This window comes from Herbaspirillum sp. VT-16-41 (assembly GCF_001994935.1).
Classification (GTDB): Bacteria; Pseudomonadota; Gammaproteobacteria; order Burkholderiales; family Burkholderiaceae_D; genus Herbaspirillum; species Herbaspirillum frisingense.
Window position 1 is genome coordinate 1 of the sequence record NZ_MUXB01000120.1, and the last position, 230,686, is coordinate 230,686.

201 protein-coding genes, 2 tRNA genes and 2 pseudogenes (1 of these 205 cut by a window edge) are annotated in these 230,686 nt (G+C 62.8%); 107 read left to right on the plus strand and 98 right to left on the minus strand.

The annotated features are described in order from the left end of the window. Positions 1–945: 945 nt before the first annotated feature. From BTM36_RS27875 to adhP, 5 genes are all read left to right on the plus strand, one after another. Positions 946–1,362, plus strand: coding sequence for a hypothetical protein (locus tag BTM36_RS27875; protein WP_139347181.1), 417 nt, complete (start codon positions 946–948; stop codon positions 1,360–1,362). Positions 1,363–1,412: 50 nt separating this feature from the next. Beyond that, positions 1,413–1,979 (plus strand): DUF4304 domain-containing protein, encoded by a 567-nt coding sequence (locus BTM36_RS17590; protein ID WP_077237307.1) that lies wholly within the window; start codon positions 1,413–1,415, stop codon positions 1,977–1,979. 90 nt (positions 1,980–2,069) lie between these two features. Next, complete coding sequence (locus BTM36_RS27880) at positions 2,070–2,429, plus strand: hypothetical protein (protein WP_139347182.1); 360 nt, start codon at positions 2,070–2,072, stop codon at positions 2,427–2,429. Between the two features lie 564 nt (positions 2,430–2,993). Further along, positions 2,994–3,515 (plus strand): hypothetical protein, encoded by a 522-nt coding sequence (locus BTM36_RS27885; protein WP_139347183.1) that lies wholly within the window; start codon positions 2,994–2,996, stop codon positions 3,513–3,515. 584 nt (positions 3,516–4,099) lie between these two features. Next, positions 4,100–5,125, plus strand: coding sequence for an alcohol dehydrogenase AdhP (gene adhP / locus BTM36_RS17595; RefSeq protein ID WP_006464951.1), 1,026 nt, complete (start codon positions 4,100–4,102; stop codon positions 5,123–5,125). 128 nt (positions 5,126–5,253) lie between these two features. Here the strand turns inward: adhP and BTM36_RS17600 are convergent, their stop codons facing one another. From BTM36_RS17600 to BTM36_RS27890, 8 genes are all read right to left on the minus strand, one after another. Continuing rightward, the gene (locus tag BTM36_RS17600) at positions 5,254–6,759 is read right to left on the minus strand and encodes a DASS family sodium-coupled anion symporter (protein WP_077237308.1); all 1,506 of its coding nucleotides are present in this window, start codon (positions 6,757–6,759) and stop codon (positions 5,254–5,256) included. A 128-nt stretch (positions 6,760–6,887) separates the two neighbouring features. Continuing rightward, positions 6,888–8,108, minus strand: coding sequence for a PLP-dependent aminotransferase family protein (locus tag BTM36_RS17605; protein WP_077237309.1), 1,221 nt, complete (start codon positions 8,106–8,108; stop codon positions 6,888–6,890). 199 nt (positions 8,109–8,307) lie between these two features. After that, positions 8,308–9,354 carry an ABC transporter substrate-binding protein gene (locus BTM36_RS17610; protein WP_006464956.1) on the minus strand — a complete coding sequence of 349 codons (1,047 nt, stop codon included), beginning with the start codon at positions 9,352–9,354 and terminating at the stop codon, positions 8,308–8,310. Positions 9,355–9,556: 202 nt separating this feature from the next. Next, positions 9,557–11,071, minus strand: coding sequence for an aldehyde dehydrogenase family protein (locus BTM36_RS17615; protein ID WP_077237310.1), 1,515 nt, complete (start codon positions 11,069–11,071; stop codon positions 9,557–9,559). Positions 11,072–11,452: 381 nt separating this feature from the next. Further along, positions 11,453–12,337: a transcriptional regulator GcvA gene (gene gcvA, locus BTM36_RS17620; protein ID WP_039876716.1), complete on the minus strand. Its 885-nt coding sequence runs from the start codon at positions 12,335–12,337 to the stop codon at positions 11,453–11,455. A 127-nt stretch (positions 12,338–12,464) separates the two neighbouring features. Beyond that, positions 12,465–13,871: an FAD-binding oxidoreductase gene (locus tag BTM36_RS17625; protein ID WP_077237311.1), complete on the minus strand. Its 1,407-nt coding sequence runs from the start codon at positions 13,869–13,871 to the stop codon at positions 12,465–12,467. After that, positions 13,861–14,925, minus strand: coding sequence for a DUF1338 domain-containing protein (locus BTM36_RS17630; protein WP_168189796.1), 1,065 nt, complete (start codon positions 14,923–14,925; stop codon positions 13,861–13,863). The genes BTM36_RS17625 and BTM36_RS17630 overlap by 11 nt, the downstream gene beginning before the upstream one ends. A gap of 35 nt (positions 14,926–14,960) precedes the next feature. Next, entirely contained in the window at positions 14,961–15,164 is a 204-nt protein-coding gene (locus tag BTM36_RS27890; RefSeq protein WP_139347184.1) for a hypothetical protein, read from the minus strand. Positions 15,165–15,607: 443 nt separating this feature from the next. Here BTM36_RS27890 and BTM36_RS17635 point away from each other — a divergent pair, with 443 nt between their 5' ends. Further along, complete coding sequence (locus BTM36_RS17635; protein WP_077237313.1) at positions 15,608–16,909, plus strand: HD-GYP domain-containing protein; 1,302 nt, start codon at positions 15,608–15,610, stop codon at positions 16,907–16,909. On the opposite strand, the gene BTM36_RS17640 is transcribed toward BTM36_RS17635, so the two are convergent. From BTM36_RS17640 to BTM36_RS17695, 12 genes are all read right to left on the minus strand, one after another. Beyond that, positions 16,858–17,790 carry a LysR family transcriptional regulator gene (locus tag BTM36_RS17640; RefSeq protein ID WP_174616874.1) on the minus strand — a complete coding sequence of 311 codons (933 nt, stop codon included), beginning with the start codon at positions 17,788–17,790 and terminating at the stop codon, positions 16,858–16,860. The genes BTM36_RS17635 and BTM36_RS17640 overlap by 52 nt on opposite strands. 207 nt (positions 17,791–17,997) lie before the next feature. Continuing rightward, complete coding sequence (locus tag BTM36_RS17645; protein WP_077237315.1) at positions 17,998–18,321, minus strand: co-chaperone YbbN; 324 nt, start codon at positions 18,319–18,321, stop codon at positions 17,998–18,000. Positions 18,322–18,439: 118 nt separating this feature from the next. After that, positions 18,440–20,299 carry a methyl-accepting chemotaxis protein gene (locus BTM36_RS17650; RefSeq protein WP_077237316.1) on the minus strand — a complete coding sequence of 620 codons (1,860 nt, stop codon included), beginning with the start codon at positions 20,297–20,299 and terminating at the stop codon, positions 18,440–18,442. An 87-nt stretch (positions 20,300–20,386) separates the two neighbouring features. Next, positions 20,387–20,809 carry a DUF302 domain-containing protein gene (locus tag BTM36_RS17655; RefSeq protein WP_077237317.1) on the minus strand — a complete coding sequence of 141 codons (423 nt, stop codon included), beginning with the start codon at positions 20,807–20,809 and terminating at the stop codon, positions 20,387–20,389. Positions 20,810–20,819: 10 nt separating this feature from the next. Continuing rightward, the gene (locus BTM36_RS17660; protein WP_077237460.1) at positions 20,820–21,680 is read right to left on the minus strand and encodes an MBL fold metallo-hydrolase; all 861 of its coding nucleotides are present in this window, start codon (positions 21,678–21,680) and stop codon (positions 20,820–20,822) included. 89 nt (positions 21,681–21,769) lie between these two features. Further along, complete coding sequence (gene cynS / locus BTM36_RS17665) at positions 21,770–22,219, minus strand: cyanase (protein WP_006464967.1); 450 nt, start codon at positions 22,217–22,219, stop codon at positions 21,770–21,772. A 45-nt stretch (positions 22,220–22,264) separates the two neighbouring features. Further along, the gene (locus tag BTM36_RS17670; RefSeq protein ID WP_006464968.1) at positions 22,265–23,194 is read right to left on the minus strand and encodes an ABC transporter ATP-binding protein; all 930 of its coding nucleotides are present in this window, start codon (positions 23,192–23,194) and stop codon (positions 22,265–22,267) included. Next, positions 23,184–24,053, minus strand: coding sequence for a nitrate ABC transporter permease (gene ntrB / locus BTM36_RS17675; RefSeq protein ID WP_077237318.1), 870 nt, complete (start codon positions 24,051–24,053; stop codon positions 23,184–23,186). Before ntrB ends, BTM36_RS17670 begins: the two co-directional genes overlap by 11 nt. Before the next feature lie 18 nt (positions 24,054–24,071). Beyond that, entirely contained in the window at positions 24,072–25,475 is a 1,404-nt protein-coding gene (locus tag BTM36_RS17680) for a CmpA/NrtA family ABC transporter substrate-binding protein (protein ID WP_077237319.1), read from the minus strand. A gap of 55 nt (positions 25,476–25,530) precedes the next feature. Next, positions 25,531–26,886 (minus strand): FAD-dependent oxidoreductase, encoded by a 1,356-nt coding sequence (locus BTM36_RS17685; RefSeq protein WP_077237320.1) that lies wholly within the window; start codon positions 26,884–26,886, stop codon positions 25,531–25,533. Next, positions 26,883–28,025, minus strand: coding sequence for an acyl-CoA dehydrogenase family protein (locus tag BTM36_RS17690; RefSeq protein ID WP_077237321.1), 1,143 nt, complete (start codon positions 28,023–28,025; stop codon positions 26,883–26,885). Before BTM36_RS17690 ends, BTM36_RS17685 begins: the two co-directional genes overlap by 4 nt. 45 nt (positions 28,026–28,070) lie before the next feature. Beyond that, on the minus strand, positions 28,071–28,556 hold the full coding sequence (locus BTM36_RS17695) for an OsmC family protein (protein WP_077237461.1): 486 nt from the start codon (positions 28,554–28,556) through the stop codon (positions 28,071–28,073). 406 nt (positions 28,557–28,962) lie between these two features. Between BTM36_RS17695 and BTM36_RS17700 the strand changes: the two genes are divergently transcribed. The 12 genes from BTM36_RS17700 to BTM36_RS17755 all read left to right on the plus strand — a co-directional run bounded on the left by BTM36_RS17700 (position 28,963) and on the right by BTM36_RS17755 (position 41,951). Further along, positions 28,963–30,516 (plus strand): sigma 54-interacting transcriptional regulator, encoded by a 1,554-nt coding sequence (locus BTM36_RS17700; protein WP_217349594.1) that lies wholly within the window; start codon positions 28,963–28,965, stop codon positions 30,514–30,516. Positions 30,517–30,749: 233 nt separating this feature from the next. Beyond that, positions 30,750–32,099: an MFS transporter gene (locus BTM36_RS17705; protein WP_077237323.1), complete on the plus strand. Its 1,350-nt coding sequence runs from the start codon at positions 30,750–30,752 to the stop codon at positions 32,097–32,099. A gap of 28 nt (positions 32,100–32,127) precedes the next feature. Then, positions 32,128–33,663, plus strand: coding sequence for a 3-hydroxyacyl-CoA dehydrogenase (locus BTM36_RS17710; RefSeq protein WP_077237324.1), 1,536 nt, complete (start codon positions 32,128–32,130; stop codon positions 33,661–33,663). Next, on the plus strand, positions 33,660–34,448 hold the full coding sequence (locus tag BTM36_RS17715; RefSeq protein WP_077237325.1) for an enoyl-CoA hydratase-related protein: 789 nt from the start codon (positions 33,660–33,662) through the stop codon (positions 34,446–34,448). Before BTM36_RS17710 ends, BTM36_RS17715 begins: the two co-directional genes overlap by 4 nt. A 151-nt stretch (positions 34,449–34,599) precedes the next feature. Continuing rightward, positions 34,600–35,379, plus strand: a complete 780-nt coding sequence (locus BTM36_RS17720; protein ID WP_077237326.1) for a GntR family transcriptional regulator — start codon at positions 34,600–34,602, stop codon at positions 35,377–35,379. A 47-nt stretch (positions 35,380–35,426) separates the two neighbouring features. Next, positions 35,427–36,047: a glutathione S-transferase family protein gene (locus BTM36_RS17725; protein ID WP_077237327.1), complete on the plus strand. Its 621-nt coding sequence runs from the start codon at positions 35,427–35,429 to the stop codon at positions 36,045–36,047. 49 nt (positions 36,048–36,096) lie between these two features. Continuing rightward, positions 36,097–37,317 carry a CaiB/BaiF CoA-transferase family protein gene (locus BTM36_RS17730; RefSeq protein ID WP_077237328.1) on the plus strand — a complete coding sequence of 407 codons (1,221 nt, stop codon included), beginning with the start codon at positions 36,097–36,099 and terminating at the stop codon, positions 37,315–37,317. 34 nt (positions 37,318–37,351) lie between these two features. Then, a complete protein-coding gene (locus tag BTM36_RS17735; RefSeq protein ID WP_077237329.1) occupies positions 37,352–37,981 on the plus strand; it encodes a carboxymuconolactone decarboxylase family protein in 630 nt (209 codons plus the stop codon). Then, positions 37,978–38,886 (plus strand): amidohydrolase, encoded by a 909-nt coding sequence (locus tag BTM36_RS17740; RefSeq protein ID WP_077237330.1) that lies wholly within the window; start codon positions 37,978–37,980, stop codon positions 38,884–38,886. Before BTM36_RS17735 ends, BTM36_RS17740 begins: the two co-directional genes overlap by 4 nt. A gap of 19 nt (positions 38,887–38,905) precedes the next feature. Next, positions 38,906–39,682 carry an enoyl-CoA hydratase/isomerase family protein gene (locus tag BTM36_RS17745; protein WP_077237331.1) on the plus strand — a complete coding sequence of 259 codons (777 nt, stop codon included), beginning with the start codon at positions 38,906–38,908 and terminating at the stop codon, positions 39,680–39,682. A 170-nt stretch (positions 39,683–39,852) separates the two neighbouring features. After that, the gene (locus BTM36_RS17750) at positions 39,853–40,971 is read left to right on the plus strand and encodes a porin (protein WP_254427029.1); all 1,119 of its coding nucleotides are present in this window, start codon (positions 39,853–39,855) and stop codon (positions 40,969–40,971) included. 104 nt (positions 40,972–41,075) lie between these two features. Further along, complete coding sequence (locus BTM36_RS17755) at positions 41,076–41,951, plus strand: alpha/beta fold hydrolase (protein WP_077237332.1); 876 nt, start codon at positions 41,076–41,078, stop codon at positions 41,949–41,951. 23 nt (positions 41,952–41,974) lie between these two features. Here the strand turns inward: BTM36_RS17755 and BTM36_RS17760 are convergent, their stop codons facing one another. Next, positions 41,975–42,787, minus strand: a complete 813-nt coding sequence (locus tag BTM36_RS17760) for a methyltransferase domain-containing protein (RefSeq protein WP_077237333.1) — start codon at positions 42,785–42,787, stop codon at positions 41,975–41,977. A 407-nt stretch (positions 42,788–43,194) separates the two neighbouring features. Here BTM36_RS17760 and BTM36_RS17765 point away from each other — a divergent pair, with 407 nt between their 5' ends. Then, positions 43,195–44,256 (plus strand): hypothetical protein, encoded by a 1,062-nt coding sequence (locus BTM36_RS17765; RefSeq protein WP_077237334.1) that lies wholly within the window; start codon positions 43,195–43,197, stop codon positions 44,254–44,256. 221 nt (positions 44,257–44,477) lie between these two features. On the opposite strand, the gene BTM36_RS17770 is transcribed toward BTM36_RS17765, so the two are convergent. Both BTM36_RS17770 and rpoD read right to left on the minus strand, forming a co-directional pair. Further along, positions 44,478–44,556 (minus strand) — tRNA-Ile (locus BTM36_RS17770). A gap of 55 nt (positions 44,557–44,611) precedes the next feature. Beyond that, on the minus strand, positions 44,612–46,837 hold the full coding sequence (rpoD, locus tag BTM36_RS17775; protein WP_233207517.1) for an RNA polymerase sigma factor RpoD: 2,226 nt from the start codon (positions 46,835–46,837) through the stop codon (positions 44,612–44,614). Positions 46,838–46,952: 115 nt separating this feature from the next. On the opposite strand from rpoD, the gene BTM36_RS29070 reads away from it, so the two are divergent. Next, positions 46,953–47,183 carry a hypothetical protein gene (locus tag BTM36_RS29070; RefSeq protein WP_233207516.1) on the plus strand — a complete coding sequence of 77 codons (231 nt, stop codon included), beginning with the start codon at positions 46,953–46,955 and terminating at the stop codon, positions 47,181–47,183. A 497-nt stretch (positions 47,184–47,680) separates the two neighbouring features. On the opposite strand, the gene dnaG is transcribed toward BTM36_RS29070, so the two are convergent. The 8 genes from dnaG to BTM36_RS17815 all read right to left on the minus strand — a co-directional run bounded on the left by dnaG (position 47,681) and on the right by BTM36_RS17815 (position 61,205). Then, positions 47,681–49,477, minus strand: coding sequence for a DNA primase (gene dnaG, locus BTM36_RS17780; protein ID WP_077237336.1), 1,797 nt, complete (start codon positions 49,475–49,477; stop codon positions 47,681–47,683). Between the two features lie 52 nt (positions 49,478–49,529). Continuing rightward, positions 49,530–49,976: a GatB/YqeY domain-containing protein gene (locus BTM36_RS17785; RefSeq protein ID WP_006462950.1), complete on the minus strand. Its 447-nt coding sequence runs from the start codon at positions 49,974–49,976 to the stop codon at positions 49,530–49,532. 295 nt (positions 49,977–50,271) lie between these two features. Further along, positions 50,272–50,484 (minus strand): 30S ribosomal protein S21, encoded by a 213-nt coding sequence (rpsU, locus tag BTM36_RS17790; RefSeq protein ID WP_006462949.1) that lies wholly within the window; start codon positions 50,482–50,484, stop codon positions 50,272–50,274. A 232-nt stretch (positions 50,485–50,716) separates the two neighbouring features. Next, positions 50,717–51,925, minus strand: coding sequence for an NAD(P)/FAD-dependent oxidoreductase (locus BTM36_RS17795; protein ID WP_077237337.1), 1,209 nt, complete (start codon positions 51,923–51,925; stop codon positions 50,717–50,719). A gap of 246 nt (positions 51,926–52,171) precedes the next feature. Next, entirely contained in the window at positions 52,172–53,401 is a 1,230-nt protein-coding gene (locus BTM36_RS17800; protein WP_006462947.1) for a YbdK family carboxylate-amine ligase, read from the minus strand. Then, positions 53,398–54,606: a cation:proton antiporter gene (locus tag BTM36_RS17805; protein WP_006462946.1), complete on the minus strand. Its 1,209-nt coding sequence runs from the start codon at positions 54,604–54,606 to the stop codon at positions 53,398–53,400. The genes BTM36_RS17800 and BTM36_RS17805 overlap by 4 nt, the downstream gene beginning before the upstream one ends. A gap of 345 nt (positions 54,607–54,951) precedes the next feature. Continuing rightward, positions 54,952–58,404, minus strand: a complete 3,453-nt coding sequence (locus tag BTM36_RS17810) for an exodeoxyribonuclease V subunit beta (protein WP_174616879.1) — start codon at positions 58,402–58,404, stop codon at positions 54,952–54,954. 11 nt (positions 58,405–58,415) lie between these two features. Beyond that, the gene (locus BTM36_RS17815) at positions 58,416–61,205 is read right to left on the minus strand and encodes a PD-(D/E)XK nuclease family protein (protein ID WP_077237338.1); all 2,790 of its coding nucleotides are present in this window, start codon (positions 61,203–61,205) and stop codon (positions 58,416–58,418) included. 497 nt (positions 61,206–61,702) lie between these two features. Here BTM36_RS17815 and trxA point away from each other — a divergent pair, with 497 nt between their 5' ends. From trxA to BTM36_RS17840, 5 genes are all read left to right on the plus strand, one after another. Further along, positions 61,703–62,029 (plus strand): thioredoxin TrxA, encoded by a 327-nt coding sequence (trxA, locus tag BTM36_RS17820; protein WP_006462943.1) that lies wholly within the window; start codon positions 61,703–61,705, stop codon positions 62,027–62,029. A gap of 125 nt (positions 62,030–62,154) precedes the next feature. Continuing rightward, entirely contained in the window at positions 62,155–63,417 is a 1,263-nt protein-coding gene (rho, locus tag BTM36_RS17825) for a transcription termination factor Rho (protein ID WP_006462942.1), read from the plus strand. A 286-nt stretch (positions 63,418–63,703) separates the two neighbouring features. Next, on the plus strand, positions 63,704–63,973 hold the full coding sequence (locus BTM36_RS17830; RefSeq protein ID WP_006462941.1) for a type B 50S ribosomal protein L31: 270 nt from the start codon (positions 63,704–63,706) through the stop codon (positions 63,971–63,973). Between the two features lie 281 nt (positions 63,974–64,254). Continuing rightward, a complete protein-coding gene (locus tag BTM36_RS17835; RefSeq protein WP_077237464.1) occupies positions 64,255–65,979 on the plus strand; it encodes a glycosyltransferase family 39 protein in 1,725 nt (574 codons plus the stop codon). Between the two features lie 82 nt (positions 65,980–66,061). Further along, on the plus strand, positions 66,062–67,453 hold the full coding sequence (locus BTM36_RS17840; RefSeq protein WP_077237339.1) for an MATE family efflux transporter: 1,392 nt from the start codon (positions 66,062–66,064) through the stop codon (positions 67,451–67,453). On the opposite strand, the gene BTM36_RS17845 is transcribed toward BTM36_RS17840, so the two are convergent. Then, positions 67,443–69,542, minus strand: coding sequence for a bifunctional diguanylate cyclase/phosphodiesterase (locus BTM36_RS17845; protein WP_077237340.1), 2,100 nt, complete (start codon positions 69,540–69,542; stop codon positions 67,443–67,445). The two genes, BTM36_RS17840 and BTM36_RS17845, sit on opposite strands and share 11 nt — an antisense overlap. 988 nt (positions 69,543–70,530) lie before the next feature. Between BTM36_RS17845 and BTM36_RS17855 the strand changes: the two genes are divergently transcribed. After that, the gene (locus tag BTM36_RS17855) at positions 70,531–70,983 is read left to right on the plus strand and encodes a hypothetical protein (protein ID WP_006462937.1); all 453 of its coding nucleotides are present in this window, start codon (positions 70,531–70,533) and stop codon (positions 70,981–70,983) included. Positions 70,984–71,212: 229 nt separating this feature from the next. Here the strand turns inward: BTM36_RS17855 and ybiB are convergent, their stop codons facing one another. After that, on the minus strand, positions 71,213–72,265 hold the full coding sequence (ybiB, locus tag BTM36_RS17860; protein WP_077237465.1) for a DNA-binding protein YbiB: 1,053 nt from the start codon (positions 72,263–72,265) through the stop codon (positions 71,213–71,215). Between the two features lie 130 nt (positions 72,266–72,395). Here ybiB and tsaD point away from each other — a divergent pair, with 130 nt between their 5' ends. Beyond that, positions 72,396–73,457, plus strand: coding sequence for a tRNA (adenosine(37)-N6)-threonylcarbamoyltransferase complex transferase subunit TsaD (tsaD, locus tag BTM36_RS17865; RefSeq protein WP_077237342.1), 1,062 nt, complete (start codon positions 72,396–72,398; stop codon positions 73,455–73,457). A gap of 99 nt (positions 73,458–73,556) precedes the next feature. Here the strand turns inward: tsaD and plsY are convergent, their stop codons facing one another. From plsY to BTM36_RS17885, 4 genes are all read right to left on the minus strand, one after another. After that, positions 73,557–74,174 carry a glycerol-3-phosphate 1-O-acyltransferase PlsY gene (gene plsY, locus BTM36_RS17870; RefSeq protein ID WP_077237343.1) on the minus strand — a complete coding sequence of 206 codons (618 nt, stop codon included), beginning with the start codon at positions 74,172–74,174 and terminating at the stop codon, positions 73,557–73,559. 33 nt (positions 74,175–74,207) lie between these two features. Further along, positions 74,208–74,708: a Cys-tRNA(Pro) deacylase gene (gene ybaK, locus BTM36_RS17875; RefSeq protein ID WP_077237344.1), complete on the minus strand. Its 501-nt coding sequence runs from the start codon at positions 74,706–74,708 to the stop codon at positions 74,208–74,210. A gap of 77 nt (positions 74,709–74,785) precedes the next feature. Next, positions 74,786–75,709, minus strand: coding sequence for a site-specific tyrosine recombinase XerD (xerD, locus tag BTM36_RS17880; protein WP_077237345.1), 924 nt, complete (start codon positions 75,707–75,709; stop codon positions 74,786–74,788). A 9-nt stretch (positions 75,710–75,718) separates the two neighbouring features. Beyond that, positions 75,719–76,228, minus strand: a complete 510-nt coding sequence (locus BTM36_RS17885; protein ID WP_077237466.1) for a methylated-DNA--[protein]-cysteine S-methyltransferase — start codon at positions 76,226–76,228, stop codon at positions 75,719–75,721. A 98-nt stretch (positions 76,229–76,326) separates the two neighbouring features. Between BTM36_RS17885 and BTM36_RS17890 the strand changes: the two genes are divergently transcribed. After that, entirely contained in the window at positions 76,327–76,980 is a 654-nt protein-coding gene (locus BTM36_RS17890; protein WP_077237346.1) for a VOC family protein, read from the plus strand. Between the two features lie 496 nt (positions 76,981–77,476). Here the strand turns inward: BTM36_RS17890 and BTM36_RS17895 are convergent, their stop codons facing one another. The 3 genes from BTM36_RS17895 to BTM36_RS17905 form a co-directional block, all read right to left on the minus strand. Continuing rightward, positions 77,477–78,757 carry a TRAP transporter large permease gene (locus BTM36_RS17895; protein WP_006462927.1) on the minus strand — a complete coding sequence of 427 codons (1,281 nt, stop codon included), beginning with the start codon at positions 78,755–78,757 and terminating at the stop codon, positions 77,477–77,479. Further along, positions 78,754–79,314, minus strand: coding sequence for a TRAP transporter small permease (locus BTM36_RS17900; protein WP_006462926.1), 561 nt, complete (start codon positions 79,312–79,314; stop codon positions 78,754–78,756). Before BTM36_RS17900 ends, BTM36_RS17895 begins: the two co-directional genes overlap by 4 nt. 128 nt (positions 79,315–79,442) lie before the next feature. Beyond that, the gene (locus tag BTM36_RS17905; RefSeq protein WP_077237347.1) at positions 79,443–80,459 is read right to left on the minus strand and encodes a TRAP transporter substrate-binding protein; all 1,017 of its coding nucleotides are present in this window, start codon (positions 80,457–80,459) and stop codon (positions 79,443–79,445) included. Positions 80,460–80,679: 220 nt separating this feature from the next. On the opposite strand from BTM36_RS17905, the gene BTM36_RS17910 reads away from it, so the two are divergent. From BTM36_RS17910 to BTM36_RS17920, 3 genes are read left to right on the plus strand one after another with little or no spacing between them, the layout of a single operon-like run. Continuing rightward, positions 80,680–82,707, plus strand: a complete 2,028-nt coding sequence (locus BTM36_RS17910) for a nitrogen regulation protein NR(II) (protein ID WP_077237467.1) — start codon at positions 80,680–80,682, stop codon at positions 82,705–82,707. Between the two features lie 50 nt (positions 82,708–82,757). Further along, positions 82,758–83,348 (plus strand): response regulator transcription factor, encoded by a 591-nt coding sequence (locus BTM36_RS17915; protein ID WP_077237348.1) that lies wholly within the window; start codon positions 82,758–82,760, stop codon positions 83,346–83,348. A gap of 1 nt (position 83,349) precedes the next feature. Then, positions 83,350–84,240: an AEC family transporter gene (locus tag BTM36_RS17920; protein ID WP_006462922.1), complete on the plus strand. Its 891-nt coding sequence runs from the start codon at positions 83,350–83,352 to the stop codon at positions 84,238–84,240. Between the two features lie 31 nt (positions 84,241–84,271). Here the strand turns inward: BTM36_RS17920 and queG are convergent, their stop codons facing one another. Then, the gene (gene queG / locus BTM36_RS17925) at positions 84,272–85,405 is read right to left on the minus strand and encodes a tRNA epoxyqueuosine(34) reductase QueG (RefSeq protein ID WP_077237349.1); all 1,134 of its coding nucleotides are present in this window, start codon (positions 85,403–85,405) and stop codon (positions 84,272–84,274) included. Positions 85,406–85,462: 57 nt separating this feature from the next. Between queG and tsaE the strand changes: the two genes are divergently transcribed. The 3 genes from tsaE (at position 85,463) to BTM36_RS17940 (ending at position 89,713) form a co-directional block, all read left to right on the plus strand. Next, positions 85,463–85,948 (plus strand): tRNA (adenosine(37)-N6)-threonylcarbamoyltransferase complex ATPase subunit type 1 TsaE, encoded by a 486-nt coding sequence (tsaE, locus tag BTM36_RS17930; protein WP_006462917.1) that lies wholly within the window; start codon positions 85,463–85,465, stop codon positions 85,946–85,948. Continuing rightward, positions 85,912–87,267, plus strand: a complete 1,356-nt coding sequence (locus tag BTM36_RS17935) for an N-acetylmuramoyl-L-alanine amidase (protein WP_077237350.1) — start codon at positions 85,912–85,914, stop codon at positions 87,265–87,267. The genes tsaE and BTM36_RS17935 overlap by 37 nt, the downstream gene beginning before the upstream one ends. A 235-nt stretch (positions 87,268–87,502) precedes the next feature. Continuing rightward, positions 87,503–89,713, plus strand: coding sequence for an OsmC domain/YcaO domain-containing protein (locus BTM36_RS17940; RefSeq protein ID WP_077237351.1), 2,211 nt, complete (start codon positions 87,503–87,505; stop codon positions 89,711–89,713). A gap of 100 nt (positions 89,714–89,813) precedes the next feature. Here BTM36_RS17940 and BTM36_RS17945 read toward each other — a convergent pair whose 3' ends face one another. Beyond that, complete coding sequence (locus tag BTM36_RS17945; RefSeq protein WP_006462914.1) at positions 89,814–90,476, minus strand: VTT domain-containing protein; 663 nt, start codon at positions 90,474–90,476, stop codon at positions 89,814–89,816. 441 nt (positions 90,477–90,917) lie between these two features. Between BTM36_RS17945 and BTM36_RS17950 the strand changes: the two genes are divergently transcribed. From BTM36_RS17950 to BTM36_RS17970, 5 genes are all read left to right on the plus strand, one after another. Then, entirely contained in the window at positions 90,918–93,938 is a 3,021-nt protein-coding gene (locus BTM36_RS17950; protein ID WP_077237352.1) for a bifunctional diguanylate cyclase/phosphodiesterase, read from the plus strand. Positions 93,939–94,394: 456 nt separating this feature from the next. Next, positions 94,395–96,368 (plus strand): methyl-accepting chemotaxis protein, encoded by a 1,974-nt coding sequence (locus BTM36_RS17955; protein WP_077237353.1) that lies wholly within the window; start codon positions 94,395–94,397, stop codon positions 96,366–96,368. A gap of 164 nt (positions 96,369–96,532) precedes the next feature. Continuing rightward, the gene (gene mutL, locus BTM36_RS17960) at positions 96,533–98,464 is read left to right on the plus strand and encodes a DNA mismatch repair endonuclease MutL (RefSeq protein ID WP_174616875.1); all 1,932 of its coding nucleotides are present in this window, start codon (positions 96,533–96,535) and stop codon (positions 98,462–98,464) included. After that, on the plus strand, positions 98,461–99,411 hold the full coding sequence (miaA, locus tag BTM36_RS17965) for a tRNA (adenosine(37)-N6)-dimethylallyltransferase MiaA (RefSeq protein WP_168189797.1): 951 nt from the start codon (positions 98,461–98,463) through the stop codon (positions 99,409–99,411). Before mutL ends, miaA begins: the two co-directional genes overlap by 4 nt. A gap of 69 nt (positions 99,412–99,480) precedes the next feature. Further along, a tRNA-Met gene (locus BTM36_RS17970) sits at positions 99,481–99,557 on the plus strand. A gap of 124 nt (positions 99,558–99,681) precedes the next feature. Here BTM36_RS17970 and BTM36_RS17975 read toward each other — a convergent pair. Beyond that, the gene (locus tag BTM36_RS17975) at positions 99,682–100,722 is read right to left on the minus strand and encodes an AraC family transcriptional regulator (protein ID WP_077237468.1); all 1,041 of its coding nucleotides are present in this window, start codon (positions 100,720–100,722) and stop codon (positions 99,682–99,684) included. Positions 100,723–101,158: 436 nt separating this feature from the next. On the opposite strand from BTM36_RS17975, the gene BTM36_RS17980 reads away from it, so the two are divergent. The 3 genes from BTM36_RS17980 to BTM36_RS17990 all read left to right on the plus strand — a co-directional run bounded on the left by BTM36_RS17980 (position 101,159) and on the right by BTM36_RS17990 (position 104,559). Continuing rightward, on the plus strand, positions 101,159–102,223 hold the full coding sequence (locus BTM36_RS17980; RefSeq protein ID WP_077237356.1) for a ketopantoate reductase family protein: 1,065 nt from the start codon (positions 101,159–101,161) through the stop codon (positions 102,221–102,223). Between the two features lie 56 nt (positions 102,224–102,279). Beyond that, positions 102,280–103,218: a 3-keto-5-aminohexanoate cleavage protein gene (locus BTM36_RS17985; RefSeq protein ID WP_077237357.1), complete on the plus strand. Its 939-nt coding sequence runs from the start codon at positions 102,280–102,282 to the stop codon at positions 103,216–103,218. A 78-nt stretch (positions 103,219–103,296) separates the two neighbouring features. Further along, positions 103,297–104,559, plus strand: coding sequence for an ABC transporter substrate-binding protein (locus BTM36_RS17990; protein WP_254427030.1), 1,263 nt, complete (start codon positions 103,297–103,299; stop codon positions 104,557–104,559). Between the two features lie 64 nt (positions 104,560–104,623). Here the strand turns inward: BTM36_RS17990 and BTM36_RS17995 are convergent, their stop codons facing one another. Beyond that, entirely contained in the window at positions 104,624–105,553 is a 930-nt protein-coding gene (locus BTM36_RS17995; protein WP_077237358.1) for a LysR family transcriptional regulator, read from the minus strand. A gap of 136 nt (positions 105,554–105,689) precedes the next feature. On the opposite strand from BTM36_RS17995, the gene BTM36_RS18000 reads away from it, so the two are divergent. From BTM36_RS18000 to BTM36_RS18020, 5 genes are all read left to right on the plus strand, one after another. Next, positions 105,690–106,811: an alkene reductase gene (locus BTM36_RS18000; RefSeq protein WP_077237359.1), complete on the plus strand. Its 1,122-nt coding sequence runs from the start codon at positions 105,690–105,692 to the stop codon at positions 106,809–106,811. Positions 106,812–106,848: 37 nt separating this feature from the next. Then, the gene (locus BTM36_RS18005) at positions 106,849–107,544 is read left to right on the plus strand and encodes an SDR family oxidoreductase (protein WP_077237360.1); all 696 of its coding nucleotides are present in this window, start codon (positions 106,849–106,851) and stop codon (positions 107,542–107,544) included. A 14-nt stretch (positions 107,545–107,558) separates the two neighbouring features. Further along, positions 107,559–107,963, plus strand: a complete 405-nt coding sequence (locus BTM36_RS18010) for a hypothetical protein (protein ID WP_077237361.1) — start codon at positions 107,559–107,561, stop codon at positions 107,961–107,963. Between the two features lie 338 nt (positions 107,964–108,301). Then, positions 108,302–109,735, plus strand: coding sequence for a GGDEF domain-containing protein (locus BTM36_RS18015; RefSeq protein WP_077237362.1), 1,434 nt, complete (start codon positions 108,302–108,304; stop codon positions 109,733–109,735). A 78-nt stretch (positions 109,736–109,813) separates the two neighbouring features. Then, positions 109,814–110,623 carry a TIGR02285 family protein gene (locus BTM36_RS18020; protein ID WP_168189798.1) on the plus strand — a complete coding sequence of 270 codons (810 nt, stop codon included), beginning with the start codon at positions 109,814–109,816 and terminating at the stop codon, positions 110,621–110,623. Positions 110,624–110,654: 31 nt separating this feature from the next. On the opposite strand, the gene BTM36_RS18025 is transcribed toward BTM36_RS18020, so the two are convergent. From BTM36_RS18025 to BTM36_RS18045, 5 genes are all read right to left on the minus strand, one after another. Then, positions 110,655–111,845: an AGE family epimerase/isomerase gene (locus BTM36_RS18025; RefSeq protein WP_077237471.1), complete on the minus strand. Its 1,191-nt coding sequence runs from the start codon at positions 111,843–111,845 to the stop codon at positions 110,655–110,657. 29 nt (positions 111,846–111,874) lie between these two features. Then, the gene (locus tag BTM36_RS18030) at positions 111,875–112,876 is read right to left on the minus strand and encodes a ribose ABC transporter permease (protein ID WP_077237470.1); all 1,002 of its coding nucleotides are present in this window, start codon (positions 112,874–112,876) and stop codon (positions 111,875–111,877) included. 10 nt (positions 112,877–112,886) lie between these two features. Further along, complete coding sequence (locus BTM36_RS18035; protein WP_077237364.1) at positions 112,887–114,449, minus strand: sugar ABC transporter ATP-binding protein; 1,563 nt, start codon at positions 114,447–114,449, stop codon at positions 112,887–112,889. A 136-nt stretch (positions 114,450–114,585) separates the two neighbouring features. Continuing rightward, entirely contained in the window at positions 114,586–115,536 is a 951-nt protein-coding gene (locus tag BTM36_RS18040; RefSeq protein WP_077237365.1) for an ABC transporter substrate-binding protein, read from the minus strand. 132 nt (positions 115,537–115,668) lie between these two features. Continuing rightward, on the minus strand, positions 115,669–116,286 hold the full coding sequence (locus BTM36_RS18045) for a nucleoside/nucleotide kinase family protein (protein ID WP_077237366.1): 618 nt from the start codon (positions 116,284–116,286) through the stop codon (positions 115,669–115,671). A gap of 816 nt (positions 116,287–117,102) precedes the next feature. Here BTM36_RS18045 and BTM36_RS18050 point away from each other — a divergent pair. From BTM36_RS18050 to BTM36_RS18055, 3 genes are read left to right on the plus strand one after another with little or no spacing between them, the layout of a single operon-like run. Next, positions 117,103–118,272, plus strand: a complete 1,170-nt coding sequence (locus BTM36_RS18050; RefSeq protein WP_077237367.1) for a hypothetical protein — start codon at positions 117,103–117,105, stop codon at positions 118,270–118,272. Further along, on the plus strand, positions 118,269–118,568 hold the full coding sequence (locus BTM36_RS27895; RefSeq protein WP_139347185.1) for a hypothetical protein: 300 nt from the start codon (positions 118,269–118,271) through the stop codon (positions 118,566–118,568). Before BTM36_RS18050 ends, BTM36_RS27895 begins: the two co-directional genes overlap by 4 nt. After that, positions 118,525–119,424 carry a calcium-binding protein gene (locus tag BTM36_RS18055; protein WP_254427031.1) on the plus strand — a complete coding sequence of 300 codons (900 nt, stop codon included), beginning with the start codon at positions 118,525–118,527 and terminating at the stop codon, positions 119,422–119,424. Before BTM36_RS27895 ends, BTM36_RS18055 begins: the two co-directional genes overlap by 44 nt. Positions 119,425–119,540: 116 nt before the next feature. Here BTM36_RS18055 and BTM36_RS18060 read toward each other — a convergent pair whose 3' ends face one another. Beyond that, positions 119,541–120,149: a cysteine hydrolase family protein gene (locus tag BTM36_RS18060; RefSeq protein WP_077237369.1), complete on the minus strand. Its 609-nt coding sequence runs from the start codon at positions 120,147–120,149 to the stop codon at positions 119,541–119,543. A gap of 121 nt (positions 120,150–120,270) precedes the next feature. Between BTM36_RS18060 and BTM36_RS18065 the strand changes: the two genes are divergently transcribed. From BTM36_RS18065 to BTM36_RS18120, 12 genes are all read left to right on the plus strand, one after another. Further along, on the plus strand, positions 120,271–121,173 hold the full coding sequence (locus BTM36_RS18065; RefSeq protein ID WP_254427032.1) for a LysR family transcriptional regulator: 903 nt from the start codon (positions 120,271–120,273) through the stop codon (positions 121,171–121,173). Positions 121,174–121,368: 195 nt separating this feature from the next. Continuing rightward, positions 121,369–122,709 carry a tRNA (N6-isopentenyl adenosine(37)-C2)-methylthiotransferase MiaB gene (gene miaB, locus BTM36_RS18070; protein WP_077237371.1) on the plus strand — a complete coding sequence of 447 codons (1,341 nt, stop codon included), beginning with the start codon at positions 121,369–121,371 and terminating at the stop codon, positions 122,707–122,709. 31 nt (positions 122,710–122,740) lie between these two features. Next, complete coding sequence (locus tag BTM36_RS18075) at positions 122,741–123,877, plus strand: PhoH family protein (protein ID WP_077237372.1); 1,137 nt, start codon at positions 122,741–122,743, stop codon at positions 123,875–123,877. Then, on the plus strand, positions 123,864–124,322 hold the full coding sequence (ybeY, locus tag BTM36_RS18080; protein WP_077237373.1) for an rRNA maturation RNase YbeY: 459 nt from the start codon (positions 123,864–123,866) through the stop codon (positions 124,320–124,322). The genes BTM36_RS18075 and ybeY overlap by 14 nt, the downstream gene beginning before the upstream one ends. Before the next feature lie 287 nt (positions 124,323–124,609). Further along, positions 124,610–126,271: a methyl-accepting chemotaxis protein gene (locus tag BTM36_RS18085; protein WP_254427033.1), complete on the plus strand. Its 1,662-nt coding sequence runs from the start codon at positions 124,610–124,612 to the stop codon at positions 126,269–126,271. Positions 126,272–126,548: 277 nt separating this feature from the next. After that, positions 126,549–127,427, plus strand: coding sequence for an HlyC/CorC family transporter (locus BTM36_RS18090; RefSeq protein WP_039875006.1), 879 nt, complete (start codon positions 126,549–126,551; stop codon positions 127,425–127,427). Positions 127,428–127,453: 26 nt separating this feature from the next. Next, a complete protein-coding gene (gene lnt, locus BTM36_RS18095) occupies positions 127,454–129,079 on the plus strand; it encodes an apolipoprotein N-acyltransferase (RefSeq protein WP_077237375.1) in 1,626 nt (541 codons plus the stop codon). 145 nt (positions 129,080–129,224) lie between these two features. After that, a complete protein-coding gene (gene glyQ / locus BTM36_RS18100) occupies positions 129,225–130,136 on the plus strand; it encodes a glycine--tRNA ligase subunit alpha (protein ID WP_077237376.1) in 912 nt (303 codons plus the stop codon). An 82-nt stretch (positions 130,137–130,218) separates the two neighbouring features. Further along, a complete protein-coding gene (glyS, locus tag BTM36_RS18105) occupies positions 130,219–132,339 on the plus strand; it encodes a glycine--tRNA ligase subunit beta (protein ID WP_077237377.1) in 2,121 nt (706 codons plus the stop codon). A gap of 87 nt (positions 132,340–132,426) precedes the next feature. Further along, positions 132,427–132,984, plus strand: coding sequence for a D-glycero-beta-D-manno-heptose 1,7-bisphosphate 7-phosphatase (gene gmhB / locus BTM36_RS18110; RefSeq protein ID WP_006462865.1), 558 nt, complete (start codon positions 132,427–132,429; stop codon positions 132,982–132,984). A 58-nt stretch (positions 132,985–133,042) separates the two neighbouring features. After that, a complete protein-coding gene (locus BTM36_RS18115; RefSeq protein ID WP_039875003.1) occupies positions 133,043–133,828 on the plus strand; it encodes a 1-acyl-sn-glycerol-3-phosphate acyltransferase in 786 nt (261 codons plus the stop codon). A 51-nt stretch (positions 133,829–133,879) separates the two neighbouring features. Then, the gene (locus BTM36_RS18120) at positions 133,880–134,857 is read left to right on the plus strand and encodes a M48 family metallopeptidase (RefSeq protein WP_077237472.1); all 978 of its coding nucleotides are present in this window, start codon (positions 133,880–133,882) and stop codon (positions 134,855–134,857) included. Positions 134,858–134,876: 19 nt separating this feature from the next. On the opposite strand, the gene BTM36_RS18125 is transcribed toward BTM36_RS18120, so the two are convergent. From BTM36_RS18125 to BTM36_RS18160, 8 genes are all read right to left on the minus strand, one after another. Next, the gene (locus BTM36_RS18125; protein ID WP_077237378.1) at positions 134,877–137,009 is read right to left on the minus strand and encodes a TonB-dependent receptor; all 2,133 of its coding nucleotides are present in this window, start codon (positions 137,007–137,009) and stop codon (positions 134,877–134,879) included. Positions 137,010–137,191: 182 nt separating this feature from the next. After that, on the minus strand, positions 137,192–138,445 hold the full coding sequence (locus tag BTM36_RS18130; RefSeq protein WP_254427035.1) for a chloride channel protein: 1,254 nt from the start codon (positions 138,443–138,445) through the stop codon (positions 137,192–137,194). Between the two features lie 158 nt (positions 138,446–138,603). Continuing rightward, positions 138,604–139,008: a lactoylglutathione lyase gene (gloA, locus tag BTM36_RS18135; RefSeq protein ID WP_006462860.1), complete on the minus strand. Its 405-nt coding sequence runs from the start codon at positions 139,006–139,008 to the stop codon at positions 138,604–138,606. A 226-nt stretch (positions 139,009–139,234) separates the two neighbouring features. Beyond that, a complete protein-coding gene (locus BTM36_RS18140; RefSeq protein WP_006462859.1) occupies positions 139,235–139,624 on the minus strand; it encodes a hypothetical protein in 390 nt (129 codons plus the stop codon). 170 nt (positions 139,625–139,794) lie between these two features. After that, positions 139,795–140,577, minus strand: coding sequence for a 16S rRNA (adenine(1518)-N(6)/adenine(1519)-N(6))-dimethyltransferase RsmA (gene rsmA, locus BTM36_RS18145; protein ID WP_077237380.1), 783 nt, complete (start codon positions 140,575–140,577; stop codon positions 139,795–139,797). 31 nt (positions 140,578–140,608) lie between these two features. Then, a complete protein-coding gene (gene pdxA / locus BTM36_RS18150) occupies positions 140,609–141,637 on the minus strand; it encodes a 4-hydroxythreonine-4-phosphate dehydrogenase PdxA (RefSeq protein WP_174616876.1) in 1,029 nt (342 codons plus the stop codon). A gap of 116 nt (positions 141,638–141,753) precedes the next feature. After that, positions 141,754–143,262, minus strand: a complete 1,509-nt coding sequence (locus BTM36_RS18155; RefSeq protein WP_077237382.1) for a peptidylprolyl isomerase — start codon at positions 143,260–143,262, stop codon at positions 141,754–141,756. 25 nt (positions 143,263–143,287) lie between these two features. Next, complete coding sequence (locus BTM36_RS18160; RefSeq protein WP_077237383.1) at positions 143,288–145,573, minus strand: LPS-assembly protein LptD; 2,286 nt, start codon at positions 145,571–145,573, stop codon at positions 143,288–143,290. 97 nt (positions 145,574–145,670) lie between these two features. Here BTM36_RS18160 and BTM36_RS18165 point away from each other — a divergent pair, with 97 nt between their 5' ends. The 5 genes from BTM36_RS18165 (at position 145,671) to upp (ending at position 150,810) form a co-directional block, all read left to right on the plus strand. After that, positions 145,671–146,702 (plus strand): aminoglycoside phosphotransferase family protein, encoded by a 1,032-nt coding sequence (locus tag BTM36_RS18165; RefSeq protein ID WP_077237384.1) that lies wholly within the window; start codon positions 145,671–145,673, stop codon positions 146,700–146,702. Between the two features lie 10 nt (positions 146,703–146,712). Next, the gene (gene murU / locus BTM36_RS18170; protein ID WP_077237385.1) at positions 146,713–147,429 is read left to right on the plus strand and encodes an N-acetylmuramate alpha-1-phosphate uridylyltransferase MurU; all 717 of its coding nucleotides are present in this window, start codon (positions 146,713–146,715) and stop codon (positions 147,427–147,429) included. Continuing rightward, complete coding sequence (locus BTM36_RS18175; protein ID WP_077237386.1) at positions 147,426–148,772, plus strand: aminopeptidase P N-terminal domain-containing protein; 1,347 nt, start codon at positions 147,426–147,428, stop codon at positions 148,770–148,772. The genes murU and BTM36_RS18175 overlap by 4 nt, the downstream gene beginning before the upstream one ends. 130 nt (positions 148,773–148,902) lie before the next feature. Next, positions 148,903–150,051, plus strand: a complete 1,149-nt coding sequence (locus tag BTM36_RS18180) for an FAD-dependent monooxygenase (protein WP_077237387.1) — start codon at positions 148,903–148,905, stop codon at positions 150,049–150,051. A 111-nt stretch (positions 150,052–150,162) separates the two neighbouring features. Beyond that, positions 150,163–150,810 carry a uracil phosphoribosyltransferase gene (gene upp, locus BTM36_RS18185; RefSeq protein ID WP_006461705.1) on the plus strand — a complete coding sequence of 216 codons (648 nt, stop codon included), beginning with the start codon at positions 150,163–150,165 and terminating at the stop codon, positions 150,808–150,810. Positions 150,811–150,899: 89 nt separating this feature from the next. Here upp and BTM36_RS18190 read toward each other — a convergent pair whose 3' ends face one another. From BTM36_RS18190 to BTM36_RS18210, 5 genes are all read right to left on the minus strand, one after another. Next, positions 150,900–151,415 (minus strand): hypothetical protein, encoded by a 516-nt coding sequence (locus BTM36_RS18190; protein WP_174616877.1) that lies wholly within the window; start codon positions 151,413–151,415, stop codon positions 150,900–150,902. A 180-nt stretch (positions 151,416–151,595) separates the two neighbouring features. Next, entirely contained in the window at positions 151,596–153,035 is a 1,440-nt protein-coding gene (locus tag BTM36_RS18195; protein ID WP_077237388.1) for an NAD(P)(+) transhydrogenase (Re/Si-specific) subunit beta, read from the minus strand. Next, the gene (locus tag BTM36_RS18200) at positions 153,032–153,346 is read right to left on the minus strand and encodes an NAD(P) transhydrogenase subunit alpha (protein ID WP_006461707.1); all 315 of its coding nucleotides are present in this window, start codon (positions 153,344–153,346) and stop codon (positions 153,032–153,034) included. The genes BTM36_RS18195 and BTM36_RS18200 overlap by 4 nt, the downstream gene beginning before the upstream one ends. A gap of 62 nt (positions 153,347–153,408) precedes the next feature. Further along, complete coding sequence (gene panD / locus BTM36_RS18205; RefSeq protein WP_006461708.1) at positions 153,409–153,771, minus strand: aspartate 1-decarboxylase; 363 nt, start codon at positions 153,769–153,771, stop codon at positions 153,409–153,411. Between the two features lie 90 nt (positions 153,772–153,861). Continuing rightward, positions 153,862–154,977, minus strand: a complete 1,116-nt coding sequence (locus BTM36_RS18210; protein ID WP_077237389.1) for a Re/Si-specific NAD(P)(+) transhydrogenase subunit alpha — start codon at positions 154,975–154,977, stop codon at positions 153,862–153,864. A 166-nt stretch (positions 154,978–155,143) separates the two neighbouring features. Between BTM36_RS18210 and BTM36_RS18215 the strand changes: the two genes are divergently transcribed. The 9 genes from BTM36_RS18215 (at position 155,144) to bfr (ending at position 160,591) form a co-directional block, all read left to right on the plus strand. Continuing rightward, positions 155,144–155,635 (plus strand): NUDIX hydrolase, encoded by a 492-nt coding sequence (locus BTM36_RS18215; protein ID WP_077237390.1) that lies wholly within the window; start codon positions 155,144–155,146, stop codon positions 155,633–155,635. 39 nt (positions 155,636–155,674) lie between these two features. Next, the gene (gene mnmA, locus BTM36_RS18220; protein WP_077237391.1) at positions 155,675–156,781 is read left to right on the plus strand and encodes a tRNA 2-thiouridine(34) synthase MnmA; all 1,107 of its coding nucleotides are present in this window, start codon (positions 155,675–155,677) and stop codon (positions 156,779–156,781) included. Between the two features lie 219 nt (positions 156,782–157,000). Then, the gene (gene hemP / locus BTM36_RS18225) at positions 157,001–157,189 is read left to right on the plus strand and encodes a hemin uptake protein HemP (protein WP_006461712.1); all 189 of its coding nucleotides are present in this window, start codon (positions 157,001–157,003) and stop codon (positions 157,187–157,189) included. Between the two features lie 95 nt (positions 157,190–157,284). Next, a complete protein-coding gene (locus tag BTM36_RS18230; protein ID WP_006461713.1) occupies positions 157,285–157,608 on the plus strand; it encodes a hypothetical protein in 324 nt (107 codons plus the stop codon). A 30-nt stretch (positions 157,609–157,638) separates the two neighbouring features. Further along, positions 157,639–157,866 carry a bacterioferritin-associated ferredoxin gene (locus tag BTM36_RS18235; protein WP_006461714.1) on the plus strand — a complete coding sequence of 76 codons (228 nt, stop codon included), beginning with the start codon at positions 157,639–157,641 and terminating at the stop codon, positions 157,864–157,866. A 9-nt stretch (positions 157,867–157,875) separates the two neighbouring features. Continuing rightward, positions 157,876–158,574: an energy transducer TonB gene (locus tag BTM36_RS18240; protein WP_077237392.1), complete on the plus strand. Its 699-nt coding sequence runs from the start codon at positions 157,876–157,878 to the stop codon at positions 158,572–158,574. A gap of 121 nt (positions 158,575–158,695) precedes the next feature. Continuing rightward, the gene (locus BTM36_RS18245; RefSeq protein ID WP_039874140.1) at positions 158,696–159,427 is read left to right on the plus strand and encodes a MotA/TolQ/ExbB proton channel family protein; all 732 of its coding nucleotides are present in this window, start codon (positions 158,696–158,698) and stop codon (positions 159,425–159,427) included. Then, complete coding sequence (locus BTM36_RS18250; protein WP_077237473.1) at positions 159,427–159,843, plus strand: biopolymer transporter ExbD; 417 nt, start codon at positions 159,427–159,429, stop codon at positions 159,841–159,843. The genes BTM36_RS18245 and BTM36_RS18250 overlap by 1 nt, the downstream gene beginning before the upstream one ends. A 268-nt stretch (positions 159,844–160,111) precedes the next feature. After that, on the plus strand, positions 160,112–160,591 hold the full coding sequence (bfr, locus tag BTM36_RS18255) for a bacterioferritin (RefSeq protein ID WP_006461718.1): 480 nt from the start codon (positions 160,112–160,114) through the stop codon (positions 160,589–160,591). Between the two features lie 101 nt (positions 160,592–160,692). Here bfr and BTM36_RS18260 read toward each other — a convergent pair whose 3' ends face one another. Further along, positions 160,693–161,307, minus strand: a complete 615-nt coding sequence (locus tag BTM36_RS18260; protein ID WP_006461719.1) for a glutathione S-transferase family protein — start codon at positions 161,305–161,307, stop codon at positions 160,693–160,695. A gap of 233 nt (positions 161,308–161,540) precedes the next feature. On the opposite strand from BTM36_RS18260, the gene purB reads away from it, so the two are divergent. From purB to BTM36_RS18295, 6 genes are all read left to right on the plus strand, one after another. Beyond that, the gene (purB, locus tag BTM36_RS18265) at positions 161,541–162,908 is read left to right on the plus strand and encodes an adenylosuccinate lyase (RefSeq protein ID WP_077237393.1); all 1,368 of its coding nucleotides are present in this window, start codon (positions 161,541–161,543) and stop codon (positions 162,906–162,908) included. A gap of 353 nt (positions 162,909–163,261) precedes the next feature. Next, complete coding sequence (locus tag BTM36_RS18275; protein ID WP_077237395.1) at positions 163,262–163,786, plus strand: cytochrome b; 525 nt, start codon at positions 163,262–163,264, stop codon at positions 163,784–163,786. Between the two features lie 52 nt (positions 163,787–163,838). Further along, positions 163,839–164,402 (plus strand): YceI family protein, encoded by a 564-nt coding sequence (locus BTM36_RS18280; protein WP_006461724.1) that lies wholly within the window; start codon positions 163,839–163,841, stop codon positions 164,400–164,402. A gap of 93 nt (positions 164,403–164,495) precedes the next feature. After that, positions 164,496–165,068, plus strand: coding sequence for a YceI family protein (locus tag BTM36_RS18285; RefSeq protein ID WP_077237396.1), 573 nt, complete (start codon positions 164,496–164,498; stop codon positions 165,066–165,068). 213 nt (positions 165,069–165,281) lie between these two features. After that, positions 165,282–165,917 carry a pyridoxamine 5'-phosphate oxidase gene (gene pdxH / locus BTM36_RS18290; RefSeq protein WP_077237397.1) on the plus strand — a complete coding sequence of 212 codons (636 nt, stop codon included), beginning with the start codon at positions 165,282–165,284 and terminating at the stop codon, positions 165,915–165,917. Positions 165,918–165,974: 57 nt separating this feature from the next. Then, the gene (locus BTM36_RS18295; RefSeq protein ID WP_077237398.1) at positions 165,975–167,180 is read left to right on the plus strand and encodes a cyclopropane-fatty-acyl-phospholipid synthase family protein; all 1,206 of its coding nucleotides are present in this window, start codon (positions 165,975–165,977) and stop codon (positions 167,178–167,180) included. A 95-nt stretch (positions 167,181–167,275) separates the two neighbouring features. On the opposite strand, the gene msrA is transcribed toward BTM36_RS18295, so the two are convergent. Next, positions 167,276–167,809, minus strand: a complete 534-nt coding sequence (gene msrA, locus BTM36_RS18300; RefSeq protein ID WP_006461728.1) for a peptide-methionine (S)-S-oxide reductase MsrA — start codon at positions 167,807–167,809, stop codon at positions 167,276–167,278. A 203-nt stretch (positions 167,810–168,012) separates the two neighbouring features. On the opposite strand from msrA, the gene BTM36_RS18305 reads away from it, so the two are divergent. Next, a complete protein-coding gene (locus BTM36_RS18305) occupies positions 168,013–168,522 on the plus strand; it encodes a flavin reductase family protein (protein ID WP_006461729.1) in 510 nt (169 codons plus the stop codon). A 62-nt stretch (positions 168,523–168,584) separates the two neighbouring features. On the opposite strand, the gene BTM36_RS18310 is transcribed toward BTM36_RS18305, so the two are convergent. The 10 genes from BTM36_RS18310 to BTM36_RS18355 all read right to left on the minus strand — a co-directional run bounded on the left by BTM36_RS18310 (position 168,585) and on the right by BTM36_RS18355 (position 178,610). After that, complete coding sequence (locus tag BTM36_RS18310) at positions 168,585–169,322, minus strand: OmpW family protein (protein ID WP_077237399.1); 738 nt, start codon at positions 169,320–169,322, stop codon at positions 168,585–168,587. Between the two features lie 370 nt (positions 169,323–169,692). After that, entirely contained in the window at positions 169,693–170,745 is a 1,053-nt protein-coding gene (locus tag BTM36_RS18315; RefSeq protein WP_077237400.1) for an L-threonylcarbamoyladenylate synthase, read from the minus strand. Positions 170,746–170,761: 16 nt separating this feature from the next. Then, on the minus strand, positions 170,762–171,967 hold the full coding sequence (locus tag BTM36_RS18320) for a 5-(carboxyamino)imidazole ribonucleotide synthase (protein ID WP_077237401.1): 1,206 nt from the start codon (positions 171,965–171,967) through the stop codon (positions 170,762–170,764). After that, positions 171,964–172,461: a 5-(carboxyamino)imidazole ribonucleotide mutase gene (gene purE / locus BTM36_RS18325; protein WP_077237402.1), complete on the minus strand. Its 498-nt coding sequence runs from the start codon at positions 172,459–172,461 to the stop codon at positions 171,964–171,966. Before purE ends, BTM36_RS18320 begins: the two co-directional genes overlap by 4 nt. Before the next feature lie 4 nt (positions 172,462–172,465). Beyond that, on the minus strand, positions 172,466–173,362 hold the full coding sequence (locus BTM36_RS18330; protein WP_006461734.1) for a phosphoribosylaminoimidazolesuccinocarboxamide synthase: 897 nt from the start codon (positions 173,360–173,362) through the stop codon (positions 172,466–172,468). A gap of 97 nt (positions 173,363–173,459) precedes the next feature. Continuing rightward, the gene (fba, locus tag BTM36_RS18335) at positions 173,460–174,524 is read right to left on the minus strand and encodes a class II fructose-bisphosphate aldolase (protein ID WP_006461735.1); all 1,065 of its coding nucleotides are present in this window, start codon (positions 174,522–174,524) and stop codon (positions 173,460–173,462) included. 26 nt (positions 174,525–174,550) lie between these two features. Then, positions 174,551–175,984: a pyruvate kinase gene (gene pyk, locus BTM36_RS18340; protein WP_077237403.1), complete on the minus strand. Its 1,434-nt coding sequence runs from the start codon at positions 175,982–175,984 to the stop codon at positions 174,551–174,553. Positions 175,985–176,182: 198 nt separating this feature from the next. Further along, complete coding sequence (locus BTM36_RS18345; protein ID WP_077237404.1) at positions 176,183–177,373, minus strand: phosphoglycerate kinase; 1,191 nt, start codon at positions 177,371–177,373, stop codon at positions 176,183–176,185. A gap of 122 nt (positions 177,374–177,495) precedes the next feature. Further along, positions 177,496–177,819 carry an AzlD domain-containing protein gene (locus BTM36_RS18350; RefSeq protein ID WP_077237405.1) on the minus strand — a complete coding sequence of 108 codons (324 nt, stop codon included), beginning with the start codon at positions 177,817–177,819 and terminating at the stop codon, positions 177,496–177,498. Then, a complete protein-coding gene (locus BTM36_RS18355; RefSeq protein WP_077237406.1) occupies positions 177,816–178,610 on the minus strand; it encodes an AzlC family ABC transporter permease in 795 nt (264 codons plus the stop codon). Before BTM36_RS18355 ends, BTM36_RS18350 begins: the two co-directional genes overlap by 4 nt. Positions 178,611–178,838: 228 nt before the next feature. On the opposite strand from BTM36_RS18355, the gene BTM36_RS18365 reads away from it, so the two are divergent. From BTM36_RS18365 to BTM36_RS18385, 5 genes are all read left to right on the plus strand, one after another. After that, positions 178,839–179,759 (plus strand): branched-chain amino acid transaminase, encoded by a 921-nt coding sequence (locus BTM36_RS18365; protein WP_006461740.1) that lies wholly within the window; start codon positions 178,839–178,841, stop codon positions 179,757–179,759. 84 nt (positions 179,760–179,843) lie between these two features. Next, complete coding sequence (locus tag BTM36_RS18370; protein WP_006461741.1) at positions 179,844–180,044, plus strand: zinc-finger domain-containing protein; 201 nt, start codon at positions 179,844–179,846, stop codon at positions 180,042–180,044. A gap of 68 nt (positions 180,045–180,112) precedes the next feature. Further along, positions 180,113–180,547, plus strand: a complete 435-nt coding sequence (locus BTM36_RS18375; protein WP_077237408.1) for a nuclear transport factor 2 family protein — start codon at positions 180,113–180,115, stop codon at positions 180,545–180,547. A 62-nt stretch (positions 180,548–180,609) separates the two neighbouring features. Then, positions 180,610–181,602, plus strand: a complete 993-nt coding sequence (locus tag BTM36_RS18380) for a YheT family hydrolase (RefSeq protein WP_077237409.1) — start codon at positions 180,610–180,612, stop codon at positions 181,600–181,602. Continuing rightward, the gene (locus tag BTM36_RS18385) at positions 181,595–182,194 is read left to right on the plus strand and encodes a DUF2946 family protein (protein WP_077237410.1); all 600 of its coding nucleotides are present in this window, start codon (positions 181,595–181,597) and stop codon (positions 182,192–182,194) included. The genes BTM36_RS18380 and BTM36_RS18385 overlap by 8 nt, the downstream gene beginning before the upstream one ends. A gap of 15 nt (positions 182,195–182,209) precedes the next feature. On the opposite strand, the gene BTM36_RS18390 is transcribed toward BTM36_RS18385, so the two are convergent. Beyond that, positions 182,210–183,766: a M48 family metalloprotease gene (locus BTM36_RS18390; protein WP_077237474.1), complete on the minus strand. Its 1,557-nt coding sequence runs from the start codon at positions 183,764–183,766 to the stop codon at positions 182,210–182,212. A gap of 112 nt (positions 183,767–183,878) precedes the next feature. Here BTM36_RS18390 and BTM36_RS18395 point away from each other — a divergent pair. Next, a pseudogene (locus BTM36_RS18395) lies at positions 183,879–184,296 on the plus strand (cyclic pyranopterin monophosphate synthase MoaC). Positions 184,297–184,637: 341 nt separating this feature from the next. On the opposite strand, the gene BTM36_RS18400 reads toward BTM36_RS18395, so the two are convergent. The 6 genes from BTM36_RS18400 to recA form a co-directional block, all read right to left on the minus strand. Continuing rightward, positions 184,638–185,144 (minus strand): pilin, encoded by a 507-nt coding sequence (locus BTM36_RS18400; RefSeq protein WP_006461747.1) that lies wholly within the window; start codon positions 185,142–185,144, stop codon positions 184,638–184,640. Positions 185,145–185,294: 150 nt separating this feature from the next. Then, a complete protein-coding gene (locus tag BTM36_RS18405) occupies positions 185,295–186,011 on the minus strand; it encodes a TerC family protein (RefSeq protein ID WP_006461748.1) in 717 nt (238 codons plus the stop codon). 258 nt (positions 186,012–186,269) lie between these two features. Beyond that, positions 186,270–187,151: a succinate--CoA ligase subunit alpha gene (gene sucD / locus BTM36_RS18410; protein ID WP_006461749.1), complete on the minus strand. Its 882-nt coding sequence runs from the start codon at positions 187,149–187,151 to the stop codon at positions 186,270–186,272. Between the two features lie 101 nt (positions 187,152–187,252). Then, the gene (gene sucC, locus BTM36_RS18415; RefSeq protein ID WP_077237411.1) at positions 187,253–188,413 is read right to left on the minus strand and encodes an ADP-forming succinate--CoA ligase subunit beta; all 1,161 of its coding nucleotides are present in this window, start codon (positions 188,411–188,413) and stop codon (positions 187,253–187,255) included. Between the two features lie 606 nt (positions 188,414–189,019). Further along, positions 189,020–189,484 carry a recombination regulator RecX gene (recX, locus tag BTM36_RS18420; protein ID WP_077237412.1) on the minus strand — a complete coding sequence of 155 codons (465 nt, stop codon included), beginning with the start codon at positions 189,482–189,484 and terminating at the stop codon, positions 189,020–189,022. Positions 189,485–189,701: 217 nt separating this feature from the next. Beyond that, positions 189,702–190,751: a recombinase RecA gene (gene recA, locus BTM36_RS18425; protein ID WP_006461752.1), complete on the minus strand. Its 1,050-nt coding sequence runs from the start codon at positions 190,749–190,751 to the stop codon at positions 189,702–189,704. 429 nt (positions 190,752–191,180) lie between these two features. On the opposite strand from recA, the gene BTM36_RS18430 reads away from it, so the two are divergent. The 4 genes from BTM36_RS18430 (at position 191,181) to BTM36_RS29280 (ending at position 194,720) form a co-directional block, all read left to right on the plus strand. Next, positions 191,181–192,809, plus strand: coding sequence for a tetratricopeptide repeat-containing response regulator (locus tag BTM36_RS18430; RefSeq protein ID WP_077237413.1), 1,629 nt, complete (start codon positions 191,181–191,183; stop codon positions 192,807–192,809). A gap of 2 nt (positions 192,810–192,811) precedes the next feature. Beyond that, positions 192,812–193,417: a sensor histidine kinase KdpD gene (locus BTM36_RS18435; RefSeq protein WP_006461754.1), complete on the plus strand. Its 606-nt coding sequence runs from the start codon at positions 192,812–192,814 to the stop codon at positions 193,415–193,417. A 206-nt stretch (positions 193,418–193,623) separates the two neighbouring features. Beyond that, positions 193,624–194,589: an aliphatic sulfonate ABC transporter substrate-binding protein gene (locus BTM36_RS18440; protein WP_077237414.1), complete on the plus strand. Its 966-nt coding sequence runs from the start codon at positions 193,624–193,626 to the stop codon at positions 194,587–194,589. Positions 194,590–194,591: 2 nt separating this feature from the next. After that, a complete protein-coding gene (locus BTM36_RS29280) occupies positions 194,592–194,720 on the plus strand; it encodes a hypothetical protein (protein WP_256385248.1) in 129 nt (42 codons plus the stop codon). 263 nt (positions 194,721–194,983) lie between these two features. On the opposite strand, the gene BTM36_RS18445 is transcribed toward BTM36_RS29280, so the two are convergent. Both BTM36_RS18445 and BTM36_RS18450 read right to left on the minus strand, forming a co-directional pair. Further along, complete coding sequence (locus tag BTM36_RS18445) at positions 194,984–195,937, minus strand: Tim44 domain-containing protein (RefSeq protein WP_006461756.1); 954 nt, start codon at positions 195,935–195,937, stop codon at positions 194,984–194,986. A 210-nt stretch (positions 195,938–196,147) separates the two neighbouring features. Beyond that, positions 196,148–196,564, minus strand: a complete 417-nt coding sequence (locus BTM36_RS18450) for a hypothetical protein (RefSeq protein ID WP_077237415.1) — start codon at positions 196,562–196,564, stop codon at positions 196,148–196,150. A gap of 281 nt (positions 196,565–196,845) precedes the next feature. Here BTM36_RS18450 and BTM36_RS18455 point away from each other — a divergent pair, with 281 nt between their 5' ends. Genes BTM36_RS18455 through BTM36_RS18470 form a run of 4 tightly spaced genes read left to right on the plus strand, consistent with a single transcriptional unit; the run spans position 196,846 to position 201,526 of the window. Then, the gene (locus tag BTM36_RS18455; protein ID WP_006461758.1) at positions 196,846–197,556 is read left to right on the plus strand and encodes a response regulator transcription factor; all 711 of its coding nucleotides are present in this window, start codon (positions 196,846–196,848) and stop codon (positions 197,554–197,556) included. 50 nt (positions 197,557–197,606) lie between these two features. Beyond that, positions 197,607–199,199 (plus strand): sensor histidine kinase, encoded by a 1,593-nt coding sequence (locus BTM36_RS18460; RefSeq protein ID WP_077237416.1) that lies wholly within the window; start codon positions 197,607–197,609, stop codon positions 199,197–199,199. Position 199,200: 1 nt separating this feature from the next. Continuing rightward, positions 199,201–199,485, plus strand: coding sequence for a DUF4212 domain-containing protein (locus BTM36_RS18465; protein WP_039874156.1), 285 nt, complete (start codon positions 199,201–199,203; stop codon positions 199,483–199,485). After that, positions 199,475–201,526, plus strand: a complete 2,052-nt coding sequence (locus BTM36_RS18470) for a sodium:solute symporter family protein (protein WP_006461762.1) — start codon at positions 199,475–199,477, stop codon at positions 201,524–201,526. The genes BTM36_RS18465 and BTM36_RS18470 overlap by 11 nt, the downstream gene beginning before the upstream one ends. A 15-nt stretch (positions 201,527–201,541) precedes the next feature. Here BTM36_RS18470 and BTM36_RS18475 read toward each other — a convergent pair whose 3' ends face one another. The 4 genes and pseudogenes from BTM36_RS18475 to BTM36_RS18490 all read right to left on the minus strand — a co-directional run bounded on the left by BTM36_RS18475 (position 201,542) and on the right by BTM36_RS18490 (position 209,932). Then, entirely contained in the window at positions 201,542–202,486 is a 945-nt protein-coding gene (locus BTM36_RS18475) for a transglutaminase family protein (protein ID WP_006461764.1), read from the minus strand. A gap of 1 nt (position 202,487) precedes the next feature. Next, a complete protein-coding gene (locus tag BTM36_RS18480) occupies positions 202,488–204,989 on the minus strand; it encodes a circularly permuted type 2 ATP-grasp protein (protein WP_077237417.1) in 2,502 nt (833 codons plus the stop codon). 84 nt (positions 204,990–205,073) lie between these two features. Further along, a complete protein-coding gene (locus tag BTM36_RS18485) occupies positions 205,074–208,460 on the minus strand; it encodes a DUF2126 domain-containing protein (protein WP_077237418.1) in 3,387 nt (1,128 codons plus the stop codon). Between the two features lie 244 nt (positions 208,461–208,704). Further along, positions 208,705–209,932 (minus strand): annotated as a pseudogene (locus tag BTM36_RS18490) (polyhydroxyalkanoate depolymerase). 358 nt (positions 209,933–210,290) lie between these two features. Here BTM36_RS18490 and BTM36_RS18495 point away from each other — a divergent pair. From BTM36_RS18495 to BTM36_RS18515, 5 genes are all read left to right on the plus strand, one after another. Beyond that, positions 210,291–210,947: a glutathione S-transferase family protein gene (locus tag BTM36_RS18495; protein ID WP_006461769.1), complete on the plus strand. Its 657-nt coding sequence runs from the start codon at positions 210,291–210,293 to the stop codon at positions 210,945–210,947. Between the two features lie 76 nt (positions 210,948–211,023). Continuing rightward, a complete protein-coding gene (locus BTM36_RS18500; protein ID WP_006461770.1) occupies positions 211,024–211,467 on the plus strand; it encodes a cupin domain-containing protein in 444 nt (147 codons plus the stop codon). A 258-nt stretch (positions 211,468–211,725) separates the two neighbouring features. Continuing rightward, positions 211,726–213,153, plus strand: a complete 1,428-nt coding sequence (locus BTM36_RS18505) for a circularly permuted type 2 ATP-grasp protein (protein WP_006461771.1) — start codon at positions 211,726–211,728, stop codon at positions 213,151–213,153. A gap of 2 nt (positions 213,154–213,155) precedes the next feature. Then, on the plus strand, positions 213,156–214,166 hold the full coding sequence (locus tag BTM36_RS18510) for an alpha-E domain-containing protein (protein ID WP_077237419.1): 1,011 nt from the start codon (positions 213,156–213,158) through the stop codon (positions 214,164–214,166). A 172-nt stretch (positions 214,167–214,338) separates the two neighbouring features. Then, a complete protein-coding gene (locus tag BTM36_RS18515) occupies positions 214,339–215,217 on the plus strand; it encodes a hypothetical protein (protein WP_006461773.1) in 879 nt (292 codons plus the stop codon). 388 nt (positions 215,218–215,605) lie between these two features. Here BTM36_RS18515 and purM read toward each other — a convergent pair whose 3' ends face one another. Next, complete coding sequence (purM, locus tag BTM36_RS18520; RefSeq protein WP_077237420.1) at positions 215,606–216,649, minus strand: phosphoribosylformylglycinamidine cyclo-ligase; 1,044 nt, start codon at positions 216,647–216,649, stop codon at positions 215,606–215,608. Positions 216,650–216,753: 104 nt separating this feature from the next. On the opposite strand from purM, the gene BTM36_RS18525 reads away from it, so the two are divergent. The 5 genes from BTM36_RS18525 to folK all read left to right on the plus strand — a co-directional run bounded on the left by BTM36_RS18525 (position 216,754) and on the right by folK (position 221,477). Continuing rightward, complete coding sequence (locus BTM36_RS18525) at positions 216,754–217,836, plus strand: AI-2E family transporter (RefSeq protein WP_077237421.1); 1,083 nt, start codon at positions 216,754–216,756, stop codon at positions 217,834–217,836. A gap of 127 nt (positions 217,837–217,963) precedes the next feature. Next, complete coding sequence (gene hda, locus BTM36_RS18530; protein WP_077237422.1) at positions 217,964–218,680, plus strand: DnaA regulatory inactivator Hda; 717 nt, start codon at positions 217,964–217,966, stop codon at positions 218,678–218,680. Then, on the plus strand, positions 218,677–219,360 hold the full coding sequence (locus tag BTM36_RS18535) for an HAD family phosphatase (RefSeq protein WP_006461777.1): 684 nt from the start codon (positions 218,677–218,679) through the stop codon (positions 219,358–219,360). The genes hda and BTM36_RS18535 overlap by 4 nt, the downstream gene beginning before the upstream one ends. After that, positions 219,357–220,985: a polynucleotide adenylyltransferase PcnB gene (gene pcnB / locus BTM36_RS18540; protein ID WP_077237423.1), complete on the plus strand. Its 1,629-nt coding sequence runs from the start codon at positions 219,357–219,359 to the stop codon at positions 220,983–220,985. The genes BTM36_RS18535 and pcnB overlap by 4 nt, the downstream gene beginning before the upstream one ends. Positions 220,986–220,991: 6 nt before the next feature. Then, entirely contained in the window at positions 220,992–221,477 is a 486-nt protein-coding gene (folK, locus tag BTM36_RS18545) for a 2-amino-4-hydroxy-6-hydroxymethyldihydropteridine diphosphokinase (protein WP_077237424.1), read from the plus strand. Positions 221,478–221,504: 27 nt separating this feature from the next. Here the strand turns inward: folK and BTM36_RS18550 are convergent, their stop codons facing one another. The 9 genes from BTM36_RS18550 to BTM36_RS18590 all read right to left on the minus strand — a co-directional run. Continuing rightward, positions 221,505–222,767, minus strand: a complete 1,263-nt coding sequence (locus tag BTM36_RS18550) for an EAL domain-containing protein (RefSeq protein WP_077237425.1) — start codon at positions 222,765–222,767, stop codon at positions 221,505–221,507. Continuing rightward, positions 222,745–223,926 carry a chemotaxis response regulator protein-glutamate methylesterase gene (locus tag BTM36_RS18555; RefSeq protein WP_077237426.1) on the minus strand — a complete coding sequence of 394 codons (1,182 nt, stop codon included), beginning with the start codon at positions 223,924–223,926 and terminating at the stop codon, positions 222,745–222,747. The genes BTM36_RS18550 and BTM36_RS18555 overlap by 23 nt, the downstream gene beginning before the upstream one ends. Continuing rightward, the gene (locus BTM36_RS18560) at positions 223,923–224,804 is read right to left on the minus strand and encodes a protein-glutamate O-methyltransferase CheR (protein WP_077237427.1); all 882 of its coding nucleotides are present in this window, start codon (positions 224,802–224,804) and stop codon (positions 223,923–223,925) included. Before BTM36_RS18560 ends, BTM36_RS18555 begins: the two co-directional genes overlap by 4 nt. 5 nt (positions 224,805–224,809) lie before the next feature. Next, positions 224,810–225,385 carry a chemotaxis protein CheW gene (locus BTM36_RS18565; protein ID WP_077237428.1) on the minus strand — a complete coding sequence of 192 codons (576 nt, stop codon included), beginning with the start codon at positions 225,383–225,385 and terminating at the stop codon, positions 224,810–224,812. Positions 225,386–225,488: 103 nt separating this feature from the next. After that, positions 225,489–227,276 (minus strand): methyl-accepting chemotaxis protein, encoded by a 1,788-nt coding sequence (locus tag BTM36_RS18570; protein WP_077237429.1) that lies wholly within the window; start codon positions 227,274–227,276, stop codon positions 225,489–225,491. 26 nt (positions 227,277–227,302) lie between these two features. Beyond that, complete coding sequence (locus tag BTM36_RS18575) at positions 227,303–229,504, minus strand: chemotaxis protein CheA (RefSeq protein ID WP_077237430.1); 2,202 nt, start codon at positions 229,502–229,504, stop codon at positions 227,303–227,305. Continuing rightward, positions 229,501–229,836 carry a lipid asymmetry maintenance protein MlaB gene (locus tag BTM36_RS18580; RefSeq protein ID WP_077237431.1) on the minus strand — a complete coding sequence of 112 codons (336 nt, stop codon included), beginning with the start codon at positions 229,834–229,836 and terminating at the stop codon, positions 229,501–229,503. The genes BTM36_RS18575 and BTM36_RS18580 overlap by 4 nt, the downstream gene beginning before the upstream one ends. Before the next feature lie 83 nt (positions 229,837–229,919). Further along, positions 229,920–230,288: a response regulator gene (locus tag BTM36_RS18585; protein WP_077237432.1), complete on the minus strand. Its 369-nt coding sequence runs from the start codon at positions 230,286–230,288 to the stop codon at positions 229,920–229,922. A gap of 9 nt (positions 230,289–230,297) precedes the next feature. Continuing rightward, positions 230,298–230,686, minus strand: the 3' end of a protein-coding gene (locus tag BTM36_RS18590) for a chemotaxis protein (RefSeq protein WP_077237433.1). The gene runs 778 nt beyond the window's last position; only the last 389 of its 1,167 coding nucleotides appear in the window; its start codon lies off the right edge, out of view — the gene reads right to left on this strand; the stop codon is at positions 230,298–230,300.

The window sequence follows — 230,686 nt, forward strand, 5'->3', positions numbered from 1 at the left end:
TAAATCGTTTCTTCATGCTGCCTCCGTATGGGGCAGACTCTACATCATTGCCGTACTAATCTCGGGGAGCAGGTCACTGCCAAGACTGGAGCGCTCCATGACACCAGACGATCTCGCTTCGTGCCGGGATCAGGGCAACGCCTGGTCCCCAGCATCGATTGCCAAAGCCCAATGAACTGACATCAATTGGCAACGTACCGGTCGGACCTGCGCATAAGAAATACTCAAGGTTCTAACTGGAGACCGCAGCGGATCCGGGATATCTTGACCAATGCGGCTGGGAGCGGACTTACTCTACCCATGAGCCGGTGGAAAACCTTCAAAGAATAATAGGTGTCCCGTCAATGAAATATCTAAGAACTTTTCATTCTTGGCATCTCCCTTTGCCCTTGCCCATCCTAGGCTCTCCCACATGCTTGAATCTCTTGTAGAACTTGGTATTTTCCTGGGAATGCCAGCTATTTTGGTCGGTATTTCTGCTTCAGTTGCGTGGTCTCAGTTAACGAGGCCCTGGCTGTTTCTTGTTGTATGTTTGCTCGTACTTTATGCGCTCTATCTCGCAATTTTTTACTTCGCCGCTCCAGCCAGTGTCATCTCGATGGATTCGATTGTCCGGACCGATAATCTGCAGGCCAGCGGTCACAGTACCATCACTACAGCGCTAGAGAAAAAAGTTAGGTTTAGTCTCCTACGGGTATAAAGTCAACCAATTATCCTATTTTTGGTCGCAGCGCTTCCGACACTGTGGCTTGCTGCCAAGATATGTCGGAAATAATCAAGGAGCCATGGTCTGTCACTGGCCGGCTATCGTCACCCAGCATTACAGATATATGATTTCACGCCACGTTAAAATTTGAAGAGCTTTGCGCTGCATAATAGGCTAGGGCCGGCCATCCAATATCCTCTAAGCCAGCTATTTTTGGCATTATCGAACCGGGCTTCAAAATGAAATCAAAACGCTTCAAGGCAGCTTCCTTTTTGCCGATCAATGGCGTCGCGCTGAATTCCGATATTTCATCAGTTACTCTTAATGATCAAGGCTACCTCGTGGTCATTCTTGCTTGCTTCAAAAGCGAAAATACCGTCAGTGGCCTTAGAATTTCCTTTCCCCCGCCCATAGAAGGATTCCGCCTTTTGGACGAATTGGCTTTACATCGCTACGTACGTTCCAAAGAATTTCCTCACGGCAGCCACCTCATCGAGGTGCTCGAAGGCGGCTGGTTATCGGAAGAATGTGAGCTCCAAGAATTGGAGCTTGAAATGCGTGAATGGATGGTGGTTTCAGGCAATGGATGTTTGAGTGTCTTTTGCTCTGGGGTTCCTCAATGCTCTAAAATCAATTGGGAGTTTAGGAAAGACTGACTGCAATCGGCCAAAAACGGACATCTGATTCTTCAAATCGAGATTTGAAAATGCCATCCTTACCGACCCGTTCGAGTCAGCTCATTGGCGAAGTCATTGCACTGGGCCCCGCTCCTTTATTAAAATCCTTGGGCTTTCGTAGGAAAGCTCATCACTTCTTTCGTGTAGCAGCAGATGCTACTTGCCATGTCAGCTTTCAATCAAGCCAGTGGAATTCACCAGACGGCAGTAGCTTTACCCTGAATCTTTGGACATATTTGCCCGCGCTTGCAATTGCAAGCGGCGAAGTCCCTATTGTCGAACCTGCAAAGCAGAGAATTGGACATTGTGGGACTCGGATCGGTCACCTGCTTCCACGGCAAGAGGACTATTGGTGGAAAATCAGTGATCCGTCTGAAGTGCCACAAATAGCTGACGAGGTTCGCTCTGCTGTTGAAAAATATGCTATTCCGTATCTTGAAAAGGCCATCACTCTTCAAGGTGTTTCGGAGCTTAGCGGATGCCATCCTGGAGTTCGTTCTTTCCCTACCCATTCCAAAGCCAATGCTTTGCGTTTGCTTGGTCGAGAACAAGAAGCTATTGCAGTCGAGCATGCGCTGGACTTGCAAAAAACTTGAGGATCTGACGAGAAAAATGAACCTCACAAGGTCAGCTTCCGACTTGGAGGGAACCTGGTAGACAACCCGTACCATCATTCAAATGGTTCCATGAAGAATCCATCCTTGGCGTCCATATCTGCTCTAACGATATTCGCCATCGACCTTGGAATATTGATGCTGCTGGACCAAATGGATTTGGAAACCATTTTGATAATGGTCCATCCTTTGTTCTGTGCAGCAGTAGCAGCAGCGCTTATTTGGCGCAAGCTTTCATGTCCTTGGATCTATTTTGTTTCTACCGTTGTGGCAAGTTACGCTTGCCACTTCATCTTGGACTCATATCTCGGAATTTTCTCCAAGCCTGAACCGCGGGATGGAGAGCATTATCAGATAGTTGGAGAGCCTGGTGTGCTTGTCCTTGGCTTGTCCTTAGCACGTTCAATATCTGGCCGTTCTGCCTATTTTTAATTGTGGTCATTTTTCTGGCCTATCTGATTTTCCGTGCCTTATCCAGAAGGGCGGTTCAAAGATGATTGCCTTGTCACAAAACGGTAGGTTTGCGATTGACCAGATGTTGATCAACCAATTTGATAGCGAGCATGTAGTTATGATTTCCTCCCCCCCCCTTAGCGAAGTGGGTTATCACCAATCTCATTGGTATTGGTATCTATTTGGCACTCGCTTCTCGGCTTTGGCCCGCTAGTGGCGAAGAAAATACTCCGGGAGGTCCAGGAGATGCTTTTTTCTGCTTCTTCGTCATTTGGCCACTCCTGCTGTTTTTTCTGTCCGCCAATCTCATGATGCTCTTTCGGGTTATTCGGCGGTCAAGCGGGCGAAGATCTGTCATCGTTTTATGGATCGTGATGGCACTTTTTTGGATCGCTACAGTTCTGATTGATCACAGTCAGGGCGTGCGTCTAATTTCACCCGAGTATACGTAAGTACTAACGCCTGAACTCAGCCAGAAGAAGACAAAATAACCGTCGTTGGCAATGGGGCCGTAATGGTCGTGGCTAACCAGGATTACTAAAAATGAAAAGTTATCGCCCGTCCATCACGACACTGATTCTCTCTGCGCTCATACTTTTTTCATCTGCCTACGCACAGAATTTTCCAATAAAACCAGCAGCCTTTAATGGCAGATTTGAAGGATATCCAAATGCCTGTATTTCCTTTGAGCGCCAGCGGATAGAGGCCGAAATACAAGTTCTTGCCACAAATCATGAACCGGCGCTTGCCTCTCGTCTGGCGCATGAAATGCTATGCGGAGACAATTATCAATCCTACAAGTACGTAATTTCGCATACTGCCGAAACAATCCGTAGTGTAGACACTGAAAGATATGATGAGCATGGGCACTTTGCAGCAGTTCAGGTGGCCGGAGCCGCTATTGTTCTTGCGAGGAGAAAAGCTTGGAATGTTCATGTCTCAGGTCTATACGCAGGAGGAATTGGGATTGAATTCTCCGATGGTGGACCGTGCATTTCCAACTTTGAGATAGGTAGACCGTCAACGCATTGGGTAATTGTCGCTGCTGGCGTTATATGCGATTAGGTCCATATTTACAGGCAGCCATGTCTGCTACCGGCCGAGGCTGTGTAAAAACGTAAACATTGGAAAATTCATGGGTAGGGAGACCCTTCCCGACATCGAGAAAATTGAATGCAGGCCGATCTGAGAGGTCAATTTTTCGATTGATTAAGAATTCCTACGTTTTTACACGGCCTCGGCCAGAAGCAGAATTCCTATATCCATGAGCCGGTAGAAAACCTGAAAAACAGTAGGGGACTCGTCGGGATCTTGTCGAAATCGGGACCCAGAATGGGTTGGCGTATGCGCAGTACACACGCCATCAAAAGCAGTAAAGGGCTCTGCTAAGGGTATTTAGCGAGATCTTCACTACTCGGCCGGAGAATTTCCCGGAACGCGTAAAGCTCGATCCCATGCAGCTTGCACCACCGACCCTCCAAATTTTTCAACGATGAGCGACTTGGATCAACCCATGTCCAATCATTGATTGTCGTCCCTGTGCGCCCGGAGGATAGTGGGCCATGCAGGCAGGCACAACAGTTGACCAACGCAGCAAAACGGTCATCACCCTGCCCTCGCATCCCGTTGATCCCCCCCGAGGAGTGCATATGACGCAAATGATGAAAGCGGCCGTCGTCCGCGAATTCGGCAAGCCCTTGTCCATCGAGGAAGTCCCCGTTCCCACACCCGGCCCAGGCCAGATCCTGGTCAAGTTCGAGGCCAGCGGCGTCTGCCACACCGACCTGCACGCCGCCCATGGCGACTGGCCCGTCAAGCCCACCCCACCCTTCATCCCCGGCCACGAAGGTACCGGCTATGTCGCCGCGCTGGGCGCGGGCGTCAAGCGCGTCAAGGAAGGTGACCGCGTCGGCGTGCCCTGGCTGCACACGGCCTGCGGCTGCTGCTCACCCTGCCGCACCGGCTGGGAAACCCTGTGCGCCGAACAGCAGAACACCGGCTACTCCGTCAATGGCAGCTTCGCGCAATATGGCCTGGCCGATCCCAACTTCGTCGGCCATCTGCCGGCCGGCCTGGAGTTCGGCCCGGCCGCTCCGGTGCTGTGCGCGGGCGTGACCGTCTACAAGGGCTTGAAGGAAACCGAGGTGCGCCCCGGTGAATGGGTGGTGATTTCCGGCATCGGCGGCCTGGGCCACATGGCGGTGCAATACGCCAAGGCCATGGGCATGCACGTGGTCGCCGCCGACATCCACGAAGACAAGCTGGCGCTGGCCAAGAAGCTGGGCGCGGACCTCACTGTCGATGGCCGCGACATCAATGCCGTGGCCGACGTCCAGCGCATCATCGGCGGCGCCCATGGTGCGCTGGTGACGGCGGTCTCGCCCAAGGCGATGGAACAGGCCTTCGGCTTCCTGCGCGCACGCGGCACCATGGCCCTGGTCGGTCTGCCGCCGGGCGACATCAGCCTGCCGGTGTTCAATACGGTATTGAAGCGCATCACCGTGCGGGGCTCCATCGTTGGCACCCGCCAGGACCTGGAAGAGTCACTGGTCTTCGCCGCCGAGGGCAAGGTCGCGGCGCACTTCACCTGGGACAAGCTGGATAACATCAATGCCATCTTCGCCCGCATGGAAGAAGGCAAGATCGATGGTCGCATCGTGCTGGACCTGAAGTAGCCACATACGTGGCAGACAGGAAAATGGCGACACACCTCAGTGCGTCGCCATTTTCATGGGCCCTCTCCAGATTCAGGCGGAGGGTTCTTCCCAGGGCTGCCACTGCCAAATGCCGGCATGCCGCTATCCTACCAATACCCCAACACCTTCCACCACGCCGTCCCGACGGTCGCGAACACCAGTAGTTCCACCACCGCCATCACCAGCCCCACGCCCCACCACTTGCCCATGGAGACGTAGCCGCTACCGAAGATGATGGGCGAGGTGCCGGTGGCGTAGTGCGTCAGCGTCATCATGATGGCCGAGCCGGCGGTCATCATCAGCATGAAGGGCAGCACGTACTGCTGCGGCAGCAGTTGCGCTCCCACCATCAGGAAGGCCAGCAGCATGGCGCTGATGTGGGCGGTGGTACTGGCAAAGAAATAGTGCGACAGCACGAACACCAGCAGCAACACCGCCGCGACCGCGAACCAGCCCATGCCGCTGGCGACGATGGCCGCTTTCATGCCCTCCGAGAACCAGGCCACCACGCCGGTCTTGTTCAACTGCTCGGCCAGCATCACCAGCGCACCGAACCAGACCAGGGTGTCCCAGGCGCTCTTTTCGGAAAGCACGTCATCCCAGTCGATGGTGCCGGTGATGATCAGCACGAACAGGCCGACAAAGGCCACCACCGTCGGGTCCAGCGTGAAGGCCGCACCCAGCAGCATGGCCGGCACATTGGCCCACAGCAGCAGCAACAGGGCGAAGGTCCCCAGCATGACCTTTTCACTGGCACCCAGGCGGCCCATCTTGTCCAGTTCGCCGCGGGCGTAGTCCACCGCATTGGGCGTGGACTTCAGCTCCGGCGGCGAGACCAGGTAGATCACCATGGGCATGATCAGCAGGCACACCAGACCGGGCAGCAGCATGCACAGTGCCCAGGTGGTCCAGGACAGTTGCAGCGCCTGGCCGGTCGCCTTGGCGACGTAGTTGACCACCAGCGGATTGGGCGCGGTGGCGGTAAGGAACATGGCCGAGGTGATCGGATTGGCGTGATAGTTGACCAGGGCCAGGTAGCTGCCGACCTTGTTCTGCGTGCCCTTGGCCGGGTCGGAGTCAAAGGCATTGGCGATCGACTTCATGATGGGGTGGACGATGCCGCCGCCACGCGCGGTATTGCTGGGGGTGAAGGGTGCCAGCACCAGTTCGCAGATGGCCAGCCCGTAGCCGATGCCGATGGTGCGCCGGCCCAGCAGGGCAATGAACATCAGGCCCACGCGCCGTCCCAGACCGGTCTTCTTCAGGCCGCGCGAGATCAGGATCGCCACCACGATGAGCCAGATCAGCGGATTGGAAAAGCTGGCCAACGCATCCGCAATGGCACCCTTGGAAGAGGTCGAGGTGACCTGCGAGAGCGAGACGATGACGATGGCCATCATCGCCATCACGCCGATGGGCATGACCTTGAGAATGATGGCCACGATGGTGGTGAGGAAGATCGCCACCAGCGCCCAGGCCTTGGGCGCAAGACCCTGCGGACAAGGCAGCAGCAACAGCAGGATCAGCACAGCCGTGGTGATCAGGGCGGGGACCAGCCGGAACGGCACGGCCTCGTTGAAGTAGTTGAAAGTAGCTTTGAGTCTGGCAAACATCGCGTCATCCCTGGAGTGGAAAAGCAGGATGGCCGCGCGGCATCACCGTGGCGACCATCGTGGCGCCAGTATAGTCACGCGACCGCCCGGGCTGGTCCGCTCATTGCCGACGAATTGATCTGTGCCAGCTAAGCAGCGGATTTCGCCGCCTTCCATTCCTGCTGCGCCTTCTTCAGTCGCGTCACGCCCGCCACGATCTCCTCGGGCTGGGCATTGGCGAAAGACAAGCGCCAGTGTCCGGCGTCCGCCGCGCTGGCGTAGAAGGCCGAGCCCGGTACATACATCACGTTGTGCCTGACCGCCTGCTGCAGCAGGGCCGTGGCATCGGTGCCATCCTTCCAGCTGGCCCAGATGAACATGCCGCCTTCCGGCGCGATCAGGTCCAGGCTGTCGCCGAACGCCTCTTTCAGCGAGGCCAGCATGATCCCGCAACGTTCGCGATAGGTGGCGATGATGGTGGGCAGATGCGCCTGCAGGCAACCGGCCTGCAGGTAACGGGCCGCGACCATCTGCATCCACGGCGCGGTGCACAGGTCGCCGGTCTGCTTGGCGATGACGGCGCGGCGCAGGATTTCCGCCGGGCCGCACATCCAGCCGATGCGCAGACCCGGTGCCACCGTCTTGGACAGGCTGGACAGATAGACCAGCCAGTCGCTGGCGCCCTCGATCTCCTGCGCCACCTGCAGCAGCGGCGGTTCTGCCTGGCCGGAGAAACGGAGTTCTCCGTAGGGATCGTCTTCCACCACGATGAACTGGTAGCGCACCGCCAGTGACAGCAGATGCCGCCGGCGCGCCAGCGGCAAGGTGGCACCGGTGGGATTGGCGAAGGTCGGCACCAGATACAGCATCTTCGGCCGGGCGCCGGCCTGCAGCGCGGCTTCCAGGGCATCGGTGTCCATCCCCTGGGCGTCGCCGGGAATTTCCAGCAGGTCGGCATGCGCCAGTCGCAAGGCCTGGATCGCGGCCGGATAGCAGGGACGTTCGATGGCCACGCAGTCACCTGCCTGCAGCAGGATGCGCAACAGCAGTTCGAAACCCTGCTGGGAGCCGGTGGTCACGATCAGCTCGCCCGGATCGGCGCCGCCGATGCGCTCGCGGGTGAGCTGCTTCAGCGTCTGCGTCAACACCGCCGTGCCTTCGGTAGCACCATATTGCAGGCAGGCCGCAGCGGCACTATCGAGCAAGGTGGCAGCACTGCGCGCAAGTCCGGCGGCATCGAACAGGGACGGTGCCGGATAGCCACCGGCAAAGGAAATCATGCCGGGCTGCTGGGTGTACTTGAACAACTCGCGGATAGGCGAACCCTGCGGCGTCTCGAAGGCGGGATTGAAGCGGTAGGCGGCTGTCATGATGTGCGCAGCAAAATGTGAAGAAAAAAGGACGAGCGCGGCCAGCGCGGGATGTGCGGGATGCGCGGCGCCGCGTGGTTCTTCAGGAATATGAATAAAGCTTCTACGGTGGCTGTAGCTGCAGCCCAAAGAGAAAAGAGCAGCAAAGAAGAGAAAAGGCCAGCGGGGGCTCCAGGCGGAGCCCCGTCGCGTCAGCCGATCACTGCTCGATCATGCGGTTCCAGCGGTTGTTCCATTCGGAACGCTTTTCGTTGACCACATCCCAATCGACGGTATTGAGGTTCTTGGTCAGCACCTCGCTCTTGCCCAGCTTGGCTTGAGCAGCTTCCGACAGCGGCACGTTGCGGTTGACCGGAATGGAATTGGCCAGCGCCATGCTCTTGGCCTGCACGGCCGGGGTCAGCAGGTATTCCAGCAGCTTCTGCGCCAGTTCCGGCTCGCTGTTGCCCTTGATGGGGCAGGCGCCGGTCATCAGCAGCACGCCACCTTCCTTGGGTGTGGCGAATTCGGCGGGGATGCCCTTGTCCTTCAGGTTGGCAATGCCGGTCACGGTCAGCGGGAAGATCGCTGCTTCGTTGGTCTGCACCATCTCGGAAATCTTGGCCGAGCTGGACAGGTATTCGACCACGTTCGGGCCGACCGTGCTGCCCCACTTCTTGAAGCCGGGGTCGACGTTCTTGTCGGTGCCGCCCACCAGACGGTTGAACATCATGAAGCCATACAGGCCGAAGGTGCTGGCAGAGATGGACTGGAACACCACCTTCTGCTTGTACTTGGGATCGGCGAAGTCCATCCACGAGGTCGGTGCCGGCCAGCCCTTTTCGGCGAACAGCTTCTTGTTGTAGCCGATGCCCAGTACGCCCATCTCGATGGCCACGGCCTGGTCATTGGCCAGGCGTGCGAAGGGGTAGACATCCTTGAGCACGGCGGCGTCCTTGACCTTTTCGCACAGGCTCATGTTGATGGCACGGTACATGATGCCGTCGTCCAGGAAGGCCACGTGCATCTGCGGCTTGTCGCGCTGTGCCTGCATCTTGGCGATGATGTCCGAGGAAGTGCCGGGCACCACCACCACCTTGACGTTGTTGGCCTTCTCGAAGTCCGGGAAGATCGAGGCGGTGTAGTTCTTTTCCATCGTGCCGCCGTTCATGCCGACGTAAATGGTCTTGCTTTGCGCCTGCGCGCCGGAGGCGGCCATCAGGGTCGCGCCGATTGCACAGGTCACTGCCAGGGTCTTCATCTTCATTACTGCACTCCTTGCCGGTTTGCCGATGTGGGTCCCGCTTGCGCGGGTGTGGGTACGTGGGATGCCGCGCCGGTCCCTTGCCGGGCCGGCGTGGTTGCTGCTGTCGCTGCTGTCGCTATTGCTGCTGTTGACGCTGTTGCTGTTATTGCTGTTATCGCTTCAGGCCCTGCGCGGGCCGCCGTGGAGGGCGGCCGCCGGTGACTCAGTCGATATCGAACTTCACGCCCTGCGCCAGCGGCAGGGTCTTGCTGTAGTTGATGGTATTGGTGGCACGACGCATGTAGTTCTTCCAGGCGTCCGAGCCGGATTCGCGGCCGCCGCCGGTTTCCTTCTCGCCACCGAAGGCGCCACCGATCTCGGCACCGCTGGTGCCGATGTTGACGTTGGCCAGGCCGCAGTCGCTACCGACTGCGGAGACGAACAGTTCGGCCTCGCGCATGTCGTTGGTGAAGATGGCCGAGGACAGGCCCTGCGGCACGGCGTTGTTGAGCGCGATGGCGTCGGCCAGCTCTTCGTACTTGACGATGTAGAGGATGGGCGCGAAGGTCTCGTGATGCATGATGGCGGTCTGGCCGGGCATGACCACCACAGCCGGACGCACGTACCAGGATTGCTCGCCCATCACCGTCACGCGTTCGCCGCCGGTGACTTCGCCACCCTGGGCGCGCGCCTGCTGCAGCGCAGCCTGCATGGCATCGAAGGCGCCCTTGTCGATCAGCGGGCCGACCAGGGTGTCACCCTGCAGCGGATCGCCGACCTTGACGCTGGCGTAGATACGCTTGATCTGCGCCACCACCTGGTCATGGATGCTGCTGTGGACAAACAGGCGGCGCAGGCTGGTGCAACGCTGTCCGGCCGTGCCCACGGCGGAGAAAGTGATGGCGCGCAGCGCCAGGTTGAGGTCGGCCGAGGGCGCGACGATCATGGCATTGTTGCCGCCCAGTTCCAGCAGGCTGCGACCCAGGCGCTCGGCCACCACGGTGGCGACCTTGCGGCCCATGCGCACGCTGCCGGTGGCGCTCACCAGCGGCACCAGCGTCGAACGCGACAGGCTCTCGCCCAGGTCGGCGCCGCCGATCAGCAAGGGGCACAGGCCGGCCGGAACCAGGTTGGGACGCTGCGCCGAAAAGCGCGCGACCGCCTTCTCGAAGATGGCCTGTACCGCCAGCGCGGTGACGGGCGTCTTTTCCGACGGCTTCCACACCACGGCATTGCCGGCGACCAGGGCCAGCGCGGCATTCCAGGCCCACACCGCGACCGGGAAGTTGAAGGCGGTGATCACGCCCACCACACCCAGCGGATGCCAGGTTTCCATCATGCGGTGACCGGGACGCTCGGAGGCGATGGTCAGGCCATGCAGCTGGCGCGACAGGCCCACGGCGAAGTCGCAGATATCGATCATTTCCTGCACCTCGCCCAGTCCTTCGGAGAGGATCTTGCCGGCTTCCTGGGTCACCAGCGCGCCCAGTTCCTCGCGATGCTCGCGCAGCACTTCACCCAGCACGCGCACCAGTTCGCCACGCACCGGGGCCGGTACTTCGCGCCAGGCCAGGAAGGCCTTGTGCGCGCCGGCGATGGCGGCCTCGGCGTCGGCCGGCGTCTGCGCCTTGAGTTGCGCGATGACCTCGCCATCACGCGGCGAACGGATCACCAGATCGTTGCCGGCATAGGCCGCGAGGTCAGCACCCAGAGTGGAGAAGATGCGTGGAGAAGACATGGAATTCCCTTGAAAAGTGGAGTGGGATGGGTCTGGAACGGTGGAGTATAAGGACAGCCAGGACAATTCTTAAAACCAAAAAATTTCACGACATCATGAGTTTTTGGAATGCACCGTCGTGGCGCGCGATAATCCGCGAGGATGCGCGAGGATGGTGCGGCGCATCACGGGCATTTACGCCGAGAGCCTTTCTGATAGTGGGATAGCGCCCTGCCGGCCAGAACCCGGCCAGCCCTGCCCGGACGCCCTGCGCAACCTGGGCGTCCTCTCTCCCGGCTCAGGCCTTGCGACCGTCGGCCATGAGTTTTAGTCAGCCTGGAGATCAAATGGCCCGCAGCCATGCGCACCGAAGCAATGCAGGGCCGGCGCCGACGCCGGGGCTCAACCGCCCTGGGCTTCGCCCAGCAGCCATTCGCGGAATTTCAGGATGGCGGCCTTGCCGGCGTTCTTCTCGGGATAGACGAGGTAATAGGATTGCGGACTCTTGACCGCGAAGGGGAAAGGCACATGCAACTGGCCCAGGCTGATCTCGGTCTCGACCATGAACTTGGGCATCAAGGCCACGCCCATGCCGGCGACAGCCGCCTGGATGACCATCGCCAGTTGCTCGAAACGCGGCCCCGACAAGGCATTGGGGCAGTCCACGCCGACATGGCGGAACCAGTCCTGCCAGGCCTGCGGGCGTGTCGTGTGCTGCAGCAGGGTGACGTTGGCCAGGTCTTCGACCGCGTGGATGCGCTCGCTCAAGGCCTTGCTGCACACCGGCACCACCTCTTCGCCCATCAGCCGCACCATCACCGTATCGGGCCAGTCGGGTTCACCGAAGTGGATGGCGGCATCCACCTGGCGGGTACTGAAATCGAAGGGCAAGACCTCGGTACTGAGGTTAAGCAGCACATCCGGATGGGCGGCGGAAAACTTGGCCAGGCGCGGGATTAGCCACTTCACGCCGAAGGTCGGCAGGATGGCCAGGTTCAGCACGCTGGCCAGGCTGTTGTAGGTCATCACCTGGAAGGTCGCCATCTCGATCTGCTTGAGGATGGTAGAGACCTGGGCCGCGTAGTCGCGCCCGGCCTCGGTGAGGATGAGTCGGCGGTTGATGCGCTCGAAGAGCTTGACGTTGAGGTAGTCCTCCAGGATCGCCACCTGCCGGCTCACCGCCCCCTGCGTCATGTGCAATTCGTTGGCCGCCTTGGTAAACGACATGTGCCGCGCCGAGGTATCAAAGGCGATCAGGCATGACGTTGACGGGATGAAACGGCGCATGGGACGGGTTCCGCTCGGTAAATGACCCCGCACTATAGCAAAAGCCGCCCCCTCCCCTCCAGCGTGACCGGCCCCGCTCATGCCAGTGGCAGCAGCGCTGGCTGCAGCGCCGCCGGGCGGGACGGACTCATGCAAAACGCGTATTGCCCAGCAGGCAGTCCGGATCGAACACCGGCTGCACCCGCGCCGCCAGCGCGCGTTGCGCGGGCTGGGTGTAGCGCTGGTAGTAGTGCTGGTTGAATGGCCCGATGCCATGCTCCGCACTGAAGCTGCCCTGGTAGCGCTGCACCACCAGGTCATACAGGGCGGTGCGCAGGGCCTCGATACGTTCAGCCGGGAATTGCGGCTGTGCGGCGGGGGCGATGGCCAGGTTGAAGTGCACGCCACCGTCACCCCAGTGACCGAAGTCATACACGTCGGCACCCGCGAAATCCCGCTCCACCAGCGCCAGTGCCTCGGCACGGAAGGCCGGCAGGCGCGAGCGCGAGACCGAGATATCGAAGGCCACGATCTTGCCCTCCTGCTTGACGCTGTCGCTGATGGCGTGGCGCAGGCGCCAGAGGGTATCGGGCTTGTCGACCACGGCATCGACGATGGCGTCGTCGAAATGGCGCTCCAGCCAGGCCATGAAGAGCTTGTCCAGATCGAAGTGCTCGCCTGCTTCAGCCGATGAACTGACTTCGACCAGCAAGGCATAGTCCGGCAACGGATCGAAAGGTGCGGCGACCTGTGGCAGATGGCGCAGCACCGAGGCCAGCGCATTGCGGGAAATGCCTTCGAAGGCAGTCAGGAAATCGGCGAACTGCGCCTGGGCATCCTGCAGCAGGCGCAGACCGGCCTCCAGCGACGCAGGCACCACCAGTGCCGTGGCACGCTGGCGCGGCAGCGGATGGGCGCGCAACACCGCCTGGGTGACGATGCCGTAGCTGCCGGCGGTACCGATGAAGAGTTGCTTCCAGTCGGGGCCGGTATTGTTCTTGTGCAGGCGATTGCCCATTTCCAGCAGTTCGCCGGGGGGCTGCATCAGCAGGGCCTGCAGGCCCAGTGTGTTGTGGCGCACATCGCCGTAGCGGATCAGGCGTGCGCCACCGGTATTGGCGGCCAGCATGCCGCCCACCGACGGGTCCGCGCCGAGATCGATGGGAAAGCACAGCCCATGCGGCGCCAGCGCCTGGTTCAGGTCCGACAGCCGGGTACCGGCCCAGGCCTGGATCACGCCATCGACGGGATCGATATCGATCACGCCGCGGATGCGTTCCATGCTGAGGATCACCTGCAGGCCGGAATCATCCGGGGAAGCCGCGCCGACCAGCCCGGTATTGGCACCCTGCGGCACCAGCCGCACACCCTCGGCGGCGCACAGGCGAATCAGCTCGGCGGCCTGGGCCACATCGGCGGGACGCGCCACGCACAGGGCCTGGCCGGCGCCATAGCGCGGGCCATGTTCATAGGGCGTACGTTCGGCGGCGGCAGTGATCAGGCCGCTGCCGCCCAGCAACGACTGCAGCTGCTTCAGCGCCCGTTCAGCAGACACTGCCTGCCTCGTCGCCGGCCGGTACCGCTGCGGTCATCTTGAAGATGCCCTGGGCGTTGCCGCTGTCGAAGGTCAAGTCCAGCTTGCGCTGGCCGGCCTCGTCCAGGTAGTGGTCGCGCGAGATGAATTCGTAGAAGGAACCGGGCACCGTCATGGCAACCGGCTGGCCATCGTCGCCTTGCATCTGGTAATCGACCTTGACGGCGCGGAAGGCGGTCTGGCGCACGCGGCCATTGCGCGAGACCTCGACCTGATCCTTGATCGGCCGTCCCAGCTGGCGCTGGCGCTCGGCCGTGGCGACCACGTCGCCCACGCGGTCGGTGGCGTGGTTGAAGGCATTGCCTTCGGTGGAGATCCAGGCCATCTCGGCGGACTCGGCCTTGAGGGTTTCGTATTGCGCCACGGTGGGCAGGTCATGGTGACGGGCGAAGCAGGCCAGCATGGCGGGAAGCAGGCGCTTGGCCTGGTCCAGGGCCAGCTTGCCCTGCGCTTCCAGCTGCGCCAGCAGCGCCAGCACCTCATCGGAGAGCGGGTTGCGCGAGCTGGCCAGCACTGCCTCTACGGTCTGCTGGAACTGCGGCGAGAACTGCTCGGGATGCAGTTCGCTGACGAAGAACTGGGCGATGTTCTCGGCGTCATCGGCGTGGGTATAGACACGGCCGGTCATCTTGATGCGGGCCAGCGGATAGGTACCGCTCTGCTGGTAACCCAGCGGCAGCAAGACCTTGGTGAACAGGGTTTCGCCATCGGGGAAGCCGCTGTCGCGACCACGCCGTACGGTGCGCACGGCACCGTGGTCGAAACAGATCTTCACACCGTCGCGCTCGGCGTCGTCCACATAGTCGCGGCCGCTGGCGACCTGCTGCAGCAATTGTTCGAAGAGCAGCATGTTCAGTGCCTGCGCCAGCTCCAGGCGCGACACCTCCTGCCCGGCTGGCTTCAGGGTGGATACCGGGACCTCCAGCCGCACGAACTGACGCTGGACAATGGCTTGATCACCGTAATGGGAAAGCAGGAGTTGGTAGAGGTTGCTGTCTTGCGCGGAAGTCGTCATTTGCTTGCCTTTGACCATGGGACAATGAGATAGCCTCATGGTAACGGCAGCGCAGGGAAGGAATAAAACGATAATTTCTGAGGTATGCCCGCTTTTTTCTCATGCAAACGGCGTATTGCAGCCGGGCAGCGATGAAAAAACATGCCAATGTCGATCACGATGCCGAGCAGATGCCTGACCTGTCCATTGACGACCGTCCCGCAAGTCAAAGTCACGGTGCATCCTGCGATTGTCGGCATCGTTCCTTTCCTTTGACCTGTTCTACGTGCAGCCGGAAAACCCCTCCATGACTGCACGGCGCCGGCGCGGGCTTGCGCCCGCCGTGCCCCCCGACACGGCACCGACGGGAAACGGCAGGCCTAATGTATTACAAGCGAGGCGATTTGATTAGCCGTCGTTTTGCGAAGGAACTCATTAACACAGCTTAACAATTGCGGCGCAGTGCGGCTCTGGCGGCGGACTGCAGGGATTGGGCCAAATCAGTGAGCACACTGTTTAGTCATGGACCTCTAATCAATTTTCCCGGGATGTAATACATTGGCGCCTCGCACGGCTCACTTGCCGGCCCGCAAGCAATCGTCCGGTCGCTGCCCGCAGAGGTTCCGGCAGCCCGGCTTACCCGGCTTACCCGGCCTTCCGGCCCCTCACCGCCCCACCGCTTTTCATCACCCGCAGCCAATCGATGACCCACCTGAAGAAAATCCATGTCAAGCAGCTCAGTCCCGGAATGTATTTCTCAGGTTTTGACGGTGCATGGATCACCTCCCCCTTCTGGCGCGCCAGTTTCCTGATCCGCTCTGCTGGCGAAGTGCATCTGGCGCAGCAGACCGGGCAGGAGTATTGCTGGATCGACACCGAGAAAGGCTGCCAGCCGCCGCCCGAACCTACCTCACAGGAGCCCTGCGCGCAGACACCCGCCAGCGCAGCCCCGCCCGAGGAAGCCGGTATCGATCCGGACCTGGCCGACGCCTTGCAGCTCTACGAAAAGGCAAGGCAGATCACGCAGGAAGTCTTCAATCAGGCGCGCCTGGGCAAGTCACTCGACGTGCAGAAATGCAAGGAACTGGTGGAACAGATCGCCGTCTCGGTGGCCCACCACGGCGATGCCTTGCTGGGCATCATTCGCCTCAAACGCGCTGACGAGTACACCTACCTGCATTCGATCGCGGTCTGCACCATGATGGTGGCCCTGGCACGCACGCTGGGCCTGGACGACACGGCCTGCCGCCAGGCCGGCCTGGCGGGCTACCTGCACGACATCGGCAAGGCCTTCATTCCGCTCGAACTGCTCAACAAACCCGATCGCCTGACCGACCAGGAATACAAGGCCATCCAGCGTCACCCGGCGCTGGGCCACGCCTACCTGAGCGGTCTGGTGGGCATACCGGATGACGTGCTCGATGTCTGCCTGCATCACCACGAGAAGATCGATGGCTCCGGCTATCCCGATCGTCGGCAGGGCCCGCAGATCAGCCTGTATGCGCGCATGGCCGCAGTCTGCGATGTGTATGACGCGGTGACCTCGCATCGTCCCTACAAGAGCGCCTGGGACCCGGCCGAATCGCTCTCGCGCATGGCCTCGTGGCAGGGACATTTCGACCGCACCATTTTCCTGGCCTTCGTCAAGACGCTGGGTATCTACCCGCTGGGCTCCATCGTCACCCTGCAATCGGGGCGCACGGGACTGGTGATCCGCCAGAATCGCCGAGACCTGACACGCCCGGTGGTCAAGGCCTTCAGCACCACCAGCACGATGGAAGTGCTGGAACACGAGATCATCGATCTGTCTGCCGCTGGCCAGACCGACACCATCGTCGAACGCAGCGGCCAGGACTGGCTCAGGAGCCACGGCCTGGCCATCGGTTCACTCCAGGCCATGCTGGCGGTATCGGACGCCGCGGCGTCTACACAGGCGACCAATGACGCGGCAGGTCAGCCAGGGCCGGACTTGCCCGCATCGACCGGATGGCGCCGCCTGAAATAGGCGCGGATCTGCTCGATGCAGGCGAGGATCTTCTGCGGGACAGGTGCCCGGTGCTTGGTGGTGAGGAAGGCACTGTAACTTTCCAGTGACCAATCCGGCAGCAGCACCACCAGCCGCCCGGCATCGAGATCCTCCTGCACCTTGCTGCGCAGCAGGCGCGCCACGCCATGGCCTTGCACGGCCAGACGTCGCAGCGAGCGCGCATGATTGGCCGTAATGTGCGGTGTCAGGCGCATCTGCATGCACTGCCCGCCGCGATCGCGCAGGGCAACTTCCACGCTGGCACCGTGCGGCGTGAAGAAGAGGAATTGCTGGTGCATCAGGTCTTCGGGCGTCCTGATCGGTGCGCGCGCCTGGAGATAGGAAGGTGCGGCGCACAGGACCGCCTCCAGCTGCGTGAGGTAGACATCCTCGGCGCCGGGCGCCTTGCCTACGCGCAACGCCAGATCCACGCTCTTGTCCATGAGATCGACGTTATGGTCATTGACGTCGATGTGGATGCGCAGCCGGGGATGCTCGTGGATGAAACTCTCCAGGGCCGGCACCAGGTACTCGGAAGCCATGAAGCTGGAAGCAGCGATACGCAACTCCCCGACCAGTTCATTGTGCAGGCTCTCGGTATTGAGCCTGGCCTCGTCCGCCAGGGCCACGATGCGCGCGCAATTGGCGTAGAAGGCTTGCCCCGCCTCGGTCAGGCTGAGCTTGCGAGTGGTCCGATGCAGCAGGGTGGTACCGAGGATGGCCTCCAGCGCACTGATGTGCTGGCTCACCGAAGACGAGGTCAGCCCCAGCTCGCGGGCCGCCTTGGAAAAGGCGCCCAGCTCCACCACCCGGGAAAAGATCACCATGCGCGGCAGGTAGTCCATCGCGTTGTTTTTCATCTTGCGCTGTCGTTGTCGTATGTCGGTTCCGGGTCCGGGCACTACTGGCCGATGACCTATTGTCGGGACCGACTATAGCCGCTCCCGGAAGTCATACAACTTGGAAGCTGGGCGCAAGAAATGGTTTAATTTCCAGTTTGGCAAGACAGGTATTTTCAGGTAATGGACGCCCGCCTGAAGTGGCAGCGTCAACCTGGGCGCAGCGTCCTACCAGAGCCAGGACGCCAGTTGTACCTCCAGCGAGCGTTTTGACATGGCGCCGCCGAAGGACTTGACCACGTTGCCCTCGACGAACACCTTCAACTCAGGAATCGCCGTGACGCCATAACGTTGTGCGAGAGCAGGGCATTGATCGACGTCGACCTTGTAGACCACCAGTTTTTCCTGATGCTCCCCCGCAATGGCGTCCAGATTCGGCGCAATGCTGCGACATGGCGCACACCACGGCGCCCAGAAGCCGACCAGGACCGGTCTGCCGCTATGCAGTACATCCCGCTCGAAGTGTTCTACCGTCGTATGCCTGGCGCTCATGGAATGACTCCTACGCTGTGATAGCACTAAGGGCCGATACAGATGAAAAAGAGGAAAGTAGATTGCCATGATGGCAATCCACCTTCCTGAAAGGGACTACCCACGTCCCCTTACCTGGCTATCCGATCAATGGCAAACTCCGCAGCTCGGCGTTGGCCTCCAGCACGAAACCCGCCACCGCGCCGGCCAGCTGCTGCGACTGTTGCTTGAGGGAGATGGATGTGGCTGAGGACTCTTCCACCAGGGCCACGTTCTGCTGGGTCGAGTGATCGATCTCCTGGACCGCCTGGCTGATATCGGCAATGGCCATGTCCTGCTCGCGCGAGGAACGCAGGATTTCTTCGGTGATCTCGCTCACGCGCCGTACCTCGGCCACGATCTCGGTCATGGTCGATCCGGCGTTCTGCGCCAGCCGGGCGCCGTTTTCGATCATGCCGACCGAATTGACGATGAGTACCTTGATCTCCTTGGCAGCATCGGCGGAACGACGTGCCAGCGAACGCACTTCCGACGCCACCACTGCAAACCCGCGCCCCTGCTCACCGGCCCGCGCTGCCTCCACTGCGGCGTTGAGTGCGAGGATATTGGTCTGGAAAGCAATACCGTCAATGAGTCCAATGATCTCTGCGATCTGCTTGGAACTCTGATTGATGGCATCCATGGTATGAACCACTTCCCCCACCACGGTACCGCCTTGCTGCGCCACGCCACTGGCAGCGGACACCAGCGAGTGCGCCCGCGATGCAGCCTGGGTACTTTGACTCACGGCGACGGTTACCTCCTCCATGGCTGCGGCAGTCTGTTGCAGCCGCTCGGCGGTGAGCTCAGTACGACGCGACAGTTCGTCATTGCCATTGGCAATCTCTTGCGAAACATGGTCAATGTCGTTAGCCATGCCACGCAACCGCTGCACGATGGTCGCCAGTTGGCTCCGCATGGCAAACAGCGAGAACAGAACGCTTCCGCTGGTAATCTTCCCGACCTGCCCTGCCTGGCTCAGGTCACCATTGGCGACGGCTTCTGCGATTGCCGCCAAGGCCTCGGGTTCGGCCCCCAGGAAGCGTTGCACCAACCGCCCCATGACGATACGGGTGACGGCAAATGCCAGTACGACGATGACCACGGTGCTGCAGATCAGCCATAGCAGCAACTCGTTCAAGGCCTGCGAAGGAGGCGGATGCGGCAGATCCGACACCAGCCACCATCCCTTGCCGGCGGGTCCTGTGTGATCAAAACGGCTGGCGGCCTGGAAGCGCCCCAGATCGGCGCCCACATGCAGATAGGAAGCGGCACCACCGGCAGGATGCTGCACGTTTGCGGTAGTGACGCCCATGCGCGCCACTGCGGCACCTGCGCCATCATAGAGCGCTGCGCTCACATCCGTGGTGGGGCGCAGGATCACCGCCGACTTCATACTCAGCACCAACGTACCCAGATGCTTGCCGTCTCTGATGACCGGTACTGCCGCATCGACCTGTCCGTCTTGTAGTCGACCATAGAAGCGCACGTCATCGGCACTGAGGAACTGTTGTCGTATCGCCGGTGCCGGGGGAGCAGCCACCATGGTCCCGGCATCACGGGCGGCGGCGAAAAGCACGCGTCCGTCGGAAGCCATGAAGATGGCGCTGTCGTAGGCCGGGCGCACCCGCATCAACCCACGCAGATTGGTCTCACCGCGCGCCGCCCACTGGGCCTGGGTGCTCTGATCGGCGGGATCGATGCCCTCGTTGGCCAATGCCCTGAGTGCCCCCTGGAAAGGCGGGGTCATCACCACAAAGCGGGCATCAGAGGCAATCTGCGCCATCGCGCTGCGCGCCGCTTCCACCAGCATTTCCTGTTGCTGGCCCGCCCCTTGCAATGCCTTGCCACTCTCGGCCGAGTCGACCTGGAAAGCTGCAACCGCTCCGATTACAAGGGTGGAGGCCAGCGCCACCGAAAGCACCACCAGCATCAATTGGGTCTGGAATCTTAATCTCATCTCTACCTTTGCGTGAAAGGGCGGGACCGTCGCATGCGGTCATCGATCGGCCAGCCGCCCGGTCTGTGTGATCGCCCCGGTTACCACTTACTGGATATCGGAAAATGCGCACAGCAGCTTGCGCACCGCCATCAGAGGCGCCAGCAGGGCATCGCTGATTTCGTAGTCGGCTCGCAATGCCTCACTGGGATCGGCATAATCAAGGTAGGTGCGGCCATCGGCGGTTTCCCAGATCACCACTTTCAATGGCAATTCCAGTGCAGCACGCGGGTTACTGAGCATGATGGGTGTTCCCAGCGCTGGATTGCCGAACAACAGTACGCGGGTGGGACGCAAGGACAGGCCCTTGTGCGCAGCAGCGGCTTGCTGGTCGATATCGGCAAAGAGCGTGAGGCCGCGATCACGCAGCAATGAGATCAGCAGGCCATGGGTTTTCTTGAAATCCAGCCGGCTGCGGATCGACAATACGTTGGCCGGGGCGTAGCACACCCCCTCGAGTCGGGCATTCATAAGTAGCAGTTCAGAAAGTGTTAAGCGGAATCTTCAGGTAACGGATGCCGTTGTCGCCTGCAGCCGGTAGCTCGCCGGCATGCATATTGACCTGCAGCGCGGGGATGATCAGTTGCGGGAGGGACAACGTGGCATCGCGCCGGGTTCGCATGCGCACAAAGTCGGCCAGTTCGACACCATCACGCAGGTGGATATTGCGTTCGCGCTGCTCCTGCACGGTGGTATGCCAGACCGGCGCACGTCCATCAGGCGGATAGTCATGGCACATGTAAAGCACAGTCTGCGGTGGCAGTGCCAGCAGCTTGCGCACCGAGCGATACAGTAGCTGCGCGTCTCCTCCAGGGAAATCACACCGCGCCGAACCGATGTCGGGCATGAACAGGGTATCGCCCACGAAAACGGCCTGCTCGCCAATGCGGTAGGCCAGGTCGGCTGGCGTATGACCTGGCACCGATATGACCTCGGCGTTCAGCCGTCCGATCAGAAAACGCTCCCCATCCTCGAAGAGGTGATCGAAGTCCGTCGCCTGCAAGGATGCCGGCGCCAGATCGAAGGCGTGCGAAAACGTCTGCCTGACATCGGCGATGCGAGCACTCATGGCAATCTTCCCGCCCAGGGACTGCCGCAGGTAGGCGGCAGCAGAGAGGTGATCAGCATGCACATGGGTCTCCAGATGCCATTGCACCTGCAAGCCGCCTTGCCTGACGTAGTCAGCGATCTGATCGGCGCCGGCAGCAGAGGTGCGGCCGGAGCGTTGATCGTAGCCGAGCACTGAATCGATGATGGCGCATGCTACGCCACCCTCTTCGTGGACGACATAGCTGAAGGTCCCGGTGGTGGCATCGAAGAAAGCTTCTATCCGTGGTGTCATCTCATTGGCCCTGAACGCCAGGTCCTCAAGCAAATACACGCCGCGTCGTCAGCGCGGTCATGTCCTTTACCGGCCCCGGCCCTTCAATTTCAATAGGTCTTGTACGGCAAGTACTTCCCGGAAAGCAGTACATTGACGCGATCGCCATTCGGATCGGCCTGGCGCTGGATATCCATCTTGAAATCGATGGCACTCATGATGCCGTCGCCAAACTCCTCGTGGATCAGCTCCTTGATGGTGGTGCCATAGACATTGACCATCTCGTACCAGCGATAGATGAGCGGATCGGTCGGCACGGCCGTAGGCAGGGAGCCCTTGTACGGAACGATCTGCAACCACGCGACGGCTTCGTCACTCAGGTCGAAGAGCCGGCCGACGGCTTCCGCCTGGCTCTTGTCGAGGGTCATCTGGCCCAGGCAGGCCGCCGTGCTCCATTCCTTGGAAAGGCCGGTAGCCGCGGTGACCTGACTCCACTTGATGCCCTTCATTACCTTGGCAGAAAGGATCATCTTGGTTACTTCTTCACGACTGGAAATCATTTGATAGCTCCGAATTGACGGGTTGAAAAAAAGCGGTGCGCGGACTCACGCCGAAGCGCGTATATCCAGCACAGAGGAGATGTCAGGCACGGCGTCGGACTCCAGGCCAGGCCGTACGATGCGCGTGACGGCCAGCTCGGCCACCTCGCCCGACATCTGGAATGTCCTGGATCGGTGCACCAGGAAATCGACGAGGTGGTTGCGTATCCGGTAGAACTGGGGATCACGATGAATGGTGGCCCGGGTGCGCTGCGGCGAGAGTGTGTTGATCACGATCTCGGCGATACGCGCCTTGGGGCCGTTACTCATCAGGAAGATGCGATCGGCCAGCAGGATGGCTTCGTCCACGTCGTGGGTGATCATGAAGACGGTCTGTTGCGTCGCCTCGCAGATGTTGAGCAACTCGTCCTGGATGACGCCGCGCGTGAGGGCGTCAAGCGCGCCGAAGGGCTCATCCATGAGCAGCATCTTGGGCTCGATGGCGAAGGCACGGGCAATGCCGACGCGCTGCTTCATGCCGCCGGAAAGCTCGGCAGGCTTCTTTTTGGCTGCGGCCGACAGGCCGACCATCTCGATGAAACGCGCAGCGTGGGCCGCCACCTTGTCGCGGCTCCAGTCGGCGTAGCGCGAACGCACTGCGAAGGCGATGTTCTCTTCCACGCTCAGCCAGGGCAACAGGGCGTGGCTCTGGAACACGACGCCCCTATCCAGGCCAGGTCCGGCCACCTCGCGGTTGTCCATGATGACGGTGCCGGTGGTGGCCGCCTCCAGCCCGGCCAACACATTCAGGATGGTGCTCTTGCCGCATCCGGAGTGGCCGATGATGCAGATGAACTCGCCACGCTCGATGCCGAACTGTACCTGATTGAATACCGGCGGCAGGTCGTGCCGGTACTGCTTGGACAGGCCGTCAACCTGGACGAAGGGTCGGCCGGCGGGGGACCGGGAAGTATCCCGGGTGCGATCATTCAGCATAGGTCACCTTCTTTTGCAGGGCGGCGAAGAGGATGTCGAGCAGCATGCCGACGACGCCAATGACGAGGACGGCAAAGATCACGTTCGACAGCGAGAGGTTGTTCCATTCGTTCCACAGGAAATAGCCGACCCCGTTGCCGCCGATGAGCATCTCGGCGGCAACGATGACCAGCCAGGCGATCCCCATGGAGATGCGCATGCCGGTGATGATGGTGGGAGCGGCAGCCGGCAGGATCACCAAAAAGGCCTTGCGTAGCGGTGAGACTTCCAGGGTACGTGCCACGTTGAGCCAGTCACGGCGTACACCGGCCACGCCGAAGGCGGTATTGATGAGCATCGGCCATACCGAGCAGATGAAGATGACGAAGATGCCCGAGACCGAAGAATCCTTGATGGTGTAGAGCGCAATGGGCATCCAGGCCAGCGGCGAGATGGGCTTTAGCACCTGGATGAAAGGGTCGATGGCTCGATACAGAAGTGGGGACATGCCGATAGCAAAGCCCAGCGGAATGGCGACCAGCATGGCCAGCAGATACCCGAGTGCCACGCGCAGCAGGGAATGCGCCAACTGGATGCCGATGCCCTTGTCGTTGGGGCCATGATCGTAGAAAGGATCGCTCAGGTGCCGTGCCGCGATATGCAGGAACTGCCCGGGCGTAGGAAAGCCGTCGACCTTCGCCGGCGTGTCTCCGGCGGCAGACGGGGCCTGCCCCATGAGGGCTGCGTATTCGGCATCCTTGGCGCTGACCGCGGTGGGGGCCGAGGCACGCGGCATCGTTGCCAGTTGCCAGATACCCAGCAGAAGCAACAGCAGCAACACCGACAACAAAGCCGCACGCAGTTTGAGTTGATGGTTCATGTTCTTTCCTCGCTGCGGTCAGGTTCGCTTGATGGCGAAGCTGTTCAGGTAGCCCTGCGGATTGGTCGGATCAAAGGTCTTGCCCATGATGCTGAACGAACGGTAGCCATTGCTGGCCGCCGCCGGCACCTGCATGCCCAGTGCTGTCATCTGGCGACGCGCGTCAGTGAGCAGGAACACCTTTTCCGCCAGCGCCTGGTAGTTCATATCCCCCTTGATGTAGCCCCATCGTTTCATCTGGGTCAGCATCCAGGTCGCCATCGAGTACCAGGGCATGGCGTCGAAATCCGCGCGATCCGGTTCGTTGCGCACATTACCCAGCCCGTCGGCATAACGACCGCTGAGGGCTTGCAGTACCACTGTCTCGGGCTGATTCAGATAGCCCGGGGTGCAAATGGCCCGCGCGATGGCCGCCCGGTTCTCGGCCTTGTGCGCCATGGCGCTGGCGTTGAGAATGGCCCGGTAGAGCGCCGCGAAGGTATTGGGGTTGCGGTCGATGAAGGCCTGCGTGGTGCCAAAGGCACAGCAGGGATGGCCGTTCCAGATATCCTTGGTCAGCAGATGGATGAAACCGATCTGGTCGTATACCGCACGTTGGTTGAAGGGATCGGGACCGAGAAAGCCGTCGATATTGCCGGCGCGCAGGTTGGCGATCATTTCCGCCGGTGGCGTCACCCGCAGTTGCACATCGCGGTCGGGATCGATGCCATGCTCGGCCAGGTAATAGCGCAACAGGAAGTTGTGCATCGAATACTCGAAGGGAATGGCGAACTTGAATCCCTTCCAACGACGCGGATCACGGTTGTCCTTGTGCCGCAGTGCCAGCGTGATGGCCTGACCATTGATGTTCTGGATCATGGCTACCCGCATCGGTTGCGCGGCCGCGCCAAGGCCGGCGGAGATTGCCAGCGGCATCGGCGCCAGGAAATGCGATGCATCCAGTTCGCCATTGATCATCTGGTCGCGTACCAGCGCCCAGCCTGCGGTCTTGCTGAGGGTCACATCCAGGCCCTGCTCCCGGTACATGCCCATCGGGTCGGCCATGATCAGTGGCGTCGCGCAATTGATGGGAATGAAGCCGATCCTGAGGCTCTTCTTTTCCAGACTGCCCTGTTTTTCCAGCGCTTGCGCCTGCAGGCTGCCCAACGGCAGCACTGACGCCACTGCAGCCATCAGTGCATGGGAACCGATCGCCTTGATCAGGTTGCGGCGCGTGGCATCGTGAGGAAACAGCGCGCGCACGGCGGCCGCTTCGACGAAGTCGCATGACAGCGCCTCGACGTCTCCAGCGCGGGCCAATCGGGTCGCGCTGGCCGCTGCGGCCTGGTTCGCATGCTCCTCCTCGGAGGCATGCTGGCCGCATGAACAGGCCGCCAACGAGGTGTCGAGGGAATACGGACGATAGAGATTTTTATCGGTCATGCAAGGCCCCTGGTTGGGAGTGGATGGGTGAAATATCAACAGAGATGCGGCGATATCAGGCGGCCAGGCGTTGTCGCGGGACACTCATGTCCAGCGCGGCAACGATCTTGTCCTGGTAGAGCTGATGCATTCGGAGGACCTCCGGGCTGTCCTCCAGAACCAGCCATTGGCCATTGGCGCAGGGCTGGCCATGCAGTACCACCGAAAGCGATTTGGTCTTGAGGCGGATGACCGGCGGCCGGTGCTCGTATTGCGGCCCGGCCAGGCCGAGCAACTGGGCGGCGATCACTGCTGCCTGACGCGCCAATGGTTCGATGAAGCGACAGGGTGTGCCGGCGATGCTGATGCAATCGCCCAGCGCATAGATGTGCTCGGCGCTGGTGCGCAAGGTAGCGGCATCGACCGCAATACCTCGCTCGAACGCCAGCCCCGCACCGCGGGCCAGGCGGCTCTCGGTATGCAGGCCGGTGGCGACCACGATCTGGTCGCAACTGAGGCTAAGGCCGTCGGCACCGCGGATTTCCTTGATGCCTTGCGCGCTGCCAGCGATGTGGCTGATCCGGGTCTGCCCGTAGAAGGCAATGCCCTGGGACTGGAAACTGGCACGCATGCGCTCAGCGGCTTGCGGCGGCAGCAGTTGCGCCAGTGGCAGCGCTGCTACGTCAAGCAAGCTGACCTGATGCCCTGCGCGCGCAAAATCCTCGGCCAGCTCGCACCCCACCATGCCGGCGCCGATGATGGCCACGCGCCTTGCAGCCCCTGCAAGACCTGCTTGCAGGCCACTCCAACCTGCCAGATCGTTGACGCGCCAGCACAACGCAGGCGGCACCTCGGCCGGCAGGTAGGGCTTGGCTCCCTGGGCCAGCACGAGGTCGGTATAACGCAGGGTGCCGCGCGTGGTACGCAGTTGTCGCAGGCCAGGAGCAATGCCGATGGCATAGGTCCCGCTGAGTAGACGCACCCGAAGACGTCGGGACGATTCGGCTGCCGATTCGCGTACCAGGGCAGCGGGGTCGAGCTTGCGGCTGAGTGCGATCGACAACTCCGGTTTGTGATACCGGTCCCCGGCGCAGGCAGTCACCAGGGTGATGGGAACATCGGCATCCAGCTTGCGAAGCGCCTCGACCACCGACCAGCCAGCGATGCCGGCACCGACGACGATGACCCCGCGGCGGTGCGTCGAAGCCTGCATCGTTGCGCCCGACGGCGGCGGCGGCGCCTCCGACTGCGGTGCATAGGGCTCGAAGTCCGCCTTGACCACACCGCACAGGGGGCAAACCCAATCGTCGGGTATGTCTTCAAAGCGTGTTCCCGGCGGCAGGCCGCTATCGGGATCGCCTTCCTGTTCGTCGTAGATCAGGCCGCAGGCGCGGCACAGGTATTGGCGCCACTTCACGACAGCGAGGCTCATGCCGGCACCTCTTCGCGGGACAGGCGCGCCATTTCCGAGCGCAGATGCTTGATGGCGGGTGTGACGATGGCTGCGAAATGCGCCTCGCGTACGCGCCGTTGCGGGGCCGAGTTGATCAGGTAGCCGCGCGCGCCCTGATGCAACAATGCCGACTGGGTCGCTCGCAGCGCCAGCTCGGCCCCCTGGGCGCGGGCGTCGAGCACGTCCAGCATATAATCCTTGCTGCCGTCGAAGGGCGAGCCGACAAGCCTGGCGACGCGGCCAGCCAGTTCGAGATATTCGGCTTCCAGTTCATCCGGGCGGTCGTCCAGGAACTGGTTCACATGCCCCAGCAGCGGTTCCACGTCGCGCATGGAATCAAGCGCTCCCTGGATCAGCCCGGTGGCCATTCCTATCTGCAGCAGGATGAAGGCAGCGCGGATCTTTTCAATAAAAGGCCGGGCCGGATCGGCGATCATATTGTCTTCGCCGACGAAGTAATCCTCCAGACGCACACCCCAGGTACTGGTGCCTTCCATCCCGGAAAACTCCGGACATTGACGCAGCACCACCTGTTGGTCACAGCGAACCAGAAAGATGATGTCATGCGAATGCGACTGGTCATCGCGATAGACCGAGGCAATCGCGCCGAAGTACTGACCCGGCCCGATATGGCTGACCCAGGGCAAGGCACCGCTGACCCGGTAACCGCCCGCTACCCGGCGCGCGCGCAGCAACATTCGTTCGATCCCGGCGAAGGCCTTCATGGGATTGGACAGGCCGGTGCCTCCGAAGCTGCGCCCTGCCACATGGTCGTCCAGCAACTGGCCGTCGAGGGCGGGGTTGCCGGATTGTTCAAGGTACAGCGCGCAGACGTCATGCGCCCAGGTCAGGAAACCGGTCGAGCCACACTGCCTGCTGATTTCATGCATGGCGCCCAGCGCCAGCCCATAACGCTCGCCGTTGCGCCGCAAATGGCCGGCAAAGGCCCCCGCGCGCGCCAGCGACGCCATGACCTCCAGCGGATAGTGGCCCTCATGGTCGATCCTGGTCGCCAGCGGCGCCAACTGGTCGACCGCAACACCGGCCACGGCGGCCACCACGGCGGCATCGCCAAGGGCCGGATCGAGTTGTGCACTACGGATATCTATGGTGGTCATGACGTTCTCCTCAACAAGCTGATGGCGGGGACTGGCGCGACGAAATCAGTCGGCCAGGCCGATGCTGAAGGGGATGGGGTTACGCATGGTGTTGGCCACTGGCGAGTAGAAGTTGGCCTGTTTGACGATCTCGTCAAGTTCTTCGCGACTGGCATCGCCTTCCACCAGCACCTTGACGCGGATTGCCTGGAAGCCCATCTCGGAAGGCTGCATCTGCGCGCCACCGGCACCCCAGGCAGCGGGGTTGCCGATATCGCCCTCCACGAACAATTCCAGACGCGACAGCTTGACCTGCTTCCAGGTCGCCACGGCGGTGATGCCCACCGCCAGGCAGCCGCCCAGCGCAGACAGCACGATCTCGCCCGGGGCTGGCGCGGTGTCTTCTCCGAACAGATGTAGCGGCTCATCCACCACCACGGCGGCGTGGTCACCGACATAGCTGAGAGTGCGGTACTGACCCTCGACAACGGTATGGACCTTGTTCGTGCCACGACGCGCGGGGTTGTCACGGCCCTGTTCGGCGAATTTCATCAGTCCGTCGCGATCAATCGGACGCAGATAGGTCTGGACGGTCTGGGGGGTGGCGGTAGTCACGGAACGCTCCTTGGGAAATAACGGCTTTTGGCGCCGTGCCAGCCAGAAGATCTTTCTCCGGCCCTTCCCTAATGGCAAAAGCTGTGCCAAGACGATTTGTCACGGTAAGTCATTGATTTAAATCACAAAACCCATTTTCAGCGACAATTTCGCCCACTCATCAAATGTCCGACAATGTTTACAATTTGTAGACATTGTTAATCTTCATGGCGATAATTGACCGATCCATTCTTTTGCCTCACCACCACCGGCCTCCATGACCCCTGACCCCGAAATCGACATCGATTCCGATAGCTCGCCCTCGTTTTGGCGCCAACAGGAAATGTTGTTGTTTGAACAGGTGATGTCCCTGGTCGGCAAGAGCCTTTCTCCCGAAGTGGTCCTGCGCGAGATGCTGCATCTGCTCTCCGAACTACTGGGATTGAACCGGGGCCGCGTGGTCCTGCGCGACGAGGGTAGCGAGACGGCGCGCATCCATTACGCATATGGCATGACGCGCCAGGAGATGGCACGCGGGGTGTACCAGCCTGGCGATGGCGTGACCGGGCGCGTGCTGGCGACCGGGCAGTTGACCATCGTTCAGGATATTGACCAGGAACCGCGCTTCCTGCTGCGTACGGTGCGGCGGGAGGACCTTCCCTCCGGCCCGGTTTCCTTCATCGCCATGCCGATCAAGATCGACCGCCAGACCGTGGGCGTGATGGCCTGTCACCGCATCCGCAGCCGGATGCGCACGCTCAGTGACGACCTCACGGTGCTGCGCATCCTCAGTACGCTGGCGGGCCAGTTGCTGCAACTGCAACAGAGTCTTCTGGCCAAGACCAAGGTGCTGGAACAGCGCAATGAAATCCTGACCAAGGCGTTGCAAGCCGAGGCCACCCGCTATGGGATCGTCGGTACCGCCCCTTCGCTGCTGAAGGCAATTTCTGAGCTTGAGCGGGTTTCCGACGCTACAGCCAGCGTCCTGCTGATGGGCGAATCCGGGACCGGCAAGGAACTCTTCGCACGCGCACTGCACCTGGCCAGCCCGCGGCGCGACAAGCCCTTCATCAAGATCAATTGCGCTGCCATCCCCGACACGCTGTTCGAATCGGAACTGTTCGGGCACGAGCGCGGCGCCTTTACCGGCGCAGCTACTGCACGTGCAGGATGGTTCGAGCAGGCCAATGCAGGCAGCATCTTTCTCGATGAGATCGGTGAGATGCCGCTGGCAATGCAAACCAAGCTGCTGCGTACCTTGCAGGAAGGCACCATTACGCGCCTGGGGGGCAAAAAGGAAATTGCCATCGATGTGCGGCTGGTCGCCGCCACCAACAGGGACCTGGCGCATGAGGTCGAGGTCGGCGCATTCCGGCAGGATCTGTACTATCGGCTCAATGTGATCCCCATCCATCTTCCCTCGCTGGCCGAACGGCGTGAGGACATTCCAGCGCTGGTCCTGCATTTCCTCAATCACATCAACCAGGCGCACCAGCGCAATGTCAATCTCTCCCAGGATGCGCTGGACCTGCTCCAGCAGCAGGAGTGGCCTGGCAATATCCGCGAGCTCTCCAATCTCATCGAGCGCGCGATCCTGCTGGCTGAGCACCCTATCCTCGATGCCCGCGACATTGCGCGTTTCCTGCCGGACAAGCGCAAAAGCTCTGGCATGGCGCAGCCATTGCCGCCACAGCATCAGGAGGCGGCGATGCGGCCGATGAACAGTGCCTCCTGGGGCCAGGACGTGGCATCGACTGCTGTTGCGGTCAGGCCGTATGCCCCAGTGGCCTCGCACTCCGCAGCGCAACTGACGGCGGCGCTGACGCAAAGCGCAGGCAACAAGTCGCGCGCCGCGCAACTACTGGGCCTCACGCCACGACAGTTTTCCTACCGCTGGGAGAAGCTGGGGCTGGAATAAGCTGCTCGACCGAGCGCATCGCGGTCCGGGCATGCAAGGCCGCCGCACCGGACCACCTCCCCATCCCGGATTTGACAGCAAGGCATCGGCACGGTATTCTCGCCAAAAGGTCATAAGTATGACCTAATGATTTTAATGATCCGCTCCCTCTTCCCTTCCCCTTACATGAGACACGAGGCAGGAGGCCGGCGCATCCAACAGCATCGATAAAGAACAATGAACGAGGAGACCCGATGAGCAACGCTGATTCCGCATCCCTGGGGCAGGCCGGCAAGCAGTCCATGGCACCGGACCGCGCCACGCTGGCTGATGCCACCTACCGCAAGATCCTGTGGCGCATCATGCCCTTCCTGATGCTGGTGTACGTGGTCTCCTTCATCGACCGCTCCAATGTCGGCTTTGCCAAGCTGCACTTCCTGGCCGATCTCAATTTCACCGATGCCATCTATGGCATCGGCGCCGGCATCTTCTATGTGGGCTACATCCTCTTCGAAGTCCCCAGCAACCTGTGGCTGCAAAAGATCGGTGCGCGCAAGACCCTGCTGCGCATCATGGTGCTGTGGGGCCTGTTCTGTGCCGCCCTGGCGTTCATGCAGACCGCCACGCATTTCTACCTCATGCGCCTGCTGCTGGGCGCGGCCGAGGCAGGGCTGTTTCCGGGCATGCTGCTCTATCTCACCTATTGGGTTCCGCTGTCTCGCCGTGCACGCTTCACGGCCCTGTTCACCGCCTCCATCCCGCTGGCCGGACTGATCGGCGGCCCGCTCTCGGGCTGGCTGATGCACGCCTTCGAGGGCGTGGCGGGCATGCGCGGCTGGCAATGGCTGTTCATCATCGAAGGCCTGCCAGCCTGCGTGCTGGGCGTGGTGGCCTATTTCTACCTGAATGACAAGCCGGATCATTGCCGTTGGCTCACTCCCGAAGAACGCGCCCTGGTGACGGCCGACATGCAGGCCGACCAGGCCGCCAAACCCAAGGGCGGCGGACATTCCTTCGGCGACGCGCTGCGTAATCCTCAGCTGTACTGGCTGGCCGGCATGGGCGTGGCCGTGCTGGTCGGCACCGGTGGGGTGTTCTTCTGGCTGCCCACCATCATCCGCAAGGCGGGCGTGCATGACATCGCCACGGTGGGCCTGCTCTCGGCCATTCCCTTTGCTGCGGCCATCGTCATCCAGTATCTCAATGCCCGTCACTCCGATCGCACCGGCGAGCGCCGCTGGCACGTGGCCATCCCGGCCATCATCGCCGGCATCGGCTGGATCGCTCTGCCTTCGGTGCAGAACAGCATTCCCCTGTCGCTGGCGATGCTGACCCTGGTGACCGCGGGCACCTTCAGCCTGACCGGACCGTTCTGGATCCTGCCGGCGCAATTCCTTTCCGGCACCGCACTGGCGGCCGGCATCGCCCTGCTCAGCACCCTGGCCGGTATCGGCAGCGTGTTCAGCCCGATGCTGGTGGGCTGGCTCTCCAGCACCACCGGCAGCCTCGCCACCGGCCAGTACTACTTCGGCGCTTGGATGCTGGTGGGTGCGTTCACCCTTCTGCTGGGCGTCAAACCGAAGCCCCGCACCGCCGCAGCCTGACCACGCCATGACCTCTTTGCATACCCACATGAACGCCTTGAAACCAGACACCCTCATCGGCATCATCGGCGCCGGCGCCATGGGCAGCGGCATCGCCCAGGTGGCTCTCGACGCCGGTCATCCGGTGGTCTTGCACGATGCCGCAGCGGGCGCACTGGAACGTGGCCTTGATGGCATCCGCAGCCGCTATGCCCGGCTACTGGCCAAGGGCAAGATAGACCAGGCCCATCACGATGCCTGCCTGGCCCGCCTGCGCGGCGGCAGCCTGCAGGAGCTGGCCGGCGCCGCACTGGTGATCGAAGCCATCGTCGAACGACTGGACGTGAAGATCGCCGTGCTGTCGCAACTGGAGCAACTGCTGCGCCCGGACGCCATCATCGCCAGCAATACGTCCTCCCTGTCGATCACCGCCATCGCCGCCGGACTGGCACGGCCACAGCAGGTGGTGGGCATGCACTTCTTCAACCCGGCACCGCTGCTGCCGCTGGTCGAGGTGGTCAGCGGCAAGGCCAGTGCCGAGGCAGTGGTGCAGACCATCTTCGAGACCGCCCTGGCCTGGAAAAAAGTCCCGGTGCATTGCCGCTCCACGCCGGGCTTCATCGTCAATCGCATCGCCCGCCCCTACTATGGCGAGGCACTGCGCCTGCTGGCCGAGGGCGCTGCCGATGCCGCCACCCTGGATCGTGTGCTGCGCGAGACGGGCGGCTTCCGCATGGGCGCCTTCGAGCTGATGGACATGATCGGCCACGACGTCAATTACGCCGTCACCCAATCGGTCTACGACGCGCTCTACCAGGACCCACGCTACAAACCATCGTTGCTGCAGAAGGAGCTGGTCGACGCCGGCTGGCTGGGGCGCAAGAGCGGGCGCGGCTTCTACCGTTATGACGTGGAGGCGCAGACAGGCGACGCGGTCAGGCCCGCCGCCGACACCCCTGCCGGCTACACCATAGGCAGTGTCATCGCCGAAGGCGAACTGGGCCCCGCCGCCGCACTCATCGACCTGGCGCACGAACATGGCCTGCCAGTACGTGTGACCGACGGCGCGGGTGTGCTGCACATCGATGGCGTGACCCTGGCCCTGAGCGACGGCCGCAGTGCCAGCGAGCGCTTTGCCAGGGATGGCGTGCAGGTGGTCTTCGACCTGGCCCTGGACTATCGTCAGGCGCGCAGCATTGCGCTGGCGCCGGCCGACCAGACGGATCGCCATGCACTCACCGTCGCCCAGGCCTTCTTCGCCGGTATCGGCAAGTCGGTCGTCGTACTGGATGACTGCCCGGGGCTGGTGGTCATGCGCACCGTGGCGATGCTGGCCAACGAAGGCGCCGACGCCGTGCAGCAGACGATTGCCACGGCCGCCGATGTGGATCTGGCGATGCTCAACGGCGTGAACTATCCGCGTGGGCCGCTGGCCTGGGCTGACCGCATCGGCATTGCCCATGTGGCGCGCGTGATCCGCCATCTGTCACTGAGCTATGGCGAGGACCGCTACCGTCTCTCGCCGCTGCTGGCGCGCATGGCATTGACGAATCGCGCCTTCTTTTCCGAGGGGGCCAGCGCATGAGCCAGGCTGCCGACAGGACAGCGCCCGTCCGCTGCGAAATCTCCGACGCGGTGGCCGTCATCACCATCGACCGGCCGGAACGCCGCAATGCCCTCAATCTGGAGGTCAAGCAGGCCCTGGCCGAGCTGATCGACGCGGCGGCGGCGGACCCGACGGTACGCGTGATCATCCTCACCGGCTCGGACCGCTATTTCGTCGCCGGGACCGATATCGGCGAGATGGCGACGATGACGCCGACCTCGCATACCCTGCAAGCCACCGACCGCGTCTTCAATGTGCTGCGTCGCGTAGACAAGGTGCTGATTGCGGCAGTGGAAGGCTATGCACTGGGCGGCGGCTGCGAGCTGGCGCTGTGCTGCGACCTCATCGTCGCCGGCGAGACTGCCAGGCTGGGCCAGCCGGAAATCCGCGTGGGCATCATGCCGGGTGCCGGCGGCACGCAACGGCTGGTGCGCACCATCGGCAAGTACCAGGCCATGAAGCTGGTATTGACCGGCGAAGCGGTCAGCGCACGCGAAGCCCTGGCCATGGGCATGGTCTCGGAAGTCTGCGAAGACGGCCAGGCGCTGGCGCGCTCGCGCGAACTGGCAAGCACCATTGCGGCCATGCCGCCGCTGGCGGTGCGGGCGATCCGGGAGGTCATGCAGCAGGGTCAGGATATGGCGCTGGACAGTGCGCTGGCGCTGGAACGGCGTGCCTTCCAGATGCTGTTCGACACGCAGGACCAGAAGGAGGGCATGCAGGCGTTCCTGGAAAAGAGAGCAGCGCGCTATCAGGGGCGCTGAGCCGCCAGGCAGCGGGCAAAGGCAGTATGGACGGGTATCAGTCAAAAGTTTGAGCTAACGGATAATTCGGGGATAATTCGTCAATGAACGGCCGAATTATCGCCCAGTGCACCGCCCCTCCCGGCGGCCGCCAAGCTCCCGAAAGCTTTTGATGAAAAACCCGCCCTCCCGCCCCTCCCTCCCTGACCTAGCCGACCCGCGCAAGCTGGCCATCGATTTCAGCCGTAGCGCCGTACCGCGCTACGTCCAACTGGCCAGTCTGTTCCGCAATCGGGTGGAATCGGGTGATTGGGCGGTCGGCACGCAGATTCCCACGGTCGATGAACTGGCCGAGGAATGCCAGGTGGCCCGCGCCACGGTACGCCAGGCGCTGGACATGCTGGAAGAGGAAAAGCTGATCGCGCGCTACCGTGCCAAGGGCACGTTCGTGATCGGCAAACCGCAGGAGCAGTTCTGGTGCGAGGTGGCCACCGACTGGTCAGGCCAGTTGCTGGCACCGGAAGGTGCCACCATCGAAGTGCTGACCGAGCGCGAGCGACTGGCGCCTGCACCGGTGGAGCCGTCGCTGGGCCAGATGGCCGAGGCCTACGAGCACTGGCGGCGCCGCCACTGGCGTAATGGCAAGCCGTATTACCTCGGCGATGTGTATATCGATGCGCGCGTCTGCGCCCGCATCCCGAAGAAGTCCTTCGAGACCAAGACCTCGATGCGCATCTTGCGCGATCTGCCGGGGCTGGAGATCAAGGAGGCGCACCAGACGCTGACGCTGGGCTCGGCCGATCCGCTCATTGCGGAACTGCTGCAGATCCCGCTCAATGCGCCGATCGCGTATGTGACGCGCTCGGCGGTAGACCAGGCCGGCCGCGTCGTGTTCGTGGGCCGGGGCATTTACCGGGGCGATGTGATTCGCCTCGACATACGACTGAAGTAACGGTGCACCGATTGCCGTTGCCAGTCATCGACAGATGAGGAAACGGCATGAAACTCCATTGGTCGCCACGCTCGCCCTTCGTGCGCAAGGTGGTCATCCTGCTCAAGGAAACGGGTCTCGAATCGCGCGTGCAGCTGGTGCGTTCGGTGGCCGCCATCGCCACGCCCAATCCGGCCATCATGGCCGACAATCCCCTCTCGCAGATTCCCGCGCTGGTTCTGCCCGGCGGTGAGCCGCTGTACGACTCGCCGGTGATCTGCGAATACCTCGACAGCCTGCACGACGGCCCACGGTTCTTCCCGGCGGCCGGCCCGGCACGCTGGACTGCGCTGCGCCGCCAGGCACTGGGCGACGGCATGCTGTCGGTATTGCTGATCTGGCGCCAGGAACGCATGAAGACGCCCGCCCAGCAACTGGATAGCTGGCTGCAGGCATTTGCGCTCAAGATCAGCACTGCCCTGGACCGTCTCGAAGACGAAGCCCCGGCCCTGGCCGACAGTGGCTTCGACATCGGTCACCTCACCCTCGGCTGCACGCTGTCCTATCTCGATTACCGCTTCGCCGATCTCGACTGGCGTGCCGGCCGCCCGCAACTGGCGAGCTGGCACGCGGGATTCTGCCTGCGTCCCTCGGCACAGGCGACGGTGCCGGATGACGCTGCGGCCTGAACACGGCAGCCCTTCTTTTTCCGCTTTTTGGTTTGATATCGGAGTTCTCATGGCAGGTCCGCTTTCCCACATCAAGGTGCTCGATCTTTCGCGCATCCTCGCTGGTCCCTGGTCGGGCCAGATCCTGGCCGATCTCGGCGCCGACGTCATCAAGGTGGAGCGCCCGCGCGTGGGCGACGACACCCGCAGCTGGGGCCCGCCCTTCCTGCGTGACGCAGAGGGCAACGAAACCCGCGAAGCCGGCTACTACCTGGCCTGCAACCGCGGCAAGCGGTCCATCACGGTGGATCTGAACACGGCCGAGGGCCAGCGCATCATCCGCGATCTGGCGGCGCGCTCGGATATCCTCCTGGAAAACTACAAGGTCGGCACCCTGGCCAAGTTCGGCCTGGATTACGCCAGCCTCAAGCAGATCAACCCCGGCCTGATCTACTGCTCGGTGACCGGCTTCGGCCAGACCGGCCCCAAGGCCGACAACGCCGCCTATGACTTCATGATCCAGGCCATGGGCGGCCTCATGAGCGTCACCGGTGAACGGGATGACCTGCCAGGCGGTGGCCCGCAGAAAGTGGGCGTGCCCATCGTCGACCTGATGACCGGCATGTACACCTCGGTCTCGGTACTGGCGGCGCTGGCGCGACGGGCAGAGACCGGGCTGGGCGACTACATCGATATCGGCATGCTCGACGTCATGGTGGGCTCGGTCGCCAACCAGGGGATGAACTACCTGATCTCCGGCAAGACCCCGCAACGCGCCGGCAACAAGCACCCCAACATCCAGCCCCAGGACGTGTTCGCCTGCGCCGATGGCTACATCGTCCTGGTGGTCGGCAACGATGGCCAGTTCGCCAAGTTCTGCCAGGTGATCGGCCAGGCCGGATGGCTGGCCGACGAGCGCTTCGCCACCAATGGCAATCGGGTGCGCAACAAGGATGTGCTGCTGCCCATGATCACTGAGGTATTGAAGACCCGTGGCATGCAGGAGTGGGCCACGCTACTGGATGCCGCCGGGGTCCCGTGCAGCCCGATCAACACCATCCCGCAAGTGTTCGAGGACGAACAGGTGAAGCACCGCGAAATGCTGATCCAGATCCCCCACCCCACTGCCGGGTCGGTGCCGCAGATCCGCAGCCCGATGCGCTTTGCCGACGCTGTCTTGCGCTTCGACAAGGCACCTCCCCTGCTGGGCCAGCATACCGATGAGGTGCTGACCGAACTCGGCTTTGATGCCGCCCAGATCGCCGCGTGGAATGACGCTGGCGTGATCTGAAATCGAACCACGACAAGAACCTGACCAAAACGCCATGCCAAGAATTTCCTTCCCCTCCCCGGAGACCATGAACGCCGAACAGCGTGCGGTCTACGACGACATCGTCAGCGGCCCCCGCGCGCGCCTGGTCGGCCCCTTGAAAGCCGCCCTGCACAACCCGGCACTGGCTGACCGCTGGCAGAAGATGGGTGCCCTGCTGCGCTTCGGCACCAGCATTCCGCCGCGTCATAGCGAACTGGTGATCCTGGTGGCAGCGCGGCGCTGGAACAGCCAGCTCGAATGGGGCATCCATGCGCAGGCAGCACAGGCCGCTGGCCTGCCGCAAACGGTGATCGATGCGCTGTGCGCATGCCAGCCCCCCTTGTTTGCCGACGCCGCCGATGCCCACGTCTACGAATATGCCCGGCAACTGCAGCAGCACGGCAACGTCGATGAGGAGGTGTATCAACGCGTGCTGGGTCTCTACGGCGAGGCCGGCATCGTCGAACTGGGTGCCATCCTGGGCTACTACACGATGGTGGCCATGACGCTCAACGTGCACCAGATTCCGGTGCCGGAGGAATATGCAGAACCGCGCCTGCAGGTCGCCACGCAACAGGGCCGGCCGCAGTTGGCCGACTTGCCGCCCGGCCAACTGAGCCCGGTCAAGGAGGCGCTATCGTGACGACCTCCAGCTTCATCCCCACCGAGACTGAGACACCGCGCATGCCCACGGCGCCGCGTGCCTCCCTGCCGACCCAGGCTTGCGACAGCCACGCCCATGTCTTCGGTCCGTATGCGGCATTTCCGTTATCCACGGCGTCGAACTATCCGCCGCCGCTGGCCCCTGCCGAACTCCATGCGCAGATGCTGGCCACGGTAGGTGCAAGTCGCGGCGTGCTGGTGCAACCCGCTCCTTACGGTAGCGATCCGGCCTGCATGCTGGCAGCCATCGCCGCCAGTGCCGGACAGGTACGCGGCATCGCCGTGGCCAGCGCCGACACGCCGCTGGCCACTCTGCAGGCCTGGCATGCCGGCGGCATCCGTGGTCTGCGTTTCGTGGAAATGCTCACCCCTGCCGGTGACAGGTTTGCCGGCAGCGTGGGCGTGGACGATCTGCTGCAGCTGGCACCGGCCATGAGCAAAGCGGGCCTGCACGCGCAACTGTGGGCGCCCTGCGATGCCTATGCGCAACTGCTGCCGCAGCTGCGTGCGACCGGGCTGACACTGGTACTGGATCACATGGCTTGCCTGAAGGTCGAGCGCGGCGTCGATGATCCCGCCTTCCAGACGGTGCTGGCCGCGCTTCGGGACGGTGACGTATGGGTCAAGCTGTCGGTCTGCCGGGTCTCCGGTGCGGCCCCCGCCTATGCCGATCTCAAACCCTTCCACGACGCCCTGGTGGCGGCCAATCCCGCGCGCCTGCTGTGGGGCTCGGACTGGCCCCATGTACGCATGGGGGAGAAGGCACCGGATGTGGGCGCACTCATCGACCTGTTCCACCAGTGGGTGCCGGATGCCGCGGTGCGGCAGCAGATCCTGGTAGACAACCCGCAGACACTGTATGGCTTTGACCAGGCCGGCCGTTAAATTCATGACGAGGGATTCCATGTTCGACTTCACCCAGCTCAATGTCAGACGCGATGGCCATGTCGCCACACTGACCCTGAATGCGCCGCCGGTCAATGCGCTGACCCGCACGCTCAACGATGAACTGACGATGGCACTGGACGCCATCTCCGAGACCGATGACATTCGCGCCGTCGTGCTGACGGGTGCCGGCAAGGTGTTCTGCGCCGGCGCCGACCTCAAGGGCCGTGCCGAGAACATCCGCCAGCCGGGCGACTTCATGGCGCACTCGCGACGTACCCGGGAATGCTTCCATGCCGTGCGTGAATGCGCCAAGCCTGTGGTGGCCGCCATCAACGGCGCCGCACTGGGCTCGGGGCTGGCATTGGTGGCCTCCTCGGACATCCTGGTGGCGTCCGAGCAGGCCAGCCTGGGCCTGCCGGAGGTCGATGTCGGCCTGCTCGGTGGCTGCCGTCATGCCATGCGCCTGTTCCCGCATTCGCGCCTGCGCCGCATGGCCCTCACCGGCTACCGGGTCGGCGGCCAGGAGCTGTATCGGCTGGGCATCGTCGAAGCCTGCGTGGCGCCCGAGGCCCTGCTGGAGACGGCACTGGAGATCGCCCATGTGATCGCTTCCAAAAGCCCGGTCTCCACGCGCATGGGCAAGCACACCATGAACGTCATCGAAGATCTGAGCCTGCGCGACGGCTATCGCTACGAACAGGACATGACCGCCGCCATCGGCAAGACCGAGGACGCGCGCGAAGCGCAGCTGGCGTTCAAGGAAAAGCGCGCACCGGTCTTCACCGGCCGCTGACCTCTACCGGTGCCGTCCCACCGCTACGCACGAACGTAGCGCCCGGCCCGGAACACCTTCACAAGATTCCACCGCTACGACCTCGCCGTCGCAGTGGAAGGGACACGTCTTGCCTGCGCCCGGCATCGGGCCGGGCAGCAGACACATATCAACCACAAGGAGGAGCATCCATGTCTTACCCATTGCCATCACAGTTTTCCCCGTCGACAAGGCAGCCTGACACCCGCACCTATGCCCGCCAGCTGGCCCTGGGCGCCGCCCTGCTGCTGTCGACCCACGCCGCGTTGGCGCAGTCCGGCGTGACCATCTATGGCATTGTCGATACCGGCTTCGTGCACGAATCCGGCGGCCGCAACGGCTCGGTCAACAAGATCACCGGCGGGATAGGATCGGGTTCCCGACTCGGCTTCAAGGGGACCGAAGATCTCGGTGGCGGCATGGCGGCGCTGTTTGTACTGGAGTCCGGATTCCAGAGCGACACCGGGGCGATGGGCCAGGGCGGCCTGCTCTTCGGGCGCCAGTCCTATGTGGGCCTGTCGGGTTCGCAAGGCACGCTCACGGTGGGCCGCCAGTACACGCCACACTACACCGGCTTCGTGCTGGCCGATCCGTTTGCGGCAGGCTTTGCCGGTAACGCTGCGAACCTGGCGGCGAATTCGGGCAGTCGCATGGACAACACGGTCAAGTACGTGTCACCTTCCTTCGGCGGCGTCTCCGCCGAAGCGGTCTACGGCTTCGGCGAAAACGCCGGCTCCAATGCCATGGGCCGCGCCTGGGGCGGCGCCCTGGCCTATGCCAATGGCGGCCTTTCGCTACGCCTGGCGCACCACAACCGCAACATGGATACGCCCACCGTCCAGCGCAGCGAGAACGCCAAGAACACGCTGCTCTCCGGCAGTTATGACCTGAAGGTGGTCAAGTTCAACTTCGGCTATGGCATCAACAAGGGCTATGGCAGCTCGGCACTCAACAATGCCAATGCCTACGGTCTGGCGGTGGCCCCAACCCCGACCACCGACAGCCGCGACATGATCCTCGGCGTGACCCTGCCCGTGGGACGGCACAAGCTGATCGCCTCCTACATCCGCAAGGATGACCGCACCCGCTTCAACCAGGATGCTTCGCAACTGGGATTGGGCTATCTGTATGCGCTCTCCCGACGTACCGAACTGTACACAACCGTGGCCAGGATCTGGAACCGGAACGGCGCCGGCTACACGGTGGGCAGCGCCATCGAGACTGGCTCGGGCGACATGGCCTGGAATGCCGGGATCAGGCATACGTTCTGAGCAGTACCTGCCTGAGCCCATGCATGGATACGGGTGGGCGGCACGGCAGGCTTCGACCTGCCGTGCCGCCCGCGCAAAGATCATGACAAGAAAAAGGATTCGCCATGAAGATTGCGATGTTGCTGGCCGCCGTAACGGCATGGCTGACGTGGAGCGCGCCACTGGCGGCAGCCAATGTACGCAACCATGCCATTGTTCAAGAGGGTGAAACGTCGATCGAGGTAATCGTCGATGAAGCCTCAGGCCCCGATGCCCGGGAGCGCAAGGGAGTGATCGTGCTGCTGCCTTCCTCACAACGTGGCAGCGAGGATTTCGACACCGTCGCCGAACTCCTGGCCCAGGCCGGTTACCGTGTGCTGCGGCCGCAACCGCGTGGCATCGGTGCCAGCCGGGGAGCACTGGAAGGGATGAGCCTGCACACCCTGGCCGGTGATGTGGCGCTGGCGATCCGGCTGCTGGGCCAAGGTCGCGCCGTCGTGGTGGGCCATGCCTACGGACATTACGTGGCCCGGGTCACGGCGCTGGATTATCCCGCACTGGTACGCGGCGTGGTCGTGGCAGCTGCGGCAGCCAAAGGACGGCTCCCGGCGCAATTGAGCGCGGCGCTGGATACCGCTGCTGACCAGCGCAACTCAACCGCGCAGCGGATTGCGGCGCTCAGAGATGCCTTCTTCTCCGGACCGTTCGTGCCGCAGTCCTGGCTGGAGGGATGGCATCCAGAACTCGCTTCGGCCTATCGGCAGGCCAGCCGGACGACACCACAGTCGACGTGGTGGCCGTATTCGACCGTACCCATCCTCGACCTGCAAGCGCAGCACGACCCCTGGCGCCCTGCGGCCACCCGCGACGAACTGCGCGACGCCCTGCCCGGCAGGGTGGAGGTGCGGGTGATTCCTGATGCCAGTCATGCGCTGTTTCCTGAACAACCGCAGGCGGTTGCCAGGGAGATTGTGGACTGGGTCGACAGGCTGGCCCGCTAAGGCCTGTTCACAACGCGCCAGGTTCAGCCCGGCAAGGTCGCCATGATGAACATGCGCCGGAACGGCAACAAGGTACTGCCGTCACTGCGTGGCGGATAGGCCAGATGCATCCTGTGCGCATAATCGGCGCGAAAGGCCTGCAGCTGTTCGCCCTTCATCTTTTCAAGGTAGGGCCGCAGGCTGCTGCCGCTGGCCCATTCCAGCACCGGGTTCTCGCCCTTGAGCACATGGAGATAGGTGGTCTGCCAGATATCCAGGCTCGCCACCCGTGGTCGCAGCAGGTCGTGATAGCCGCCCATGTCCAGCACATTGCGCCGTTCCGACACGTCACCCAGAACCTCTGCATAGGCCGGCGAGCGTGCCAGTTCCACCTGCGCCAGTCTCAACGGCGCATCGTGCATGACCGGCATCTGCACCGCCAGGCAACCACCGGGATTAAGGAAGGACAACAGCCGTGGGAACAGCTGTGCGTGATCGGGAAGCCATTGGAGGGTCGCGTTGGTGTAGATCAGGTCAAGCTTGTGCTCCGGCGTCCAGTGGTTCAGATCGGCTTGAATGAAGCGGCCATGCGGAACGGTCGCGCGCGCCTTGGCCAGCATGTCCTCCGAGCCATCCACACCCAGCACCTCAGCCTCTGGCCAGCGCTGCTGCAGCAAGGCCGTCAGGTTACCGGCACCGCAACCGAAATCGAGAATATGGGCGGGAGCCGGCAAGGGCAGGTGCAACATCAGGTCCAGCGCCGGACGCAGGCGTTCACCACCGAAGCGCAGATACTGGGCGGCGTCCCACGGAACCTGGGGTTGTTGGGGTTGTTGCGGGTCTTGAAGGTTTGGCATGCCTTGCTCCTGATAGGGTCCTTGGATGGGTCACCATCGTATACCTGTGTGCGTGATCTTGCCTGGTAGGGGGTGAGCGTTGGCTTGGGAGCGTGGTGTGGAAGAGGTTCTTCTGAATGGAGTTGTTCTACGGTTCCGCAAGGGTGTAGAGACGAATTGTTTAACGAAGGTCGCGGTGGAGCCTGAAGATGTAGCAGCCATTACTGCAGGAATGTCCAGATGTTCCAACTATACTGGCCACGACGGCGCACCGATAGCAAACGTTGCACCGCCATCTCCCGAGGAAATGGAGCAGGACATTAATGCTCTTGAAACTTGGCGAAAGTCAGTGGTAAGCCGACGCGAGGGTAAAAAGTAGATTTACTTTGAATGGAAGTTGCCTTTTTCTCCGTTGAAGATACAGGAATATGAAGCTCAAGAGAGAAGCCAGAACCCTAAAAGCCAAAGCCCTAGCCTCGCTAAAACGTGGGCTGGAAGCATTTAATAATCACGACGATGAAGGAAGACCCGAGGTCGTTCTGCTAATGCTTCAGCATGCTAGTGAAATGCTAATCAAGGCACTATTGGTCCAAAAAGGACACGATGTCTTCGATAAGGAGAAAGGCACCTCTATCGGTATAGAGAAGGCCTTGAACGTTGCTCAATCTCAAGGGTGGATGAAAGCGCCACAAGCTGGTCCTATCCGAGCAGTTGATGCGATGCGTGATCAAGCTCAGCATTGGATGATTGTAGTTCCGGAAGATACGCTTTATATAAATGCCAGGGCGTTGATTACGGTCTTGGATGAAGTCCTCAACGAACACTTCCAAGACTCGCTCGCTGACAATCTCCCGATACGTGTTCTACCCCTATCCACCCAACCCCTTCCAGAGTTCTTGGTGCTTGTGAATAGAGAATACGCACAGATCAGAGAGCTACTCGCGCCCGGACGAAGAGCGAGAGACGAGGCAAGAGGACGTATCACGGCACTCTTGGCTATGGAAGCTCACGTGAGTGAGGACGTGGCTGTTTCCAAGCGAGACGTGGACCGGATTGAAGTCGCTATCCGGGATAACACCCCCGTGGAAGAAGTATTTCCTAGATTGATGAACTTGGCAGCGAACATTGAAGGTGAAGGCCCCACGATCCGGGTTCGAATTACTAAAGATGAAAGGGCTCCTGCTATTCGTTATGTGTCCGGCGATGATCCAGATGGTGCAGCGGCCATTCGAGAGGTAGACCTCCAGAAGAAATACCACTGGAGTCCAAGTGCATTAGCTGCAAAGCTGAATTTACCGATCTTAAAAGCGAAAGCTGTGCGAGACTTCCTCCGTATTGACGACGATCCTGCTAACGTCATGGTTTTTACGTTTGGTTCTCAGAAGCACCCCCGGTATTCCGATAACGCATTACGTCTGCTTCGGGAAGCGATAACTCCAGAACTGATTGAGGTCGCATTGCGTGCGCGACAGCAAAGCCGGGGAGTGTAAGTTTATCCTCCAGTCCAACGAGCCCTTAGAGGGTTACGTACCGGGTTCTTTAGCAGGGTTCGATGAACGCTTGATTATGCCAGCAGAGACGAGCACTGAATTCTCACGGGAAAGAGTGGCGCAAGAGAATCGTCGATGCTGGTACTAAGATTTTTAGTCGAAAGTATGTCGGAATTTTGAAAAAAAAGGGACTCCGATCGCTCGGAATCCCTTATGTACTCTGGTGGCCCCCCCGTGAGTCGAACACGGCACCAACGGATTATGAGTCCGCTGCTCTAACCAAGCATGAGCTAGGGGGCCAAAAAATCAGCCGGCGATTTTAACATCTTCGCCGGCCAATTCTGACACCCTAATATCAATTCCCTTCCAGGAAGCTCTTCAGCTTGTCCGAACGGGAGGGGTGACGCAGCTTGCGCAGTGCCTTGGCTTCGATCTGGCGGATACGCTCGCGGGTCACGTCGAACTGCTTGCCCACTTCTTCCAGCGTATGGTCGGTCGACATCTCGATACCGAAGCGCATGCGCAGGACCTTGGCTTCGCGCGGGGTCAGCGAGTCCAGGATGTCCTTGACCACGTTGCGCATCGAGGCGTGCAGCGCCGCATCGGCCGGGGCCAGCGTGTTGTTGTCCTCGATGAAGTCGCCCAGATGCGAATCGTCGTCGTCACCGATCGGCGTTTCCATGGAGATCGGTTCCTTGGCGATCTTCATGATCTTGCGGATCTTGTCTTCCGGCATTTCCATCTTGATCGCCAGGGTCGCGGGATCCGGCTCGGCACCGGTTTCCTGCAGGATCTGACGCGAGATGCGGTTCATCTTGTTGATCGTCTCGATCATGTGCACCGGAATACGGATGGTGCGCGCCTGGTCGGCGATGGAGCGGGTGATGGCCTGACGGATCCACCAGGTCGCATAGGTCGAGAACTTGTAGCCGCGACGATATTCGAACTTGTCCACTGCCTTCATCAGACCGATGTTGCCTTCCTGGATCAGGTCCAGGAACTGCAGGCCACGGTTGGTGTACTTCTTGGCGATCGAGATCACCAGACGCAGGTTGGCCTCGGTCATTTCACGCTTGGCCATGCGTGCCTTCTTTTCACCAGCGCCCATCTTCTTGTTGATGGCGCGCAGGTCCGGCAGCGGCAGTACCACGCGGGCTTGCAGGTCGATCAGCTTCTGCTGCAGTTCCTTGATGGCCGGGACGTTACGGCTCAGCACGGTGCTGTAGTCGTGGTTGGCGGCGACTTCGCCGTCCACCCAGTCCAGGTTCACTTCATTGCCGGGGAAGACCTTGATGAAGTGGGCGCGCGGCATGTTGCACTTGTTGACGGCCACGTCCAGGATCTGGCGTTCGACGGTGCGGACTTCATCCACCTGCGCGCGCAGGGTGTCGCACAGCTTCTCGACGATCTTGGCGGTGAAGCGGATGCCCAACAGCTCGTTGGAAATGATTTCCTGCGCCTTGACGTAGGGCTTGGAGTTGTAGCCTTCCTTTTCGAAAGCCTTGCGCATGTTCTCGAACTGGGTGCCGATGACGGCGAACTTGCCCAGCGCGTCGCGCTTCAACTGTTCCAGCTGTTCGGCGGAGAAGCCGGCAGCGCCGGAACCGCTGTTCTCGCTTTCCTCTTCTTCGTCTTCTTCCTCGTCTTCTTCCGCTTCTTCGTCGTCCTCGTCGGAGTCGGAAGCGGCGGCGTCGACCTGCTGTTCGCTTTCGTTGGGATCGACCAGGCCATCGACGATTTCGTCGACCTTGATCTCATCCTTGGAGATGCGGTCAGCGGCGACCAGGATCTCGGCGATCGTGGTCGGGCAGGCGGAGATGGCCTGGATCATGTCCTTCAGGCCGTCTTCGATGCGCTTGGCGATCTCGATTTCGCCTTCGCGGGTCAGCAGCTCGACCGAACCCATTTCACGCATGTACATGCGCACCGGGTCGGTGGTACGGCCGAAGTCGGAATCGACGGTCGACAGGGCGGCTTCGGCGGCGGCTTCGGCGTCGTCATCGCTGGCGACGTTGGCCACGTTGTCCGACAGCAGCAGGGTTTCGGCGTCAGGGGCGTGCTCGTACACCGAGATGCCCATGTCGCTGAAGGTACCGATGATGCCTTCGATGGCTTCCGGATCGACGATGTTCTCAGGCAGGTGGTCGTTGATTTCCGAGAAGGTCAGGAAACCACGCTCCTTGCCGAGCTTGATCAGGGTCTTCAACTTCTGGCGACGGCGCTCCAGCTCTTCTTCGCTGGCTTCGGTGTCGGAAGAGAAGGCGTCCTTCAACAGGGCCTTTTCCTTGGCCTTGCGGTCCTTGGCCTTGGCCTTGTCGGCGGCCTTCAGTTCAGTACGCTCGATGGTGTTGAGCGCGGCGACTTCGTCGCTCTCGGGCTGGAATTCCTTGGGCTTGCGGCCACGACGGCCCGGCACCTTGACGCTCGGCAGCACATAGCCGGACGTGTCGATGGCTGCCAGGGCGGCAGCATCAGTGGTTTGACTTACGCTCGACGCGGCAGTCGCGCTGACGTCTTTGCCTTCGACCTGTGCGGCTTTGGTGGTCTTGGCGGTCTTGGTTTCGGGTTTCTTGGTGGTCACGGAAGTCTTCGTCGCTTTCACAGAAACCGCTTGTTCGGCGGCTTGAGGTAACTTGTTGGCTGGCGTTGCAGTACCCTTGGGCGCTGCGGCGCGGGCCGGCTTGGCGGCAGTTGTCTTGACTGTCGTCTTTTTCGGCGTCGCTGCTGCTGCAGTCTTTGCCGTGGGTTTTACGGTGCTGGCTGCCGTCGCAGTCCCCTTGACTGGCGATTTGGCGGCCACCGCCTTGGTGGGCTTGGCAGCGGCGGTGGATTTTACCGCCGTTGCCGGCTTGCTGCTCTTTGTCGACGCTGCTGGAGTTTTCGCGGGTTTCTTCATTGCATTTGCCATAGAATCAACTGCCAATTGAGAATTCACTCATTGCGCCAATCAAGTCATGCTAATGATGCAACTCCGGTACCGATTTCCCGGTAGACTCCGGCTGCACGCGCAACGTTCCTTTTTACCGGCGGGCCATCGATCCGGAAGGCAGGCAGTCGTGCCATTCCCGATCCGGCAGGCGATACCGCTGTCTGCCGGCCTTCATCCCGATGCGCCGGGGTGAAGACATGGTGCCGCAGGGTGGGGATGCAAGAGCCATCCGGCGGAACTAAAGCCCTATAGTATAGCACAGATGGGGCTCTTTTCTCCCGGATCAAGCCGCGATATTCGGCCATTCGCCGGCGATCCGGCGGGCAAATCACGGCAATTTGCATGGCTTTACCGTGTTTTCCGGAAACCTGCCCTGCCAGCTCCTGCGATCCTGCCATCGATGACCTGGGTCACCGATGTCCATCCTCCTGTTTCAAACGCGTCGCCCCACTCCCCAGCAGCTACTCATCAGCCCCTGGCGACGGCTGCCCATCCTCATCCCGCCGCAGCGGCACCGCCGGTCTGGCGCTTGAGCCATTCCTTGCGTTGCATCAGCTCGCGATAGCGGTTGCGCTCTTCCTCGGTGCGCAGGTTCGAGGTCACCAGCATCTGCATCTCCTCGTCGAGGGCGCGGATCCTGGCCTGGCGGATGGCGCCGGCCATTTCGGCCCGCACCACATCGAATTCGGATTCCGATTCGGCCGCGATTTCCGCGATCATCGAATCGAACTCGGGGCCGCCCTCGCGCAGATGCTCGACCAGGGCCGCGAAATTGGCCTGCTCGCCCATGCTCTGGGCGGCGCCGACCAGTTGTCCGAGCATCTCGGCCTGGTCCGGAGCGATGCGGGCAATGGCCTCCAGCGCGCCGGCATCCAGGTCGGCCGACAACTGCGGATGCGCCACCAGCAGGCGCATGATCTGGCGCGCCAGGCCGACCGGCGCGGTACGCTTGCTGCGCGGCGGTGCGGCGCGTACGCGGGCGACCGGTTTTTCCAGTTCAAACAATGCCTCAAGCTCGGCCGCGGTTGACTGCGTGGCCTGGGCGATGCTGCGCACGATCTGCAGGCGCAAGGCCGATGCCGGCAGGGCCTGCAGCATGGGCTTGGCCGCAAACTGTGCATGGGCGCGGCCTTCCGGGGAGCGCAGGTCGTTCTCGCCGATGATTTCCCGCAGCAGGAACTGCGACAACGGCAGCGCTTCGCGAATCTGTTCCTCGAAGGCCGGGGCACCCATCTCGCGCACGTAACTATCGGGGTCGTGCTCCTTGGGCAGGAACAGGAACTTGATGGTCTTGTTGTCCGAGGCATACGGCAGGCAGGCTTCCAGCGCGCGGCGCGCGGCACGGCGGCCGGCGTTGTCGCCGTCGAAGCTGAAGATCACCTGGTCGGTCTGGCGCAACAGCTTTTGCACGTGGATCGGGGTGCAGGCCGTTCCCAGCGTGGCCACCGCTTGCGGGAAGCCCAGTTGGGCCAGCGCCACCACATCCATATAACCTTCGGTCACCAGCGCATAGCCGGCCTCGCGAATCGCCTGGCGCGCCTCGAACAGACCGTACAACTCGCTGCCCTTCTGGAACAGCGGGGTTTCGGGCGAGTTCAGGTACTTGGGTTCGCCCCCATCCATCACGCGACCGCCAAAGCCGATCACCTGGCCCTTGGTATTGCGGATGGGGAACATGACGCGGCCGCGGAAGCGGTCGTAACGCTTGCGGTGGGCGCCGCCCTCTTCGCTCTTGTCGATCACCAGGCCCGATTCGACCAGGGCCTCGTTCTCGTAATCGGGGAAGACCTGACGCAGGCTGTCCCACTCGTCGGGCGAATAGCCCAGGCCGAAGCGGGCGGCAATCTCGCCGGTCAGGCCTCGCCCCTTGAGATAGTCGATGGCGATCTGGGCGCCGCGCAACTGGTGCCGGTAAAAGTCATTGGCGCGCGTCATCACATCCGACAAGGCCATGCTCTTGGCCTGCTTTTCCTGGCGCTGGGCCAGGGGGATGCTGTCTTCGCGCTCGGGCACCACCATGCCCACGTTCTGGGCCAGGTCCTTGACCGCTTCCACGAAGCCCATGCCGGAATACTCGATCAGGAAACTGATCGCGGTACCGTGCGCGCCACAGCCGAAGCAGTGATAGAACTGCTTGGTCGGGCTGACGGTGAAGCTGGGGGATTTCTCGTTGTGGAAGGGGCACAGGCCCATGAAGTTGGCGCCGCCCTTCTTCAGCTGCACGTAACGTCCCACCACGTCGACGATGTCGACGCGGTTGAGCAGGTCCTGAATGAACGACTGTGGAATCACCTGGGTTGCGGACGAATGGACGGAGCCAGTGGCAGGAAGAGCGGCAGACCGATCAGGACGCCAGCGCGGCCTTGACCAGCGCGGACACGGCCGTCATGTCGGCACGACCGGCCAGCTTGGGCTTCAACACGCCCATGACCTTGCCCATGTCCTGCGGACCGGCGGCACCCGTGGCGGCCACGGCAGCCTGCACCTCGGCCTTGATCTCGTCATCCGACAGGCTGGCCGGCATGTAGGCCGCCAGCACCGCCAGCTCGGCCTTTTCGATGTCGGCCAGATCCTGGCGACCACCGGCTTCGAACTGGGAGATGGAATCCTTGCGCTGCTTGACCATCTTGTCGATGATGGCCAGCACGTGGGCGTCGGTCAGTTCGACGCGTTCATCGACTTCCTTCTGCTTCATCGCGGCGGTCAAGAGGCGGATGGTGCCCAGCTTGCCCATTTCCTTGGCGCGCATGGCCGCCTTCATGTCTTCCGTGATCTGCTCTTTCAAACCCATGGGGTACTCCGAAGATGAGGTGGATGAGTATTCTGCAATCTGGCGCCATCCCGCATCCAGTGTTCCAGGCGGCAAGACGGCCACCTGTCATAGGATCGTAGAACATGGATGGGCTTATCGCCAGCCCGAATCGCTGCCTTTGCTTCATATCTGGGGTTTCAGAGAAGAAAATCCAGGACAGGCAGGCTCAAGGCGACGAACCAGCAAACAAATGAGGAAAAAAGCGAAAACCCGCTGCGGACCAACACCGGAGCGGGTTTACACATCGGCCGCACCTGGGCGCGGCAGAAAATTCTTAGTACAGCTTCTTCGGCAGCTGTTGGCTGCGGATGCGCTTGTAATGACGCTTCACGGCAGCAGCCAGCTTGCGCTTGCGCTCAGCGGTCGGCTTTTCGTAGAACTCGCGTGCGCGCAGTTCGGTCAGCAGACCGGTCTTCTCGATGGTGCGCTTGAAGCGACGCATTGCAACTTCGAACGGCTCGTTCTCTTTAACGCGAATAGTGGTCATGTAAATTCAAACCAAAAAGGTTAGGTTGGATAGCAAAGAAAGCGATTGTAGCAGTACTGACACCCGATTGGAAGGCCAAACGTGGCATTTTTTCCACCCCGTCAGTAAAAAACGGATAAGAATCAGTCACTTATCACAGTCAAGATGATGCTTCACCTGAAGTCAAGGGAAGCGGACGAAAAATTCCGCCCTTGCTATCTACAACGTCAGCAACCTCACCACCAACTTCGCCTCACACCGCCGAACCGGCCGCCACACCCGAGGCCCAGGCCCACTGGAAGTTGTAGCCACCCAGCCAGCCGGTGACGTCGGTGGCCTCGCCGATGAAATGCAGGCCCGGCACCTTGTTGGCCATCATGGTCTGTTGTGACAGCTCGCGGGTATCGACGCCGCCCAGGGTGACCTCGGCCTTGCGATAGCCTTCCGAGCCGCTGGGGACGATCACCCAGCGGTTCAGGGAGTCGCCCAGCTTCTTGAGTGCCTTGTCCGGCATGTCGGCAATGCGCGCGCCGGCATCGAAGCCATGGATCTGGAGCCAGCCCTCGGCCAGGCGGTTGGGCAGCCATTGCGCGAGCAGGTTGCCCAGGTTCTTCTTGAGCGTCCCCTTGCCCTCGATCAGGGTCTCGGCCACATCCAGTTGCGGCAGCAGGTTCAGGGTCAGCGGCGCGCCCGGCTTCCAGAAGCTGGAAATCTGCAGGATGGCCGGACCGGACAGGCCACGGTGGGTGAACAGCAGGTCTTCCAGGAAATAACCCCGCTCCTTCTTCACTCCGGTTTCCACTTCCACCTCCAGGGCGATGCCGGCCAGCTCCACCAGCGATTGCCAGCCCTTGCCATCGAAGGTCAGAGGCACCAGCCCCGGGCGCGGCTCGATCAGCTTGAGATCGAACTGGCGGGCGATGCGGTAGGCAAAATCGGTGGCGCCGATCTTGGGAATGGACAGTCCGCCGGTGGCGATCACCAGGCTCGCCGCCTGGATTTCGCCGGCACTGGTGGCGATGCGGAACAGTTCGCCGCTCTTGCCGACCTCATGCACCGTGCAGGGCATGCGCCAGCTGACGTTGCCGGTCTCGCATTCGGCCTTGAGCATGGCGATGATGTCCTCGGCTGAATCGTCGCAGAACAGCTGACCCTTGTGCTTTTCGTGAAAACCGATGCGGTGGCGCTTGACCAGTCCGATGAAGTCCTGCGGGGTATAGCGCGACAGGGCGCTGCGGCAGAAATGCGGATTCTGCGAAAGATAATGCTGCGGTCCTGCGCCCACATTGGTGAAATTGCAGCGGCCGCCCCCGGAGATGCGGATCTTCTCGGCCAGCTTGCCGGCATGGTCGATCAGGACCACGCGCCGGCCACGCTGGCCGGCCACGGCGGCGCACATCATGCCGGCCGCGCCGGCGCCGATGACGGCGACATCAAAATGCTTGGGGGAATGGTGGCTCATGCTGGCTCCGGCACGCATCTCGGTGCAGCCCGAGGTCGCTTCAAAAGCCGTGATTGTCGGCGATCCCGGCCCTTGCGCACAAGAGCCAGGAAACAACGATCACAAAGACAAGGGGCCGGCATCTTGCGACACCGGCCCCCGGCCTTCTCGCCGCCGTCCCGTGTGCTCTGCAATCACCCGGGCGGGCGGACACCTCAACGTCAGCTCACCGGCTCGCGGTGGAAATCAGGGATATCGTCATATCGGTTACTGGAAATACGGCGGCGGCTCCACGCCCATCCACAACTCCGAGGACAGCCGCATCATGTCATTGAGCGATCCGCGCTGGGCGAACATCTGGCGCAGCCAGTTGGCGTCCGAGAGCCGGTCATGCGCAATGCGACGCAGGCGCACGATGGTCTGGTGCTCGGCCTCGTTGGCCACGTAGGGTTCCAGCAACTGCAGCTGCTGCAGCAGATGTTCGAAGATGGGCAGCTTGCGCGACTGCGAAGGCGTGGCGCCATGCAATGCCAGCTGACCGTTCAGGCCAAAGCGGCTGGCCTCGAAACGGTTGAACTGGTACAGCAGATAAAAATCGTCACCCACCACGAACGGCCGTTCGGTCAGGATCCAGCGTGCCAGCAGCTGGGCATAGGCGCCCAGGTGTGCCGCATGCTCGATGGTCAGGGGCGTATCGCAGACGCGGATTTCCACGGTGCCGTATTCCGGCTTGGGACGGATGTCCCAGTAGAAATCCTTCATGCTGGCGATGATGCCCATCTGGTGCAACTCATCGTAGTAGGTCTCGAACTCGGCCCAGCGGGTGTGGACCGGGGCCGTGCCCGACAACGGGAAGGCGCGTACCACATTGCTGCGTGAGGAATCGAACTTGGTATCGGCACCCTGGTAGAACGGCGACGCCGCCGAGAGTGCGATGAAATGCGGCACGTAACGCGAGAAGCCGTGCGTGAGGTACAGCGCATCGTCGCCATTCTCCACCCCGATGTGGATGTGCTGGCCGAACACCGTGAAGGTCTTGGCCAGGTAGCCGTATTTCTCGTGCAGGTAATGGAAACGCTCGCTGGGCGTGATGCGCTGTTCATTCCAGTGCTGGAAGGGATGCGCACCACCGCCGGAGACGTCGATGTTGAGGTATTGCGCGCCCTTGTTCAAGGCGGCGCGCAAGCCCTTGAGCTCTTCGATCAGTTCATCGACGCGGGTATGGATGCCCGAATTGAGCTCGATCATGCCCTGCGTCATTTCCAGCTTGATCTGCTTTTGCAGGTCGCGCGGCTCGATCCAGTTCAGCAGATCGACCGCATCGCTGGCCAGGTTGTAGTTGCGGCGGTTGACCAGTTGCAGTTCCAGCTCGATGCCCATGGTAAAGGGCGTGGAGGAACCGAACGGCAGGATGCCGGCGCTGCCCTGCGGACCGGCCACATGGGCCTGGCTCGCAGCGGCGTCTTGTTCATTGCGGATCAGTGTCTCGGTATTCATTCGCGTCCACTCTCTCCAGATTTGATCAGGGCAAACTGTGTCGCCACCGGTCCCAGGAATTCCAGGACCACCATGCTGCCCGCCAGCAGCGGCAGCACATTGGCCGTGGTGTGCGGGTACAGCGAAGACACCGTCTGCATCAGGCCCACGCCGACCTCGGTCATGGGCAGGGTACCCAGCGTGAGCAGGCCGGCCTGGCGCCAGTTCATGCGTGCAAAGCGCGCGAACAGGAAGATGCCCAGCCCCATCGCCAGGAAGCGGGCAGCGATCAGGATCAGCACCGAGAAGCCCAGCAGGCCCAGGTCCGACAGCTTCATCGAGGCACCCACGGTGACGAACAGCATCACCACGAACAGCTCATTGGCGACACCGAATTCCAGCTCCATCAGATCGAACTGGCGATCCAGGTTCTTGGAGAGGATGGCGAAGATCAGCATGGTCAGCATCACCGGCAGGTGCAGCGCATGCGCCACACCGATGGCCAGCGCGATCACCGAGATCACCAGCACGAACTGCGAGCTGTTCTCGCGACCCAGCAGGCGTGCCAGCGGCATCATCAGCCAATAGGTCAGGTAGGCCAGGACCGCCGAGCCCACCAGCGAATACAAGGTGTGCTGGATCAGCGTAGCCACGGGCGTGCCGGCCTCGTGCGCGATCACCGGCAAGAGCGCATAGGCGGCCAGTACGGCGACGAAGTTGTTCAAGGCCGTCATGGCGGCGAGCCGCCGTGTGACCTGGCCTTCGGCCTTGAGGTCGCGCAATACCACCAGCACCACGGCCGGAGCCGTAGCGATGGCCATCACGCCACCCAGCAGCGCCATCACCGAATCGGTACCGAACCAGGTCAGCGCAATGCTGACGAAGCCGAAGCACAGCACCGCCGACACGGCCACGGTGATCATCAACCACTTCTCGCGACGCAGCCAGCCGATATCGACATAGCGACCCAGCTGATACACCACCAGTGCCACGGCGATGTCGGCAAAGATGTTGGTGACCTTGAGCACTTCGCCCGAAAGCAGGTTGAAGCCGCCCGCACCGAGCAGGAAACCGACCAGCAGATAACCCGTGATGCGTGGCACCCATGGGGACTTGGAAACTACGTAGCCCGCGATCAGCCCGAACAGCAGCAGACCGCCGAATACCAGCAAGGCATTCCATTGCAGCGTCTGTGCGAGGGTGAAAGACGGAAGAGCCCACTCCATATCTCCTCCTGTAGAACGATTAGGTTGTTGGAACCGCGCCCGGTGCGGGGACCGGACGGGGACCATGCGTAGATCGCATGAGCGTGCAAGCGTGCGAGCGTGGATAGCCGGATCGGCCTGGCGATGCATGACTACCCGATGCGATCGGCCCCGGATTGATCAACGCGGATTTACTAACAAAACCACGTTGCCAACAATCACGGAGCACCGAAGATATCACTCTTGCCCTCTGCGATGATCTTTTTTATCTTACAACGGAAAATTTAAACTTCCTGATTTGATGTTTATTGAATTTCTGGAACTTATCCGAAGCGCATGGAGTGGATGACGGTAGTTGGGGGAGCCTCAATGTTCCACCAGCGTGCCATCAGCGGTAATCAGCGCAGACCTGATTCGCATGTCAGAAAAGACCGACACGAGCGCGCTGCGATAGCGCGCCAGCTGTGCGGCGTAATCGGCGCGTTCGCTATCGAGCAGGCGCCGCTTGTAGTCGAGCACCCAGACTTCATCCTCGAACATCACGACCCGGTCCAGGCGCATCACGCCGCTGGTGGAAACGATCTCCATCTCGTTGCGCGCCCAGCGGTGCAGGGCCGGATTGAAGAAGCGTTCCAGTTGCGGCTGCGCCAGCATCTGGCGCGCCTGCGCATGCACCACCTGCGCCATCTCTGCCGACACACCCAGCCAGCGCACCAGCACCGGGGGCGCGGGCAGTGCCAGCGGCCAGGCCTGGGCATGGGTCAGGCGTTCCAGCAACGCGTGCAGGGCCACGCCTTCGTCGATGGCTTCGCTGGCGACCAGGGTGCCGTCTTCGGCCACGACGGTCGGCGTTTCAGCCTCGCCAGTGCCAGAGCCAGTGCCCGCACCGAACAGCGACAACGGGACCGGCCGCGGCTCGAACAGCGACAGCTCGAAGCGCTCTTCCAGCGCTGCCGCCTGCGCGCCCTGCACCGCCTCCTCGCTGATCTCGCGTACCGGGGCATCGCTGGCGAAGAGGCGCTCGTACCAGCTACCTGCCACCACACCGCCCTCCCCGGCGCCACGGGTGCCGGCCACGCCCGACACCAGCAGCAATTGCTTGGCGCGGGTGACGGCGACGTAGAGCAGGTTCCAGTCTTCCTGCTGACGCAGGGCATCCTCTTCGTCGAACAGGCGCTGACGCGCCGCACCTCGTTCGCTACGACGGCCGAAGGCGGAGAAATGCGTCGGCGCATCCTGATCCTGCGGCCATTCGCAGATGATGCCCAGGTTGTCTTCCACCGATTCGCTGTGATTGGCATCCAGGATCGCCACCACGGGCGCCTCCAGCCCCTTGGCGCTGTGTACGGTGAGGATGCGCACGGCATCGGCGCTGGCATCCACGCTGGCCTCGTCGGGCGCATCGCCACCGGCACTGCGCTGCAACACGCGCAGCGCGTCGATGAACTTGGGCAGGCTGGGATAACGTCCGGCATCCATGTTCAACGACAGCTCGACGAAGGCGGCGATATTGCCCAGGGTCTGGCTGCGCGTCAGCGGCGAGGCGTACTGGGCATAGCGCGCAACCAGGTCGCCCTGGTGCAGGATCATGTCCAGCAGATCATGCACCGGCAGGTGCGGCGCCGCCTGCAGCCAGCGTTGCAGCATACCCGTCGCGCGCACCAGCGCGGCCGAGGCCACACCTTCCTGCTGCATGGCCAGCATGTGCTGCCACCAGTGGCCGCCATCGGCCTGTGCGGCACGGCGGGCGATCTGTACCAGATCGTCGTCGGCCGCGCCGATGATGGGACTCTTGAGGACGTGCGCCAGCGCCCGCGTGTCGTTGGGGGTGATGAGGAAGGTCAGCAGCGCGATCAGGTCGGCGATCTCCAGCGACTCCAGCAGACCACCGCGCTTGTCCGAGATGAAGGGGATGCCGGCCGCGCGCAAGGCACTTTCATAGGCCGCCAGGTGGCTGCGCTTGCGCACCAGCAGCATGATGTCGCTCCAGCGCATGGGCCGGGTCGACTTGCCCTCCACCACCGGCACTTCGCGGCTGGCCTTGAGCAGCGCCTGCGCCAGCGCCTGCCCCTCCAGCAGGCGACGGGCATCGTCTTCCTCGCCGCGTGCCGTGGTCAGTGGATTGCGCCAGGCGATCACGGGCGCCGGGTCACTGGCGTCGGCGTCCTCGTCGTTGACGTTTTCTGCACCTTCCTCCTGCCGCACCAGCGGCAGCCGCCACACCTCGCCTCCCTCCAGGCCCAGCGTGGTCTGCTGGGCGAACAGCGGATTGCCGCCGCGCACGAATGAGCGATTGAGCACCTCGACCACAGCACTGGCATTGCGCCGCGTCTGGTTGGCGCGCAGCACGGCCGCGCCCTGCGCGCGCAACAGGTCACGCGCCGCCACGAACACCCGGGGCTCGGCGCGCCGGAAGCGATAGATCGATTGCTTGGGGTCCCCCACCACGAACACGCTCGGTTGCGCCGCATCGCCACCATAGGCACGCAGCCAGGAACGCACGATGCTCCATTGCAGCGGGTTGGTGTCCTGGAATTCGTCCAGCAGGATGTGCTTGTAGCGGGCATCCAGCCGGGTCTGCAGGTAGGCGGCGCTGGCCTCGTCGTTGAGCAGGCGATAGGCCTGCCATTCGAGGTCGGCGAAGTCCAGCACGCGCTGTTCCGATTTCACTTCCTGATAGCTGTCGAGATAGGCGCGGCCAGCGATGAAGAGGGCGCGGTTGAGCTGCAGCACCTGCTTTTCCTTGCTGCGGCCCTGCAACTTGCGCAACTCGGTGCCGACGGCATTGAATTCGCTGTCGAAGGCCTCCAGCGCGGCATCTTCGCTCACCTGGAAATGCTGCACCACTGCCGCCAGCAGGGATTTCACCTTGCCGTTCTTGCGCGGCTTGTCCTTGTCGTCGAAGAACTGGCTGTACAGCGCGTCGAAGTGCGCCAGCGCCGGCCCGGCGGTCAGCGCAGATTCGATGGCCACGGCCCGGGTCTTGTTGGCGGCACCGCCCTGCCCCAGCAGGATGGCGATACGACTGGCGCGGTCCACCAGGGCAGCGTCATCCCACAACGACAGTCGCGCGTCGCGCAGCGCATCCTCGCCGCACAGGGCTTGCAGCCACAGCAGCGGGGTCGGCGTATCAATCTCTTCACTGTCGTCGCCATCGTGCTGGGTCGCGGCCCACCATTCGGCACGCTTGTCGATGAAGGCGTCCAGCAACTGGCGGGCATTGAAGTCGCCAGCCAGTTCATACAGTTCCAGCAAGGCAGCCTTGATGCGCTCGCCCTCGGGATTGCGCAGCTTCTGCATGAAGCGGCGATAGGCCTCGTCCAGCAGCTCGCCATTCTTCTCGGTCAGGGTATAGCCATGCGGCACGCCCGAGGCCAGCGGCGCGATCTGCAGCAGGCGTGCAAACCAGCTATGGAAGGTGTCGATGGACAGGCTCTGTTCGGAAGACAGGATGCGCTCATACAGGCCGCGCGCCACCGGCAGCAACCGCGACAGATCGGCCTCGACCACGCCGCGCTCGCGCAGCAGTGCGGCGGCCCCGGCCTCATCGGCCAGCGCCAGTTCATGCAAGAGCTCCATCAGGCGTTCGCGCATTTCCTGCGCGGCCTTGCGGGTGAAGGTGATGGCCAGCAGTTCAGGCGCCTGGGCGCCCGAGAGCAACAGGCGCAGCATGCGTGCCACCAGCAGCCAGGTCTTGCCGCTGCCGGCGCAGGCTTCCACCACCACCGAGTGGCGCGGATCGCAGGCGGCGCGGGTGAACTGGGCGGCCTCGACGGCCCTGCCGTCGATCTCATAGGCCGCCGGAGCGGGTTTCTTCATCTCGCCGGTGCTCACAGCCAGGCTCCCTTGCGGCAGAGGCCGCGCATATCGCAGTACTGGCATACCGATTCGATGCCATTGGCCGGTAGCGGCGCGCCCTGCGCCACCTGATGCAGGGTGGTGGTGATCTGTTGCTTGAGCATGTCTTGCTTGCGGAGGAAATCGGGGGCAGCGGCGTCGCCGGTCTTCTTGTCGCTGCCCAGTTCAAGGGCCACGTAATGGGCGTGTTCTATTGCGCCGCCGGCCAGCAGGCCATAGAAGGCCAGTTGATGATCATCCTCTTCCTTGACCTTCTGCCTGAGGCTGGCGACGCTGCGGGTCTTGTAGTCCAGCAGAGCGCGCTCGCCCTGCGCATTCTCATCCACCCGATCCAGGCGACCATACAGTTCGATGCCGCCATCCTGCCAGGACAGCGCTTGCGACTGCGACTGCTCACCGAAGACGAACTGCCAGCCATCGGCCTCGCGTTCATTGGCCCAGAGCAGGTAGGCCGGCATCACCTTCTGCCAGCGGGCGTGGAAGGCCAGCGCCGCAGGATGACGCTGCATCTCGCGCTGGAACACCTCTTCCGAGATGCCGGCCAGCAGAGCGGGACGTGCCGCCAGCGGCGTGGCCTGCTCACGCAGGTGGGCGTGGTAGCGATGCAGGATTTCATGCAGCCAGCTGCCGTAGTCGCGTTTTTCGGGCAGGTCGGAGAGCTCGTCCATCACTGCCACGCGCAACATGCGCGCCGCGAAGAACTGGTAGGGGCAGGCCAGGAAACTGCCGAAGCCGCTGGCCGACAGGCTGGACGGCAACAGCTCCGGCGCGCTCGGTGCCGGCATGGATGAACGCTGCGCCTGCAGCTTGCGCAGCGGCGCCTGCCAATGCACATTGCGCAACGGCGCCATGCCTTGCTGCGCCAGCTTCAGTTCCAGGCGCTGTATCCAGGGGCTGACCGGGTTGGGTTCTCCGTCCTGATGGGTCTGCCAGCACAGCACCACCTCGGGATTCACGCACAGCAGTTCGGTCAGGTCGCGCAGTTGCTGGCGCTGGCGTTCGGCGCGCGTGACCAGGTTCAGTTCGCGCCGTACGGCATTGGAAAAGAACAGCGTTTCCTGCGGTGGCGATGGCAGGTGCGCGGCATCGGCACCGATCACGAGTACCGCATCGAAGCGACGCAGGCGGGCGCCATTGAGCGGCAGCATCACCACCCGCCGGTCCTTGATGGGCGGCATGTAGGAAGTGGCATCGAGGCGCAGGTTCAGCAGTGCACGCCATTCGGCAAAGGAGAAACTGTCTTCCAGGCCGCCTTGTCCGGCGGCGATGTCGTCCAGCATCAGGAGGCATTGTTCGCCCGCGCCATCGTCGCGCAATGCGTTCTCCATGCCCAGGGCCTGACACAGGGCGCGCTGGGTGTCACACCATTGCGCCAGGGTCTTGCGACCGCCGAAACGGGCGGCCTGGCGGGCCAGCAAGGTGATGCAGGCGAGGTCGGCACCATCCTCCGCCTGCGCGAAGGCCGATTGCAGGGCTTGCCAGTCACCGGCGATATTGGCGCGACGCAGGCGGGCTTCGATGCGCATGACGCGATCGGCGCGGTCCGGGTCATCGGGAAAGACGAAGGGCGACTTCAGCAGGTCCAGCAGGGCATTGGTCTCGCCACGGGCCGACACCAGGTCGTTCCAGGCCGCCAGCGCGGCAGCGGCGCGGGTGGTGGACAGCTTCCAGCCGGTCTCGTCGGCCACGGCCACTTCGGCGCGTTCCAGCAGGGCGCGCAGACGGCGTGCGGTGACCCGATCCTGGGCGACGATGGCGATCTCGCCCTTGCCCTGCTCCAGCCAGCGCAGCACGATCTGTGCGCTCTGCACGGCAGCACTCTCCAGGTCCGGCGCCGGACAGAGCAGCGGGAGCGGCAGCGGCAGCGCGGCAGCCTTGGCCGGGGCCGGGTCCGGCAGGGAGGCCGGTTCGAGGAAGGCCGGCGGTACGCCTTCATCCCCGGCCACCAGTTCTTCCCATGCCGCCAGATAGACCGGATGCAATGGCGCGATGGCCTGGCGGCTCCAGTCGAGGGTGACGATGCGTACCGGCTGATGCCTGGCATAGGTGGCCAGGAAGGCCGCGTCCAGCGGTTCCGGGGCAGTGGGGCTGACCCACACCAGCGGCAGGCTGGCGCGTTCGGCCAAGGCCAGCATGGCGTCAAAGCGCTGCACGATGCGGTCGTTGGCATCCAGTTGGGTCTTCCAGACCTGCCACACCAGCGCGGCCTCGTCGGACAACATGCCATGCGCCGACGGCGCCAGCGGTTCCAGCAGCTGGGCCAGGGCCTGCGCCCAGCGGCCGACAGCGGCCTGCTCACCCTCGGCGCTGGCACGGATCTCGGGCAAGAGCGCCAGCGTCAGCTCGTCCGACAACGCCAGCAGGGTGTGTGCCAAGGGCAGGAGATCGGCATTGCGACGCGCGGAAAACATCTTCTTCAACCAGCCGTGCTCGCGCAACTGGGCGTAGAGCTGCATCAGGCGTTCGCTCTCGGACGGCGGCGCGCTCTCGCCCGGGACCTGCATGGCCAGCAAACCCGAGAGGGTATTGATGCGCGGTGCGATGAAGGGCCGGCGCAGTTCGCGCGCCAGCGCCGCCTTGAAGTTCTGCGCGTGGGAGAAGGCCGGCACCATCAGCTGCACACCCGAGAAATCCAGCGCTGCGGCGGCCTGCGTCTCGCTGTGCAGGGCCTGGCCCAGTGGCTGGCCTTCGCGCAGCAACAGACGCACGGCCTGTTGCCAGAAGTCGGGAGTGGGAGCGATCGGGACGGTGGCTGACAGCATGCGTTCTCGGGATTGAATCAGGGCGATTGAGGAAACCAGGGCGCCAGCTCAGGCCACATCAGGCGAGCACGAGGCGCCTTCCAGGGCTGGCGGCGATTGTATTTTTCTCTCGAAGCAAGAGATATTTTCAATCGCAGTGCGCCCCGGACTGCTGCGCATTGTATGCCAGCAGGTCCTGGCGCTTGCGCATTTTTTGCCGGCAGATCGCCTGCAAAGCCGCGTCGGCACTCGTCGGCCAGCCTGCAGCCGGCGTGAGGACGAGACACAACAAGCCAGGGCCGCTGCGTCTACACATTCCCTCAAAATGGGTTATGATTGTTCCTGTACCCCGCCGCTTACCCCTGCCGCGCTTCAAATACAACTTGAATCGGCGCGCAACGACTCCACGTAGATCAAGCAACTCCGGAAGCGTTGATGGCTCACGCCAGGCATGATGGTATGTGTCCACCGGCGCTAATTGACTACTTACTAGACCTCCCTCATACCGAGGAAATGCCATGAGCGAACATATCAAACATATTACCGACGCCTCCTTCGAAGCTGACGTGCTGAAGTCCGACAAGCCCGTGCTGGTTGATTTCTGGGCCGAATGGTGCGGTCCCTGCAAGGCCATCGCCCCGATCCTGGAAGAAGTCGCCAAGGAATACGACGGCAAGCTGCAGATCGCCAAGCTGGATGTGGATTCCAACCAGGCCATTCCGGCCAAGTTCGGCATCCGCGGCATCCCGACCCTGATCCTGTTCAAGAACGGTGCAGCCGCAGCCCAGAAGGTCGGCGCACTGGCCAAGGGCCAGCTGGTTTCGTTCATCGACAGCAACATCTGATGTAATATCCGACGGCGGCGCGCTCGCGCTGCCGTCTGTCCGGCACAACAGGCCGGGCTTGACCCCAGACTCACACCACGCAATTCCCTCCCCCACCTTTACTTATCCCGTCCCGGGACACTCATATGCACTTATCAGAACTAAAAGCGATGCACGTCTCTGCCTTGCTGGAAATGGCAATCAGCCTGGACATCGAGAACGCTGCGCGCCTGCGCAAACAGGAGTTGATGTTTGCCATCCTGAAGAAGCGCGCAAAATCAGGAGAACAGATTTTTGGCGATGGCGCCCTGGAAGTGCTGCCTGACGGCTTCGGCTTCCTGCGCTCGCCCGACGCCAGCTACATGGCGTCCACCGACGACATCTATATCTCGCCTTCGCAGATCCGCCGTTTCAACCTGCACACCGGCGACTCCATCGAAGGTGAAGTGCGCACGCCCAAGGACGGCGAGCGCTATTTCGCCCTGGTCAAGGTCGACAAGGTCAACGGCGAACCGCCGGAAGCCTCCAAGCACCGCATCCTGTTCGAAAACCTCACCCCGCTGCACCCCAACAAGCTGCTGCAGCTTGAGCGCGAGATGCGCGGCGAGGAAAACATCACCGGCCGCATCATCGACCTGATCGCCCCGGTCGGTCGCGGCCAGCGCGGCCTGCTGGTGGCCTCGCCCAAATCGGGCAAGTCGGTGATGCTGCAACACATCGCCCACGCCATCACCACCAATCATCCGGACACCGTGATGATCGTGCTGCTGATCGACGAACGCCCGGAAGAAGTGACCGAAATGCAGCGCTCGGTGCGCGGCGAAGTGGTCGCCTCCACCTTCGACGAACCGGCCACGCGTCACGTGCAGGTCGCCGAAATGGTGCTGGAAAAGGCCAAGCGCCTGGTCGAAATGAAGAAGGACGTGGTCATCCTGCTGGACTCGATCACCCGCCTGGCACGCGCCTACAACACAGTCATCCCGGCCTCCGGCAAGGTGCTCACAGGCGGTGTGGACGCCAACGCCCTGCAGCGCCCGAAGCGTTTCTTCGGCGCGGCGCGCAATGTGGAAGAAGGCGGCTCGCTGACCATCATCGCCACCGCCCTGATCGAAACCGGCTCGCGCATGGATGACGTGATCTTTGAAGAATTCAAGGGTACCGGCAACATGGAAGTCCACCTGGAGCGTCGCCTGGCCGAGAAGCGCGTCTACCCCGCCATCAACCTCTCCAAGTCCGGCACCCGCCGTGAAGAGCTGCTGATCAAGCCCGACCAGCTGCAGAAGATCTGGGTGCTGCGCAAGCTGATGTACGACATGGACGAGATCGAGGCGATGGAATTCATCCTCGACAAGATGAAGTCCACCAAGAACAACGCCGAGTTCTTCGACATGATGCGTCGCGGCAACTAAACGCATCACTGCATCATCCGGTCATCCACCGGCGAAACGGCATGCCTGCTTGCAGACATGCCGTTTTTCATTGCATCAGGAGCAATGCAATCGCAATACGATCCGCGTCCATGAACCCGAAAAACCACGTCCGGACCGGCCAGGGCACTGCGCACCTTGACCCAAGCTCCTGATTTGATTGTATAATTTCGGACTTTTCCAAACCGGCAAGTGATCATCAATCGGGTCAAGAAGCAGGGCGACCGACGAAGTGGCGATTGGCTACCAAACTACTCTTGAGGCAATCATGAAAGAAGGCATCCACCCGGATTACCGCGAAGTCCTGTTCCACGACGTGTCGAACGACTTCAAGTTCATCACCCGCTCCACCATCGGCACCCGCGAAACCGCTGAGTTCGAAGGCAAGCAATATCCCCTGGTGAAGATCGAAGTTTCGGCTGAATCGCACCCGTTCTACACCGGCAAGCACAAGATCGTCGACACCGCTGGCCGCGTCGAGAAGTTCCGCCAGAAGTTCGGTTCCGTCGGTTCGAAGACTGCTGTCTCGAAGGCGTAATCAGTACTTCCCTCAGAAAAGGCAGCTCCGGCTGCCTTTTTTGTTTTGCATGGCCGTGGTGCCGGCACGATGCAGTGGGCGGGTTCCACGCCACAGCACCACAGCAACAGAGCAACACCGCATGCACCAGGATGTAGCAGTCAGAAACAACTATTTACTGTGATTTCCTGCACAATAGGGCCTGCAAAAAATATCCGCCGCCCCATGCAGCGGCGAGCGCACAGCCAAGGCCTGTGCCCCACCCCAATATCGCAGTACAGAACAAGAGCAACAACATCTTGATGAAGCCCGTCCGTCTTCCAGCAGCAGCCACCCATGCGCTTCCGCGCATGGCACTGCTTGCGCTCGCCCTCCTGTATATCCTGCCCGGCCTGATCGGCCGCGACCCCTGGAAGAACGAGGATGCCACCAGCTTCGGCATCATGTGGACCATGGCGCACGGTGTGCTGGCCGACTGGCTCACGCCCAATGTGGCCGGCCTGCCGCTACCGGCGGAAAGTCCACTGGCCTACTGGTTCGGGGCGATCTGCATCAAGCTGTTCGGCTGGCTGCTCGGTGACCCGCTGGCGGCGCGCATTTCCACCATCGGCTGCTTCCTGGTCGGTTCGCTCTCGATCTGGTACACCACCTACCTGCTGGGCCGTCGGCCCGAGGCACAACCGCTGAAACTGGCCTTCGGTGGCCAGCCCGAACCCAAGGACTTCGGCCGCACGCTGGCCGATGGCGCCTTCCTGATCTATCTGGGTTTCCTCGGCCTGCTGTTGCATAGCCACGAAACCAGCCCCAAGACCCTGCAGATCGCGCTGGTGGCCTACGCCATGTACGGCGCAGCCCGCGTGTTCGATGCCGGCAAGCTGCGCCACGCCTTCTGGCTGGGCCTGGCGCTGGGCATGCTGGTGCTGACCTATGGCTGGCTGCTGCCGGCCGGCGTGCTGATCGCGCTGCTGGTGCTGGCGCTGGTCCGCAAGGATGGCCGCGCACTGCGCCTGGCAGCACTGGTATCGCTGCCGCTGGCCCTGCTCATGAGCGCTGCCTGGGTATTGGCGCTGCGCCGGCTCATCGGCGACGACGCTGCCGGCCAGTTCGATCTCTGGATGAGCTGGAACATCTACCAGTTGAATCGCCCCACCCTGGCCACCCTCGCCTTCCTGGGCAAGTACGGTGTCTGGTTTGCCTGGCCGGCCTGGCCCTTCGCCGGCTGGGCGCTGTATGCCTGGCGCCGCCAGCCGGGTTCGCTGCACATCGCGCTGCCGCTGGCCTTCCTGATTCCGATCACGCTGCTGGTGCTGATGAACGTGCATCACGAAGAAGGCATGTTGCTGCCGCTGCTGCCAGCGCTGGCCATCCTGGCCGCCTTCGGCCTGCCGACCATGAAGCGTGGCGCCATCAATGCGGTGGACTGGTTCTCGGTGATGACGCTGACCACCTCGGCCGCCTTCATCTGGATCGGCTGGATCGCCAAGGAAACCGGCTGGCCGGCGCAGATCGCGCGCAATGCCTACAAGCTGGCACCTGGCTTCAAACCCGGCTTCGCCTGGATCTCCCTGGCCATCGCCATCGCCGCCACCATCGCCTGGATCGTGGTGGTGCACTGGCGCATCTCGCGCCGCCCCTCGGTACTGTGGCGTGCCGTCGTGCTGTCTTCGGGAGGGGTGATCCTGTGCTGGGTGCTGCTGATGACGCTGTGGCTGCCCTGGGTCAACTATGGCAAGAGCTATGCGGGCGTGGCCGAGCAGATCGAATCCAGGCTGGGCTCGGTCAAGCAATGCGTGCAGACCAATGTCGGCCCGGCGCAGCGCGCCTCCTTCGCCTACTTCGGCAACGTGCGCTTCGCCGACGAACGTGACCAGAGCTGTGATTACCTGCTGCTGCAGGATGACATCAGCAATCAGGATGCCTCACTCATGCTGCGCCAGTACCCCGGGTCCTGGCGCATGGTGTGGGAAGGTCGCCGGCCGTCGGACCGCGATGAACGCTTCCGTCTCTATCGTCGCGCCGGTCGCTGAAGACCGGCCTGGTACTGCTGATATCGCTGATATTGCTGAGACTGCCCCCCTTGCACATCTGCCCCTAGCCCCCCCCCCCCGCGTGACCACCGAACTGCCCGCCCTCTCCTCCCGCCACCACGTCGGCCGCATCGCGCGGCTGGCCTGGCCACTGCTGGTCGGCCAACTGGCACTGATCGCCAATGGCGTGATCGATACCGTGATGGTGTCGCGCTTCTCGGCGCTGGATCTGGGTGCACTGGCACTGGGGGTATCCATCTACGTGAGCGTGTTCGTGGGTCTGTCGGGCGTGCTGCAGGCCCTGCAACCGACCATCGGCCAACTGTTCGGCGCCGGCCGGCTGGACGACATCGGCAACGAGGTCAAGCAGGGCATGTGGCTGGCGGTACTGCTGTCCATCGTGGGGTCGCTGGTGCTGATGTTCTCGCCGGTATTCCTGGCCTTCGCCAAGGCCTCGCCGGAACTGGTGGAAAAGGCCACCCTGTATCTGCGCATCGAGGCGCTGGCGCTGCCGGCGACGCTGTTCTTCCGTGTCTATTCGGCGCTCAACACTGCACTGGCGCGACCCAAGATGGTCATGGCCATCCAGCTCTGCGGCCTGTTGCTGAAGCTGCCGCTGAACGCCCTGCTGATCTTCGGCGGCCTGGGCCTGCCCGCCTTCGGCGGCCCCGGCTGCGCCATCGCCACCACCCTGATCGCCTGGCTGATGATGATCGCCGCCTGGTTGCTGGTGGCGCGACTGCCCTACTATCGGCCACTCAATCTGTTCGGCAGCGGCTTCGTCGCCCCCTCCTGGAAAGCCCAGGGCAAGCTGCTGCGCCTGGGTGTTCCGATCGGCATGTCCTACTTCATCGAAGTCACCGCCTTCACGCTGATGGCGGTCTTCATCGCGCGCCTGGGCGCCGTGCCGGTGGCCGGCCACCAGATCGTAGGCAACGTCGGGACCGTGCTCTACATGCTGCCGCTGTCCATCGCCAGCGCCACCAGCACCCTGGTAGCCCAGGCCATCGGCGGCAACAACATGCAGGAGGCGAAGAAAATCGGACGCGCCGGCATCCGCCTGGCGGTCTCGCTGTCGGTGGTGATCGGGATGGTCGTCTGGTTCCTGCGTGAGCACATCATCCACGCCTACACGCCCGATCCGGTGATCATCGGCGCGGCGCTGCCGCTGTTCCTCTACATCGCTTTCTACCAGTTCTTCGATGCGATGCAGGTAACCACCGCCTTCGTACTGCGCGCCTACAAGGTCGCCGTGGTCCCCACCGTGATCTATGCGCTGACCTTGTGGGGCGTAGGCCTGGGCGGAGGCTACCTGCTGGGTCTCGACCCGCTGGGCTGGACCCCGGCCGCGCTGCGCGGACCGGCCGGCTTCTGGGCTGCCAACAGCCTCAGCCTGGGTCTCGTGGCGGTGGGCCTGCTGGCCTACCTGCGCGTGATCCAGCGACGCGCTGCCAGGGGCGAACTCAGGATCTGAACGCGCCGCCGGCAAACAGATCGTCGTTGCTGGCGTTGACCAGCCCTGGCACCGTGGGAGCCTCCGCCGGCCGTCCCAGCAGGAAGCCCTGTACCTGGTCGCAATGCAGCAACTGCAGCTCGCGCAATTGCCCTTCCGTCTCCACCCCTTCGGCCACCACCTCCATCTGCAGTGCATGTGCCAGCGCGATGATGGCAGCGACGATGGCGCGCCCGGAGTGATCTTCCAGGTCCAGGCGCGAGGTAAAGAAGCGATCGATCTTGACCTGGCGGCAGTGGAACTGCGCCAGGTAGGCCAGGCTGGAATAACCGGTGCCGAAATCATCGATGGCGATGTCAAAGCCCAGCGATTGCAGCTCGCGCACCACTTGTGTGGTGCGTTCCACATCCTTCATGGCGGCGGTCTCGGTGATCTCGAACATCAGCCGCTGCGGTGCGATGCCGGCCGCGCCGACCATGGCGATGATGCGCTCCACCAGATCGGCGCGCATCTGCAGCGGCGACAGGTTCAGTGCCACCTTGACCGGCTTCATGCCCGCCCCGTCCCAGCGCGCGATCTGGCAACACACCGCCTGCAGCACCCAGTCGCCGATGGCGATGATCTGGCCCGAGCGCTCGGCGATGGGGATGAATTCCGCGGGCGCCATCTCGCCCAGCTCCGGGTGGTTCCAGCGCAGCAGAGCCTCCAGCCCGGTCAACTCCTTGCTGGCACCGCGATACTTGGGCTGGAAGTGCAGGCGGAACTGCTGCTGTTCGATGGCCTGCTGCAAGGCCTGGCGCACCTGCAGGTGACGCATCGCGCTGGCATGCATGGCCGGTTCGAAGAAGCGATAGGTATTGCGCCCGCTCTGCTTGGCCTCGTACATGGCGGCATCGGCATTCTTCATCAGGGCATCGGCCGATTCGCCGCTATTGGGATAGACCGCGATGCCGATGCTGGAGGTCACGCGCAGGGTCGCATCCTCGATCTGGAAATCCAGGCGCAGCGCGGCCAGGATGTTTTCCGACAGCTGCTCCACCACCTCCGGCGAGGCCAGATTGCTCATCACCACCACAAACTCGTCACCACCGATGCGCGCCACCATGTCCTCGCCGCGGATGCAGGCGCGAATACGCTGGGCCACCGCCACCAACAGGCCATCGCCCACCGCATGGCCGAGTGAATCATTGATGGCCTTGAAACCATCCAGGTCCATGAACAGCACCGCAAAGGGCCGGCCATTGCGCCGCGCCACCTCCACCGCGTGCTGGATGCGATCGGCCAGCAGGGCGCGATTGGGCAGCCCGGTCAGCACGTCGTGGGTGGCGAAGTGCAGCAGCTTGTCATTGGTACGGCCGACGATCTTCTTCAGGACCTGGTTGCGCTGCACGCCGCTGACCACCAAGGCCATGGCCATGGCCAGGAAGGCCAGGAACACCAGGCCATTGACCAGGTGCTCGCGGGTGATACCCTCCAGCACCTGGCTCTGTGCCTGCGGGCCGATCATCACCGCGCGCAACCCGGCCGCAGCCGAGGACACCAGTCCGGCCCCGACCAGCAGTGCAGCCAGTACCCGCCGCGTCTGCTGCGAATTGAGCGAGCCGGTCATGGGCTTGCGACCATTGCTGGCCGAAAACAGGGTCACGATGAACACCGCCACCACCTCGGTCACGACCAGCGCCACGACCAGCAGGATCGTGTGATACAGCAGCGGCGGCTGCAGCGTCATGGCCTTGAGCGCGATATGGAAGGCCGCATTGAAGGCCGCACCCATGGCGAGACCGCCGATGACCAGGCGGGTCGGGTGCGGACGCCGCAGCCCCGTCAGGTGCATCAGATAGAAGGCGCTACCCATGCACAGCAGCAAGGACAGCGCCACCAGCCTGGCATCGAAGTTGATCGCGATGCTGATCTGCAGCGACGCCACCGTAAGCAGCATGGCGCCCCAGACGCCCACGCCGAACACGGCCGCCCCGACCGACAGCCACAGCCGCCGGTGCTGCGCCTCCTGCAGCACGATGCGCTCGGAAACCTCCAGCGCGGCATAGGCGGAAAGGCTGGCGACCAGTAAGGCAAAGGCCAGCAGCAGGAAATGAAAGGAACCTGACATCGTCGAACCTGGGCTAGGTTGCGCATCTTCCATGCGGGCGATCGCTGGGAGCCCGCAAGCATCTGCGCCTGCACGGTATCGCGGCCATCCCGCCCGCCACTGCAGCCACCGGTGCAAAGCGCACGGCGGGCGGCGGAGCGTCAGTCGATCCACCGTTGCATGCCAACGGGTCGCCGCGGTCCTTTCCGGAGCAGTGCCTGAGCTTGCCTGGAGGCGCCGCAAGGGCGCCGGCAAGGCGGCAGGAACCGACCCGGGAAACCTCAAAAAGTTACGTAACCAGAACGTACCACAGGGATGCTGCTGACTTCTTTGATTTATTCGTCTTGTTTCAACCAGCGTGCTGCTTGTCTGCCCGGCGCTACCGGGTCCATGCCACGCCCCATGGGAAGGAGCGTATTTTCAACCTGCTTCCCCATCCCCACCAGGTGGGAAGTTAATCGGTTATTCACCACCGCATTGAATTTGTTTTTCGGTGAGGCGCTATTCTAGCGCGCTTCTGCGCCGATGTGCCGCGCTGCGGCATGCATGGCGCGTCGGATGTGCTGTCTCGCGGCGGATACATCCCCTGAAAAAATCTGGCTGCGCGGCTCACATGCGATGCATCTGGACTGACAATAAGCGCCGTAGATCACCGGCGCGCAGCATGGTTGACCAGGGCGCCATTGCGGTGACATGCACCGCGAGAGCGTCCGGAAGACAGTCCCAGGCACGTACCTGAAGTGGCCTGATGACCTGACATCCACATGCCCGCAGCGCGCCGTGATCGACGAAACGGTTGTCCCACCATCGCATCGGAGACCTGCGCATGGCCCCCTTCCCGTTCGGCGCAAAGCCGCGACCGATCTGCCTTTCCGGCATCCCGCGAGGATCTCGCGCAGGGCGATGGCGAGGCTTTCCTGACCAGTGAGCATAAATCACGTTTGCTGCGTAACTCACCCCAAATGCAAACGTACCCCGGAAAGCGCTACGTCAAAGTACCTTCGAAACCATGGAAACCGCCAATCAAAAATTCGCAAAGCGCTTGCGCACCGCGATGGAAAAAGCTGGATACGAACCCAAGCCCGCCGTTCTGGAACGGGAATTCAATCTGCGGTACTGGGGCAAACCGATGACCCTGCACGGCGTACGACGCTGGTTGCTGGGCGAGTCGATGCCCAAGCAGGACAAGCTGGAGACGCTGGCCGAATGGCTCATCGTCACTCCCCAGCACCTTCGTTTCGGCGAAGAGATCGGCAAGCGCATCGACAAGCGCCGCGCCCGCTGGGAAGAAGCCATCGGCTACCGCGAGCGCGAAGCCTTCGAGGCCTTCATCAATCTGCCGGCGCCCCAGCGCAAGATCGTCAAGGAAGTGATCTTCGCCTTTGCCCAGATTGCCGCCCACGCACCGGAAAAGCTCGTGGCAGCCGCCAAGACCACCGCCCGCCGCCGTCCGCGCACCTGAGCCCAGCACTCCCAAGTCCCTCCGAATCACGATCCCGACTCCCCAGGGATCTTCATCCGGGCCTTTTTCCGCCTGCCCTATTGGCCGCATTGCCGGCATTTCTTCCCGATTTTTTCCTGACCATTGCTGACCGCCACGCCTTGCTTGCGTCCTGGCGACGGGCTGTCAATTCGACAGCTTCCCGCCCCGCAGGAGCCGCTGTGGCGAAACGCCCACGCCGCAGACGATGTCAGGAAATATTTTTGCGTACCCGCGCAGCCACGTCGACGCAGTGATCGACCTGCTCGGCGATGGCCTGCGGTACAGGACGGCGGCCATCAAGCACCTCGTTGATCCAGCGCGCCGTGGCCAGTGCGTCGCTACCTTCCGGCAACTCCGGCACATCCTCGGCCACGCTCTGCTTTTCCACCAGCACGGTGCGCGTGCCGTGGCTGAACCAGTCGATGCGTTGGGCGCGCCGGGCATTGGCCACGGTCTCGCCCTCGGTACCGCGCATCAGGAAAGCATCGCCGCGATCATGCGGTGCAGCGTTGCCAAAATAGTCGCTCAACATCTCCAGATACTCGGGATGGGTGTACGACGTCAGACGCAAGGCCGGCTGCGCAAACGGTTGCATGATCTTCACCAGGGTATGCGTGGAGTTGCGCACCCCCAGGATACGGCGCATCTCCAGCAGTCGCGCGATGGACGGAGCCAGTGCAGCAATCGGGATGAAGGCCGGTTGTCCTGCGGCCATCAGCGCTTCAGCCTGGGCACCGGAGGCTGCGTGGGCAATGCCCAGTGCACTGAATATCTCGGCGCTGGTCAGGCGCTGTGGGTCGCGGGTCACGCCGTGCATGAGCACTGGCACGCCCCGGCGCACCAGCAGCATGCACAGCAGCGGCGTAAGGTTGGCCATCTTGCGCGACCCGTTGTAGCTGGGCAGGACCACAGGTGCGTAATCGCCGGCGGGCGCGCGTAGCGGCGTGAAGGACGCTTCGGCGGCCGCCAGGAAACCGGCGATCTCCTGGACCGATTCGCCCTTGATGCGCATGGCCAGCAGGATCGCGCCCAGCTCCAGGTCGCTGACGCGGCCCTCGAGCATGGCCTGGTACATGGCCTGGGCATCGTCACGGGAGAGGCTGCGCGCGCCATCCTTGCCGCGGCCGATCTCCTTGATGAAGGGCGCAGCAACGAAGGGGGTGGCGACCAGCGGGGCGGCCACCGCGGCGGCAATACCCGGGGCAGCGCTGGCAGGCTCGACGGCCGCAGCCGGAGCAGGAATGTGGGCATCGTTTTGCATGGCCGAAGGGTACACCAAAAGCGGCGCCTGCCGCAGCCGGCAGGGCCAGCGGCCGGGCTTTCCATTACAATAGCGCCTTTGCCGCGCACCCCACCCGTCGGGGACCGGCCGCTTCATTGAGTCCATCCCCATGCTAGTCCTCGGCGTCGAATCCTCCTGTGATGAAACCGGCCTCGCTCTGTACGACACCGAGCGCGGCCTGCTGGCGCATGCCCTGCATTCGCAGATCGCCATGCACCAGGAGTACGGTGGTGTCGTCCCCGAGCTGGCCTCGCGCGACCACATCCGGCGCGCCATTCCACTGCTGCGGCAGACCCTGGCGGACGCCCATGTGCCAGCGCAGGAGATCGACGCCATCGCCTACACCCAGGGACCGGGACTGGCCGGCGCGCTGCTGGTCGGCGCGTCGGTGGCCTGCGGCCTGGGCCTGGCGCTGGACAAGCCGGTACTGGGCATCCATCACCTGGAGGGCCACCTGCTCTCGCCGCTGCTGGCCAGCAAGCCGCCGCGCTTTCCTTTCATCGCCCTGCTGGTCTCGGGCGGCCATACGCAATTGATGCGGGTCGATGGCGTGGGGCGCTATGAACTGCTGGGCGAAACCCTGGACGACGCTGCCGGCGAAGCCTTCGACAAGTCGGCCAAGCTGCTGGGCCTGGGCTATCCGGGTGGACCGGCCATCTCGCGCCTGGCCGAGTTCGGTGACCCGGCCGCGTACCAGCTGCCGCGCCCCATGCTGCATTCCAAGAATCTGGACTTCAGCTTCTCCGGCCTGAAGACTGCGGTGCTGACCGTGGTCAAACAGCACGGCAGCAACAGCGCCAATATCTGCGAGCAGGACAAGGCCAACATCGCACGCGGCTTCGTAGACGCCATCGTCGACGTACTGGTGGCCAAGTGCATGACCGCGTTGAAGCAGACCAACCTGAAGCGCCTGGTGATTGCCGGCGGTGTGGGTGCCAATGCCCAGTTGCGTGCCGCCCTCAATGCCGCTGCAGCCAAGCGCCGCTACGAAGTGTTCTATCCGGAACTGCAGTTCTGCACCGACAACGGCGCCATGATCGCCTTTGCCGGTGCCATGCGCCTGCGCGAGCAACCCGATGCGGCGCGCAAGGAATATGGTTTTGGCGTGCGGCCGCGCTGGCCGCTGGATGAACTGCGGCCGCCACAAGGTGCGATGACTCCAGCCACATAAATAATTTATACGATATAAACAAAAAGGGCCGCAATCTCCATTGCGGCCCTTCTGTTTTCGGGAAGTGGCAAGCAGCCTTGCCCAACTTACTTGTCCAGCTTACTTGCCGGCCTTCTTCTTGCTCCCGATCTTGCTTTCCTTGCCGGCCAGCAGGTTGCCGATGTTCTTGCGATGGCGATAGATCAGCAGTGCCGCCATCGCGACCACGGCCAGCAGGATGCCGTCGGTGGTGCCGAACAGCAGGCCGTAGTAGAACGGGGCGAACAGGGCCGCTACCAGCGCTGCCAGTGAGGAATAGCGGAAAGCGAAGGCCACCACCAGCCAGGTCCCCAGCGTGGCCAGGCCCAGCCAGGGGTCCAGCGCCAGCAGGATGCCCAGCGCGGTGGCCACGCCCTTGCCGCCCACGAAGCGGAAGAACACCGGCCACAGGTGCCCCAGGAAGACGGCCAGCGTGACCAGGGCGATGCCGGTGTCGTCCACGCCATACTGCGGCCCGAACTTCTGCGCCAGCCAGACCGCCAGCCAGCCCTTGAAGCCATCGCCCAGCAGGGTCAGTGCCGCCGCCTTCTTGTTGCCGCTGCGCAGCACATTGGTGGCACCGGGATTCTTGGACCCGTAGGTACGCGGATCGGCCAGTCCGAAGACCTTGGACACCACCACCGCAAAGGACAGCGAGCCGATCAGGTAGGCCGCGATGGCGAAAAGGATGTTGTACATGAATGCGTTCTTTCTCTTGTCTCTGGGTTCTTGTCAGGGTGCATCAGCCAGGGCGCACTGCACCGCCTTGGCAGGCAACACCTTCAGGAGGACGGCGGGGTCGATGCCCACCAGGAAGCCGCGCCGGCCGCCATTGATGTAGATCTTGTCGAGTTCCAGGATGCTGGCTTCCACGTAGACCGGCATGCTCTTGCGGGTGCCGAAGGGCGAGGTCCCACCGATCAGGAAGCCCGAGTGGCGATTGGCCACCTCCGGTTTGCAGGGCTCGACCGACTTGCAGCCGATCTGGCGTGCCAGGTTCTTGGTGGAGACCTTGCAGTCGCCATGCATGAGCACCAGCAGCGGCTTGGCCGCCTCATCCTGCATCACCAGGGTCTTGATGACGGCATGCTCGTCCACGCCCAGCTCGCGCGAGGACACCGAGGTGCCGCCATGCTCCTCGTAATCGTAGGGATGCTCGGTGAAGGTCACACCCTGCTTGCGCAGGAATTGCGTGGCGGGGGTTTCGGAGATGTGTTCTTTCTTGGCGCTCATCGGTGTTCTTCCTGACGGCTGCCTGACCGGCCCAGCAGGCCGGCCGGGCCGTCATGGGCGCACATTATGCCGCAAGATCAGCCGCGGGGGTGATGTGCGGCATGCAGTTGCTTGAGCCTCTCCCGTGCCACGTGGGTGTAGATCTGGGTGGTGGAGATGTCGGCATGGCCCAGCAGCAGCTGTACCACGCGCAGGTCGGCACCATGGTTGAGCAGGTGGGTGGCAAAGGCGTGGCGCAGCGTGTGCGGTGACAGGCGCACCGTGATGCCGGCCTGCAGTGCGTGCTTCTTGATCAGGGTCCAGAACATCTGGCGCGTCATCGGCCCGCCGCGTGCGGTGACGAACAGGGCATCGTCGACCTGGCCCTGCAGGATCTGCGGCCGTCCCTCGGCCAGGTAGCGGGCAATCCAGGACCCGGCCTCCTCGCCGAATGGCACCAGCCTGGTCTTGTCGCCCTTGCCAGTGACCCGCAGCACGGCCTCGTTCATACCGACTTCAATGCTCTTCAACAGCACCAGCTCCGACACCCGCAAGCCGCTGGCATACATCAGCTCGATCATGGCGCGGTCGCGTAGCCCGAGGGGCGTGGACACATCGGGTGCGGCCAGCAGGGCCTCGACCTGGCCTTCCGACAAGGTCTTGGGGAAACGTTGCGGCTGGCGCGCCGAGCGCATCTTCAGGCAGGGATCGGCGGCCACCCGGTGCTGGCGCAGCGCCAGCTGGAAAAACCGCTTCAACACCGCCAGCCGGCGATTGGAAGAACTGGGCTTGGTCTGGTCGTGACGGGCCGCGAAATAGGCATGCAGGTCATCGGCCTGGGTCTCGTAGAGCGACTTGGCGTGCTCATGATGCAGCCAGTGGGCGTACAGGGTCATGTCGCGCCGGTAGGCCTCCAGCGTATTCTTGGACAGGCCGTCTTCCAGCCACAGGCTGTCGCAGAATTCATCGATGGCCTCGCGGCTGGCGGCGGGCGCTTCTATCTTCGGTGTGGTGCGTCCCATGCGAGTCCGTCAGTATCCGTGCACGCCTTCGTGGCGCAGCAACCAGCGCTTGACCTCCAGGTGGAAGCCGTCGACGTCGTCATGATGCGAAAACCCGCCCAGGCCGCCGGCGGCGGTGACCCGATGACAAGGAATCACCAGCGGATACCAGTTGGCGCCGCAGGCCTGTCCGACCGCACGCGGGGCGGACTGGATGTGCTTGGCAACCTGGCCATAGGTCTGGACCTGGCCGCAGGGAATGGCGGCGATGGCCTGCCAGACGCGTTGCTGGAAGGCGCTGCCCACCGGAGCCAGCGGCAGCTTGAAGCGAAAGCCCGGATCGGCCAGGTAACGCCGGATCTGCTGTACAGCCTTGGCCGCCACCGGATCGGCGGCATCCTTCTCGGCGTAATGCGCCGGCAGGTAGACCATCTCGACCAGCGCCCCGGCCTGGGTACGGATGCCCATGCCGCCAAAGGGCGTATGCACCACGGCGGAAAACAGCACGGTCAGGGGCGATTCGGTCTGGAGCTGGGTCATGGACAATGGGCCAAATGCGATGGAGGCCTATTTTAAGCAATTCAGGCCCGGGCTTGATACCATCGGGCAAAACAGAGGACAACACTTCAGGAGACCGCATGACGCAGGCATCGCCCCACACCGAACCGGACCACCTGGTGGTCACCGCCCCCAGCCTTGAAGCCGGCATGGCCTGGCTACAGCAGCAACTGGGCGTCTCGATGGCGCCGCGCATCGGCGGACAGCATGAGCGACTGGGCACGCACAATGCCCTGCTGTCGTTGGGTGCGGGCTTCTACCTGGAGGTGATCGCCATCGATCCCGCCGGCAGCACTCCTGCTCGTGCACGCTGGTTCGGCATGGACGAGCTGGTCGCGGATGCGCCGCCGCGCCTGGCCCACTGGGTGGCCCGCACCGACGACATCGAAGCGGCGGTGGCCGCCAGTCCCATTGCCGTCGGCGAGATCACGCCCATGAGCCGCGGCACCCTGGCCTGGCTGATCACCATCGCCGCCGACGGCCGCCTGCCCTGCGCCGGCCTGATGCCCTCGCTGATCCAGTGGCACAGCCAGCCTCACCCGGCCAGCGCCCTGCCCGACCTCGGCTGCCGCCTGCAACGCCTGGTGCTGAGCCACCCGGCGCCGGCCGAACTGGGCGCTGCCCTGGCGGCCGTGGGGATCGAGGATGCGCGCATCGTGCTGCAGGAAGGAAGGCAGACCGCCATCGAGGCCGTGATATCCACACCGCAGGGGGAACGGGTGCTGTCGGGCTGAGCCGGCCCGGAGAAGGGGGTGCGGAAAAGATATAAACCGTATAAACCGTATGCACTATCCACGTACGGCTGGCACAAAGAAAAAAGGCGCATCCTCGGATGCGCCTTCAAAATACTCCTGATGCATTCCCGGCCGTTTGAACGGCTTCAATCGAATGCACGTCTCCTCAGTTTCCCGGTATCGATACCGTTTGTTATGCACCACCCGCTTTGTATTCGGTGCTGCCCGCCTGCGCCCGCGCCGATGTGTCGGCAGGGTCGCCGGTGAGGCGCGTACATCAACAACTCACTAGAAAAACATCACTGCAAAACTCGATTGCCAGGACGGCAAATGCACGGTGCCGATTCAGCAAAGCCCGCACTTTAGCAGCACTCTGCGCGGTTTCAAAGCACTTTTTCAGGGCAAAACCAACATACTTTCGAGCAACTTAACAGACATCCGACAAAATCGGCACCATCGTAGTGCGTGGTGCCGATTATGAGAGACATCTGTTGTGTCAGTTGTAGATCAGGTTAGGCAGCCACAGCGACAGTGCCGGCCAGTAGGTCACCAGCATCAGGAAACCGAGCATGGTCAGCAGCCACGGCATGACCGCGATGGTCAGCTCGGTGATGCCCATCTTAGTGATGCCTGAGGCCACGTACAGGTTCAGACCGACCGGCGGATGGCACATGCCCACTTCCATGTTGACCACGATGAGAATGCCGAAGTGCACCGGATCGATGCCCAGCTTCATGGCCACGGGGAACAGGATAGGCGCCAGGATCAGCACGATCGAAGACGGCTCCATCACGTTACCGGCCAGCAGCAGCAGGACATTGACCACCAGCAGGAAGGTGATCGGACCCAGGCCGGAGTCGGTGATCCATGCCGCCATCGCCTGGGGGATGTTTTCGCTGGTCACGAGGAACGAGAACAGCACCGCGTTGGTGATGATGTAGAGCAGCATGGCCGACATCGAGGCCGAGTCCAGCAAGACCTTGGGCACCTGGCTCAGGCGCAGATCCTTGTAGACGAACACCGAGATGAAGAAGGCATACACCGCGGCCATGGCAGCCGCTTCCGTGGGCGTGAACACGCCGCTGTAGATGCCGCCCATGACGATGACGATCAGGAACAGGCCCCAGCCACTCTTGCGGAAGGCCGCGAAACGCTCGGCCCAGGTGGCCTTCCTCAGGCGCGGGTAATTGTTCTTGCGCGCCAGGTACCAGGTGGTCACCCCCAGCAGGAAGGCCAGCAGCAGACCCGGCACCACACCGGCCATGAACAGCTTGCCCACCGACGTATTGGTCGAGACCGAATACATCACCATCACGATGGAAGGCGGGATCAGGATGCCCAGCGCACCTGAGGTGGTGATCACGCCCGCGCCGAAGCGGTTGGGGAAGCCCTGCTTGACCATCGCCGGCAGGATGATGGAGCCGATCGCCACCACGGTGGCCGGCGAGGAACCGGAGACCGCCGCGAACAGCGCGCAGGCCAGCACGCCGGCCAGCGCCAGGCCTCCATGCCAGTGCCCCACCATGGAGGTGGCGAAGTTGATCATGCGCCGCGCCACGCCGCCATGGGTGAGGAAGTTGCCGGCCAGGATGAAGAAGGGGATCGCCATGATCTCGAACTTCTCGATGCCGGTGAACAACTTCAGCGCCACCGACTGGATCGGCACGTCGGTCATGGTGAAGAGGAAGGTCAGTACCGTCAGGCCCAGCGAGATCGAGATCGGCATCCCGGTCAGCATCAGCCCGAACAGCAGGACGAAAATGATCAATGCATTCATGCTTTACCTCCGCTGGTTTCTTCGTCCAGACCTTCCACGTGGGAATGGTCATGCTTGGGCAATTCGCCGGTCCGGTGGAAATTCCACGCGACCTGGAGGAAACGGAAGCACATCAGATAGGAACCCAGCGGCACGGCCAGGTAGACGATCCACATCGGCACTTCCAGCACTTCGGAGGTGCTGTCGTGCTGGGCGATGTCATAGACGAATTCGGCGCCGAAGGTGCCGACGATGCCGGTGAAGAGGGCGCCAGCGAACAGGCCGAAGAGCACGAACTTGTTGCGCCACGGGGTGTTGAGGCGATTGATGAGCACATCGACGCCGACGTGGATGCCGGTACGCACGCCATAGGCGGCGCCGAACTTGGCCATCCACACGAACATGAAGATGCACAGCTCCTGCGCCCAGCTCATGTTGATCTGGATGAGCTGGTCCTGTAACCAGGGAATGTCGAGGCCGGAGGCGTAACGATGCACCACGGCCACGAAGATGATGAAGGTGGCCGCGGCCATGAGGAACGCGATCAGCCACTCTTCCAGATGGTCGAGTAACTTCATGGAATCTCCTTGCGCCGGCAGGCCGCTCCCATGCTGGTAGCGGCCGCTGGCTTAGCTTGTTCTGATTGTTTTAGAGGGTGGCGCGGCGCACGCCGGACGGGCGCGCCGCGCACAGGTACCGAGCCCGATTACTTCTGGCCCAGCGCTGCCGATTCCTTGTTGACGGCGTCGATCAGCTCCTTGCCGATACGGCTGGCCATCTGCTGCTGCACCGGCAGCAAGGCCTTGCGCCATTCGGCCTTCTCGGCATCGGTGAGACGGTAGACAGTGGTCTTGCCGGTCTTTTCCACGGCTGCCAGGGCGGCATCGTTTTCCTGCTGGGCGATGGCATTGGCGTACTTGGTGGCGTCCTTCATGGCGCCTTCAAGCTGGGTGCGAACGTCGGCCGGCAGGCCATCCCAGAACTTCTTGTTGACGATCACGGCATAGCCCAGATAGCCGTGGTTGGACACGGTCACGTGCTTCTGCACTTCGTGCATCTTCTGGGTATAGAGGTTCGAAGGCGGGTTCTCGGTGCCATCCACCACGCCGGTCTGCAGCGCCTGGTAGACCTCGGAGAAGGCCAGCACCTGCGGGTTGGCGCCCAGTGCGCGCATCTGCGCGTCCAGCACCTTGGAAGACTGGATGCGCATCTTCAGGCCGCGGAAGTCGGCCGGATGATGCAGCGGCTTGTTGGCCGACATCACCTTGAAACCGTTATCCCAGTAGGCCAGGCCGGTAATGCCCTTGGGCTCCAGCTTCTTGAAGAGATCCTTGCCGATGGGGCCTTCGGTCACGCGGTAGAGCACGTCCTTGCTGGGGAAGATGTAAGGCAGGTCGAACACCTCGAACTCCTTCACGCCCAGCGGGCCGAACTTGGCCAGCGACGGGGCCAGCATCTGCACGGCGCCCAGTTGAAGGGCTTCCAGTTCTTCCTTGTCCTTGTACAGGGTGCTGTTGGGATAGACCTCGACCTTGACGCGGCCCTTGGTGGCCTTCTCGGCCAGCTCCTTGAAGCGCTCGGCGGCCTTGCCCTTGGGTGTGTCGTTGGCCACCACGTGGCTGAACTTGATGATGATGGGCTGCTGTGCGAAGGCGCTCGCAGTCAGGCCGGCGTTGACGATGGTAGCGGCCGACATGGCCAGCAGGATGGACTTCAGTTTCATGCGTGTCTCCCCAGTGAGGTATGAATCGTTTTGGTGGTGTACTTGTTTTTGTAGTGGCTCTGCTTGGCGCGGGCCAGATTATGCCCGCGCATTTTGCTCGGTGTCACCAAAATGGGGCAAGTGTGGATAACCACAATGCTCCCCGAACCACACTTCCTGCATTTTCCCGCCGCCCGGGATGCTGGCGCTCGCCCCGGGCGGCAGCTACACTGGCGGCGACATGAAAACCATCCCGCCTCCGCCGATCTCGCCCCAGCCCAACGCCGCCTCGCAATTGCAGGCCTCGGGGCGCAAGACCACCATGCGCTGGCTGATTCCTTTCCTGCTGCTGTGCCTGTTCCTGGCCACCCTGATCTGGTTGCCGCGCCAGGCCCAGCAGATGGAGGCCAGCGAACGGCTGGAGCAGTTGATCGCCGATTCGCTGTGGGTGGAACAGGCGATCCGTTTCCAGCTGAGCCGCGACGACGAAAGCATGCGCATCATCGGACGCGAGATCATCACCGGCCGCCTGAACCAGGACCACTTCCGCAGCCGCCTCAATGCACTGCTGCGCAACAACCGCGAGTTCTATCGTGTCACCTGGTTCAATGCCGAAGGACGGCCGGTGGCCTCCACCGACGACTTCCCCATCAGTCGCAACGATCTCTCGCAGTCCTCGCTGATGACCGGTGACCGCGCGCGCCAGATGCACCGCCCGCTCTACAGCCCGCCTGCCGTGCCACCGGGGATCGCCGAACCGATGCTGATGGACTATCACGTGCCCCTGTTCCGCGACAATCATTACGTCGGCAGCCTGGTGGCCAGCTATGCGGTGGCGCGCATCCTCAATGAAATGGTGCCGTGGTGGTTCGCCCAGGACAACGAGATTTCGCTCACCGACACCGACGACAACGTGGTGGCACGCCGCACCTCGGGCGGCCCCGGCCTGAATGTCTACACCCACCGCCGCGAACTGGAACTGCCGGGCCTGACCCTGGTGCTGCACACCAACAGCACCAAGAGCGCGCCCAAGCTCTTGCCCAACCTGCTGGTGGGGTCCGTGATCGTGCTCTCGCTGGGCCTGCTGTGGAGCCTGTGGGCGCTGTGGCGGGACATCACCCGCCGCACCAAGGCCGAGAAGGCCCTGCTGAACGAGGCGGTGTTTCGCGCCGCGATGGAAAACTCGCTGGTCACCGGCATGCGCGCACGCGACCTGGAGGGACGCATCACCTATGTCAATCCGGCCTTCTGCAAGATGGTTGGCTTCGCCGCCGAAGAACTGGTGGGCAAGATCCCGCCCATGCCCTACTGGGCGCCGGAAGCCATGGACGAATACCAGGAGCGTTTCTCCAACGTCCTGGCCGGACGCGCCACACCGCAGTTCGAGACCATTTTCCAGCGCCGCGACGGAGAGCGCTTCCCGGTGCTGATCTTCGAGTCTCCGCTGGTGGACCAAAACGGCAAGCAGACCGGCTGGATGGGCTCCATCCTCGACATCTCCGAACGCAAGCGCGCCGAAGACCTGAACCGCACCCAGGAGGAGAAGCTGCAGGCCAGCGCCCGCCTGGCCAGCATGGGCGAGATCGCCTCCACCCTGGCGCATGAACTGAACCAGCCGCTGGCGGCCATTTCCAGCTTCACCACCGGGGCGCTGAACATGATGCAGCAGGGCCAGGCCGACCCCAAGGCGCTGCAGCCGGCGCTGGAAAAGATCCACGCCCAGGCGCAGCGCGCCGGCCACGTGATCCGCAGCGTGCACCAGTTCGTCAAGAAGCGCGAACCGGCGCGGCAGCGCCTGCAGGTGAGGCAGCTGATCGACAACGTGACACCGCTGATCGAACTGCAGGCCCAGCAGTTCTTCGTGGTGTTGCAGTTGCAGGTGCCCCGTTCCCTGCCGCCTATCCTGGGGGACCAGGTACTGCTGGAACAGGTGATCCTGAACCTGACCCGCAATGGCATCCAGTCCATGGCTGCCGTGCCCTCGGCACGCCGTATCCTGCGCGTGACGGCCGAGCTGACCCGCAACGACGATGGTGTGGAATCGGTCACCGTCTCGGTAATCGACCAGGGCCACGGCATTGCCGAGGACGTTGCTGCGCGCCTGTTCTCGCCCTTCTTCTCGACCAAGGCCGAGGGCATGGGCATGGGCCTCAACATCTGTCGCACGACCATCGAATTCCATGGCGGCACGCTGACTTACACCGATAACCCGGCAGGCGGTACAATCTTCCGGTTTTCGCTGCCCGCCCAGAGCGGCCAGCCACAATAAAGAGACCGCCGCCCCACGGCCCCACTGATCTGGCCCCACCCCGCACACCAATGCTGCACATAGTCGACGACGAAGAAATCATCCGCGATTCGCTGACCTGGCTGGCGCGTTCCCGCAACATCGCCGCCACCGCCTATGAAGGTGGTGCTGCGGTCCTGGCCGCCCTCGGCGCGGCCGGCGGTATCGATGCCGAGGGGGAATGCCTGCTGCTGGATGTGCGCATGCCCGGTACCAGCGGTGTGGCGCTGTTCAATGAACTCAAGACCAAGGGTCTGCTGCACCGGCGCCCGGTGATCTTCCTCACCGGCCATGGCGACGTCCCCATGGCAGTGGACATGCTCAAGAACGGTGCCTTCGATTTCTTCGAGAAGCCCTTCAACGACAACCAGTTGATGGACCGCGTACTGGAAGCCCTGGCCAGCTCGCGCGCCGGCGGCGCCGAGGATGCCGTCCAGGGCCGCCTGGCGGCACTCTCGGCACGCGAACGCGAGGTGCTGGACCTGATCCTGGCCGGCAAGATGAACAAGGTCATCGCCGATGAACTGGGCATCAGCATGCGCACCGTCGAGGTCCACCGCGCCCACATCTTCGACAAGATGAATGTCAAGACCGCCGTCGAACTGGCGCGGCTGCTCAAGTAAGGTGGAAATCCTCAATCTCCTGCTGCCGGACTTCAGCCTGATCGTGCTGGGGGTGCTGGTCTATCGCATCTCCAACTGGGGCGACGAGTTCTGGGCCGGCATGGAAAAGCTGGTGTACTTCCTGCTCTTTCCGGCGCTGCTGTTCTATTCCACCGCACGCCTGAAGGTCGACCTGGGGGTCACTGGTGGCCTGGTGCAGACCGGGGTGCTGTCGCTGCTGGCCGGCATCGTACTGACCTGGCTGGGCAAACCCCTGCTGCGGGCCACGCCGATGACCTACGAATCGGGCATGCAATGCGCCTACCGCTTCAATTCCTATATCGCACTGGCGCTGGCCACCCGCATGGCCGGCGAGGAAGGAGCCGGCCTGATGGCCATCCTGCTGGGCTTTGGCGTCCCGCTGTGCAATATCGCGGCGGTCCATGCGCTGGCCCCGAAGAACAGCAACCTCTTGCGCGAACTGGCCAAGAATCCACTGCTGGTGGCCACTGCCGGCGGACTGACGTTTTCGGCACTGGGGCTGCACCTGCCGGAGGCGGCATCGGTGGTGCTCTCGCGCCTGGGCGCGGCTTCCATCGCGCTGGGCCTGCTGATGGTGGGTGCCGGCCTGCGCCTGTCGGGGCTCAAGGAAAGCAAGCTGGTGGTGGGATGGTTCATCCTGATCAAGCTCTTCGCCGTACCGCTGGTGGCCTACCTGATCGGTCGCCATCTGCAACTGCCCCCGCTGCAGTTGCGCATCGTGGTGCTGTTCTGCAGCCTGCCCACCGCCTCCAGCGCCTACATCCTGGCCGCGCGCATGGGCGGCAATGGTCCGTTCACGGCTTTCCTGATTTCCTTCGGCACGCTGCTCTCGGCGCTGACCATTCCATTCTGGCTGGCGCTGGTGCATTGAACACTGCGCCCAGAGCACCGCGCACTGGGGCCTAGCCGCCCGCACCGTGGCGGGACAGTGCCCACTGCACATGCTCGACCACCAGCGCCGACGGATGCACAAGCCTTGCCCGCAGCGCCGCCACGATGGCGGCGTCCCCCTTGTGGGAGGGGCTATCGGCGGCATTGCCCAGGCCCACGGCCAGGTTGCGCAGCCAGCGTTCATGGCCGATGCGGCGGATCGCGCTGCCCTCGGTGTTCTTCAGGAACTGCTCTTCGCTCCAGCCGAACAGGTCGACCAGGCTGGCGCTGTCCAGGCCATGGCGCGGGTCGAAGTCGGGCAGGCTGGCGCGCTGGGCGAACTTGTTCCAGGGGCAGTAGAGCTGGCAGTCGTCGCAGCCGTAGATGCGGTTGCCGATCAGCGGCCGCAGGTCGGACGGGATGCTGCCCTTCAATTCGATGGTGAGGTAGGAGATGCAGCGCCGCGCATCCAGCTCATACGGGGCGACGATGGCCCCGGTCGGGCAAGCCGTGATGCAGGCGCTGCACTGGCCGCAGTGCGGGGTGACCGGGTCATCGACCGGCAGCGGCAGATCGGTCAGCATCTCGCCCAGGAAGAACATGGAACCGGCCTCCCGGTGCAGCAACAGGGTGTGCTTGCCGCGCCAGCCCAGCCCGGCCTTTTCGGCCAGGGCCACTTCCATGACCGGTGCCGAATCGGTGAAGACGCGGTAACCGAAGCTGCCAATGCGTTCCTCGATGCGGGTGGCCAGTTGCTGCAGACGGGCGCGCAAGACCTTGTGGTAGTCGCGCCCGCGTGCATAGATCGAGACCTGGGCCGCCGACGGGTCGCCGCTGCGGGCCTCTTCCCGGGCGCGCCAGTCGGCCTGGCCGGGGTCGGTAGCGGCCGGCAGATAGGGCATGCGCACGCTGACCACGCGCACCGTCCCCGGCACCAGTTCGGCCGGCCGCGCCCGTTTCAGGCCGTGGCTTGCCATATAATCCATCTCGCCGTGGTAACCCTTGTCCAGCCAGGCCTGGAAGCCCGCCTCCCGGTGCGAGAGGTCGACATCGGCGATGCGCACCTCGGCAAAGCCCAGTGCACGGCCCCAGTCCTTGATGGCAGCGGCCAGGGCAGCCAGGCTGGCGGAGTCGGCAAGATCGACAGGGGTGGCGTGAGCAGGCATGAAGCGATTGAACCAGTAAACAAGTCATCTCGGATGACGTAACAAACCAGGATGTATATGCAGCGACTCCACCTCCACCTGCCCGACGAAACCGCCACCGCGCGCCTGGGTGCCGACCTGGCGCAGGTGCTGGCACCGGGCCTGGCGATCTACCTGCACGGCGACCTGGGCGCCGGCAAGACCGCGCTGACGCGTGCCTTGCTGCATGCAGCGGGCTATTCGGGGCGGGTCAAGAGCCCGACCTACACCCTGGCCGAACCCTATGAAGTGACACTCGCAGGGCGCATGGTAACAGTCATCCACTTCGATCTGTACCGCATGGCCAGCCCGGAGGAGTTCCTCGATGCCGGTTTCCGTGAACATTTCAACGAAAACTCCGTCTGTATCGTCGAATGGCCCGAAAAAGGCGATCCGGTGTTGCCGCCGCCGGACATCCACGTCAACCTGTCTCTTGCAGGGAACGGTCGTGATGTAGAATTGCGTGCGTTGTCCGACAAGGGTCATCAATGCCTCGCTCGACTGAAATTCGCCCCCAACCTGTGAAGTCCAAAACCCGCCGCACTATCCTCAAAGCCGGCGGTGCGCTGTTCGTCTCCGTCGTCACTCCCCTGCCCGCCCTGGCCTCCCAGATCCTGGCCGTGCGTGTCTGGCCGTCCGACGACTACACCCGCGTCACGCTGGAAAACGACAGTGACCTGAAGGTCACCCACTTCGTGGTCAAGAACCCGGAGCGCCTGGTGGTGGACATCGAGGGCATCGACCTCAATTCCACCCTGAAGGACCTGGTCGCCAAGATCCAGCCCAACGATCCCTATATCAAGCAGGTACGCGTGGGCCAGAACCGGCCCAGCGTGGTGCGCCTGGTGTTCGACCTGAAGGATGAAATCAAGCCGCAGGTGTTCACCCTGGCCCCGGTGGGCGAATACAAGTATCGCTTCGTGATCGACCTGTATCCGTCCAACCCGCCGGACCCGATCGCCGCCCTGATCCAGAAGGGCGACTGGAACAAGGAAGCCCCGGCCACCCCGCCGCTGGCGCAGGCACCGGCGCCCAAGCCGGACCCGGTACCGCTGGCAGAAATCAAGCCACAACCGGACGACAAGAGCGATCGCAATCCGCGGGTGGTCCCGGAAGAGCCGCGCATGCAGCTCACCCGCATGATCACCATCGCGCTGGACCCCGGCCACGGTGGCGAAGACCCCGGCGCCACCGGCGCGCGGGGCAACCGCGAGAAGGACGTGGTGCTGTCCATCGCCAAGCGCCTGAAGCGCAAGATCGAGCAATACCCCAATATGCGCGTCATGCTGACCCGCGACGCCGACTTCTTCGTGCCGCTGGGCCAGCGCGTGGTCAAAGCGCGCAAGGTGCAGGCCGACCTGTTCGTGTCGATCCACGCCGACGCCTTCGTACAGCCCACCGCACGTGGTTCGTCGGTGTTCGCGCTGTCCGAGAAGGGTGCCAGCTCGACGGCGGCACGCTGGCTGGCCAACAAGGAAAACTCGGCCGACCTGATCGGTGGCGTCAACATCAAGACCCATGACCGCCAGCTGGCCAGCGTGCTGCTGGACCTGTCGACCACCGCCCAGATCAACGACAGCCTGCGCGTGGGCAATGCGGTGTTGAAGGAAATCGGCGGCATCAACAAGTTACACAAGGGCGCGGTGGAACAGGCCGGCTTTGCCGTGCTCAAGGCTCCGGACATCCCCAGCATCCTGATCGAGACCGCCTTCATCTCCAACCCGGAAGAAGAAGCCAAGCTCACCGACGAGCGCTATCAGGACCAGATGGCCGACGCCATCCTGACCGGCATCCGCAACTACTTCGCCAAGAACCCGCCGCTGGCCAAGAACAAGCTGACCTGACCCCGGCGCCCGCCGCTGATGCCGTTCAGTCAGGCACTGAACGGCATTTTTTATTTCATATTTGTCATTGGTAGCGGTCAACCGTACCTGCAGCCCCGCTGACCGCAACACACCTGCCTTTCGAGGCAGCGTCGGCGTCCGCCTTGGATCACCACCGGATAGGGGATAATAGCGCCCTCTCCCGTTTCTTGTTTCTCGTTTCAGCCGCTTTTCGGCTCTTTATCGGAATTCCGCCATGGAAATCAAAGTCAACTTCCTCGACAAGCTGCGTCTTGAAGCCAAGTTCGACGACTTTACCGTCATCGCCGACCAGCCCATCCGCTACAAGGGGGATGGCTCGGCGCCGGGTCCCTTCGATTACTTCCTGGCGTCCTCGGCCCTGTGCGCGGCGTACTTCGTGAAGCTGTACTGCAATACGCGCAATATTTCCACCGAGAATATCCGCCTGTCCCAGAACAACATCGTCGATCCGGAAAACCGTTACCAGCAGACCTTCAAGATCCAGGTCGAGCTGCCGGCCGACATCAGCGAGGCCGACCGCCGCGGCATCCTGCGCTCGATCGAGCGCTGTACCGTCAAGAAGGTGGTGCAGGAAGGGCCGGAATTCATCATCGAGGAAGTCGAGAACCTGGACGCCGATGCCCAGTCCCTGCTGACCCTCCAGCCCGAAGCCGGCGCCAGCACCCGCATCCTGGGCAAGGACCTGCCGCTGGAGCAGACCATCGCCAACATGTCGGGCCTGCTGGCCGAACTGGGCATCAAGATCGAGATCGCCTCCTGGCGCAACATCATTCCCAATGTGTGGTCGCTGCATATCCGCGACGCGCATTCGCCGATGTGTTTCACCAACGGCAAGGGCGCCACCAAGGAAAGCGCGCTGGCCTCGGCCCTGGGCGAATACCTCGAACGCATCAGCAACAACCACTTCTATGCAGGTTCCTACTGGGGCGAGGACATCGCCAATGCCGAGTTCGTGCACTATCCCGACGAACGCTGGTTCAAGCCCGGGCGCGGCAACAAACTGCCCAAGGAAATCCTCGACGACTACTGCCTGGACATCTACAACCCCGACGGCGAGCTGCGCGCTTCGCATCTGGTCGATACCAATTCCGGCAACGCCGAACGCGGCATCTGCTCGCTGCCGTTCGTGCGGCAGTCGGATGGCGAGGTGGTGTATTTCCCTTCCAACCTGGTCGAAAACCTCTTCGTCAGCAATGGCATGAGTGCCGGCAATACCTTGCCCGAAGCCCAGGTGCAGTGCCTGTCGGAGATCTTCGAGCGCGCGGTCAAGCGTGAAATCCTGGAAGGCGAAATCTGCTTGCCCGACGTGCCCCAGGAGGTGCTGGCGAAGTATCCCGGCATCCTGGCCGGCATCCAGGGGCTGGAAGAACAAGGTTTCCCGGTGCTGGTCAAGGATGCCTCGCTGGGCGGCGTCTATCCGGTGATGTGCGTGACCCTGATGAACCCGCGCACGGGCGGGGTCTTTGCCTCCTTCGGTGCTCACCCCAGCTTCGAGGTGGCGCTGGAGCGCAGCCTGACCGAATTGCTGCAGGGACGCAGCTTCGAAGGCCTCAACGACCTGCCCCAGCCGACCTTCGAGAGCAATGCCGTCACCGAGCCCAACAACTTCGTCGAGCACTTCATCGATTCGTCGGGCATCGTCTCGTGGCGCTTCTTCAGTGCCAGGTCGGACTACGAATTTGTGGAATGGGATTTCTCCGGCCAGGGCGAAAACTCCAACGCCGAGGAAGCCGCCGCCCTGTTCGGCATCCTGGAGGAGATGGGCAAGCAAGCCTACGTCGCCGTATATGACCAACTGGGCGCCACAGCCTGCCGCATCCTGGTGCCGGGCTATTCCGAGGTGTATCCGGTGGAAGACCTGATCTGGGACAACACCAACAAGGCGCTCCTGTTCCGCGCCGATATCCTGAACCTGCATCGCCTGGACGATGACGCCCTGGCCGCCCTGCTTGAGCGCCTGGAGAACAACGAGCTGGATGACTACTCGGACATCGCCACCCTGATCGGCATCGAGTTCGATGAAAACACCGAGTGGGGACAGTTGACCGTGCTCGAACTGAAGCTGCTGATCCATCTGGCCCTGCAGCAATTCGAAGAGGCCCATGACCTGGTCGGCGCCTTCCTGCAATACAACGACAACTCGGTCGAGCGCGGTCTGTTCTACCAGGCCCTGAACGTCGTGCTGGAAGTGGAACTGGACGATGAGCTGGCGCTGGAAGACTACGAAACCAACTTCCGTCGCATGTTCGGCAATGAGCGCATGGATGCGGCCATCGGATCGGTGAAGGGGGATGTGCGCTTCCACGGCCTGACGCCGACCAGCATGAAGCTCGAAGGCCTGGACCGCCATCAGCGCCTGCTCGACAGCTATCGCAAGCTGCACAAGGCACGCGCCAGGTTCGCGCAGGCTGCCGCTGCAGCCTGAGGCGATTGGCCGGCATCATGAAAAATGCCGTTCAGTCTTCACTGAACGGCATTCACGAGGCTGCCAACGCTTGTTCTTTTCTGCCCTGACGCCGGCGGTCTCAGGCGCTGCGCACCTTGCGCTTGCCACGTACCTTGCGCCACAGCTGCCACAAGGCGCCCAGCACGATGGGAATGATGGCCGCCACGATCCCGATCAGGACCAGGGTATTGAGGTTCTGCTGCACCACCGGGATATTGCCGAACAGGTAGCCCAGCACCACCAGCCCCACCACCCACAGCAAGGCACCCAGCACATTGAAGAGCTGGAAGCGGGCGAAACTCATGCCCGACACGCCGGCGATGAACGGTGCGAAGGTTCGCACGATGGGCGTGAAGCGGGCGATGACGATGGTCTTGCCGCCGTGTTTTTCGTAGAAGGAATGGGTCTTTTGCAGGGCTTCCGGATTGAGCCAGCGGTAATTGTGGGTATAGACGCGGTGACCGACCCAGCCGCCTATCCAGTAGTTGAGGGTATTGCCCGCCACCGCTGCGATCACCAGCAGGGTCATCAGCAGCCAGATATCCATGGCCCCCATGGCACAGAAGGTGCCGGCGATGAACAACAGGGAATCTCCCGGCAGGAACGGCAACACCACCAGCCCGGTCTCGCAGAACACGATCAGGAACAACACCGCGTAGATGAGCGTGCCGTACTGCTCGATGAGGACGCCCAGATATTTGTCCACGTGCACCAGCACGTCCAGCAACTGCAGATAATCCATAAAACCCAATCGTTGGTGATTCATCGATGCCGCGGCGCCCCATCGCCAGGCGGCGGGATATTTCCCCTGTGCAACTCCGGGAGATATCCGGAAGGCGGGGTGATCCCTCCCACCTGCGAAGGCATCATACAACACTCGCCCCGGGGCGGACTCAAGAACCCCGAACGGATGTCGATAAAAAGAGCCGGGCTTGTACTTGTGCAACAGGACAATCCTCGCAGAACCTCATGACGCTGTTGCGCTCCTCTGGCGCCAGCCGAGAGCGAGCGCACAAGGCTGGCGATTTGGCATATGATCAAGACAGATTGCTTCAGTTTTCGGCAGAGCGGGGTGTACGGCGAGGCATGGTCGGCACAGACAGGAAAACTGAAAAATCGTAACTCCGGACTGCATGGGGCAAGACGCGCGGCAGGCGTCATTACCGGGCCACAGGGGGGCTGTATGGAGAGCCAGGAGTCGTTCACCGGCGAGTTTGATCATCAACGTGATCCGCCAGGTGAGGTGCCGCAGGATGATCAGAATCTGTGTGGCCAGGAGCGCGATGCGCTGCTGGGTGCATTGTGGCGTTCGATGGCCATTCTCGAATTCGCTGCCGATGGCACGATACTGCAGGCCAATGACAATTTCCTGGGCATGCTGGGCTACCGTCGCGAAGAGCTGATCGGCCGGCACCACAGCATGCTGTGCGAACCGCTGTACGTCCAGTCTGCGGACTATCAACAATTCTGGCAGCACCTGCGCCAGGGCGAGATCATCACCGGCACCCTGCAGCGCTGCCGCATCGACGGCACCATCGTCTGGCTGGAGGCATTGTGCAGCCCGATCCTGGACGAGCGCGGCGAACTCAGCAAGGTCATCTCGGCGGCCGCCGACATCAGTTCCCACATCGACGACTCGCATCACAGCAACAGCGTGCTGAGCGCACTCAACCGCTCGCTGGGGGTGGTCGAGCTCTCGCCCGACGGCCTCATCCTTGCCGCCAACCGCAACTACCTCAAGACCATGGAATACCTGGCCGAGGACCTGGTGGGCAAGTCGCACTCCCTGCTATGCGACCCCGAGTATGCCAATGGTGAGGAATATGCCGCCTTCTGGCGCGATGTCTGCAATGGCCGCTTCTTCTCCGGCCGCTTCCCGCGGCGCACCCGCAGCGGCCGCACGATCTGGTGGGAAGCCACCTATTCGCCCCTGCTGGACCCGCACGGCAAGGCCGAGCGCGTGATCTGCATCGGCAACGACGTCACCTACCGCGTGACCCGCGAAAAGAGCGATCGTGAACACCTGCACCTGCTCTCGCTGGGAATCAACGAAACCGACAATGCGGTGCTCATCACCGACGCCCAGAACCGCATCGTCTTCCACAACACCGGCTTTACCCGCATGCTCGGTTTCCAGAGCCAGCAAGTCATCGGCAAGCAGCCACGCGAACTGTTCGCCCATCATCCAACCTTCGTGAAGTCGATCGAACGCTGTCACGGCGAGCTGCTGCAGGGCCACAGCTTCCATACCGAGGAGCTGATCCACGACTTCCACGAACAGCCGGTCTGGATTTCGGCGGTGGTCAACCCGATCCTGGACGCCGATGGCCGTCTCATCAATGCCGTCTGCGTGATGACCGACATCACCAATACCAAGGTGCATGAGGTGCTGCAGTACCGCGTCCTCAATGCCATGGCGCGCGACTCTTCGCTGTCCGAGCAGATGAACCTGCTGTGCGAGGAAGTCGAACGCGTCGCGCCGGAGGTAATCGCCTCCATCCTGCGGGTGGACGAACAGGGACGCCTGCACACCCTGGCCGGCCCCAGCCTGCCGGAGGCCTACAGCCGCGCCATCGATGGCCTGTCCATCGGCCCGCTGGTGGGCTCCTGCGGCAGTGCCGCCTTCACCGGCCAGGCGATCATCTCGGAAGACATCGCCAGCGATCCGCACTGGGCCGACTACAAGGAACTGGCGCTGACCCACGGCCTGCGTGCCTGCTGGTCGACGCCGATCAAATCGGCCGATGGCAAGGTGATCGGCACCTTCGGCTTCTACTTCCGCCAGCCCCGCCAGCCCAGCGGCTTTCATCACCTGCTGGTCGATGCCGGCCTGCACCTGTGCGCACTGGCCATCGAACGTGAAGCCTCGCGCGCGCGCATCCACCAGTTGGCCTTCTATGATTCGCTGACCGGCCTGCCCAACCGCAGCCTGCTGCTGGTCCAGGCCGGCCAGGCCATTGCCGCCGCCGAGCGCAACCGTAGCACGGTGGCGGTGATGTTCATCGACCTCGATCGCTTCAAGCAGGTCAACGACTCGCTGGGGCACCAGGCCGGCGACGAACTGCTGCGCACGGTCGCCACCCGGCTGCAATCGCAGGCACGGCGCTCCGATATCGTGGGACGACTCTCCGGGGACGAGTTCGTGGTGGTCCTGACCCAGTACGACACCCTACACCTGACCGAGGTGGTCAAGCGCATCCAGGAACGACTGGCCATGCCCTGCCACATCAACGGCACCCCGCTCAATCCCTCGGCCAGCATCGGCGTGGCGATCTTCCCGGACAATGGCAACGACATCGAAACCCTCCTGCACCGGGCCGATATCGCCATGTACCAGGCCAAGGCCGTCAATCGCGGCCGCTTCAGTTTCTTCAGCGAAGAAATGAACAGCATGGCCCAGGAGCGCCTGGCCCTGGAAGGCGCCCTGCGCGACGCCCTGCGGGGTGGCCTTTTCGAATTGCATTACCAGCCGCAGATCAGGCTGCGCGAGCATACCCTGCATGGCGTGGAAGCCCTGGCGCGCTGGCACGACGCACAGCTGGGACAGATCTCGCCGGGCCGCTTCATCCCCATTGCCGAGGAATGCGGCCTGATCGGCGAACTCGGCAAGTGGGCGCTGGAAGAAGCCTGTTTCCAGCTGGCCGACTGGCGTCGGCGCGGCATCCAGGTGCCTTGCATCTCGGTGAACCTGTCCGCGACCAACTTCCACGACCTGGACCTGCCGCAGTTCGTCACCGGGCTGCTGCGCCGCTACAGCCTGGTACCCACCGACCTGACGCTGGAAATCACCGAAACCGTGTTGATGGACACCAACCCCAGCACCAACCAGACCATCGCCGCCGTGCATGCGCTGGGCATCCCGCTGGCCATGGACGACTTCGGCACCGGCTATTCCAGCCTGGGCTACCTGCGCAAGCTCCCGGTTTCCGAACTGAAGCTGGACCAGAGTTTCGTGCGCGACATGGCCAAGGATGACGCCGTCAGCGCCTTGACCAATGCCGTCATCCGCATCGGCGAAAGCCTGAAACTGACGGTCGTGGCCGAAGGGGTGGAAGATGCCGACCAGTACCAGCTGCTGCTCAGCCAGGGCTGCGACGTGGCGCAGGGCTACTACTTCTCGCGCCCGATGGCGGCCGATGAACTGGAACGCTGGGTCAGGGATTTTCGTGCAAACCTGAACCAAGAAGCCGGCCAGGCGACTTAGCACTACAGTGGCCAAGATGGAGACAATCAGGAACAAGTGAGGCAAATTCGTCATGCCAAAAAAGCACTTTCCGGATAGAAAAACAACAGCACAGTTGCATGTGGGCGCAAACATCCGAAGTATTTTGATCGAGCTCAAACGCTGACGATATACTGACGGCCTCCCCCAGCGAGTACCGTAATGGCAGCGTCAGCAACAACACTGGCGCTGCACGATGTCAACGTGTTCGAAGCCGCGCACCATTGCCGATTCGGCAATGTCGCCGACGTGCTGCCTGACCGGCACGCAGGCCGTGCCGCGCGAACGCAGCGTTGCAGGCTTTCCGGATGACGGAGAACAAGGAGGGACCAGCGGTCACAGCGTAATGCGCGCCTGCCGGCGCGACCGACCTCCCGGGCAGTTTTCCGTTCGGTATTTGCATTTCCACACGACGTTTTTTCAAAAACAAGAACAGCCATGGCTAACGATATGTCTGGTGCGCGTCGCGCATCCCTTTTCCACCGCTCGGTAGGTGCAAAACTGACTGCCATGACGGTCGCCCTGGTGGGTGTCGTCTTCGTGATCGCATTGATGCTGATCACCTATTCCGCCTCGCGCATGATGGAGCATCGCTCCATCGAGCAGATGGGCAACGATGCCCGTGGCGTGGCCCACATGGTCGGCATCTTCGACCGCTCGGTGAACAGCCAGGTCGACCGTTTCTCAAAGATGTTCGACAATGAGTTCGGCAAGCTCACCCTGGATGAGAGCCGCACCGTGCAGATCGCCGACCGCGCCACCCCGGTGCTGCAGAACGACGGGCGTGACCTGAACCTGGACTTTTCCATCCCGGACCGCTTTACCGGCCGTACCGGCGTGACCGCGACCATCTTCGCCAAGACCGGCGAAGACTTCGTGCGCGTCTCGACCTCGGTGAAGAAGGAAAACGGCGAGCGTGCCGTGGGCACCCTGCTCGACCGCACCCACCCCGGCTATGCTGCCCTGAAATCCGACAAACCCTATAGCGGCCTGGCCACGCTGTTCGGCAAGCAGTACATCACCAAGTACGTCCCCATCAAGAACGATGCCGGCCAGATCATCGCCGCCCTGTATGTGGGTATCGACATCTCCGCCGACGTCAAGGCCTTGAAGGAGCAGATCAAGGCACTGAAGATCGGCCAGACCGGCAATTTCTATGCCCTCAACGGTCGTGAAGGCAAGGACCTGGGCGTGATGATCGCCGGCGCCCCGCGCGAGGGCAAGGAAGAAGGCGCCAGCCTGCTGGAACTCAAGGATGCCGCCGGCGAGAGCTACATCAGGACCGTGCTGCAGCAAAAGGAAGGCGCGCTGCACTACACCGCCATCGATGGTCGCAAGAAGATCGTGGTCTTCACCCACTACTCTCCCTGGAACTGGGTCATCGCCGGCGAGGCCGCGGTTGACGAGATCACCAGCGAAGTCACTTCCATGCGCAATCTCTACATCGGCCTGGGCCTGCTGTTCCTGGCGGTACTGGGGGCGATCCTGACGGTGATGATCAACCGCATGGTCACCCGCCCGCTGGATGCGGTGTGCAAGGCCGCCGACCAGATCGCTGGCGGCGACCTGACCACCCGCCTGCACGTACACAGCCGCGACGAGATCGGTCGCCTGATGGGCGCCTTCAATGGCATCAGCGCGGGCCTGTCGGAAGTGGTCTCCAGCGTGCGCGCCGGTACCGAGGAAATCAATACCGCCGCCAGCGAGATCGCTGCCGGCAACCTCCATCTGTCATCCCGCACCGAACAACAGGCCGGCGCCCTCGAAGAAACCGCTTCGGCCATGGAAGAACTGACCTCCACCGTCAAGCAGAACGCCGCCAATGCGGTACAGGCCGACGAACTGTCGAGCTCGGCCTCGGACGTGGCCAGCCATGGTGGTGAAGTGGTGGGCAAGGTGGTGCAGACCATGGACGCCATCAACAGCTCTTCGCAACGCATCGTGGACATCATCAGCGTGATCGACGGCATTGCCTTCCAGACCAACATCCTGGCCCTGAACGCCGCGGTGGAAGCGGCCCGCGCCGGCGAGCAGGGACGCGGCTTTGCAGTGGTGGCCACCGAGGTGCGCACCCTGGCCCAGCGCAGCGCCTCGGCTGCCAAGGAAATCAAGGAACTGATCGATGCCTCGGTGCAGACCGTCTCCAGCGGCGGCCAGCTGGTGGCCCAGGCCGGCAACACCATGAACGACGTGGTCTCCAGCGTGCAGCGCGTCTCCACCGTCATCAGCGAAATCACCACCGCCAGCCGCGAACAGAGCGAGGGCATCGACCAGATCAACCGCGCCATCGCGCAGATGGACGAGAGCACCCAGCAGAACGCCGCCCTGGTGGAACAGGCTGCCGCCGCAGCGCAATCGCTGCAGCAACAGGCCGAACGCCTGGCAGCGGCGGTCAGTACCTTCCGCGTGTAAGACGGGTCTCTGGAGCGGGTCGCCGGAGGTGAGCAGCCCGTTTTATCAGCCATGGGGCGCCGGGTTTTGCCGGATGGAAAACCTGTTTTTCTCCACCGCCACCGAAGCCGCCCACGGGCGGCTTCTTCACATTGCCGCCATTGCGTCGGCGGTATAATCGCCGGATGAACGCACCGCATGCCTCCCCTGTTTCCGATTCCGCCGCCACGCCCCATCGCCCCATCCAGGCCCTGCCCGATCAGTTGATCTCGCAGATCGCCGCAGGCGAGGTGATCGAACGCCCCTCGGCAGTCGTCAAGGAATTGCTGGAAAACGCACTCGACGCCGGCTCCACCCAGATCACCGTGCGGCTGGAGCAAGGCGGCGTCAAGCGCATCGCCATCACCGACAACGGGCGCGGCATCCCGCCCGAGCAATTGCCATTGGCCCTGGCACGGCACGCCACCTCCAAGATCGCCTCGCTGACCGACCTGGAGAATGTCTCCACACTGGGCTTTCGGGGCGAGGCCCTGGCCTCGATCGCCTCGGTAGCGCAACTGACGGTGACCAGCCGCACCGCCGACGCCCCCCACGCCTGGGAAATCACCGGCTCCCAGTTCGGCACGGTCGCCCCCGCCTCGGGCGCACAAGGCACCACCATCGACGTCCAGGACCTGTACTTCAACACTCCGGCGCGCCGCAAGTTCCTCAAGTCCGAACAGACCGAATATGGCCACTGCGCCGAGGTAGTACGCCGCATTGCGCTGGCGCGGCCTGACGTGAGCTTCTCGTTGTCGCACAACGGCAAGACCGTCGATCACTGGAACGTCGGCGAATTCGCCAAGCGCAGCGCCCATATCCTCGGCGATGAATTCGCCAACGCCCGCCTGCCGCTCGACGAGAGCGCCGGCCCGCTGCGCCTGCATGGCTTCGTCGGCCTGCCCACGGCCTCCAAGGCGCGCGCCGATGGCCAGTATTTCTACGTCAATGGCCGCTTCGTGCGTGACAAGCTGCTCACCCACGCGGTGCGCGCAGCCTATCAGGACGTGCTGCATGGCGACCGCTACCCGGCCTATGCCCTGTCGCTGATGCTGGACCCGGCACTGGTGGACGTGAACGTGCATCCGTCCAAGATCGAAGTGCGCTTCCGCGACAGCCGCGCCGTGCACCAGTTCGTATTCCACGCCGTCTCGCGCGCGCTGGCACAGACCTCGGCGGTCTCCTTCGGCAATCTGCCCCAACAGGCGGGCGAAGGCGATAGCCAGCCCCCCGCGCCGGCCGCGACCGGCAACACCGGCGGCCCCCTGCCCTGGATCCGCGAACAGCAGCAGACCTTCTCGGCGCAGTTCGCAGAACCGCCACGCCCCTACTCCTTCGGCGGCAACAGCGGCTTTGGCGTGCGCCAGAACACTGAAGCCTACGGCAGCATGTTCCGCAGCGATCCGCCCGCTGGCGAGGCCGTTCCCGGTCGCCCCGCAGCAGGGTATCCGGGCAGCACAGCCGCGCCCGCCCCGGCGCCGCTGCCGGAAGGCGACTTCCCGCTCGGCTTCGCGCTGGCGCAGTTGCACGGCATCTACGTGCTGGCACAGAACCAGGCCGGCCTGGTGGTGGTGGACATGCATGCCGCCCACGAACGCATCCTCTACGAACAACTGAAGACGGCGCTGGACGGCAATGAGATCTTCCTGCAGCCCCTGCTGATCCCGGTGACCTTCTACGCCGATCCGGTAGAGGTGGGCACGGTGGAAGAACACCAGGAAACCCTCTCGGCGCTGGGCTTCGACATTGCCGTGATGTCGCCCACCACGCTGGCCGTGCGGGCGGTTCCGGCCCTGCTCAAGAATGCCGATGCCCAGACCCTGGCCCGCGACGTCCTGCGTGACGTGCGCGAATACGGTGGCTCGCGCGTGCTGCTGGAGCGTCGCAACGAACTGCTGGGCACCCTGGCCTGCCACACCGCCGTGCGCGCCAACCGCAGCCTGACCCTGCCCGAGATGAATGCGCTGCTGCGCCAGATGGAAGCTACCGAGCGCTCCGACCAATGCAATCACGGCCGCCCGACCTGGACCCAGATGGGCCTGTCGGACCTGGACAAGCTCTTCCTGCGCGGGCAATGACGATGGAGAAGCACCCGCCCCTGGCGGTGGCCATCATGGGCCCCACCGCCTCCGGCAAGACCGCCGCCGCCCTGGAAATCACACGCCGTATCCCGAGTGAAATCATTTCGGTGGACTCGGCTTTGGTCTATCGCGAGATGGACATCGGCACCGCCAAGCCCACTGCGGCCGAGCTGGCCGAAGTCCCGCACCACCTGATCGACATCATCGATCCCACCGAAGCCTATTCGGCCATGCAGTTCCGCCAGGATGCACTGCGCCTGACCCAGGACATCGCCGCGCGCGGCAAGCTGCCGCTGCTGGTGGGCGGCACCATGCTGTACTTCAAGGTGCTGCGCGATGGCTTGGACGAACTGCCGCAAGCCGACCCGGTCCTGCGCGCCCAACTGGACGAAGAAGCGGCGCAGGTCGGCATGCCCGCCATGCACGCCAGACTGGCGACGCTGGACCCGGTCACCGCAGCCCGCCTCAAGCCCAATGACAGCCAGCGCATCCAGCGCGCTCTGGAGATCACTTTGTTGACCGGGCAGCCAATGTCGTCGCTGCTGTCGCAAAAACCTGCCGAGCCATTGCCCTTCACCCTGTTGCCGCTGGCGCTGGAGCCGAGCGAGCGCGCCGTGCTGCACGAGCGCATCGCCCTGCGCTTCGACCTGATGTTGCAGGGTGGCGCCCTGGAGCGTGAAGTGGCCGTCCTGCGCGCACGCGGCGACCTGCACCTGGGCCTGCCCTCGATGCGTTGCGTCGGTTACCGCCAGATGTGGGAATACCTGGACGGCAGCATCGATGCCACCGCCCTGCGCGAAAAAGGCATCGCCGCCACCCGTCAGCTGGCCAAGCGCCAGCTGACCTGGCTGCGCTCCATGCCGGAGCGTATCAGCATCGACTGCAACCGCCCGGACGCCACCGCCGAGGTGCTGGCGCGGGTGCAAGAGGCTGTGGATAAGTAAATTCGAGGAAAATCCGAAAAACTATTGACAGAAGCCGCGCCGATGCTTATAGTCTCGGGCTTGCCTCCTGGTGATATAGCTCAGCTGGTTAGAGCACAGCACTCATAATGCTGGGGTCGGTGGTTCAAGTCCACCTATCACCACCAGATACCCGTCGCTGCATGTGCAATCATGCGTATGCGGCGCCGTCCGAAAAACCCGCCTCTTCGAAAGAAGGGCGGGTTTTTTGTTTTCCGAGCGCATCCGCTGCGGTTTGAAGACCAATGATGCTCATCTACCGACAGCTGGAGCGCGCAACTCCTCCAGTCCTTTTCCGGTCCAGCGCTTGAGCGCCCGGCGGAAATTGGCCGTATCAGTAAAACCCAATAGCATCCCGATATCGTCGGTACTCATCTTCGAACTCTGCAGATACTCCAGCGCCAGCGTGCTGCGCACGTCATCCAGGATCTGCTGGAACGACGTGTCTTCGAGCGTCAATCGACGGCGCAGAGTCCGGGGGGTGGTATTGAGCCGCTCGGCCACCGCCTCCATCGAAGGGAAATTGCCGGGAATTGCCATCAACAGGCGATACACCTCACCGCTTGCCCCCTCGGAGATCTTTGCCTGTCCCAGCAAGCGGTCGCAAGTTTCCTGGACCAGGGACGCAGTGAGCTGATGCGCCATCTTCGGTTTCCTGTCCAGGATCGCGCTGTCGTAGAGCAGCTGTGTTTCCGGCTGCGCGAATTCACAACGACACCCGAGATATCGTCTGTAGAGCGCTGCATGCGGCGGCCGCGCATAGGGAACTCTTGCCGTCAGGGGCGGGCAATCGAAACCGGCCACCTCCTGCACATGCGTCACGGTGATGGCGAGCTGGAGTTCGAACAGGAACTGCCTCAGCTCAGCTGACGGCGGCGAAACGAATCTGTCCGGAAAGCGCCATGTGACCGTCGTCGTCCCCTCTTCCCAGATCGCCGGAAAAGGCGGCGTTGCCAGCCGTCGGTATTTGACCGCCAGGCGAAAATACTCGCGCAGGGAGAGGCAAGACATCAGGGCATAGCCGTACATCCCGTAGGCCGACAAATGCAGGCGACTACCGATCTCGAATGGCGTGGCCGGGTCCTGGCTGAGCGCAAGCGCATTCTCGCAAACGGTCAGGAACTGCCTGAGCGAAGTCAGTGCATTGGGATCATGCAACTGCCCGGCCGACAGGCCGCTTCCCGCCAGTACGGATTGCGCGGCAATACCCTGCTCGGCCAGCACTTCCACGACCGCATTGATCTTGTAGGGCGCATAAATCCGCTCACTTGCCTTCGGCAGAATCTCCGACATGTACGCCTCTTGAGGTTGTCCTTTGATGACCTGCATGATGACCGAAAATGACCTTCCCGCTCGAAGCGTATCTCACTACCATTCTCGAAACAAGCTCGGACAAGGCAAGGCAGGAAAAGGCGTCGCGGCATCACGCGATCGCCATTGAACACGAGCCATCGGAGACGCCCACATGAAACCACAGCCCACCATTCTCTTTTCCGGATAGGCCAGCCATCTGGCCATCGCCAGTGACTGATGCGCATGGCCGCCCGGTCAAGCAGACCCGGATTGCATGCATTCATACATCGGCTGCAGCCAGCGCGGCAGTCCGAAGCGTTCTGTTTTTTTTCCGAGCCCGAGTCCAGAGGGACCCGGGCGGAACGATTGCCCCCTTTGCCCACGGCACGTTGGCGCAATCGGATCAAATCATGACGACCTTTCAAAAGGAGTAGAAATGCGGGCAGCAATCGTCGGTGCCGGCTCACTGGGCACCATCATCGGCGCCTTCATCAGCAAGGCCGGTCAGGATATCCATCTCATCGATAGCAACGCCGAACACGTCAGGGCCTTGAACGAACGGGGCGCAACCGTCACCGGTTCGCTTGAGTTCAGTTCGCCGGTCTCGGCATTCACACCGGACACTCTATCAGGGAGCTACGACCTGATTTTTCTGCTGACCAAGCAAACCAGCACACAGCAGACCCTGTCCCTGCTGAAAGCGCATCTGCATGCCGACAGCATCGTCTGCACATTGCAGAACGGTATACCCGAACTGCTCGTGGAAAAGATCGTAGGACGACAGCGCACCATCGGTGGCGCCGTCGGCTTCGGCGCGACCTGGCTGCGCCCGGGCGTCTCCTCGCTGACATCGAGCAGGCAGGCACTGGAGCAATCGGCCTTCGAGATCGGGGAGATCGACGGCATCGAACGACCCAGGCTGGCCGTCGCCAAGCGCTACCTGGAATGCGTGGGCAGTACCAAGGTACTGAACAATCTGATGGGTATCCGCTACTCCAAGCTGTTGATGAATGCGACCTTCAGTGGCATGTCCGCCGCCTTGGGCTGCACCTTCGGCGAGGTGCTGGGCAATCCCCGGGCGATGACCTGCCTGGCCTTCATCGCCGACGAATGCATCAAGGTGGCCCACGCCCAGGGCATTGATCTGGTGCCGATGCAGGGCGAGGATTTCAACGCCTTCGAACTCCACGGCGCAGGCGACATCCCCGGCAAGATGCCGCTCTACAGAAAGATCTGGTCGCAACACGTGGCATTGAAGGCCAGCATGCTGCAAGACCTGGAAAAGGGACGGGCGACAGAAATCGACTACATCAATGGCGTGATCTGTCATCAAGGTCGGCAGCATGGCATCGCCACTCCCTTCAATGACAAGGTCGTCGACATCGTGACATCGGCGCAGCAGCGGCAGGTCCTGACCTCCCCGAACAATCTCCAGCAGTTCAACGGGCTACTGGAACGCCACGCTGCGGTGCTTGCCGGTGGCGCCGCCTGGACGGCGTGATCTGCCCTTCTTCTGTCCGCCTTCCCACTACCGCCACTACGATCGGAGCCGCGTCCATGTCTCGTCCCAAAAAGAAAGTCATCATCACCTGCGCCATCACTGGTGCAATCCATACCCCCACCATGTCGGATGCGCTGCCCTATAAGCCGGAGGACGTTGCAAGGCAGGCCATCGATGCCGCAGAAGCCGGTGCGGCCGTGCTTCATCTGCACGCGCGCCACCCGGAAAATGGCGCCGTGTCGATCAACCCGGATCACTTCATGCAGTTCCTGCCGCAGATCAAGGCCGCGACCCATGCCGTCATCAATCTCTCCACGGGCGGCAGCCTGACCAACACGATGGAAGAGCGCATCGCCCCGGCACAGCGGGTATCGCCGGAGATGACGTCACTCAACATGGGCAGCATGAATTTCTCCATGCACCCGCTGGCGGATCGTTACAAGGAATGGAAATTCGATTGGGAAGAAGCCTATCTGCGCAACTCCGATACCTACATCTTCCGCAACACGTTTCGGGATATCGCCTTCAGTGCCAGAGAACTGGGCGAACGACACCAGGTCAAGTTCGAACACGAATGCTATGACGTCGGCCACCTGTACAACCTGAAGTTCTGCATGGATGCCGGCATGTTCAAGGCGCCGGTATTCATCCAGTTCATCTTCGGCATCCTGGGCGGCATCGGGGCCGATATCGACAATCTGGTCTTCATGAAGCGTACCGCCGATCGCCTCTTCGGTGACCAGTATCAATGGTCGGTGCTGGGTGCCGGCGCCACCCAGATCAACTTCGCCACCATGGCTGCATCCATGGGAGGCCATGTCCGCGTGGGCCTGGAGGATTCGCTCTTCATCTCGCGCGGGAAGCTGGCCACCTCCAATGCAGAGCAGGTGACCAAGATCCGACGGATTCTCGAAGACCTCGGTCATGAAATTGCAAGCCCCGACGAAGCACGGGAGATCCTCGGCTTGAAGGGTGCAGACAAGGTGTCGTTCTAGGGCCTATTCACCTTCGCTCTACGAATGTCAGCGAGCCCTAGCATCCCAGATTGACCCACAAAAACCAAAGGAGACATGATGAAGCATTCGATTACACGGGACATCCAGCCCAAGCCACTCACCTCGGCCATGCGGCAACTCCTGAAAAATACGCTACTCGCGACAGGCCTGCTGCTGGCTGGCGCAGGTATTGTGCAGGCGCAGATTTCGGATGACAGGATCAAGATCGGTTTCGTCACCGACATGTCGGGGCCGCTGGCGGACAACGATGGTCCCGGCAGCCTGGAAGCCATTCGCATGGCGGTGGCCGACGCGGGTGGCAGCATCAATGGCAAGCCCATCGAGATTCTCTGGGCCGATCACCAGAACAAGGCCGACAACGCCTCTGCCAAGGTGCGTGAATGGGCTGACGTGCAACATGTGGACATGGTCATCGGCGGCGCCAATTCGGCCGCCATGCTGGCGGTGAACCGGCTGGTGGAGAGCAAGAAATTTGCCTTCCTGGTGGTCTCGGCGGGGGCGACGCAGTTCACGAACGAAGAGTGCACTCCCTATACCATCCAGTACGCCTACAACACGACGGCAGTCTCCCGGGCCCTGACCAGCGCGGCAATGAAGCAGGGCGGGAAGTCGTGGTTCTTCCTGACCAGCGACTACACCTTCGGCCACTCGCTGGAGTCTGAAGCCAGCAAGATCGTCAATGAACAGGGGGGCAAGGTGCTGGGGCGCGTACGCCACCCGCTCAACACCGAAGACTTCTCCTCGTTCCTGCTGCAGGCCCAGGGCTCCAGGGCGGATGTCCTGGCTCTCGCCTCCTCCGGGAGCGACACGCTCAATGCCATCAAGGGCGCGCGCGAGTTCGGCCTGACCAAGACCATGAAGATTGCCGGCCTGCTGCTCTTCATGAACAACATCGACAGCATCGGATTGAAGAATGCCCAGGGGCTGCTGCTCTCGGAGGCCTGGTACTGGGACCAGAGCGATGCCTCGCGCGCCTTTGCCAAACGCTACCTGGCCAAGACCAAGCGCATGCCCAACAGCCTGCAGGCAGCCAGCTACTCCGCCACCGCCAACTATCTGGCTGCGGTGAAGGCCGTCGGCAGCGATGATCCGGTCAAGGTGCTCAAGCACATGCGCTCAGTGGGCGTGAACGACATGTACGCGAAAGGCGAGATCCGTCCTGATGGACAGATGGTGCATGACTTCTATCTGTACGAAGTGAAGACGCCGAGCGAATCCAAAGGGCAGTGGGATTATCTGAAGCTGGTTTCCACCACTCCCGGCAATGATGCCTATGCCCCGCTGTCGGAATCCAGATGCCCGGCGGCCAAGCGCCCCTAGCCTGACGGGTATCAGGGCTGTTCACCATCGATGCACGCCGGGCCGTTGTTGAAGCGGCCCGGCGTCAGCGCATCAGCGCCGTCATTTCGCCTCCCGCCACCTCGAACCGCTCGACCAGATAATCCAGCAAGGCCCGCACCCGGGGCGCCATGTAGCGCGTGCGTTGGTAAAGCGCATGCACCGGTGCTTCCGGGGCGCGCCACTGCGGCATCACCACCTGCAAGTTGCCCTCGCGCAGGTCCGCCGCCACGTCCCAGATCGACTTCATGACCAGTCCCTTGCCTTCGATGGCCCACTGACGGGCCAGCGCGCCGTCGTTGGTTTCGCGTGCGCTGGTGAGGGGAACGGTATGGGTCTGCACCACGCCGTCACGCTCAAAGCGCCACTCGTTGGCCGGACCGCTGGCCGTGAGCAGCACGATGCAGTCCTGATGCTGCAGATCGGCCGGCTGTTGCGGCGCTTGGCGACCGGCCAGATAGGACGGCGCCGCGCACAGCACGCGGCGGTTCGGGGCCAGCGGGCGGGCAACCATGGAACTGTTCTGCGGTACACCGAAGCGGATGGCCAGGTCCAGGTCGTCCTGCAGCAGATTGGCGACCGTGTCGCCCAGGATCAGGGCCAGCGTGATCTGGGGATGCAGCGCATTGAATTCTTCCAGCCAGCCCTGCAGGACATGGCGGCCGAAGTCGGAGGTGGCGGCGATGCGCAACTTGCCGCTGACAGCGCTGCGGCCTGCCTGCAGGGCCGCCTGGGCATCGTCCAGCGCGGCCAGGGCCTGCTGGCAGTGCGACAGATAGAGCGCTCCCTCGGCGGTCAGTCGCAGGCGGCGTGTGGTGCGCTCGAAGAGCCGCGTGTTGAGTTCCGCCTCCAGCTTGACCAGCCGCGCGCTGGCCGCCGCCGGGGACAGGCCGATCTTGCGCCCCGCTGCTGACAGGCTGCCCAGGCCGGCGGCTTCCACGAAGAGTCGGATATCACCCAGGTTTTGCGCTGCCATTATTCCACTCTATTTGATAATTATTCAAATACTAGACCAATTATCAAATTCCAATGCGGTTCGCATAATGACCTCCATCAGCGCTTGAACCCTTTGATGACCCCTTTGATCGTCTTGCCCCTTTTTGGAGTCTTTCATGCAAACCCCGACCTCCCTGCTGGCACCGCTGACCGTGGGCCAGCTTTCGCTTCCCCACCGCATCGTAATGGCGCCCATGACCCGCGCACGCAGTTCGCAGCCGGGTGACATTCCCAATGCCATGAACGCCTTGCACTACGCTCAACGCGCTTCGGCTGCGCTGATCATCACCGAGGCATCGCAGATTTCGCCGCAGGGCAAGGGCTACTCCTTTACCCCGGGCATCTACAGCCCCGAGCAGGTCGCCGGCTGGCGCCTGGTCAGCGAGGCGGTGCATCGTGCCGATGGCCGTATCTTCCTGCAGCTGTGGCATGTGGGCCGCATGTCGCATCCCGACTTCCACGACGGCGCACTGCCGGTGGCGCCCTCGGCAATGCCCTTCGAAGGCCAGATCTGGAAGGTGGACCCCGTCACCGGCCAGGGCGGCATGGTCGCCAGCCCGACCCCGCGTGCACTGGAACGCCAGGAGATCAAGGCCATCGTGGAGGACTTCCGCCGCGCTGCACGCAATGCCATCGACGCCGGTTTCGATGGTGTGGAAATCCACGGCGCCAATGGTTACCTGGTGGACCAGTTCCTGCGCACCACTTCCAATGTACGTACCGATGAATACGGCGGTTCACGCGAAAACCGGTTGCGCTTCCTGAAGGAGGTGGTCGATGCAGTGGCCGATGAAGTCGGTGCGCATCGCACCGCGATCCGCCTGGCGCCCTTCCTGACCGCTCGCGGCATGGATTGCCCGGACATCCTGCCCACCATCCTGGATGCGGCCGCCTGGCTGCAGCAGCGCGGCATTGCCTATCTGCACCTGGTCGAAGCGGACTGGGACGATGCGCCGGTCGTGACCGAAGCATTCCGCCAGCAACTGCGCGAGCGTTTCAGCCATCCCATCATCGTGGCTGGCAACTACAACAAGGCGCGTGCGCAATGGGTGCTGGAACACGGCTACGCCGACCTGGTGGCCTTCGGCCGCCCCTTTGTTGCCAATCCGGATTTCCCGCGCCGCCTGATCGAAGACCTGCCCCTGGCCGAATTCGATGGCGCCACACTGTTCGGCGGTATCGAGGTCGGCTATACCGACTACCCCGCCCTGCCGACTGCCACCGCGGCAGCCGCCTGAACCTCTTCCGCCGGTTGAACCCTCAAGGAGTCTCCTCATGAAAGACCAGAAAATCGTCGTCATCGGCGGCCTGACCGGCATCGGTCGCGCCGTCGCCGAACAGGCTGCCGCTGCCGGCGCGCAGGTGACCGTGGCCGGGCGCCGCAGTGCGCCGGCCGACTTTCCCACCCACATCACCACGGCCCAGGTCGACATCGGCAACGATGCGTCGGTGGCGCAACTGTTTGCCGGCATCGGCAGCTTCGATCATCTGGTGGTCACGGCCGGTCCCGTGATCGGGTCGGCGCGACTGGCCGACCTGAAGATCGCCGACGCCATGGCCGCCTTCAACGTCAAGTTCTTCGGCCAGATACGCGCCGCGCAACAGGCACTACCCTATCTGCAGCCCAACGCTTCCATCACCTTCACTTCCGGCCTGCTGGCACGCAAGGCGGCGCCGGGTGCACTGGTGAAGGCGACCATGAATGCCGCCACCGAAATCCTCGCCAAGACCCTGGCCAAGGAACTGGCGCCCTTGCGCGTGAATGTGGTCAGCCCGGGCATGGTCGAGAGTGGCATGTGGGGCGACATGAGCGAGGCCGACCGCAAGGCCATGGCCGCACGTGCCGGAGGCAAGCTGCCGGTGGGACGCGTGGGTCAGGGCGCGGACCTGGCGCAGGCCTACCTGTTGCTGATGCAGAACGGTTTCATGACCGGCAGCGTGGTCGATGTCGACGGTGGCGGGCTGCTGTAGAGATCAGGTATCGCATGCATCTTGATCACATCACCATCGTGGCCGGTGACTGCAGCTTCCTGCGTCAGTTCTTCGTGGAAGTGGCCGGCCTGACGGAGGGGCCAAGGCCGCCCTTCGGCAGTGTCGGCCATTGGCTTTACCTCGGCCAGCAGCCGGTGCTGCATCTCATCGAACGCATCACCCTGCCAGCCCGGCACGGCATCAGCAATGGGCCGCCAGCCACGCGTATCGACCATCTGGCGCTGCGCATCGAAAGTCATCCGGAATGGCAGGCGCTGCTGCAGCGTCTGCATGTGCAGCGCCTGCGCTATCGGATCGAGACGATCGATGCCCTGCAGGAACGTCAACTCTTCGTGGCACCGGTTCCCGGGGTCAAGGTCGAGTTCGTCATTGCCGAACGGCATCTTGCGGCGACCTGATTGCGCCCCTCCTGCCGCAATCCTCACCAACCCTTCGCGTCCATCCCCCCTCAGCAAACTTCGCGCCCCCCTGCGGGCGCAATTTAGCCAACATCATTGGCAGTTTCGCAAAACCTAACTGTTAAAATTTGCTCCACGCATTCAACGACCAGCACGTTGATCATTTTCATTCCAGCGGGAGGAAATTCCATGGGGCAGCAGCATGCCTTGCCAACGCACCCGATCCCGCCCGGCGGGACGCAGTGTCAACCTGCAGGGGAGGCCGCGGGCGCATGGCAGCGCCTTCCGCTCTGTCGATTCTCTCAATACTGAGCAGAGCTTCCCCATCACGCAAGAACATGAATTTGCTCTCCAAGAATTCCCTGGCGGTCCACCTGCTGCGCATCATTTTCGGGAGCTACTTCCTGGTGACGCTGATCGTCACCTGCCTGCAGCTGGGGGCCGAGTACGAGCACACCCAGTCCGGCGTGGATAACGAATTGCGGGCCATGGACCTGACCTTCGGCGCCAGCCTGGCCAGTTCGACCTGGCGTTTCCAGGGCGATGTGCAAAAGGCCACATTGCGCGGCATCAGCAACCTGCCGGTGGTGACCGGGGTGAAGATCGAAGATCCGCAGGGTCGGCTGGTGATGGCCCAGGGCAATATCGTCGATCACGACGGCCGCCAGATCCATGTCGATCCCGAGGGGCAGCGCAGCCCGGTGCGGACGGGGTTCCTCAACGCCGCCACCAGCCATCGCTTCCCCATCCTGTATCGCGATGAACATGGCGTGACGCACGACATCGGTGCCTGGACCGTGTACTCCAGCCGTCACGTGGTGATCCAGAAAGTGGCCTATGGTTTTACGCTGATCCTGATCAACTCGGTGATCAAGACGCTGGTGCTGTGGTTCATCTTCCTCTATGTCTTCAATCGCTGGCTGGGCCGGCCGATCACGCGCCTGTCGGGCTTCGTGCGTCGCCAGGACCTGAACCGGCCGGACCTGCCGGACTCGCCGCAGAGCATCGACCTGCCGGGCAAGAAGCGGCATGAGCTGCACTTCCTGGCCGATGCCATCAATGCCATGCTGGCCAATCTGCGCAGCCATACCATCCAGAATCGCACCCTCTACGCCCAGCTGGAACAGGAAAAGGAATCCCTGCGCGCTCTCAACAAATCGCTGGAGCTGCGCATTGCCGAGCGTACCCGCGATCTGGCCCAGGCCAATGAACAGCTGCGCTCGCTCAGTCTCACCGATGGCCTGACCGGCATTGCCAACCGGCGCAGCTTCGATGACACCCTGGACCAGGAATGGCGGCGCAGCGTGCGTCATGGCAAGCCGCTGACGGTGGCCTTCATCGACGTCGACTGGTTCAAGCCCTACAACGACCACTACGGCCACGTGGCGGGCGACGCCGTGCTGCGCCAGGTGGCGCAGACCATGCGCGATACCGTCTGCCGCGCCGGCGAGACCGTGGCGCGCTATGGCGGCGAAGAATTCGCGGTGATCGCGGCCGACACCGATGGCGAGCGAGGCGTGCAGATCGTGCAGCGCATGTGCGATGCCATCCATGCCCTGGCGTTGCCGCACGCCGGGTCGACACTGGGGCGCATCACCATCAGCGGCGGCGTGGCTTCCTGCATACCGGCCCATCCCGGCGCGCGACTGGAGTCCTTGCTCCAGGCTGCCGATGCGGCCCTGTACCAGGCCAAGACGCTGGGACGCAATCGCGTCCTGCTGGCGCCGCCATTTGTGTCACCGCCCCCTTCTTCTTCCCCTTCCCCTGCCTGAAGAAAGTCGCGCATGCCCTCACGCATTTTCCGCCGCCTTGCCTGTTCTCTGGTTCTCGGCAGCACGCTGTTATCGGCGATGTCGGCAACGTTGGCACAGCCGACACAGCCGGCGGCGCAGGCGACCGACCAGATCGTCTGGGGCAAATACAATGTGCCGCCCTACATGATCCGCAGCGGTGAATTCGCGCATCAGGGTATCTTCGACCTGACCCTGGACGTCATCAAGAAGAGCTTGCCGCAATACCAGCACGTGGAACTGGAAGCGCCCTTCCCGCGCATCAACAATGAAATCCGCAAAGGCAGCCACTGGTGTTACAACGGCATGTTGAAGACCCCGGAACGCGAGAAGGTCGGCTACCTGTCGCTGCCGACCTCGATCTTCCTGCCGCTGCGCATCATCGTGCGGCGCGACCGGGTAGACCAGTTCAAGGGCAAGCTATCGCTGCAGGCACTGCTGCAGAATCCGCAACTGACCACCTCGGTCATGCGCGACCGCTCCTACAGCCCGACCGTGGACAAGCTGCTGGCAGCCTATCCACCCAGGGAAAACTACTCGGAACAGGTGGAATCGATCGGCATGCTGCTGGCCGGGCGCATCGACTACATGATCGAGTTGCCATTGCTGGCCTTCGAACAGGCACGCGTGATGGGACAGCCCGGCGCGCTGGTGGCCCTGCCGATGCAGGAGGCCAGCGAGGTCGTGTTCAATCGCGTGATGTGCCCCAGGAATGAATGGGGACGGCAGGTGGTGGAGCAGGTCAACAAGGTCTTGCTGGCCAAGCGCGCCCAGCCTGCCTACCGGGCGATCGTGGAAAAATGGCACGATCCGGAATCGGTGGCGGAAATCGACAGGATCTATGACAAGGTGTTCCTGAAGATCCCCTGACGTCCCCGACCGACCCGATCTTCCCGCCACGCTAGGGCCGCAGGCCACCCGTCTCCAGCACGTCCCAGCAGGCGCCCATGGTGTGGTAGTCGACCTTGCCGGCGGGGGACTTGGTGTCTTCCAGCTTTTTGCCGTCGGCGGCGAGAATGCGAAACCAGGCACCGTACTGGTGATCGACCAGGTGTTCCCAGCTCCAGGCCCAGATGGCGTGATATTGGCGGCGGAATGCCTCGTCCCCGGTCACCCGCCACAGACGCCAGGCACTGGCGAAGGATTCGGCCTGGACCCAGAAATACTTGTCGCTGTCATAGGGCCGCATGTCCGGATCGAAACCGTAGATCAGGCCACCATGTTCGCCATCCCAGCCATGCGTCCAGGCGGCCTTCTGCAACTCGGCCGCGCGCGTGACGTAATCCGGGCTGGCCTCGATGGCGTGGGCGATCAGCAGCAGCTTGGCCCACTCGGTCTGGTGACCGGTCTGGAAGCCCCAGGGCTTGAAGATGTTGTCGCGATTGCCGCGGTTGTAGTCGTGGTCGGGCGTCCAGTCCTGGCGGTAGTGCTCCCAGACCAGCCCCTGCGACTGCTGCGCCAGTCCGAACACGAAACGGTCGATCAGCAGACGGGCGCGCTCCAGATAGCGCGCCAGGCCGGTGGCCGCATAGGCTGCCAGGCAGGCTTCGCACATATGCATGTTGGCGTTCTGGCCGCGATAGGCAATCAGCTCGCCAGACGGGGTGATCTCATCGGCATAGGCGCCATGGGCGGGTTCGAAGAAGGCGCTCTCCATGCGTTCGAAGGCCTGCGCCACCTGCTGCGCATCACACAGGCCAACGCGATGGGCGTGGGCATAGGCCAGCAGTACGAAAGCCTGGCCATAGGCCATCACGGTACCGTCCTCGATCTGCCCGTCGCGCAGGGTCCAGGCATACAGGCCGGCCAGCGGACCATGCGGATGGCGGAAACGCTCCAGATGCGATAGCGCGTGCCGCGCCTGCTCCAGATAACGTTCCTGGCGAGTATGCGTATAGGCCATGGCCTGCGTGAAGACCAGACGGGTGGCACTGACCAGATGGCGGTGCGAGCGGTCATAGACGCTGCCGTCGTCCTTCAGGTAATGGAAGAAGCCGCCCTGCGGATCGATGGCATGGCGGTCGTAGAAGGCCAGGGTATCGGCCACATGCGACTGCAGGAAATGACGGCTTTCGAAATCGGGTTGCTGCATGCTGCGCTCCTTGTACGAGAGGCTGAGGTTCATTGGCTGGCATCCTTCTGGCGCCATTTGTCGAGGATCACCGCCAGCACGATCACCGCGCCCTTGGCCACGTATTGCCAGAACGAGGACAGGCCGAGAATGGTCAGCCCGTTGTTCATGACGCCGATGATCAGCGCCCCCACCACCGTTCCCCAGATCGTGCCCACGCCGCCCATCAGGCTGGTGCCGCCCAGTACCACGGCAGCGATCGCGTCGAGTTCATAGCCACTGCCCCAGTTGCCGTTGGCGCCATACAGGCGACTGGCCGACATGGCACCGGCCAATCCCGAGAACAGGCCGCTGATGGCATAGACGAACAACAGGACCAGCCCGACGCGGATGCCGGTCAGGCGCGCTGCCTGCAGGTTGCCGCCGATGGCATATATGTGCATGCCCAGCACCGTCTTGCGCAGGATCACCCAGGACAGCAGCGCCACCGCCAGCGCCACCCAGATCAGCCAGGGCACATGCAGGAAGTCGCCATTGCCGATCCACTCGAAGCTGGGGATGTCGTTGTTCAAGACCGTGGTGCCATCGGCCAGCAGGTAGGCCGCCCCGCGAAAGGCCGTCATGGTCCCCAGGGTGACCACGAAGGCATTGATGTTGAGGAAGGCCACCATGGCGCCGTTGAGCAGGCCCATCAGTAATCCCGAGAAGACGAAGACCGGAATCGACCAGCCGGACGCCGCCCCCAGAGACACCTGCATCCCCAGCACCGCCGAGACCGCCAGCACCGACCCCACGGACAGGTCGATGCCGGCAGTCAGGATGACGAAGGTCATGCCGGCGGCCAGCACCAGGTTGATGGCGACCTGACGCAGGATGTTCATGGTGTTTTCGGCACTGGCGAAATTGGAGCTGCCATCGCCGCTGAGATAGATCGTCAGCGCGTAGAAGAGGAGGTAGAGCACCACCAGCACCGGCAACATGCCCAGCCGGTGCAGCAGCCATTGCGAGGGGCCGGAAGGGGCGCGCGAAGGTGCGCGTGCAGTCTCATGCATGGGATCGATTTCAGCCATGGGTGGGATGAAGGGAAGGTTGAGGTGAATGGGGAGATGCGGGTGGCACGCCGGCAGTGTCGGTCGCCAGGCGCATGATGTTTTCCTGGGTGATGTCGGCACCGGCCAGTTCGCCGGTGATGGCGCCTTCGCGCATGACCAGTACACGGTCGCAGATGCCGATCACCTCCGGCAGTTCGCTGGAGATGACGACCACGGCCACGCCCTGCTCGGCCAGCCTGTGGACAAGTTGATAGATCTCGCTCTTGGCATAGATATCCACACCCCGCGTGGGCTCGTCCAGGATCAACACGCGTGGCGCGATCTCCAGCCAGCGCGCCAGCAAGACCTTTTGCTGATTGCCACCAGAGAGCTTGCCCACCGGCACGCCGGGATGGGCCACCTTGACGTTGAGGCGACGTATCGATGCCTGCGCCACCCCGTGCAGGGTGCGGCCGTTGACCAATCCCAGCCGCGCATGGCGCGATGCCACATTCATGGTGGCGTTGGCCGCCACCGCCATCTGCAGGAACAGGCCCTGCCCCTTGCGGTCCTCAGGCACATAGGCGATGCCAGCCCGCATGGCCGCGCGCGGGCTATCGATCTGCAGCAACTGGCCATCCAGCAGGACCTGACCGCCGCTGCGGGCATCCGCACCGAACAGCAGGCGCGCCAGTTCGGTACGGCCGGCACCCACCAGTCCGGCAAAGCCCAGCACTTCGCCTGCGCGCAGCGCGAAGGAAGCCGGTTTGACCTTGCCACCGGCGAGCGCCCGCACCTGCAATACGGTGGGCAAGGTCGCGGCCTGCTCAGGCGCCATGCGGCGATGCTGGTAGAACTCCCCCAGCGATCGCCCGACCATCATCTGGACGATGCGCTCGGCGTCGATCTCCTGGCGTGTCAGCTCGCCGACGAAGCTGCCATCGCGCAGTACGGTGACGCGGTCGGCCAGGGCGTGGACTTCGGCCATGCGATGGCTGATGTAGATGATGGCCAGGCCTTCGTCGCGCAGACGACGCACGACCTTGAACAGGTTTTCGGTCTCGCGCTCGGACAGCGCTGCCGTCGGTTCATCCATGATGACGATGCGGCTGCGATGCACCAGGGCGCGGGCGATTTCCACCTGCTGCTGCTCGGCGATGGAAAGGCGTCCGGCGCGGTCGCTGGCGCGAAAGGCGGCACCCAGCTGAGCCAGCACGGCATCGGTACGCTGCCGCATCGCGACGTGGTCGATCAAGCCCAGGCGCGTGCGCAATTCGCTGCCCATGAAGACATTGGCAGCCACGCTGATATTGGGTGCCACGGCCAGTTCCTGGTAGATCAGGTTGATACCGGCCACGCGGCTGGCTCCGGGGTCACGCAGGGACAGCGGCTTGCCGTCCAGGAGAATCTCGCCGCTGTCCGGCGCATGCACGCCGGACAGGACTTTCATCAAGGTGCTCTTGCCGGCGCCGTTCTCGCCCATGAGGGCGTGGATTTCGCCGGGATAGATGCTCAGGTGCATCGCCGACAGGGCGCGCGTGGCCCCGAAAGACTTGCTGATGCCGGTCATCCGCAGCAGGGGTGTGGAAGTCATGAGATCGTAAAGGAAATGGTAACGTCAGCCGTACGCGGCAACGCCGCCCAAGGGCGCCGGACGGTGCAGCCATCGGACTCACCGGCCCGCTACGATGCAGGCAGGCCGGCGCTCCGGGCAGCGACAGATCAGTCGATCAGTTGGCCGGGACCCAGCCCTTGTAGTCGGCCACGTTGTCGCGGGTAATCAGCTTCACGGGCAGCAGCTTGACGTTCTTTTCCGGGGCGCGGCCATTCATCAACTGATAGCCGATGGCCACGCTCTCGGCGGCCATGCCATACGGGTCCTGGGCCGGCGAGGCGGCGAACAACGACTTGCTGTCCTTGAGGGCGCGCTCGGCATCGGGTGCGCCATCCACGCCACTGATGACCTTGATGTCACTGCGTTTGGCCTGACGGATCGCCAGTTCGGCACCGATCGCGGTGGGGTCGTTGATGGCGAAGACGCCATCGATCCTGGCGTGCGCGGCCAGCAGGTTGGACATGGTGGTCATGCCGCCGTCGCGACTGCCACCGGCATTCTGGTTGTCGGAGAGGATCTTGATGCCGGGCGACTTCTTGAACTCGGCCTTGCAGCCGGAGACACGGTCCATCACCGCCGAAACCGGCGGGCCATTGACGATGACCACATTGCCCTTGCCCTGCAGCTTGTCGGCGATGAACTTGCAGGACTCGGCGCCGGCCATGGTGTTATCCGACATGACAGTGACATCGGCTCCCTCGGCCGCCACGTCCACGGCCACCACTACGATGCCAGCCTTCTTGGCCTTCTTCACCGCCGGGCCGATACCCTTGGAATCAGCCGCGTTGAGCACGATCATGTCGACCTTGTTGGCGATGAAATTCTCGATCTGGCCGACCTGGGTGTTGAGGTCGTACTTGGAGGACACCACGGTCACCCGCGCGTCCGGGTTGATCTTGTGGGCGCCGCTCTCGGCCCCCTTGGCGATGGCCACGAAGAAGGGATTGGCGAGGTCACCCAGGGTGACGCCGACCGACTTCAGCGGCTTGTCAGCGGCCTGGACCTCATGTGTGAAGGATGCCAGCGAGAGAGTGGCACAGGCGATGGCGAGGGATTTTCTGATCATGCTTGTCTCCGGTTTTTTTTAGAGGGGGGATGGCTTGTTCTACGTTTTGCGTGCTGCTGACTGCGTGCTGCTAAATGCGTATTGCTGATTGCGTGCTGCCAACCAGGTACTGCTGACATTGACGCCGGGAGTTCAGTCCCAGCGAAAAATACGGTCGGCCCGATCCCGTGTGGTGGCGATCAGGGCAGCATTGATTTCATCGCTGTTCATCACCCAGGCCTCAGCATCGGCCCGGCTGCGTCCAAACTGCACATGGCGGGCAATCAGGCGTTCCAGCCGCAGGGCGGGATCGACCTCGACATACCAGACCTCGTCCAGCAGCGGACGCACGCGCGACCAATGGCCGCGGTCGAGCAGCAGATAGTTGCCTTCGGTGATGATGAGCGGGATATCGGCACTGATGGCGATGCTGCCGGCAATGGCTTCCTCGATCTCGCGCAGGAACTGCGGGGCGTAGACCATCTCGTCGGCGACCTGGCTGCGCAGACGCGACAGCAGGTGGACGAAACCGGCGCTGTCGAAAGTATCCTCGGCACCCTTGCGGGCAGCGCGACCCAGGCGTGCCAGCTCGGCATTGGCGAGGTGGTATCCATCCATGGGCAGCACCGCAGCGCGGGAACCGGCATGGTCGAGCAAGGCCTGTGCCAGCGTGGACTTGCCACAGCCGGGCGGCCCGGCCAGTCCAAGTATCGTGCGCTGGCCGCTGGCGAGCAGCGCATCAAGCCTGTCGCGAAAGACTGCCGGGATCATGTTCGACTCATCCTTTTTCCAGGGAGCGTGGCGGCGGCAACGGGCCGCCTTATGCAGCCAACTTATGCAGCCACCTTAGTGAAATGCGGCAGCGCGAAAACTGCAGTGGTTCTGTTCGGTACGTCTGTCACGCTTTCTGCGCCTGGCCTTTCAGCTTGGCGCGGGGCGTGATCGACATTTTTTTGACAGCGGACAAACTAAGCGATTCTGTCACCTGAATTTCAGTGCTCCTGATTGTTCTCAGGGAAATTCCAATTATTGCTAGTTCCGCGTCGTCAACGTGATGAAATTTTCTTCAGAAAAATTCGATATCGATCAACTTATGGATAACACGACGTCAAAGGGCCTGGGTGGGCAAAGCTTCGCCCCCCGATTTTCCAGCGTGATTTATTCTCGGCCGCCTTGGCAAGCAAGATTTCGCCGACCTTCTTCCATGCCTCATCACGCAGTAGCGTCCTGACCACCTCTCGTCATTCGCGCACAAAAAACGATACGCAAAAAACATATTTCAGAAAACGTAGAGATCCAAATACAGGCCCGAAGTGAGCTGCAAAGAGACGGCTTTCACGAGACGAAATCTCACGATCACGCCCAACTTTTTTGCCCCGCCAATCATAAGTTTTGCTTGCTTAAAAAATTTGGGGCAAGCAAGACAAATAGGCTTGCGCCTATCGATACCCCTGCCACTATGGCGGTAGGAGAGCACCTTGGTGTCCTCCTTGTTGAATTGCAGCGCACGTCGTTTTTGTTCCATTTGAATGTTTACATCAGGAAGGAAATCGATATGAAAAATTTACTTGATAAGGAGAAGTAGCAGTGAACACGATCCACAACGCGTACGTCGGCGCCTTGCTTGCCGATGCAGCGTACATAGATTTAGACAAGGATATGGATGTCGGAAAATTGGTCGCCACCCTCAAAAAGAGAATGGAAAAAGATCAAGCGAAATTCATCGCCGCCAACTTCGAGGTCATCGCATCAGAAAACAAACGCGACATCCCGCTGCCAGGATCCGGCTTTGACGCCACTGTATGGCGCGGCAGGGTTGGAAGAATCTACGCCGGCGAGGTTTACGTCTCCTTTCGCGGAACGCAAACACAAGACGGCGGAACCGGCATCGAGGCCGATGTCGATCTTGCCTCACGCGGCGTGGGCTACAACCAGGTGCGTGACATGGTCAACTGGTGGATGCGGATCACCGGCAAGCCGGGGGACTTGGTCAAACAGCTCAAGGTCGAGACCATTGCGCCCTCCCCTCTCGCAAATAACTACACCTTCGCCGCCGATAGTCCAGTGGTCGCCACCGGCGAACTCTACGGCCAGGTCAACACCATCGCGGGCGTGAATGCCCTCAGTCTCGGTGGATGCCTCTTCACGGCGTTCACGCATCTGCTTGAAGCCAATCTCTTGGCGGCCACTACCTTCAATAGCGCGGCTATCAGCAACGTAACGGGTGACGGGGCAAATCAAGATACCAGGGGGGGCGTAGGCATGATCGGATTGATATTCCTCATCGTGTTCTTTGTGTGGCTGGCATCCGCCTTTTACTTTGGCAGGGCAATCCCACGATGGTTGGGCCTGAAGCGCGCGTGGTCGTATCTGTTTGTCCCGTTGGCGTTTCTCGCGCCCATTGCCGATGAGTTGATTGGTCGTTGGCAATTCAAACGGCTTTGTGAGAAAGAGGCGGTCGTTTGGCTCAGCCCGGATTGGGAAAACGTAAGGGCTGTACGCGAAGTGAGTCCTGATTCATCTGAGCCAGTTCGTGGAACAGTCATACCGATCAGTATTCAACGGGCCACCTATATAGATGCAGAAACAGGGCAACCATTCATGACATACAACGCAGTACATGCCAAAGGCGGCCTGTTACTTGGAAGGTTGGGATTAGGACTTGGCGGAACTACTACCTGCTGGCCAGAAGATAAACATGAGATTTTAAAGAAAATCGATATCGATAAATTACTTGAAAAAGGAGATTCCAAATGAAGGCAATAAATTACGCATATATCAATGCCCTACTTGCCGATGCGGCCTATATAGACCTGAGGAAAGGATTGGTAGTTAAAGATGTAGCCGACGCACTTAGTGAAAGAATGACCGAAGATCAAGCGAAGTTCATCGCAGCGAGCTTCGACGTCATCGCCTCAGAAAACAAAAGCGATATCCCCTTGCTAGGGTCCGGCTTTGATGCCACTGTATGGCGCGGCAAGTCTGGCACAGACTACGCTGGTGAGGTCTATGTCTCCTTTCGCGGCACGCACGGCATGGATCGGCTTCTATGACGGGGCGGTCTACAGCAAGGCCATGCAAATCCGCTTTGCGGATCGGGTTGAGGGCGGTTTGACGGCTACCGTACTCAATGCAAAATACACATACGGCAACGTGCTCGATACGAACTTCAACTGGAACACCAACGGCAAACTGACCAATGTGGCGACCAGCCACACCGCCGGTGGCTACGGTCTGGCCAGCATGAGCTTGTACGGCCTGCCAACCTTTGATGACGACAAGGTGCTGGTGGGTGATGCCGGCAACGACACGGTCGATTACCGGGCCAATTATCTGGGGGGTGCCGGGATTGGCATCGATGCCTCGCTGGCAAGGGGCACGGTCATTCTCGGAGATGGAGCAGATACGCTGATCGGCATTGAAAACCTGGGCGGTACCGATGCAGCCGACCGCCTCGTCGGCGACGCCAATGACAACCGGATCGAAGGCTATGGAGGCAATGACATCCTTTCCGGCGGGCGAGGAAACGATATCTTGATCGGAGGGAGCGGCAGCGATACCTATCTGTACAGCGCGGGCGATGGAAAGGACATCCTTGTAGATCACGATAAGACTGGCCGCACCGATATGCTGATGTTGACGGACATTGACCGGAACCAGCTGTGGTTCCGTCATGTGGGCAATGATCTGCAGATCGATGTGCTGGGTACGGCGGATCAGATCAGGGTGAAGGACTGGTACGTCGGCGGTGCCAGCGGGGCGGACAATCACATTGAGCGTATCCGTACGGCTGACGGCAGCACTCTCTACGACAGCGATGTGGACAAACTGGTGCAAGCGATGGCAGCCTTTGCGCCACCTGAGGCCAGTCAGACACGCTGGACCACCGGCCAGGTGATCCTGGCGTGACGCACTGCAGGTCGTTTCCGCAGCTGGATTAGAGACCGGCTGCTCCCAAAAAAGCGCTACCGCATGGGTAGCGCTTGAGCGTGATTTTTAGAAGCAGCGCACCTCTCCGGACATTGTCAGCCGGTCGCCAGCGCGTTCGCATCCGGCACCACGGTGGCGAAACGATCCGCCAGCTCGACCAGGGCCACGCGCTGGATGTCGGCGGCGCTGATGGGCTGGCCGCCCAGCGGATCAGGCAGGTCGCGCGTGGCGCAGGCGGCAGCGACCACGGTACTGGCGTAGCCGTGATCCAGCGCAGAACGCACGGTGGCGCTGACGCACATGTGGGTGGCGAAGCCGGCCACGATCAGGGCGCGGCGACCGGTCTTCTGCAGGGACTCATCCAGGGTGGTGCCGGCAAAGGCGTTGGGCAGGCTCTTGTGCACGATCAGCTCGCCGGGCTCGGCCTGCAGGCCGTCGATGATGGCCACATGCGGCCCTTGTGGATCGAACATGGCAGCACCCGGCTTGCTGTGGTGGACCACGTGGATCACCGGTGCGCCAGCAGCGCGCGCCTGTGCCAGCAGGGTGGCGATCTGGCCGACGGCAGCATCGATGCCGGCCAGCGGTGCGCGGCCGGTGGTGTATTCGGTCTGATGGTCGATGATGAGCAGGACGGCTTCCTGCCAGGTGGCGGCGCGGGAAGTGCCGCCGGCGATCTGGATCAGGGTCTGTGGCGTGGACATGGGTGACTCCTTGTCTGAAGAAGGAAAGATGGAAATTCGAAAGATGCTGCAGAACGTTGATGACAGGCCATCTTAGTCCGATAAAATTCGCACTACCATTCCTCGTAATCGACAGCCACCTGTGAAAAAATTGACAGCCCCTCTCCCTGCCACCCAATCCGCGCACGCAGCCTTGCAAGCCGACTGGGAGAGCCTGCGCAGCTTTGCCGCCTTCATCGACGCTGGCAGCTTTTCCGGCGCGGCGCGCTTGCTGGGGGTGACGCACGCCACCATCGGCCGCCGCCTGCAGCAGCTGGAAGCAGCGATGCAGGCGCCGCTGTTCATCCGGCGCGCCGACGATGTCGAACTTACCCGCCTGGGCGAAAGTGTGCTGACGGCCGCCCGTGCCATGCAGGAACAGCCCCGGCAACTGGCCCGCACCCTGGCCGGTGAAGACCTGCGGCTGGAAGGCAAGCTGCGCCTGGCCTGCACCGATGCCATCGGCACCCTGTTCCTGGCGCCGCGCCTGCCGGCGCTGTTGCAGCAATGGCCGGCGCTGGACGTGGAGCTGGCACTGGGCCACCAGACGCTCAGCCTGGCCCGGCGCGAGGCCGACCTGGCGCTGCGTTTCGCCCGGCCGCAGGATGGCGAACTGATCGCGCGCCGGCTGGGGAGGGTGCGCTTCTACCTGTGCGGCACGCCGGCCAATGTCGCCCTGTGGCGTGGCGCCCGCAAGACGGCGCCCTTCGTCGGCTATGACGATGGCGTGCCCGACATTCCGGAGACGCAGTGGATTGCCACCCATGCAGCCGGAAATCCGGTGCGCTTTCGCAGCACCAGCCTGGTGGCGCAGTGCATGGCGGCGCGCGCCGGGGTCGGACTGGCGCTGCTGCCCAGCTACCTGCTGGCGCCGGAATTGCAGACTGTGGACGCCGCGCCACAGCTGGAGCGCGAGCTGTGGGCGGTCTTTCACCGCGACCTCAAGGCCCTGCCGCGCCTGCGTGCGGTACTGGACTGGCTGCTGGACTGCTGCGGCGAACTCTGAGCCGATTCCCGGCGATACGCCGCCCGCAGGCCACGCCCGGCCTGGCGCGGCCTGCGGTGATATAATCGCGAACCTTCGAGGATGGGCTCCTCCACCGCTGCAGCAGCAGATTCCAGCGGCCCGCCGCCCTCCTCCTTGCCGGCGCCCGCATGGGTCCATGCGGCCTCTCCAGCGCTCTACGCCTGAAACAGATCTATGCAGAAAAAAGTATTCATCAAAACCTTCGGCTGCCAGATGAACGAGTACGACTCGGACAAGATGGCCGACGTGCTCAATGCCTCCGACGGTCTCATCAAGACCGACCGTCCGGAAGAGGCGGACGTGATCTTGCTCAACACCTGTTCCATCCGCGAAAAGGCGCAGGAAAAGGTGTTTTCCGACCTGGGCCGGTTGCGCGCACTGAAGAAGGACAATCCCGACCTGCTCATCGGCGTGGGCGGTTGCGTGGCGTCACAGGAAGGGGATGCCATCATCAAGCGCGCACCCTTCGTGGACATGGTGTTCGGCCCGCAGACCCTGCACCGGCTGCCGCAGATGATCAGCGAGCGACGCTACAGCGGCCGCCCGCAGGTGGACATCAGCTTCCCGGAGATCGAGAAGTTCGACCACCTGCCCCCGGCGCGGGTGGAAGGCGCCAGCGCCTACGTGTCGATCATGGAAGGCTGCAGCAAGTATTGCAGCTACTGCGTGGTGCCCTATACCCGTGGCGAGGAAGTCTCGCGCCGCTTCGAGGACGTCTTGACCGAGGTGGCCGGCCTGGCTGACCAGGGCGTGAAGGAAATCATGCTGCTGGGCCAGAACGTGAATGCCTATCGCGGCGTGATGGAAGATGGCGAGATCGCCGACTTCGCGCTGTTGATCGAGTACATCGCCGAGCTGCCCGGCATCGAGCGCATCCGCTTCGTGACCAGCCATCCCAAGGAATTCTCGCAGCGCCTGATCGATACCTATGCCAAGGTCCCGAAGCTGTGCAACCACCTCTACCTGCCGGCCCAGCATGGCTCGGACCGTACCCTGGCGGCCATGAAGCGCGGCTATACGGCGCTGGAATACAAGTCGGTGATCCGCCGCATGCGCAAGGTGCGCCCCGATATCACGGTGCAGTCCGACTTCATCGTCGGCTTCCCCGGTGAGACCGAGGAAGATTTCGAGGCCTTGATGAAACTGGTGGCCGATGTCGGCTTCGACAACAGTTTCTCGTTTATCTTCAGCGCCCGCCCCGGCACGCCGGCAGCCAACCTGCCCGACGATACGCCGGCCGAGGTCAAGCTGGCGCGTCTGCAGCGTCTGCAGGCCGCACTCAACGACAACGCCGCCAAGATCAGCGCAGCCCAGGTCGGCTCGGTGCAGCGCATCCTGGTCGAAGGCATTTCCAAACGCCGCGAAGATGAACTGCAGGGCCGCAACGAGAGCAACCGCGTGGTCAACTTCGATGGTGGACCGAATGGCCAGCGCCTGATCGGCCAGATCATCGAGGTCCGTATCACCGAGGCCTTCCCGTTCTCGCTGCGCGGCGAGCTCCTTACCCAGCATTGATGGTCCAATCCCTCCCAACCGGAATCGAGCATTGAAAAAAATCCCCAACCAGCCTCACCACTTCACCCCCCAGCCGCTGGACAACCGGCGCCTGGCCAACCTGTGCGGCGCACTCGATGAAAACCTGCGTCAGATTTCCGCCGCGCTGGACGTGACCATCTTCCGCCGTGGCGACCGCTTCGTGGTCACCGGCACCAATGCCGAACGCGCGGTGGAAGTGCTGGAACGCTTCTATGAAAAGGCGGACCGCCCGGTCGCCGTGGATGACATCCAGCTGGCGCTGGTCGAGCAGCGCGCCAATGCCGCCGCCGACGAAGAGGCCGGCCTGCCGCCGCTGTCGGCGCGCCGCCGCAAGGCGACCGCTGCAGCCGCGGTCGCTGCCGCCGCAGCCGCCGTCGAGCAGGAAAACCAGGATCCCCTGCCGGACAGCCCGGTGTTGAAGACCCGCAAGCACGACCTGCGTGGCCGCACCCCGCATCAAAGCCAGTATCTCAACGCCATCCTGGAGCACGACATCACCTTCGGCGTGGGCCCGGCCGGTACCGGCAAGACCTATCTGGCAGTGGCCTGTGCAGTCGATGCGCTGGAGCGCGATGCCGTGCAGCGCATCGTACTCACGCGCCCGGCAGTGGAAGCGGGCGAGCGTCTGGGCTTCCTGCCGGGAGACCTGGCGCAGAAGGTCGATCCCTACCTGCGCCCGCTCTATGACGCGCTGTATGACCTGCTGGGCTTTGACCGCACGCAGAAGCTGTTCGAGAAGCAGGCCATCGAAATCGCGCCACTGGCCTACATGCGCGGGCGTACGCTGAACCACGCCTTCATCATCCTCGACGAAGCCCAGAACACCACGCCGGAACAGATGAAGATGTTCCTCACCCGCATCGGCTTCGGCAGCAAGGCCGTCATCACCGGTGACGTCACCCAGGTGGACCTGCATCATGGCCAGAAAAGCGGCCTGGTCGACGCCATCTCGGTACTGCACGATGTACGCGGCATCGCCTTCTCGCGCTTTACCAGCGCCGACGTGGTGCGTCACCCGCTGGTGGCGCGCATCGTCGATGCCTATGACGCCGCCGGCAACAGCCGCCCCGATACCGCGCGCGCCACTGCCCGCACCGCCACCAATCTCTTGACCAAGTCCGCCAGGCCCCGCAATGCCAAAACCTAAACTTACGCTGTCGGTGCAATACGCCGACGACCGCCTCAAAGAGGCCATCACCCGTCCCATGCTGCGCCGCTGGGTGCAGGCCGCGCTGTTCGCGCCGGCCGAACTGACGCTGCGCTTCGTGGGCAGCGAGGAAGGCCGCGACCTGAACCGCGACTATCGCGGCAAGGACTACGCCACCAACGTGCTGACCTTCGCCTATACCGAAGACGAGGACAGTGAAGTCACCCAGGCCGACATCATCTTCTGTACTGACGTACTGGAAAAGGAAGCGGCCGAGCAGAAGAAGAGCGTGGAAGAACACACCGCCCACCTGGTGGTGCACGGCGTATTGCATGCGCAGGGCTACGACCATGAGGACGACGAAGAAGCCAACGAGATGGAGGCGCTGGAAACGGAGATCCTGGCCGGGTTGTTGGGCTATGGCAATCCTTATGCCGCGCGTTGAAGCGATGCGCTGAGAGCGCCGCCCTCGCCTTGATGGATGAACGGTCTGCTGCGGCAGGCCGTTTTTTTCGTCTGCGTGCCGGACATCAAGCAGTTGTCAACCTGGCTACGACAAATCTGATCGATGGGAGCACATCGATATTCAAACCCGCGATGGTGATGACGGTACAGCAACGAAGCGCGTCTTTTACGTCGGTTTTTTTGCAAACTTTAAGGAAAAACCTGATGGGAATTTGCCTCCTGCTGGACAAGAATGGAGGCACACAATTATTCATCGGGGAGAAGGTCATGAAGAACTGGAAGATCGGCCACCGTCTTGGCCTGGGTTTCGCAGCAGTCCTGGTATTGCTGGTGGCAGTAGCCGCTTTCGGCCTGCAGCAGGTGTCGCGCCTGAACGATCGCATCATCTTCCTGACCTCCATCGACGAGGGCAAGCTGGAAGCCTTGTCCAAAGTGCAATTCGCCATCGGCCTGCGCGCCATCGCAGCTCGGAACCTGACCCTAGTGACTGATGCCGCCGAGCAAAAGAATGATCTGGCGCTGGTGGGCTCTTCGCAGCAGGGCATCGACGCCGGCATGGCCGCACTGACCAAGCTGATGCAGGACCCGGCCACCACCCAGCAGGAACGCGACATGCTGGAGCAGTTGCGCAAGCTGGAAGCGCAGTATCTGCCGGTGGCCGTCAACATCGTCAAGCTGGCCACTTCGCAGCAGACCGATGCCGCGCGTGCTTCGCTGGTCAAGGATTGCATGCCTATCCTGAACCGCGTCATCACCCATGTTGCGCAATTCAACAAGATGCTGCGCAGCAATTCGCAAGCCAACGTGGAACAGGCCGAAGCCGCCTATGACCTCGCCAAATGGACCATGCTGGGCGCCAGCCTGGCCGCCCTGATGCTGGGAGGCCTGATCGCCTGGCTGCTGACCCGCTCCATCTCCCGTCCGCTGGCCCAGGCCGTGAGCGTGGCGCAGAGCGTGCAGGCCGGTGACCTGGGCAGCCACATCGAAGTCAACAGCAAGGATGAGCTAGGTCAGCTGATGGCCGCACTCAAGGGCATGAACGAGAGCCTGGTGGCCATCGTGGGCGAAGTGCGCCATGGCACCGACACCATCGCCGTGGCTTCCGACGAAATCAAGCGCGGCAACATGGACCTGTCCAACCGCACCGAACAGCAGGCCAGCTCGCTCCAGGAGACCGCCTCGGCCATGGAACAGCTGACCGCCACCGTCAAGCAGACCGCCGACAATGCCCGTGAAGCCCGTCGCCTGGCCGACAATGCCTCGCAAGTCGCTGCCAAGGGTGGCGCCGCAGTGGGCCGGGTGGTAGAGACCATGCATTCGATCAGCGCGTCCTCGCACAAGATCGTGGACATCATCAGCGTCATCGATGGCATCGCTTTCCAGACCAACATCCTGGCCCTGAACGCGGCCGTCGAAGCGGCCCGTGCCGGCGAACAAGGCCGCGGCTTTGCGGTGGTGGCCTCCGAAGTGCGCACCCTGGCGCAACGCTCGGCGGTCGCCGCCAAGGAAATCGAAGCACTGATCAACGAGTCGGTGGCCAAGGTGGCTGCCGGCGAACAGCAGGTCGGCGAAGCCGGATCGACCATGCAGGAAGTGGTCAAGAGCATCGGCAGCGTGACCCAGATCGTGCAGGACATCAGCGCCGCGAGCAGCGAGCAGACCACCGGCCTGGAACAGATCAACAGCGCCGTCGCCCTGATCGACGAAGCCACCCAGCAGAACGCCGCACTGGTGGAAGAAGCAGCCGCTGCCGCCGCGTCAATGCAGCAGCAGACCGAAGCCCTGACCGATGTGGTGAGCGTGTTCAAGCTCTCCCCCACCCAGGGCCAGGCAGCACCGCTTGCCGTCTCCGCCAACCCGCAGCGCAGCCCGCAGCTGCGCGCCGAGGTGCAGGGCGGCGGGCAGATGGAAGCGCTCAGCTATGCCTAAGCCGCCATAAGCGGGCACAAACGGGCATAAATGGGCATAAACGGACAACAGCGAGCGCCCAGCGATACGATTTCCCTGAAGTAGTTCTTGCCGGCATCAGTGATGCCGGCTTTTTTCGTCCATGCGCAACGTCACTGCCGGCTTGCGTTTCCGGGCGGCAAGCGCGGCGCCAAGGATGAGCTGGAGAGCGCTGTTGCCAGGTCCCTTTAGTGGACTTGTCACATAATTGTTGTATCCTATGGCTCTTCGAAACTACGTCGGGCTCGCGCCTAACGCCATGCAAGATCACCCTAGTAGCGTCAAATCTGACGCTAAACCCCATCGTTCTCTCTTTGAACGACTCACCGCACTGATTTCCCCCGAGCCCGAGAACCGGGCAGAACTGCTCGAAGTGTTGCATGACGCCCACGAGCGCAACCTGATCGATGCCGATGCGCTGTCGATGATCGAAGGTGTGTTCCAGGTGTCCGACCTGGCCGTACGCGACATCATGGTCCCGCGCTCGCAGATGGACACCATCGATATCTCCAAACCCATCGAGACCTGGATGCCGGAAGTGCTGGCGACCTCGCACTCGCGCTTCCCCGCCGTGGATGGCGAGCGCGACAAGGTCATCGGCATCCTGCTGGCCAAGGACCTGCTGCGCTACTACGCGGAGGAATCCTTCGACGTGCGCGACATGCTGCGCCCGGCCATCTTCATCCCCGAATCCAAGCGCCTCAACGTACTGCTGCGCGACTTCCGCGCCAACCGCAATCACATGGCCGTGGTGGTCGACGAATATGGTGGCGTGGCCGGCCTGATCACCATCGAGGACGTGCTGGAACAGATCGTCGGCGACATCGAGGACGAATACGATTTCGACGAAGCCGAAGACAATGTGCTGGCCCTGAAGGACGGTCCGCACGGTCCGCGCTGGCGCGTCAAGGCGCTCACCGAGCTGGCCCAGTTCAACGAGGAAGTGGGCAGCCGCTTCTCCGAGGACGAGGCCGATACCATCGGCGGACTGGTCGCCAACCATGTGGGCCGCGTGCCGCGCAAGGGCGACGAGTTCGATATCGATGGCCTGCATTTCGAAGTGCTGCGCGCCGATGCGCGCCAGGTGCATGTACTGCTGGTGTCCAAGCTTCCCCCGGCTCCGGTGGACGAAGAGTGATGTTCTGATCTGCCAGCCTTTCCAGCGTGAATTCCCCTGCCTCCCCTGAATTGCACTCCCCGCCCGGGGAGGTCGCCGCTCGCGGTCGCCTTGCCCTGACCGTCGGCCTGTTGCTGCCGGTGGCGGCAGGTGCGCTGAACGTCTTCGCCTTTGCACCGTTCAAGTGGTGGCCGCTGCAGATCGTCGCGCTGGCCTGGCTGTTCCACGGTGTACTGGCACGGCCGCAGGCCAGTGTGCGCGGCCACTTCCTGCGTGGCTGGCTGTATGGTTTCGGCTGGTCGGCGGCAGGCGTGCACTGGCTCTACATCAGCATGCACGACTACGGTGGCATGCCGGGCTGGATGGCGGCGCTGGCAGTAGGCCTGCTGGCGCTGTACCTGGGTCTCTATGCTGGCGCGGCCACGGCCCTGGCGGGCTGGCTACGCAATCGCTGGTCGTCCTCGCCCCTGCTGCTGGCGCTATTCATGCTGCCGGCCCTGTGGACCTTGTCGGAATGGCTGCGCGGTTGGGTATTCACCGGTTTCCCCTGGCTGATCTCGGGCTATGCGCACACGGTGGGGCCGCTGGCCGGCTTCGCCCCGGTAGGCGGGGTCTATCTGGTGGGCTGGGTCGCGGCGCTCATTGCCGGCAGCCTGGCCCTGCTGTGGATGGGGCTGTGCCGCAAGGGTGTGGCCGGTACCGGCCAGCGTATCGTGCTGCCGCTGTGCGCGGCCGCCCTGCTGTGTGCAGGCGGCGTGGCACTGCGGCTGGTGAAGTGGACTGCGCCACAGGGCCAGCCGATCACGGTGCGGCTCCTGCAAGGCAACATCCCGCAGGAAATGAAGTTCTCCAACGATGCCCTGGTTGCCACGCTGGGCATGTATGAACAGATGATCAGCGCGGCTCCGGCGGACCTGATCGCCACGCCGGAAACCGCGATTCCGCTGCTGCCCCAGCAATTGCCGCCGGATTACCTGGAACGTATCGCCCGCTTTGCGCAACTCAGCGGTAGTCACCTGGCGCTGGGCATCCCGCTGTCCGATGGACCGCAGCAGTATGCCAATTCGGTGCTCGGCTTCGGCCCGGGCGTCGGGTCGGCACTGATGCCTTACCGCTATGACAAGCACCACCTGGTCCCCTTCGGCGAGTTCATCCCGCCCGGTTTCCGCTGGTTCGTCGACCTGATGCATATCCCGCTGGGTGACATGACGCGCGGCGCGCCGGTGCAATCGCCCATGGGCGTGAAGGACCAGTGGATCCTGCCCAACATCTGCTACGAAGACCTGTTCGGCGAGGAGATCGCCGGCCAGTTGCGCGATGCCTACCGCGCCGGCCAGCCACAGGCCAGCGTGCTGCTGAACCTGTCCAACATCGCCTGGTTCGGCAACTCCATCGCCCTGCCCCAGCACCTGCAGATTTCGCAGATGCGTACCCTGGAAACCGGCCGCCCGATGCTGCGGGCCACCAATACCGGCGCCACCGCCGTGATCCTGCCGGGCGGTGCCACCAGCGAACTGCCGCCCTATACCCGCGGCGTACTGGCCGGCCAGGTGCAGGGCTATGGCGGCCAGACGCCCTACATTCTGCTGGGCAACAAGCTCATCGTCGGCATTGCGCTGTTGATGCTGCTGCTGGCCTGGGGCCGCAACAAGGCTGCCCGTATCCGGCACTGAAGCCGGCACTGAACCCGGCGATGATGCCCGCGCTGGCCCCCAGCGCGCCGCCGGTCCCGTCCAAAACCGGGTCAAACGCCCCAAAAGACGCTAAAATCCAAGGTTTTCGCAATTCCTCCGCCGGTTCGCCAGGCAACCACACACGATGCTGACATTTCAACAAATCATCCTCAAGTTGCAAGAATATTGGGACGCCCAGGGCTGCGCGCTGCTGCAACCCTATGACATGGAAGTTGGCGCAGGTACCTCGCACACCGCGACCTTCCTGCGCGCGATCGGCCCCGAGCCGTGGCGCGCCGCCTATGTCCAGCCGTCGCGCCGTCCCAAGGATGGCCGCTATGGCGAAAATCCCAACCGCATGCAGCATTACTACCAGTACCAGGTGGTGTTGAAGCCGGCTCCGGAAAACATCCTCGATCTGTACCTGGGTTCGCTGGAAGCCCTGGGCCTGGACCTGAAGCAGAACGATGTGCGCTTCGTCGAGGATGACTGGGAAAATCCCACCCTGGGCGCCTGGGGCCTGGGCTGGGAAGTCTGGCTCAATGGTATGGAAGTGACGCAGTTCACCTATTTCCAGCAGGTCGGCGGTCTGGACTGCAAGCCGGTGCTGGGCGAGATCACCTATGGCATCGAACGCCTGGCGATGTACCTGCAGGGCGTGGAAAACGTCTATGACCTGGTCTGGACCGAATGGACCGAGAACGGCGTCAAGAAGCACCTGACCTACGGCGATGTGTTCCACCAGAACGAGGTGGAGCAATCGACCTTCAACTTCGAGTATTCCAACACCGAGTTCCTGTTCTCGCTGTTCTCCAACTACGAAGCCGAAGCCAAGCGCCTGATGGAGGTGCCGCTGGCACTGCCGGCCTACGAGCAGGTCCTCAAGGCGGCACACACCTTCAACATGCTCGACGCCCGTGGCGCCATCTCGGTGACCGAGCGTGCCGCCTACATCGGTCGCATCCGCAACCTCTCGCGTTCGGTGGCGCAGGCCTACTTCGAATCGCGCGAACGCCTGGGCTTCCCGATGCTGGGCGAGGCCAAGGTTGCAGCCTGAAGAGCGGGCTGAACACGGCCAATGACATCATGCGGCGTCGGCCCAGGGCCGGCGTCCCGAGCAAGACAGCAAGACAGACAACATGAACCAGACACTCCTCGTAGAACTCGTCACCGAAGAACTGCCACCCAAGGCCTTGGCCAAGCTGGGCGATGCCTTTGCATCCGGCATTTTCAACGGCCTGCAAAGCCGCGGCTATCTCGAATCCGATGCCGCCGCCACCGCCTATGCGACTCCGCGCCGGCTGGCCGTGTCCATCACCGGCGTGCGCGCCGCCTCGCCCGACAAATCCATCCGTGAAAAGGTCTTGCCGGTCACCGTGGCGCTGGACGCCGAAGGCCGTCCGGCCGCACCGCTGGTGAAAAAGCTGGCCGCCCTGGCCGCCGCCACCGGTGCCACCGTGATCACTCCGGACCAGCTCGAACGCGCGCAGGACGGCAAGGCCGAGAGTTTCTTCTACACCTACACCGCCAAGGGCTCGGCCCTGGCCGTGGGCCTGCAGGCGGCGCTGGAAGAGAGCCTGTCCAAGCTGCCCATCCCCAAGCTGATGAGCTATCAGCGCCAGTTCGGCCGTGCTGCCGGCGAGACGGTGCACTTCGTCCGCCCGGCGCACTACCTGGTGGCACTGCTGGGCAACGACGTGGTGCCGATCAACATCCTGGGCCTGGATGCCGGCCGTACCACGCTGGGCCATCGCTTCCTGTCCTCCGGTGCGCTGCAGATCAGCGCGCCGCAAACCTACGTGGAAACCCTGGCTGCGCAAGGCAAGGTCATCGCCAGCTTCACCGAGCGCCGCGAAAAGATCCGCACCGCGCTGCTGGCCAAGGCGGGTGCCGACCAGGTGCTGATGCCCGATTCGCTGCTGGACGAAGTGACGGCCCTGGTCGAATGGCCGGTGGTCTATGAATGCAAGTTCGAGGATGAATTCCTGGCCGTACCGCAGGAATGCCTGATCCTGACCATGCAGACCAACCAGAAGTATTTCGCGCTGACCGACAACGCCGGCAAGCTGCGTTCGCGCTTCCTGATCGTCTCCAACCTGGAGACCGCCCATCCGGAACACATCATCGGCGGCAACGAGCGCGTGGTGCGCCCGCGCCTGTCGGATGCCAAGTTCTTCTTCGAGCAGGACAAGAAGAAGACCCTGGCCGAGCGTGTCCCGCAACTGGCCAACGTGGTCTACCACAACAAGCTGGGCAACCAGCTGCAGCGTACCGAGCGCGTGCAGGCGCTGGCCGGCAGGATTGCCGCGCTGATGGGCGGCGATGTGGCCCTGGCCGAACGCGGCGCATTGCTGGCCAAGGCCGACCTGTTGACCGACATGGTGGGTGAATTCCCCGAACTGCAGGGCATCATGGGTACTTACTATGCGCGCCATGACGGCGAGCCCGACGAAGTCGCCCTGGCCGCCTCCGAACACTACCAGCCGCGCTTTGCCGGCGATGCGCTGCCCGCCAGCGCGACCGGTACCGCCGTGGCCCTGGCCGACAAGCTGGAAACCCTGGTCGGCATCTGGGGCATCGGCCTGCAGCCGACCGGCGACAAGGACCCGTTCGCCCTGCGTCGTCACGCCCTGGGCGTGCTGCGCATGCTGGTTGAAAAACGCCTGCCGCTGTCGTTGACCGCGCTGCTGGACGCCGCTGCGGCACTGTTCGCCGGCAATGCCAATTTCAAGGACCCGCGCGCCGACGTGCGTGCCTTCATCTACGACCGCCTGCGTGGCCTGCTGCGCGAGCGCGGCTTTGCGCAGAACGAAGTCGAAGCGGTAGTGGCGCAGCAACCCGAGGTGCTGGAGAACGTGGTCGAACGCTTGCAAGCCGTGCAGGCCTTCGCTGCCCTGCCGGAGGCTGAAGCCCTGGCTGCGGCCAACAAGCGCATCACCAACATCCTGAAGAAGATCGAAGGCGTGGCCATCGATGCCCACGGCGCGGTGCAGGAAAGCCTGCTGCAGGAAGCGGCCGAACAGGGCCTGTTCGCGGCCATGCAGACCACCCGTCCGCAGGTCGAGGCGGCCTACGCCAAGGGCGACTTTGCCGGCGCCCTGAAGGCGCTGGCGCAGTTGCGCCAGAACGTCGATGCCTTCTTCAACGACGTCATGGTCAACGCCGAGGACGAGCAACTGCGCAAGAATCGCCAGGCACTGCTGGCGGCGCTGCACGGCATGTTGAACCAGGTGGCCGATATTTCCAAGCTGGCGGCGTAAGCAACGCGCCACGCCCGACCGTCGTACCGATCCGCCGCGCATGGGCCTGTTCCTGCGCGGCGGTGCTCATGAAGGGAAGCAGCAGGCATGAAACTGATCATCCTCGATCGCGATGGCGTCATCAATCATGATTCCGACGCCTACATCAAGTCCCCCGACGAGTGGATCCCCATCAAGGGTTCACTGGAGGCGATCGCGCGCCTGAACCAGGCCGGCTATCGCGTCGTGGTGGCGACCAATCAGTCCGGCGTGGCGCGCGGCCTGTACGACATCAAGACCCTCAACGCCATCCACCAGAAGATGCACACGGCGGCCCAGCAGGTCGGTGCCGATATCGATGCGGTATTCTTCTGCCCGCACTCGGACGCCGACAACTGCGATTGCCGCAAGCCCAAGCCGGGCATGTTCCACGAGATCGCCAAGCGCTTCAACATCAGCCTGCGCGGTGGCGTGACCACCGTCGGCGATTCGCTGCGCGACCTGCAGGCCGGCTATGTGGCCGGCTGCGCGCCCTTCCTGGTGCTCACCGGCAAGGGCGAGAAGACCCAGGCCAAGGGCGGTCTGCCGCCTGGCACGCTGGTTTTCCCGGATTTATCGGCTGTGGTTGATTTCATCCTGAAGTCGCCGGTCGGGGTTTCGGTATAGTGCCGGCAGCCCGTCGCAAGGCGGGCAGCATCCCCTCACAACAACAACATGCCTTGGCATGGGAGAAACGATTTTGCGCCTAGTACTGATCCTGCGTTCGGTAGTCTTCATGGTCCTGATGGCCGTGGCCACCATCATCTGGTCCTTCGCCTGCCTGCTGTCGGCCCCCTTCCCTTACGCCCAGCGATACTGGTGGACGTCGCGCTGGAACGTCTTCGTGATCTGGACCGCGCGCGTGATCTGCGGCATCCGCTACGAGATACGCGGCAAGGAGAACCTGCCCGATGCGCCGGCAATCCTGCTGTCCAAGCACCAGTCGGCCTGGGAAACCATCTTCTACGTCATCAACAGCCCGCGTCCGCTGGTGTTCGTGTTCAAGAAGGAACTGACCTATGTGCCTTTCTTCGGCTGGGGCATCGCCCTGCTGCGCATGATCCCGATCGACCGCAAGAAAGGACGTGACGCCTTTGCCCAGGTACTGGAACATGGCCGCCGCCGCCTGCAGGATGGTCAGTGGATCATGATGTTCCCCGAAGGCACGCGCACCGCAGTCGGCTCGCAAGGCAAGTACAAGGCCGGCGGTTCGCGCCTGGCGGTGGAAACCAATACCCTGGTGGTACCGGTGGCGATGAACTCCGGCGAGTGCTGGCCCAAGGGCAGCTTCATCAAGAAACCGGGGTTGATCACGGTGTCCATCGGCAAGCCGATCTCGCCGGAAGGCCTCAATCCCCAGGAGTTGAACGAGCGCGTCGAAAATTGGATAGAATCGGAGATGCGCGTGATTTCGCCGGACGTCTACAAAAACAGCGCGCCCCGGCCGGCCGCCCAAGCTGCTTCAAATTAATGCTGCGCGGCCTCCATCCTTAGCCCATTGCCCCAGGACGCCGCGACCGCCTTGATACACCTGCGCAAACCCAAGCCCAATCCCGACCAGCTCTCGCTGCAACTGGACTTGTTTGCGGCGCCCGCAACTGCGACTGCGCCACCGGCCGAACTCGGCCCGGCGCTGCCTTCGCCGACGGTACAGCCACCGCTGATCGTCACGCCCAATCCGGTGGTGCATGCCGCGCCGCTGCCCACGCCCCTGATCGCACCGCCAGCGACACCGGCCAACCCGTTGCCGGCCCCGCCCAGCGGGCGACCGGCCGATGGCAAGCGGCGCATCCACCTGGGTGAACACACCATCGATTTCGCCTTGTTGCGTTCCAAGCGCCGAACCATCGGCTTCCTGGTCAGCGATGAAGGTCTGCGCGTGACCGCGCCCAAGTGGGTGACCCTGGCCGAAATCGACAATGCCATCCGCGAAAAGCAACGCTGGATCCTCACCAAGCTCAACGAGCGCCGCGAGCGCTCGGCACGACGCCTGCAACCGCAGATGCAATGGCGTGACGGCGCCACCCTGCCCTACCTGGGCCAGGACATCACCCTGCGCATCCGTACCGGCCAGCGCCAGGCGGTGTTCCTCGATGAGGTGACGCGCGAACTGAACATCAGCCTGCCGGCCGATGCCGGCGAGCAGCAATTGAAGGATCGCGTGCAGGGCTGGCTGCAGGCCCGCGCTGAAGAGCTGTTCGGCAAGCGCTTGATGATCTACGCCGAAAAGCTGGGCGTGACCTACCGCTCCTATGCGCTGTCGTCGGCCACCACGCAGTGGGGCTCCTGCACCTCGGATGCGCGCATCCGCCTGAACTGGCGGCTGATGCATTTTGCCCTGCCGCTGATCGACTACGTGATCGCCCACGAGCTGGCGCACCTGCGCGAGATGAACCACAGCCCGCGCTTCTGGGCCACGGTGCAATCGATCTTCCCCGAGTTCGAATCGGCCAAGAAGGCCTTGCGCGACAGCGCGCCGGAAACCCTGCCGATCTTCTGACCGGCGCGCCTTGGCCTGCTCAGAAACTCACATTCACGCCCACATCCAGCGAACGTCCATAGCCGGGCAAGGCTTGCAGGCTGCCGCTCTTGGCATTGGCCAGTCCCGACAGATAGACCCCGCCCAGCGGGTCGGCGTAATTGCGGTTGAACAGATTGCTGATGCCCGCATTGACGCTGATGGCCTGGTTGAAGCGATAAGCGCTCCTGAGATTGACGACGGTGTAGCTGGCGGTGACCGGTTCCAGTCGATTGCTGTCCACCAGCGTCTTGCGCGCCACATGGTTCAATTCGGCGCGATTGGTCCAGGCACCGCGTTTCTGTTCCAGCGCAGCCAGCACGTTGAAAGGCATCATGTGATAGAGGTTGCCGCCATCGACTCGCTTGCCGCGCGTGAGACCGGCCTTGCCGGTAAAGGCAATGTCACCCAGGCCAGCGGTGCGCCACAGCGGCCATTTCCACGAGGCATTGATACCGTACAGACGGGCGTCATGGTTGGCGAACTGCAGTAGCTTGCCGGAGGCGCTGCTCACGCTGTAGGGATTGAAGCTGCCGATCACATCCGCATCAATGTAGTTCTCGACATAGCTGAAGTAGGGTGTGAGCCTGAAGAACCAGCGCGGCCCGGCACCATCGCTACCCTCACTGTCCTCGCTGTGCCAGTCCGCCGTGGCCGACAGCGTATGCGCCACCTCCGGCTTGAGGTCGATATTGCCGACGTAACCGTTGCCATCGCCGAACCAGTTCGTCATGGTCATGGCCATGGTGCCGCGGCCCCAGGTGTAGCGCTCGTACAGGTTGGGAGAGCGGGTCTTGCGGGCATAGCCAAACTCGTAGGTGTGACCGGCATCGGCCTCCAGGCGCGCCAGGGCCGTGACATCGATGTTGTTGTCGCGCCGTGCGTGATCCCGTGCATTGAAGGCGTTGGCCGCCATCAGGTCGGTCATGTTCATCATGCCGGTACCGTAAGGCTGCACGTTGCCGGCATCGGTCCTGACCAGTTCGTCGCGTACGCCGACCAGGGTGGTCCAGCGCGCATCGAGCTTGTGTTCCCATTCGGCGAACAGTGCCATGCGCTCGCGACTGCCATCGTTGATGTTCACATAGGTGCTCGGCCCCATCATCATCGAGCCCGGTACCGGCGGCCAGAAATCATCAAGGTGGAAGCTGTGGAATTCGTTGCCCAGGCGAAGCACGCTGGCACCGTCCTGGCCCAGATCGATGTCTGCGCGCACGCTATAGCCCATGTCGCGGCCCCGGGTATCCATGGGCATGGTGCCGCTGCGCTCCGCACTGAAGAAGCCCATCTCGTGTTCGGTACGCTGCCAATACAATTTGGTCAACAGCTTGCCCCAGCCGAAGCGACGGTCGTAGCCCAGATTGGCGAAGGTGGAACGATTTCCCGTCATGTCCATGTACTGGTTCGGAAAGCCCTGATAGGGAATGTATTGCTGGCCGACCTTGAGCACCAGCTGCTGGTCGTCTCCCCGCGCCGCCAGGGTCAATGCGTGGTTGTTGCTCTCGAACTGGCTGCCGAGGACCTTGTCGCCGTTACCGTTGACATAGCTCTCGGCACGCGACTGGCTCCCCACGTAGCTGACGGACAGACTATCGCTGGCCACCGTGGCATTGACGGAGGTCGATACTTCGGAGTTGACGCTGCGTGCCGAGACCGAGAAGCCGCCCTTGCTCAACAACTGCCCCGCCTGTTGTGAAAACTGTGGTGCCGGCGAAGACAGTTCGATGCTGCCACCAATACTGTCGCCGCCAATGCTGACCGGCGTGATGCCGGCCACTACCCGCGTCATGCCGACCTGCGAAGGTGGCATGTAGGACATGGGCGCGTTCATCTGGTTACCGCAGGCGGCGGTGACCTCCATCCCATCCAGGCGGATCTTGAGGCGGTCGGCAGCAAAGCCGTTGAGCACCGGCAGTGCTGAGACGCCACCGGCGGCAGCGGCATAGAAGCCTGGTTGGTCGCGCAGCAGCGCGGTGCTGTCAGCGCTGGCCGCAGTGGCTGCGATGCTCGGAGCCGACGGCTCGCCATGGACTGTGACGGTGGGCAGACGGGTGTCGTCGGTGCTTTGTGCCAGCGCATGGCCGCACGCAGCGAAGGCCAGCGCAATGGCGCAGGCGCAAGGTGTCAATTGCATGGAACTCCCCTGTGATTGTCGTTATCGGTAGGCTGACAATTATCAGGAAGAGCGGCGCTGCAGGGCTGCGACATATTGTCGCGACCCGCCGCTTGAAGCGACGACGATGACGGTGATGCAAAGAGGACAAGGGGATGGGCAACTGCGTCAAATTGACGCAGTTGCCGGACGATTCATCAGAATCAATGCTTCAGGTAACGCTCTGCCAGGGTTTCATACAGCGGCGGCGCAAAGACCTTGGAGACGGCTGACGCGATCAAGGCAGTCGCCATCAGCGAAATCACCAGTGCGTGGCCGTCGACCATTTCCATCACGATCACGAAGGCGGTGATCGGTGACTGCGTCACTGCCGCCAGGTAGCCGACCATGGCCAGCGCCACCAGCATGGGCAGCGAAGTCCCGCCGAAGAGCAGGTGCAGCAGGTTGCCGAAACCGGCGCCGATGGACAGCGAGGGCGCGAAAATCCCGCCCGGCAGGCCCGGCAGGTAAGAACCGATCATCGAGGCGAACTTCAGGAAGGGATAGAACACCGACAATCCCTGGCCATCATTGAGCAAGCCGTGCGCCTGCTCGTAGCCGCTGCCGAAGGTGGCGCCACCGGCCGCTACGCCGATGACGGCGACGACGAAACCGCAACCGGCAGCAAAGGCCACCGGACGTTCGGCACGCAGGGTCACGACGGGAGCAGGAATCCAGCGGGTGGGATTGAGGATCAGCCAGCAGAACAGGCCACCGGCCACGCCGGTCAGCACGGCCGTGACCACCACCGCCAGGATCAGCCGGCCGCTGGTCTCGCCGGGAAAGGCAATCGAACCGAAATAGGTGTAGTTGCCATTGATGGACAGCGCCACCAGGCCGGCGAAGATGATGGTGGTGATGACCACCCCGCTGGCGCGTTGTTCGAAGCTGCGCGAGAGTTCTTCGATGGCGAAGACGATCCCGGCCAACGGGGTATTGAACGCGGCAGCCAGACCGGCTGCCGCGCCGGCCAGGATCAGGCGGCGCTCCATGTGTTCGTATCCGGCTGGATACAGACGGCGCAGGTTGTACATGATGGCCGCGCCGATCTGCACCGTTGGGCCTTCCCGGCCGATGGTCATGCCACCGGCAATGGCCACCACCGAGAGCACGATCTTGCCGACCATGACACGAATGGAAAGTAGCGCATTGCCACGCTCGGCGGTTTCCCCGTGCAAGGTAGCGATGGCCTGGGGAATGCCGCTGCCTTCAGACCCGGGGAAGTAGCGCCGCGTGATCCAGACGCAGGCGGCACAGACGGCCGGCGTCAACAGCAACGGCAGCCAGGGCGAGCGATGTTCGATGCTGCGAAAGACACCGAAACCGATCTCGATAGTCTGCGCATACAGGACCGCCACCAGGCCGACGATGATGGCACCGCTCCAGAGAATGCCGTATTCGACCCACAGGCGACGCATGTGGCTTTTGGAAAGTTGGTAGAGGCTCAATTGGCGTTCCTGTTGTCGTTGTTGGTGGAGTGATGTGGCTTCCACGTGGGTACCGGAGTAGCAACCGGCCAGTCTTCGCAATGAAAAAAGCCCGCATGAGCGGGCTGGCAGGCTGGCAGTCGCTCGCCTCAGTCGGCGGCGTTGTACTGCTCTTTCTTCTGGATGAACTCGATCTTGTAGCCATCCGGGTCGGTGACGAAGGCGATCACGGTCTTGCCGTGCTTCATCGGGCCGGCTTCGCGGGTGACCGCGCCGCCCTTGGCCTTGACCGCGTCGCAGGCGGCATAGGCGTCATCGACCTCGATGGCGATATGACCGTAGGCGTTGCCCAGGTCGTAGGATTCGGTGTCCCAGTTATGGGTCAGTTCGAGCACGGTGTGATCACGTTCTTCGCCGTAACCGACGAAAGCCAGCGTGAACTTGCCGTCAGGGTAGTCATTCCTGCGCAGCAGCTTCATGCCCAGCACCTGGGTATAGAAATCGATGGAACGATCCAGATTTCCCACGCGCAGCATCGTATGCAACATTCTCACTTGGCGACTCCTTTTAATTCATGGCTAATGTGACGCAAGCCGACATTATCCCCGATTTGGGGGACTCGCGCCCAGGGCGGGCAGATGCGGGGCGGTCAGGCAGTCGGTGGCCAGCAGAGGGAGACGCAAAAAAACGGGCAATCCGTGGATTGCCCGTTTTTCCTCAAGATGGCTAGCGCCGTGGATGTCCTGGACCGTTAGCGGGTGACCAGTCCCGTGTCCTGCCTCAACGGCCGTAGTAGTAAGCGGAACGGTCGTCGTAGCGATAACGGTCGTCGTAACGATAGGTGCGCACTTCGGTACGCTCAACGTAACGCACCGGGCGCGGCGGCGGAGGTGCGTAATAACGCGGTTGCTCGTACACCACCTGCTGCGGCGGCTGGTAGTACACCGGCTGGGGGGCCTGGTAATAGACCTGCTGTGGCGGGGCCTGATAGACCGGTGCGGAATTGGCGTTGGCGATCAGCGATCCGATGGCGACGGCGCCGATGATACCGGCAGCGATGGCCGCTCCGTTGCCGCCCCGGTCATGCGCCATGGCGGGCGCGCTGACGACTGCAGCAGAAGCAAGAAGAGTGGTGGCGATCAATACCGATGCGATTTTTTTGCTGGCCATGATTGGCTCCTGTCAAAGTAGTCCGCGATCTGTCGCGGCACGATTCCAATATAAGACAGCTTCAGCTCAAATCCACCAAATATGAAACTTCGTTACAGTTCTTACGGATGGGCCAAGCGTCTGTAATAAAGTGCAACACGGCGCCATCCAGTGGCGCGAACCAGGGTGAATCAGGCCTGGCGGGCCGCCAGCAGGTTGGCCAATGCCACGAACTGTTGCACCGGCACGGCTTCCGGGCGGTCCTGGGGATCGACGCCGGCCTGGCGCAGTTCGTCTTCGCTGAACAGGCCCGCCACGCAGTTGCGGATGACCTTGCGACGTTGCGAGAAGGCCTTGGTCACCACCTGCTCCAGCGGGGCCTGCTGGCAGGGCATGGGCTGGGCCAGCGGGATCATGCGCACGATGGCGGAATCGACCTTGGGCGGCGGGTCGAAGGCGGTAGGAGGCACCACGAACAGCAGCTCCATGTGATACCGCCATTGCAGCATCACCGACAGGCGCCCGTAGGCCTTGCCACCCGGTTCGGCCACCATACGCTCGACCACTTCCTTTTGCAGCATGAAGTGCTGGTCCTGCACCTGCGGGGCGATCTCGGCCAGGTGGAACAGCAGCGGGCTGGAGATGTTGTAGGGGAGGTTGCCGACCACGCGCAGCTTGCGCCCTTCCGGTACCGGGATGCTGGCGAAATCGAACTTGAGCGCGTCGGCCGAATGCACGGTCAGGCGGGCGGCATCGAAGCGCTTCTTGAGGCGTTCCACCAGATCGCGATCCAGTTCCACCACGTGCAGGTGGCGCAGTTCCTCCAGCAGCAAGGCCGTCATCGCCGCCAGGCCGGGACCGATTTCAACCATGGCGTCATCGGCGGCGGGTGCGATGGAGCGGATGATGTCGTGCAGCACCAGGTCGTCGGTGAGGAAGTTCTGGCCGAAGCGCTTGCGCGGGATATGTTTCATGGTCTGCTCTTGTGTTTTGTTGCGGCGGGCCTCAGCGGCCCATGTTCTGTTGCCGGCGCGCCATGTCGGCGGCGGCGCGGATGGCCACCAGCATGCTGCCGTGGTCGGCGTGTCCCAGGCCAGCGGCGGCCAGGTCCAGGGCGGTGCCGTGATCGACCGAGGTGCGGATCAGGGGCAGTCCGAGCGTGATGTTGATGCCATGTCCGAAACTGGCGAACTTGAGCACTGGCAGGCCCTGGTCATGGTACATGGCCAGCACGCAATCGGCTTGCTCCAGGTACTTGGGCTGGAACAGGGTGTCTGCCGGATACGGGCCTCGGGCATCGATGCCGCGGGCACGGGCGGCCTCCAGCGCGGGCGTGATGACCTCGATTTCCTCTCGGCCCAGATAACCGTTTTCACCGGCATGCGGGTTGAGTCCGGTGACAAGAATGCGCGGGCTGGCGATGCCGAACTTGCCACGCAGGTCGGCCTGCAGGATATCCAGCGTACGCGCCAGGCTGGCGGCAGTAATGGCGGCCGGCACATCCTTCAAGGCCAGGTGCGTGGTGGCCAGGGCCACACGCAGATGGGGGGCATCGCCACCGGCCAGCATCATCACGACCTGCGGGGTGTGGGTGACCTCGGCCAGGTATTCGGTATGGCCGGTAAAGGCGACGCCGGCATCGTTGATGCTGCTTTTTTGCAGCGGGGCGGTGACGATGGCGGCGAAAGCGCCATCCAGTGCCCCCTGCACGGCCAGGTCCAGTGTCTGCAGCACGGCGCGGCCATTGCGCGCATCCAGTAGGCCCGGGCGCACCGGCTCGGCCACGGGGCAGTCAATGACGGTGAGGCAGTCCTGCGGGAAGTGCGGCAGGCCGCTGTTGCGCCAGGCCTGGATGGAGATGGCGGCCACGCGCATGGCCGGATCGATGTCATGGGCGGTCTGGGCCAGCAGCGCGGCATCCCCCAACAGGATGCAACGCACCTGCGCGCGCAGCTCCCAGGCGGCACGCAGGGAAATCTCCGGACCGATGCCGGCCGGTTCGCCGCAGGTCAGGGCAAGAATGGGTCGGTTCATGGCGTCTTCAGGACTCACGATAGCGGGCTTCAAAAATGCAAGAGCCGGCAACGGGGCCGGCCTCTTGCGCGGGTGGGAGGGCACAAAGGCGCCCTCTTATCCTCTTGTCACTGCACTTACTCGTCGTTGCGGTACTCGACGTAGGCGCGGTCGCGGATCTGGCGCATCCAGTCCTCGGTGGCTTCCTCGATCTTGCGATCGCGGATGGCCTGGCGCGCAGCCTGGCGGGTGCGTTCCTTGGAAGCGTCATCGGTCTTGCGCTCGACCACCTGGATCAGGTGGTAACCGAACGGGGTCTCGATGGGCTGGCTGACTTCGCCCGGCTTCAACTGGTCCATGGCGCGTTCGAACTCGGGGACGGTGTCACCGGGGTAGATCCAGCCCAGGTCACCGCCCTTGGAGGCGGACAGATCATTGGAGTACAGCTTGGCCAGTTCCTCGAAAGAGGCGCCGTGGTCCAGGCGTTCCTTGAGTTCGGTCAGCTTGCGCTTGGCTTCGGCGGCGGTGACCACCTGGTTGACCTTGATCAGGATGTGGCGCACATGGGTCTGCTGCACAGCCGGGGCAGCGGCCTGGGTACCACCGGCGTCGCGGCGGCCGACCAGCTTGAGGATGTGGAAGCCATTGCCGCTCTTGAGCAGGCCGCTGACCTGGCCATCCTGCAGCTTGGCCACGCCGTCGAGGAACAGCTGCGGCAGGCGATCGGTGGGACGCCAGCCGAGATCGCCGCCGGTGAGGGCGTCGGCAGAGTCGGAATACGCGGCCGCGGTCTTGGCGAAATCAGCACCGGTCTTCAGTTGACGCAGGACATCCTCGGCGCGTTCACGACGAGCGGCCAGTTGTTCGGGGGATGCGTTTTCGGGCACGCGGATCAGGATCTGGGCGATGTCGAGTTCCTGGCGCTGGCCACCGGCATTGGCTTCGGCGGCGAGGTAGTTGTCGATCTCGGATTCTGTGACCACCACCTTGTTGTCGACCTCGCGCTCGCGCAGGCGCTGGCTGAGGATTTCACGGCGGATCTCTTCGCGGAAGCTGGCGTAGTTCATGCCCTCGGATTCCAGGCGGGCGCGGAATTCCGGCATCGACAGCTTGTTCTGTTCGGCAATGCGCTGCATGGCACGATCCAGCATGCTGTCGTCGACCACGATGCCGTTTTCCTTGGCCATCTGGGCCTGGGCCCGTTCGACGATCATGCGTTCGACCAGTTGACGCACCAGTTGCGCACGCGGCGGCAGCTGCACGTTCTGCGCAGCCATGCGCTTTTCCACGCTGGCCAGGCGTTCGGCCACTTCCTGGCGGGTGATGACTTCGTTATTCACCACCACCAGGATCGAATCCACCGGGCGCGGATCGACGCGGCCGCCGGTTGTGGTGGCCGGGGTGGCCACCGCTGCCGCAGGTGCTGCGGCCGGCACCGCCGGCTTGGCGGCAGCCGGCTTGGCGGCGGGCTTGGGCGCGGCCTTGGCCGGTGCGGCCTGCTGGGTGCTGGCCGCGGTCTCGGGCGGTGTCACGGGGATGATGGTGGTCGCGAACTGCGCATGCGCATTGCTGATCACGCCCAGCATGCACAGCAGCGCGGTCACTGTTTTGGTTGTTGCGAGGTGTGGTGTACGCATATTACGCATGGACTAATCGTTGGTTCGTAAAAGGTTAGAAGTTGTTGTTGCCGGTCATGGAGTCCGGCAGGTTCACGTTCTGGTAACCGGGCACGCTGCTCTTGATCGCCTCCATCGGGTTGGAACCGATCTTGGAGAAGCCGTTGAGTTCGAGCTGGATGAAGAAGCCCGTGGACGCCTTGGTAGAGGACGTCGGGATGCGCTGCGCGACCACCCGGAAGACCCAGCAATCGGCCTTGTATTCGAAGCCGGCCAGGCCTTCGGCCACGGTGCGGTCGGGGATGGAGTAGTTCATGCGGCCCACGGCGTAGATACGCTGGGTCAGGGGCCATTGACCGGAGATGTCCACCTGCTTGAGCGGGTCGAGCACGCCGGTGTAGGGATTGATATAGGTACGGTCGAGACGGTATTGCAGGTTCAGCACGCGCTTGGGGGCGGGCTGCCAGCGGATGCCGAAGGTCGAACGCACCATCTGGCGCAGGGTTTCGCTGTACTGCACCGTGTTGTCGGTGGAGAATTCGCGCGTGATCTGGCCACCCAGTGCCAGCAGCAGGTCGGACTTGCTGCCCAGGTTCGTGGTCGTGGTGCCGCTGATGCCGACCTTGGGGTCGGTGAAGTAATAGCGTTGACCGACTGCGGCGCGCAGGCGCTCCAGGCCGTTCTCCTCGATCAGGCGGGTAGTCACGGCCGCGGTCAGCTGGTTGGCATCGCTGATGCGGTCATGGCCGACGAAGCGGTTCTCGGTGAAGATCTGGGCAAAGTTGAAGTCCGCCAGGCCGGAATCGAAGACCGGGAATTGTGACTGATCGCGATAGGGCGTACGTACGTAGAACAGGCGCGGTTCCAATGTTTGCGTCATGCTGCGGCCGAGCAGGTTGGATTCACGCTCGAAGATCATGCCCGAGTCCAGCGACAGGGTCGGCAAGGTACGCGAGAAGGTCGTCGGCTGCCCAACTGAAGTGTTGTTCAGGCTGTATTGCGTGGCATCCAGGATCACCTTGGGCGTGATGAAGTAGCCGGGACGGATGATCGGATACGACACGGTCTGCGTCACATAGCTGCGATCGCCCCCGACCAGGTCGCCGCTGCTGAAACGGGTGAATTCGGCGACCGTATTGAAATCGAACCCGCCGACGTCGTAGCGAGTGCCGGTGAAAGTCAGCTGCGGTACGCGGTCATAGGGTTTGCCGATCGGAGCATTGACGTCCTGCAGCAATTGATATTTCGATACCAATGCCGAGACATTCCAGTATGTGCTGCTGTAGCTGAGGCTGACATTACGCGGCAACAGGCGCTGCGTGCTACCAGTGATGGAATGCGCGAAATCGGATGGGTAGTCGTTGTCGGAAGCCTTGTTCAGGTTCCACGCCAGCTGCAGGCCGGGGGCCAGGGTCTGGTTATGGATCGAGGACAGCGAATAACGCCCCGTGCCTGTAACCCGGTCCTGGATGCCCTCGACATAGGTGACACCGTTGTAGCTATCGCCCATGTAACGGGTTTCGGCCCCCATTTGCAGGCCGCGACGGGCGATGTACTTCGGCACCAGCGTCAGATCGTAGTTCGGCGCCAGGTTGAAATAATAAGGAACTGCCAGTTCGGCGCCCCCATTGCTGGTGATCCCGATGGTGGGCGGCAATACTCCCGACTTGCGTTCTCCCGACAATGGGAAAGACATCCACGGCGCCCCCAGGATAGGCACATCCTTGAAATACACCACACCGCCGTGCATGGTGCCTTCGTTCAGACCGCTGTCCAGGTCCATGGTATTGGCGCGCAGATACCAATCCGGATCAGGCGCCTCGCAGGTGCTGTAGGTCCCCTGGGTTACCTTGGCCTGATCGTCGGAGATGAAATCGATGCGTTCGGCGTTGCCGCGTCCGCCGTTCTTGCCCAGCAGATAAGTCGGCTTGGTCACGTAGCCCGCGCCGGTACCCATGTTCATCTCGGCATAGTCGCCGGTGTACTGGTCCTGCAGGCGCTGCATCCAGACGTGCCCGGTCGCTTCGACCTCGTCCTGGATGATGCGGTATTCGGCCTTGTCGGACTTGATGGTGGTGCTGCCCTTGACCAGTTCGACGTCGCGATCGAGGTTGACCTGGCGATCCGGACGGCCGGTCATCTGCTCGGCACTGACATTGACCGGAGCATCCTGGTCCTGCGCCGGGGTGGGTGCTGGCGAGGCCGTGGGCAGGCTCATCTGCGCGTGCACGGAAAGCGGCAACAGGGCCGAGGCCGAAGCCACCACCATTGCCGAAGAAAACAGACGCGCCAGCCGCCAGTTGACAGTACGTTCAGTTAAAGACTTGGAAAACCGGATCATGAAAAGAGAGGCTAGATACCGTGCAGGCGGATTTTTTGGGGTTAATCCCTTATTATATGGGAACTCAACCACGTCCAACGATTTCCTCAGATAGTTCATGTCTTCACCTGGTTCCAACCCCGATTCCCGCCTGTCCGAACTGCAAGCCTGGCTGGCTACCCTGGCCGCCACTCCCGTGCTGCCCTCTTCCCTGCGCCCGGCCTCGGCCGACGCCAGTTTCCGCCGATATTTCCGCGTGGATACAGCGGACGGTGGCACGGCCATCGTCATGGATGCCCCGCCGCCGCAGGAAGACGTGCGCCCCTTCGTCAAGGTCGCCAGTCTCTTCGGCGAAACCGGCGTGACCGTGCCCAAGGTGTTGGCACAGGATGCGGAACGCGGTTTCCTGCTGCTTTCGGACCTGGGTTCGACCACCTACCTGTCGCAACTGTCGGCCGATAGCGCGCACGCACTATACATGGACGCGATCGAGGCCCTGGTACTTTTACAAGCGCAAAGCAAGCCCGAAGCCCTGCCAGAGTATGACCGGCCGCTGCTGCTGCGCGAGCTGGAACTGTTCCGCGAGTGGTATATCGGCAAGCACCTGGGCGTGACGCTCACCGACGAGCAGAATGCGGTGCTGGACAAGACCTTCGACGCCATCCTGGCCAACAACCTGGCGCAAGCGCAGGTCTATGTGCATCGGGACTACCATTCGCGCAACCTGATGGTGATGCCCAAGGGCAATCCGGGCATCCTCGATTTCCAGGATGCGGTCTATGGCCCCATCACCTATGACCTGGTTTCGCTGCTGCGCGATGCCTACATCCAGTGGGACGAGGAAATGGTGCTGGACTGGGCCATCCGTTACTGGGAAAAGGCGCGCCGCGCCGGCCTGCCAGTGACACCCGACATCGACAGTTTCTACCGTGACTTCGAGTGGATGGGCCTGCAGCGCCATCTGAAGGTACTCGGCATCTTCGCCCGTCTGTGGCATCGCGATGGCAAGGATGGCTACCTGAAGGACATCCCGCTGGTGATGGAATACACCCTCAAGACCGCGCGCCGCTACGTGGCCTTCACCCCGCTGGTGCGCCTGATCGAAAAGCTGGAACAGGAACACGCACCCAAGTTCGGCTACACCTTCTGAGGCGCCGACCATGAAAGCCATGATCTTCGCCGCCGGACGCGGCGAGCGTATGCGTCCGCTGACCGATACCTGCCCCAAGCCGCTGTTGAAGGTCCGCGGCCGGCCGTTGATCGTCTGGCAGATCCTGTCGCTGGTGCGCGCCGGCATCACCGAGATCGTCATCAACCATGCCCATCTGGGGCAGATGATCGAAGACACCCTGGGTGACGGCAGCCGCTACGGTGCGCAATTGCGCTACTCGGCCGAAGGCACGGCGCTGGAAACCGCAGGCGGCATCGCCCAGGCGCGCCACCTGCTGGGCGAGGAGCCTTTCATTGCAGTATCCGGCGACATCTGGTGCCCGCACTTCGATTACTCCGAACTGCTGAGCGTGCTGGAAGACGAAGACCCGTGGGGCAATCCGCTGCCGGAAGACAAACGCGACATGGCCTGGCTGTATCTGGTCAAGAATCCGCCCTTCCATCCCGCAGGCGACTTCGCACTGAACAATTTTGCCCTCTCCAATGACGGTGAACCCAAGCTGACCTTCGCCAACATTGGCGTGTACCGCCCGCAGATGTTCGATGGCATCACCCCTGGCGAGCATGCCAAACTTGGCCCGCTGCTGCGCGAGTATGCGGCGCAAGGCCGTATCGGTGGTGACGTCTATCGCGGCGTGTGGCACAACGTCGGTACCATCGAACAACTGGAAGCACTGAACCAGCCGCCCCAAGGAAACCCGCCATGAGCTTCGACGCCACTCCCTTCGCCGCCCGCCGGGCGCGTCTGATCGCCAGCCTGCAACAAGCCGGAGGGGGCGTGGCCATCATCCCGACCGCACCCGAGGTGATGCGCAACCGCGATGCCGACTATCCGTATCGCCATGACAGCTATTTCTACTACCTGACCGGCTTCACCGAACCTGAGGCGGTGCTGGTGCTGGTCGCCGGCAAGGAAAACCGTAGCATCCTGTTCTGCCGCGACAAGAACCTGGAACGCGAGATCTGGGATGGCTACCGTCACGGCCCGCAAGCCGCACAGCAGCTGTTCGCCCTGGACGCCGCCCATCCCATCGAGGAACTGGACAAGAGCATGCCGGCCCTGCTGGCCGACGCCCGCGCGGTCTACTTTGCACTGGGCCAGGACGAGAAGCGCGATGCGCAATTGCAGCGCTGGCTGCAAGGCGTGCGTGCACTGGCGCGCAGCGGCGTGTCGGCGCCGGGTGCCGTGGTCGATGTGAACGTGCTGCTGGACGACATGCGCCTGTTCAAGGACGCCTTCGAGATCGACCTCATGAAGCGCGCCGGCGTCATTTCCGCAGAGGCACATTGCCGCGCCATGCGCATCTGCCGCCCCGGTCTGCGTGAATACCACCTGGAAGCCGAGCTGCTGCACGAATTCCGTCGCAACGGTTCGCAATATCCGGCCTACGGCTCCATCGTCGCCACCGGTGCCAACAGTTGCGTGCTGCACTATCGCGCCGGCGACGCCGAGATCAAGGACGGCGATCTGGTACTCATCGACGCCGGCTGCGAACTGGACAGCTACGCCTCCGACATCACCCGCACCTTCCCGGCCAACGGCCGCTTCAGTGGTCCGCAAAAGGCACTGTATGAAATCGTGCTGGCCGCGCAGGCGGCCGCCATCGCCGAAACCGCACCGGGCAAGCGTTTCATGGACGGACATGATGCCGCCGTGCGCGTACTGGCGCAGGGCATGCTGGACACCGGCCTGCTGGACAAGAGCAAGGTCGGCTCGCTGGAGGACGTCATCGAAAAGGGCGACTATCGTCAGTTCTACATGCACCGCACCGGCCACTGGCTGGGTATGGATGTGCATGACGTGGGCGACTATCGCGATCCGGCCACCGCCGACGGCAGCAAACCCTGGCGTACGCTACAGGCGGGCATGGTGCTGACCATCGAACCTGGCATCTATGTGCGTCCGGGTGAAGGCGTGCCGGAACAGTTCTGGAACATCGGCATCCGCATCGAGGATGACGCCCATGTCACCCCCGCCGGCTGCGAGCTGCTGACCACCGGCGTCCCCACCCGGGTTGACGACATCGAAGCCCTGATGCGCCAGGGCTGACCGGTGGGCATCGGGATCACCGCTGCCCGCCCCCAGGACTCCACGGCATGCGCCGGATCAAGCCCGGGCGACGTGGCTCCGCTACAATGACGCCTTCCCGAATCTTTCATCCAAGGCATCGTCCGGCATCATGCAATCCGTCGATTTCGATCTGATCATCTGTGGTGGCGGCCCGGTCGGCCAGAGCGTGGCCGGTCTGCTGGCACGTCGCCAGCGACCCGCGGCGCGCATCGCCGTGATCGACATGAAGACGCCCGAGCAGGCCGCCGCCGACCCACGCACCATCGCGCTTTCCTATGGCAGCCGCCAGATCCTGGAAGAACTGGGCGCCTGGGACGACATCGGCCGCAGCGCCACCGCCATCGAACAGATCCACGTCTCGCGCCGCGGCCATTTCGGCCGCACATTACTGGACCGCAAGGACTACGACCTGCCAGCGCTGGGCTATGTGGCCCGCTACGGGGAAGTCAACCGGGCGCTGGCGACCGCCATCGCGCCATTGGGATTGACGCTGATGCGACCGGCCGAGGCGCAGGACATCAGCGAAGAGGACGACCACGTTGCCGTCACCCTCAAGGACGGCCAGGTGCTGCGCGCTGCACTGGTGATCCAGGCCGAGGGCGGCGTCTTCGGTGAGCAGCAGCAAAAGACCCTGCAGCGTGACTACCAGCAACTGGGCGTGATCGCCCATGTGCATGCCGACCAGCCCGTCGCGCACCGCGCCTTCGAGCGCTTCACCGATGAAGGCCCGCTGGCGCTGCTGCCGCAGGACGATGGCTATGCCCTGGTCTGGTGTGTCCGTCCGGCCACCGGCGAACAGCTGCTGGCGCTGGACGACACCGCCTTCCTGGCCGCCCTGCAGCGTACCTTCGGCGAGCGGCTCGGGCGCTTCACCCGCATCAGCCCGCGCCACGCCTTCCCGCTGGGCCTGAACGCCTGCCCCGGCCAGGGCCGGCGTGTCGTGGCCATCGGCAATGCCGCGCAGACGCTGCATCCCGTCGCCGGCCAGGGCCTGAACCTGGGCCTGCGCGACGCCCGTGTACTGGCCGATGTGCTGGCCCGTGACCTCACGCCGCAAGCGCTGCAGGCCTTCGACCGCCAACGTGACCAGGACCGGGGCCTGACCATCCGCCTGACCGACCTGATGGCGCGCATCTTCGCTGGCTCACCCCAGGGCTCGCCGCTGCAGGCCGCGCTGGGCCTGTCGCTGGGGGCCATCGACCTGCTGCCCGGTGCGCGCGCCCTGCTGGCCGGGCAGATGATGTTCGGCCGTCGCTGATGTGAATAAAGCTGCATGTGCGCGGTACCAGTCCGTCGCGCATGCGGTCAGGAAATGCGACAATGCTGACTCGCGGCGCCAGCCGCCCCACCTAGCAGACACGCATTTGCCATGAAACAAGACCCGCGCTTCAAGAACCTCTTCATCCTCGACCATCCGCTGATCCAGCACAAGCTGTCGCACATGCGCGACAAGCGCACCTCAACGCGTACCTTCCGTGATCTGCTGCGTGAAATCACGCTACTGATGGGTTATGAAATCACGCGTGACCTGCCGCTGACCACCGAGACCATCGAGACCCCGCTGGTCACCTACGAGGCGCCGGTGATCGCCGGCAAGAAGCTGGCCGTGGTGCCGGTGCTGCGCGCTGGCGTGGGCATGAGCGATGGCCTGCTGGAACTGATTCCTTCAGCCCGCGTGGGCCACATCGGCGTCTACCGTGACGAGAACCACCTGCCGGTGGAATACCTTGTGCGCCTGCCTGACCTGCAGGACCGCATCATGATCCTGTGCGACCCCATGGTGGCCACCGGCAACTCCGCCGTCTATGCCGTCGATGCGCTGAAGAAGCGCGGCGTGCCGGCTTCGCACATCGTCTTCGTGGCACTGGTCGCCGCCCCGGAAGGCGTGCAGGTCTTCGCCGATGCGCACCCAGACGTGAAGCTCTATGTCGCCTCGCTGGATTCTCACCTGGACGAGGACGCCTACATCGTGCCGGGCCTGGGTGATGCAGGGGACCGCATCTTCGGCACCAAGTGAGCATAAAAACGGCCCGCGCTGCAGTTCGTGCAAACGCGGGCCGATTCATCTGAACGGCCGCATGCTGCGGCCGCTCTTGCTTCGCTAGATTACTTGACGGCAGCGCCGCTGGCTGGTGCGGAGGTGCTGGCGGTCACCGGAGCCGATGCCTGGGCCGGCTGCAATGGTGTTGCAGCCACCGCCTTGTTCTGTTCAGTGCTGACCTTCTTGTCGACCACAGCCGACTCGCCCATCTTCACCGGCAACTGACTGGGGTAATCATATCCATTGCCACGAGAGTGGTCGACGATGGCGCCAATGCCACCGCCGAAGATGATGTTGCCCCACATTGAACCGGCAGCCCGCGATATTGCCTTGAGCAAACCGTCGGGAGTTTCGTTACGCTTGCAGACCACGTCCAGGTCTTCGTTGGATTTGCGAACCTGCACGTTGGCCGGAGAGGTCGCGGTCCAAGAGCCTTTGTCGTTGCTGAGGATGCAGGCGGCTTCCACCGGCTTGTCCTGGTAGACGGTCGTTACCGACACGGTTTGTGTATCGCTTTGCGTAATGGTTGAGCAGCCGGAAACCAACACGACGCAGAGCGTCGTGAACGTCATTCTCATCATGGATTTTCCCCTTGGATTTTTGATCTATTCAGTCTTGCCGTACTGCCGGGCCGGAACGGTGATCGGCGGCATGCGCCCCTGAAATTGAGCATGCTAATACGGCTTGCAAATTGTACAAGATGTACTTTAGTGCAAGCCGTCGGAAGATCAAAAAATTCGCGGGGAGGTTTATGCCATCGATCAGTCCACCGCCTTGACCATATCCTCGATGACCTTCTTGGCATCGCCAAAGACCATCATGGTCTTGTCCATGTAGAACAGTTCGTTGTCCAGCCCGGCATAACCGGCGGCCATGGAGCGCTTGTTCACGATCACGGTCTTGGCCTTGTAGGCCTCCAGGATGGGCATGCCGGCGATCGGCGACTTCGGGTCCTTGGCGGCCGGGTTGACCACGTCGTTGGCGCCCAGCACCAGTACCACATCGGCCTGGGAAAATTCGCTGTTGATGTCTTCCATCTCGAAGACCTGGTCGTAGGGCACTTCGGCCTCAGCCAGCAGCACGTTCATGTGACCGGGCATGCGACCGGCCACCGGGTGGATCGCATACTTCACGGTCACGCCGTTGTGGGTGAGCTTTTCGGTCAATTCCTTCAGGGCATGCTGGGCGCGTGCCACCGCCAGGCCGTAGCCGGGCACGATGATGACGGTCTCGGCATTGCCCATCAGGAAGGCCGCATCATCGGCCGAACCGGACTTGACGTTGCGCTGCTGCTGCGCGCCGCCACCGGCGGCGGCGGCCTCACCGCCAAAGCCGCCCAGGATCACGTTGAAGAAGGAGCGGTTCATCGCCTTGCACATGATGTAGGACAGGATTGCGCCGGACGAGCCGACCAGCGAACCGGCGATGATGAGCATGGAATTGTTCAGCGAAAAGCCGATGCCGGCTGCCGCCCAGCCGGAATAGCTGTTGAGCATCGAGACCACCACCGGCATGTCGGCGCCGCCGATGGGGATGATGATCAGCACGCCGAGGGCGAAGGCAATCGCCGCCATGATGATGAAGGGCAGCCAGTTCTGCGTGAGGACGAAGATGATGCCGAAGCCGATCATCGCCACCGCCAGCAGCAGGTTCAGGAAGTGCTGGCCGGAGAAATTGACCGGGGCGCCCTGGAACAGGCGGAACTTGTATTTGCCCGAGAGCTTGCCGAAAGCGATCACCGAGCCGGAGAAGGTGATGGCGCCGACGAAGGTACCGATGAAGAGCTCCACACGGTTGCCCACCGGGATGGCTTGCCCATGGCCGGAAATACCCAGCGCCCAGGGTTCGGCCACGGCCGCCACCGCAATGCAGACCGCCGCCAGGCCGATCAGCGAGTGCATCGCGGCCACCAGTTCGGGCATCTTGGTCATTTCGACGCTGCGCGCCAGGTAGGCGCCGATGCCGCCGCCCACGATCACGCCGGCCGCCACCAGCAGGTAGCCGATGTCACCGGAGGCATTGCCGCCTTCGCCCTTGAGCTTCACGATCAGGGCCAGGGTGGTCAGTACCGCGATGAGCATGCCGGCGATACCGAAGCTGTTGCCGCGTCGTGCCGTGGCCGGGTGCGACAGGCCTTTGAGCGCCTGGATGAAGCAGATCGATGCGATCAGGTACAACAGGGTCACCACATTCATGCTCATGCTTGTTCTCCCGACTTGGCCTTGGGCTCTTTCTTCTTGAACATTTCCAGCATGCGCTGGGTCACCATGAAGCCGCCGAACACGTTGACCGCCGCCAGCGCCACGGCCAGCGTACCGGCAATGCGGCCCACCGTGCCTTCGGTCAGGCCTGCGGCCAGCATGGCGCCGATGATGATGATGGCCGAGATGGCATTGGTCACCGCCATGAGCGGTGTGTGCAAGGCGGGAGTGACGGTCCAGACCACGTGGTAGCCGACATAGATGGCCAGCACGAAGATGATCAGGTTGATGATGGTGTGGCTGACTTCCATGTTGTTCCTCCTTGTGGCACGACCGGCCGAGGCGGCTGGCCGTGCGGATTATTGGTGAGGGGTCAGATCGCTTTGAGGCTGGTGATGCGGTTCTTGTCGTCCACGAAGACGACCTTGGGCTTGTAGGTGGCGACTTCTTCATCGCTCATCGGCGCATAGGTGCAGATGATCAGCAGGTCACCCAGATGCGCCAGGCGGGCAGCTGCGCCATTGAGCGAAATCTCGCCGCTGCCGCGCTTGCCACGAATGGCATAAGTGGAGAAGCGCTCGCCGTTGTTGACGTTGTAGAGCTCGATCTTCTCGAACTCGCGGATGTCGGCCGCTTCCAGCAGGTCTTCGTCGATTCCGCAGGAGCCTTCGTAGTTCAGGTCACACTGGGTGACCGAGGCGCGATGGATCTTCGCGCGCAGCATGATGCGTTGCATGTACTTCTTCCTTCTTTGTTTCCGTGGGTGATGATTTGCGGCTAAAGGGCCGGGATTGCCCGGGTTTTCCGCCGCCCCGGGCCGGCAGATTCATTTGCGCAGGATTTCGCCGCCCTGGCAGAGCAGTGTGGCCGCAACGATGTCGTCTTCCCGGTTGATGACCAGCTTGCCCTCGGCGTCGATGATCAGCTTCAGGAAGTCCAGCACGTTGCGGGCATACAGGGCCGAGGCATCGGCCGCCACCAGGGCCGCCAGGTTGCCTTCGCCGATGATGTGCACACCGTGCTTGACGACGGTCTTGCCGGGTTCCGACAAGGGGCAGTTGCCCCCCTGGTCGACCGCCATGTCCAGGATCACCGAACCGGGCTTCATGGCCTTGACGGTCTCTTCGCTGATGAGCACCGGTGCCTTGCGGCCGGGGATCAGGGCGGTCGTGATGATGATGTCAGCCTGTCTGGCGCGCTCATGCACCAGTTCTGCCTGGCGCTTCATCCAGTCCGGCGGCATGGGACGGGCATAGCCGCCCACGCCCTGGGCGATTTCCTTCTCTTCGTCGGTCAGGAAGGGAACATCCAGGAATTTGGCGCCGAGCGACTCGATCTGCTCCTTCACGGCCGGACGTACATCAGAAGCCTCGATCACCGCACCCAGGCGCTTGGCGGTGGCAATGGCCTGCAGGCCGGCCACGCCGGCGCCCATGATCAACATGCGGGCGGCCTTGACGGTGCCGGCGGCAGTCATGAGCATGGGCATGAAGCGCTGGTAGGTGTTGGCCGCCATCAGTACGGCCTTGTAGCCGGCGATGTTGGCCTGCGAAGACAGCACGTCCATGGATTGTGCCCGCGTGGTACGCGGCGCGGCCTCCAGGGCGAAGGCCGTGAGCCCGGCGGCTGCCATGGCGGCGATGTTGTCGGCATCGAAGGGGTTGAGCATGCCAACGATCACCGTGCCTGGCGTGATGCGGGCCCGCTCGCTCTGGCTGGGCGCCCGCACCTTGAGCAAGATTTCGGCGCTGTAGACCGCCTCGGCACTGCCGATGCTGGCGCCAACGGCGACATAGGCCTCGTCAGGAATGCTGGACTTGATCCCGGCCCCGGATTCGACCATCACCTCGTGCCTGGCGGCCACCAGTTTCTTGACGGTTTCGGGGGTGGCGGCGACACGGGTTTCTCCGTCCCGGCTTTCGGCGGGGATCGCTATCCTCATTCCTGGCTCCTTTTTTTGTGGATTCTTGCCCCAATCTTACACGACTGCCCTTGTCGGCCAAGTAATTTACCGATCCATGAGAACCGCCGCAGCCGCTTGTGTGGGGAGGGCTGGCGCTGAAGAGTCGGCCCCGACAGGGTAGAATGCCGGATTCACGAGGTCATCAATGTCTGAAGTCTGGAAACCCTCTGTCACCGTCGCCGCCGTCATCGAGCGCGACGGCCGCTTCCTGATGGTGGAAGAACATAGCGCCGGCGGGCTGCGCATCAACCAGCCGGCCGGGCACCTGGAACCGGGCGAGTCGCTCATCGCGGCCGCGGTGCGCGAGGCGCTGGAAGAATCGGCCCACGTGTTCAGCCCTACCGCTCTGGTCGGCACCTACCTGTCGCGCAACGTGTCGTCCTCCCGCGGCGGGATGTCGGTCACCTACCTGCGCTTCGCCTTTGCCGGGACGGTCGGCGATGCGCTCGACCGGCCACTGGATGAGGGCATCGTCCGTGCCGTCTGGATGACACGCGACGAACTGGCGGCCTGTGCCCAGCGCCACCGCAGCCCGCTGGTACTGCGCTGCGTGGACGACTACCTGCGCGGCCAGCGGGCACCGCTGGAGCTGGTGCATACCGATCCCAGCGCGATCGGGGACCTGCCGGATCATTGAGCGACAGCAGCGCTGCCTGTCGCATAGAACGGAAACAACATGAGCAAGAAAAGAGTAGTCATCGGCATGTCGGGCGGCGTGGATTCGTCGGTTTCGGCATGGCTGCTGAAGGAGCAGGGTTATGAAGTCATCGGCCTGTTCATGAAGAACTGGGAAGATGACGACGATTCGGAATATTGCTCCACCCGCGAAGACTGGATCGACGCGGTCAGCGTGGCCGATGTGGTCGGGGTGGACATCGAGGCGGTCAACTTCGCCTCCGAATACAAGGACCGCGTCTTCGCCGAATTCCTGCGCGAATACCAGGCGGGACGCACACCCAATCCGGACGTGCTGTGCAATGCCGAGATCAAGTTCAAGGCCTTCCTGGACCATGCCATGAAGCTGGGCGCCGATCTGATCGCCACCGGCCACTATGCGCGCGTACGCCAGGGTCCGCAGGGCGACTTTCAGCTGCTCAAGGCGATGGACGCCAGCAAGGACCAAAGCTACTTCCTGCATCGCCTGAACCAGGAGCAGCTCTCGCGCACCGTCTTCCCGCTGGGGGAGATCCACAAGACCGAAGTGCGCAAGATCGCCGAGCAACTGCAACTGCCCAATGCGAAGAAGAAGGATTCGACCGGTATCTGCTTCATCGGCGAGCGGCCCTTCCGCGAATTTCTCAACCGTTACCTTTCCTACAAGCCGGGGCCGATCAAGACCGCCGATGGCCAGACGGTGGGCGAGCATGTGGGCCTGTCGTTCTATACGCTGGGCCAGCGCAAGGGCATCGGCATCGGCGGCCTGAAGGCGCACCAGAATGCCGACGGCCATGGCGACGCCTGGTACGTGGCGCGCAAGGATGTGGACAACAACACCCTCTATATCGTGCAAGGCCATGACCACCCCTGGCTGCTCTCGCCCACGCTCTCGGCCGGCCAGGTCAGCTGGGTCGCCGGTCACGCGCCGCAACTGCCGGCGCTGTCGGCCAAGACGCGCTATCGCCAGGCTGACGTCCCCTGTGGCTTCATCGACGCTGGTGCCAGCTTCTCGCTGGCCTTCGACAATGCCCAGTGGGCCGTCACGCCGGGGCAATCCGCAGTGTTGTACGACGGCGACGTCTGCCTGGGTGGCGGCATCATCGAAACTGGCGCATTGCCCGACTAGATATTCCTGTAGATCAACATTCTGACGCCCCGACGGTGATTTCACCTCGGGGTGTTTTCTTTTGGGCAACATCTCGGCGATGGGTGGCCTTGAACTGTCAGCCTGATGGCTCCAGATGATAAAAATTATCAATCACACCGATAAAAGGGCTTGCAATCCGGCCGCAAATGGCAAATAATCTAAATAAGAATTGTTCGCATTTAATAGGAGGTGATTGTAATGAGCCAACTGAACGACAACAGCATGGAACGTCGCAACAAGCCGGGCACGACCGCCAACGGAACTCCGATCACCCGCATCAAGAGCACGGACCTGTTCCGTCAGATGCGCGAACTGGAGATCGATCATGGCGGTCGCATCTACAAGCTGCGACTGACGCAATTGAACAAGCTGATCCTGACGGCCTGATCCGGTCGTCTTCAGGAGAAGGTGGATAAACAGGCCAGCCAGCGTCGTTCGTCATGACGCGTCGCCAGCCAAGCTAGCCCAGCGAGGAGAGTTTGATGGTTACCGAGAACATGACGTCCGCATTTGTGGAACCCAACAACGCACCGGCCCAACCTGAACTTCTGGTGTCCGCCGTGTTGCATCTGATGTCGCACTACACCGCCAACAACAGCCAGGAAACGCAAAGCTGCGTGAAGCTGGCCTCGGTGATCGAAAGACACCTGAAAGCGCTGGCGGAATTGCCCAACCTGGCGCCGGTACTGCGGGCGACCTGCCAGCAGTTGTCGGAACAATGGGCGCATGTGGTGGAACGGACGATGCCGCCGCCGGAAAAATTCAATTTCTTCTCGCGCATGGTTGCAGGAGCGAGATCTGCATAGAGCCTGATGAAGCAGGCAGCAAGGCGTACAATGATCGTATGTGTTTGTAACAACATCTCCGAAGGCAAGATCCATCAGGCGGTCGATGCAGGCATGACGTCCATGGCCGAGTTGCGCAAGCAGCTCGGCGTGGGTACTTGCTGCGGCAAGTGCCATTCCTGCGCCAAGAATGTCCTGCGCGAGTGTCTCAGCAATACCCGACAAACACAGCAGGGCGCCCGTCCGGTGGTATTCCATCCCGCCTTCGCGGCCGCCTGAACAAGATCAATGAACGCCATTTCACCGTCTCTCATGAGTGTCAGCCCACCCAGCGCCCTGTTGCGCCAGGCACGCAAGATCGGCCCGCTGGGCCTGATCATCCTGTTGCACATCGCTTTCTTCTGGGCGCTGCAAAGCGGCCTGGTCAAGCAGGCCGTCAATGCCGTCCCCAAGGAAGTCATCGCCACTTTCATCGTGCCGGAAAAGGCCCCTGAACCGGCACCTCCCAAGGCCGAGCCGGCCCCGCCCAAGCAGGTGAAGATCGTCAAGAAGGTGGTCGCGCCGCCCAAGCCGATCCCGGTGACGGAAACGCCAACCCCGACCAGCATCACCGCACCACCGCAACCGCCGCAGCCGGCCACGCCTGCGCCTCAGGCAGCCTCCGAGCCGACCCCGGCACCGGCCGCACCACCGGGTCCGGTCCTGCCCAAGCAGATCACATCCGGCATCGAATACATCGAGAAACCGAATCCGAGCTACCCCAGCGTCTCGCGCCGCATGGGTGAAGAAGGCGTGGTCGAGTTCCGCGTCACCGTCAACACCAGCGGCCGCGCGGAAAAGGTGGAGATCACCAAGTCCTCAGGCTATTCCCGCCTGGACGATGCAGCGCGTACGGCCATCATGCGTGCCGTGTTCAAGCCCTACATCGAGAATGGCAAGGCCATCACCGTCAGCACGGTCGGCAGCCTGGCTTTCCGCCTGAACTGAGACCGCTGAGTCCGGACCACGCAGCACTGGACAGCATCGACAGCATTTTGCCGGGCCTGGCCCGGCATCGTATCCGTTTCATCATCCCATCATCTGATAGACACAAATAGAAGGAAATATCATGGAAGTTAGTCCCTACGGATTGGAAAGCCTCTGGGCGCAAGGCGATTTCGTGACCAAGGGCGTCGCCGTCCTGTTGCTGGCCATGTCGATCGCATCGTGGTACGTGATCATCACCAAGGCACTGCAGCTGCTGCGTTTCCGCAAGGCCTCGGCAGCCGCTGGCCACCAGTTCTGGGATACCACCAGCCTGCCTGAAGGCGTGGCCACCCTGGGTCAGGAAAATCCCTTCGCCGATGTCGCCCGCGCCGGTGTCACCGCGATGAGCCACCACACCGCCCACAAGGGCCACCTGCATGACCAGCTGTCGGTGAGCGACTGGGTCACCCTGTCACTGCGCCAGGCCATCGACGAAGCCTCCGGCAAGCTGCAGACCGGCATGGCCGTGCTGGCTTCGGTCGGTTCCACCGCACCGTTCGTGGGTCTGTTCGGTACCGTCTGGGGCATCTATCACGCGCTGGTGTCCATCGGCACCACCGGCCAGGCCAGCATCGACAAGGTCGCGGGCCCCGTGGGCGAAGCCCTGATCATGACCGCACTCGGCCTGGCAGTGGCCATTCCTGCCACCTTTGGCTACAACGCCCTGGTACGCGGCAACAAGACCACCATCGCCAAGCTCAACAAGTTCGGCTTCGACCTGCATGCCCTGTTCGTCACGGGCGCCCGCGCCGCCGATGAAGACGGCCAGCCCAATGGTGGCAAGGCCAAGCTGACCGCCGTCGGGAGGGCATGATGGCAATGGGTTCCCTGTCCGATTCGGACGACGACTTCAATCCGGAGATCAACACCACCCCGCTGGTGGACGTGATGCTGGTGCTGCTGATCATCTTCATCATCACCATCCCGGTGATGAACCACGCGGTCAAGATCGACCTGCCCAAGGCCAGCAGCCAGCCTGACCAGGTCAAGCCGGAAAGCATCAACCTGTCCATCGACGCGACCGGAAATGTCTTCTGGAACGAAGAAAAGATCGACAGCAGCGAGCTGGGGGCGCGCATTGCCGTGGCGGCCCAGAAGCAACCGCAGCCCGAACTGCACCTGCGCGCCGAACGCACCACCCAGTACGAAAAGGTGGCGCAGGTCATGGCGGCCGCGCAATCGGGCGGTCTCACCAAGATCGGTTTCGTGACGGATCCCGAGAAGAAATAAGCCGCGAAACAAGCCGCGACGCGACCACCTGCCGGTCGTCCGATGTCCATCCCAAGGGATGGCCGAAAAAACCTCCCTCGCCCGCCGACGGAGGTTTTTTCGTTTTCATTCACTCGCAGCAACAAAGGCAAGAATGATTCGCGCTAATTAATGATGAAGATTGGAAACGGCTGCGCTATGATCCGTCCGTCAACGCCGTGGCCAGGCAGCCATCCGCCCCCCAGCAAACGCGGCTCCCCCTTCAATCCCCCATTTTTTCGAGGTGCCCATGAAAGGCGATCCCGCAGTCATCAAGTTGCTCAATGCCCAGCTGACCAACGAACTTACCGCCATCAACCAGTATTTCCTGCATGCCCGCATGTACAAGCACTGGGGTCTGGACAAGATCGGCGCCAAGGAATACGCCGAATCCATCGGCGAAATGAAGCATGCCGACAAGCTGATCGACCGCATCCTGATGCTGGACGGCCTGCCCAACCTGCAGGCGCTGCACAAGCTGATGATCGGTGAAAACACCAAGGAAATGATCGAATGCGACCTGAAGCTGGAACAGGCCGCCCACAAGACCGTCAAGGAAGGCATCGCCACCTGCGAACAGCATGGCGACTATGTCTCCCGTGAACTGTTCCAGATGATCCTGGACGACACCGAAGAACACATCGACTGGCTGGAAACCCAGCTGGACCTGATCGACAAGGTCGGCATCCAGAATTACCTGCAAAGCCAGATGTCGCCGGCCAGCGAATAAAGCTGCGCTGCCCAGGCAGACAAACAAAAAGCGCGCTCGGTTGAGCGCGCTTTTTTGTTGACCTTGTTTTGTGGACCTTGTCCCCTACAGCAGGGACAGCCTCAGAGGTGCGGCACCGTATCCTTGAACGACACCCGCTCCGACACCTTGTCGAACAGGCGCGCCAGTTGCGGATAGTCATCGCGCCAGGCCTGGTCCGGGAAGCGGAAGCTCAGCCAGCCCAGTGCACAGCAGACCGCCACATCGGCCAAGGTGTAATGATTGCCCACGCAGAAAGGCTTTTCGCCCAGCCCCTCGGCCATTGCCTTGAGCGAGGCCTCGACCTTGCTCCACTGGCGCTTGATCCATTCCGGGCTCTGCTGCTTGGTCGGCCGCATGGTCTTTTCCAGGCGCACCAGCACGGCGGCATCCAGCATGCCGTCCGCCAGCGCTTCCCAGCACTTGATCTCGGCGCGTTCGCGACCATTGGGGGGCAGCAGCTTGCCTACCGGGGTCAGGGTATCGAGATACTCGACGATCACGCGGGAGTCGAACATGGCGCCACCGTCATCCATCAGCAGGCAAGGCACCTTGCCCAGCGGATTGTTTTCTTGGATGGTGGTCGATGCGCTCCAGACATCTTCCAGGATGAATTCGTAATCGATCTTTTTTTCAGCCATCACGACGCGCACCTTGCGCACGAAGGGACTGGCATTGGAGCCGATGAGTTTTAGCATAGCAAGTGGAGTAATGATCTGAGTCGATTATAACATTCGCATTTCTTGGCAAAATCGTGAAGAGTAATGCCAGGGACGGAAAGCAACGGTCGGCCAACAACGCGTGCTGGCCGGAAAACTGGGCTGCCCAGCGCGCGGATGGTAAAATGCCGGCCTCGGGCGATTCGGGTTTTTAGGCAAATGCCTCTGAAAACTCGCCAATCTTCAGTCAACGCATCTCATCCGTTTCCATCATGTCCCTCTCTGCTCTCTCGGCCCTGTCCCCGCTGGACGGCCGCTACGCCTCCAAGACCGATAAACTGCGTCCGCTGCTCTCCGAAGCGGGCTTCATGCACCATCGCGTGAAGGTCGAGATTGCCTGGCTGCAAGCCCTGTCCGAAGCCGGCTTTGCCGAGATCAAGCCGTTCTCCGCCGAGGCGCGCGCCTTGCTGGACAAGCTGGCCGCCGACTTCACCGAGGCCGACGCCGCCCGCATCAAGGAAATCGAAGCCGTCACCAACCATGACGTGAAGGCGGTCGAATACTGGCTCAAGGAAAAAGTGAAGGATGTGCCGGAGCTGGTGGCCGCCTCCGAATTCATCCACTTCGCCTGCACCTCCGAAGATATCAACAACACCTCGCACGGCATGATGTTGAAGGCCGCCCGCGACACCGTCGTGCTGCCCTCGCTGCAAGCCGTGATCGCCCGCCTGACCGAACTGGCGCACGAGCACGCCGCCGTGCCGATGCTCTCGCGTACCCACGGCCAACCGGCCAGCCCCACCACCCTGGGCAAGGAAGTGGCCAACGTCGTGGCACGCCTGCAACGTGCGGCCAAGCGCATCGCCGCCGTCGAGATCATGGGCAAGATGAATGGCGCCGTGGGCAACTACAACGCCCACCTCTCGGCCTACCCGCAGACCGACTGGGCCGCCTTCTCCAAGCAGGTGGTGGAGCAGCGCCTGGGCCTGGTCTTCAATCCCTACACCATCCAGATCGAGCCGCATGACTACATGGCCGAACTGTTCGATGCCGTGGCCCGTACCAATACCATCCTGCTGGATCTGAACCGCGACATCTGGGGCTACATCTCCCTGGGCTACTTCAAGCAACGCACCAAGGCTGGCGAAATCGGTTCCTCGACCATGCCGCACAAGGTCAACCCGATCGACTTCGAGAACTCCGAAGGCAATCTGGGGATGGCCAACGCCGTGTTGAAGCACCTCGCCGAAAAGCTGCCGGTCTCGCGCTGGCAGCGCGACCTGACCGACTCCACCGTGCTGCGCAACATCGGCGTGGGCTTCGGTTATACCGTGCTGGCCTACGATAGCTGCCTGCGCGGCCTGAACAAGCTGGAAGTGAACCCGCAACGCCTGGCCGACGACCTCGACGCCACCTGGGAAGTGCTGGCCGAGCCGGTACAGACCGTGATGCGTCGTTATGGCATCGAGAATCCGTATGAACAACTGAAGGAACTGACCCGCGGCAAGGGTATTTCCAAGGATGCGCTGCGTGACTTCATCAACGGCCTGACCATCCCCCAGGAGGCCAAGGACCATCTGCTGGCCATGACCCCGGCCAACTACATCGGCACCGCCGTGGAACTGGCCAAGACCATCTGATCCTGCCAGTCCCGCTCGCCCGCCTTTGGAATGGCGCACAGCAATGTGCGCCATTTTTCATTTGCGCAGAGAATAAACTGAAGCAAAACTGATTACTCGCAAAACCGGATGGCTGAAGTACCATTTCGACCAGTAATGCGAGTAGCCAAAGCTCTTTATACTCATCAGCGTCAAAAAGAGTGGCATCATCCTTTGCCGCCGGGAATGCAAGGCCTTGGCGCCGCGCATCTCGTGAAGACTTCGCATTGAAGACTTCATGCCGAACACTTCCCCCGACGCAAGAACGAACTGCCCGCCCTGCAGAACCATTGCAGAGCTAGCCGCTCCAACCGCCACCAACTTCTGCCTGCCCTATGGATCGCTACACCAAACCCGCCGTACTGCTGCACTGGCTGATTGCCCTGCTGATCATTTCCGCCTTCGAGCTGGGCCTGACCATGGTCGACATTCCTGGCCTGACGCCGACCAAACTGAAGTATTTTTCCTGGCACAAGTGGCTGGGTGTGACCGTCCTGGCCCTGGTCTGCGTGCGCTTGCTGTGGCGCCTCACGCACAAGGCACCGGCCTACCCGCGCAACATGCCGCAATGGCAGCAATCGGCTGCCCATGGCCTGCACCTGGGGCTGTACGTGCTGATGTTTGCCATTCCTGTTTCCGGCTATCTCTACAGCCTGGCCGCCGGCGTGCCGGTGGTCTACCTGGGCGTGGTGCCGCTGCCGGTGCTGATCGCACCCAATCCCGAACTCAAGCCACTGCTCAAGGCCACCCATTACTGGCTCAACATGACGCTGCTGGCGGCCTTCGCGCTGCACGTACTGGCCGCGCTGAAGCACCAGTTCATCGATCGTGACAATATCTTCAAGCGCATGCTGCCCTGAGCCAGCATTACCTGATTCTTCATATCTTGCTCGTTTTTACACGGAACCCGACATGACCCTCTCCCGCTTCATTCGCCCCTCCCTGCTGGCCCTGGCTGCCGCTTCCTTCACATTGGCTGCACAAGCGGCTCCGTTAAAAGTGGATGCCGCCAAGAGCGCCGTGACCGCCACCTTCAAGCAGCTCAACGTCCCGGTGGACGCCAAGTTCAAGAAGTTCACCGCCACCATCGATTTCGATGCCGCCAAGCCGGCCGAAGGCAAGGCTTCGGTGGAGATCGACGTCGCCAGCTTCGACCTGGGCGAGCCTGAGTACAACAAGGAAGTGCTGAAGAAGGAATGGTTCAACGCCGCGCAGTTCCCCAAGGCCACTTTTGTCACCAGCAGCATCAAGCCGGCCGGCAGCGGCAAGTTTGACGTGGCCGGCAAGCTGACCATCAAGGGCAAGAGCACCGACGTCTCCTTCCCCCTGACCGTGAAGAAGGAAGGCAGCACCCAGGTCTTCGACGGTACCCTGCCCATCAAGCGCCTGACCTACAACATCGGCGAAGGCGAATGGAAGGACACCGGCATGGTGGCCGATGAAGTCACGATCAAGTTCCACATCGTCGCACAGTAAGCCAACAATAAAACAGCAGCTCCGCGCCATGTCGCACCGCCTCGCAGCGGGCTTCCCCCAGCGCTTTTTTCTCTCAACAAGGAATCGAATCACATGAAACTGAACCACCTCCTGCTCGCCCTGGTCGCCGCTGGCGCCGCCGTTTCCGCCAACGCTGCCGACACCTACAGCATCGATCCCAGCCACACCTATCCCAGCTTCGAAGCTGACCACATGGGCGTGTCGATCTGGCGCGGCAAGTTCGACAAGACCAGCGGCACCGTCACCCTGGATCGCGCTGCCAAGACCGGTACCGTCGACATCATCGTGGACACCGCCTCCATCGACTTCGGCATGAGCAAGATGAACGATCACGCCAAGAGCGCCGATATGTTCGACGTCGCCAAGTATCCGAACGCCGAGTACAAAGGCACGATCAAGTTCAACGGCGACAAGCCGGCCACCGTGGAAGGCAACCTGACCCTGCATGGCGTCACCAAGCCGGTCACCCTGACCCTGAACAAGTTCACCTGCATCCAGCACCCGATGCTCAAGCGCGAAGTCTGCGGTGGCGACGCCTCGGCCACCTTCAACCGCGCCGACTTCGGTATCGACTACGGCGCCAAGTATGGTTTCTCCACCGAGACCAAGCTGGCCATCCAGGTCGAAGCGATCAAGACCAACTGATTCGCTTTTCCAGCGCAGAGGTGAAGCTCTGCGGCAGGAAACAAGCAAAAGCCGATGCGATAATGCATCGGCTTTTTTGTTTGTGCGACTTGCTTGCGATCATGGAGCAATTTGCCGCAACGCCGCACAATGGCTCGCATTCGCCGTTTTGCTGCCCTGCAAAACTTTTTAAAACGCGCTAATCTAAGCGCCGTTCCCCAAGGAGCAAGTAGCATGTCGTTAGCAGACCTACGTAAAGACTACAGCCGCGCCAGCTTGTCCGAGCTCGATACCGCCGCCGACCCGATCGACCAGTTCGCGATCTGGTTCGATGAGGCGACCCGAGCGCAGATCCCCGAGCCCAACGCCATGAGCGTGGCCACGGTCGGGGCCGATGGACGCCCCTCGTCGCGCATCGTGCTGATCAAGCAGTTCGACCAGCAGGGCTTTACCTGGTTTACCAACTACGACAGCCGCAAAGGCGTGGACGTCGCCGCCCAGCCTTACGTGGCCTTGCTGTTTCACTGGGTAGAACTGGAACGCCAGGTTCGCATCGAAGGAAAGATCGAACGCGTTACCAAGGAAGAAAGTGACGCTTACTTCTACAGTCGCCCCCTGGCCAGCCAGCTCGGTGCGATTGCATCGCAGCAGAGCCGTACCGTGGCCGACCGCGAGACGCTGGAACAGCAATACGAAACAACCAAGCAGCAATTCGGGGAGCATCCATCCCGCCCGGAGCACTGGGGCGGCTACCGTGTCATTCCCGATCGCATCGAATTTTGGCAAGGCCGCCCCTCCCGTATGCACGACCGCGTGCTCTACACGCGTGATGCCAACGGACAATGGCAGCGGCAGCGCCTGCAGCCCTGAAGGAAGTAGCATGCCTGGCAGGGCGCAAAGCATTCATCACTGACGCGGAGGAAAATCGTGTTTTGGGAAAAGAAGCTTGACGCCTGGGTGGAAAACATCCGCAACGTATCCGCCCTGCCCCTGCGGCTGGTGCTGTGGAACGGACAGCAGTACGACTTCGGCACCGGCGCGCCGGAAGTCACCTTGAAAGTCCCGCATGCATCGGCCATCACCTCACTGTTGACGCCCTCCCTCTCCAACCTCGGCGAAGCCTACGTCGAGGGCAAGATCGAAGTCGAGGGCAAGGTCAAGAACATCATCAACGTGGCCAATGCCCTGGCCGCCAACACCCTCAAGGCCGAAGGCCGGCTGGGCCGCATGGTGCGCAGCGTGACGCACACCAAGAAGCGCGACGCCGAAGCCATCCAGTACCACTACGACGTTTCCAACGACTTCTACAAGCTGTTCCTCGACGAGAACATGGTCTACTCCTGCGCCTACTTCGAGAACGGCGACGAGGACCTGGGCAGCGCGCAGTTGAAGAAGATCGACCACATCCTGGAAAAGATCCAGCTCAAGCCCGGCCAGACCCTGCTCGACATCGGCTGTGGCTGGGGTGCGCTGGTGCTGCGGGCGGCGCAGAAGTACGGTGCCCGCTGTGTGGGGGTGACGCTGTCGAAGAACCAGTATGCGCTGGCGCGCGAACGGGTCGAAGCCGCCGGGCTCTCGGACCGCATCGACATCCGCCTGCAGGACTACCGCGATGTCACCGGCAGCTTCGATCGCATCACGTCGGTGGGCATGTTCGAGCACGTCGGCATCAAGAACCTGCCGGGCTACTTCGCCCAGATCCGCAAGTTGCTGGCCGATGGCGGCATGGCAATGAACCACGGCATCACCAGTACCGATATCGAAAACGGCGAGTCACCCTACGGTGCCGGCGAATTCATCGACAAGTACGTCTTCCCGGCCGGTGAGCTGCCGCATATCAGCACCGTGCTCAAGACCATGCAGGAGGGTGGGCTGGAAGCCTTCGACGTCGAAAACCTGCGGCGCCACTATGCCCGTACCTGCGGCATCTGGGCCGACAACTTCGAAGCCAATACCGAGGCCATCCACAAGGTCACCGACGAGAAGCATTACCGCATCTGGCGCGTCTACCTGGCCGGCAGCTCCTATGGCTTCGAACGCGACTGGATTTCGCTCTACCAGGTCATCTGCACCAAGGCCGGCAACAGCGCACAGACGCTGCCATGGTCACGCAAGTACATTTATCAAAAATAAGATTTCGCCGACACCATCAAGCAAGAACGGGCATGCCGCGGCATGCCCGTTCTGCTTTCTGCCCCACGCATCCGGGCAGTACCTGTCTCACCTCGCTATGCCGGCTTGCTCTTCTCGGCAAACACCTCGCGCAGCTTGGCCACCTTGGGCGCAACCACGAAGGCGCAATAGCCCTGGAACGGATGCTGCACAAAATAGTTCTGGTGATAATCCTCGGCCCGGTAGTACGTCTGCGGCGCCGATAGCTCGGTCACGATCGGGGCATCCCACACCAGGGCCATCTCGGCGATGATATGTTTGGCAACGTCATGCTGCACCTCGTCCTGGTAATAGATCACCGAACGATACTGGGTACCGACGTCGTTCCCCTGGCGGTTCAGGGTAGTCGGATCGTGGATGGTGAAGAAGATCTCCAGGATCTCGCGATAGCTGATCTGCTGCGGATCGAAGGCCAGCTTGACCACCTCCGCATGCCCGGTCTGCCCGCCGCACACCTGTTCATAACTGGGATCGACGACGCTGCCGCCGGTATAGCCGGACTCCACCGACTGCACGCCCCTGACCTGCTGGTAAACCGCTTCCAGACACCAGAAGCAGCCGCCGCCCAGTACTGCGATTTCCGTGGCCATGCTGTTCTCCCGTTGAGTTGCTTGTCGTAAAACTTTACTCCAATTCAGCACTTCATGTATGGCTGACGTGAATGATTGTCAAGACTGCGCCGCAGCATGACGGCGGCAGAAGCAGGCCGTATCCGCTATCATGTGCACATCTGCGCCATGCCGGCTGACCGCAACGATGCGGCCCGGGCGCCCCGACCCAGACCATACTCCCGATGCACACACGTTTTCCCCGCGCCGACGCGCGCCAGTTCGACGCCGCGCATTTCCGCCAGGCCCTGTCCCAGTTCGCCACCGGTGTCACCGTCATCACCACCCGTCTGGCCGATGGCACGCTGCTGGGCCTGACCGCCAGCTCCTTCAATTCGGTCTCGCTGGACCCGCCGCTGGTGCTCTGGAGCCTGGGCACGCGCGCCAACAGCATGCCAGTCTTCTCCGGCAATTCGCATTACGTCATCAACATCCTCGGTGCCGAGCAGGCGCATCTGGCGCAGCAGTTCGCCAGCAGGATGGAAAACCGCTTCGAGGGCGTGCCCTATACGCTTTCGCGTACCGGGCAGCCGGTGCTGGAGGGCGTGTCGGCCTGGTTCGAATGCCACAACCGCAGCCAGTATCCGGAAGGCGACCACGTCATCTTCGTAGGCGAAGTCGAACATTGCGAAGTCCAGCCGCAATCGGCACTGGTCTTCCACAACGGACGCTTCAGTAAAACCGAAGACGTCTGAGCACCACAGTGATGGACGAAAAAAAAGCGCCCTCGGGCGCTTTTTTTTCGTCCAGGACCCGCTTAGAACTTGTAGCCCACCGACAGGAAGGTCACGATCGGATCCAGCGTGATGGTGGTCTTGTAGCGCTGGGGACCCAGGGCCGCGGCGGCACCGGCCGGCTGTGCGGTGATCTCTGCATCGGTCTTGAGCGGAATGTAGGACACCGACAGGCTGGCCGACCAGCGGTCGTTGAAGGCGTAGGTGGCGCCGCCGGTCAGCACTGGCGACCAGGAGGAGCTCAGCGAGGCGCTGGCGGTACCACCGGTGTTCAGCGATGCCGAATTCTGGAAATTGCGCGACAGCGACACGTCCGAATACCACACGTAGGTCACGCCGGCGCCCACGAAGGGACGGAAGGTGTCATTGGCACCACCGAAGTAATACTTGGCGACGATGGCCGGGCTCCACTGCTTGGCCTTGCCCAGTTCGCCCAGGGCTTGCAGGTCGCCGGTACCCTTGAGCTTGAACTCGGGCGGAATGCCCAGGTCGGCGGTCAGCGCGAAGTTGTCGGTGAAGAAGTGGGTGAAGGCGATCCCCAGGGTATCGGCATTGCTGACCGAGGAGGTGCGGTTGGGATAGCTGCCGGCGCCCGGACCATTGAGCTTGTTCAGGCCGCCACTCGAATCCTGCGGTGCCAGGTGGAACCAGCCCAGGTTGACCACGTTGCTGCCCGCCGTCTGTGCCATGGCCGGCGCAGCAAAGGCTGCCATCACGGACAACGCGGCGAGTTTGGGCAAGAAGGAAAATTGTTTTTGCATTGCTGTCTCCAAGAGTTTGCGGGCGTGGCCCGGATTTTTTATTCCCGACGGCTGGCGTCTGACGGGATTGTGTCCACGGCTGGTTACCGTTTTTCATTATTCAGCGTAAGTTCACGTAACTGCGGATGACCCTGCTTTTACGCTGATGAAACAAAAAGAACGCGCGTGCTATTCTTTGGAGATACTATGCCAGCTTTGTCATATTTTGTATAGAAGTTGTGAAGCCCCCGTCGGACCCTGTAGGCTTTTGACAACCGGCGACTGACCTACTGACCGAAGAGTCAGTACCAGCGCGGCTGACAGCGCGGGAACAGCGCGACAGCAGGCGTTCGGGGGAGCGAGAAAACAGGAAGGGGAAGACGGCCTCAGCTCAAGCGTTGAGCAGTCTTTCCAGCACGCCTTGAGAATCAAAGGCCGCACGGCGCAGCCTGTCGTTGACACCTTGCCACGCCGGCGTCGCCGGCAGTGACTCGACCACGATCAGGTCGGCACCGGTATGGTCCATGTCGCGCAACGCAGCATAGAGATCGTGTGCATAGGCGTCGACCGACGCCGGCATCGCGCGCACGACCATCGCGCTTACCTTGCCTTCGTGCTGCCCACCGCCGATCAAGGCCACCTTCTTGCCGATGGCGGCCAGACGCGCCAGCACGTCCTGCAGCCGGCCCGGCTCAACCTGCACCACCGGCGTATGCGGCGCATAGTGGGCGTCGAGCGTCCCGGAAGCACGTGGCGCGGTGGCGTCGGGCGTGGCCAGCGGCACGCCCAGCACGGCGGCGATGCGGTCCGCGCTGATCTGGCCGGGGCGCAGCAGCACCGGGCCGTGGGTCTCCACCCGCGAGAGATCGACGATGGTCGACTCGATGCCGACTTCACTCTGCCCACCATCAAGCACGTAATCCACCAGGCTGTCGGCATCGCTGCCGAATTCCTCGCGGACATGGTCTGCCGTGGTCGGGCTGACGTGACCGAACTTGTTGGCTGAGGGGCCGGCGATACCGCCCTTGCCGCCACGGAATTCACGCAGCAGCGCCTGCGCCACCGGGTGCGCAGGGCAACGCAGTCCCACCGAGTCCTGGCCGCCGGCCACGGCGTCAGGGATATGCGCTGCGCGCTTCAGGATCAGGGTCAGCGGACCGGGCCAGAACGAGGCGATCAGGCGTCTCGCTTCCACCGGGACCGATGCGGCCCAATAGCCGATGTCAGCCTCCGGCGAGACATGCACGATCACCGGATGATTGGCAGGTCGCCCCTTGGCCGCATAGATGGCGGCAATCGCCGCCGGGTTCTCGGCATCGCCGCCGAGACCATAGACCGTCTCGGTCGGGAACGCCACCAGGCCGCCCTGCTCCAGCTTGCGGGCGGCATGCATGACGGCGGCGGCATCGATATGCGGGGCCGGGGAAGTACTCTTGTCGTTCATCGCCTGGTCCTGCCGCTTACAGTGGGATGCTCAGGATGCCGCAGGCCGCAGCCAACTGCTGCTGCGCATCTTCCAGGGTGGCACCGGTGAAGGTGACATGACCCATCTTGCGACCGCGTCGCGCCTCGGCCTTGCCGTACAGGTGCAGGTGCGCACCGGGCAACGCCAGGACCTGGTCCCAGGCCGGTTCGCGCTGGCTGTCGCCATCGCCTTCATACCAGACGTCACCCAGGATGTTGAGCATGACCGAGGGCGAATGCTGGCGCGTATCGCCCAGCGGCAATTGCGCCATGGCGCGGGCTTGCTGTTCGAACTGGCTGGTGACGCAGGCATCGATGGTGTAGTGGCCGCTGTTGTGCGGACGCGGCGCCATTTCGTTGACCACCAGCGCGCCATCCTCCAGCACGAAGAATTCGATGCACAACACACCCACGTACTGCATCGCGCCGATGATCTGCAACGCTGCCTGCTGCGCGCGCTCGGCGGCATCCGGCTTGATGTTGGGACCGGGGACGGTGGTGGTGAAGAGGATGCCATCGCGATGCACGTTCTCGGCGATCGGATAGACCACGGCCTGGCCATCATGCCCCCGCGCCACCAGCACGGAAACTTCATAGGCCAGCGGCAGCATCTTTTCCAGCACGCAGGTCACGCCTTTCATGGCGGCGAAGGCCGTGCGCACTTCCTCGACACTGCGCACGCGCACCTGGCCCTTACCGTCATAGCCCATGCGGGCGGTCTTGAGGATGCCGGGCAGCAGGTTCGCATCGAGACCGTCGATGTCGGCTTCGGTATTGATCACCAGGTGCGGGGCCGGCAGTACGCCGGAACGCGATCCGCATTCGGTGAAGAAAGCCTTCTCGGCCGTGCGGTCCTGGGCGATCGACACGCCCGAGGCCGCCGGTGCCACGAAGGTCTGGGCCGCCAACGTCGCCAGGCTCTTGGCCGAGACATTCTCGAATTCGGTGGTGACCGCAGCGCACAGCGCACCCAGCTCGGCCAGCGCCGGACCGTTGTCGTAGGCGGCGTTGATCAGGCGGTCCGCCACTTGGCCGGCCGGACAGTCGGCATCGGCTTCCAGCACGGCGACCTTGAAGCCCATGCTCTGCGCGGCATGCGCGAACATACGCCCCAACTGGCCGCCTCCCATCACGCCCAACCAGGTGGCCGGGGTGGTCGAGGGAACGGCAGGGCTAAGCGAGGGTGCGGACTGCTGGGTCATACAGGCAACTTCATATCGAGAGCGACTTGCGTCTGGGTCTTGCGGAAGGCTTCCAGCTTCTCAGCCAGCGCCGCATCGGTGGTGGCCAGCATGGCGATGGCCGACAGGGCCGCATTGGCGGCACCGGCTTCGCCGATGGCATAGGTCGCCACCGGAATGCCCTTGGGCATCTGCACGATGGACAACAGCGAATCTTCGCCACGCAGATACTTGGACGGCACCGGCACGCCCAGCACCGGCACGATGGTCTTGGCGGCGATCATGCCCGGCAGGTGGGCAGCACCACCGGCACCGGCGATGATGGCGCGCAGGCCGCGCGCGCGGGCGCTCTCGGCATAGGCAAACATCTGGTCCGGCATGCGGTGCGCGGAAATCACCTGCGCTTCGAACGGGACGCCGAAGTCCTTCAGGATGGCGACCGCATTCTGCATCACCTCCCAGTCCGAGGACGAACCCATGACCACACCCACCAGGGGCTTGACGGTATCGCTCATGATCTCAGTCCTTCAGCTTGTTGCCGGTCAGGCGTTCCAGCGCTTCGCGGTACTTGGCGCCGGTCTTTTCGATGACGTCGGCCGGCAGCGGCGGCGCCGGCGGGGTCTTTTGCCAGCCATCGACGGTTTCCAGGTAGTCGCGCACGAACTGCTTGTCGAAGGACGGCGGCGAGATACCGACCTGGTAGCTGTCGGCCGGCCAGAAGCGCGAGGAGTCGGCGGTCAGCACTTCATCCATCAGGTGCAGCACGCCGTTGTCATCCAGGCCGAACTCGAACTTGGTGTCGGCGATGATGATGCCGCGGGTGGCGGCGTAGTCGGCGGCTTCCTTGTAGAGCTGGATGGCGACGTCGCGGATCTTGTGCGCCAGCTCGGTGCCGATGCGCTTCTCGGTTTCCTCGAAGCTGATGTTTTCGTCATGTTCGCCCAGGTCGGCCTTGGCGGCCGGGGTGAAGATCGGCTGTTCCAGCTTGGAGGCCTGTTGCAGGCCGGCCGGCAGCTGGATGCCGCAGATCGCGCCGGTGGCCTGGTAGTCCTTCCAGCCGGAACCGATGATGTAGCCACGCACCACGGCTTCCACCAGGATGGGCTTCAGGCGCTTGGCCACCACGGCGCGTCCGCGCACCTGTTCCACTTCGGCCGGGCTCACCACGGATTCCGGATCGACGCCGGTCAGGTGGTTGGGCACGATGTGGCCGAGTTTCTCGAACCAGAAATCGCTCATCTGGTTCAAGACCTTGCCCTTGCCCGGGATCGGTTCGTTCATGATGACATCGAAGGCCGACAGGCGATCGGTGGTCACGATCAACAGCTTGTCGTCGCCGACGGCGTAGTTTTCGCGGACCTTGCCGGTGCCCAGCAGAGGCAGGGAAGTGATCGAGGATTTGTACAGACTGCTCATGATGGTCTTTTCGTAAAGTCAAAAACCGGAACCGCCATGTTCAGGGCGATTCCGGTCGGTTAGTGCCGGCGCTTGATTGCTCAGCGCTGCTCAGCGCTTACTGGACGATCTGCGCCAGTTCGCCGCTCTTGTACTTCTCGGCGATCTTTTCCAGCGAGACCGGCTTGATCTTGCCAGCCTGGCCTTCGCAACCGAAGGACAGGAAGCGTGCCTTGCAGACCAGCTTGGCGGCTTCGCGGGCCGGCTTCAGGTAGTCACGCGGGTCGAACTTGGACGGGTTCTCGAACAGGTAGCGACGGATCGCACCGGTCATGGCCAGGCGGATGTCGGTGTCGATGTTGATCTTGCGCACGCCGTGCTTGATGCCTTCCTGGATCTCTTCGACCGGCACGCCATAGGTTTCCTTCATGTCGCCGCCGAATTCGCGGATCTCGGCCAGCAGTTCCTGCGGCACGGACGAGGAACCGTGCATCACCAGGTGGGTGTTGGGGATGCGGGCGTGGATTTCCTTGATGCGGTCGATGGCCAGGATGTCGCCGGTGGGCTTGCGCGAGAACTTGTAGGCACCGTGCGAAGTACCGATGGCAATGGCCAGCGCGTCGCACTGGGTGGCCTTGACGAAGTCGGCGGCCTGGTTGACGTCGGTCAGCAGCTGTTCGCGGGTCATGGTGCCGTCGGCGCCGTGGCCGTCTTCCTTGTCACCCTTCATGGTTTCCAGCGAACCCAGCACACCCAGTTCGGCTTCGACGGTCACGCCGATGGCGTGCGAAAACTCGACCACCTTGCGCGAGACTTCGACGTTGTACTCGTAGCTGGCCACCGTCTTGCCGTCGGCTTCCAGCGAGCCATCCATCATCACGGAAGAGAAACCGGACTTGATGGCGGCCATGCACACGGCCGGGGACTGGCCGTGATCCTGGTGCATCACCACGGGGATGTGCGGATAGGCTTCCACGGCCGCCGAGATCAGGTGGCGCAGGAAGGCTTCGCCAGCGTATTTGCGGGCACCGGCAGAGGCTTGCATGATCACGGGCGCGCCGACTTCATTGGCGGCTTCCATGATGGCAGTGACCTGCTCCAGGTTGTTGACGTTGAAGGCCGGCAGGCCGTAACCGTTTTCGGCGGCGTGGTCCAGCAGTTGACGCATGGATACGAGAGGCATGATGAAAACTCCAGAACGATGAAAAATCAGTACTCGCCAACGCGCAGAATCTTCAGCGCGTTGGTGCCGCCGACCTGGCCGATGGGCTCGCCCCAGGTCACGACGATAAGATCACCCTTCTGCACCACGCCTTGCGCCAGCAGCAGATCCTGGGCGCCCTTCAACATGGCTTCGGTGTCGGGCGCCTGGGCCAGTTCCAGCGTATGCACGTTGCGGAACAGCGAGGCCTTGCGGCGCGTGGCGACATTGGGGGTGATCGCGAAGATCGGGATATCGATGTTGTGCCGGCTCATCCACAGGGCAGTCGAACCGGATTCGGTAAGCGCTGCAATGGCCTTCACGCGCAGGTGGTGCGCGGTGAACAGTGCGCCATAGGCGATCGACTGGTCCACGCGGGTGAAGCGCAGGTTCAGGAAGTCCGCGTCCAGTTGCACATTGTCGGAGCGCTCGGCTTCCAGGCAGATGGCATGCATGGCTTCCACGGTTTCCACCGGGTACTTGCCGGAGGCGGTCTCGGCCGAGGTCATCACGGCATCGGTGCCATCCAGCACGGCGTTGGCGACGTCGGAGACTTCCGCGCGGGTCGGCACGGCATTGACGATCATGGACTCCATCATCTGGGTCGCGGTGATGGTCAGCTTGTTGGAGGCGCGCGCCATCTTGATCATGCGCTTCTGCAGGCCCGGCACGGCGGCATTGCCCACTTCCACGGCCAGGTCGCCGCGGGCCACCATGATGCCGTCAGAGGCATCCAGGATTTCCTGCAGCAGCGGGATCGCTTCGGCGCGTTCGATCTTGGCGATCATCATCGGCTTGTGGTCGAAGGGTTCGCCGGCCACGTTGGACAGCTGGCGTGCCATCTCCATGTCGGTGGCGTTCTTGGGGAAGGACACGGCCACGTAGTCGGCCTGGAAGCTCATGGCAGTCTTGATGTCGTCCATGTCCTTGGCCGTCAGCGCGGGCGCCGACAGGCCGCCACCCTGGCGGTTGATGCCCTTGTTGTTGGACAGTTCGCCGCCGATCTTGACCACGGTATGGATTTCATTGCCCATCACGCGCTCGACCTTGAGCACGATCAGGCCATCGTTCAACAGCAGAACGTCATTGCCCTTGAGGTCACGCGGCAGTGCCTTGTAGTCCAGGCCCACGCGCTCCTGGTTGCCCATCTGGCAGTCGGAATCGAGGATGAACTTGTCGCCGTTGGCCAGCATGATCTTGCCATTCTCGAACTTGCCCACGCGGATCTTGGGACCCTGCAGGTCGGCCATGATGGCGACCTTCTTGCCGCATTCGTCGGCCACTTCACGCACCAGGGTGGCGCGGTCGATGTGATCCTGCGGCTTGCCGTGCGAGAAGTTCAGGCGCACCACATCCACGCCGGCGCGGATCATGCGGGTCAGGGTCTCGCGGTCGCTGGAAGCGGGGCCGATGGTGGCGACGATTTTTGTTGCTCTGGACATGAATACCTTCTGGTTGCGACTTGGTGATAGAAGCCCGCTGCCCGGCCCGATGCAGGGCCGATCAGGCGGATCGCTTCCGCCCCGGACGCGCGTCTCGGACGCGTCCTCGTTGGTGATGCTACAGACTCAGAATTCGGATGGCCCCGGATGGGACCACGAGACGCCGCACCCGGCAGCGGGGTACGGCGCCGGTCTTGCTTACTGCGCGCGTTGCAGCAGGATCTCGACCGCAGGCAGGGTCTTGCCTTCCAGGAATTCCAGGAAGGCGCCGCCACCGGTGGAGATGTAGCCGACCTTGTCGGCGATGTGGTACTTGGCGATGGCTGCCAGGGTGTCGCCACCACCGGCAATCGAGAAGCCCGGCGAAGCGGCAATGGCGCGCGCCAGGGTCTCGGTGCCACGGCCGAACTGGTCGAACTCGAACACGCCCACCGGGCCGTTCCAGACGATGGTGCCGGCACGACCCAGTTGCTCGGCCAGCAGGGCAGCGGTCTGGGGACCGATGTCGAAGATCATGTCGTCGTCGGCAACATCCTCGGCCGCCTTCACGGTGGCCGCGGCGGTCGGCGAGAATTCCTTGCCGACCACGACGTCGGTGGGGATGGGCACCGAGGCGCCGCGCTTGGCCATCAGATCGATGATGGCCTTGGCGTCATCCACCAGGTCCGGCTCGGCCAGCGACTTGCCGATCTTCAGACCGGCGGCCAGCATGAAGGTATTGGCAATACCGCCACCGACGATGAGGTTGTCGACCTTCTCGGCCAGGGTCTTGAGGATGGTCAGCTTGGTGGAAACCTTGGAACCGGCCACGATGGCCACCAGCGGACGGGCCGGCTGGTTCAGGGCCTTGCCCAGGGCATCCAGCTCGGCCGCCAGCAGCGGACCGGCACAGGCCACCGGCGCGAACTTGGCCACGCCGTGCGTGGTGGCTTCGGCGCGGTGCGCGGTGCCGAAGGCATCGTTGACGTAGACATCGCAGAGCTTGGCGATCTTTTGCGCCAGCTCGTCACTGTTCTTCTTTTCGCCCTTGTTCAGGCGGCAATTTTCCAGCAGCACCACCTGGCCCGGCTGGACGTCCACGCCGTCGACCCAGTTGGCCACCAGCTTGACCTCGCTGCCCAGCAGCTCGGACAGGCGCTTGGCCACAGGGGCCAGCGAATCCTCGGGCTTGAACTCGCCTTCGGTGGGGCGACCCAGATGTGACGTCACCATCACTGCAGCGCCTGCCTTCTGGGCTTCGCGGATGGCGGGCACCGAAGCGCGGATGCGGGTATCTTCGGTGATATTGCCGGCATCATCCTGCGGCACGTTCAGATCGGCACGGATGAAGACGCGTTTGCCTTGCAGTTGATTGGCAGAAACCAGATCGCTCAGTCGGTTGAATTTCATAGGTAGGAATTCGAAGAAGGGGGCGAAAAACGTCGTATTTTACTCCAGCCTGACCCGCTCCTGACGGCTTTTTGCCAGCCCGGACAAGATCCCGGGCGCTTCAGGCTGGTGTGCGTAAAAATTCACATGAACCAACGCAACAGTGTAAAGAGTGACATTCCCGCCACAATAGTTCCCAGAAGATGACGCGTTGCGGCAAAGAAGATGGCGCCACCGATGCCGGCCAGCAACTTGGGATTGCCCAGGCTCAGGTCAAGGACTCCGTGCGCGCTGACCAGATCGGGGAAGATGATGGCCGCCATGGCCGCCGCCGGGGCATAGCTCAGGGCGTGCTTCAGCCGCGGCGGCAGCTTGACCGCGTGGCCGAACAGGAAAAAGCCGCTGCGCGTGACCAGGGTGGACACGGTCATCAGGACGATGGCGCCCCACACATACCATTCACTCATGCGGCCGCCCCCTCGTCCTTTTCTTTTCCCGGAAGCAACTTGTCGGCTAGCATGGCCGCGCTCATCCCCAGCACCATGGCCAGCAGCAGACCCAGACGGTAGGGCAGCTCCAGCGCCAGCACCGCCACCGTGCCGGAGACCACCACCCCGGCCAGGGCCGGCAGGCTGCTGGTCATGGGGATCATGATGGCAATGAGTGCCAGGGTGCCGGCGAAGCCGATGTTCCAGCTCTCCGGAATCTGGCTGGCCAGCAGGATGCCAATGGTGGCCCCGAGTTGCCAGGCCACCCAGCCCGGATAGCAGATCGCAGCAAAATACCCGATCTTGCCCGCAGGTTGACCGAAGGTCGAGGGGGGAAAGCGCTGCGGGAAGAAGGCCATCGAGATATCGCCGTTGAAGAAGCCGTACCACACCCGGCGATACCAGGGCAGGTGCTCGAAATGCGGCGCCACGGCGGCCGAGAAGATGACAAAGCGCAGGTTGACGATCATGGCCGTGAAGAACACCACCAGCAGCGGCACGCCGGTCGCCAGCAAGGGCAGTACGGCGAACTGGGCCGAGCCGGCATAGACCAGCAGGCTCATGCCCAGCGACTGGAAGATGCTCATCCCCGACTTGACCATGGCCATGCCCGAGACCACGCCCCAGGCCAGCACGGCCGGTATGGTCGAGGCACTGGCGCGCCAGCCTTCCTGGAAGGCGTCCTTCTCGATGCGGCGGGCGGTGGCGGGGTCGTGCGGCGCTGGCTGGCCTGCCGATCCTGATCCCTGCTCGCCTGTCTCCTTCTGCATTGTTGTTCCGTTACGCGTATTGGATGCGCCGGCCGGGAATGCCGGTGCATGTGACGATGTGTGCATTTTCACTCAGGTCTTTCATTCTACAGATGAAAGTTTTTGCTCGCGTGAATCCGCTAAAATGCAGTTCCTTGGCCGGTTCGTCCGCGCCGGGCGTTTCATACCGAATTTTCGCTTTCTGCACATTCTGCATTTTCTGCAATCACCGCATACAGGGAGATGACCATGTCCATGGCTGACCGCGACGGCAAGATCTGGAAAGACGGCGAGCTGGTCGACTGGCGCGACGCCACCGTCCACGTACTGACCCACACGCTGCATTACGGCATGGGCGTCTTCGAGGGCGTACGCGCCTACAAGACGGCCGAGGGCACGGCCATCTTCCGCCTGAAGGAACACACCCAGCGCCTGTTCAACTCGGCCAAGATCTTCCAGATGGAAGTACCGTTCGACCAGGAAACGCTGGCCCAGGCGCAATGCCAGGTGGTGCGCGAAAACCAGCTGGAATCCTGCTACATCCGCCCGCTGATCTGGATCGGCTCGGAAAAACTGGGCGTGTCCGCCAAGGGCAACAAGATCCACGTGGCCATCGCCGCCTGGCCGTGGGGCGCCTACCTGGGCGAAGACGGCATCAGCAAGGGCATCCGCGTGAAGACCTCTTCCTTCACTCGCCACCACGTGAATGTGTCGCTGGTGCGCGCCAAGGCCTGCGGTTATTACATCAATTCCATCCTGGCCAACCAGGAAGCACTGGCCGACGGCTACGACGAAGCCCTGCTGCTGGACACCGAGGGCTATGTCTCGGAAGGTTCTGGCGAAAATGTCTTCATCGTCAAGAACGGCAAGCTCTATACTCCCGACCTGGCCTCCTGCCTGGATGGCATCACCCGCGACGCCGTGCTGACCATGGCGCGCGACCTGGGCATCGAAGTCATCGAGAAGCGCATCACCCGCGACGAGATGTATTGCGCCGATGAAGCCTTCTTCACCGGCACCGCCGCCGAAGTCACGCCGATCCGCGAACTGGATCGCCGCGTCATCGGCAATGGCGGCCGTGGCCCCATCACCGAGAAGCTGCAGACCCTGTTCTTCGACGTGGTGGCCGGCCGGGCACCGCAGTACAAGCACTGGCTCACGCTGGTGTAAATGGCAGCGGCGGCCGCCAGAATATCGATTCGCAACACCCGACCTTAACGTTTCAACAGTCAATCGCAAGCAACGGAGAACAAGATGAGCCAAGCTCAAGCATCGCAGGGCGTGGTCCTGCTCGAAGGCAAGGACCTGCCAGCCCACTGCCCCAGCCCCGGCATGACCGCCTGGAATTCGCACCCGCGCGTGTTCCTGGAACTGGACGCGCACGGCGCGGCCAAATGCCCATACTGCGGTACCCAGTACCAGTTGAAACCGGGCACCGTGGTCAAGGGCCACTGAGCAGAAGTTTCAAGCCAGACACGAGAGGGCCCACAAGGCCCTCTTTTCATCTGATCCGGAGATTTGTCATGCCGCGCACCAAACTGATCCATGGCTCGCCCGATGAAATCGAGGCCGCCTACTACGACGCCCTCGCCCGCGCCGACCTGGAGGCGCTGATGGACCTGTGGGCCGATGACGAGGAAATCGTCTGCATCCACCCCGGCGCACAACGCCTGGTGGGCCACGCGGATATCCGCGCCGTGTGGGAAGACATCCTCTCCAACGGCGGCCTGCATATCCGGCCACGCCAGCTGCACGTGTCGCAGAACATGATGACCTCGGTGCACAGCGTGGTGGAAGAAATCGACCACGGCGGCGAAGGCCCGCCCGATGTGCACGTCATCGCCACCAATGTCTACCTCAAGACCGCGCTGGGCTGGCGCCTGGTGATGCACCACGCCTCGGTCGCCCCGGGCGCAGCGCCGGTGGAAGCCGTCGTCAGCGCAGCCATGCTGCACTGAGTGCGGCCGTTTTCCGTTTTCTATCCTCCACAGGCAGCATCGAACACGAGCAAGGCCGCATCATGCTTTACATCCCGCCCCGCTGGCTTCCCGGCGGTCATCTGCAGACCATCTATCCCTCGACCTTCCTGCCCAAGCCGGCCGTGCGCTACCGGCGTGAGCGCTGGGAAGCGCCGGACGGCGACTTCGTCGATATCGATTTCGTCGATGGCCAGCCGGGACGTCCGCTGCTGGTACTGTTCCACGGGCTGGAAGGCTCCTCGGACAGCCACTACAGCCGCGCCCTGATGGCCGAGGTCCAACGGCGCGGCTGGCATGGGGCGATTCCGCATTTTCGCGGGTGTTCCGGCGAGATCAACCTGGCGCCGCGTTTCTATCATTCCGGCGACACGGCGGAACTGGACTGGATCATCCGCCGCATGAAACTGCGCCAGCAGGACCTGGCGGCGACCCACCTGTATGCCAGCGGGGTCTCGCTGGGCGCCAATGCACTGCTGCGCTGGCTGGGGGAATCACAGCACCAGGCCGAGATCGTCGATGCTGCCTGCGCGGTGTCGGCGCCGCTGGACCTGGCGGGTGGCGGCGCGGCACTGGCGTCGGGTTTCAACCGGCTCTATACCTGGGTTTTCCTGCGCACCATGCGGCCCAAGTGCCTGGCCAAGCTGGACCAGTTCCCGGGCCTGTTTGATCGCGAAGCGCTGCTGTCGGCCCGCGACCTGTACGCCTTCGACAACATCGTCACCGCCCCCCTGCACGGCTACCGCAATACCGAGGATTACTGGGACCGCGCCAGCGCCAAGCACATCCTCAACGACATCAGCGTGCCCACACTGGTCCTGAATGCGCAGAATGATCCCTTCCTGCCGGCGCGCCACCTGCCCCGCTCGGCCGCGCCGGAAGTGGTGCTGGAATACCCGGAGCAAGGCGGCCATGTCGGCTTTGCCGCCGGCGGCCCGCCCGGCAACCTGGCGTGGCTGCCGCGCCGCTTGCTGCATTTCCTGGAGGGCAAGTCGGAGAGCGCCTTCCCGGCCCCTACGGAGCTGGCCCATGGATGAGATCGTGCAGCAGGCCATGGCCCGCTGGCCCAACGTGCCTCATTGCTTCGGCTGGCTGCGGCTGGATGCACGAGGCGGCTGGCGCATGCGCGACGAGCGCGCGCAACAGCTGGACTTGCCGGGCGACCTGATCCGCCACCCTGCCCTGCTGGCCTTCATCGACCGCAATTACGCCAGCGATGCGGCCGGCCGCTGGTATTTCCAGAACGGGCCGCAGCGGGTCTATGTGGATCTGGAATGGATGCCGCACATCCTGCGCACCCAGCCGGACGCACAGGGCAACCTGTCACTGGTGCTGCATACGGGGATCGCAGTCGATGTGGCGACAGCCGCCTGGATGGATGAAGCCGGTCGGCTCTATCTGCGTGCCGGTGAGCTGATTGCCGGCGTCGATGATCGCGACCTGGCGCATCTGTTGCCCTGCCTGCAGATGGACGATGCGGATGAGGATGCCCTGATGCGCTGGCTGGAAGGGGCCGACGAGGCCGCGCCCCGTTTCAAGCTGGGAGGCCAATCGCTCCCGCTGCAGCGCGTGGCTGGCAGCCAGCTGGAACAACGCTTCAGCTTCGTCAGCCGCCCGCGCCAGGACTAGGGCCGTGTGTCGCGGCTAGCCACGCTCCTTCATGTCTTTCTGTTCATCTTTCCAGCGCGCCTTCCATTCACGCTCGCGCGCGTCGATCTGCGACTGGTCGTAGAAGGTGGCATCGGGCGCCTTGCGCGCAATCCCCAACTGATCGATGGCCGCCAGCAGGCTGCCATTGAGCGCATACGATTCAGCCAGCGCCATGTGCTGCAAGGCCTGCTTGCCCTGGGCCGCGTAGACCTTGGCCAGCAACTGCTGGACCTGGGCATCGGCACGGTAGAGCTGGGCCTGGTCGCGCAGGTAGGCGACGGCCTCGTCGTAGCGCCGGGCGGCGATCAGGGCATCGGCATACTGGCGCGCGATGGTGCGTGAAATCGGGAACTGCTGGCGCAGGCGGTCGGCCAGTTGCAGCGCCTGCGGGGCCTGCTTGCGGGCGATCTTGATATCGATGTCGAGGCTGCCGAACATGATGCCGGTCTTCATCGGGATGGCAGCTTCCTGGGCTTCCTTCAAGGCGGTCTCGGCCTGGTCGAAGCGGTTCTGGCGGTAGTAGGTGTAGGCCAGCCCGTACTTGGCGGCGGCGGTCTGCAACTTGGTGTTCTGCTTGGCCTGGTCGGTGAATTTCTGCACATTGTCGCGCAGGCCCTGCACGCTGTCGTTCTGCAGCACCTGAGTGCGCGCCCGCACCAGCTGGAATTCGGGATTGTCCACACGCTGCTTGTAGCGCTGGTCGCGGATGCGGGCTTCGATGTCGGCGATACGGTCGGTGGTCAGCGGGTGCGTCATCAGGTAAGGCGGCACGGCATCGGTGTAGTTGCGCGAGGCCGCCTGCAGACGACCGAAGAAGGTGACCATGCCGGAAGGATCGAAGCCGCCATCACGCATGATCTGCAGGCCGATGCGGTCGGCCTCGCGCTCGGCGTCGCGGCTGAAGTTGAGCTGGCGCTGCACGGCCAGGCCGGTACCGCCCATCATGGTGGCCATCGCCGCATCGCCCCCGGCCTTGGACACTCCGGCCAATGCGCCCAGCACGATGGCGGCCAGCTGGATCATCGAGTTCTGCTTCTGCTGGCCCAGCATGCGGGCAATATGGCGCTGCGCCACGTGACCGATTTCGTGCGACATCACGCCGGCCAGTTCGGACTCCGATTGCGCGGCCAGCACCAGCCCGCTATTGACACCGATGAAGCCGCCCGGCAGCGCGAAGGCGTTCAGCATGGGATCGCGCACCATGAAGAACTGGAAATCGAAACCGGCTTCGCCCCTCACCTCGGGGTGGATGGAGACCAAGTTCTGGCCGAAGTTATTGAGGTATTCCGAAATCGGGCCGTCGTCGACATAGTCGCGGTCGGTCCGGATGTCACGCATGATTTCCTCACCCAGCTTGCGCTCCATCAGCGGCGAAAGACCTTCGCGTTCGGTATCGCCCAGCGTGGGCAATCCCTGGGCCACGCCCGGATGGGGTAGCAGGGTCAAGGGCGCCGCCGGCAGCAGCAGCAAGGCCGCACTCAGATAGCGGGCCAGCAGCCGGCGCGCGGGGAGACGGAAACGGCGGGACACATCGGAAACGGTGGGTGGCATGGACGACATCGGTAACGGTCAGGGCTGGCGTGGAAGTCGGAGCAGCGCGGGCTGCGGGCTGGCTGCTATGATACCCGCTCCTTTCCCTCCATTTCACCTAGAGCGAATCAGCATGAACACATCCGGCGAACACGCGCCCAACGGCGGCCTCACTCACTTCGACCAGGGCGGACAGGCGCACATGGTCGATGTCGGCGGCAAGCACGAGACCCACCGGGTGGCCCTGGCCACTGGCGTGATCCGCATGCAGCCAGCCACGCTACCTGATCCCCCTTTGCCATCCACTGGCACTGACGCATGTCTCGGTGGAGTTCGAGACCGACGCCGGCAGCGCTTCCGTGCGTTGCACCGCACGTGTGGAAACCTTCGGCAAGACCGGTGTGGAAATGGAGGCATTGACCGCCGTGCAGGTGGGTCTGCTGACGGTCTACGACATGTGCAAGGCAGTCGACAAGACCATGGTCATGACTGACATCTGCGTGACCGAGAAGCGCGGCGGCAAGAGCGATATCACGATGGCGCGGCCCTGAAGCGCCACGGCTCCCTGAAATGAAAAACGCGCCTGACGGCGTAATGCCGTTCAGTTAAGAAAAAATCGCCGCGCCAGATGACTTTGGCGCGGCGATTTTGCTTGGTTCTCTTCAAGCCATTTGAAACCGTTCGGACTGAGTAGGCCCTTTAGGGCCGTATCGAAGGCGCTGCTCAGCTTGTGGCGGGCCTTCGATACGCGGCTACGCCGCTACTCAGGACGAACGGTCAGCGGTGGCGCAAGCAAAGTCTGAGCAGGTTTTCGGGCTGGTAACAAGCTTAACTGAACGGCATTACGCCTGACGGCGCGTTTTTTTCTTGGCATGTCAGACCAGGCAGCGGATCAACCGCGGCAGTTGGCCGGTGCGTACTTGGCCGGCAGGGAGCCGGCGGCAAAGCCGGTGTTGGCAGTGGCACCTTCCGGCGTGGCGGCCTGCTTCACATCCTTGGCGGCGCACTGCCACTGGATGGTGCCGGAGCTGATGGTCGGGGTCAGCGTGAGCGTACCGCCCTCACCCACGCGTGCGCTGTAGGTGATGGTGATGACGCCGCCCACGCCGCGCTTTTCCATCGGCGAGACGTCGATCTTGCTCACGTTGTCGGTGGGCGTGAAGGTCGGCAGGCCCAGTTGCGCCACGGTGAAGACGCCGTTGTTGGAGCTGATCTGTTCGGTCACGGCCAGCTTGTACGGCTCGGCCAGGTTGAAGCCTTCGGCCACGCGCGCGCGGGCGATGTAGTCCTGGTATTGCGAAGCGCCCAGCATGGCGAGAATGCCGATGATGGCCAGCGTGACCATCAGTTCAAGCAGGGTAAAGCCGCGTTGAGCGCGACGGGAGACGACTGGTTTCATGGATTCCTCGTGAAGGTGATAAGGGCGCTTCCAGTATCGGCAGCGTTGGCTAGGCCGACTAGCGAATAAATTGCGAAACTAACAGTTTTGAAGCGGACCGGCGCTGACCTGCGTCAATCGCCAACCGGTCCATCCCGGGGCCAGATGGGCCTACGCCTGCTTCCTGCGCTTGAGCGTGAGACCGGTCAGCACCACTCCGATGGCGCCCACCAGGCCGGGCAGGCTCAAATGCACGGCGGCGCCGGGCAAGACGAATTCGGTATCGGCGATGAAATCCCGCAGCCAGGACTGCACGGCGCTGTCGCTGAAGATCATGCCACCGGCGATGTAGCCCAGGAGAGCCGCGCCCAGGGTGACGATCACCGGGAATTTTTCCATCAGCTTCAATACCAGCGTGCTGCCCCAGACGATGATGGGAATGCTGACCACGATGCCGAACACCACCAGCAGCAACTGGTGCTCGCCGGCCGCCTGTTCGGCAGCACTGGCGATGGCGATCACGTTGTCCACGCTCATCACCAGGTCGGCCACGATCACGGTCTTGACAGCGCCCCACAGGCGGTCACTGCCGTTGACGTCGGTGTGTTCGTCATCCTCGTTGAGCAGCTTGATGCCGATCCACAGTAACAGGACGCCGCCCAGCAGCTTCAGGAAGGGCAGTTGCAACATGGTGACGGCAAAGGCGATCAGGGCGATGCGGATGCCAATCGCACCCACGGTACCCCAGACAATGCCCTTCATACGCAGATTGTCCGGCAGATTGCGGCAGGCCAGCGCGATTACGATGGCATTGTCGCCACCGAGCAGGATGTCGATCAGGATGATCTGCGCGACCGCGACCCAGTTCAGGTTGGCCAGGAATTCCATGCTTGTCCTTTGCGAAAACGTGTCCGCCAGAGAAAGCGGCGTATGGCAGGATGACCACGGTCACCGAGCTTAGTGCCGTCACAGCCTTCTGTGCTAGCTCTGGTCGATGCGCGCCCGTCCTCACGACAGACTTCGCGCCTTCCATAAAACGACATGGGGAGCCGGAGCTCCCCATGCTGGTATTGCGTGTACTACAGGTCTGGCTGAGCTTGCCTTTCGCCCGCCTCCGAGGAGACCGGCGAAAAACGGCCGGCAATCTTACAGCACCGACTTCAGCAGGCGACCCATTTCCGACGGGTTGCGGGTGACCTTGATGCCGCACTCTTCCATGATGGCCAGCTTGGCTTCAGCGGTATCAGCACCACCGGAGATCAGGGCACCTGCGTGGCCCATGCGCTTGCCCGGGGGCGCGGTCACGCCGGCGATGAAGCCGACCACCGGCTTCTTCATGTTGTCCTTGATCCAGCGCGCAGCGTTGGCTTCGTCAGGACCACCGATTTCACCGATCATGATGACGGCGTCGGTGTCCGGATCGTCGTTGAAGGCCTTCATGACGTCGATGTGCTTCAGACCGTTGATCGGGTCGCCACCGATACCGACGGCGGAGGACTGGCCCAGGCCCAGGGCGGTCAGCTGACCCACGGCTTCATAGGTCAGGGTGCCGGAGCGGGAAACCACACCGATACGACCCTTCTTGTGGATGTGACCCGGCATGATGCCGATCTTGATTTCGTCCGGGGTGATCAGGCCGGGGCAGTTCGGGCCCAGCAGCAGGGTCTTGGAACCGGCCTTGGCCATGCGGTCCTTCAGGGCCAGCATGTCACGCACGGGGATGCCTTCGGTGATGCAGATGGCCAGGTCCAGGTCGGCTTCGACAGCTTCCCAGATGGCGGCAGCAGCGCCGGCGGGCGGCACGTAGATCACCGACACGGTGGCGCCGGTGGCGTTCTTGGCTTCGGTGACGTTGGCATAGATGGGGATGCCTTCGAAGTCTTCACCAGCCTTCTTCGGGTTCACGCCGGCGACGAAGGCATTCTTGCCATTCGCGTAGTCGCGGCACATGCGGGTGTGGAACTGACCGGTCTTGCCGGTGATACCTTGGGTGATGACCTTGGTGTCTTTGTTGATGAGGATCGACATTTCTCTTCCTTGACTGTGATGCCTGCGCCGCTGGCGGCGCCCGGTGCTGCAATTGCTCGCAGCCGGCGGCTCGCGCCGCGCAGGCTTTCGTGTTGGGTTACTTACTTGGCAGCTGCCACGACCTTTTGTGCGGCTTCTTCCATGGAGTCGGCCGAGATGATCGGCAGACCGGAATCGGCCAACAGCTTCTTGCCCAGGTCTTCGTTGGTGCCCTTCATGCGGACCACCAGAGGCACCTTCAGCGAGACAGCCTTGGAAGCAGCGATGACGCCTTCGGCGATCACGTCACAGCGCATGATGCCGCCGAAGATGTTGACCAGGATGGCCTTCAGTTCGGGGTTCTTCAGCATGATCTTGAAGGCTTCGGTGACCTTCTCGGTGGTGGCACCGCCGCCCACGTCCAGGAAGTTGGCCGGCTCGCCGCCGAACAGCTTGATGGTGTCCATGGTGGCCATGGCCAGGCCGGCGCCGTTGACCAGGCAACCGATGTTGCCGTCCAGGGAGATGTAGGCCAGGTCGAACTTGGAGGCTTCGACTTCAGCCGGATCTTCTTCGTCCAGATCGCGGTAGGCGACGATTTCCGGGTGACGGTACAGGGCGTTGGAGTCGAAGTTGAACTTGGCGTCCAGAGCGATGACCTTGCCGTCGCCGGTCAGGATCAGGGGGTTGATTTCAGCCAGGGAAGCGTCGGTTTCCCAGTAAGCCTTGTACAGGCCTTGCAGGTTCTTGCGGGCTTCCAGGATGGAAGCGGCCGGCACGCCGATCTTGGCGGCCACGTCGTCGGCTTGCGCGTCGGTCAGGCCATCGATCGGGTCGATGATGACGTTGTGGATCTTTTCCGGGTTGCTGTGGGCAACTTCTTCGATGTCCATGCCACCTTCGCTGGAGGCCATCAGCACGACCTTTTGCGAAACGCGGTCGGTCACCAGGGAAACGTACAGTTCCTTCTTGATGTCGGCGCCTTCTTCGATCAGCAGGCGACGCACCTTCTGGCCTTCAGGACCGGTCTGGTGGGTGATCAGTTGCATGCCCATGATCTGGTTGGCGTATTCCTTGACCTGTTCGATCGACTTGGCCACCTTCACGCCGCCGCCCTTGCCGCGACCGCCTGCATGGATCTGGGCCTTGACGACCCACACCGGGCCGCCCAGCTTCTGGGCTGCCGCTTCGACTTCGTCGACCGACATGCAAGGAATGCCGCGCGGCACGGTTACGCCGAACTGGCGCAGGATTTCTTTACCCTGATACTCATGGATTTTCATGGGAGCTTCCCTTTAGACACTGAATGAATAAAACTTGCCGGATTGAAATTCGGTAGCCGGCAGCATGCCGGCCGACGAGAAAGCAGACAGCAACCCGCAGGCGGGTGTCACATCCGGAGACGGACGGAGACGGGCGCAGGCGTGAGCTGCGCGGGTTGCTAGTGAATTCGTAGAATTGGGCATGTGCATGCCGTCTGCTTTAGTTGGTCTGATATTCGAAACGCGCCAGCTTGCGCCGAAGCGTCCGCATTATCCATTCCTGCTGCTACATGGGCCTTGCATCGTTGCGCCGTTTTGACAAACCGGCAACACGCGATATCTCCTCAGGCTTGCGCGCCGCAGCAAAAACTTCCGAATTCTAGCACAGGCCAGCCGGGCTGTTAGCCGGTAGCGCTAACAGCGGCCCGAAAGGGATAGCTTTTCCATATGGCAGGACAGCTGGGCGGTATTTCGAGTCCTCGGCAAGAAGTCGGCCGGGCAAGGAAAAATGCAAACGCAGTGGAGAGTCCCTGGCCGGCAATACCCGGGATCCGAGGGGCCACCGGATGTGAGCGCATGGCTCCCTGGCCTGCGGCTGAGCGCATCAAGAAAGGGGATCACCCTTGCTCACGACGGTTCCTCCTCGTCGCTCCAAGCGGTCTGCAAGGCTTCGCGGATACTGCGGTGGGAAAAACCGCGCTGCTGCAGGAAGCGCATCTGCTTGGCCCGAGTTTCAGCATCGGCCGGCGGCGCACTGAATTTGCGGCGCAAGACCTGCGCGGCGCGCTCGCCCTCTCCTGCTGCCAGGTCGGCCTTCAACTCGGCGATGGCTTCCCCTTCAATGCCGTGTCCATGCAACTCGGAAAAGATGCGCTGGTTGCCATAACGGGCCGAGCGGCGATGCACCAGCGATTCGGAAAATCGTTCTTGGGAAAGGAAACGGGACTGCTCCAGCCACTGCAGGAGCGCGTCGATGTCATCACCCTCTTGCGCGTAAGGGGCAAGCTTACGCGCAAGTTCCAGGCGACTATGCTCACGTGAAGAGAGATATTTGAGCGCCCGTGCTTTCAGGCTGATCGGCGGTCTGGGCATGACGTTCGACTACACGGGCGATGTGACGGTGAAGAACACGAAGAAAAAACGATGGAACCGTATTGTATTGAAACGAGGCAGCAACAGAACGATGCGGCCGGTACTTCAGCTCCACTCCCGGCCGGACCGGCGCCGGGGGCGAAGCGGGACAGGCACCACCGTGACCTCAAGGCTCAGGCAAACCCTGCCGCCATGGTGGTACGTGAAGACCTTGGGATCAGGAGGCTGGTGCCTCGGCGGTGCCACCTGCCAGTTCAGGCACGCCCAGTGCGACGCGGACCTTGTTCTCGATCTCGCGCGACAGTTCCGGGTGTTCCTTCAGGTAGTTACGGGCGTTGTCCTTGCCCTGGCCGATGCGCTCGCCGTTGTAGCTGTACCAGGCGCCGGACTTCTCCACGACCTTGTGCTCGGAGCCCAGATCCAGGATTTCGCCTTCGCGGGAAGTGCCTTCGCCATACAGGATGTCGAAGTGAGCTTCGCGGAACGGAGGTGCAACCTTGTTCTTGACGACCTTGACCTTGGTTTCGCTGCCGATGACTTCGTCACCGGACTTGATGGAGCCGGTACGACGGATGTCCAGGCGCACCGAGGCGTAGAACTTCAGCGCATTGCCACCGGTGGTGGTTTCGGGATTACCGAACATGACGCCGATCTTCATGCGGATCTGGTTGATGAAGATGACAGTAGTATTGGTGCGGTTGATGCTGCCGGTCAGCTTGCGCAGGGCTTGCGACATCAGACGGGCCTGCAGGCCGGGCAAGGAGTCGCCCATGTCGCCTTCGATTTCGGCCTTGGGCGTCAGCGCTGCCACGGAGTCCACCACGATCAGGTCGACCGCACCGGAGCGCACCAGGGCGTCGGTGATTTCCAGGGCCTGTTCGCCGGTGTCCGGCTGCGAGATCAGCAGGTCGTTCAGGTTCACGCCCAGCTTTTGCGCATAGGTGACGTCCAGGGCGTGCTCGGCGTCGATGAAGGCGCAGGTGCCGCCCAGCTTCTGCATCTCGGCGATCGATTGCAGGGTCAGGGTGGTCTTGCCGGAGGACTCCGGACCGTAGATCTCGATGACGCGGCCACGTGGCAGGCCACCGATGCCCAGCGCGATGTCCAGGCCCAGGGAACCGGTGGAGACGGCCTGGATTTCCTCGGCGACGACGCCGTCTTCCATGCGCATCACCGAGCCCTTGCCAAACTGCTTTTCAATCTGTGCCAACGCGGCGGCCAGCGCCTTGCTCTTCTCAGAGTTGTTCGCAGCTTTTTTGTCGTCCATAAATCTCTCTCGGCAAAATGTCGTGAAGAAGGGGTTCAGGGGGGGGGGAGTCTTGCGGTCTTGCTGATGTTGCCCGGAGGCAGAGGATGATGACCGCCCCGATAGAGCGATACTGTATAAAAAAACAGTGCTTCGTGCAAGCGTTTTTGTGTGCATCAGACACAAACGCTATCAGGCAACGATAATCGGCGGCCGAAAACCACAATTATAAGAGAGCTGACCCTTGAGGAAGTCCAAATTCAAAGAGGAATGATGCATGGAAGGAAAAAAAACGGCACACTCGCGAGTTGGTAGGAATAATTCGTCAGCTATGCGTCAATGAACGCGTACAGCAAGTCATCTCGCCAGTTATTGCATCGCAGCAACATCAGCTCATCCGGTGTCGCCTGCCGCAATCAAGACCGATAGATCGTTAGACAGACAGTTCTCATGAGTTTAGTGCCCTTCAGCCATATCAGCGCCCTGCGCTGCCTGGTCATCGACGACATGCCGACGATGCGCCAGAACATCCGCATGCACCTCGGGCAGCTCGGGGTGACCAAGGTGGACCAGGCCGCCACGCCGGATGAGGCTATCCGTTTCGTGCAGTCTGGCACGTATGACCTGATCATCTGCGACTACAACCTGAACAAGGAAAGCAACGGCCAGCAACTGCTGGAGTTCTTCCGCACCCAGAACATGCTCTCGCCGACCTGCATGTTCATCATGGTCACCGCCGAGAGCGGCTACAACCTTGTGGCCAGCGCCGCCGAGTTCCAGCCGGACGCCTACATGCTCAAGCCGCTGACGGCCAGCCGCATCGCCGAGCGCGTGGACCGCCTGCTGGAAAAGCAGCACGCCATGCTGCCGGTGACCGAGAAGATGAAGCGCAAGGACATCTCCGGTGCCATCCTGGAATGCGACAACGTCCTCAAGGCAGCGCCCAAGTGGATCGTGGAAATCATGAAGACCAAGGGCACGCTGCTCATCGAGCAGCGCCGCATCGACGAAGCCCGCGAAGTCTACAAGCAGGCACTGGCCATGCGCGACGACCTGGTGTGGGCCAAGATCGGCCTGGCGCGCTGCAACATCGTGGCTGGCCAGATGGACGACGCCCGCATCATCGTGGAAGAGGTGCTGGCGCAGAACAAGCAGTTCATCGCCGCCTACGACCTGCTGGCGCAGATCGACGAAGCACAGGGCAACCAGGAAGGTGCACTGGAAGCGCTCACCAAGTCGTCCGAAATCATCCCTTCGGCGCGCCGCAGTCGCCTGGTGGGTGATGTGGCCTATCGCAGCGGCCACCTGGACCAGGCACGCGAAGCCTATGACAGGGTACTCAAGCACACCAAGGGTTCTCTGACGGCACAGCCCACCGACCTGCTGTCGCTGGCGCAGGTGCACGTCGACAGTGGCGACCCCGACGCCGCGCTGCGCCTGCTGGAAGCCGCCCCGCGCCGCTACGAGGAATCCAGCATCTTCGTCTCGGCGCAGGCCGCTGTCCAGGCGCAGGCCTACGTGCAGCTGGGCGACTCGATCTCGGCCCAGCAGGCGTTCGAGACCGCACGCCAGGCTGCCGCCAAGGAGTCCTCCGACACCACCACGCTGGCGCTGGCCAAGGCCGCCTTCTCGATGGGCAAGGACGAGGAAGGCGCCAAGCTGATCGCCGAGGCCATCAAGTCCGATCACGAAAACACAACCCTCCAGATGCTGGCACGCAAGGTGCTTGCCGATACTGGCCGGGCCGGTCTGGCCGAAGAGCTGATCGACGGTGCCGTCAAGCATTGCATGAGCATCATCGCCGAAGCCAACGCCCTCATGCGCAGCGCCAAGCCGGACGAATCGCTGGCCAAGCTGGAAGAGGCGCTGGCCAGCATGCCCGAGAATACCGGCGTGCTGCTGGCCTCGGCGCAGCTGCATCTGCTGTGGATGAGCCAGCGCGGCTGGAACGAAGAATACGTCAAGCGCGTGCGCCGTTACCTGGCCACGCTGGATCGCCTTATCCCGGGCAACGATAGAGTCGCGAAGATGCACAAGTTCCTGCGCGATACCCTGAGCAAAGTAGCCCCGAAGAGCTGACCATGGACCCCAAGCTTGCCGCGATCATCATTCACGACATCAAAAACTCCCTGGGCGTGCTGGAGGGGGAATTGCGCCGCCTGTCCGACGACGTGCCACGCGCCCAGCAAGCCCATGTCACCTGCCTGGCCTTGCAGGAAAAGCTGATCGCCTTCCTGACGCTGTACAAGGCCGATTCGCAAGGCCTGCGCGCGCAGGTCGAGGCGGTCTCGCCACTGGATTTCCTGGAGGCACTGGCGCGCGAGCAGGCGGTCAGCCGCAGCAGCGAGATCGCCCTGACCGTGGACGAGAGCGATATGCCGGTCATCGGTTTCTTCGACGAACACCTGGTGGCCCTGGCGCTGGAAGCAGCCCTGCAGAATGCCGGGCGTTTTGCCCGCACCCGCATTGTGCTCGGCTGTCGCAAGCATCCGGAAGGCGGAGTGATCTTCACGGTACGCGACGACGGCCCCGGCATCGGCACCCAGGAAAAGAAGCCCTCGACCGGCCTGGGCATGGACCTGTGCAATGCGATTGCCACCGCCCACAACAAGGAGACGCGCCACGGGGAGGCGCGCCTGTCCAATCATCCGGACGGCGGCGCGCTGTTCGAGCTGTGCCTGCCCTGAAACGGGTCGGCAAGGGCGCGATCGACTGATCGACCCATGGCGCCAGCGTCACATACGCAAAGCGCATATCCAAGTGTGAAAATAGTCGTTCTGTCACCCGGGCTTCGTGCTTAGAGTGCTGGTTTGTCGCGCCGCTACGCGGGTATGGCCCCATCCGGGTCGTTCACAGGCGGCGTCGCCCTTCCCTATCTCACGAGAACGAATCCATGCGACGAAGACATTTTCTCGGCCTGGCACCGGCCGCGCTCGGCCTGGGTGCGCTGCTGCAGCCGAATGCTCAGGCCCAGAACGATAACAAGACCATCCGCATCGGCTACCAGAAGTCATCCACCCTGCTGACCATCATCAAGGCCAATGGCACACTGGAAAAGCGTCTCGGACCGTCCGGCGCGAAGATCAGCTGGCACGAGTTCACCAGTGGCCTGCCGCTGCTGGAAGCGCTCAATGTCGGCGGTATCGACCTCAGTGCGGACGTTGCCGATACGGTTCCCGTATTCGCCCAGGCGGCCGGGGCCAAGCTGGCCTATGTGGCACAGGAGTCACCCTCGCCATCGGCCCAGGCCATCGTCGTGCGTGCCGATTCGCCGCTGCGCCAGGTGAGCGAACTCAAGGGCAAGAAGATTGCGGTGACCAAGGCTGCCGGCGTGCACTATCTGCTGATCGCCAGCCTGGAAAAGGCGGGCCTGAAATTCAGCGATGTCGATGCCGCCTATCTGTCGCCAGCCGATGGGCGCGCTGCATTCGAACGTGGCAGCGTCGATGCCTGGGTGACCTGGGATCCCTTCCTGGCGGGTGTGCAGCGGCAGTCGCAGGTGCGCATTCTGGCCGATGGGCGCGGCGTGGCAGACTATCAGCGTTACTACCTGGCCTCCGCCAGCTTTGCCCAGGCGCGTCCGGATGTCCTCCAGGTAGTGTTCGATGAATTGAAGAAGGCAGGGATACAAGCCAAGCAACAGCCCGACCAGACGGCTGCCTTCCTGGCGCCGCTCTGGGGGCTTGATGCACAGACCATCGCCCTGGCCAACAGCCGGCGCAGCTATGAGGTGCGCGCCGTCAGGCTGGATGCATTGGGCGAACAGCAACGTATCGCCGATACCTTCTTCGCCGCCGGCCTGCTACCCAGAAAGGTCAATACCAGCGATGTCGCGATCTGGACACCGGGGCAAGGCTGACCATGGACGGCCTGGATCGCATCACCCTTCTGCTGCTGGCTTTTCTGGTTGTGGTGGCGCTGCTGTTTCCGCTTTCGGAAGGACGTGCCCGCCGGCGCGAAAAGCACAGGCAAGATAGCCGGGATGAATGAAACGAGCGCCGCTGATGCGGTGCTTTTTTTTGCAGAAGGCAAGGATGGGATGTCGGTACGAAACAGCGCAAGACGGGAAACAGCGTCTTTGCGGAACACTTCCTGAAAAACGACTGGCGTGGAATGCACAAAAAAAAACCGCCGGCAAAAGCCGGCGGTAAAACGGACTGGCGACGCTCATCCACTAACCGCCGCCTTCCGCGCCAAACTGATACTTCAAACTGATACTTGCTACATGAACTTCATGGACCGTCGTGATGCGATCACGCCGACACCGGGTCCAGTTGCTGGATACCTGCCAGCACCCAGCCACCCTGGCCGGCAGCCGGCTTGGACAGGTTCCAGATTTCGGCGAACTGGGCAGGCGAAGCAGTCGGATCTTCCTTGATGAAACCGAAGAACTTGACGCTGGCCAGGTAATCATTGCCCACGGTCTCCACGCCAAGCACTTCAGCATCCAGAGAGACCACATCGGTCTGGTTGGAAGCAGCGCCGCGTTCCTGGATCTGCAGACGCAGCTCGGCGAACATTTCGGGCGTGGTGAATTCACGGATGTCGTTGATGTCGGCCTTGTCCCATGCCGCTTGCAGGCGGATGAAATAGGTCTTGGCATTGCGCACGAAGCCCACCGTGTCGAAGCCCGCCGGGACGCCGTAGGCCGGGACCGCTTCGGCATTGCCGAAACCGCCACCGAAACCACCTTGCGGTGCAGCTGCAGGCGCTTCGCCGGTCTTCAACATCGAGCCGATCTGGGGCGTGGCCGAGGCATTGTCAGAGGCTTGCGGCGCCGCGCCAGCCCAGGCCGGCGTCGGCTGCGAAGCTTCCTGCTTGCGACGGAACAGACGGATCACGAACATGATCGCCAGGGCGATCAGGGCCACGGTCAGGATGGTGCTGATCATGCTGGCCAGGGCGCCACCCAGGCCGAAGTGCGACAGCAGTGCGCCCAGGCCCAGGCCCAGCAGCGCGCCACCCAGCAGGCCCTTCCACATGCTCGGCTTGGCTGCGGCAGCAGCCGGTGCGGCGGCAGGGGCGGCCGGCTTGGCGGCAGCGGCCTGGTTCTGTTGCATCGGGGCAGGACTCTGCGCCTGACGGCTGGCGCCGGAGGACTGTTTGCCGATCGAGCCGCCACCACCAAGACGCTTGGCTTCAACGGTCGAAATGCCAACAGACAGCGTCATCACCGCCACTATCAGCGCGACAAATGCTTTTTTCATGCTTTCTCCTAGAGGATTCTGATGATGTGATGCGGTCACATCGGCCGTAATTCGTAAAACTGGTGAGGTACCCTGGCTGGTTCAGCGCCGGCGCAGGCAGGCGGGCGCAGGTCGCGAACGCGCATGTCACTGCAGTCGCAGCACGCGTGGCCTCAGGGGTTCAAGGGCAATTCCGCGGGCGCGGCAGGACAGTCGCGCTAGGCGACGGGATCAGGCCCGGGGAGGACGTCCTGCGCGGGGCAGGAAGGGAGGTTGCATGGCGGCATCGCTACGCAGAGCGGGCGCCAGACGGGAAGTTTGCGGCACGACGGCCAGCGACTGGATCAGCACGGGTTCGTCGCCGATGCCCGCGTGCGTGGAAAAATCTTCACCGCTGTCGGCATAACCGGCACCGTCATCGTCATTGACGGCGGCGTCGGCCACCACGGCGTGCGACTGGTCGTCGGTAGCGGCATGGTCAGCCAGGGAAACGGTCTTGGCAGCAAGATGCTGCACCGCCACGGTGGCGTGGGTCGGAACCGGGACGGAGAAATCGGTTGCGGCCATCGAGCTGGCGTACGTCAGCACCGCTGCAAAAACTTGCACCGGTAACAGACAGATCAGCAGAAGCACCCACAAACGTTTCATCAGATTTTCCAGCAAATGATGCGAGAAATTATATCAACAAAAATTGCGCTGGCAGCAAGTAAATGTTGCCGGCCTCGATACTATAAGGCCAAAGCGTCATAGTTCAATGCGCTATCCCGGAATTGTTACATTTCATGCGATCGGCGCATCAAGCTGCCCGGTTTATCAGGATTTCCCTGATTTGCATTGGCAATTGAATTAGTGGAATATGAAGGAAAATTACCATAACAATTCAACCATCCGAGACAAATCAGCCGAGTCCGACTCGCTGACCGATTCCTATGCGCATCCTCCTTGCTGAAGACGACAGCGTACTGGCCGACGGTCTGACCCGGTCCCTGCGCCATTCCGGCTATGCCGCCGATTGTGTCAAGAATGGCGTGGAAGCCGATTCGGCCCTGTCGACCCAGGACTTCGATCTGCTGATCCTGGACCTGGGCCTGCCCAAGATGTCCGGCCTGGAAGTGTTGCGCCGCCTGCGCGCGCGCAATTCGCGCCTGCCGGTGCTGATCCTGACAGCCGCCGATTCCGTCGAGCAACGTGTGCAGGGCCTGGACCTGGGCGCAGACGACTATATGGCCAAGCCCTTTGCCCTGTCGGAGCTGGAGGCCCGGGTGCGTGCCCTGACCCGGCGCGGCGCCGGTGGCGGCCCCACCGTGATCAAGCACGGCCCGCTGTCCTTCGACCAGGTCGGTCGCATCGCCTATATCGGTGAGCAGATGCTGGAATTATCGGCGCGGGAACTGGGACTTCTGGAAGTATTATTGCAACGCACGGGTCGCCTGGTCTCCAAGGAGCAACTGGTGGACCACCTGTGCGAATGGGGAGAGGAAGTCAGCAACAATGCCATCGAGGTCTATGTCCATCGTCTGCGCAAGAAAATCGAGGTCGGCGGCGTGCGTATCGCTACCGTGCGCGGGCTGGGCTATTGCCTGGAAAAACTCCCCGAAGCCGGTACCGCACCACTGGTGGCATCCAACAGCGTGGCCTGAGCCGGCGCCCTCCCCCTCACACATCGCACGCGCGCCTGCGCTGATCCGTCATGACAGCGCGTGATCCCTCTTCCGCAGCGTCCCCCACGCCCGAGCCGCAGACGCACCCCGAAGCCCAGCCCGGCCAGACACCCCGCAAGAAGCGGCGCGCCGCCCTCGCCACGCAACCGGTGGAGCGCATCCAGCGCTCGCTGTTCGGTGAAATCCTCGACTGGATGCTGGCCCCGCTGCTGCTGCTGTGGCCGATGAGCATCGCCATCACTTACCTGATCGCCCAATCGATCGCCAACCATCCCTTCGACCGCGCCCTGGAAGACAGTGTCACCGTACTCGCCCAGCAGGTCTCCGAAGTCAATGGCAAGGTGGTCGCGCGCCTGCCGGTCTCGGCCCGCGACCTGCTGCGCGCCGACGACATCGACAACATCTACTACAAGGTCACCGGCCCCAACGGCGAATATGTGGAAGGCGACGTCGACATGCCGCAGCCGCCGGCCGAAGAAGATCGCAGCACCATCGGCACCGTGCAGTTCCGTAACGACATCCTGCACGGCAGCGACGTACGCATCGCCATGCTGCAGGTGGACCTGCGTCGTAGTCCGGCCCAGCGCGCCGCGCAGCGCGAGCCGCGACTGGCCACGGTCCAGGTCGGCGAGACCCTGGAAAAGCGCGCCCAGCTGGCCAACGAAATCATCAAGGGCGTGATCCTGCCGCAGTTCGTGATCCTGCCGGTCGCACTGGCGCTGGTGTGGTTCGCACTCTCGCGTGGCCTGTCGCCTCTGTCCGAATTGCAGCAGCGCATCCGCGCGCGCCGGCCGGATGACCTTTCACCCATCGACTCCGGCCAGGTACCCGAGGAAATCTCGCCCCTGGTCCGGTCGCTCAACGACATGCTGGCGCGCCTGTCGCAGACCATCGCCATCCAGAAGCGCTTCATCGCCGACGCCGCCCATCAGATGAAGACCCCGCTGGCCGGCATGCGCATGCAATCCGAACTGGCCCTGCGCCAGGATGATCAGGTGGACGTGCGCCGCTCGCTGGAACAACTGGCCAAGAGTTCGGAAACCGCCACCCGCCTGGTCAACCAGCTGCTGTCGCTGGCCCGCGCCGAGAACCAGCAATCGCAGTCCGGCGGCATGGCCGCACTGGAATTGAACGAACTGGCCCGCAGCGTGGTGCAGGAGTGGGTGCCGATGTCCTTCACCCAGCGCATCGACCTGGGTTTCGAGCAGCCCAACCATCCCATCATGATCACCGGCAACGCCATCATGCTGCGCGAGCTCTTGTCCAACCTGCTGGACAATGCCCTGCATTACACGCCGCATGACGGCAGCGGCCGCGTCACCGTGCGCGCCCGCACCGACGAAGGGGGCGGCCTGGCCATCCTGGAAGTGGAAGACAACGGCCCCGGCATCCCCGCCGCCGAGCGCGCCAACGTGTTCGAGCGCTTCTATCGCATCCTCGGCACACCCAGCACCGGCAGCGGCCTGGGTCTGGCCATCGTGCGCGAGATCGCCCAGCAGCACGATGCCGCCGTCGAGATCACCCACAACCCGCGCAGCACCGATCCCAAACAACCGGGCAGCCTGTTCCGCGTGAGCTTTCGCATGATGCCCAATACGCCTTTCCTCGACGACATCACCTGACATGGACCACGGCTCCCCTCCCCTCGACCCCGGCAACCAATGGCACCGCACGCGCCGCATGACCGGATGGCTGCTGGCGCTGTGGTTCCTGGCCACGTTCTTCTTCATCTACTTCGCCCGCGAACTGGACCAGGTACACCTGTTCGGCTGGCCGATCTCCTTCTACATGGCGGCGCAGGGCATGATGCTGATCTACCTGGCCATCGTCGTCATCTACGTACGGCGCATGCGGCGCATCGAACAACTGGTCAGACGTGAACAAGGCGAGCCCTGGCATGGAGAGTAACAAGGACTTCTTCCGGCGCCTATGCCGCTACTACGGTTTCTACACACTGGGCTTCATCGCCTTCCTGTGCGTGCTGGCCATCCTGGAACGCGAAGGCATGCCACGTTCCTGGATCGGCTACCTGTTCCTGTTCGTCACCATCGGTCTGTATGCCGGCATCGGCGTGGTCTGCCGCACCTCCGACGTGCCCGAATACTATGTGGCCGGACGGCGCGTGCCGCCGCTCTTCAATGGCATGGCCACCGCCGCCGACTGGATCTCGGCCGCCACCTTCATCAGCCTGGCCGGTGGCCTCTACCTGCAGGGCTTCGACGGCCTGGCCTACATCCTCGGCTGGACCGGGGGCTATTGCCTGGTGGCGCTGCTGATTGCGCCCTACCTGCGCAAGTTCGGCCAATACACCATCGCCGACTTCCTCGCTGCCCGCTATCCCGGCCGCGCCGGCAGCCATGGCGTCAACTTCATCCGCATCCTCGCGGTGGCGGCCACCATCCTCATCTCCTTTACCTATGTGGTGGCGCAGATCTATGGCGTGGGCCTGATCACGTCGCGCTTCACCGGCATCGATTTTTCCATCGGCATATTCCTCGGGCTGGCCAGCATCCTGGTGTGCTCCTTTCTGGGCGGCATGCGTGCCATCACCTGGACCCAGGTGGCGCAATACATCATCATCCTGTTCGCCTACCTGATCCCGGTGATCTGGCTTTCCGCCAAGCACGCAACGGTGCCGGTGCCGCCGGTGGCCTACGGCGCGGTGCTGCCCAAGCTCAGCGCCATGGAACACAAGCTGGAAGACGATCCCAAGGAAAAGGAAGTCCGCCAGATCTTCCAGGCCCGCGCCGACGACTACGAACGGCGGCTGCGCAACCTGCCGCAATCCTGGCTCGATGGCCGGGTGGAAGCGCAGAACCAGGCCGACCAGATCCGCCGTGATGTGCACGCGTCCCTGGCCGACATCAAGGCCGCCAGTCGCACGCTGTCGGCCTACCCAAAGTCGCCCGAGGAAGCCGAACGCAAATGGACCGAAGCCCGCGCCGCCAACCTGGCCAGGGCGCAACCGCCGGTCTCGCAGACCGAGCCCTTCCCCGGGCGCGACAAACAGAGTTCCGACATCAAGCGCAACAATTTCCTGGCGCTGGTGTTCTGCCTGATGCTCGGCACGGCGGCGCTACCGCACATCCTCATGCGCTACTACACCACGCCCACCGTGGCCGGCGCGCGCAGTTCGGTCTTCTGGACCCTGTTCTTCATCATGCTGATCTACCTCACCGTGCCGGCCCTGACGGTGCTGGTGAAGTACGACATCTATACCTCGCTGGTGGGCAGCAGCTACAGCCACCTGCCGGACTGGGTCTATTACTGGGGCAACATGGACAAGCTCAATCCGCTGCTCTCCATCAATGACCTGAACCGCGACGGGCTGGTGCAACTGGGCGAGATTTCGATGGATGGCGACATCATCGTGCTGGCCATGCCCGAGATCGCCGGCCTGCCCTATTTCGTCTCCGGCCTGGTGGCTGCAGGTGGCCTGGCGGCGGCGCTGTCGACCGCCGACGGCCTGTTGCTGACCATCTCCAATGCGCTCTCGCACGATGTCTATTACAAGGTGGTCGACCCCAGTGCGTCGACCCAGAAGCGGGTGACCATTTCCAAACTGCTGTTGCTGGTGGTGGCGCTGCTGGCGGCCTACGCGGCCTCGCTCAAGCCGGGCGATATCCTGTCGATGGTGGGCGCAGCGTTTTCGCTGGCCGCCTCGACGCTGTTCCCGGCACTGGTATTGGGGGTGTTCTGGAAACGCGCCAACCAGGCCGGCGCGATTGCCGGCATCGTGTGCGGCTTCCTGATGTGCGTGTACTACATGCTGCACACCAACCCGTCATTCGGCGGCAGTGCAGCGGGACAGTGGTTCCACATCGCACCGATCTCGGCGGGCATCTTCGGCGTGCCGGTGGGGATGGCGGCCATGGTCATCGTCAGCCTGCTCACGCCGCCACCGGATGAGGCCACCATTGCGCTGATCGACCATATCCGCACGCCCTGAGCACAGAGCACCACCTCAGATCGACAGCTGCAGCCCTCGCGCCTCTTCGCCCGGCATGACGGTGACCGCCACCTGCATGGTCTGCTGGCCGCCGCCGATGAGGACACCACGCAGCGGCGAGATATCCAGGAAATCGCGGCCCCAGCCCAGCGTGATATGGCTGGTATCGGGGAAGACGCCATTGGTCGGATCGGCATCGACCCAGCTGCCCTCGCCCCCTGCAGGGTCGGGGCAATACACCGACACCCAGGCATGCGAAGCATCGGCGCCGATCAGGCGTGGCTGCCCCGGTGGCGGCTCGGTCAGCAGATAGCCGCTGACATAGCGCGCCGCCAGACCGATGGAGCGCAGACAGGACAGCATCAGGTGCGCAAAGTCCTGGCAGACCCCGCGCCGGTTGACGAAGACCTCAGTCACCGGAGTGGAGACAGTGGTAGCAGTCGGATCGAACGCGAACTCTTCGTGGATACGCATCATCAGCGCACGTACCCCCTCCACCACCGACACACCCGGCACGAAGCACTCAGCCGCATACCGGATGAATTCACGCTTGATGCGCACGTGCGAGGATTCGAACAGGAAATTGGATGCGTCCAGCATCCCCGGCGCCATCATCCGCCCGCCGTGATAGGCCATCAACATCGCCGCCTCGTCCCAGGCCATGCTCTCCTGCGGCTGGCCACGGGGTGTCAAGGCGACCCAGGAATCGGCCTGCACATCCAGGCTGGTGTGGTCCGTATCGAGGGAAAAGGCCTTGATGATATTGCCGAAATTGTCCGCATAGCTGCGCACCAGCTGCGGTGCCGGCAGCACGTTGACGGTATGCGACAGGCACTGCTGCCAGGGCAGTTCGCGTGGTGTCAGGTGCAGCACCTGATGCGACAGGCGTACCGGTAGCGCATAGCCGTAATGGGTCTGGTGGTGGATGCGATAGACCACGCGCTGGCTGTCCGCACTCATCTCAGACCCCCTGGCTGACCGGTGCGGTCAGCGGCGTGAAGTAATGACGCGACAGGTCATCGGAGAGCATGTAGCCGCCGCTGACGGCATCGCGCATCAGTTGCACCAGGCGTGCATTGGCTTGCTCCATGTTGGGATGATCGTGGGCGAATTCGTTCAGGTTCATCGCCTCCAGCTGGCTGGACAGGTGCGTCGGGATGCTCATGCTGAGCAGGCCGAGCTGCTGGGCGATATCGCTGATGTATTGCTGCAGCATGCGGAACTGGTAGGCCATGCCATGCGGATTGCTGACATCGAACACCAGCAGGTGCAACACCGGCAGCCATTCCGGCGTGCGGCGATAGCGCACCCGATAGGTCACGATACTGCTGGCCGCCTCCAGCAGCCACGACAGCGCCGCCGTCTGGCGCTGCGGCGGCAACCGCAGGAAGTTGTCGAACAGCGCGGCCATGTTGGCCATGCGCTCGATGTGACGGCCCACCATCAGGAACTGCCAGCCGGCATCGCGCGTCATGTCGTCCAGCGCATGCCCGGCCAGTCCGGAACAGGCATCGATCACATTGCCCAGCACATGCTGGGCCGCAGCCGGGGTATGGATGCGTTCCTGCACCATGGCCGGCATCTTGGTCAGCGCATGCCAGTTGTCCAGCGAAAGATGTTCCCGCACCTGATAGGCGGCATTGGCCAGCTGTCGCAATTGCGTGGCCACGCTGACCGGCACCGACGGGTCGATCACCGCCGCCTGCAGGCTCTGCTGCAGGCCGGTGATGGTCGGTCGTGGTTCCGACTTGGGCATCTGCACGCCGAGCTGGCTGCAGATCCACGAGACGCTACCCAGCATGCCCCGGCTTTCGCTCTGGCCATCGAGGGTGTATTCCAGCGTGGTCCGCAACAGGCGCGAGAGGTTCTTCACCCGCTCCGAATACCGCCCCATCCAGAACAGGTTTTCACCAGAGTGCGACGACACATCGACCGTGCCCTTGATGACGGTGACGTTGTTGACACCCTGAACGACCTCCACAGCACTCGGCGCCCACTGCTCCGCCTCGCGCAACACCCACACATCCTTGCTGGTGCCCCCCTGCTGCATCGACACCACATCCCGCCGCTGGCGCGGCGCCACCCGGGTCAGGCCGCCCGGCATCACCTGGTAGCCGCCTTCGCCATCGGCCACTGCGAACACGCGCAGGCTGATGGTGCGGTTCATCAGGCGATAGTCACCGCTGCGCGACATCACCGGTGCCTGCGACAGGCGCACCCATTCCTGCGCCGCATAGGCGTGCGGCTGCAGTTGCAGGCTTTCGATCAGGCGCCGGCGCGCCGTGCCGGTAAGGGCATGGCCGAACACCGGCTGCATGCGCATCGAGGAAAACGCTGGCACGATCACCAGATCATCGAGATGCGCCAGTGTGTAATCCAGCGCAGGTTTTTCACCGCACCACCACGACGCCACCGAAGGCAGCATCAGCGGCTCGCCAAACAGCCGCTCGTTGATCGCCGGCAGGAAACCGTGCAGCGCGGTCGACTCCAGCACGCCGCTGCCCAGCGAATTGGCGATCACCACATTGCCCAGGCGCGCCGCCTGCGTCAGCCCCGGTACGCCCAACGCCGAATCGGCGCGCAACTCCAGCGGATCGCAGTAGTCGTCGTCCATGCGGCGCAGGATGGCATGCACGCGACGAAGGCCATTCAGGGTCTTCAGGAACACCTGCTCGCCACGCACCGTCAGGTCCACCCCTTCCACCAGCGGGAAGCCCAGCGTATGCGCCAGGAAGGCATGTTCGGAATAGGTTTCGTTGTAAGGGCCGGGGGTCAGCAGCACGATCAGCGGTACCTCGCCCTCGGACGGCGCCAGGCGCGTCAGCATCGCGCGCAGCGTATGGAAGTAGCGATGCGGCGACTCCACATGCATGTCGCGCAGCGCCTCCGGCATGGCACGCGCCATGATCTGGCGGTTCTGTAGCGCATACCCGGTGCCGGACGGTCCCTGGGTACGATCCGAGACCACCCACCAGGTACCGTCGGCCGAGCGTGCCAGGTCGATCGCATAGGCATGCAGATGCACGCCGCCCGGCGGCTGCCAGCCATGGCAGGGCATCAGGTAACCGTGCTGACCGAACACCAGCGCCGGCGGCAACAAACCCTCGGCGATCAACGACTGCGGCCCGTAGATGTCGGACAGCAGGCCGTTCATCAGCCGCGCCCGCTGCGCTACGGCGCGCTCCAGGAAATCCCATTCCTCCGAGGACACCAGGTGTGGCAGCAGATCCAGCTCCCATGGGCGATTGGCGCCCTTGGGATCGGCATAGACGTTGTAGGTCACGCCATCGGAGGCGATGGCGTCACGCACCTCGTTGGCACGCCGGCGCAACATCTCCGGCGAGAGGTTTTCAAGCTGGTCGATCAGCGTTCGCCAGTGCGGGCGCAGGCGGCCGTCGGCCGCCAGCATCTCGTCGAAACGATCGCTGGCTACCGAATAGCTCTCCAGTAGACGCTGGTGCATAGGTCATTGGCGGCCAGGCTGCGCTGCGCGACGGCCTGCATCGCGCAGCGCCAGAGGCGGCAAGACGCCGCGCCCGGCTCAGTTTTAGAAGTAGCGTAAGTCTAACGTAAAAGGAAACTCGATAGACGGCCGCGCCGGGGTGACTCGCAATTTTCCCGGGGTATGGTTCATGCGGAAGTAGCGCGCCAGGCGGCGACTTTCCGCCTCGAAGGCATTGACCGGGAAGGTCTCGTAGTTGCGTCCGCCCGGATGCACCACGTGGTACTGGCAACCGCCCAGGCTGCGGCCGTTCCAGGTATCGACCAGATCGAAGGTCAGCGGTGAATCCACCGGGATGGTCGGGTGCAGCGCCGACGGCGGCTGCCAGGCGCGGTAACGTATGCCCGAGACGAACTGTCCGACCGTGCCGGTGGGCTGCAACGGCACCGAGACACCATTGCAGGTCAGCACGTAGCGATCCGAGGCCATGCCGCTGACCTTGACCTGCAGGCGCTCCAGCGAGGAATCGACATAGCGCGCGGTACCGCCGCCGCTGTTCTCCTCGCCCAGTACGTGCCAGGGTTCCAGCGCCGTGCGCAATTCGATCTGCATGCCCTTGACGGCATAGTCGCCGATCTTGGGGCAACGGAATTCCATGTGCGGCGCGAACCACTCGGCGCGCATGGGATAGCCGGCCTCGTTCATGTCGGCCATCACATCGGCAAAGTCCTGTTCGATGAAATGCGGCAACAGGAAGCGGTCATGCAGCTCGGTTCCCCAGCGCACCAGGCGCGCCGGCTTGTACGGGTCCTTCCAGAAACGCGCCACCAGGCCGCGCAGCAGCAGTTGCTGGGTCAGGCTCATGCGCGCATGCGGCGGCATCTCGAAGGCGCGCAATTCCAGCAGGCCCAGACGGCCGGTGGCACTGTCGGGGGAATACATCTTGTCGATGCAGAACTCGGCGCGGTGCGTATTGCCGGTCACGTCGATCAAGAGATTGCGCAACAGCCGGTCCACCAGCCAGGGTGGGCATTCTCCCTTGGCGACCTGCTTGTCCATCTCGGCAAAGGCCAGTTCGATTTCCACCGTCGAGTCGTTGCGCGCTTCGTCGATGCGCGGCGCCTGCGAGGTCGGACCGATGAACATGCCCGAGAACAGGTAGGACAGCGAGGGATGGTTGTGCCAGTAGGAAATCAGGCTGCGCAACAGGTCCGGCCGGCGCAGGAATGGCGAATCGCTGGTGGTGATGCCGCCCAGCACCATGTGGTTGCCGCCGCCGGTGCCGGAGTGATGGCCATCCAGCATGAACTTCTCGGTCGTCAGACGCGAGGCGCGGGCAGCGTCGTACAGGTGCGTGGTCTGCTCGACCAGTTCGCTCCAGTTGTTGGCCGGCTGGATGTTGACCTCGATCACGCCCGGGTCGGGGGTGACGCTGAACTTGCGCAGGCGTGGATCATTGGGCGGCTCGTAGCCTTCCAGCAGCACCGGCTGCTTCAGTTCCTCGGCCACGGCCTCGATGGCGGCCACGAGTTCAAGATAATGTTCCAGTTGCGACAGTGGCGGCATGAAGAGGTAGAGCACGCCATTGCGCACTTCCGCGCAAAGTGCAGTGCGGGTGATCCAGTTGGCCGACTCGAAGCTGGCCGGCGCCGCCTGGGTGGCAGTCGTTTCCCTACCGACGGTACCGGCAGTGCCGATCTTGCCCTCAGCGCCCCCGCCGATGGCCGCTCCCATACTGCTTGCCCTGTCAACGCGTCCACCTGGCTCCTGGGGGCTACCCAACTGACGACGGATCTCAGTATTGCTGGGCAAGGGTCGGAAGCTCTGGGCGGGATCGGCCGGATACACCGCCGGGTATTCCCCTTCCTTGACCCACGGCAGCGAATCCAGCGGCATGCGATAACCCAGCGGCGAATCGCCTGGATACAGATAGCAGCGCTCGCTGCGCAGGAACCACGCCCCGCTCTGCCAGCCGCGTCCATCATCGCGTCGCGCCAGCGGCAGCACATGCCCCACGGCGCTCTGCAGGCCCTGCGTGAAGACGCGCATCAGGCGCTCGCGTTCCTGCTTGTCATCCACCCGCGAATCGAAGGGGTCGACATTGCCCGGCAGGCGGCGCTCGCGCCACATGTAGTAGAACACGTCTTCGTAAGCGGGGAAGACGTTCTTGCCATCCACCTTCAGTCGCTGCGCCACGCGGTGCAGGAAGTGGCTGGTGACGATCTTGTCGGTCACGTTGGGCTTGGTCTCGTCACCGATCAGGGCCGGGTTCATCCAGATCGGCTCGCCATCGCGACGCCAGTAGCAATTGAGCGCCCAGCGCGGCAGTTGCTCACCGGGGTACCACTTGCCCTGGCCGAAGTGCGGCAGGCCCTGTGCCGCATACTTGTCGCGCATGCGGTGGTACAGCTCGGCCGCCAGCGGCTTCTTGGTCGGCCCCATGGCGGCGGTATTCCATTCCGGCTCGTCCGGATGATCCAGCGAGACGAAGGTCGGCTCGCCGCCCATGGTCAGGCGCACGTCATTGGCCTGGAGGTCGGCGTCGATGGCATGCCCCAGCTGTTCGATCTCGGCCCACTGCTCCTCGGTATAGGGCTTGGTCACGCGCGGCGCTTCCCAGATGCGCTTGACCGACATCAGGTGTTCGAACTCCACTTCGCAGGGATCGACCAGGCCACTCACCGGTGCGGCCGATGCCGGCTCCGGCGTGCAGGACAAGGGGATGTGCCCTTCGCCGGCAAACAGGCCCGAGGTCGGGTCCAGCCCCACCCAGCCGGCACCCGGCAGGTAGACCTCGCACCAGGCGTGCAGGTCGGTGAAATCGGCCTCGGGGCCAGAAGGACCATCGAGCGACTTCTGATCGGCCGTCAGCTGGATCAGATAGCCGGAGACGAAGCGCGCCGCCAGCCCCAGGTGGCGCAGCAACTGCACCAGCAGCCAGGACGAATCGCGGCAGGAGCCGGACTGCAGTTCCAGCGTTTCTTCCGGCGTCTGCACGCCCGGTTCCATGCGGATGGTGTAGCCGATGTGCGAAGCCAGCTTCTGGTTCAGCGCCACCAGGAAGTTGGCACTGCCCACCTTCTCGCGCGGAACACTGTCCAGGAATTTCTTGAACAGCGGCGACAGCGGCAGCTTCTGCCGGTACGGCATCAGTTCGTTCTGCAAGTCCTTGGCGTACTCGAAGGGGAATTGCTCGGCATACGGCTCAAGGAAGAAATCGAAAGGATTGATGACCGACATCTCGGCCACCAGATCGACTTCGATCTTGAATTCAGTGGTCTTCTCCGGGAACACCAGGCGTGCCAGGTAGTTTGATTCCGGGTCCTGCTGCCAGTTGATGAAATGCGGCTCGGGCAAAACCCGCAGCGAATAGCTCAGGATGCGCGTACGACTATGCGGAGCGGGACGCAAGCGGATGACTTGCGGTCCCAGGTTGATGGCACGGTCGTACTTGTAAGAGGTGACATGGTTCAGGGCCACGTGGATCGACATGGAATTCCTTTACGACAAGCAATGGTTCAAGCACAGGGCTTGGTTGTTGGCGACATGCAGTGACAGACGCAGAGCCCCGTCATGCATACCTTGTTTTTCTTACCGCCTGATTACTTTTCTGAAGACATCCTGAAGGCGACCTCGCTGTGAGTGTAAGTGAGACTGTAAGTGCCCGGCCTGCGACAACCTGGATTTCTGATCCGGAAAACCAGGTCTTCAACAAGACGGGACAGGCGCCGAAGGCTCACCTGTGATGCATATTAATGAAATCCCGCAGACGCGGATAGATTTCGTTTTCCCAGCGCCGGCCATTGAAGACGCCGTAATGCCCGACCGCCGTCTGAACATGGTGCATGCGCATATAGGGCCGGATGTTGCTGCACATTTCCTGTGCGGCCACGGTCTGGCCGACGGCGCAGATGTCGTCCTTCTCGCCTTCGATGGTGAACAGCGCGGTGCGGCGAATGACACGTGGCTCCACCACACGCTCGCGATAGGTCAGCTTGCCCAGCGGCAGCGCATGTTCCTGGAAGACCGTGCGCACCGTTTCCAGGTAGAACTCGGCCGGCAGGTCGGACATGGCGAAGTACTCTTCGTAGAAATCCTTGATCTGCGCCGCCTGCGCCTCCTCGCCCTCGACCAGATGATGGTAGAGCTTGCGGAAGGCGTCGACGTGGCGGTTCAGGTTCATGTTCATGAACGCCCCCAGCTGCACGAAGCCCGGATAGACGCGCCGCCCCGCACCCGCATGGCGTGCCGGCACGGTGCTGATCATGTTCTTCTCGAACCAGGCGATGGGCTTGCTCTTGGCCAGCGCATTGACGGCGGTCGGATTGACCCGGGTATCCAGCGGCCCCCGCCATCAGGGTCATGGTGCGCGGCTGGGCCGGATGGTTCTCCTCGGCCATGACCGCTGCCGCAGTCAATGCCGCCACTGTGGGCTGGCACACCGCCAGGAGGTGGGCGCCCGGCCCCAGCTCGGTGAGGAACTGGATCACATGGGAAACGTATTCATCCAGGCCGAAAGGACCATGCTCCAGGGCGATGTCGCGTGCATTGCGCCAGTCGGTGATGTAGACGTCGTGGTCGCGCAGCAAGGTCTTGACGGTCCCGCGCAGCAGCGTGGCGAAGTGGCCCGACATGGGCGCCACCACTAGCACCTTGGGTTGATGGGCCGAAGTTTCCTTGCGGAAATGCAGCAGGCCACAGAAGGGCGTACCGGCGACTTCTTCCTCGTGCACCGCAATTGTGCGTCCACCGTCGACCACCTCGCCGATGGCGAAGGGTGGGCGGGTATGGGTCAGCTGCGTGCGCGCAAAGACCTCGCAGGCCGACGCCATCTTGCGCAGATAGGGCTGGGCCGGCACGCCGGGCCAGGTCATGCCCAGCATGGGCGCCATCATGCGGGCACAGGCCCGCAGTGGATCGGTGGCGTCGGCGTAGTTCTGGTAGAGCTGATAGGTATTGATCATGAAAACGCCGCCCTCGGGAGTGTCTCTTCTTGGTTTCCTTGACTGCCGCTCGCTGACCACGGGATGCAATTGTCGTGCCATTGCCGTGCCATCGATGGGCCGCAAACGCCGCCGCCCACCGCTTTTCCAGGCCCTGCACCGGCATTGATGGCCGCACGGAAACCCCGCGGTCGGGCAGGCGGGCATTTCCCGCGAGCTGGCACAAGCTTTGCAAGCAATCCCCTCGCATGCCGGTGACCGGCCTGTGCCTTTCCTGACGCGCAGACAGGAAGGGCTGATCAAGATGATGAAGATGACACCGCCGCTCACGCGGCAGCGTGCCCAAAGTCAACCTGCACAAAACAGAAAAAGGACTGACATGCCTAAGACGACTTTGCGCATCACCAGCAAGAACTACTCCTCGTGGTCCCTGCGCGGCTGGCTCATGGCCAGGTTCGCAGGGCTCTCCTTCGAGGAAGACATCGTGCCGCCGGACGACCCGTCGGCACGGGCAGAGATCCTGCTCCTGTCTTCCTCCATCCTGGTACCCAGCCTCCACCATGGCGATGTACTGGTATGGGATACGCTGGCCATTGCCGAATATCTCAACGAAATCCGCCCCGGCGCCAAGCTGCTGCCCTCCGACCTGGCCGCCCGCGCCCATTGCCGCTCGGTCTGCGGCGAAATGCATTCCGGCTTCTCGGCCCTGCGCGCAGCGCTGCCGATGAATCTGAAGGGACACTTCCCCAACTTCAAGGTGTGGTCGCGCGCGGAAGCCGACATCGTGCGCATCACCACCATCTGGAAGGAATGCCTGGCCAAGTACGGCGGGCCTTTCCTGTTCGGCGAACAACGCACCATGGCCGATGCCATGTATGCCCCGGTGGTCACGCGCTTCATGACCTATGACGTCAAACTCGATCCCGTCTGCACCGCCTATGCCAAGCGCATCATGGCCATGCCGGAGATGCAGGAATGGATCACCGCCGCCAAGAAGGAGCCGGAGGATATCGACGAGCTCGACGTGGAATTCTAGGGCGCCGCATTGAAGAGGATCGCGCCCGTTTTTTGTCGCAGGCCCATTGCGGGAGACCGCAGAAAGGATGGATGTGATGAATACCGTAGCTGATGCAAGCGTACTGGCGCAAAACACCTTCTCGCATGTGAGCGAGGGCGACACGCCCTATGAAACGGGCGGACTGCGCGACTTCTTCCTCTACCGCGACCTGGGCATCGCCGCAGCCACCGGCGGCCAGGTGGTAGCGCAGCTGGTCAAGGCCAACATGGCGCCCGAGACTGGCACCGGATGGCATCGGCACGAGGCCAACTTCCACATCGTCATCATGCTCAAGGGCTGGGCGCGCTTCATGTACGACACCGAGGTCACGCTGGTCAAGGCCGGCGACTGCGTGCACCAGCGACCGGGCATCGTGCACTTCCTGTTCGACTATTCACCGGACATGGAGTACCTGGAAATCGTCAGTCCGGCCGACTTCAAGACCATCGACATGCCGGCGCCCTGCGAGGTACCCGCACCCACTCCATGGAACAACTGAAGCCAATGCGGGTCTGCAGGACATGGCTGCAGGCCCGCGCATGAGAGGAGCAAAAGCGTGCAATTTTCCACTGTCAAAAATTTCAGGGCTCTGTTAGTCTTTCTTCGTGCACGCCCCCTCTGGCGTGCCGCTGCAGTCCCCTAGGGTCATTGCTTCACGCTGCAATCCCGCTGGTGTTTTGCCGTACCTACCGCCTCTGTTTTCGTTACAACCTACTTAGAAAGATTCCCGCTCCCCACGGGAACGCGAAGCAAACCTATGGCACATTTTTTTGATGAGATGTATTCAGGAGGCTCCGGCAGCGAAGATCGTGAAGTGCGTCAGCACTATGCAGAATTCGCCAGCTGGCTTTCCGCGCAATCGCCGGAAATCATCGCCCGCAAACGTGCCGAATCCGACCTGATCTTCCGCCGCGTCGGTATTACCTTCGCCGTCTATGGAAACGATGCCGGCACCGAACGCCTGATCCCCTTCGACATCATCCCGCGCATCATCCACAAGGCCGAATGGGCCAAGCTGGAAGCCGGGCTGGTTCAGCGCGTCAAGGCGCTCAACATGTTCATCCACGACATCTACCACGAGCAGAAGATCGTCAAGGCCGGCATCATCCCGCCCGAGCAGATCTTCCAGAACGCCCAGTACCGGCGCGAGATGCAGGATGTGAACGTGGTCAACGACATCTACGCACACATCGCCGGGGTCGACATCGTGCGCGCCGGCGAGGGTGAGTTCTACGTGCTGGAAGACAATCTGCGCGTGCCTTCCGGCGTGTCCTACATGCTGGAAAACCGCAAGATGATGATGCGGCTCTTCCCCGATCTCTTCAAGCGCCACAAGATCGCGCCGGTCGATCACTATCCCGACCTGCTGCTGGACAATCTGCGCTCGGTGGCCCCTGCCGGCGTGACCGATCCGACGGTGGTGGTGATGACACCGGGCATGTACAACTCGGCCTACTTCGAGCATGCCTTCCTGGCCCAGCAGATGGGCGTGGAACTGGTCGAAGGCCAGGACCTGTTCGTCAAGGACAACGTGGTCTACATGCGCACCACGCGCGGCCCCAAGCGGGTCGACGTGATCTACCGCCGCATCGACGACGACTTCCTCGATCCGCTGGCCTTCCGTCCCGATTCGGCGCTGGGCGTACCGGGACTGCTGCAGGCCTATCGCGCCGGCAAGGTCACATTGACCAATGCCATCGGTACCGGCGTGGCCGACGACAAGTCGATCTATCCCTACGTGCCGGACATGGTGCGTTTCTACCTTTCCGAAGAACCCATCCTCAACAACGTGCCCACCTACCAGTGCCGCAAGAAGGAGGACCTCTCCTACACGCTGGCCAACCTGGAAAAGCTGGTGGTCAAGGAAGTCCACGGCGCCGGCGGCTACGGCATGCTGGTCGGCCCGGCCTCGACCAGGCAGGAGATCGAGGACTTCCGCGCCCGCATCATCGCCAAGCCTGACGGCTACATCGCCCAGCCCACGCTGGCCCTCTCCGTCTGCCCGACCTATGTGGAGTCCGGCATCGCGCCGCGCCACCTGGACCTGCGCCCGTTCGTGCTGTCGGGCAAGCAGATCACGATGGTCAAGGGCGGCTTGACGCGCGTGGCCTTGAAGGAAGGCTCGCTGGTGGTGAACTCGTCGCAGGGCGGCGGCACCAAGGACACCTGGATTCTGGAGAAATAACGATGTTGAGCCGCACCGCCGATCACCTCTTCTGGATGGCCCGCTACACCGAGCGCGCCGAGAACACCGCCCGCATGCTCGATGTGCATGTACAGACCGCGCTGCTGCCGCAATCGACCGACGACGCCGAGCAGGGCTGGCGCGCCGTGTTGGGCATCTCGGAACTGCTCTACGGCTACAACCAGAAATACGACAAGCTCACGCAGAAGGACGTCATCGACTTCATGGTGCGCGATCCCAACAACCCGTCGTCGATCGCCTCCTGCCTACGCCAGGCCCGCGAGAATGCGCGTGCCGTGCGCGGCGCGCTGACCACGGAAGCCTGGGAAATCCAGAACGCCACCTGGATCAAGATGCAGTCCTACCTGCAGACCAATGCGCTGGAGCAGAACCCCAGCGATTTCTTCGAGTGGGTCAAGCATCGCTCGCACCTTTCACGGGGCGTGACCATCGGCACCATGCTGGAGGATGAGGCCTTCCACTTCATCCGCCTGGGGACCTTCCTGGAACGTGCCGACAACACCGCGCGCATCATCGACGTCAAGTTCCACGGCGCCAAGGAAGCGCAGTCGCAGAAGCAGAACGGCCAATCGCAATCCCAATCGCAGTCCCAATCACAGAGCCAGGCCGCACGCGACGAAGCCGGGCAACTGGACTTCTACTACTGGGCCGCGATCCTGCGTTCGGTGTCCGGCTTCGAGATCTACCGCAAGGTCTATCGCGACGTCATCACCCCCGAGCGCGTGGCCGAACTGCTGATCCTGCGCGCCGACATGCCGCGCTCGCTGCTGGCCTGCATGGGCAATGTGATCTCCAACCTGCACCATGTGCGCAACGATGTCTCGGCCGACACCGAGCGCTTCGCCGGCAAGCTCCATGCCGACCTGAAGTTCGCCCGCATCGAGGAAATCCTGGAAGCCGGTCTGCACGACACCCTGACCGAATTCCTGGAACGCATCTTCGAGCTGGGCAATCGCATCAGCCGCGATTTTCTTGTTCCTTTGGCAGCGTAAGTGGTCCCGGCTGTGCTCTGCAGCATGAGAAAGGAGCACAGCCGCTGTCATCTTTTCCGGAAACAGGCCGTTACTGTAGGTACGTCACGACAGATGCCCCCGGTGCGCAAGCTCTGGCGCCGGGCCTTACGGTAAAATCCGGCTTTACGTTTCCAAGTACCAAGATTCCATCATGACCTACTGCGTAGCCATGCGCCTCAACAGCGGCCTGGTGTTCCTGTCCGATTCTCGTACCAATGCGGGTGTCGATCATATCGGCACCTTCCGCAAGATGAGTGTTTACGAGAATCCGGGCGACCGCGTCATGGTCTTGATGACCGCCGGCAACCTGTCGATTTCGCAATCCATCCGCCAGATGCTGACCGAGCGCACCAATGCCGAGGGCCGCAGCATCTGGACTGCGACCTCCATGTACGAAGCAGCCCAGATCCTGGGCGACGCCATCCGCGCCGTGCATGACCGCGAAGCGGCCGAGCTCAACAAGTTCGGCATCGACTTCAACGTCAGCATCATCTTCGGCGGCCAGATCCGCGGCGAGCGCTGCCGCCTGTTCCAGATGTACTCGGCCGGCAACTTCATCGAGTCGCACGACGAGAACACCTATTTCCAGATCGGTGAATCCAAGTACGGCAAGCCCATCATCGATCGCGTGGTGACTCCGCAGACCTCGCTGGACGAAGCCGCCAAGTGTGCGTTGATCTCCATGGATTCCACGCTGAAGTCCAACATCTCGGTGGGCCTGCCGCTGGATCTGCTGGTCTATGAGAGCGAAGACCTGGCCGTGACCCGTTTCGTCACCATCGACGAGCAGAACCAGTATTTCCAGATGATCCGCCGCAGCTGGGGTTCGCAGTTGCGACGCGTCTTCGAGGCCATCGACGACCCGGTCTGGGATGCCCTGCCGGAAGACACGCTCAATGTCCTCTCGACCGCCTCCGACATCAGCGAACCGGTGCGCGTGCCGCCGCCCAATGGCATGGCGCGCGGCGTACAGACGGGGCCGCGACAGATCCTGGCGGAGCAGGATGGGGATGTGGGACAGGCGGGCTGAGGGTACGCCTCCGAATTTCCTTGAAGAAACCTGTTCTCGTGTTTCTTGAAACACGACGAACACTCGGCTGTTGCCGGATTGCTGACTACCGTTCGTCCTGAGTAGCGGCGTTGCCGCGTATCGAAGGCGCGCCCCGGATTGTCGCAACAGGCTGCCGTATATTGGCCGGAGCGCCTTCGATACGGCCCTGTGGGCCTACTCAGTCCGAACGGGTGAAGTTGTTTCAAGGGCGAGCCTAGTTCGGGCTTCTCGCGGATCACCTCTACTGCCTGGAATGGCCGACATAGAAAAGGCTGCATTCAATTCAATGAATGCAGCCTTTTGTCTTTATAAATCGTTAAAACGATTTATATCGCTGATTGATTACATCGGTCAGCGATCACACCATTCAACGCACGATGGTCTGCGCTTCACCCTCGGCGCGGGCGCGGATGGTACCGATGCGGTAGACGGTCTCGCCCGCAGCCTTCAGGTGGGCTTCGGCGGCGTCCGCGTTTTCCTTGGAGACGATCACGGTCATGCCGATGCCGCAGTTGAAGACGCGGTGCATTTCTGCATCGGCCACGCCCCCATGCTGCTGCAGCCAGGTGAACAGCGGCGGCATGGTCCAGGACTTGGCATCCAGTTCGGCGGTCAGGCGGTCCTGCAGTACGCGCGGGATGTTCTCGACCAGGCCGCCACCGGTGATGTGGACCATGCCCTTGACTTCCAGCTTTTCCATCAGCGACAGCAGGGGCTTGACGTAGATGCGGGTCGGGGCCATCAGCACGTCGGCCAGCTTGCGGCCGTGGAAGTCGGTTTCCAGGTCCGGCTTGGCCACGTCCAGGATCTTGCGCACCAGCGAATAGCCGTTGGAGTGCGCGCCCGAGGAAGCCAGGCCCAGCACCACGTCGCCCGGAGCGATCTTGGTGCCGTCGATGATCTTGGATTTTTCCACCGCGCCGACGGCAAAGCCGGCCAGGTCGTATTCACCATCCGGGTACATGCTGGGCATTTCAGCGGTTTCACCACCGATCAGGGCGCAACCAGCCTGTTCGCAACCGGCGGCGATACCCTTGATCACATCGGTGGCCGAAGGCACGTCCAGCTTGCCGCAGGCAAAGTAATCCAAGAAGAACAGCGGCTCGGCGCCCTGCACCAGGATGTCGTTGACGCTCATGGCCACCAGGTCGATACCGACCGTATCGTGACGATTCAGGTGGAAGGCCAGCTTCAGCTTGGTACCCACGCCGTCGGTCCCGGACACCAGCACCGGCTCCTTGAACTTCTTGCTGATCTCGAAGAGCGCACCGAAACCGCCAATGCCGCCCAGCACGCCTTCGCGGGTGGTGCGCTTGGCGAAAGGCTTGATCGCTTCGACCAGGGCGTCACCGGCATCGATATCGACGCCAGCGTCACGGTAGGAGAGGGAGACATTGGAAGGTGAAGTCATGATGAAATATTGCCAGTGAAGACGGTAAAATAGGGGATTCAGGGTGGAGAATGCCCTGCCAAAGCGTGATTTTAACAAAACCGACACTCCCGAACTCCGAATCCATGCCTTTTTCTTTGTCCGAAGAGCAAAAACAAAACCTGGCGTGGCTGATTGTCGGCATTTTGCTATTGTCCCTGCTGGTGGCGCTGGGGCCGATGCTGTCCCCTTTCGTCGCTGCCGGCATCCTCGGCTATGCACTCAACCCGGGCGTGGACTGGATCGCCAGCCGCCGGCTGGGCCCGGTGCGGGTGCCGCGCTTCGTGGGCGTGACCATCATGGTGCTGCTGCTGATCCTGGCCGGCCTGGCGCTGGTGCTGATCGTGGTGCCGCTGGTGCTGCGCCAGATCCCGTTGCTGCAGGCCCAGGTGCCGCCGCTGCTGGACAAGCTGAACGCCTTCCTCTCGCCGCGGCTGCACCAGCTGGGCATCGACGTGCGTCTGGACATGGCCGGCATCAAGGCCCTGCTCACGCAGCAGATCAGCACCAGCGGCGACGAGCTGTGGAGTTCGGTGCTGGCCTCGGCCCGGGTGGGCGGCACGGCGTTGCTGGCGTGGCTGGCCAACCTGCTGTTCGTGCCGATGGTGTTGTTCTACCTGTTGCAGGACTGGCATCCCTTCCTCAAGCGGGTGCAGATCATGATTCCGCGCCGCTGGGCCGGTCGCGTCAATACCATGGCCGCCGAGGTCGATGGCCTGCTGGGACAGTATCTGCGCGGACAATTGCTGGTGATGCTGGTGCTGGCAGTCTATTATTCGGTTGCGCTCACGGTGGCAGGCTTCGACAGCGCGCTGCCGGTGGGCGTGTTGACCGGCTTGCTGGTATTCATCCCCTACGTCGGTTTCGGCCTGGGGCTGGTGCTGGCGATCCTGGCGGCGATCCTGCAGTTCGATGGTGCCATCGGCCTGCTGTGGGTGGCCTTGATTTATGGCGTGGGGCAGGTGCTGGAAAGCTTCATCCTCACGCCCAAGCTGGTGGGCGAGCGTATCGGCCTGCATCCGCTGGTCGTGATTTTCGCCCTGCTGGCCTTTGGCCAGCTGTTCGGCTTCGTCGGCGTGCTGCTGGCGCTGCCGGCCTCGGCCATTGTCTCGGTGATCGCCATGCATGTGCGGCGCGAGTACCTGGCCAGCAATTTTTACAACCGCTAGATAGAGTGTCCATGTCTTATCACAGCCTCCATGCAGGACCGGGAAGCTGCGCAGTGTCCGGCGCCGCGCGCCGACCTGCATTAACTTGCCGCAGCACAACTGCGGCACCCGTAGCTGATACACGCCGATGAAACAGATTCCGCTCGATTTGAGCGCGGACCAGCCGCAAAGCTTCGACAGCTTCGTGACCGGCCGCAACGCAGAACTGCTGGAGCGCTTGAAGCTGCTGGCCTCTGCCGGCGTGGGCAAATCCACCCATACCGGCAGTGCCAGCACCGATCGCTTCATCTACCTCTGGGCCGAAGCCGGGGCCGGCAAGAGCCACCTGCTGCACGCCCTGGCCACCAAGGCCGCCCAGGAAGGCAATCACGCCCGCCTGATCCACGCCGACTCGCCCGAGTCGGCCTTCGAATACAGCCCCCGCACCAGCCATTACCTGCTCGACGATGTGGACCAGTTGTTCGAGGAGCAGCAGATCGCTGCCTTCAACCTGTTCAACCAGATCCGCGAACAGGGCGGTTGCATGGTCTGCAGCGGCACCTTGCCGCCCACCCGCCTGGAGTTGCGCGAAGACCTGCGCACCCGGCTGGGCTGGGGCCTGATCTATCAGGTCCATGACCTCTCGGATGACGAGAAGATCGCCGCCCTGCTGCAGATCACGCTGGACCGCGGCCTGGAAATCCCCCCGGCCGTGATGATGTACATGCTCACCCACTACCGGCGCGACATGCCTTCGCTGTCGCGCATGCTCGACGCGCTGGACCGCTACTCGCTGGCCACCAAGCGCGCCATCACCCTCCCCTTGCTACGCGAACTGTTACAACAGGAATCCGGAGAACAATGAACCTCGCCCTTTTCGATCTCGACCATACCCTGCTGCCGCTCGACTCCGACCACGAGTGGGGCGAATTCATGGCGCGCATCGGCGCCGTGGATGCCGACAGCTTCCGGAAAGCCAATGACGAATGGTTCGCCCATTACCAGAACGGCACGCTGGACCCGGTGGCCTACCTGGAGTTCGCGCTGGGCAACCTGTCGCGCATCCCGCGCCAGCAACTCGACGAGATGCACCAGCAGTTCATGGAAGAAGTGGTCAAGCCGGCCATCCTGCCGCAAGCCGTGGCCCTGGTGAAGAAGCATCTGGACGCCGGCGACCTGGTGGCCATCGTCACCGCCACCAACCATTTCGTGACCAAGCCCATCGCCTCGCATTTCGGCGTGGAGCACCTCATCGCCGCCCTGCCGGAGCTGGACGCCCTGGGCAACCTCACCGGCAAGCTGCGCGGCACGCCGACCTTCGGCCCGGGCAAGATCGTCCATACCGAAGCCTGGCTGGACCAACTGGGCCATACCCTGGACAAGTTCGAGCGCAGCTATTTCTATAGCGATTCGCAGAACGACATCCCCCTGCTGGAACGCGTCACCGACCCCATCGCCACCAACCCCAACGACAAGCTGCTGGCGCATGCACAGTCCCGTGGCTGGCCGGTACTGAACCTCTTCGCCGACGGCCACGTGCAATGATCAAGAAACTGATTCGCTCCATCCTGGGCCGCGGCAAGGCTGCTGCAGCCGCAGAGAGCGCCGAACCGGTCAAGAAATCGCGGGCCAAGGCCGGCACTGCAGGCGGCAAGATCGAACCCGACGTGCTCGGCCCCAAGCAGCATGGTATCGACCCAGCGCTGGTCTCGCCCAATGCGGTGCGCGTGACGCAGACCCTGCAGGATGCCGGCTACAAGGCCTTCATCGTCGGCGGTGCAGTACGCGACCTGCTGCTGGGCATCAAGCCCAAGGACTTCGACGTCGCCACCAACGCCACCCCGGAACAGGTCAAGCAACTGTTCCGGCGCGCCTTCATCATCGGCCGCCGTTTTCAGATCGTCCATGTCATGTTTGGTCAGGAACTGATCGAGGTCACCACCTTCCGTGGCGCCTCGGCCGAAGCTGCGCCCAAGGATGAACATGGCCGCGTGCTGCGCGACAACACCTTCGGCGAACAACATGAAGACGCAACCCGACGCGACTTCACCATCAACGCCATGTACTACGATCCGGCCAGCCAGACGGTGCTGGATTATCACGGCGGCATCGCCGACATCCGCGACAAGAAGCTGCGCATCATCGGCGAGCCCGAAGCGCGCTATCGCGAAGACCCGGTGCGCATGCTGCGCGTGGTGCGCTTCGCGGCCAAGCTCAAGTTCAGCATCGACCCGGCCAGCAGCGCCCCCATCCGCGTGATGGCACCGCTGATCGACAACGTGCCGGCCGCACGCGTGTTCGATGAAATGCTGAAGCTGCTGATGAGCGGCCATGCCCTGGCCTGCCTGCAGCAACTGCGCAAGGAAGGCCTGCACCATGGCCTGCTGCCGCTGCTGGACGTGGTGCTGGAACAGCCCCTGGGAGAGAAATTCGTCAGCCTGGCGCTGGCCAATACCGACGCCCGCGTCAAGGAAGGCAAGGGTGTCTCTCCGGGCTTCCTGTTCGCCTCGCTGCTGTGGCATCAGGTACTGGAGAAATGGCGCGCCTACCAGGCTGCCGGCGAATACCCGATTCCTGCCCTGCACCTCGCCGCTGACGATGTGCTGGATGCCCAGACCGAGAAACTGGCCCTGCAGCGCAAGATCGCCTCGGACATGCGTGACATCTGGGCCATGCAGCCACGCTTCGAGCGCCGTGTCGGCAAGGCCCCCTACAAGCTGCTGGAACACCTGCGCCTGCGTGCCGGTTTCGACTTCCTGCTGCTGCGCTGCCAATCCGGTGAACTCGATGCTGAACTGGGCGAATGGTGGGAAGCCTTCATCGCCGGCAACGCTGCGGAACGCGAAGAACTGATCGCCCGCAAGCCGGCCGATACTGCCAGCGGCAGTGCCGGCGCCGGCCCCAAGAAGCGCAAGCGACGCGGTGGCCGCAGCCGCAGCAAGTCCGTCGGCGACAGCGGCGGCAATGAGGGCGGTGATGAACAGCAGGCCGCGCCGACAGAAGTGGCCGACGCGCCAGCCAGGAAGCCTGCCGCGGCGCCCGCCGAGGCAGTTGGCGAAGCAGGCAGTGAAGGCGGCAGCGCCGAAGCGCCCAAGCGCCGTCGTCGCCGCAGCCGCACCAGCACCGGCGGCGCGGGCCCCGATGCAGCGCCCACCGGCGACGACCAGTAAGCAGGCATGAACCGGCCCGAGACCCTGGCCTGGATCGGCATTGGCGGCAATCTGGGCGACGCCCGGGCCACGGTCGAGCAGGCCATCGCGCGGCTCGCAGGATTGCCGCAGTCACGCCTGATGCACAGCTCCTCGCTGTATTGCACCGCCCCCATCGACTCCAGCGGCGACGACTATGTCAATGCGGTGGTGCTGGTCAGCACGACCCTGCCCGCACTGGAGCTGCTGCACGCCTTGCAGGCGATCGAACTGCAGCACGGGCGCGAGCGACCCTATCGCAACGCGCCGCGCACGCTCGATCTGGATGTACTGATGTATGGAAATGCCAGCATCGCCAGCGCGGAACTGACCGTTCCCCATCCGCGTATGGCACAGCGCGCCTTCGTGCTGGCGCCGATGCTGGAAATCGATGAAACGGTGGAAATTCCCGGATTGGGAGCGGCCCGCCCGTTTCTGGATGCCATCACGGATCAGCCGGTCAGCAGGCTGTGACCCCTCCCCTGCGGCCTTGTCCGTCGCCTACGCGACCCCGCCCGTAGCCGCCCCGCGTCCCAGCGGTCGCAACTCGTGCAGGCGGCGATGATGTCCCTTCAGCCACAGCGACAGCTCATTGGCCGGCATGGGCTTGCCGATCAGGTAGCCCTGCCCCAGGCTGCAACCGAAATCCTGCAGCAGGCGCCAGTCTTCCATGGTCTCCACACCTTCGGCGACGGTCACCAGTTCCAGGCGCTGCGCCATGTCCAGCGCGGATTGCAGGATCACCCGCAAGTTCTTGCGATCATGCGCACCATGCACGAAGGAACGGTCGATCTTCAGTTCCGTGAAAGGGATGCGGGCCAGTTGCTGCATCGATGAGAAGCCGGTGCCGTAATCGTCAATCGACAGGCCGAAGCCCTTGAGCCGCAAACGCGCCAGCATGCCCAGGGAATTTCCCTTGTGCGCGACCACCGAGCTTTCGGTGATTTCCAGCACCACGTTCTCGGCCGGCAAGGCATGCTTGTCCACCAGTTCCAGGATGCGATGCAGGAAGTCGGGTTGCTCCAGCGACAGCGGCGACAGGTTCACCGCCACCTTGATCGCCAGCCCCCGGCTATGCCACACCGCCGCCTGCGCCATGGCCTGGTCCATCATGCTGATGGTCAGGTCGTGGATCAGGCCGCACTGCTCGGCCAGGGGAATGAAACGGTCCGGCGGCACCATGCCGCGTTCCGGATGAATCCAGCGCGCCAGTGCCTCGACACCCTTGAGGATGCCGGTCTGCACATCCACCTTGGGCTGGAAGTAAGGCAGCACCTGCCCACCATCAATGGCAACGCCCAGATCAGTCTCGCACATCGAGGGCAAGGGATCATCATGCGCATGGGCATCGCCACCATGACGGCGGAAACCTTGCAGCGCGGCGCGCAACTGGCCGAGGTTGAGTGGTTTCTGCAGGACGCCGATCAGGTTCATGCCCAGCGCATGGATCATGGTTTCCACCGACAGCAGCAAGGAAGTCTCGCGACTGGAGGCCACGATCAGCGGAATATCGATGCCCTTCTGCTGCAATTGCTGGATCAGCTCGATGCCATCCATGCCCGGCATTTCCAGGTCGATCACCACCAGCCCGGGAGGCAGCTTGAGCAGTGCCAGCAGATCCAGCGCCTCGTTGCCGTTACCGGCCTCGTAGATCAGATCGACGTCCAGCTCCTGCAGCAGCGACACGCTATGGCCGCGCTGCAGGGCGCTGTCGTCGACGACCAGCGCGGATTCGATCAGCTCATTGAGATTCTCTAGAGGCATATTTTTCGATCACGGCAGAGATATTGTCGAGCGGGAGGACATCACCGACGCCCCCCATGTGTATCGCTTCTTTCGGCATGCCGAAGACCACACTGCTGGCCTCGTCCTGGGCGTAGGTCGCGGCGCCGCAATCGGCCATCTCCCGCATTCCCCGCGCTCCGTCGTCCCCCATGCCTGTCATGATGATGCCTACTGCATTGCTGCCGGCGGCCTTCGCCAGCGAGCGGAACAGCACATCCACCGATGGCTTGTGCCGGCTCACCAGCGGCCCTTCCAATGTTTCCACATAGTACTGCAGGCCATCGCGCCGCACGACCAGGTGCTTGCCGCCCGGCGCGATCAATACGCGTCCGGGCAGGATCACGTCGAGATGCTCGGCTTCCTTGACCTCGGCTCCCGAGAGACGATGCAACCGCTCGGCGAAGCTGCGCGTGAAACGCTGGGGCATGTGCTGCACCACCACGATGCCGGGACAACGCCGGTCCAGCCGGCCCAGCACCTGCTCCAGCGCCTGCGGTCCACCGGTGGAAGCACCGATGGCGACGACGCGTGCCGTCGGTGGGCGGTAGCCGTCTTCCGGCCCTGGCGGGTTCAGTACGGCATCGGCGGTGTAGCGCTGCAAGCCCGAGGTCCAACCCGCATCATGCAGTATTTCACGTGATGCTGCTTTGACCGGGCTCAGCCTGGACAGCTGTGGAACGGACCGTGTCAGCGCCGGGGTGGCTACGCCGCCATTGCGGCTACCGGGTCCGGCCTGCATCGCGGTGCGGATGGCGCTGGCCAGTTCGACCACGGCCTCCTGCAGGAACTCGCGCACACCCAGTTGCGGCCTGGCAATGACGCTCACCGCGCCGGCCGCCAGTGCTTCGGCCGCGACCTGGCTGCTGTCGCCGGCGCGCGCGCTGCACATGATGACCGGCGTGGGTCGGGTGGCCATGATCTGGCGCAGGAAGGTGATGCCATCCATGCGCGGCATTTCGATATCCAGCAGGATCACGTCCGGCCACTCCTGATGCATCTTGCGCAAGGCAAACACCGGATCGGGCGCCGTGCCGATGACACGGATGTCGGCAGTCTGCGCCAGCAGTTGTTGCATCAACTGCCGTACCACCGAAGAGTCATCGATGACCATGACCCGGATTGCCGGCGGCGCGTTCATTGCGGCCTGCGGTAGATGGAGGGTGAATGCATCAGCAGGTCCAGCTCCATGCCGTGCAGGGATTCCGAATGCCCGACCACCAGATAACCGCCCGGGCGCAAGCGCGCAATCACGTCGCGCAATACCTTGAGCTTGGTCTCGCAATCGAAATAGATGATCACATTGCGCAGGAAGATCAGGTCATACATGCCATCGTCATGGGCATGCAGTGCGGTCAGGTTGCGCTGGGCAAACTCGACCTTGGCGCGCAGGTCGGCCTGCACCAGGAACTGGCCCTCGTATTCCCCGGTACCAAGCAGGCAATAGCGGCGCAGGTAAGGGCGCGGAATGTTCTGGCCGCGCGCCATCGGATACAAGGCGCGACGGGCGAAACGCAGGACCCGCGTGCTGATGTCGGAGCCGAATACCGACCACGATGCCGTGGGCCGGTGATGGTCCAGCAGCATGGCCAGGGTATAGGCCTCTTCCCCGGTGGAACTGGCGGCGCTCCAGACGCGCAGGGTCTTGCGTTCGCTCCACAGCGGCAACAGTTCGTCGGCCAGGAAATCGAAATGACCCTGCTCGCGGAAGAAGTAGGTCTCGTTGGTGGTGATGAGGTCGATGGCGCGCTGCCGCTCCTGGCCACCCTGCTCACTGCTGATGAGGGCATAGTACTGGCCCAGCTCGCGCAGGCCCAGCTCGTGCACGCGGTTGCTCAGGCGGCTTTGCAGCAGGGCCTTCTTCGATAGCGGCAGGTGCAGGCCGATATGCTTCTTGAACAACTGCTGGAACAGCTGCATGTCGTGATCGCTGACCTCGTCGTCCAGTTGCAGACCCAGGCCTGTGCTGCCGCCCAGGTGGGGGTGGGTGATGCCGCCGGAACCGCCGATGCTGGCCATGGCCGCTACTCCCGCGTAGCCTGGACCGACAGCACCGGCACTCCACCCAGGGCGTCGTCGGCGCTCATGCCCAGCAGGCTGGCCAGCTCATCGACCGACAACACGCGCTGCACGTCCAGCACCACCACGAAACGCTCGCTGACGTTGATCATGCCCTCGATGAAATCGGCCCGGATGCCGGCGCCAAAGGAGGGCCGTGGTTCGATGTGATCCACGCCGATGCTCAGCACCGCGCTGACCGCGTCGACCATCACGCCCAGCAGCAGCATCTGCTCGTCCTGCACCAGTTCCATGATGATGATGCAGGTACGCTTGGCCTCGACGGTGGGCGGGCGACCGAAACGCACCGACAGGTCGATCACCGGCACCACCGAGCCGCGCAGGTTGATCACCCCGCGCAGGAATTCGGGCATCAACGGCACTTCGGTCAGACCACCGAATTCGATGATCTCGCGGATGTTGACGATGGGCATGGCAAAGCATTCCGCACCGACCAGGAAAGTCAGGAACTGGCGGGTCTCGATGACTTCTTCCTGTTGCCGCTTGCGGGCCGATTCGCCGTTCAACGATACGCTGGGCATGGCCTGCTCTCCTGGCTGTGCCGGCGGGAGCCGGACCGGTCTACTGCGCGCCGTATGGGCGCTGACGTGAGGGTGGATGCAATCTTGCTCATGGCTTGCGACCTCAGAAACGCTTGAAGGCGGACTCGTCCACGCCGGGCTCGTTCTCGTCCACATCCAGCATGGACAGCCGGCGCACCCGCTCGTGCTTCACACCAGGGGTGCGGGGTTCGCCGGGCTTGTCGCCACGCGGTGGCATCTTCTGCATCTCGCCCACGCGGAAGAAGCGCATCAGGTCCTGCAGATGGATGGCCTGGGCACTCATCTCTTCCGAGGTGGCCGACAGTTCTTCCGAGGCCGAGGCCGTCATCTGGGTGGTTTGCGCCATCTGGTGCACGGCGTTGTTGATCTGTTCCAGACCGGTGGATTGCTCGGCCGAGGCCGCAGCGATCTCCTGCACCAGGTCGGCAGTCTTGCGGATCGACGGCACCATCTGGTTGAGCAGGCCGCCGGCCTTTTCGGCCAGGCCCACGCTGTTCTCGGCCACGGCAATGATTTCCTGGGCGGCGGTCTGCGAACGCTCGGCCAGCTTGCGCACTTCGGCGGCGACCACGGCAAAGCCCTTGCCATGCTCGCCGGCACGTGCCGCTTCGATGGCCGCATTCAACGCCAGCAGGTTGGTCTGGTAGGCGATGTCGTCGATGATGCCGATCTTGCTGGCGATCTGCTTCATCGCAGCCACCGTCTCGCGCACCGCTTCGCCACCTTCGGTAGCGGCATTGGCCGAGAGGCTGGCGATGCCATCGGTGGTGCGGGCGTTGTCGGCGTTCTGGGCGATGGTGGCGGTGATCTCTTCCACCGAGGCACTGGTTTCCTCGACGTTGGCAGCCTGTTGCGAAGCATTGTGCGACAGCGCCTGGGAAGACGATGAAATCTGCTCCGATGCCGAGGCCAATGCGCTGGCCGTGCCACTGACATCGCCGATGACGTCGGTCCACTTGGTGACCATCTGTTGCGTGCTGTAGAGCACGCTCACCTTGTCGCGCTTGCGCAGCGGCACGGTCACGGTGAGGTCGCCCTCGGCCACCCGGCGCAGCACGCTCATGGCGTCACGCGGTTCGCCCCCGATCTGCGAACGGATGGTGCGATAGGCAAACCCCAGGCAGGCGAACAGCACCACCACCGAGGCGGTGAGCAGCCAGAATATCTTCTGTTCCAGTTCCGCGTAGTCGGTACCGGCCTTGACCACACGGGCCTGGGTGCGCTCATCGACCAGGCGCAGGAAATCATTGACCGGGCTCATCACCTTGCCGAACAGGGTGCGATAGGTCTGGTCGAACACCAGCTCCTGCGCCATGGCCTGGTTGGGCGCGCCCACCACGCTGTACTTGCCTTCGCCATCGTCGAACTCGCCCTTGACGGCGTGGAAGGCGGTGATCTCGATGCGCGAAAGCTGGTCGGCCAGTTTCAGCGCTTCCTGCATCTTGGCCAATTCCTGTTCGGTGAAGCCGGAGCGCTTCATCAGCTCGGACAGCGGCACCGCCTGGGCACCCGCTTCCAGCGGAAGCTTGCGGGCGCTCACCAGGTCCCAGTTGAAGCGGTCATAGTTGGCAGGACGAGGACGCTTGCCGTTACGGATATCCAGGATCATGTAGTAACGATCTTCGTCGTTGGGATCACCCGTGGTCACATAGGCACGCGCGAACTTGGTCATGTCCTCGGTGGTCCGGCGCAGCTCATTGGCCAGCGCAGCCGACGAATAGCGCGACTGGTGGGCATGCTCCAGGGCCGTGTTGGCCTGCCTGAGGGTATCGGTGAGACTGATCACCACCGCCACCAGGATGGACAGCACCACTGCCAGCCAGATGAAGATCTGCTTGATGCTCATTCTGTTGGTCATCGATTCTTGCATGCTCGCGTCCCCTTGTGCTGCACTCGTCATTGCGCGGACGTCACGCCGCGTTCGGCGTAGACCGCCGTATTGCCTTGTTCCTGCTGCTGGGTGTGATGGACCAGGTGCGGGATGTCCAGGATCAGCGCCACCCGGCCGTCACCGAGGATGGTCGATCCCGACAGTCCCTTGACCTTGCCGAACAGCCTGCCCAGCGGCTTGATCACCGCCTGGCATTCGCCGAGCAAACCATCGACCAGCAAACCTGCGCGCAGCTGGCCGTATTGCACAATCACCAGGCTCTTGCGCGCACGGCCCTGCTGGCGCTCAGGCAGGTCGAACAGCTCGCGCAGCGGGACAAAGGGCAAGGGTTCGTCGCGTACCGCCACGATGTGGCTGCCGCTCTGGTGGGGCGGCATGTCGATGCATTCCACCACCATGTCCAGCGGGATCACGAAGACTGCATTGCCCACCACCACCTGGAATCCGGAGATGATGGCCAGCGTCAGCGGCAGGCGGATACGCACCACGGTGCCGCGCCCGCCTTCGGTATCGATGGAGACCTCGCCATGCAAGGCCTCGATATTGCGCTTGACCACATCCATGCCGACCCCGCGTCCCGACAATTCGGTCACCTGCCGGGCCGTGGAAAAACCGGGCTCGAAGACGAAGCGATAGATGTCGGCATCGCTGAGGTCTTCGTCGCCGCTGGTCAAGCCCTGTGCCACGGCCTTTTCCAGGATGCGGTCGCGGTCCATGCCGCGTCCGTCATCCATGACTTCGATCAACACGCTGCCCGATTCGTGGGTGGCATTCAGGCGCAGGGTGGCCTTGGGTGGTTTGCCGGCGGCGAGGCGCTCGTTGGCCGGTTCAATACCGTGGTCGATGGCATTGCGCACGATGTGCATCAGCGGATCGGCCAGGCGCTCGACCATGGATTTGTCCAGCTCGGTATCGGAGCCGGTCATGATGAGGTCGATGTCCTTGTCGAGGTCGCGCGCAATGTCACGCACGATGCGCGGGAAGCGCTGGAACACTTCATTGATCTGCACCATGCGCAAGGTCAGGGCAGCATCGCGGATCTGTTCCATCAGGCCGTCGATGGCCTGGGTCGCTTCCTCGAACTGGCTGTCCTTGCGACGGCGCGCAATCAGTCGTGCACTGGCACCGGCAATCACCAGCTCGCCCACCAGGTCGATCAGCTGATCGAGCTTGGAGACTTCGATCTTGATGAACTTCTGCTCCTGCGCACGACGTTCGTCCAGCAGGCGCGGCCGCTGGCGCGCATCGGGTGCGGCCACGGGGGTTACCGACACGGCGGCCTCGTCGACCGTGGCCGCGCCCAGGCAACGCCATTGCGTTTCATTGAACAGTCCGTGGTGGCGCCAGAGACCGACCAGACGCGCCGCATCCTCACGCGCCAGGCGTTGCAGCACGGTGGCGTAGTCAGCCAGCACGCTATGTGGGGACAGGATATCGATGCGACTGTCGTCACGCACGAACTCGAAGACATCCTCCAGCGTCTGGCGGGAAGAGCCCGAGGCAAAACAGATTTCCACGCCCAGGTAGCAGCTTTCGGCATCCATGCTGGCGGCATCGGGGATGCCGCTTTCCACCGGCAGGATGGCGACGATACGGCCGAGCGAGCGCAGATAATGCAGGAAGGACAGGGGGTCGAGGCCATCGCGCAGCACGTTCTCGTTGAACTGCAGCGACAGGTGCCAGTAGGGATAGTCGGCCGGAGCCTGGGCAGTGAGTTCATCAATCGCACCCAGGCCCTCCCGCTGGCCCGCCACCGCGTCGCCTGCTGCGGCAGGCTGGCCGGCGCCGGCTGCCTCGGCCGCGTCGCCCGTGCTTGCAGTCAGCGCCACCAGGGCCAGCTCGGCCAGCAGCGCCGTGCGCCGCTCGGCATTTGGTTCCTCGGCTTCCTGGCCGCGTTCGATGGCATCGACCAGTTCACCGATGTAATCGCCACACTGCAGCAACAAGGACATCAGGTGGCCATTCAGAGGCAGACGATCCTGGCGCACCAGGTCCAGCAAGTGCTCCACCTGGTGCGTGAACTGGACGATGCTGTCGAAGGCGAACAGCCCGGCCGATCCCTTGATGGTATGGGCGGCGCGGAAGATGGCGTTGATGCACTCGCGGGTCGGACCTTCCATCTCGATCTGCAGCAATGCGGCTTCCATCGCCACCAGCAGTTCGCGGGCTTCCTGTACCACGGCATCGCGGGCAGAATCCTTTTTCATGCGTGCTCCCCTGCTGGTGGGAGCAGGACCTCGGCAGGACCGAATCGCTCATGCAGCTGCAGCAGGTCCAGCGCCGCCACCACGGCCGGACTATAGGCGCCAATCTCCAGCTGGCGGTCCTGCTCGGCTAGTTCGCGCCGCAGCAGCAACAGCAACTGGATGCCCGCGGTGTCGATCTCGTCCACTCCGGCCAGGTCCAGCACCACGCGCGGCTGCACCAGCGTCAATGCGTGCAGCAGCTCGGGCTTGCGCTCGGCTGCCTGGAAAATGGTCAGTCCGCCGCTCACGGTGAGCAGTAGGCTGTCCTCTTGCACGGAGTACGTCAGTGGCATGTGGCGGGTCTCGGCTTTCTATCGGTCGCTTGCTGTCGGTCTGGGCTATCGCTCGGCGGTTCGGCGGTTCGGCGGTTCGGCGTTCAGGGTTGTACCAGCTTGGCCACCGCATCGAGCAGCACCGGTGGCTGGAAGGGCTTGTGCACCCAGGCGCGGATGCCGGCAGCCTTGCCTTCCTGCTTGCGCGCTTCGCTGCTCTCGGTGGTCAGCATGATCACGGGGGTGAACTTGTAGGCGGACATCTGTTTCATCTCGCGCACGAAGGACAGGCCGTCAAGATTGGGCATGTTGAGGTCGGAGATGACCAGGTTGAACTTGCGGCCGTCCAGTTTCTTCAGGGCTTCGCGCCCGTCAGCGGCCTCTTCCACGTGGTATCCGGCACTCCTCAAGGCGGCCGAGATGGTCTGCCGCAGGCTGAAGGAATCGTCGACGATCAAAATACTCTTTTCCATCTCGGTTCCTCAGAAGAAATCCACTTGGGACGGCGCTGCGGGATGGCCCTGCTGGCCGGCGTGTATCTGACGCTGTTCCTGCGTGGTATAGGTCTTTTCGAGATCGGCCAGCCATTGCTGGGGGGAAGGCAGCGCGTCCTGGCCAGGTTCGGCGGCACCGCGCAGACGGGCGATGTCCTGTTGTACGTGGTCCAGGATCTGGCTGATGCGGTCCTGGAATTGCAGGTGGACCAGGATGTCGCAGACTTCGCGATCGACTTCGCGGCCTTCGTCTTCCAGCTCCTCCACGGTGGTGGTCAGCTTCATGGCGGACTGGCGGAAGTCGGCGATGATCTGGTCGATCACGGCCCGCGAGTTTTCCACGATCTCGCTGGCGCCGGCTGCCATCTCGCCGGTGC

Excerpts from the sequence above, each read along its gene's own strand:
- BTM36_RS27875 (WP_139347181.1), top strand. The coding sequence starts at position 946 with ATGAAATCAAAACGCTTCAAGGCAGCTTCCTTTTTGCCGATCAATGGC.
- BTM36_RS17590 (WP_077237307.1), top strand. The coding sequence starts at position 1,413 with ATGCCATCCTTACCGACCCGTTCGAGTCAGCTCATTGGCGAAGTCATT.
- BTM36_RS27880 (WP_139347182.1), top strand. The coding sequence starts at position 2,070 with ATGAAGAATCCATCCTTGGCGTCCATATCTGCTCTAACGATATTCGCC.
- BTM36_RS27885 (WP_139347183.1), top strand. The coding sequence starts at position 2,994 with ATGAAAAGTTATCGCCCGTCCATCACGACACTGATTCTCTCTGCGCTC.
- adhP (WP_006464951.1), top strand. The coding sequence starts at position 4,100 with ATGACGCAAATGATGAAAGCGGCCGTCGTCCGCGAATTCGGCAAGCCC.
- BTM36_RS17600 (WP_077237308.1), bottom strand. The coding sequence starts at position 6,759 with ATGTTTGCCAGACTCAAAGCTACTTTCAACTACTTCAACGAGGCCGTG.
- BTM36_RS17605 (WP_077237309.1), bottom strand. The coding sequence starts at position 8,108 with ATGACAGCCGCCTACCGCTTCAATCCCGCCTTCGAGACGCCGCAGGGT.
- BTM36_RS17610 (WP_006464956.1), bottom strand. The coding sequence starts at position 9,354 with ATGAAGATGAAGACCCTGGCAGTGACCTGTGCAATCGGCGCGACCCTG.
- BTM36_RS17615 (WP_077237310.1), bottom strand. The coding sequence starts at position 11,071 with ATGTCTTCTCCACGCATCTTCTCCACTCTGGGTGCTGACCTCGCGGCC.
- gcvA (WP_039876716.1), bottom strand. The coding sequence starts at position 12,337 with ATGCGCCGTTTCATCCCGTCAACGTCATGCCTGATCGCCTTTGATACC.
- BTM36_RS17630 (WP_168189796.1), bottom strand. The coding sequence starts at position 14,925 with ATGACGACTTCCGCGCAAGACAGCAACCTCTACCAACTCCTGCTTTCC.
- BTM36_RS27890 (WP_139347184.1), bottom strand. The coding sequence starts at position 15,164 with ATGCCGACAATCGCAGGATGCACCGTGACTTTGACTTGCGGGACGGTC.
- BTM36_RS17635 (WP_077237313.1), top strand. The coding sequence starts at position 15,608 with ATGACCCACCTGAAGAAAATCCATGTCAAGCAGCTCAGTCCCGGAATG.
- BTM36_RS17640 (WP_174616874.1), bottom strand. The coding sequence starts at position 17,790 with ATGAAAAACAACGCGATGGACTACCTGCCGCGCATGGTGATCTTTTCC.
- BTM36_RS17645 (WP_077237315.1), bottom strand. The coding sequence starts at position 18,321 with ATGAGCGCCAGGCATACGACGGTAGAACACTTCGAGCGGGATGTACTG.
- BTM36_RS17650 (WP_077237316.1), bottom strand. The coding sequence starts at position 20,299 with ATGAGATTAAGATTCCAGACCCAATTGATGCTGGTGGTGCTTTCGGTG.
- BTM36_RS17655 (WP_077237317.1), bottom strand. The coding sequence starts at position 20,809 with ATGAATGCCCGACTCGAGGGGGTGTGCTACGCCCCGGCCAACGTATTG.
- BTM36_RS17660 (WP_077237460.1), bottom strand. The coding sequence starts at position 21,680 with ATGACACCACGGATAGAAGCTTTCTTCGATGCCACCACCGGGACCTTC.
- cynS (WP_006464967.1), bottom strand. The coding sequence starts at position 22,219 with ATGATTTCCAGTCGTGAAGAAGTAACCAAGATGATCCTTTCTGCCAAG.
- BTM36_RS17670 (WP_006464968.1), bottom strand. The coding sequence starts at position 23,194 with ATGCTGAATGATCGCACCCGGGATACTTCCCGGTCCCCCGCCGGCCGA.
- ntrB (WP_077237318.1), bottom strand. The coding sequence starts at position 24,053 with ATGAACCATCAACTCAAACTGCGTGCGGCTTTGTTGTCGGTGTTGCTG.
- BTM36_RS17680 (WP_077237319.1), bottom strand. The coding sequence starts at position 25,475 with ATGACCGATAAAAATCTCTATCGTCCGTATTCCCTCGACACCTCGTTG.
- BTM36_RS17685 (WP_077237320.1), bottom strand. The coding sequence starts at position 26,886 with ATGAGCCTCGCTGTCGTGAAGTGGCGCCAATACCTGTGCCGCGCCTGC.
- BTM36_RS17690 (WP_077237321.1), bottom strand. The coding sequence starts at position 28,025 with ATGACCACCATAGATATCCGTAGTGCACAACTCGATCCGGCCCTTGGC.
- BTM36_RS17695 (WP_077237461.1), bottom strand. The coding sequence starts at position 28,556 with ATGAAATTCGCCGAACAGGGCCGTGACAACCCCGCGCGTCGTGGCACG.
- BTM36_RS17700 (WP_217349594.1), top strand. The coding sequence starts at position 28,963 with ATGTCCCTGGTCGGCAAGAGCCTTTCTCCCGAAGTGGTCCTGCGCGAG.
- BTM36_RS17705 (WP_077237323.1), top strand. The coding sequence starts at position 30,750 with ATGAGCAACGCTGATTCCGCATCCCTGGGGCAGGCCGGCAAGCAGTCC.
- BTM36_RS17710 (WP_077237324.1), top strand. The coding sequence starts at position 32,128 with ATGAACGCCTTGAAACCAGACACCCTCATCGGCATCATCGGCGCCGGC.
- BTM36_RS17715 (WP_077237325.1), top strand. The coding sequence starts at position 33,660 with ATGAGCCAGGCTGCCGACAGGACAGCGCCCGTCCGCTGCGAAATCTCC.
- BTM36_RS17720 (WP_077237326.1), top strand. The coding sequence starts at position 34,600 with ATGAAAAACCCGCCCTCCCGCCCCTCCCTCCCTGACCTAGCCGACCCG.
- BTM36_RS17725 (WP_077237327.1), top strand. The coding sequence starts at position 35,427 with ATGAAACTCCATTGGTCGCCACGCTCGCCCTTCGTGCGCAAGGTGGTC.
- BTM36_RS17730 (WP_077237328.1), top strand. The coding sequence starts at position 36,097 with ATGGCAGGTCCGCTTTCCCACATCAAGGTGCTCGATCTTTCGCGCATC.
- BTM36_RS17735 (WP_077237329.1), top strand. The coding sequence starts at position 37,352 with ATGCCAAGAATTTCCTTCCCCTCCCCGGAGACCATGAACGCCGAACAG.
- BTM36_RS17745 (WP_077237331.1), top strand. The coding sequence starts at position 38,906 with ATGTTCGACTTCACCCAGCTCAATGTCAGACGCGATGGCCATGTCGCC.
- BTM36_RS17750 (WP_254427029.1), top strand. The coding sequence starts at position 39,853 with ATGTCTTACCCATTGCCATCACAGTTTTCCCCGTCGACAAGGCAGCCT.
- BTM36_RS17755 (WP_077237332.1), top strand. The coding sequence starts at position 41,076 with ATGAAGATTGCGATGTTGCTGGCCGCCGTAACGGCATGGCTGACGTGG.
- BTM36_RS17760 (WP_077237333.1), bottom strand. The coding sequence starts at position 42,787 with ATGCCAAACCTTCAAGACCCGCAACAACCCCAACAACCCCAGGTTCCG.
- BTM36_RS17765 (WP_077237334.1), top strand. The coding sequence starts at position 43,195 with ATGAAGCTCAAGAGAGAAGCCAGAACCCTAAAAGCCAAAGCCCTAGCC.
- BTM36_RS17785 (WP_006462950.1), bottom strand. The coding sequence starts at position 49,976 with ATGGGTTTGAAAGAGCAGATCACGGAAGACATGAAGGCGGCCATGCGC.
- rpsU (WP_006462949.1), bottom strand. The coding sequence starts at position 50,484 with ATGACCACTATTCGCGTTAAAGAGAACGAGCCGTTCGAAGTTGCAATG.
- BTM36_RS17795 (WP_077237337.1), bottom strand. The coding sequence starts at position 51,925 with ATGAGCCACCATTCCCCCAAGCATTTTGATGTCGCCGTCATCGGCGCC.
- BTM36_RS17800 (WP_006462947.1), bottom strand. The coding sequence starts at position 53,401 with ATGAATACCGAGACACTGATCCGCAATGAACAAGACGCCGCTGCGAGC.
- BTM36_RS17805 (WP_006462946.1), bottom strand. The coding sequence starts at position 54,606 with ATGGAGTGGGCTCTTCCGTCTTTCACCCTCGCACAGACGCTGCAATGG.
- BTM36_RS17810 (WP_174616879.1), bottom strand. The coding sequence starts at position 58,404 with ATGAAGAAACCCGCTCCGGCGGCCTATGAGATCGACGGCAGGGCCGTC.
- BTM36_RS17815 (WP_077237338.1), bottom strand. The coding sequence starts at position 61,205 with ATGCTGTCAGCCACCGTCCCGATCGCTCCCACTCCCGACTTCTGGCAA.
- trxA (WP_006462943.1), top strand. The coding sequence starts at position 61,703 with ATGAGCGAACATATCAAACATATTACCGACGCCTCCTTCGAAGCTGAC.
- rho (WP_006462942.1), top strand. The coding sequence starts at position 62,155 with ATGCACTTATCAGAACTAAAAGCGATGCACGTCTCTGCCTTGCTGGAA.
- BTM36_RS17830 (WP_006462941.1), top strand. The coding sequence starts at position 63,704 with ATGAAAGAAGGCATCCACCCGGATTACCGCGAAGTCCTGTTCCACGAC.
- BTM36_RS17835 (WP_077237464.1), top strand. The coding sequence starts at position 64,255 with ATGAAGCCCGTCCGTCTTCCAGCAGCAGCCACCCATGCGCTTCCGCGC.
- BTM36_RS17845 (WP_077237340.1), bottom strand. The coding sequence starts at position 69,542 with ATGTCAGGTTCCTTTCATTTCCTGCTGCTGGCCTTTGCCTTACTGGTC.
- BTM36_RS17855 (WP_006462937.1), top strand. The coding sequence starts at position 70,531 with ATGGAAACCGCCAATCAAAAATTCGCAAAGCGCTTGCGCACCGCGATG.
- ybiB (WP_077237465.1), bottom strand. The coding sequence starts at position 72,265 with ATGCAAAACGATGCCCACATTCCTGCTCCGGCTGCGGCCGTCGAGCCT.
- tsaD (WP_077237342.1), top strand. The coding sequence starts at position 72,396 with ATGCTAGTCCTCGGCGTCGAATCCTCCTGTGATGAAACCGGCCTCGCT.
- plsY (WP_077237343.1), bottom strand. The coding sequence starts at position 74,174 with ATGTACAACATCCTTTTCGCCATCGCGGCCTACCTGATCGGCTCGCTG.
- ybaK (WP_077237344.1), bottom strand. The coding sequence starts at position 74,708 with ATGAGCGCCAAGAAAGAACACATCTCCGAAACCCCCGCCACGCAATTC.
- xerD (WP_077237345.1), bottom strand. The coding sequence starts at position 75,709 with ATGGGACGCACCACACCGAAGATAGAAGCGCCCGCCGCCAGCCGCGAG.
- BTM36_RS17885 (WP_077237466.1), bottom strand. The coding sequence starts at position 76,228 with ATGACCCAGCTCCAGACCGAATCGCCCCTGACCGTGCTGTTTTCCGCC.
- BTM36_RS17890 (WP_077237346.1), top strand. The coding sequence starts at position 76,327 with ATGACGCAGGCATCGCCCCACACCGAACCGGACCACCTGGTGGTCACC.
- BTM36_RS17895 (WP_006462927.1), bottom strand. The coding sequence starts at position 78,757 with ATGAATGCATTGATCATTTTCGTCCTGCTGTTCGGGCTGATGCTGACC.
- BTM36_RS17900 (WP_006462926.1), bottom strand. The coding sequence starts at position 79,314 with ATGAAGTTACTCGACCATCTGGAAGAGTGGCTGATCGCGTTCCTCATG.
- BTM36_RS17905 (WP_077237347.1), bottom strand. The coding sequence starts at position 80,459 with ATGAAACTGAAGTCCATCCTGCTGGCCATGTCGGCCGCTACCATCGTC.
- BTM36_RS17910 (WP_077237467.1), top strand. The coding sequence starts at position 80,680 with ATGAAAACCATCCCGCCTCCGCCGATCTCGCCCCAGCCCAACGCCGCC.
- BTM36_RS17915 (WP_077237348.1), top strand. The coding sequence starts at position 82,758 with ATGCTGCACATAGTCGACGACGAAGAAATCATCCGCGATTCGCTGACC.
- queG (WP_077237349.1), bottom strand. The coding sequence starts at position 85,405 with ATGCCTGCTCACGCCACCCCTGTCGATCTTGCCGACTCCGCCAGCCTG.
- tsaE (WP_006462917.1), top strand. The coding sequence starts at position 85,463 with ATGCAGCGACTCCACCTCCACCTGCCCGACGAAACCGCCACCGCGCGC.
- BTM36_RS17935 (WP_077237350.1), top strand. The coding sequence starts at position 85,912 with ATGCCTCGCTCGACTGAAATTCGCCCCCAACCTGTGAAGTCCAAAACC.
- BTM36_RS17940 (WP_077237351.1), top strand. The coding sequence starts at position 87,503 with ATGGAAATCAAAGTCAACTTCCTCGACAAGCTGCGTCTTGAAGCCAAG.
- BTM36_RS17945 (WP_006462914.1), bottom strand. The coding sequence starts at position 90,476 with ATGGATTATCTGCAGTTGCTGGACGTGCTGGTGCACGTGGACAAATAT.
- BTM36_RS17950 (WP_077237352.1), top strand. The coding sequence starts at position 90,918 with ATGGAGAGCCAGGAGTCGTTCACCGGCGAGTTTGATCATCAACGTGAT.
- BTM36_RS17955 (WP_077237353.1), top strand. The coding sequence starts at position 94,395 with ATGGCTAACGATATGTCTGGTGCGCGTCGCGCATCCCTTTTCCACCGC.
- mutL (WP_174616875.1), top strand. The coding sequence starts at position 96,533 with ATGAACGCACCGCATGCCTCCCCTGTTTCCGATTCCGCCGCCACGCCC.
- miaA (WP_168189797.1), top strand. The coding sequence starts at position 98,461 with ATGACGATGGAGAAGCACCCGCCCCTGGCGGTGGCCATCATGGGCCCC.
- BTM36_RS17975 (WP_077237468.1), bottom strand. The coding sequence starts at position 100,722 with ATGTCGGAGATTCTGCCGAAGGCAAGTGAGCGGATTTATGCGCCCTAC.
- BTM36_RS17980 (WP_077237356.1), top strand. The coding sequence starts at position 101,159 with ATGCGGGCAGCAATCGTCGGTGCCGGCTCACTGGGCACCATCATCGGC.
- BTM36_RS17985 (WP_077237357.1), top strand. The coding sequence starts at position 102,280 with ATGTCTCGTCCCAAAAAGAAAGTCATCATCACCTGCGCCATCACTGGT.
- BTM36_RS17990 (WP_254427030.1), top strand. The coding sequence starts at position 103,297 with ATGAAGCATTCGATTACACGGGACATCCAGCCCAAGCCACTCACCTCG.
- BTM36_RS17995 (WP_077237358.1), bottom strand. The coding sequence starts at position 105,553 with ATGGCAGCGCAAAACCTGGGTGATATCCGACTCTTCGTGGAAGCCGCC.
- BTM36_RS18000 (WP_077237359.1), top strand. The coding sequence starts at position 105,690 with ATGCAAACCCCGACCTCCCTGCTGGCACCGCTGACCGTGGGCCAGCTT.
- BTM36_RS18005 (WP_077237360.1), top strand. The coding sequence starts at position 106,849 with ATGAAAGACCAGAAAATCGTCGTCATCGGCGGCCTGACCGGCATCGGT.
- BTM36_RS18010 (WP_077237361.1), top strand. The coding sequence starts at position 107,559 with ATGCATCTTGATCACATCACCATCGTGGCCGGTGACTGCAGCTTCCTG.
- BTM36_RS18015 (WP_077237362.1), top strand. The coding sequence starts at position 108,302 with ATGAATTTGCTCTCCAAGAATTCCCTGGCGGTCCACCTGCTGCGCATC.
- BTM36_RS18020 (WP_168189798.1), top strand. The coding sequence starts at position 109,814 with ATGTCGGCAACGTTGGCACAGCCGACACAGCCGGCGGCGCAGGCGACC.
- BTM36_RS18025 (WP_077237471.1), bottom strand. The coding sequence starts at position 111,845 with ATGCAGCAACCCGATTTCGAAAGCCGTCATTTCCTGCAGTCGCATGTG.
- BTM36_RS18030 (WP_077237470.1), bottom strand. The coding sequence starts at position 112,876 with ATGCATGAGACTGCACGCGCACCTTCGCGCGCCCCTTCCGGCCCCTCG.
- BTM36_RS18035 (WP_077237364.1), bottom strand. The coding sequence starts at position 114,449 with ATGACTTCCACACCCCTGCTGCGGATGACCGGCATCAGCAAGTCTTTC.
- BTM36_RS18040 (WP_077237365.1), bottom strand. The coding sequence starts at position 115,536 with ATGATCAGAAAATCCCTCGCCATCGCCTGTGCCACTCTCTCGCTGGCA.
- BTM36_RS18045 (WP_077237366.1), bottom strand. The coding sequence starts at position 116,286 with ATGATCCCGGCAGTCTTTCGCGACAGGCTTGATGCGCTGCTCGCCAGC.
- BTM36_RS27895 (WP_139347185.1), top strand. The coding sequence starts at position 118,269 with ATGAAGGCAATAAATTACGCATATATCAATGCCCTACTTGCCGATGCG.
- BTM36_RS18055 (WP_254427031.1), top strand. The coding sequence starts at position 118,525 with ATGTCTCCTTTCGCGGCACGCACGGCATGGATCGGCTTCTATGACGGG.
- BTM36_RS18060 (WP_077237369.1), bottom strand. The coding sequence starts at position 120,149 with ATGTCCACGCCACAGACCCTGATCCAGATCGCCGGCGGCACTTCCCGC.
- miaB (WP_077237371.1), top strand. The coding sequence starts at position 121,369 with ATGCAGAAAAAAGTATTCATCAAAACCTTCGGCTGCCAGATGAACGAG.
- ybeY (WP_077237373.1), top strand. The coding sequence starts at position 123,864 with ATGCCAAAACCTAAACTTACGCTGTCGGTGCAATACGCCGACGACCGC.
- BTM36_RS18085 (WP_254427033.1), top strand. The coding sequence starts at position 124,610 with ATGAAGAACTGGAAGATCGGCCACCGTCTTGGCCTGGGTTTCGCAGCA.
- BTM36_RS18090 (WP_039875006.1), top strand. The coding sequence starts at position 126,549 with ATGCAAGATCACCCTAGTAGCGTCAAATCTGACGCTAAACCCCATCGT.
- glyQ (WP_077237376.1), top strand. The coding sequence starts at position 129,225 with ATGCTGACATTTCAACAAATCATCCTCAAGTTGCAAGAATATTGGGAC.
- glyS (WP_077237377.1), top strand. The coding sequence starts at position 130,219 with ATGAACCAGACACTCCTCGTAGAACTCGTCACCGAAGAACTGCCACCC.
- gmhB (WP_006462865.1), top strand. The coding sequence starts at position 132,427 with ATGAAACTGATCATCCTCGATCGCGATGGCGTCATCAATCATGATTCC.
- BTM36_RS18115 (WP_039875003.1), top strand. The coding sequence starts at position 133,043 with ATGGGAGAAACGATTTTGCGCCTAGTACTGATCCTGCGTTCGGTAGTC.
- BTM36_RS18125 (WP_077237378.1), bottom strand. The coding sequence starts at position 137,009 with ATGCAATTGACACCTTGCGCCTGCGCCATTGCGCTGGCCTTCGCTGCG.
- BTM36_RS18130 (WP_254427035.1), bottom strand. The coding sequence starts at position 138,445 with ATGCGTCGCCTGTGGGTCGAATACGGCATTCTCTGGAGCGGTGCCATC.
- BTM36_RS18140 (WP_006462859.1), bottom strand. The coding sequence starts at position 139,624 with ATGGCCAGCAAAAAAATCGCATCGGTATTGATCGCCACCACTCTTCTT.
- rsmA (WP_077237380.1), bottom strand. The coding sequence starts at position 140,577 with ATGAAACATATCCCGCGCAAGCGCTTCGGCCAGAACTTCCTCACCGAC.
- pdxA (WP_174616876.1), bottom strand. The coding sequence starts at position 141,637 with ATGAACCGACCCATTCTTGCCCTGACCTGCGGCGAACCGGCCGGCATC.
- BTM36_RS18155 (WP_077237382.1), bottom strand. The coding sequence starts at position 143,262 with ATGCGTAATATGCGTACACCACACCTCGCAACAACCAAAACAGTGACC.
- BTM36_RS18160 (WP_077237383.1), bottom strand. The coding sequence starts at position 145,573 with ATGATCCGGTTTTCCAAGTCTTTAACTGAACGTACTGTCAACTGGCGG.
- BTM36_RS18165 (WP_077237384.1), top strand. The coding sequence starts at position 145,671 with ATGTCTTCACCTGGTTCCAACCCCGATTCCCGCCTGTCCGAACTGCAA.
- murU (WP_077237385.1), top strand. The coding sequence starts at position 146,713 with ATGAAAGCCATGATCTTCGCCGCCGGACGCGGCGAGCGTATGCGTCCG.
- BTM36_RS18175 (WP_077237386.1), top strand. The coding sequence starts at position 147,426 with ATGAGCTTCGACGCCACTCCCTTCGCCGCCCGCCGGGCGCGTCTGATC.
- BTM36_RS18180 (WP_077237387.1), top strand. The coding sequence starts at position 148,903 with ATGCAATCCGTCGATTTCGATCTGATCATCTGTGGTGGCGGCCCGGTC.
- upp (WP_006461705.1), top strand. The coding sequence starts at position 150,163 with ATGAAACAAGACCCGCGCTTCAAGAACCTCTTCATCCTCGACCATCCG.
- BTM36_RS18190 (WP_174616877.1), bottom strand. The coding sequence starts at position 151,415 with ATGATGAGAATGACGTTCACGACGCTCTGCGTCGTGTTGGTTTCCGGC.
- BTM36_RS18195 (WP_077237388.1), bottom strand. The coding sequence starts at position 153,035 with ATGAGCATGAATGTGGTGACCCTGTTGTACCTGATCGCATCGATCTGC.
- BTM36_RS18200 (WP_006461707.1), bottom strand. The coding sequence starts at position 153,346 with ATGGAAGTCAGCCACACCATCATCAACCTGATCATCTTCGTGCTGGCC.
- panD (WP_006461708.1), bottom strand. The coding sequence starts at position 153,771 with ATGCAACGCATCATGCTGCGCGCGAAGATCCATCGCGCCTCGGTCACC.
- BTM36_RS18210 (WP_077237389.1), bottom strand. The coding sequence starts at position 154,977 with ATGAGGATAGCGATCCCCGCCGAAAGCCGGGACGGAGAAACCCGTGTC.
- BTM36_RS18215 (WP_077237390.1), top strand. The coding sequence starts at position 155,144 with ATGTCTGAAGTCTGGAAACCCTCTGTCACCGTCGCCGCCGTCATCGAG.
- mnmA (WP_077237391.1), top strand. The coding sequence starts at position 155,675 with ATGAGCAAGAAAAGAGTAGTCATCGGCATGTCGGGCGGCGTGGATTCG.
- hemP (WP_006461712.1), top strand. The coding sequence starts at position 157,001 with ATGAGCCAACTGAACGACAACAGCATGGAACGTCGCAACAAGCCGGGC.
- BTM36_RS18230 (WP_006461713.1), top strand. The coding sequence starts at position 157,285 with ATGGTTACCGAGAACATGACGTCCGCATTTGTGGAACCCAACAACGCA.
- BTM36_RS18235 (WP_006461714.1), top strand. The coding sequence starts at position 157,639 with ATGATCGTATGTGTTTGTAACAACATCTCCGAAGGCAAGATCCATCAG.
- BTM36_RS18240 (WP_077237392.1), top strand. The coding sequence starts at position 157,876 with ATGAACGCCATTTCACCGTCTCTCATGAGTGTCAGCCCACCCAGCGCC.
- BTM36_RS18245 (WP_039874140.1), top strand. The coding sequence starts at position 158,696 with ATGGAAGTTAGTCCCTACGGATTGGAAAGCCTCTGGGCGCAAGGCGAT.
- BTM36_RS18250 (WP_077237473.1), top strand. The coding sequence starts at position 159,427 with ATGGCAATGGGTTCCCTGTCCGATTCGGACGACGACTTCAATCCGGAG.
- bfr (WP_006461718.1), top strand. The coding sequence starts at position 160,112 with ATGAAAGGCGATCCCGCAGTCATCAAGTTGCTCAATGCCCAGCTGACC.
- BTM36_RS18260 (WP_006461719.1), bottom strand. The coding sequence starts at position 161,307 with ATGCTAAAACTCATCGGCTCCAATGCCAGTCCCTTCGTGCGCAAGGTG.
- purB (WP_077237393.1), top strand. The coding sequence starts at position 161,541 with ATGTCCCTCTCTGCTCTCTCGGCCCTGTCCCCGCTGGACGGCCGCTAC.
- BTM36_RS18275 (WP_077237395.1), top strand. The coding sequence starts at position 163,262 with ATGGATCGCTACACCAAACCCGCCGTACTGCTGCACTGGCTGATTGCC.
- BTM36_RS18280 (WP_006461724.1), top strand. The coding sequence starts at position 163,839 with ATGACCCTCTCCCGCTTCATTCGCCCCTCCCTGCTGGCCCTGGCTGCC.
- BTM36_RS18285 (WP_077237396.1), top strand. The coding sequence starts at position 164,496 with ATGAAACTGAACCACCTCCTGCTCGCCCTGGTCGCCGCTGGCGCCGCC.
- pdxH (WP_077237397.1), top strand. The coding sequence starts at position 165,282 with ATGTCGTTAGCAGACCTACGTAAAGACTACAGCCGCGCCAGCTTGTCC.
- msrA (WP_006461728.1), bottom strand. The coding sequence starts at position 167,809 with ATGGCCACGGAAATCGCAGTACTGGGCGGCGGCTGCTTCTGGTGTCTG.
- BTM36_RS18305 (WP_006461729.1), top strand. The coding sequence starts at position 168,013 with ATGCACACACGTTTTCCCCGCGCCGACGCGCGCCAGTTCGACGCCGCG.
- BTM36_RS18310 (WP_077237399.1), bottom strand. The coding sequence starts at position 169,322 with ATGCAAAAACAATTTTCCTTCTTGCCCAAACTCGCCGCGTTGTCCGTG.
- BTM36_RS18315 (WP_077237400.1), bottom strand. The coding sequence starts at position 170,745 with ATGAACGACAAGAGTACTTCCCCGGCCCCGCATATCGATGCCGCCGCC.
- BTM36_RS18320 (WP_077237401.1), bottom strand. The coding sequence starts at position 171,967 with ATGACCCAGCAGTCCGCACCCTCGCTTAGCCCTGCCGTTCCCTCGACC.
- purE (WP_077237402.1), bottom strand. The coding sequence starts at position 172,461 with ATGAGCGATACCGTCAAGCCCCTGGTGGGTGTGGTCATGGGTTCGTCC.
- BTM36_RS18330 (WP_006461734.1), bottom strand. The coding sequence starts at position 173,362 with ATGAGCAGTCTGTACAAATCCTCGATCACTTCCCTGCCTCTGCTGGGC.
- fba (WP_006461735.1), bottom strand. The coding sequence starts at position 174,524 with ATGCCTCTCGTATCCATGCGTCAACTGCTGGACCACGCCGCCGAAAAC.
- pyk (WP_077237403.1), bottom strand. The coding sequence starts at position 175,984 with ATGTCCAGAGCAACAAAAATCGTCGCCACCATCGGCCCCGCTTCCAGC.
- BTM36_RS18345 (WP_077237404.1), bottom strand. The coding sequence starts at position 177,373 with ATGAAATTCAACCGACTGAGCGATCTGGTTTCTGCCAATCAACTGCAA.
- BTM36_RS18350 (WP_077237405.1), bottom strand. The coding sequence starts at position 177,819 with ATGAGTGAATGGTATGTGTGGGGCGCCATCGTCCTGATGACCGTGTCC.
- BTM36_RS18355 (WP_077237406.1), bottom strand. The coding sequence starts at position 178,610 with ATGCAGAAGGAGACAGGCGAGCAGGGATCAGGATCGGCAGGCCAGCCA.
- BTM36_RS18365 (WP_006461740.1), top strand. The coding sequence starts at position 178,839 with ATGTCCATGGCTGACCGCGACGGCAAGATCTGGAAAGACGGCGAGCTG.
- BTM36_RS18370 (WP_006461741.1), top strand. The coding sequence starts at position 179,844 with ATGAGCCAAGCTCAAGCATCGCAGGGCGTGGTCCTGCTCGAAGGCAAG.
- BTM36_RS18375 (WP_077237408.1), top strand. The coding sequence starts at position 180,113 with ATGCCGCGCACCAAACTGATCCATGGCTCGCCCGATGAAATCGAGGCC.
- BTM36_RS18380 (WP_077237409.1), top strand. The coding sequence starts at position 180,610 with ATGCTTTACATCCCGCCCCGCTGGCTTCCCGGCGGTCATCTGCAGACC.
- BTM36_RS18385 (WP_077237410.1), top strand. The coding sequence starts at position 181,595 with ATGGATGAGATCGTGCAGCAGGCCATGGCCCGCTGGCCCAACGTGCCT.
- BTM36_RS18390 (WP_077237474.1), bottom strand. The coding sequence starts at position 183,766 with ATGCCACCCACCGTTTCCGATGTGTCCCGCCGTTTCCGTCTCCCCGCG.
- BTM36_RS18400 (WP_006461747.1), bottom strand. The coding sequence starts at position 185,144 with ATGAAACCAGTCGTCTCCCGTCGCGCTCAACGCGGCTTTACCCTGCTT.
- BTM36_RS18405 (WP_006461748.1), bottom strand. The coding sequence starts at position 186,011 with ATGGAATTCCTGGCCAACCTGAACTGGGTCGCGGTCGCGCAGATCATC.
- sucD (WP_006461749.1), bottom strand. The coding sequence starts at position 187,151 with ATGTCGATCCTCATCAACAAAGACACCAAGGTCATCACCCAAGGTATC.
- sucC (WP_077237411.1), bottom strand. The coding sequence starts at position 188,413 with ATGAAAATCCATGAGTATCAGGGTAAAGAAATCCTGCGCCAGTTCGGC.
- recX (WP_077237412.1), bottom strand. The coding sequence starts at position 189,484 with ATGCCCAGACCGCCGATCAGCCTGAAAGCACGGGCGCTCAAATATCTC.
- recA (WP_006461752.1), bottom strand. The coding sequence starts at position 190,751 with ATGGACGACAAAAAAGCTGCGAACAACTCTGAGAAGAGCAAGGCGCTG.
- BTM36_RS18430 (WP_077237413.1), top strand. The coding sequence starts at position 191,181 with ATGAGTTTAGTGCCCTTCAGCCATATCAGCGCCCTGCGCTGCCTGGTC.
- BTM36_RS18435 (WP_006461754.1), top strand. The coding sequence starts at position 192,812 with ATGGACCCCAAGCTTGCCGCGATCATCATTCACGACATCAAAAACTCC.
- BTM36_RS18440 (WP_077237414.1), top strand. The coding sequence starts at position 193,624 with ATGCGACGAAGACATTTTCTCGGCCTGGCACCGGCCGCGCTCGGCCTG.
- BTM36_RS29280 (WP_256385248.1), top strand. The coding sequence starts at position 194,592 with ATGGACGGCCTGGATCGCATCACCCTTCTGCTGCTGGCTTTTCTGGTT.
- BTM36_RS18445 (WP_006461756.1), bottom strand. The coding sequence starts at position 195,937 with ATGAAAAAAGCATTTGTCGCGCTGATAGTGGCGGTGATGACGCTGTCT.
- BTM36_RS18450 (WP_077237415.1), bottom strand. The coding sequence starts at position 196,564 with ATGAAACGTTTGTGGGTGCTTCTGCTGATCTGTCTGTTACCGGTGCAA.
- BTM36_RS18455 (WP_006461758.1), top strand. The coding sequence starts at position 196,846 with ATGCGCATCCTCCTTGCTGAAGACGACAGCGTACTGGCCGACGGTCTG.
- BTM36_RS18460 (WP_077237416.1), top strand. The coding sequence starts at position 197,607 with ATGACAGCGCGTGATCCCTCTTCCGCAGCGTCCCCCACGCCCGAGCCG.
- BTM36_RS18465 (WP_039874156.1), top strand. The coding sequence starts at position 199,201 with ATGGACCACGGCTCCCCTCCCCTCGACCCCGGCAACCAATGGCACCGC.
- BTM36_RS18470 (WP_006461762.1), top strand. The coding sequence starts at position 199,475 with ATGGAGAGTAACAAGGACTTCTTCCGGCGCCTATGCCGCTACTACGGT.
- BTM36_RS18475 (WP_006461764.1), bottom strand. The coding sequence starts at position 202,486 with ATGAGTGCGGACAGCCAGCGCGTGGTCTATCGCATCCACCACCAGACC.
- BTM36_RS18480 (WP_077237417.1), bottom strand. The coding sequence starts at position 204,989 with ATGCACCAGCGTCTACTGGAGAGCTATTCGGTAGCCAGCGATCGTTTC.
- BTM36_RS18485 (WP_077237418.1), bottom strand. The coding sequence starts at position 208,460 with ATGTCGATCCACGTGGCCCTGAACCATGTCACCTCTTACAAGTACGAC.
- BTM36_RS18495 (WP_006461769.1), top strand. The coding sequence starts at position 210,291 with ATGCCTAAGACGACTTTGCGCATCACCAGCAAGAACTACTCCTCGTGG.
- BTM36_RS18500 (WP_006461770.1), top strand. The coding sequence starts at position 211,024 with ATGAATACCGTAGCTGATGCAAGCGTACTGGCGCAAAACACCTTCTCG.
- BTM36_RS18505 (WP_006461771.1), top strand. The coding sequence starts at position 211,726 with ATGGCACATTTTTTTGATGAGATGTATTCAGGAGGCTCCGGCAGCGAA.
- BTM36_RS18510 (WP_077237419.1), top strand. The coding sequence starts at position 213,156 with ATGTTGAGCCGCACCGCCGATCACCTCTTCTGGATGGCCCGCTACACC.
- BTM36_RS18515 (WP_006461773.1), top strand. The coding sequence starts at position 214,339 with ATGACCTACTGCGTAGCCATGCGCCTCAACAGCGGCCTGGTGTTCCTG.
- purM (WP_077237420.1), bottom strand. The coding sequence starts at position 216,649 with ATGACTTCACCTTCCAATGTCTCCCTCTCCTACCGTGACGCTGGCGTC.
- BTM36_RS18525 (WP_077237421.1), top strand. The coding sequence starts at position 216,754 with ATGCCTTTTTCTTTGTCCGAAGAGCAAAAACAAAACCTGGCGTGGCTG.
- hda (WP_077237422.1), top strand. The coding sequence starts at position 217,964 with ATGAAACAGATTCCGCTCGATTTGAGCGCGGACCAGCCGCAAAGCTTC.
- BTM36_RS18535 (WP_006461777.1), top strand. The coding sequence starts at position 218,677 with ATGAACCTCGCCCTTTTCGATCTCGACCATACCCTGCTGCCGCTCGAC.
- pcnB (WP_077237423.1), top strand. The coding sequence starts at position 219,357 with ATGATCAAGAAACTGATTCGCTCCATCCTGGGCCGCGGCAAGGCTGCT.
- folK (WP_077237424.1), top strand. The coding sequence starts at position 220,992 with ATGAACCGGCCCGAGACCCTGGCCTGGATCGGCATTGGCGGCAATCTG.
- BTM36_RS18550 (WP_077237425.1), bottom strand. The coding sequence starts at position 222,767 with ATGCCTCTAGAGAATCTCAATGAGCTGATCGAATCCGCGCTGGTCGTC.
- BTM36_RS18555 (WP_077237426.1), bottom strand. The coding sequence starts at position 223,926 with ATGAACGCGCCGCCGGCAATCCGGGTCATGGTCATCGATGACTCTTCG.
- BTM36_RS18560 (WP_077237427.1), bottom strand. The coding sequence starts at position 224,804 with ATGGCCAGCATCGGCGGTTCCGGCGGCATCACCCACCCCCACCTGGGC.
- BTM36_RS18565 (WP_077237428.1), bottom strand. The coding sequence starts at position 225,385 with ATGCCCAGCGTATCGTTGAACGGCGAATCGGCCCGCAAGCGGCAACAG.
- BTM36_RS18570 (WP_077237429.1), bottom strand. The coding sequence starts at position 227,276 with ATGCAAGAATCGATGACCAACAGAATGAGCATCAAGCAGATCTTCATC.
- BTM36_RS18575 (WP_077237430.1), bottom strand. The coding sequence starts at position 229,504 with ATGAAAAAGGATTCTGCCCGCGATGCCGTGGTACAGGAAGCCCGCGAA.
- BTM36_RS18580 (WP_077237431.1), bottom strand. The coding sequence starts at position 229,836 with ATGCCACTGACGTACTCCGTGCAAGAGGACAGCCTACTGCTCACCGTG.
- BTM36_RS18585 (WP_077237432.1), bottom strand. The coding sequence starts at position 230,288 with ATGGAAAAGAGTATTTTGATCGTCGACGATTCCTTCAGCCTGCGGCAG.